The organism is Mesorhizobium sp. P2_C5_2, assembly GCF_056404535.1.
Genome location: NZ_JBFUDV010000001.1, coordinates 228,676 through 454,509 on the forward strand (window position 1 = coordinate 228,676; position 225,834 = coordinate 454,509).

A 225,834-nucleotide genomic window follows, 5' to 3' on the forward strand; every position below is an offset into this window, starting at 1 on the left:
CTACCACGATGTCGTGCGCGAATCCGAAGCCGTGCGGGCTGCCCTTGCTGCCCATAAGCTGCCGCTTGCCGCCTGCCATTGCGACCCGCTGTGCGAGAATTTTCTCGATACGGGCGAGCGGATGTGGATCGTCGACTGGGAATATTCGGGCATGAACGACCCGCTTTGGGATCTCGGCGATCTCAGCGTTGAAGGCGGGTTCGATGCAGCGCAAGAGGAAGAGATGATGCGCGCCTATTTCGGCGGCGAGGCGAAGCCGGCCGAGCGCGGCCGCATCGTCATCTACAAGGCGATGTGCGACCTGTTGTGGACGCTGTGGGGGCTGATCCAGCTTGCCAACAACAATCCGGTCGAGGATTTCCGCGCCTATGCCGACGGCCGTTTCGCCCGCTGCAAGGCACTGATGGAGACGCCTGAGTTTTCACGCCATCTGGCGGCAGTGCGGCAGGGCTAGGCGGCGGCCTCTATTTGAAAACCCGCTCTATTTCACCCATCGTCACCGTATCGTCGGACTTTTTGCAGTACCAGACGATCAGCGCGATGGTGCCGATGGGGAACAAGCCCGCAAGGAGCTGATGCCAACCGCTTCTGTTGATGTCGTGCAGCCGGCGTGTGGTCATGGCGAGTGTCGGCAGAAGGATGGCAAGATTCCAAATCGATGAAACAATCTCATTGTTCAACAAGGCATCGACTACGACCACGACGATGCCGACTATGAAAATGAAGAGGTAGGAATACCAGAACTCCGAGCGGCTGGCTCTGCCCGAAAAAGTCACATATTTTCCGAAAAAGCTGGAAATAGCTTCTGTAAAACTCATCGGAGGCGGTATATCTCCGAAACGATTGCTGCCAGCAGGCGGTGCCCTCAATATGAATACCAATGGCAGGCCGAAAAGGACCAAAACGATCAGCCAATGCCATATGGAAAAACTACCCATCATGCCCCCCAATCACAAGTTTCCTGGAGATATTGGTCTTGGCCTGTCTCGGCCAAGAATCAATCCAGAATTGCGCCCGGCCCGAAATTTACACCGCGAAATATCGATGTAAATACCGAATTTTTTGACCGAACACTTCAGTAACTCTGGGCGACAATCGTATAATTGTCAGATGCTAGCGTCTCGCTTCAAACCGGTACTGTGCGACACGCTTTACGCTTTGCCGTGTCAATTCACGCCCTTCGGTACGTTCTCAGGCGGCACCACGGTCTCAACCACCTTCTGGCGGTGGAAGATGAACAGCCCGGCGAGGACGACGATGGCCGAGCCGATCAGGATGCGCGGTCCCGGCACGTCACCGAAGAAGGCCAGGCCGAAGATCACGGCCCACAGAAGCAGGCTATAATGCAGCGGCGCCAGCGTCGAGGCAGGCGCCAGCTTCAGCGCCCGGGTGATCATCAGATGGGCGCTGCAGGAGACAATGCCGAGCAAAAGCATCGCGCCGAAATCGAGTGCCGAGGGCGTGCGCCAGGCGCCGATGGTCATCACGGCGCCGACCAGCAGCGTGCCGATGGTCTGCCACGTGACCAGCGTGGTATCGCTGGTGCCGCGCAGGCGGCGGCTGAGGATGATGGCAAAGGCAAACGCGATGCTGCCGACCAGCGCAAACAGCGAGGACTGCGAGAAGGCCGCCGAGGACGGCTTCAGTATGATCAGCACGCCGCAGAAGCCGACCAGGATGGCTGCCCAGCGGCGCCAGCCGACCTTTTCGCCGAGCAGGAAATGCGACAGCGCCGCCACATAGATCGGCCCGGCCATGTAGAAGCTCATCACGTCGGCAAGCGGCAGATAGACGACGGCGGCATAGAACAGCGCCGTGTCCACCGTTGTCGCCAGCACGCGCAGAGACTGGAGGACTGGCCGTTCCATCTGAAACAGTCTGCCAGCGCCCTGGTTGGCGATCATCGGGCCAAGCACGATGAAGGCGCCGATCGAGCGGATAAACACCACCTGGCCGACTGAGAAACTGGCGACCAGCCATTTGCCCATCGCGTCGTTCAGCGCGAACATGAAGTCGCCGGCCAGCATCAAAAGAATGCCGGCCAGAAGCACGTTTCTGATCGTGAAGTTGCGACCAAGCGACTGGACCATGCCGGCTCCCTAGCTACAAGCGGTCGCTTTGACGAGGCAAATCGGTAAGACCAGCGGCGGAAATCGGCTGTCTCTACGCAGTTTTGTGCCGCCGGTTGACCTCGCGCGGTCGGCCGGCAATCCACAGCCGCGTCTCCTGTTTCGTACGCTCGGCCACCACCTTGCCCCTGGCGACGACGCAGAGCCGTTCGGCGCGCAGGCGCAAGGCTTCGATCGGATTGCCGGCGTCGAGGATGACGAAGCTGGCGCGCTTGCCCACGGCGAGGCCGAGATGGTCGAGGCCCATGATGGCGGCGTTGACATTGGTGACCATGTCGAAGCAGCGCGCCATATCGGCCGGGCTCGACATTTGCGCGACGTGAAGCCCCGTGAAGGCGACGTCGAGCATGTCGGCGGTGCCCAGAGAATACCAGGGATCGAGCACGCAATCCTGGCCCCAGCCGACGCGGATGCCGTGCGCCTGCATCTCCTTCACCCGGGTCATGCCGCGGCGCTTCGGGAACGTATCGTGGCGGCCCTGCAGCATGATATTGATCAGCGGATTGGGGATCGCCGAAACGCCAGCCTCGGCGATCAGCGGCAGGAGCTTGGAGACGTAATAATTGTCCATCGAATGCATGGAAGTAAGGTGCGAGCCGGCCACCTTGCCGTGCAATCCGAGACGCTGCGTCTCATAGGCGAGTTGCTCGATATGGCGCGACAACGGATCGTCGGTCTCGTCGCAATGCAAGTCGACCATCAGCCCGCGCTTTGCCGCGATTTCGCAAAGTTCGGTCACCGAGCGCGTGCCGTCGGCCATCGTGCGTTCGAAATGCGGGATGCCGCCGACGATGTCGACGCCCATGTCGAGCGCGCGCAGCGTGTTCTGCCGCGCCGTCGGCGAGCGATAGAAGCCGTCTTGCGGGAAGGCGACCAGTTGCAGGTCGATATAGGGCGCGACCGTCTTCTTGACGTCGAGCAGCGCCTCGACCGCGAGCAGCCGGTCGTCGCAGACGTCGACATGGGTGCGGATGGCGAGCAGGCCCATCGAGACCGCCCAGTCGCAATAGGCGAGCGCCCGCTCGCGCACCGCCTCATGCGTCAGCAGCGGCTTCAGTTCACCCCACAGCGAAATGCCTTCGAGCAGCGTGCCCGAGGCGTTGATGCGCGGAATGCCGTAGGACAGCGTGGCGTCCATATGGAAATGCGGATCGACGAAGGGCGGCGAGATCAGATTGCCATAGGCGTCGATTGCGGTGCCGGCGGTGACATGCAGTTCGGGCTCGATGGCGACGATCGTCTCGCCGACAATGCCGAGGTCGGCGACAGTGCCGTCGGGCAGCGTTCCGCCGCGCACAACAAGGTCGAAATCCATCTTTCGTCATCTCCCTGCAGATCAATCGTCACAATCGTGGCGCAAAAGACACCGTGCGCCAGCCGTTTGTCTCCGCGACAGCGAAAGGTTCCATCCGGCCGCAACTCGCTCTATAAGCCGCCTTTCGCCCCCGTGGCGAATCCGAAATTCGTCTCAGTCAGGCATGGGATCGGCCATTTGTTTCGCTTCTTCCGTTCGACGGAAAACCAGCGCCTCATCGCGAGGCTGGTCAGGGAATCCTTTCACGAGCACAAATTCGGCTATGGCGCCGCCATAGCGTCGATGCTGGTGGTGGCCGCCATGACCGGAGCCAGTGCCTGGATTCTGCGCGAGATCACCAATGAGTTCGTGATCTACAAGAGGCTCGACCGCGTCAACCTGATTGCCGGAGGGGTCGCGGCGATCTTCGTCCTTAAAGGCATCGCCAACTTCGTGCAGGCCTACTTCATGAGCCGCGTCGGCAACAGCATCATCGCCGACCGGCAGCGCAAGATCTACGATCGCATCCTGGCGCAAGGCATCGAGTTCTACCATTCGACCTCGTCGTCGGAACTGATCACCCGCATGACCAACAACGCGCAGGCGGCGCGTAGTGTGCTCGACCTCGTTGTCACATCCTATGTGCGGGATCTGGTGACGATGATTGTCCTGCTCGGGGTTATGATCTGGCAGCAGCCGGCGCTGTCGCTGATCTGCTTCGTCATCGGTCCCATCGCCATTTACGGCGTCAATCACATCCTGAAGCGCGTGCGCAAGATCGCCGCGCAGGAATTCCGCTCGCTGGGCCAGATCGTGCAGGTGATGCAGGAAACGGCGGTGGGCGTGCGCGTTGTGAAGTCCTTCGGCCTCGAAGGCGCGATGCGCAAGCGCATGTACAAGGCCGTGTCGGACGTGGAGAACCGCGCCAACAACATTGCGACGCTGGAAGCCGCCACCAGCCCGGTGATGGAGACGCTCGCCGGGCTGGCAATTTCCGGCTCCGTACTGGTCAGCGGGTTTCTGGTTCTTGGTGGAGGCCAGATGCCGGGCAACATCATGGCCTTCATCGCGGCGCTGCTTTTGGCCTACGAACCGGCCAAGCGCCTGGCGCGCGTGCGCATCTCGCTGGAAACCGGCATTGTCGGCGTGCGCATGATGTTCCAGCTTGCCGACAGGCCGCTGACATTGGCCGAGAAGCCCGATGCAAAGCCGCTGCAGACGGGGCCGGGCGAAATCCGTTTCGACAATGTGAGCTTCGCCTATCCCGAAAGCTCGCCGGTGTTCGAAGGGCTGGACCTGACGCTTGCCGCCGGCCAGATGACGGCGCTGGTCGGACCCTCGGGCAGCGGCAAATCGACCATCCTCAATTTGATCATGCGGATGTACGACCCGCAGGGCGGCAGGGTGCTGTTCGATGGCCAGGACATCTCCGACGCCACGCTCGCCTCGGTCCGGGAAAAGATCGCCTATGTCAGCCAGGACACATTCCTGTTTGCCGGCACGGTGATGCACAACATACGCCTCGGCCGCCAGAACGCGACCGACGAGGATGTGATCGCCGCCGCCAAGGCCGCCAATGCGCATGAGTTCATCAGCGCCATGGCCAAGGGCTATGAGACGGAGGTCGGCGAGAACGGCGCGCTGCTGTCAGGTGGCCAGCGCCAGCGCATCTCGATCGCGCGCGCCATGCTGCGCAATGCGGAGATTCTGCTGCTCGACGAAGCGACCAGCGCGCTCGACGCCGAATCCGAGGCGCTGTTCCGCGATGCGCTGCAGCAGCTGACGGTCGGGCGCACCACCATCGTCATCGCCCACCGCCTGTCGACCGTGCACCAGGCCGACACGATCGTGGTTCTGGAGGCCGGCAAGGTGGTGGAAAGCGGCGCGCATCGCACGCTGCTCAACCAGGGCGGGCTGTATCAGAAGCTTTACGAGTATCAGCTGATGCCGTGAGGCGCTCTTCCTTCCCCCTGCGGGAGAAGGAAGAAACCTCACTCCGGAACGTGCCTCACCGCACCCTTGTCGGCGCTGGTGGCGAAGGCGGCGTAGGCGCGCAGCGCGGTCGTCACCTTGCGCTTGCGCTTTTCCTCGGGCTTCCAGGCCAAGGCGCCTTTTGCCTCCATCGCCGCACGTCGAGCATCGAGTTCAGCGTCGCTGACCGCCAGGCGGATGGTGCGGTTGGGGATGTCGATCTCGATCGTGTCGCCTTCCTGAACCAGTCCAATCGTGCCGCCTTCCGCGGCTTCCGGCGAGGCGTGGCCGATCGACAGGCCTGATGTGCCGCCGGAGAAGCGGCCGTCGGTGACCAGCGCGCAGGCTTTGCCGAGGCCTTTCGACTTCAAATAGCTGGTCGGGTAGAGCATCTCCTGCATGCCGGGGCCGCCGCGCGGTCCTTCATAGCGGATGACGACGACATCGCCGGCCTTGATCTCGTTGGACAGGATCGCCTTGACCGAAGCGTCCTGGCTTTCGAACACCCGCGCCGGGCCGGTGAACTTCAGGATCGACTCGTCAACGCCGGCGGTCTTCACGATGCAACCATCGAGCGCCAGATTGCCCTTCAGCACGGCGAGTCCACCGTCCTTCGAGAACGGCGTTTCGGCCGAGCGGATAACGCCCTTCTCACGGTCGAGATCGAGCTCGTCCCAGCGGCGGTCCTGGCTGAAAGCGACCTGCGTCGGCACGCCGCCCGGGGCGGCGAGGAAGAAGTCGCGGACGTTCTGGCTGGTGGTGCGGGAAATATCCCAATGGTCGAGCGCTTCGCCAAGGCTCGCCGTATGCACGGTCGGCAGGTCGCGATTGAGCAGCCCGGCATTGTCGAGCTGGCCAAGGATGGCCATGATGCCGCCGGCGCGATGGACGTCTTCCATATGCACGTCGGACTTTGCCGGCGCGACCTTGCAGAGCACGGGCACCCGCCGCGACAGCCGGTCGATGTCTTCCATGGTGAAGTCGACCTCGCCTTCATGGGCGGCAGCCAGGATGTGCAGCACGGTGTTGGTCGAGCCGCCCATGGCGATGTCGAGCGTCATGGCATTCTCGAAAGCGCCCTTGGAAGCGATGCTGCGCGGCAGTGCCGTCTCGTCATCCTGCTCATAATAGCGCTGGGCGAGATCGACGATGAGGTGACCCGCCTCGACGAACAGCCGCTTGCGGTCGGCGTGCGTGGCCAGCGTCGAGCCATTGCCGGGCAGCGACAGGCCGAGCGCCTCGGTCAGGCAGTTCATGGAATTGGCGGTGAACATGCCTGAGCAGGAGCCACAGGTCGGGCAGGCCGAGCGTTCGATGACCTTGACGTCCTCGTCGGAGATCTTGTCGTCGGCGGCGGCAACCATGGCGTCAACCAGGTCGAGCGCCTGTGTCTTGCCGGCGAGCACCACCTTGCCGGCTTCCATCGGACCGCCTGACACAAAGACGCTCGGGATGTTGAGGCGCAGCGAAGCCATCAGCATGCCAGGGGTGATCTTGTCGCAATTGGAGATGCAGACCATGGCGTCGGCGCAGTGCGCATTGACCATGTATTCGACGGAATCGGCGATCAGTTCGCGCGACGGCAGCGAATAGAGCATGCCGTCATGGCCCATGGCGATGCCGTCATCGACGGCGATGGTGTTGAATTCCTTGGCGACACCGCCGGCCTTCTCGATCTCGCGCGCGACCAGCTGGCCGAGATCCTTCAGATGCACATGGCCCGGCACGAACTGGGTGAAGGAGTTGACCACCGCGATGATCGGCTTGCCGAAATCCGAATCCTTCATGCCGGTGGCGCGCCAGAGGCCGCGAGCGCCGGCCATGTTGCGGCCATGGGTGGTGGTGCGGGAACGATAGGCAGGCATGGATATTCCTTAGCTGGCCGGCTGCGCCCAGTGCGGAGCGTGGCGGCGCTGAATTTGGATCGCAGGGTTTATAGACCGGCAAGTATGGTCTGGCCAGATTTTTGCAATGCGCCAGAACGCGGGGCGCAAGCCAGTTGACGAGGTTCATTCATCTGTATATAGCCAAATGGGTATATACCTTATTGGCTATGGATATGAAATGAACCAGCTGGACGCCACTTTTGCCGCGCTTGCCGATCCGACCCGGCGCGCCATCCTTGCCCGGCTCATCCAGGGGGAAGCCTCAGTGATGGAACTGGCCGAACCGTTCGCGATGAGCCAGCCGTCGATCTCCAAGCATCTGAAAGTGCTGGAAGCCGCGGGGCTGATTTCGCGCGGCCGCGACGCGCAGCGCCGGCCCTGCCGGCTGGAGGCGAGGCCGCTGGCCGAAGCCAATGACTGGCTGGAGCGCTACCGCAAGATCTGGGAAGGCAACTTCCAGCGCCTCGATGCGTTGCTGGGCGCGCTGATGGCCGAAAAGGCTCCCGGCGAGGCAGACCAATAGCCGAAGAAAATCAGAAGCCCGTGTCGGATCGCCAGTTGGCCGGACGTCCTTGGGCAAACAGACAAGCGCAGGAGGACCATCGTGAGCACCACCACCTTGCCCGGCTCGACCGTTGCGACATTGACCGTAACCACGCCGAGCGACCGTGAAGTCCAGATCACCCGCATCTTCGACGCGTCGCGGCCGATGGTGTTCGACTGCTGGACCGTGCCGGAGCTTTTGAAAGGCTGGCTGCACGGCCCCGACGGCTGGCGGCTGGCGGTCTGCGAAACCGACCTCAGAGTGGGCGGTGCCACCCGCTATGTCTGGCAGCACCGCGACGGTCGCAGCATGGGCATGAGCGGCGCCTATCGCGAGATCGTGCGGCCAAGCCGGATCGTCGCCACCGAACTGTTCGATGAGGACTGGACCGGTGGCGAGACCGTCGGAACGGTGACCTTTGCCGAGCAGACCGGAAAGACCCTGCTGACGCAAACGGTGCTTTACGCCTCGCAGGCGGCGCGTGACGGCGCGCTCGGCACCGGCATGACCAGCGGCATGGCTGAGAGCTACGCCCAGCTCGATTCCTATCTCGCTTCCCTTCAGGACGCCGCAAAGGGCGCCGCCTGACCCTTCCATCATCCCCAAGAGAAAACGAGGACAGACCTATGCAAAAGATCACCACCTGCCTGTGGTTCGACGACCAGGCCGAAGAGGCGATGAATTTCTACGTCTCCATCTTCAAGAATTCGAAGGTGCTGAGCGTGCTGCGCTGGCCTGAGGGTCACGCAGATGCGGGCAAAGCGCTGGTCACCACGTTCGAACTCGACGGTGTGCAGTTTCAAGCGCTCAACGGCGGACCGCAATTCAAGTTCAACGAGGCGATGTCACAGTCGATCGACTGCAAGACGCAGGAAGAGGTCGACTATTTCTGGGACAAGCTCATCGAAGGTGGCGGCGAACCGTCGCAATGCAGCTGGCTGAAGGACAAATTCGGTGTGTCGTGGCAGGTGGTGCCGGAGCAGCTGCCGCGCCTGCTTATGGATCCGGACCGGGCCAAGGCCGGCCGGGCGATGGCGGCGATGATGCAGATGAGCAAGATCGATATTGCGAAGATCGAAGCGGCGGCCAAAGGCTGAGTTGAAGCCTTCAGCGTCGGCGCCGCCCCTCATCCGCCCTTCGGGCACCTTCTCCCCGTGAACGGGGAGAAGGAAAAAAAGCGGCGCCTTACGCTGCTTTGTCGCGGACCTGGTAGTCCTTGATGGTTGCGAAGCGGATGGCTTTCCAGCGTTCGGCTTCGTAGTTCAGCGAGAAGGCGTGCTGGGCAAGGAACACCGGATCATTGTCGAGGTCGCGCGCAATGTCGCCGCGATGCGCCTCGATGAAGCGCAGCGTCTCGGCCTTGTCGTCGGCCGAGATCCAGCGGCAGACCGAAAAGCGCGACATTTCGAATTCGACAGGCAGCGTGTATTCGAAATTCAGCCGCTCCTTCAAAACGTCGAGCTGCAGGGCGCCGACGACGCCGACGATTGCCGGTGAGCCATCTTCCGGCGAAAACAGCTGCACCACGCCTTCCTCGGCCATCTGGTGCAGCGCTTCCTTGAGCTTCTTGGCCTTCATCGCGTCGCCCAGGCGAACGCGCCGCAGGATTTCCGGGGCGAAGTTCGGCACGCCCCTGAAGAGAATTTCCTCACCCTCGGTCAGTGTATCGCCGATGCGCAGCGTGCCGTGGTTGGGGATGCCGACGACATCGCCGGCAAAGGCCTCGTCGGCGGTGACGCGGGTGCGGGCGAAGAAGAATTGCGGCGCAGACAGGGACATCGGCTTGCCGGTGCGCACCAGCTTGGCCTTCATGCCACGCTCGAGCTTGCCCGAACAGACGCGCACGAAAGCGATGCGGTCGCGGTGGTTGGGATCCATGTTGGCCTGGATCTTGAACACGAAGGAGGTCATCTTCTCCTCAGTCGCCTCGACCTTGCGGGTGTCGGCCTCTTGCGCTCGCGGCGGCGGCCCGAAGGCGCCGAGCGCCTCGATCAGGTCGCGCACACCGAAATTGCGCAGAGCCGAGCCGAAATAGACCGGCGTCAGATGGCCCTCGCGAAAGGCGTCAATGTCGAGCGGGCGGCAGGCTTCACGTGCCAGTTCCAGCTCCTCGATAAAGGCTTCGCGCTCGTTTTCCGGCAAAAGGCCGGCGACACGGTTGGAATCGGGACCGTTGACCGGCGTGCGGTCTTTCTCCGCATCGCCCCTGCGCACAGCGTTCAGGGCAAGGTGATAGGTGCCGGAAAACGTTTTACCGCGGCCGATCGGCCAGGTGATGGGCGCGGTGTCCAGCGCCAGCTTCTGCTCGATCTCGTCGAGGATTTCGAAGGGATCGCGGCTTTCACGGTCCATCTTGTTGATGAAGGTGATGATCGGGATGTCGCGCAGCCGGCAGACTTCGAACAGTTTCAGCGTGCGCGGCTCGATGCCCTTGGCGGCGTCGATGACCATGACGGCCGAGTCCACCGCCGACAGCGTGCGGTAGGTGTCGTCGGCGAAATCCTCGTGGCCGGGGGTGTCGAGCAGGTTGAAGACATTGTCTTCATATTCGAAAGTCATCACCGAGGTGACGACCGAAATGCCGCGCTCACGCTCGATCTTCATCCAGTCGGACCGGGTCTGGATGCGGTCCTTCTTGGCCTTGACCTCGCCGGCAAGCTGGATGGCGCCGCCGAACAGCAGCAGCTTTTCGGTGAGCGTGGTTTTGCCGGCGTCGGGGTGCGCGATGATCGCGAAAGTGCGGCGGCGCGATACCGCCTGTTCGATGTCTTCAGCCAATTTGTGGAATCCTGTCTGTGGCGCGGGCTTCTAGCAGCGCTTTCCCGGCCTGTCGACCGTTTCGGGCCGGCGGGCCTCGACCGCACTTGAGCTTGACCCGCTGCAATGGCATCACGGATGCCAGTTTGAAGAGGGATCGGCATGAGCAATCCGAAACAAGTCATCGTCATTGGCGCCGGGATCATCGGCGCGTCGATCGCCTGGCATCTGACTAAGGCCGGCGCGCAGGTGACGGTGATTTCCGAGAGCGGCGCAGGCGGTGTCGCCACGCCCAATTCCTTTGCCTGGATCAACGCCAGCTGGGGTAACCCCGAAATCTATTTCCGGCTGCGCACCCGCGCCATGGCCGAGTGGGCACGGCTGGCAAACGAACTGCCCGGCCTGCCGCTCGCCTGGTGCGGCGGGTTGTGCTGGGATCTGCCGGCCGACAGGCTCGAGGCCTACGCGGCCGAACATTTGTCATGGGGCTACGGCATCGAGCGCGTCGACGCCAAGCGAGCGGCGCAGATCGAGCCCAATCTGGTCGAGCCGCCTGAATTCGCGGTTTATGTCGCGGAAGAAGGCGTGGCCGAACCGGTTGCGGCGGCCAAGGCGCTGCTGGCCGATGCCGAACGGCACGGCGCGCGCATTCTCTCCAGTTCCGTAACCGCACTTGTCCAGACCGATGGCAGGATTACCGGGGTCGATACATCGCATGGGCTGATGGCAACCGACGAAGTGGTGATCGCAGCCGGTGTCGGGGCGCCCGATATTGCCGCCACCGCCGGCATAAAACTGCCGATCGAGACACCGCCCGGCCTGATCGTTCACTCGCGGCCATATGAGAAGCTGCTCAACGGGCTGGTGCATGCCGAAAAGCTGCATATGCGCCAGACCGCCGGGGGCCGCATCATCGCCGGCTCCGATTTCGCCGGCGGCGATCCCGGCGACAACCCTGACGCCACGGCGCGCGACCTGTTTGCGGCCGCGAAGGCAGCCTTGCGCGGTGGTGACGGGCTGGAGCTCGATTTCCACACCGTCGGCTACCGGCCGACGCCGACCGACGGCTTTCCGATCATCAGCCGCGCGGACGGTGTTGACGGGCTCTATTTCGCGGTCATGCATTCCGGCATCACACTGGCGCCGGCCGTTGGGCTGTTCGCCACGCGCGAAATCCTCGACGGCGAGCGCGATCCGCTGCTGGCGCCCTATGGGCTGGAGCGGTTTGCTCAGTAGCCCGGCGGCCGCTTGAAGCCATCATTGAGTGGCTCCATCGCCTTGGCGATACCGAGCAGCCGTGCCTCCGACCAGCGCGCGCCGACCAGTTGCAGGCCGATGGGTAGACCATCGTGGTCCTGTCCGAAGGGTATGGTCAGCGCGGGGTGGCCGGAATAGTTGAAGACCGCGCCATAGGCCGGCAGCATCCAGTAGCTTCGCTCATGGCCATCGACCTCGATCGGCGTGCCGGGTTCACAATGCGGGAAGGCCGTGGTCATCGCGACCGGGCACAGCAAGGCATCGCAGGTTTCGAAGAACCTGTCCCAGGCAAGGATGGAGCGCTCGCGGCGGGCGAGCGCCTCGAACCAACTGGAAATCGGCGTCGGTTGTTCAGGCGGTTGCGGCTGCGCCGCCTCCAGCATCATGCCGATCAACACGCCGCCTTGCTCCAGATCGTCATGAAGATCGAGCTTCGGCAATTTTGCCGGTTCGACGGTCGCACCTGCCGCCTGAAGCTGCTTCGCCAGAGTGTCGACGGCGGCAGCGATCTCGCTGGCCACCGGAAAGCCGAGAAAGGACGGCGCCACAGTGATGCACAGTGTCTTGAGGTCGAGTTTCGGCACGGCCTCGACCGGCACCGGCGCAAGGTCGGTGTCGGCTCCATCCGGGCCGGCAATGATTTGGTAGATCAATGCCAGATCGTCGACGCTGCGCGCCAGCGGGCCGAGGCAGGACATCAGCCGCACGCTGCGCGCCGCGCCGCCCGGATCGGGAAAGGCGCCGGCCAGGGAGACGCGGTGTTCGGTGGGCTTCAGCCCGTAGACGCCGCAGAAGGCGGCAGGCAAGCGGATCGAAGCCTGCATGTCGGTGCCGATATCGAACGGCGTCATGCCGGTCGCCACCGCTGCCACGGCGCCACCGCTGGAGCCGCCGGCTGTGCGCGTAAGATTCCACGGATTGTTGGTGCGGCCGAACAGCGGATTGTCCGATTGCCAGTCGCCCAGCATGGTCGCTACATTGGTCTTGGCCGTGAGAATGCCGCCGGCAGCCTTCAGCCGGGCGACGACCGGGCTGTCCGCTTTTGCCACATAGTCGGCGAATGGCGGAAACCCGACTGTGGTCTTCATGCCTGCCGTTTCGTGCATGTCCTTCAGCGTGAAAGGCACGCCATGCAGTGGGCCGAGCGCATCGCCGCGCGCCTGCGCCGCGTCGGCCTTCTTTGCGCGCTCAAGGGCGCCTTCGCGGTCGAGACTGACGACCGCGTTGACCGCCTCGTTGTGCCGGTCGATCTGGGCCAGATGGGCGTCAAGCGCTTCGACGGCGGAGAGCTTGCGCGCGGCGATTGCAGCGGCGAGGTCGGTGGTCGAGGAGAAGACGAGGTCCATGGCGAATGCTCCGGCTGTTGCCACGTGTATCGTGGATTGAAGCCAAGTTCAGCATTTGGGGATAGTTAGTGCTTGATCGGAATTGCGCTCGGGATGGGAACTCCGAAGTCGATGTCAGAGTTCTACGGCGCCCCCCTCTGTCCTGCCGGACATCTCCCCCACATGGGGGGAGATTGGCAGCTTCGGCGCCTCGTTCATTTCTGCACGTTGGGGATTGGCGAAAGCCGGCGTGACATCCAATCTCCCCACCTGTGGGGGAGATGTCCGGCAGGACAGAGGGGGGCGCGAAGGAATGCGGCCTAAGCCGTTTTCCTTAGCTCAGACGACCAGCGCCAGCTTCGCCGTAACCGGCGCAAACGGCCGAATCGTCATCCCATCACCAGTAATGGTAACAAAACTCGCCGGCGGGATGGCCTGCCAGTCGCCGCCCTCGCGGTCGAAGGGCTCCGAGACGATGCAACGGCCGTCATTGCGAACCGAGGTGTAGAGCGTCGGCGCGTGGGTGTCGCTCGCGTAGCGTACGGCGTACAGCGCCTGCCCATCCGAAAAGGCGGCGGTGAGTTTCAAGGCCGGTTCCAAACCGGCGCGGCGCGATGCCTCGATGACGCGGGCCGTCGCGCGCGAGACGGCACCCTGCGGGTCGCCAGCAAGACCCTCGTCGATCATAAGCAGGAAAAACAGCTCGGAATCGGTGGTGCCCTCGCGCTGGTCGAAGACGGCGTCGGAGAGCGAATTCTCCAGCGCACGACGGATTTTTTCGAAGCCGCCGATCTGGCCGTTGTGCATGAACGACCAGTTGCCGGCGATGAACGGATGGCAGTTCATGCGGCTGGTGGCGCCGCCAGTCGATGCCCTGACATGGGCGAGAAACAGGCCGGATTTGATCTGCCGGCACAGGCTTTTCAGATTGGGGTCCGACCAGGCCGGAAGAATGTCGCGGTAGAGGCCGGGCTCGGGCCGCTCGCCATACCAGGCGAGACCGAAGCCGTCGCCATTGGTCGGCGACTTGGCCTCCTGGGCGCAATGGCTCTGGGCGATCAGCGAGTGACAGGGCGCGGTGACGATGTCTTCGAGGAAGACCGCTTCACCAAGATAGGCCGCCCATCGGCACATCGCTTTTGACCGTTCCTAGGCGCGATCCAAGAGAGCCTGAGGCTCCTTGACCGCGTGTGAGCCTCTGTTGTGCGTCCGCTCATAGAGTTCGCGAACGATTCGGCTTGCCGTAGTCTCGAAGAGAAATGGCAAGAAAGCGTGAACAAGTGCTGCACCCGCAGCCATCGACAGGCGCGAGCAGAACCAGGCGGCAAAAGCCATATGGCTGAAATAGGTCTCGCCCACCTTGGCCGGGTGAGAGGTGAAAAGCCCTGCAAGCCGTGTCGTCATGGTGATCCCTCCTGCCGGGATAAGCCCCGATGCTGGGTATCCTGCCACAGGGGAAAGGTTCATCGGTCTCAAATTGTCCTTGTCTAACGCAGTGGTTCGGGACATTCATCCCAACATGGCTCTTGAATTCGATGAAATCGACCGACGACTGCTTGCCGAGCTGCAACGCGACGGAACGCTGTCGGTCGACCAGCTCTCCGAAAAAGTGTCGCTGTCGCGCAATGCCTGCTGGCGGCGGGTCAAGCGGCTGGAGGAGGACGGCGTCATCACCGGCCGGGTGGCGCTGGTCGATGCCGACAAGCTTGGGCTCGGGCTTTCGGTGTTCATCCTGATCCGCACCTCCAACCACGATCCGGATTGGCTGCAAAAGTTTCGGGCGGCGGTGACCGGTTTTCCCGAGATCACCGGGGTCTACCGCATGTCCGGCGACCTCGACTATGTGCTGCGCGCCCGCGTCGCCGATGTGAAGGCCTATGACCGGCTCTACCAGCGGCTGATCGCCAAGGTGGCGCTGTCGGATGTTTCGGCCTCCTTCGTCATGGAGGAGATTAAGGAGACCACGGTCGTTCCGGTCGAGTTGCGTTAGGTCATCGTGACGCCGCAAAGAAAGCCGTTGATAGCGTGGCGGGCGAGTTGACCGAATCGCGGTTCGCGCCGATAGGATCGATTTTATGCGCGCAGCCCTCCACACCTCCTCCGTCATTGGTCCCACTGTCGGCTTCGTCAGGTTGCCGCATGGTGAAGGACTTCCCCTCCCCGCCTATGAAAGCACCGGCGCCGCCGGCATGGATCTGCGCGCCGCGGTGCCGGATGACCGGCCGCTGCTAATCCTGCCGGGCAAACGCGCCTTGGTGCCGACCGGGCTGATTCTGGAAATACCCGAGGGGATGGAAGGCCAGGTGCGGCCGCGCTCCGGTCTTGCCTTCAAACACGGGCTTACCGTCCTCAATTCACCGGGTACCGTCGACAGCGATTATCGCGGCGAGGTCAAGGTGCTGCTGGTCAACCTGGGTGACGAGGATTTCGCGGTGACGCGCGGCATGCGCATTGCCCAGATCGTGTTTGCCACGGTGACGCAGGCGACGGTCGAGGAGCGCAGCCTGGCTGGCGCCACGACGCGCGGTGCGGGTGGTTTCGGATCGACCGGCACCGCCTGAATGAGAATACCCAAACTGGTCATCTTCGACTGCGACGGTATCCTGGTCGACACCGAGAACCTTGCCAACCGGCGGCTTGCCGAATGGCTGAGCGCTGCCGGTTATCCCACAAGCTTCGAATATTGCCGCAAGCATTTCTCCGGCCGCAGCATGGTTTCGGTGCAGAAGGAGATCGAAGCGGCAACCGACGTCCGGCTCGGCGCCGATTTCGTCGATCGCTGGAACGCCGGTCTGCCGGATTTGTTCTCACACGGGGTCGAGGCGATCCCTTACGTCCGCGACTTCATTGAAGCCGTGCGCGCGGCCGGCATCGCCTACTGCGTCGCCACGTCGGCACGCATTTCGAAGATGCACATCACGCTCGGTCAGACCGGGCTGCTGCCGTTGTTCGAGCATGCGATGTTTTCCGCAACCATGGTCAGCCGCGGCAAGCCTTTTCCTGATCTCTTCCTGCATGCGGCAAAGACCATGGGTTTTGCGCCCGCTGACTGCATCGTCATCGAAGACAGCGTTGCCGGAACACAGGCAGGCATAGCTGCCGGCATGCGCGTCTACTCCTATCATGGCGATCCCTATTCCGACCGCGATGGGCTGACCGACGCCGGCGGCATATTGTTCGACGACATGCGCGAACTGGCAGGGCTGGTGCCGATCCACTGATCTGATTTCATACGGGCTGCACAGACCAATCGTCCGTGCTAGCTTTCGCGTGCTCTACAGCCAGAGGCGGCCCGCGCTTATGAGATCCACCCCGTTTCGCCTCGCCCTCGCGCTTGTGCTGCTGCCGTGGCTGTGGACGGCAGCGGGCGCACAGACCGTCAGCTTTCCGGAGTTCAGCAGCGCCGTCCCCGGCCACACGGATGTTACCTATCTCGACCTCGCCAGGATGGTCATTCCCGACCTCGCGGGCGACAGTGACGGCTTCTACAAGGGCGGATTGCCGATAGATATGCGCCATATAGAGGGCCCGGATGGTGGCGGCTCGCCACCCGAGACGTCGGGCCTCTCCAATGCCGGCGTGCTCGCCATCAAGGCCGCCGGCAAGGACCGGCTGGCGATGCTTTACGATCTCGGCGACTCTCCCGACAGCGCCGAAGGCTATGCAGTGCTGGCGCTCTACGACATCGCGGCCAAGCCGAGATTGCTCGACGCCGTCAATGTCGCGGTCGACCGCAGTACCTATTTCCGCGAGCCCGGCAAACTTCCCCTCAGCGCCGGCGACGATGTCCTCATCACCATGAGCACGCATTTCAATTCAAGCCAGGGCTATGTGATCACGCCGCTGATCATGGTGCGCGACGACAAGTTCGAACTGATCGACATGATCTACACGTTCGACGAGAACCTCTGCGCTTACAGGCGCACGCAGGATGTGGCGTTTCAGACGCAGGCAGACGGCCAGCCTTATGCTGCGATCAAAGTGACGGTGACCGACGCCACGGTGCCGAGCGGCGAGAGCTGCGACGAGCAACCGCCCAAGCCTGAATCTCACGCGATTTCCGTCACCTATCACTGGGACGAGAAGGCGTCGCATTACGTCAAGGATTCCGACGCGCTGGACAAATTGGCAGGAGAGAACGCCAAACGCTTCTGAGCCAACCGCATTCGTTTGCCCCGTGCAAATCGGCACGATAGAATCCGCAGACATTTCCGCACATGAAGGGAAGCACCATGGACAAGGGCAAGATTTTTCGTGACCTTCACGCCTCGACCTTCGTCATGCCCAATCCATGGGATGTCGGTACAACCAAGCTTCTGGCCTCCTTCGGCTTCAAGGCGCTGGCGACGACCAGCGCCGGCTTTGCCTTTTCGCGCGGCTTGCCCGATGGCGCGGTGACATTCGAGGCGATGATCCACCATTGCCGCGAGTTGACGGCGGCAACCAGCCTGCCGGTCTCGGCCGATCTCGAAAAAGGCAAGGGCGACAGCGCAACCAGTGCCGCCGAGACGGTTTTTGCCGCTGAAGCGGCTGGCCTCGCCGGCTGCTCGATCGAGGACCACACCGGCGATCCGGACAAGCCGATCTACGATTTTGCGCACGCCGTCGAGCGCGTCGCCGCGGCAGCGGAGGCGGCGCGAGCGCTCAAGCATGATTTCGTCTTCACCGCGCGGGCCGAGAATTTCCTCTGGGGCAAGCCCGACCTCGACGACACGATCAAGCGACTGCAGGCCTTCGAGAAGGCCGGTGCCGATGTGCTCTATGCGCCTGGCCTCAGCGATGTCGAAACGATCCAGAAAGTCTGCTCGGCGGTGAGCCGGCCGGTCAATGTCATGGCGCTGCCGGGCTTCACCATCGCCGACCTCGCCATGGCCGGTGTCAAGCGCATCTCGCTTGGGCCGTGGCTGACCAATTTCGCCTTCGGTATGCTGGAGACGGCGGCGCGTGAAATCCAGCAGGATGGCACGTTCGGCTTCACCCGCGCCGCCATGCCGTTCGGAAAGCTGCAGGCGCTGTTTTCCAAACCCTTGGCTTGAACGAGGCCCGACATATGACGCTCACCGTCGTCGACATGCACACTGGCGGCGAGCCGCTTAGGATCGTCACCGGCGGTTATCCGGACATTCCCAAGGGCACGATCCTGGAACAGCGCGCCTATGTGCGCGACCATTTCGACCATTTGCGCAAGCTGCTGATCTTCGAGCCGCGCGGCCATTACGACATGTATGGGGCGGTGCTGGTCGAACCCGACCTGCCCGGCGCCGATCTGGCCGTACTGTTTATACACAATGAGGGCTATTCGACGATGTGCGGCCACGCCATCATCGCGCTCGGCCGTTATGCCGTCGACGAAGGCCTGGTGGCGAAACAGGAGCCAATCACGATCGTCAATATCGAGGCGCCGTGCGGCATGGTCGTCGCTTCGGTCGAAGTCAGGGACGGCAAAGCGGGCTCGGTGTCCTTCGAAAGCGTTCCGGCCTTCCTGTTTGCCCGCGACCAACAAATAGAATTGGCGGGATACGGCAAGATTGCGTTCGACATTGCCTATGGCGGCGCCTTCTATGCGCTGGCCAACTGCCAGCAGTTCGGCCTGGAATTCGGCCGCAGCCGCGTGCGCGATTTCGTCGACGCGGCAACCGCGCTGACCGAGCGGCTGAAGGCGGAGTTCCCCCTTTCACATCCCGACCATGCCGATCTCGCTTTTCTTTACGGCACCATCCTGACCGACGGGCGCGATGCGTTCTCCGGCGAGGCGACAAAAAACATCTGCGTTTTCGCCGATGCCGAGGTCGACCGTTCGCCGACCGGCTCCGGCGTCACCGCGCGGCTGGCGGCGATGCATGCCAAGGGCGAGATCGACCTTGGTCAGGAGCGGACCTTCGAAAGCATCGCCGGCTCGCGCTTCTCCGGCGCAGCGGCGCGTACGACCACGACCGGCCCGCATGAGGCGATCATCGCCCGTGTCGGCGGCCGCGCCTATTATTCGGGCCGGGCCGAGTTCACGGTCGAGCCGGACGATGAACTCGGGCGCGGGTTTCTGTTGCGCTAAGCGAGCGACCTATCGCCTGGCGCTCTCCCGCGCGCCGATAGCCTTGTGCAGATGGACCATCATGGCGGCGGCGAAAAGCGGCGTCAAAAGGTTGAGCAGCGGCACAGCGAGGAAGGCGGCGATGAGCAGTCCTGCCAGGAACACTGTGCCGGCATATTTCCTGCGCAACGCCCTTGCCTCGTCCTCCGGGCGAAAGCGCATGGCGGCGAATTCGAAGAATTCGCGCCCGAGCAGATAGCCGTTGACGATGAAGAAGGCGGCGATGTTGACGCCCGGCACCAGCAGAAGCAGCAGGGCGACGATGTTGCCCAGGATGATGACGCCGAGGAATTTCACCGACAACACCAGCGAGCGCAGCGCCGGCATGGCCCTGCCGGCCGGGTCGTCGGGAAAGTCGGTGCGCTCGACCACTTCGGCAATATCGTCGAGAAACAGGCCGGCCACGATTGCCGTCACTGGCGCGATCAGCAGCGCCATCCCGAAGGCAAGAGCGATTGCCGCGATGATGCCGCTCAGCCATCCGGCCCAAGACGGCAGGCCGGGCAACAGCGAGTGAACCCATGGCAGGGCCAGCCAATCGACAAGCCCGGTCAGGGCGAACCACAAAGCGACCAACGCCAGCAAGGTCAAGCCCAGCGTCTTCAGGAAAACCGCACGGAATTCGGGAGAGAACAGCCGGCTGACGGCGGCGCGGGCAGCGTTGGAGATCACGGCGTTTCCCGAGAACAAACTGATATCTCCGACATAGGTGGAGACCCGGCCAGCCGCAAGCCTGCTGGAGCGGACGCAATTCCGGACGGAACTGGAGCAATTCCAGGAAAAGTGTGAACGGTTTTCCGTCCGGAATTGCGTCAAAACAATGAGATAGAGCGGTTCACCGTTTCCGTGAACGGTGAACCGCTCTAGCGCGCCAGCGCCCGTGAGCGGGCGGGAATGGTCATAGCCGCGACGCCGGCGACAACGCAACCCATGCCCCAGAATGCCGTCGGTCCAAGGCTTTCGCCGAGGAACAGGACACCGATGCCGACGCCGATCGGCACGCGCAGATAGGCCTGCGAGGTGGTGCCTACCGAACCAAGCGTGTGAATGAGGCGGAAGAAGATGCAGAAGGCCAGCGCCGTCGAGAACACCGACAGCGCCAGCAAGGCCTGGATCGACGCCATTGACGGCGACAGCGCCCAGGGGCGGTCGAAGACCAGGCTCAAGGGGACGAGGATGACCGCACCACACAGCATCGAGCCAGCGGCCGGCAGCATCGGGTCGAGTCCCCTAAAGCCGCGGCCGAAAATGGCTGCACCGGCATAGCAGACGGTGGCAGCGACAACGGCAAGCTGCGCCCACAATTGATGGCCGAGACCGCCAAGCGCCTGGGTGCCGACGATCAGGCAAATGCCGGCAATGCCCGCGCCGACGCCGAACAGCTTGCGTGCGGTGACCTGCTCGTGACGGGTGATGAGCGCGGTCAGCAGGAAAGTGAAGATCGGCGATGTCGCGTTGAGGATGGTGGCCAGGCCGGCATCGATGGAGCGCTCGGCGGCGGCGATCAGCGTGAACGGCACGACACTGTTGAGGCAGGCCTGGACCATGAACCGCCACCAGGTCGCGCTGTCCTTCGGCATGGAGAGGCCGCGCCAGCGGATGAGCGCGAGCAGGATGCCGCCGGCGATGAGGGTACGGGCGGCGATAAAGGTTATCGGCGGGATCGTTTCGACACCGATTTTGATGAAGGTATAGGACGCGCCCCACAGGGCAGCCAGCACGCCAAGCAGCGCCAGTTCGGTGGTCATGTCGGTCTTCGCTTGCATGCCTGTCAGCGCCTTCAGCTGTTGCGATCGAAGGCCTTCTAATCCGCTGCGCAGAGGAAATGCTTCGATGACGATGCAACTATAGCCGCACATCTCTACGCCGCGCATGGTCCAGTTCGATTTGACGGCTAGGCAAAACCCTTCCAAATCGAGAGCCTGATCCATCCCGATTGCATCGGGCTGGGGCTCTATTTTCGCTTTACCATGATCTTGTCCGAAAACCGGGTTCCACTTTTCGGGATCATGGTCTAGACCCGCGCCCGGCCGGCGTGGCAGAAAGCCGGCAGGTTCCAAGGCGGAGACATTGATGCCGGATTATGACGTGCTTTGCATCGGCAATGCCATTGTCGACATCATCGCCCAGTGCGACGACGCTTTTCTCGAGACCAACGGCATCATCAAGGGTGCGATGAACCTCATCGACACCAAGCGCGCCGAGCTGCTCTACAGCCGCATGGGCCCGGCGATCGAAGCGTCCGGCGGCAGCGCCGGCAACACGGCGGCAGGCGTCGCCAGCTTCGGCGGCCGCGCCGCCTTCTTCGGCAAGGTTTCGAACGATCCGCTCGGCGAAATCTACGCCCACGACATCCATGCCCAGGGCGTTGCGTTCGACACCAAACCGCTCGAGGGCCAGCCGCCGACGGCGCGCTCGATGATCTTCGTCACCCCCGATGGCGAGCGTTCGATGAACACCTATCTCGGCGCCTGCGTCGAACTCGGGCCGGAAGACGTCGAGTCCGACAAGGCGTCGGGCGCCAAGGTGACCTACTTCGAAGGCTATCTGTGGGATCCGCCGCGCGCCAAGGAGGCGATCCGGCAGACGGCGAGGCTGGCGCATGCCGCCGGGCGCGAAGTGTCGATGACACTGTCGGATTCGTTCTGCGTCGACCGCTACCGGGACGAATTCCTCGACCTGATGCGTTCCGGCACGGTCGACATTGTCTTTGCCAACAGCCACGAGATCAAGTCGCTCTACCAGACCAAATCCTTCGATGAGGCGCTGGAGGCTATCCGCAAGGACTGCAAGATCGCCGCTGTCACCCGCTCCGAAAAGGGCTCGGTGATCGCGCGCGGTGACGAGACCGTCACCATCCAGGCGACGACGATCCGCGAGCTGGTCGACACCACCGGCGCCGGCGACCTCTATGCCGCCGGCTTCCTCTACGGCTACACGACCGGACGCAGCCTGAAGGATTGCGGCGATCTCGGCTCGCTGGCCGCCGGGCTTGTAATCCAGCAGCTCGGGCCGCGACCGCGGCAGAACCTGCGCAGCGCGGCCCAACTGGCCGGGCTGCTATAGTCCCGCTGCGTCACCCCACAATGGGCGCCCCGGGAGGCCCGCTGTCGTGCGCCTGTCATAGAGCACACCTACACGCAAAGTAGGGTGTTCCGCGGCTGACATTCGGGACGCCGGAAGTCAGTTGGGGTGTCCAAATGCAAGACAGCAACCTCTCGGGTCGCTGCGTCTGTTGCCGCTGCGCTTTCAGCTCTCCGCTATAGCCGTTCAACGAACCGGCCACAGCCTGGGAGGAGCGTGCGTGGCCAGCAAGACAGATGTATGACCAGATTTCAGAACCCGACGGACGGAATCTCGCAGGAGGCCCTGGCAGGCCTCGTGGCCGAGGCGGTGCAGCAGGCTCTGGTCCAGCACGGCATGGCCATGGACCCGCAGGCATTGGCCTCGGCCGGCGCCATTGCCGGCAGCGTCGCCGCCGCCCTGACCTTCCTTTCGCAGACACAGCGGCTCGCCATCGAGACCTTCAGAGGCGAATGGACTGCGCGCGCCACCGAATTCGTCCAGTCGATGGCGGAAAAGCCGACGCGCCCCGCCGCGGCAATCGTTGCGGTTGACAAGCCGACGACGGCGCCCGAACCCGGCAAGGCAGCATCCTATCCGCCGGGCGAGCGCATGCTTCAATCGATGCTGATTGAGGACTGGGCGGGCGAAGTCGCCGGATCGACCTATCTTGAGGAGAAGTTTCGCATCCCGCGTTCGACACTGCATCGTTGGCAACGGCGCAGCGAGGTCATTGCGCTGCGCAAGGGCGGACGCAAGCATGTCTTCCCGCTGGCCCAGTTCATCGACGGAAGGCCGGCTGCGGGGATCAGCGAGGTGCTGTCCGAGATCACCAATCCGAGACTCGCCTGGTTCTGGCTGACCCGCGTCTCGCCGGAGCTCGACGGCCGCCTCCCGATCGAGATGCTCAAGCAGGACATGGTGCAGGAGGTCGTGCTGGCCGCGCGCGGCTTTTCGTCGATCTGATCCCCCGCTTCTGTCGATCGCCCCGAAGCACCGGTTCTCAATAATAAGCCAAATAAGTAGATTTCATAAAACAGTCATATTCAACCATGCCGAGCCATCTGTATTGAATAGTCCCTGATATTTCCGTCTATTATGTTCCTAACGTGCCATTTGTGCCATCGTGTCAGAAAAAAGACGTGATAATTGCGCAACAATACTTTTTGAAGATTCAAAAAGGCGCGTTTCCGACACAATCTCTGTTGATCGCGACCACTGCATAGGCCATTTCGAAGGCGAGAGCACGGCGCGATGCGCGGCTTTCAGTATGGGGTGTATCGGCAGGCCTTAGAGCCATGTCCGACCTGATTTTGAACCTTTGACTGGAGATTCAAGAAAATGAACATCAAGAGCCTTCTTCTCGGCTCCGCTGCGGCCCTGATCGCAGTTTCCGGTGCGCGCGCCGCCGACGCCGTCGTCGTCGCCGAGCCGGAACCGGCCGAATACGTCAAGATTTGCGACGTTTACGGCTCGGGCTACTTCTACATCCCCGGCACCGAAACCTGCCTGCGCATCGGCGGCTACGTCCGTTACGACATCGGCGTCGGTGATTCCGGCTCGTTCGATGGCGCCAACCATGTCCCTGACCATAAGGACGGCACGAATTCGAGCTACTCCAAGAACGCCCGCTTCACGCTGAAGACCTGGACCGGCCAGGAAACCGAACTCGGCACCTTGAAGACCTACACCGAGACGCGCTTCAATTTCGGCAACAGCAATGGCGACTATCTCAACCAAGCGGCTTCCAATGCGAACGACTGGCAGGGTCGTAACAAGTCGCTGTCGCTGCGTTACGCCTGGATTCAGCTCGGTGGCCTGCGCGTCGGTAAGGACGACACGGCTTTCGATACGTTCATCGGCTACGCCGGCAGCGTTATCCAGGATACGCTTGTTCCCTACGGTGGGCAGGAGAGCAACGTCGTTCAGTACTACTTCGACGCAGGCAACGGCTTCTCCGCTGTGGTCTCTCTCGAAGAAGGCGCTGGCGCGGTTGGCACCATTGACAGCTATGTTCCGCATGTCGTCGGCGGCGTGAAGTACAAGGGCGACTGGGGTGCGGTCACGGGCGTCGTCGCCTATGACAGCAACTACGAGGAAGTGGCCGGCAAGGTCCGTTTGGACGTCAATGTCAGCAAGGAGTTCTCACTCTTCGTCATGGGCGGCTACGGTACCGACGACAACCTCACCGACGACGCGGGCAATGCCATCGACGCTCACGGTCGCGGCTTCTACAAGCAGTGGGGCGGCAACTGGGCCATCTGGGGCGGCGGCACCTACAAGTTCAACGAAAAGACTGCGTTCAACGCCCAGATCTCTTACGACGACTGGAAGAACCTCGGCGTTGCCGCGAACGTTGCCTATACCGTCGTGCCTGGCTTTACCGTCACGGCTGAAGTCGACTACCTCAACGCCGGAAAATTCGGCGACGCGGACTTCAACAACTGGACCAAGGCCAACAAGAAGAGCAGCCTCGGCGGCATCCTCCGCTTCCAGCGCTCGTTCTGATCGATCGACCTATCGTAGGAAAAGGCCCGCAGCGCACGCTGCGGGCCTTTTTCATTCGAGCAACCGCGCGTTGCTGTGTCGTCGCGACGAGCGCTTCTCAGGCGGACTGGCGAAGCTCGCCGGCTTCGGACCCCAAAGCGTCGGTGGTGACCAGCCGGTCACGACCGTTTTTCTTGCCGATGTACATGAGCCGGTCGGCGAGCGCGACCAGCGCGTCCGGATCGGCAGCCTCCGTCGGATAGATCGCAACGCCGACGGTGCAGCCGACATGGATGTCGCCACCCGGAGCGGGAACCTTGATGCGCAGTCGCTCCAGCACGCGCTCCGCCACGCGCACGGCCTTCTCCCTGGCCTGCTCCGCGTTCCCCGAAAACAGGAAGGCAAACTCGTCACCGCCGAGCCGCGCCACGAAATCGGCGCTGCGCAGGATCGTGCGCAGCTTGTCCGACACGCGCTGCAGCAGCGCATCGCCAGCCTCGTGGCCGAGCGTGTCGTTGACCTGCTTGAACCGGTCGAGGTCGATGAACAGAAGACCGGCTGCATCGCCGGTGCCGGCGCAACGGTCGATCACCGATTTCAGCTCGTTGTGGAAGGCGCGCCGGTTGGGCAGGTCGGTCAACGCGTCGTGGTTGGCCGAATGGTCGCTCTGCTGCTTGGCGAGCTCGATCTCGCGCTTTTGTGCGGAGAGTTCCTCATTGGCGGCCTTCAGCTCCAAGAGCAGCTCGGCGTTGAGATCCTCGACGACCTTGCGGTCGCTGATGTCGACGACGAAGCCTTCCAGGAATTCCAGTTCACCGGCCTCGTCCCAGACGCCGCCGCCGATCTCGCGGACCCAGAGCGGCTCGCCGACCTGCGGCACGATGCGGTAGTCAACGTTCCAGTTGCAGCGCGCCTCGAGCGCGGTGTCGACGGCGGCATAGACGGCGGCAAGATCATCCGGATGGATGGCCGAGACGTAGTCGCGCACCGCGTTGTGGATGAAATCGCTCGGCCGATAGCCGCTGACGGTGAAGATGCCGTCGCTGATATAGAGCATGGTGTAGGACGCATCGTTGCGGCAACGGTAGAGATAACCGTCCATGCGGCCGGTGATGCTGAGCAGCGCGTCCAGCCGCTCGTCGTGGTAGCCCCCCTGGCCAACCGCGGATGCAGAAACCCCGTCATGCTGCATGGCCGCACCCCCGTTAGCGGTCTGAGCGCGCCGTAGATGCCGTTACGGCAAGTCGGCGAGAGGGGTTCTATATCAGGTGAGTATTATCAATCTCTTATGGGGCGGAGGCCGACGGTGTTTCGGGCGCTGCTTCTCCCAAAGAGCGTTCGCTGGCCAGCCGTTGTCGTTCGCCCGCTATGCGGACCGTTTGTCAGACTGCCTCCGCTATGATTCAATCTCCGTCTTTCGTCACGCCCCCGCCGTATAGGCCGCGATCGCTGCCATGTTGACGATGTCACTATCCTTGGCGTTCAGCGAGACAATCTGCACCGGTTTGTTCAGCCCGACCAGCAGCGGGCCGATGACGGTCGAACCGCCGAGTTCCTGCAGCATCTTGGTCGAGATCGAGGCCGAGTGGAACGCCGGCATGATCAGCACATTGGCAGGGCCGGTGAGCCGAATGAACGGGTATTGCGCCATGGCCCGCGCGTTGAGCGCAACGTCGGCGGCCATCTCGCCGTCATACTCGAAATCGACGCGGCGCTTGTCGAGGATGCGCACCGCTTCCTGCACCCGCTCTGAGCGCTCGCCCTGCGGATGGCCGAAGGTGGAATAGGCGAGCATGGCAAGCCTCGGCTCATAGCCCATGCGTCGGGCGAAGCCTGCCGCCTCCTCGGCGATGTCGGCGATCTGTTCGGCATTGGGCATGTCATGCACGGCGGTATCGGCGACGAGAACGGTCTTGCCGCGCGCCAGCACGATCGACACGCCGATGACGCGGTGGCCGGGCTTGGCGTCGATGATGCGGCGGATGTCGTCGAGCGCGGTGGAATAGTTGCGGGTGACACCGGTGACGATGCCGTCAGCGTCGCCCAGCGCCACCATGCAGGCAGCGAAGTGGTTGCGGTCGTTGTTGATCAGGCGCTGGCAGTCGCGGAACAGGAAGCCTTTGCGCTGCATGCGCTCGTAGAGAAAGTCGGTGTAGATGCCGTTGCGGCGCGACAGCCGGGCATTGATGATCTCGATGCCTTGCTTGTTCAAATCGATGCCGGCGTGCTTGGCGTTGTCCTTGATCACGTCGTCGCGGCCGAGCAGGATTGCCGTGCCGAGCTTCTGGTTCACATAGGAGACTGCGGCGCGCATCACCTGCTCCTCCTCGCCTTCGGCGAAGACGATGCGCTTGGGCTGGCGGCGCACGCGATCGTAGATGCGCTGCAAGGTCGAGGCGATCGGGTCGCGGCGAGCGGACAGTTCCTGCGCATAGCGATCGAGATCGAGGATCGGCTTGCGGGCGACGCCCGACTCCATCGCTGCCTTGGCCACGGCGAGCGGGATGGCCGAAATCAGGCGCGGATCGAACGGCACCGGGATGATGTAGTTGGGGCCGAATTTCGGCCGGTTGCCCTGGTAGGCGGCGGCGACGTCGTCGGGCACGTCCTGGCGTGCAAGTGCTGCCAGCGCGCGTGCGGCGGCGATTTTCATGTCGTCATTGATGGTGGTGGCGCGCACATCCAGCGCGCCGCGGAAAATGTAGGGGAAGCCGAGCACGTTGTTGACCTGGTTCGGATAGTCCGAACGCCCGGTGGCCATGATGGCGTCGGTGCGGATTTCGGCCACTTCTTCCGGCGTGATCTCCGGATCGGGATTGGCCATGGCGAAGATGATCGGGTTCTTGGCCATCGACTGTACCATGGCGGCGGTCAACGCACCCTTGGCCGAGAGGCCGAGGAATATGTCGGCACCATCGAGCGCCTCGGCGAGGCTGCGCGCCTCGGTCTTCACCGCATGCGCCGACTTCCACTGGTTCATGCCTTCGGTGCGGCCTTGAAAGACGACGCCCTTGGTGTCGCACAGAGTGATGTTTTCGGGCGCGAAGCCCATCGCCTTCATCAGCTCGATGCAGGCGATGCCGGCAGCACCGGCGCCGTTGCAGACCATTTTCGTGGTCTTCATGTCGCGGCCTGTGACCTCCAGCGCGTTGATCAGTCCGGCGGCGGAGATGATGGCGGTGCCGTGCTGGTCGTCGTGGAAGACCGGGATGTCCATCAGTTCGCGCAGGCGCTGCTCGATGATGAAGCACTCCGGCGCCTTGATATCCTCAAGATTGATGCCGCCGAAGGACGGCCCGAGGAAGCGCACGCAATTGATGAACTCGTCGGCATCCTCGGTGTCGACCTCGAGATCGATGGAATCGACATCGGCGAAGCGCTTGAACAGCACCGCCTTGCCTTCCATGACCGGCTTGGAGGCCAATGCCCCGAGATTGCCGAGGCCGAGAATGGCAGTGCCGTTGGAGATGACGGCGACCATGTTGCCGCGCGTCGTATAGTCGAAGGCGCGGCTGGGGTCCTCGGCGATGGCCAGAACGGGAACCGCAACGCCCGGCGAATAGGCGAGGCTCAAATCGCGCTGCGTTGCCATCGGCTTGGTGGCGACGACCTCCAGCTTGCCGGGGCGGCCCATGGCGTGGAATTCCAGCGCCTCCTGGGCGCTGACGGAGGGGCCGCTGTTTTCGGTTTTCTTGGCCATGATGCTCTTGATTTCCTCGCCGGTGCCGCACCCTTGAGACGGGTGTGTGTTCTTGACCTTCCGGATTAAGGCTACACGCCACCGCTGTAAACCGCCAAGCGATCTTCATGCATGCAGCGAAATCTCTCGGTGTCGGGGCAGATCAAGCGGCGCCTCCGCTGACGAAGGCACGGGAAAAGCCGACCGCGGCACAGACTTGCCGCAAGCCGTCACTGAAGCCCGGTCGTCCCCTGCTTTTCGAGCCGCCGGCATTAAACCCCGCACCCACATCTGCTAGCGTGCCGGCATGAACATGCACACTTCAGCAGAAACCGACGCCCCCGAGGTGACACCGTCGGCGCCCACCGCCGGCGTCACGCCGATGATGGAGCAGTATATCGAGATCAAGGCGGCGAACCCGGATTCGCTGCTGTTCTACCGCATGGGCGATTTCTACGAGCTGTTCTTCGACGACGCAGAGAAGGCGAGCAAGGCGCTGGGCATCGTGCTCACCAAACGCGGCAAGCATCAGGGCCATGACATTCCGATGTGCGGCGTGCCGGTGCATGCGGCCGACGACTATCTGCAGAAGCTGATCGGCCAGGGTTTCCGCGTTGCCGTCTGCGAGCAGATCGAGGACCCGGCCGAAGCCAGGAAGCGCGGCGGCAAATCGGTTGTGCGCCGCGATGTGGTGCGGCTGGTGACACCCGGCACCATCACCGAGGATAAATTGCTGGCGCCGTCGGAATCGAGCTTCCTGATGGCGCTGGGGCGGGTGAAGGGCGGCAGCAGCGATCACGCCTTTGCGCTGGCCTGGATCGAGATCTCGACCGGCGTCTTTCGCGTTGCCGAAACCACGGCCGACCGCCTGCTGGCCGATGTGTTTCGCGTCGATCCGCGCGAGCTGATTGTCGCCGAACCGGTGTTTCACGATCCCGAGCTGAAGCCGGTGTTCGACGTCATCGGCCGTGTCGCCAGTCCACAGCCGCCATCCCTGTTCGATTCGGCCTCGGCCGCCGGAAGGATCGCACGGTTCTTCGAGGTGGCGACGCCGGACAGTTTCGGCGCCTTTTCGCGCGCCGAACTGTCGGCTATCTCCGGCGCCATTGCCTATGTCGAGAAGACACAGAAGGCCGAACGGCCGCCTTTGTCGCGCCCCGAGCGCGAAGAGCAGGGCTCGACACTGTTCATCGATCCGGCGACACGTGGCAATCTGGAACTGTTGCGCACGCTGTCCGGCAGCCGCGACGGCTCCCTGTTCAAGGCGATCGACCGCACGGTAACCGGCGGCGGCGCGAGGCTGCTGGCAGACCGGCTGATGGCGCCGCTGACCGACCCGGCGGCGATCGGCGCAAGGCTCGATTCTGTGTCGTTCTTCCGCGCGGAGACTCAGGTTTGCCAAGCGGTGCGCTCAAGCCTGAAGAGCGTCGCCGACATGCCGCGCGCGCTGTCGCGGCTGGCCCTCAACCGTGGCGGCCCGCGCGACCTGGGCGCGCTGCGCGCCGGTTTCGAGGCGGCGGGCGCCATTGCCGAAATCTTTGCCGCAACAGCGCTGCCGCAGGAGTTGGCCGGGGCACTCGCCGCCATCCGGGCGTTACCCACGGCGTTGGCCCAGCATTTGACGCAAGCACTCGGCGACGAGCTGCCATTGCTCAGGCGCGACGGCGGCTTCGTGCGCGGCGGCTACCAGCCCGAGCTCGACGAAATGCGGGCGCTGCGCGACGAATCGCGCAAGGTGATCGCCGGGCTGGAGCGCTCGCTGATCGAGGAGACCGGCATCCGCTCGCTGAAAATCCGGCACAACAATGTGCTGGGTTACTACATCGAGGTGACCGCCAACCACCATTCGATCATGACCGGCAGTGACGGCGCCAAGGCGCGTTTCATCCACCGGCAGACCATGGCCAACGCCATGCGTTTCACCACGACCGAGCTTGCCGAACTCGAGACCAAGATCGCCAATGCCGCCGACCGGGCACTGAGCATCGAGCTTGCCGCCTTCGACACGCTGACCGCTGAAGCTGTCGGCGAGGCGCAGAAGATCCGCGCCGGCGCCGATGCGCTCGCCGTGCTCGACGTGTCGGCGGCCCTGGCGCTTTTGTCGGAAAGCGAAGCCTGGTGCAGGCCGGTGGTCGATTCCAGCCTTGCCTTCGAGATAGCGGGCGGGCGGCATCCGGTGGTGGAACAGGCGCTGCGGCGTTCGGGCGATGGCCCGTTCGTTGCCAATGATTGCGATCTGTCGCCGCAAGACGGCGCCAAAGCCGGCGCCATCTGGCTGCTGACCGGCCCGAATATGGGCGGCAAGTCGACATTTCTCCGGCAGAATGCGCTGATCGCCATATTGGCGCAGACCGGCTCGTTCGTGCCGGCGACATCGGCCCATATCGGCATCGTCGACCGACTGTTCTCGCGCGTCGGTGCCTCGGACGATTTGGCGCGCGGCCGCTCGACCTTCATGGTCGAGATGGTCGAGACGGCGGCGATCCTCAACCAGGCAGGCGAGCGGGCACTGGTGATCCTGGATGAGATCGGCCGCGGCACCGCCACCTTCGACGGCCTGTCGATCGCCTGGGCGGCGGTCGAATATCTGCATGAGAAGAACCGCTGCCGGGCAATCTTCGCCACCCATTTCCACGAAATGACGGCGCTGGCCGGCAAGCTGCCGAGGCTCTCCAACGTCACCATGCGGGTCAAGGAATGGGAAGGCGACGTGGTCTTCCTGCACGAGGTTGGCAAGGGTGCGGCCGACCGCTCCTATGGCGTGCAGGTGGCCCGCCTGGCAGGTCTGCCGGAAGCGGTGGTGGGCCGCGCCAAAGAGGTGCTGCACCAGCTGGAAGAAGGCGAGGTATCCGGCAGGGCCAACCGGCTGGTCGACGATCTGCCGCTGTTTTCGGTGGCAATGAAGCGGGAAGCTGCAAAGCCGGTGAAAAACGATGCGCTGGGCGCAGCGCTAGGCGAGATCAACCCCGACGAGATGACGCCGCGCGAGGCGCTGGAAGTGCTTTACAGATTGAAAAGCTTATCGAATGACTGATACCGCGTCGGCAATTTTTGCGCCACCCCTGCATAGATCACACGGCATTGAGCGAAACTTTTTGTTTACCTTCTTATGCGGGAGATCAGTAGAGTGCCTACCTTCCTAAAAGGCCTTAGCCTTCAGTTTTACCGTGGTATTGGTCAAGACATTCAACGAATGCACCCGTTCAAGGACTTCAATTTCTTCATCGGATCTAACAACTCTGGCAAATCTACCGTATTAAACTTTATATCTGACTATGTGCCGTTCGACGCGTCTGGGCGCACATTGAGAATCGCACCGCCGCTAGAGCAGCATCGAGGGAAGGCAACGGGCCAATTGTCCGTGGCCATTGGCATACCGAAAAGTGAATTTGTCGTCTCCGCGCTGCAAGCTGTCAAAGATACCCACCAAAGACAGAACTCCACGCCAATCATTGACGCTATCGCCTCTAGGCTCGCGGTCGGGGATTCAGTCTGGCTACATAGAATGGACAATCCGAGTGATCCTTGGTCATTGGACAGCACGTTAAATACTGAAGATTGGCAAGGCGTGGCGGATGATCGGACTTGGGCACGACTGTGGAACCAACTGACAGGGCAAGGGAGTGGATCACTTAAGCAACACTGGATCCCTGAATCTCTCAGGAGCCTCACGCGAGTTCAAAATGTGTCATTACCCGCAGTGAAGATGATTCCAGCACTAAGGGAGATTGGCAAACGTGGATCGAAGTTTAATGACTTCAGCGGCGAGGGATTAATCGATAGGTTGGCGGAAATTCAGAGCCCGGATCATGACAAGAGGCAGGAAAGAGACCTCTTTGATAAGATAAATTCGTTTCTTCAAAACGTTACGGGAAAAGAGGCCGCCAGAATAGAAATACCCCACAATCGAGAACATATACTCGTCCATATGGACAATAAGGTATTGCCAATTTCATCACTTGGAATGGGAATTCATGAAGTCATAATGATCGCGGCTTTCTGCACAATCACACAAGAGCAGATAGTGTGCATAGAGGAGCCGGAGATCCATCTCCATCCCCTACTACAACGGAAGTTGATGGTATACCTCAAGAGGTTTACAAACAATCAGTATTTTATCGCTACTCACTCTGCTAGTTTTATTGACACCCCAGGAGCGGCGATATTTCACGTATCGAATGACGGGAATCAAACTTACATTCGGGAGTCAATACTTCGGAGCGAACGCCACAACATTTGCGTTGATCTTGGATACAAAGCATCAGATATTGTTCAATCCAATGCGGTAATCTGGGTTGAGGGGCCGTCTGACCGGATATATATAAGGCATTGGATTTCTGCCGTGGAGCCGACTTTTGTCGAGGGTATCCACTATTCAATAATGTTCTACGGTGGTCGCTTACTTAGTCACCTGAGCGCCGAGTCCGAAGAGGTAGGGGAATTTATCGCGCTACGCTCACTAAACCAGTACCTCGCGATAATAATGGACAGCGACAAATCCAACGCTAAAGCAAAGATCAATGAAACAAAGAAACGCCTCGTAGAGGAACTAAGCGGGGGCTCCAGCGTATGTTGGATCACAAAGGGGCGAGAGATCGAGAACTACGTCGACCACGCTGACCTTCAGCAAATGGTAAGAAAGCTTTATCCTGAGATGTACGAGAGTCCAGCCGCGGGCGGCGCATTTGATCATGCTCTTTTCTTTCATCGAACGATGCCTGCTCGCAGACGTAGCACTATAGCGATGGCTAAAGGTTCTGGCTTGCTCGAAGAGAAAGTAGATAAGGTGAAGGTCGCCAAATTGGTTTGTGAGAAGCCCGCTGATCTTAAGATTATGGATTTAGGACCGCGTATCAACGAATTGGTGTCGATGATACGAAAAGCCAATGCGTAAGAACAGGAGACATTTCGGCGCTGGGGACGGCGCCATCTGGCTGCTGACCAGTTCCCAGCGTGGGCGGCAAATCGACCTTCTTGGGCCAGAACGCGTTGATTGCCATCCAGGCCCAGACCGGCTCCTTCGTGCTGGCGACATCGGTCCATATCGGCGGCGTCGACCGCTGGAAGTGCTGTGTCGGCTGAAAGGGCGGGCAGGGAAGCCCTAGCTTCATTGGCCCTCTTGACGTGATTGTACCGATCAGTACAGTATTCGCCATCACCTCTATCGATGGGAAAACGCCATGAGCCGTCCGCCGCTGCCGCCCTTTACCGCCGAGACGGCGGCGCAAAAAGCCCGTATGGCCGAGGATGCCTGGAACAGCCGCGACCCCGAACGGGTTTCGCTCGCCTATACGCAGGACAGCACCTGGCGCAACCGCGCCGAATTCGTTGCCGGCCGCAGCGAGATCGTGGAGTTCCTCACGCGCAAATGGACGCGCGAACTTGAATACCGTCTCATCAAGGAGGTCTGGGCCTTTGCCGATAACCGCATTGCCGTCCGCTTCGCCTATGAATGGCGTGACGACAGCGGCCACTGGTTCCGCTCCTACGGCAACGAGAACTGGGAATTCGACGAGGCCGGGCTGATGCGCCGGCGCGTGGCCAGCATCAACGATCTTCCGATCGCTGAGGCCGAGCGCAAATATCACTGGCCGCTCGGCCGCCGGCCCGACGACCATCCCGGCCTGTCCGAACTCGGGCTCTAGAGCATGATCCCTAGAACTGTGTCGCGGTTTTCGGCAAAGATCATGCTCAAGCGGAAAAACTAGCACATGCGGCGGATCGCGCCCGATCGCGACAGCTTGCTGGCCATTTTGGCCGAGGTTTTTCGCGAGCATGGCTATGAGGGCGCCAGCCTGGCGCTGATCGGCGAAGCGACCGGGCTGGGCAAGGGCAGCCTTTATCACTTCTTCCCCGGCGGCAAGGAAGAGATGGCGGCGGCCGTCATCGCCCATATAGATGGCTGGTTCGAGGAGAATGTCTTCGTGCCGTTGCAGGAAAAAGCTGACCCGCGTGCCGGCATCGACCGGATGTTCGAAGCGACCGACAGCTATTTCCGCTCCGGCCGCCGAGTGTGCCTTGTCGGCGCCTTCGCGCTGGACGAGTCCCGTGATCTTTTCGCCAAGGAGATAAGAAGCTATTTCAGCCGCTGGGTCACGCATTTGGCTGAGGCGCTGACGCGCCTTGGACACGGCCGGCCGCAAGCGGCCGAACTCGCCGAGGAGACAGTCGGCGCCATTCAGGGAGCGCTCACGCTGGCGCGCGCCTTCGATGACACGGCGGTGTTTTCGCGCGCGCTGCAACGGGCACGGGTACGGCTTGATACCCGCTAAATCATCTCCAGCCCGCGCTTGCGCGTCGGCGGCGGGAAGACGCGGTCGAGTTCGGCGAGGTCTTCGCTCGAAAGCTTGATGTCGAGCGCCGCGACATTCTGGCGGACATGCTCCTGGCTACTGGCCTTCGGGATGGCAATGACGCCTGGCTGCGCCATCACCCAGGCCAGTGCGATCTGCGCTGCCGTGGCATTGTGGCGGGCGGCAATGGCATCAAGCCTGGAATTGCGCGCCAGGGCCCCCTGCTCGACCGGCGAATAGGCCATCAGCGGAATGCCGCGCTGCTGGCTCCATGGTGCAAGGTCGAATTCGGGGCCGCGCCGCGACAGGTTGTAGAGCACCTGATTGGTCTGGACATGATCTCCGGAGGACAGGGCGGTCAGTTCCTCCATCTCGTCGGTGTCGAAATTGCTGACGCCCCAATGGCGGATCTTGCCCGCCTTCTTCAGCGCCTCGAAAGCCTCGACCGTCTCCGTCAACGGCACGCTGCCCGGCCAGTGCAGGAGATAGAGATCGATGCGGTCGGTACGCAGGCGCTTCAGGCTTCTTTCGCAAGCCCGCGCCACGCCGCTTCGCGACGCATTGGACGGCAGCACCTTGGAGACGAGAAAGAGTTCGTCGCGGCGTCCGGCAATGGCTTCCGCCACCACCTCCTCGGCGCCGCCGCTGGCATACATTTCGGCGGTATCGATCAGCGTCATGCCGAGGTCCACCCCAAGCTTCAGGGCGCTGACCTCGCCGGTGCGGCGACGGGCATCCTCGCCCATTTTCCATGTGCCCTGACCCAGCACCTGGACGGCTTCGCCCGAAGGCAGCGTGGTGGTTCTGATCGTCGATGGCATGGGGGCTCCCGGGCTTGCGCGGTCGATGCCCATGGCATCATAAACATCAGGAGAAATCCAGAATTGATCCTGGATTTTCCTGCGGTCAAGGTTGCGCTATTTCGCCGGATGAGCCGCGAGCCAGTCCTGCATCTTGGCAATCTCGGCTTCCTGGGCGGCGATGACGCCTTCGGCGAGCTTGCGGATTTCGGGATCCTTGCCGTTGGCGAGTTCCACCTTGGCCATATCAATCGCGCCCTGATGATGCGGGATCATGCCGCGCACGAAGTCGACATCGGCATTGCCGGAATATTCGATCATCATGTCGGTGTGCATCTTGTCCATCGCCGCCTTGTAGCCGTCGGTCGAGGGACCTTCCGCGCCCATGCCGGCCATGTCATGTTTCATCTCCTCGGCCTGCGCCGGAACGCTTTCGAGGAAGACGGCCAGCAGCATTCCCGCCGCCGTCAGCAAAAGCACGATCTTTTTAGCCAAGGTCATCCATGATCTCCTGTTGATTGGAATTCGTATTTGGGGGCTGTGCTCACAGTTTCAACGTCCGCAGCCGCAATGCGTTGGCGATGACCGAAACCGAAGACAGGCTCATCGCCGCCGCTGCCAGCATCGGCGACAAAAGCGTGCCGGTGAGTGGGTAGAGAACGCCGGCGGCGATGGGCACGCCAAGCACATTGTAGAGGAAGGCGAAAAACAGATTCTGGCGGATGTTGCGGATCGTCGCCTGGGCAAGCGTGCGGGCCCTGACGATGCCGTTGAGATCGCCCTTGACCAGCGTAATCCCTGCGCTCTCGACAGCGACATCGGCGCCGGTGCCCATGGCGATGCCGACATCGGCGCTGGCCAAGGCCGGCGCATCGTTGACGCCGTCACCGGCCATGGCGACGCCGGCGCCTTTCGCACGCAACTCCTCGACAAGGGCGGCCTTTTGTTCCGGCAGCAGGCCGGCGCGCACCTCGTCGATGCCGAGGCTTTTGGCGATAGCGCGCGCCGTGCGCTCATTGTCGCCTGTCGCCATGATGATCCTCAAGCCTCTGTCGTGCAGCGCCCTGATCGCCTCTGCTGTGGTTGCCTTGACCGGATCGGCGACGGCGACGATGCCGGCCAGCTTGTTGTCCACGGCGACGAACATTGCGGTCTTGCCTTCGACCTGCAGCGCCTCGGCCGTGGCCGACAGGGACGCGGTGTCGATGCCGAGATCGGCCATCATGGCGGCATTGCCGAGCGCGACCTTCCTGCCCGACACCGTCCCGGACACGCCCTTGCCGGTCACGGCTTCGAAGCCGCTGGCCTCACCGACCGTCAGGCCGCGTTCGCCGGCGCCGCCGACAATGGCCTCGGCCAACGGATGCTCCGAGCCTTTTTCGAGGCCGGCGGCGAGCGCCAGCAATTCATCGTCCGACAGGCCCGCGGCAGCGACGACATCGGTCAATCGCGGCCGTCCCTCAGTCAAGGTGCCGGTCTTGTCGACGATCAGCGTGTCGACCGAGGCAAAGCGCTCGAGCGCGGCCGCTTCCTTGATCAGCACGCCGGCGTGCGCACCGCGCCCGGTGGCGGTCATGATCGACATCGGCGTCGCCAGGCCGAGCGCGCACGGACAGGCGATGATCAGCACCGACACCGCCGAGACGATGGCGAAGACCAGGCTGGGCTCGGGGCCGAAGACCGCCCAGGCGGCAAAGGCTGCGAGCGCGACCAGCACGACGGCCGGCACGAAATAGAAGGAGACGCGGTCGGCCAACCCTTGAATCGGCGCGCGCGAACGCTGCGCCTTGGCGACCAGTTCGACGATGCGCGCCAGCGTCGTCTCGGCGCCGACCTTTTCGGCGCGCATGATCAGCGAGCCGTTTTTGTTGAGCGTGCCGCCGGTCAAGGCATCGCCCTCAGTCTTTTCGACCGGCAGCGGCTCGCCCGAAATCATCGATTCGTCGATGGCAGAACGGCCTTCCGTTACAATGCCGTCGACCGGCACGGCATCGCCCGGACGGATGCGCAGTCGGTCACCGGCCTTGACCGCATCGAGCGGCACATCGGTCTCGGAACCATCCGCGCCGATCAGCCGCGCCGTCTTCGGCGCCAGGTCGAGAAGCGCGCGGATGGCCGAGCCGGTCTTTTCGCGCGCCCGCAATTCGAGCACCTGGCCGAGGAACACCAGCGCCACGATGACGGCGGCGGCCTCGAAATAGACCGGAACCGTGCCGCCATGGCCGCGGAACTGATGCGGAAAGATGTCCGGAAACAGTGTAGCGACGACGCTGTAGAGATAGGCCGCGCCCACACCGAGCGAGATCAACGTCCACATGTTGGGACTGCGGTTGACCAGCGAATCCCAGCCGCGATGGAAGAACGGGAATGCCGCCCACAGCACGACAGGGCTGGCCAGTGCCAATTCCAGCCAGACCATCGTACGCTCGTCGACAAAGGCCTGGAACGTCAGGCCGAGCATCGGCGCCATGGCGACGATCAGCAGCGGTACGGACAGCACCGCGCTGACCCAGAAGCGCCTGGTGAAGTCGATCAATTCGGGGTTCGGGCCTTCATCGCCGGTGGGAACACCCATCGGCTCCAGCGCCATGCCGCAGATCGGGCACGAGCCGGGCTTGTCGCGGATCACCTCGGGATGCATCGGGCAGGTGTATTGCGTGCCTTTCGGCATTGGCTGCGGCGTCGGCCTGTCGCCGAGATATTTTTGCGGCTCGGCCTCGAACTTCGCCTGGCAGCCGGCCGAGCAGAAATAGAAGCCCTGCCCTTCGTACCGGAAGAAGTGCCTGGCCGTGGCACGATCCACGCTCATGCCACAGACCGGGTCTATGGCGGTCAGGTATTTTTTAGGCTCAGCGACGAATTTCGTGCGGCATCCCTCGCTGCAGAAGTGAAAGAGACGGCCGCCATGCTCGGCCGTCGGTTTCCCGGCGGCCAGATCGACGCGCATGCCGCAGACGGGATCGCGCACCACGGCTTCGGCGGCCGGCGCAGCGGCCTTTGCCGTACAGCAGCTGCCATCGGCCGCGTGCGCGTGGTGGTGATGCCCGGAATGCGCCATCGAAAAAATGCCTTCATGTCTGTCTGGGTGCGGAGGTAGTGCTTCCAGTAACTGGAAGGTCAAGGGGCGATTTCGACTTTTCGATCATGGCCGCCATTGGGCGGCATCGAGGGAAAAAGCGCTTACGCAATTTCTTTCCTATGTTATGGACGCGACCACCCCGTCCACTGCATCGATCCCACCCAAATGAAATGCCTGGTTATCAATCTCGATCGGTCCCGCGACCGCCTCGCCCATGTGACGGCCGAGTTCGCCCGCATCGGCGTCGCCTTTGAGCGGGTCGCCGCCGTCGACGCGCGCGATCGGCCGGATCTGGCCGCACTGTCACAGGGCAAGAAGCATTTGCGTATGGCCGACGGCGAGATCGCTTGCCTGCTCAGCCACAAACACTGCTGGTCGATCATCGCGGCAGGCGAGGCTGCCTATGGCGCCATCTTCGAGGACGACATCGTCTTCGCCGACAAGGCTGGCCCGTTGCTTGCCGGTGCGGACTGGATCCCCGCCGATGCCGACATCGTCAAACTGGAAACGTTCTTCAATCGAACCGTGATTTCACGCAAGCAGGTTGCCTGTGGTCACGGTTTTTCCGCGAGCAGGCTGCACGCCGTCCATATCGGCACGGCCGGGTACATCCTGTCGAGACAGGCTGCACGAGACCTCATCGAGGCGACGAATGACATCGCCATTCCCGTCGATCATCTCGTCTTCAATCCGCGTTTTGCGGCCTCGTCCCGCCACGTCATTTATCAGCTTGTGCCGGCTTTGTGCCTGCAGGCTCAGTTCCTTGGCGGCGGACCAGTGCAATTGCCGAGCCTGCTCAAGCAGGAGCGCACAGAGGAATGGGTGGCAAGCGGGAGGGGCAAGAAACGCGACAAGCCGATTGCGGCCAAGGTAGGGATCGAGACAAGGCGACTAGCGAGGCAAATCGCCGATCTCTTCCGGTTACGGCGGGAGAAAATCATCCCGTTCTGGTATCGCGGCCGACGCGTCCGTCCGCCCCATACCCAGCATCGTGAAAACGCGCTATAGACGCCGCCGAAAGGCGAGGCCACCCGGCAATCCATGGCAAAAATCTCCCTCAAACTCGACGAGCTGATCGACAGCGACGCCCTGCGCCGCGAGATGACGGCGCTGACCTCGGCCGGCAATGGCGCCGAGCCCAGCGCGCGTGTCGGCGCGCTCCGACTGCTGAAGGGTCGACTAACCGAGGGCCGCAAGGTCGCCGAGCGCATGCTGATGGACGATGGCAGCGGCGCGGCCTGTGCCGCCCGGCTGTCGCATCTCATGGACGAGATCATCCGCGCCCTCTACGAGTTCGCCGCGACCCATGTCTATCGCGTGAAAAATCCGTCGACCGCCGAGCGCATGGCCGTCGTCGCTGTCGGCGGTTATGGCCGCGGCACGCTGGCGCCGGGCTCCGACATCGACCTTCTGTTCCTGCTGCCATACAAGCAGACGCCGTGGGGCGAACAGATCGTCGAATACATGCTCTATATGCTGTGGGATCTCGGCCTGAAGGTCGGCCACGCCACCCGCAACATCGACGAGTGCCTGAGGCTGTCGCGCAGCGACATCACCATCCGCACCTCGATCCTGGAAGCGCGATTCCTGTGGGGCGAGCAAAAGCTCTTTGACGAATTGCTGACCCGCTTCGACCACGAAGTGGTGCGCACCACCGGGCCGGAATATGTACAGGCCAAGCTCGCCGAGCGCGACGAGCGCCATGCCAAGGCAGGCGAAAGCCGCTATCTGGTCGAGCCCAACGTCAAGGACGGCAAGGGCGGCCTGCGCGACCTGCAGACGCTGTTCTGGATCGCCAAATACTTTTATCGCGTGCGCACCGGCGAGGAATTGGTCGACAAGGCCGTTTTCACCGAGGCCGAATACAGGGAATTCCTCAAGGCCGAGGACTTTCTGTGGGCGGTGCGCTGCCACATGCATTTCCTCACCGGCAAGCCCGAGGAGCGGCTGCATTTCGACATCCAGCGCGAGATTGCCGAGCGTCTCGGCTACACCACCCATCCCGGCCTGTCCGCGGTCGAGCGCTTCATGAAGCACTATTTTCTCGTCGCCAAGGATGTCGGCGATCTCACCCGCATCTTCTGCGCCGCGCTGGAGGAAGAGCAGGCCAAGCACGTGCCGGGCTTCAACCGCATCTTCCTCACCTTCCAGCGCCGCAAGCGCAAGCTGGCCGGCACGTCCGATTTCATCGTCGACAACCATCGCATCAACGTCGCCGACGACACGGTGTTCGAGCGCGACCCGGTCAACCTGCTCAGGCTGTTCTGGTTCGCCGACAAGCACGGGTTGGAATTTCATCCCGATGCGCTGAAGCTGCTCACCCGTTCGCTCGGTCTGGTCAACAAGTCGTTGCGGCGCGACAAGGAGGCCAACCGGCTGTTCCTCGACATCCTGACTTCGGACCGCAATGCCGAGCTTAATCTGCGGCGCATGAACGAGGCGGGGCTGCTCGGCCGGCTGATCCCGGACTTCGGCAAGATCGTCGCCATGATGCAGTTCTCGATGTACCACCACTATACGGTGGACGAGCACCTGATCCGCTGCATCGGCGTGCTGGCCGAGATCGAGCGCGGCGACGGCGAGAAGGTGCATCCGCTGTCGCACACGCTGATGCCGGGGCTGAAGAAGAGCCGCGAAGCGCTCTATGTCGCCGTGCTCTTGCACGACATCGCCAAGGGCCGGCCGGAGGATCACTCCGAGGCTGGCGCCCGGATCGCGCGGCGCATCTGCCCGCATATGGGGCTGTCGGCGGCGGACACCGAGACCGTCGCCTGGCTGGTCGAGAACCATCTCGTCATGTCGATGACGGCGCAGACCCGCGACCTCAACGACCGCAAGACGATCGAGGATTTCGCCTCGATCGTGCAGTCGGTCGAACGGCTGAAGATGCTGCTGATCCTCACCGTCTGCGACATCAGGGGTGTCGGGCCGGGCGTGTGGAACGGCTGGAAGGGCCAGCTGTTGCGCACGCTCTATTACGAGACCGAACTGCTGTTGACCGGCGGGTTCTCGGAAGTGTCGCGTGCCAAGCGGACGGCGGCGTCACGCGAGCGGCTGGCCGAGGCGCTGGCCGACTGGCCGGACAAGGCGCGCAAGCGCTATGTCGGCCTGCACTATGAGAATTACCTTTTGACCGTCGATCTTGCCGACCAGCTGCGCCATGCCGAATTCATCCGCGAGGCCGACGCGGCGGGCAAGAAGCTCGCCACCGTGGTCAGGACCCACCAGTTCGAAGCGGTGACCGAGATCACCGTGCTGGCGCAGGACCATCCGCGCCTGCTTTCGGTGATTGCCGGCGCCTGTGCGGGCGCCGGCGGCAACATTGTCGACGCGCAGATCTTCACCACATCCGATGGCCGCGCCCTGGACATCATCCTGATCTCCAGGGAATTCGACCTCGACGAGGACGAGCGCCGCCGCGCCGAGCGCGTCGGGCGGCTGATCGAGGACGTACTGTCGGGCAAGAGCTGGCTGCCGGAGATGATCGAGAAGCGCACCAGGCCGCGGCGCGGCGCCAAGGTGTTCAAGATTCCGCCGCGCGCCGAAATCCGCAACACGCTGTCGAACCGCTTCTCGGTCATCGAGGTCGAGGGGCTGGACCGGCCGGGCCTGTTGTCGGAGATCACCAGCGCGCTGTCCGACCTCTCGCTCGACATCGCCTCAGCCCACATCACCACCTTCGGCGAGAAGGTGATCGACACCTTTTATGTCACCGACCTGACCGGGCAGAAGATCGACAACCCGGCGCGCACCGCCGCCATCCACACCAGGCTGATCGCCGCACTTGAGGGCGTTGTCCCCGAGCGCGGCGGCAAGGCCAAGGCGGCGGCCGAGTGACCATCACTTTGTCCCAATCACTCAGGCAATCTCCGCGCGCATGAGCCTCGTCAAGAAATTCGCCACGGTTGCGTCCGGCACGCTGATGAGCCGCGCGCTCGGCTTTGGCCGCGAAATGCTGATGGCGGCCGCCCTCGGCACCGGGCCGGTGGCCGACGCCTTCAACGCCGCCTTCCAGTTTCCCAACACGTTTCGCCGGCTGTTTGCGGAAGGCGCCTTCAACGCCGCCTTCGTGCCGCTGTTTGCCAAGGAGATCGAGACCCACGGCACCGACGGCGCCAAGCGCTTTTCGGAAGAAGTGTTCGGCGTCCTGTTTTCGGCGCTGCTGGCGCTGACCATCGTCATGGAACTGGCGATGCCGCTGATCGTGCGGTACCTGGTGGCGCCGGGCTTTGCCGACACGCCGGGAAAATTCGAGACGACCGTCGCGCTGGCGACGATCATGTTCCCGTATCTCATCTGCATGTCGCTCGCGGCCATGATGGCGGGCATGCTGAATTCCCTGCGCCGCTATTTCGCAGCCGCCGTCGCACCGGCTTTCCTCAACATCATCCTGATCAGCGTGCTTGGCTATGCCTGGTACCATGGCATGGATGCGCGTGAAGTCGGTTTCAGCCTATCCTGGGGTGTGCTGGCGGCGGGCATCGTGCAACTCGCCATTGTCTGGGTGGCGGTACGCAATGCCGGCATCGCGATCGGTTTTCGCCGGCCGAAAATGACGCCCAACGTCAAGCGGCTGCTGATCCTGGCGCTGCCGGCGGCGATCACCGGCGGCATCACCCAGATCAACCAGCTGATCGGCACGGCGATCGCGTCGGCGCAGGACAGCGCCGTGTCGTCGCTGGCTTACGCCGACCGCATCTACCAGCTGCCGCTCGGCGTCGTCGGCGTCGCTGTGGCGATCGTGCTGCTGCCGGAACTGTCGCGGGCGCTGAAGTCGGGCAATCTGGTCGAGGCCGCCAATCTGCAGAACCGCTCGGTCGAGTTCACCCTGTTCATGACCTTGCCGGCGGCGGCGGCACTCTGGGTGATGTCAGAGCCGATCGTGCGGCTGGTCTACGAGCGCGGCGCCTTTGCCGCCAACGGCTCGACGCCGACGGTGGCGGCGATCCTGGCGATCTTCGGCCTTGGCCTGCCGGCCTTCGTGCTGATCAAGGCCTTCACCCCCGGCTATTTCGCCCGCGAGGACACGCGCACGCCGATGATGTTCGCCGCCATTTCGGTCGGCGTGAACGTCGCGACCGCGCTGACGCTGTTTCCCAGGATGGGCGCGCCCGGCATTGCGGTGGCCTCGGCGGTCGCCGGTTGGGTCAATGCGATGATGCTGCTCGCCGTGCTGATCCGGCGCGGCCATTGGGGACGAGACCTGCCGCTGTTGAAGCGTATTCCCCGGCTGGTGCTGTCAGCTGTGGTCATGGCGGTGGCGCTCTATTTCGCCGAGCACTGGCTGGCCGTCAGGCTCGGTCCCGGCTCGCCATTGGTGATCAAGGCGACGACGCTGCTGGCACTGGTGGCCGGCGGCGCGGCTCTCTATTTCATCACCGCGTTTGCCACCGGCGGCGCCGATTTCGGCATGATCCGCCGCAACGTGAAACGCGGGTCGGGTAAGGCACCACCGCCTACGGAACCGTCTCCAGATCCGTAAGCCGGACCGCAGCGACCCGCTTGGCAAGCATCAGTCGTCGCCAGACAATTCGTCGTAGACCGAACGCGGCAACGGTTCGCGAGCCTGTTTGCTAAGTTCGATCCCAAATTCCGCCCGAAGCCGCGCCGCTGTCTCCAGTGGCGTCTCGTGGTCATGTCGGGGCTTTGGGGCTTGCTCGTTGTAGACGGTGGGCATCGATTTCTCATCCGATGATATGCAATACAGGCTCAAATATATCACAAATGCCGATGTCGGCGCCGCCCCTCATTGCCCTGCCGGGCATTTCTCCCCGTAAACGGGGAGAAAGAAGCTGGACGCGGCACCGGCGCTTCTCTGGCGATTTGCGAAACCGGGCGATGACGGCGTCTTTCTCCCCGTCACTATACGGGGAGAAATGTCCGGTAGGACAATGAGGGGCGGCGCCAACCTGTCAGGTCAACATACCGGGGCGACAGACGCAGCACCCTTGCGCGACCTCCAACCTCTTGATCCTATTCCCACTCTCGTCCATAAGCGCGCCGTCGCAAGACTTTCGCCGCGCGTGGTTTCCAGCCGCGTGATTGGCTCCGAAAAGTCTGCAACTTTTCGGAATCACGCTTAGTACGGCCCTCCACAAGCCATGAGGACATCATGACCGCCTTCAAACAGCTCGTCTTTTCCGGCGTCCAGCCGACCGGCAATCTGCATCTCGGCAACTATCTCGGCGCCATCAAGAAATTCGTTGCGCTGCAGGACACGTCCGACTGCATCTATTGCGTCGTCGACCTGCATTCGTTGACCGCACAGCTCGTCCATGACGATCTCGCCGACCAGACCCGGTCGATCACTGCCGCCTTCCTCGCCTCCGGCATCGACCCGAAGAAGCACATCGTCTTCAACCAGTCGCGGGTCATGCAGCATGCCGAGCTTGCCTGGATCTTCAACTGCGTGGCGCGCATCGGCTGGATGAACAAGATGACGCAGTTCAAGGACAAGGCCGGCAAGGACCGCGAGAATGCCTCGCTGGGGCTGCTCGCCTATCCCTCGCTGATGGCGGCCGACATCCTGCTCTACCGCGCCACCCATGTGCCGGTGGGCGAGGACCAGAAGCAGCATCTGGAGTTGACCCGCGACATCGCGCAAAAATTCAACAACGACTTTTCGAGCCGCATCGCCAGCCTTGGCGTCGGCGTCGAGATGCAGGTGGGCGAAGAGACGGTGAACGGCTTTTTCCCGATCACCGAACCGGTGATCGGCGGCCCAGCGGCACGCATCATGAGCCTGCGCGATGGCTCGAAGAAAATGTCGAAGTCGGACCCGTCGGACCTGTCGCGCATCAACCTGACCGACGATGCCGACACCATCTCGAAAAAGATCCGCAAGGCCAAGACCGACCCCGAAGCCTTGCCGAGCGAGGTCGACGGTCTGGAAAGCCGGCCGGAAGCGGAAAACCTGGTTGGCATCTATGCCGGGCTGGCCGAGATGTCGAAGGCCGACGTGCTGAAGGAGTTCGGCGGCCAGCAGTTTTCGGTGTTCAAGCCGGCACTGGCCGACCTTGCCGTGGAAAAACTGGCGCCGATCGCCGGCGAGATGCGCCGCATCGAGGGCGACCGCGCCTATGTCGATGCGGTGCTGAAGGATGGCGGGGAGCGCGCCGGCGTGCTGGCCGAGACCACCATGAAGACCGTGCGCGACATTATCGGCCTGCTGCAGGGCTGAGCCCGGCCGTCACAGTGCACTGCACCACACTGGCATAAGGCCGGCGGCTTGCCGCCGGTCTGCCGCGGTGGCAGATTGCGGCCGAAAACACATCGAGTAGATAGACATGGTCTCCAAACGCCTCAGTCGCGAAGCCGGCCATCGCAGGAAATTCCTGGCGATCATCGACGACACGCCGGAGTGCGAGCGCGCTGTCGCCTACGCCTCGAAGCGGGCGCAGAGCACCAGTGGCACGCTGGTGTTGCTCTACATCATCACACCGGACGATTTCCAGCACTGGCTGGGCGTCGAGAAGATCATGCGCGAGGAAGCCAACGCCACGGCGCGTGCGGCGCTGGACGGCCATGCCAACAAGGTACGCCAGAAGCTCGGCATCGAGCCCGAAATGGTGGTGCGCGAAGGCAAGCCGACCGAGGAGATCCACAAGCTTATCGAGGAAGACCAGGACATCGCCATCCTGGTGCTGGCGGCAGGCGCCGGCAAGGAAGGTCCCGGACCGCTGGTCGGCGCGGTGGCCGGCAAGGGCGCCGCCTTCCCCATTCCGGTCACAGTGGTGCCGCAGAATCTGTCGGACGAGGAGATCGACAGCCTCGCCTAGAGCTAGGCTGATCTTCAGGTGAGGCCAGCCTGCAAATGGCGGCTTTCTGCGCTTCCGGTGCTCACGTACTTGGAGTACGCTCCGCTCCGGTTCTCGTAAGCTACCCAGTTTGGTCGCTTCGCGCCCGTCTTCGACTCCGGCGTTGCGTGGCCTGACCTGAACCTCAGCACACCTCAAAGTGTGGTAAGGGCCAGCAAAACATTCCGCCAGCCAGCCCTTTGAGCGATGCGTTTCGCTTGAATGTCCCGCCGATTGAGCCTATTTAGAATTATTCCAAACTAGTTGCCCGACTTGGGCACGGAGACGGCCATGTTCATCCAGACCGAATCGACGCCGAACCCGGCAACGCTGAAATTCCTGCCCGGCAAGGAAGTGCTTGTCGAAGGCACCGCCGATTTCCGCGACGCCGACAGTGCTGCGAGTGCCTCGCCGCTGGCCGGCCGGCTGTTCGAGATCCCCGGCGTCACCGGCGTGTTCTTCGGCTATGACTTCATCACCGTGACCAAGGATGGCCCCGACTGGCAGCATCTGAAGCCGGCCATCCTCGGCGCCATCATGGAGCATTTCATGTCGGGCGCGCCCGTCATGGTCAACGCCGGCCCCGCCGCCGAGACCAGCCAGACCGGCGAATTCTACGACAAGGCCGACGAGGAACTGGTCATCACCATCAAGGAACTGCTCGACACCAGGGTGCGCCCGGCGGTTGCCCAGGACGGCGGCGACATCACCTTCCGCGGCTTCGAAAACGGCACCGTGTTCCTGCACATGAAGGGCGCCTGCGCCGGCTGCCCGTCTTCGACGGCGACGCTGAAGCACGGCATCCAGAACCTGCTCCGGCATTTCGTGCCGGAAGTGCAGCAGGTCGAACAGGTTTCCTGATAATTCTACTCTGCCGGCCGCCTGACGCGGTTTTCTGCGCTTCCGGTGCTCACGTACCTTAGTACGCTCCGCTCCGGTTCTCGAAAACCACGCCATCCGACTCAGCGGAGCGAATTCTCGGCGGCACAGTCCAAAGACAAAAACAAAAAACCGGGCCGAATTGCCCGGTTTTCTGTTTGGGACGTCCGTTGTTGCCTAGACGGTCCGCGTACGAAGGGTAATCACATCACAATGACCTTGGCGCCGACCGACGTGCGGTCGTAGAGGTCGATAATGTCCTGGTTCATCAGCCGGATGCAGCCCGACGACATCGCCTTGCCGATCGAATTCCATTCCGGGCTGCCATGCAGGCGGTAGCCCATGTCGCCGCCCTTGTTGAACAGATACATGGCGCGCGCGCCGAGCGGGTTCTTCAGGCCGGGCTCCATGCCGCCGGCGAACTTGGCCAGTTCCGGCTGGCGCTGGATCATCTGCCGCGGCGGCGTCCAGGTCGGCCATTCGCGCTTCAGAGCGATATGGGCGGTGCCGTGCCATTCAAAACCTTCGCGGCCGACGCCGATGCCATAGCGGATCGCCCGGCCGTCGCCTTCGACGAAGTAGAGAAACTTGTTCTGGGTATCGACAATGATGGTGCCCGGCTTTTCCGAGGTATCGTAGTTCACCTCCTGCCGGTGGTACTTCAGCGGCACCTTCTCGATCGGGATGCGCGGCAGTTGGTAACCTGCGTCGTTCACCGAACCGTAGTTGTTGGTGAAGAGTTGCGAGCCGATCGTGCTGCAACCCGAGATCGCGGTCGACAACGCAAGTGCAGCGACGATTGCAAATGACTTCATGCGCATGAATTGGTCCGATGCCCCGCCCAGATCGAGCGGCACGTTACGTCCGCTTCTCCTGAAATCATTCATGCTGGCATTTGCTTTGCTTGCCAAGCGCGCGATGCCTATATGCAAGAGCTTACCTGCCGGTAAGCCGTCAACTATGGCATTTCGGCAACAGGGGTCACGGGATTGTGAAGGAAAAACAATGGGCGGTCCTGTCGGATAGCCCGAAATGGAGGAACCACTATGAATGTTGGCGATGCCGCGGCGCGGTCCGGCCTGCCGGCCAAGACCATCCGCTACTATGAAGAGATCGGCCTGATCGCACCGGCGCGCGCCGGCAATGGCTATCGCGATTATTCGGGCGACGACATCCACCGGCTGGCCTTCCTGCGCCGTGCCCGCAACCTCGGTTTTTCCATCGATGATTGCAGACAGTTGATGGCGCTCTACCGGGACCGCAGCCGCGCCAGCCACGATGTGCGCGAGATCGCCGCCGCCCATGTCAGCGCCATCGAGGAGAAGGTGCGCGAGTTGCAGTCGATGCGCACGACGTTGCAGAAGCTGATCCACGCCTGCCATGGCGACGACCGGCCGGACTGCCCGATTTTGGATGACATTGCGGGATCGGCGCTGACCGGAGACAGGACGACCACGGCTTGAAAGGCTGGCGCCGAATAGACTGGGCGTCGGACGCGCACGAAGACTTCGCTAAAGGTCTAATATCTCGTTTGACTAAAATACGGAACGTCCAATGGACAAGAACAGAACCAAAGCGGTTACATCAGACCTTTGCGTTCACGGCGCAAGACCTTAGTCCTGCCGTCTTATAACTAAGAACGGAAGTTGATTGGCACGACATAGGGCCGCCTCGGATCAATACCAGACTGCACCCAGACCAAATATGGTGCGATCGCGGAAGGCACTCGGATCAAGCCCCCCCGTTTGCAAACCGGATAGTCGCCCACTGAGGCGCTGACGCCGGGATCAAAATCCGAAAGCGACTGCCACCTTCATTTCCAGCAAAATTGTCCCAATCATAATCAGGAAGAACAGGCGGATAAGAAGTGACCGCTTGACCTTGTACCTTTGCGTTAAGAGCACGCATGCGACAGTAGCGACGCCCGCTGCAGCGGTGAAAACCAGATCAACCGTGACACCTCGCGAAAACATAGTTCCCCCTTCCCCAAGCAGGAACTGCAATCCTAACGCGAGCGGCTCGCCTTATGGAAGGGCAGGCCTGCACCATGAGCTTCAAGCCGTGCAGGCCGCCCGCCGAAATCCGGGTCTGCTATACAAAACCGATCAGTCCGACGCCGCCTTCGAGGCGATGGTGAACAAGATCGCCCACGCGCCGAAACTCACCAACGACCAGATAAAGGAATTGGTGCGGCAAAAGCGTGGAGAGAAGCGCTACCCTGCCATTCCCCTACGGCTGGGTAGCGCCAATGGCGCTTGTAAGGACGATGGGTGATCACTACCTGTAGGATAATAGCGAACAAGCTGGAAACGTCGGTGCGAATCCGGCGGCCCCGATCAACCGGGGTTTCGTCTAGGGTAGGACACCACACTTGGTAAACGCCGCTCCCTTCCGGTCGAGCGGCGTTTTCGTGTCTTTTGTAAGCGAACGAAACGCTACCCGCCATTGTTCCTGAGGTCGGCTGACCTGCCTCTGCTTGAACTTGATAAGGAAATCCTCGCTGACGTCGAGGACCAAGATGAGGACGGTGTGTTTGGGTAAATCAGAGAAACCGCCACAGATCGAAAAATTCAGAGACGCCGCGCGCGAACTGAAAACCGACCAGTCAGACGCTGCCTTCGAAGCCATCGTCAACAAGATTGCCCACGCGCCGAAGCTCACCAATGAGCAGATAAAGGAACTGGTGCGCCGGAAGCGAGAGGCCGGAAAAGGCTAGTTTGCGCCAACTCCTGTAGCAGCCATTCCCTACGGCTGGGTAGCGGTAGCTTACTGATGTTGGAGTGCGTCGATCACTTTGACGTCTGGCTTGCCGGCGCAGTCGTTCGACATGACATCGGCTAAGGCGCTCTGATTGAGCGACCCCAGCTTGGGATCGTTCTTCATCGCCTCGTGAAACGCCGCCTCTATCGCCACCATCAATTTGTGGCCACTTTTGATGTACTCTCCGCAGGTCACCGTTGCGGTATCGACCGTGTCCTCGGCGAGGGCTGGCAGAGCAAGCGTGGCGAAGGCGACTGATAGTGCGAAAATGCGAACCATCTATTCCTCCCGTTGCAAACCTCTCCTATCCGCGCCTGAAGAATACGTGAACGACCCGCCTTGCGGAAGGGCGGGTCTCCTGCAGGAGAATACATTCCTATTCCACTTTGGGTTTGTAAAGTACATAATCGCCCCCAAAAAACAGGTTCAAACCGTGAACAAAATCTGGCATGGTGGCTGCCATGCCGATCATTTCCCCGATTCCCCTCAATCCCCTGATCGATGGCCGCCAGTCGGAACGCGCCATGCTGGTGCGGCGTGGCGTGCAGCGGCTGTTGATGCAGATGGGCATGCATGTGCTGCCCGAACTGTCGCTCGCCACCGGCCGGCGCGCCGACCTTGTGGCGCTGACGCGGCAGGGCGACATCTGGATCATCGAGATCAAATCGTCGATCGAGGATTTTCGCGTCGACCGCAAATGGCCTGACTACCGGCTGCATTCCGACCGCTTCTTCTTCGCTACCCATCCCGGCGTGCCATCCGAAATCTTCCCCGAGGAATGCGGCTTCATCCTTTCCGACGGCTACGGCGCCGAGATTTTGCGCGATGCGCCGGAGCACCGCATGGCGGCGGCAACGCGCAAGGCGCTGATGCTGCGGATTGCACGGGCGGGTGCAGCTCGGCTGCTGGCGGCGGAGTTGGCGGGCGTGGCGGTGCCAGCGCTGGAAGGGGAGAGCGAGTAGGCCCGGCGTAAATGTGCGCCGCGCCGCCGCTGTGTCGCCGCCTGTCGATTTCGCCCGGTCAAGGTTTTTTGCGCGGGCGCTGCCGACAGTCGCGAAGATTTTTTTGTCCTGCACCGATGATTTCCACTCCCCTGCGCTGTCCTGATCAATAGGCGCTGGATGGTCCAGTGGCCGGGAAAGCGAGGTGATCCATGCGATCGTTACAAGGTCAGAATGTCGTCGTCGTCGGAGGCAGCCGGGGTGTCGGCCGCTCAATCGTGGAGGCTGCGCTTGGTGAGGGCGCGACAGTGCTTGCCGTTGCCCGTGGCGCAGCAGCGCTGAAGGAGCTTTCCTGGGAGAAGCCAGGCGTGAAGACCCTTGCGGTCGACGCGACAAAGGAGGCCGCGCCCGAAGTGGTTTTCGACACACTTGCGCCGGATGTGCTGGTGATCTGCGCCGGCGCCCTTGCCCCCTCCGTGCCTTTGCCGGAACAGAGCTGGGAGGTCTTCTCTGCAAACTGGGAAACTGACGTCAAGGCGGCATTCCTGTTCTGCAAGGCCGCGCTCAACAATCCGCTCAAGCCGGGGAGCCGGGTTGTGCTGATCTCCAGTGGCGCAGCCTTGAGCGGCGGACCGCCGTTCGCCGGCGGGTATGCAGGCGCAAAACGCATGCAGATGTTCCTGGCCGGTCATTGCCAAAAGGAATCGGATCGGCTTGGACTGGACCTGCGCTTCATGGCGCTCGCACCGGCTCGCATCATGCCAGGGACCGGCATAGGCGATGCCGGGCTCGATGGCTTTGCGGCTTATTTGGGCATCCAGCCTGCGGACGTCCTCGCGAGCATGACCGACATGCAGACGCCGGCAGATGTCGGCCGCGCGGTGGTCGCGCTCGCCACCGGGAAATCGGAAGGCAGCTCCTTCACCGTCAGCGGCAGCGGACTTGCGGCAGCGGCCTGAGGCGCTCAGGATGCAAGGCGATTTCAGCACCGCAGGCTGCCTATGACGGATGCTCCTGGCCCTGTTGAGCCCTTGGGCCGACCGATCCTCGATCGGCCGGCCTTCGAGCGTCTCACGGCTGCCCACCGCCGCGAGCTCAAGCTCCATTGCTACCGGATGATGGGTTCGCTGCATGAGGCGGACGACCTTGTCCAGGATACATTTCTGCGGGCCTGGCGCGGGCGGTCGCAGTTCGACGCGCGAGGCTCGCTGCGCGGCTGGCTCTACACGATCGCCACCAACAGCTGCCTGAACGCGCTCAAGGCGAGGTCGGCGACGCATCGCCTTCTCCAGCAGCCCGAACGGCCGCCCTCGCGCGGGCCGGCCACAGGCGGGCCGGCGCCGGAGCTCACCTGGCTGGAGCCTTATCCTGACGCGGAGCTTCCGGACCTCGTTGACGGCGAGCCCGGTCCGGAAGCGCTCTACGAAACGCGCGAGGCCGTGCAACTGGCCTTCGTCGCCGCGATCCAGCTTCTGCCGCCCAGGCAGCGGGCCGCCCTTTTGCTGTGCGACGTGCTGGGATGGTCGGCGCTTGAGACGGCACAATTGCTGGGCGGGTCGACCGCTTCGATCAACAGCGCCCTGCAGCGGGCCCGTGCAACGCTTGGCGCGCGATACAAGCAGGGACGTCCCCTGCATCGATCGCAGCCCAGCCGCCAGGAGGCCCAGCTGCTCGAACGCTACATGCGGGCCTGGCAGGCCGCCAGTCTCGACGGTTTGATCGAACTGCTGCGCGAGGATGCCACCTATCACATGCCGCCATGGCGGGACTGGTACCAGGGACGCGAGGCGATCCGGGGTTTCTTCGAGACCGTCTGGGGCAATTTCGCCGGCTACCATGCGGTCGCCACCGGCGCCAACGGCCAGCCTGCGGTTGCGGTCTACGCGCGCCGCCACCAGGATCCCGTGTGGCGAGCCCAATCCCTGCATGTCATCGAGCCTGCCGATGACCGGATCGCCTTGCTGACGGTCTATGTCGGTCCGCTCGCCCAAGACTTGTTTCAGGCCTTCGGCCTGCCGCCTGTCTGGCCTTAATCCTCGTCAGTAGCCTCACCCGCCGCCGGCGCCATCAGCAGTACGGCGGCACCCAGCAGGGCGGCGATCAGCGATCCCGCCAGGATGCCGACCTTGACCGCGTCCTGCAGCGCCACGTCACTGGCGAAGGCGAGCAGGCCGATGAACAGGCTCATGGTGAAGCCTATGCCGCACAGCAGCGAAATGCCGATCATGTGCAGCCAGCCGGCGTTGACCGGCAGATCGGCGAAGCCGAGCCGGATGGCAAGCGCGGACGAGCCGAAGACGCCGACCAGCTTGCCCAGCACGAGGCCGGCGGCGACGCCGAGCGTCAGCGGCTCGACCAGGGCAGCGGCGCTGAGACCGGCCAGCGACACGCCGGCATTGGCAAAACCGAAGATCGGGATAACGAAGAAGGGAACGATCTTGTGCAGGCCGTGCTCCAGCCGGTGCAGCGGCGAATGGTCGAGGTCGTGGCCGCTGCCGGGAGAGACCTTGAGCGGAATGGTGAGCGCCAGCGCCACGCCGGCCAGCGTCGCATGCACGCCCGATTTCAGCACCAGCACCCACAGGATAGCGCCAAGCACGAGATAGGGCGTCAGCGCCGTTACCCGCATGCGGTTGAGCACGATGAGCACGGCGATGACGGCAAAGGCGGCACCGAGGTAGGCGAGCGACAGGCCGCTTGTGTAGAAGATGGCGATGATGATGACGGCGCCGAGATCGTCGATGATGGCGAGCGCGGTGAGAAAGATTTTTAGCGAGGCCGGCACGCGGTTGCCGAGCAGCGACAGCACGCCCAGCGCAAAGGCGATGTCGGTGGCGGTCGGGATCGCCCAGCCGGAGAGCGCGGCCGCATTGTTTCGGTTAATAGTGACATAAACCAGTGCCGGAACCAGCATGCCGCCGGCGGCGGCGACGCCCGGCAGCACGCGGCGCGGCCAGGTCGAGAGCTGGCCGTCCAGCATCTCGCGCTTGATCTCGAGGCCGACCAGCAGGAAGAACACCGCCATCAGCCCGTCATTGATCCAATGCGAGAGGCTGAGCGGGCCGAGATAGGCGTGGAGTGCGGCGAAATAGGTTTCGGCCAGCGGCGAATTGGCAACGATCAGCGCAAGGGCCGCTGCCACCATCAGGATGATGCCGCCCGCAGCCTCGCCATCGAGGAATTCGCGAAGGATGGATTTCGGCCGCTCGTCGCGCATGTAGACTCCGTTTCCGGTTCGGCGTTGTTTGCGATGATGCGCAAAGCTCGACGGCAGGGCAAGCGTCACACTTGCGAAGCGTTGGCGCCGCCCCTCACCTGCCTGCCGGCATCCTCTCCCCGTAAACGGGGCGAGGGGCGCTTTCGCCCAGGATTTCGCCAATCGCCAGCGTTGCGGCCAGCCTCCTTCTCCCCCGTCACTATACGGGGAGAAGTGCCCGGCAGGGCGATGAGGGGCGGCGCTGACTTCGACGGTTGGAGGTCCTAGCGCGGTGCGCGCTTGGCCAGTATCCGCTGTAGCGTGCGGCGATGCATGTTCAGCCGGCGCGCGGTTTCGGAGACGTTGCGGTCGCACATTTCGTAGACGCGCTGGATGTGTTCCCAGCGCACGCGGTCGGCCGACATCGGGTTTTCGGGGGGTGCTGCGCGTTCGCCGGCGGTGCGGGTGAGGGCCGCGAAGACATCGTCGGCATCGGCGGGCTTGGACAGATAGTCGATGGCGCCGAGCTTCACCGCCGTCACCGCGGTGGCGATGTTGCCGTAACCGGTGAGGATGACGGTGCGGGCGTCGTCGCGCTTCTCGCGAATGGCGGCGACGACGTCGAGGCCGTTGCCGTCGCCGAGCCGCATGTCGACCACGGCATAGGCCGGCGGATGGGCGCGCGCCTTGGCCACCGCCTCCTCGACGCTCTCGGCCGTCTCGACCACGAAACCCCTGGTTTCCATGGCGCGGGCCAGCCGCGTCAGGAACGGCTTGTCGTCGTCGACGATCAGCAGCGAGGTGTCCTCGCCTTCAACCATTGCACCAATTGTTTCTTCGCCAGTCATTGTCTCAAAAAATCCTGCTGCCTTAATTTTACGCAGATATAGTTCCTGAACGCCATTGTCCAATTTTGCCGGTCTCGGCCAGCGCATGACCCCGAAAATCGTAATCGGTTTTCGGAAAGGATCATGCGCCAAATCAAAATGTTTCAGGCGGTGTCGAACATCGAGATCCCCACCGATTCCGGGTTGAGGAAGACCGTGCGCGGCCACGATATCTGCACGATGGCGCCCTCGCCCAGTCCGCTCGAATTGCGGAAATCGAGCGTGGCACCGGAGCGTTCGAGCAAGGTCTTGGCGATGAACAGTCCGAGACCCAGGCCGCCGCCAGCTTCGTTGCCCTGGCGTGTCGACATATAGGGCTCGCCGATGCGGTCGATGATTTCGGGCGGAAAACCCGGCCCGTCGTCGATGATGGAGAAGGTGACGTCGAGCTCGTCCCAGCTCCAGCGCACGGTGACCGTCTTGCGGGCGAAGTCGACGGCGTTCTCGACCAGATTGCCGAGGCCGTAGATGACGCCGGGATTGCGCCGCCCGACCGGTTCGGGGCCGATGCGCTCGCCCGGCCGCAGCTTGATCGAGATGCCGAAATCGCGGTGCGGCGCCGTCACCTCCTCGACCAGCGAGGTCAGCGGCAGGCGCGACAGATGCGCCTCGCCCTCGGAGGACAGGCTGGTGAGCCGCTTCAGGATTTCGCGGCAGCGCTCGCTCTGCGACCGCAGAAGTTTGACGTCCTCAGCATATTTCGGGTCGTCGCCAAGCGCCTTTTCCATCTCCTTGGAGACAAGGGCGATGGTGGCGAGCGGCGTGCCGAGTTCGTGCGCGGCGGCAGCTGCCAGGCCATCCAGCGCCGACAGATGCTGTTCGCGCTGCAGCACCAGTTCGGTGGCGGCAAGCGCGTTGGCGAGCAGGCGGGCCTCCTCGGCGACTCGGAAGGCATAGATGGCGGTGAAGGCGATTGAGGAAAACACCGCCATCCATATGCCGGCGACATAGATAAACGGCATGGGCAGCGGCGCGCCCTCGTACCAGGGCAGCGGCAGATGGAAGAACACCAGCAGGCTTGCCCCCACTATCACCAGCCCGCCGAGAATGGCGGTCAGCCGCAGTGGCAACGATGTCGCCGAGACGACCACAGGCACGGTCATCAGCAGCGAAAACGGATTGGTGAGACCGCCGGTCATGTAGAGCAGGCCGGCAAGCTGCAGGCTGTCGAAGGTCAGGATGAAGAAGGCCGGGAACGGGGTCAGCCGGTGCGCTGCCGGATAGCGGAAGGTCAGCACCAGGTTGAGCCAGGCCGAGCAGGCGATCAGTGCGAAGCAGAGGCTGACCGGCAGCGGGAATTTCAACCCATAGGCGACGACCAGCACGGTCAGACTCTGGCCGACAATGGCCAGCCAGCGCAGCCGGATCAGCGTGTTGAGGCGCAGCCGCTGGCTTTGCTGGAAGTCTGGCGCGTGCAGAATGTTGATCATGGCCAAGGATTATAGCCGGGAAAGGACGAGCGCTAGGTCCCGCGCGGTTTTGCCCGCGCTGTAGGGGCGGCGAGCAGCGGATTTTCCGGCCAGACATGGCGGGGATAGCGGCCGCGCATGTCGGTGCGCACATCGGCCCAGGAGCCGCGCCAGAAGCCGGGCAGGTCGCGCGTCGTCTGGATCGGCCGGTGCGCCGGCGACAACAGCTCCAGCGTCAGCGGCACGGTACCGTTGGCGATAGCGGGATGACGGTCGAAGCCGAACAGCTCCTGCACGCGGATCGCCAGCACCGGCCATTCGCCGTCATAGCGGATCGGAACATGGCTGCCGGACGGCGCATCGAAATGGGTCGGCGCCAGCGTATTTATCTTGCGCTGCAGATCATGCGGCACCAGCGCCATCAGGCCTGACGACAGCGTGCCCGGATCGATCGCGGCGAAGGAGGCCTTGCCGGAGAGGAACGGCAGCAGCCAGTCGTCGAGGCGTTCAAGCAGGGCGGCGTCCGAAACGTCGGGCCACGGCGCGCCCAGTCCACGATACAGCCAGCCGAGGCGCTGGCGCAGCGTCTCGGCCTCCTTGCTCCACCCCAACAACGACAGGCCGTGTTCGCGCAGGGCTTCCAATATGGCGCGGTCTGCGTCCGGGCCGGAGGGCGCAGGCAGCATGCGCTCGGACAAAGTGATGGCGCCGAGGCGGGCGGTCTCGCGCACGCGCACCGCGCGCCGCTCGCGGTCGAAGCTCGCCTCGCGGCGGGTCTCGATCCTGTCGGAGAGTGCCGCGCGGATGTCGGCCTCGTCGACCGCTGCCGCAGCGGTGATGCGGGCGTTCTGCGCCTTGCCCTGCAAATCGGCAACGACCAGCCAGGCCTCGCCTGCCAGCGGATCAGCGGCGTCGAGCATGGCGCCGGAGCCGTTGGCCAGCACGAAACGCCCACGCTCGCCACGCGCCTTGGCGACGCGGTCCGGCCAGGCGTGGATGAGCAAAAGACCGGCAGAAGCGGCTTCGCTGCTCTTGGCGCCGCCCGCTTGCTTCGCCAGCCGCTCGGCAAGCTGCCTTGCCGCAATGGCGCGCGGCGATTTCTCGGCGCGAAAGCGTATCAGCCGCCGTTCGAGGTCGGCGCCGTCACCGCCGAGGCCACGCTCGGTGAGCAGCACGGCGAGTGTCGCCGCTTCGAGCGCATGGCCGGTACCTGCGGCTTCAGCGACCATGTGCGCCAGCCTTACCGGCAACGCCAGCTTGCGCATCGCGCCACCCGCCTCGGTCAGCCGTCCGGCGGTGTCGATGGCGTGCAGCGCACTGAGCAGCGCCCGCGCTTCGTTGAGCGCCGGGGTGGGCGGCGGATCGAGGAAGGACAGGCTCGCCGGATCGGCGACGCCGAAAGCTGCGCAGTCGAGCAACAGGCCGGACAGATCGGCTTCAAGGATTTCGGGCGGGGTGAAGGCGGGAAGTGCGGCCGTCTGCTCGGCGCGCCACAGACGGATGGCGACGCCGGCTTGCGTGCGGCCGGCGCGGCCGGCGCGCTGGTCGGCCGATGCCCTGGAAACACGCACCGTCTCCAGTCGGGTCAGGCCGCTCGCCGGCTCATAGCGCGGCAGCCGCGACAGGCCGGAATCGATGACGACGCGCACGCCGTCAATGGTGATCGAGGTCTCGGCGATCGAGGTCGCCAGCACCACCTTGCGGCGGCCCGGCGGCGCCGGCTTGATGGCCGCATCCTGCGCCCGGTTGTCGAGCTGGCCGTAGAGCGGCACGATGTCGGTGTCGGCGCCGAGGCGGTCCTGCAGCCGTTCGGCGGTGCGCTCGATCTCGCGCTGGCCAGGCAGGAAGGCGAGCACGCTGCCGCTCTCGTCAGCCAGCGCCGAGCGGATCGCCTTGGCCATGGCGTCCTCGATGGGGATTCCGGCCGGCCGTTCGTCGTAACGGATATCGACGGGAAAGGCGCGGCCTTGACTTTCGATCACCGGGGCGCCGGACAAGAGTTTGGCGACGCGCGCGCCGTCGAGCGTCGCCGACATAACCAGCAGCCGCAGGTCCGGCCGTAGCGCTCTTTGCACGTCCAGCGCCAGCGCGAGACCAAAATCGCCGTCGAGCGACCGCTCGTGGAACTCATCGAAAATGACTGCCGAGACGCCGGGCAACTCCGGATCGTCGAGGATCATCCGCGCCAGCACGCCTTCGGTGACGACCAGAATTCTTGTCCGGACCGAGGTGCGGTTTTCCATGCGCATGGCGTAGCCGACGGTCTCACCCGGCTCTTCACCGAGCAGTTCAGCCATACGACGGGCGGCGGCGCGGGCGGCGAGCCGGCGCGGTTCGAGCAGGACGATCTTGCCGGCGCCCAGCCAGGGCGCGTCGAGCAGCGCCAGCGGCACCAGCGTCGTCTTGCCGGCGCCGGGCGGCGCCACCAGCACGGCGCTGTTGCCAGCGCCGAGCGCCTCGCTCAGCGCCGGCAGTACGGCGGACACCGGAAGCTCCGGCAAGGGTCTTGTCGTCATCGCGTCCGCATATCAGCGGTCGCCATTGCCGTGCAACCGCCGCTCGCTCACAGTCTTGTCCGCGAAAGCGGGTTCCAGCGCACCGTACCCAACCGCACTTCCTCGCGCACCATGGTCAGCAGGCCGGAAGCGCCAACCACGGCGAGGCCGACCAGGGACAGCCAGTCGGGATATTCCTGGAAGAACAGGGCGCCGAGAATCACTGCCCACACGATTTGCGAATAATGTGTCGGCGCGATGCGGTTGGCGGGCGCGTATTTGGCGGCCAGCAGTTGCAGCAACTGTCCGCAAGCGGCGAACGCGCCCGCCATCACCAGCCACAGCAGTTGCATCCCGTTGGGAAGGCTAAACGATGTGACGGCGACGCCTATGCCGTTGAACACCAGGCCATAGCCAACCAGCACGCCCAGCATGGTGGTGCGCTTTTCCTGCTGCGCCAGCGATCGGGTCAGGATGATGTTGGTGGCGGCCAGGAAGGCAACGGTGAAGGCGGCGAGGTGGCCGAGATGCAATTCGCGAAAACCCGGCCGCACCACCAGCATGACGCCGGCAAAGCCGGCAACCACCGCCAGCCAGCGCCAGGGGCCGACCTTCTCCTTGAGCACCAGCGTCGACAGAATGGTGACGCAGAGCGGCGCCAGGAAGATCAGCGCATAGGTCTCGGCCAGCGGAATGGTGGTGAAGGCATAGACGCTGAGCAGGCCGGATGCCATGCCGGCCCAGGCGCGGGCGTGCACCGCCCATGGCCGCTTCGTGCGCCAGAAACCACGCCAGCGCTCATCGGCCGGCCGGCTGAAAAACAGGAAGCCGCCAGCAAACAGCGTCACGAAGAAGGCGATCTCGAAGACGGTGAACTGTGCGCCAAGGCTCTTGATAACGGCATCGCTGCACGAATAGCTTGCATAGGCGATGAGGGCGAGCAGGATTCCGTTCGTCACGTTTTTCCATTTCCGGGGAGAGTGCGGTGAAGGTATTGGCGCTCGGGGCGCATCCGGACGACATCGAGATATTCATGTTCGGTACGCTGGCCGCCTATGCGGCGCAAGGCGCAGACCTGACTTTCGCCATAGCCACGGATGGCGCCAAGGGCGGCAAGGGCGACCCGAGCGTTTTGGCTCGTGTCCGGCGCGAGGAAGCGACGGCCGCTGCGGCGTTGCTCGGCGCGACCCCACGATTCCTCGACTTTCCCGACGGCGAACTGGTGGCCGATGCGGCGCTGATCGGTTCGCTGAAAACGCTGATACGAGAGACCGGAGCAAATCTGGTGATCACGCATGCGCCCAACGACTATCACGCCGACCACCGCGCGCTGTCGGACGGCGTGCGCATCGCGGCTTCCTTCGCTGTGCCGGTGCTGCATGCCGATACGATGGGCGGCACTGGATTTTCGCCGACGCATTACGTCGACATTTCCGCATACCGCGATGTCAAAACGCAGGCGATCCGCGCGCACCGGTCGCAAATGCCGGAACAATATGTCGAGCGGGCACGCGTGCAGAATGAATTTCGCGCCGGGCAGTGCAACAGCGTCGCCGGTTCACTGGCCGAGGCCTTCCGCTTCGAGCCGACATTTCCCTTCACCGACATCCGCGCATTGCTGCCGCCGGCGCCGCCTGTCCGGCCGGTGACGCCACAGACCAACGTTGTAAGAGACGCCAGCTAAACAACTTCCGGGCGAACACTCCGGCAATCATTTCCCAACGATTTCAATCCTCGTTTCGTGATGCTGCAACGCAGCAACGAATTCGCTTGCCTTGTTTAGTAAAAATTGCATCACTAAACAAATTACTAAACATCTGCGACGCAGCGCGCCGCCATGTTTGGGCCCTCGGAGGAGCGAGGGTTGAGGGGCTCTTGAAACCGCCATCCGGGCGCGTTTCGCAAATGGGAGGAAGGCATGAAATCGAGCTTGAAACTGGCGTTGGGACTGGCCTCGGCGATTACCGCGTCGACAGCTGTCTCGAACGTTGCGCACGCTGAAGACCTGACGCTGTGCTGGGCCGCATGGGACCCGGCCAACGCACTTGTCGAACTGTCCAAGGACTTTACCAAGGAAACCGGCATCGGCATGAAATTCGAATTCGTGCCGTGGACCAACTATGCCGACCGCTTCCTCAACGAGCTCAACTCGCACGGCAAGCTTTGCGACCTGATCATCGGCGACAGCCAGTGGATCGGCGGCTCGGCCGAGAACGGCCACTACGTCAAGCTGAACGACTTCTTCGACAAGGAGAAGATCAGCATGGACGACTTCGTGCCGGCAACCGTCGTCGGCTATTCCGAATGGCCGAAGAACACACCGAACTACTGGGCGCTGCCGGCCATGGGCGACGTCGTCGGCTGGACCTACCGCAAGGACTGGTTCTCCAAGCCGGAACTGCAGAAGGAATTCAAGGAAAAGTACGGCTGGGATCTCGGTCCGCCGACCACCTTCGACCAGCTGAAGCAGATCGCCGAGTTCTTCCAGAAGCGCGAGATCGACGGCAAGACCGTCTATGGCGCCTCGATCTATACCGAGCGCGGCTCGGAAGGCATCACCATGGGCGCCATGGACGTGCTTTACAGCTTCGGCTTCCAGTACGAAAACCCCAAGAAGCCCTACGAGATGGAAGGCTTCGTCAATTCCGAGAAATCGGTGAAGGGGCTGGAATTCTACAAGGCGCTCTATGATTGCTGTACCCCGCCCGGCGCGTCGAACAGCTACATGGGCGAAGGCGTCGACGCCTTCAAATCCGGCCAGGTGGCCATGCATATGAACTTCGCCTTCACCTGGCCCGGCCTGCAGAAGGACGAGAACGTCGGCGGCGACAAGATCGGCTACTTCGTCAACCCGAAGGGTCCGGACGGCGAGCAGTTCGCCCAGCTCGGCGGCCAGGGTATTTCGGTTGTGTCCTATTCCGACAAGCAGGAATCGGCGCTGAAATACATCAAGTGGTTCGCCAACAAGGACGTGCAGGCCAAATGGTGGTCGCTCGGCGGCTATTCCTGCCTGAACGCGGTGGTGAAGGACCCGGCCTTCCCGGCCAGCCAGCCCTACGCACAGACCTTCCTCGACTCGATGGCGATCGTGAAGGACTTCTGGGCCGAGCCGAGCTACGCACCACTGCTGCAGGCTTCGCAGAAGCGCTTCCACGACTATGTCGTCGCCGGCCAGGGTTCGGCCAAGGATGCGCTTGACGGCCTCGTCAAGGACTGGACGCAGGTGTTCCAGGACGACGGCAAGATGTAACCGGCTCCTCCCGAGCTACATCGACGCGTCCCGTGCCGCCCTTGGCACGGGACGCAGTTCAGATAAATTCATGACAGAGACGACCCACGTGACCGAAGCAGGACTCACCATGCTCAATCGGACTGCGGAGAACGTTGCCCGGGCGACCCCGGAGCCGTTGGCCCGCAAGGTCCGGGGCATCAGCGACAAGGGCCTCGCCTGGCTGTTCATCTCGCCGACGATCCTGTTGCTCTTGGCCATCAACATCTTCCCGCTGTTCTGGGCGATCTATCTGTCCTTCACCAATTTCCGGGCAAACCGCCCGAACGAGGTGGTGAAGAACCTCGGCTTTGCCAATTACCAGCGCATCCTCGGCGACCAGGACATCTGGATCGCCATGCAGACGACGGCGCATTTCGTGTTCTGGACCATCCTGTTGCAGACCCTGATCGGCTTCACTTTGGCATGGCTGATCGACCGCAAGTTCCGCGGCCACGCCTTCTGGACGACCATCATCCTGGTGCCGATGATGCTGTCGCCGGCGGTGGTCGGCAATTTCTGGCGCTTCCTCTACGAGCCGCAGATCGGCCTGTTCGCCTACGCCATCTCGTTCGTCACCCGCATCCCGCCGACCGACATCCAGATGCTGTCCAACGTGTCACTGGCGCCGTGGTCGATCATCATCGTCGACACCTGGATGTGGACGCCTTACGTGATGCTGATTTGCCTCGCCGGCCTGCGCTCCATTCCTGAATATATCTATGAGGCGGCCGAGGTCGACCGCGCCTCCAACTGGCGGCAGTTCTGGTCGATCACGCTGCCGATGGCGCTGCCTTTCATCATGCTGGCGGTGCTGTTTCGCGGCATCGAGAACTTCAAGATGTTCGACATGGTCAACCTGCTGACCGGCGGCGGGCCGGGCTCGACCACCGAGGTCGCGTCCATCACGCTGAAACGGCAGGCTTTCGAGAGCTGGCGCACCGGCTACTCCTCGGCCTTCGCCATCATCCTGTTCGTGGCGGTGTTTGGCCTCGCTAACATCTACGTCAAGGCGCTCAACAAGGTGAAGCAGAGATGAGCCTGACCACTGCCCACTCCGTCGTCGCCCCGTCGGGAACAGCAAAAGGCATCGCCGGCACGATCATCGTCGCCTACGCGCTGATCTCGATCGTGCCGCTACTGTGGATTTTCGCCACCAGCTTCAAGACGCCGCCGGATTCGATCGCCTATCCGCCGAAGCTGCTGTTCCAGCCGAGCCTCGAAGGCTATTGCAATCTGTTCACGACGCGCACCCGGCAGACGCCGGAATATATCAACTCACTGGGGCCGGCGACCGGCTTCTGCGACGAGACCACGCGCAAGCGCAACATGGTGATTGCCGGCCCGTCCAACTTCCTGCCGCGCTTCGTCAATTCGCTGATCATCGCTTTCGGCTCGACATTCTGCGCTGTCTTCCTCGGCACGCTGTCGGCCTATGGTTTCTCGCGCTTCAAGGTGCCGCTGGCGGATGACCTGCTTTTCTTCATCCTGTCGACGCGCTTCATGCCGCCGATCGCCGTCGCTATTCCGATCTACCTGATGTACCGCGAGCTTGGCCTGTCCGACACCGCGCTCGGCATGATCCTGCTCTACACCGCGGTCAATGTCTCGCTGGCTGTCTGGCTGCTCAAGGGCTTCATCGACGAGATCCCGCGCGAGTACGAAGAAGCGGCGATGATCGACGGCTACACCCGGCTGCAGGCCTTCTGGCGCACGGTTTTGCCGCAGGCCACCACCGGCATCGCCGCGACCGCCATCTTCTGCCTGATCTTCGCCTGGAACGAATATGCGTTCGCGGCGCTGCTCACCTCGGGCACCGCACAGACCGCACCACCCTTCATCCCGACCATTATCGGCGAAGGCGGCCAGGACTGGCCGGCGGTGGCTGCCGGCACGACGATCTTCCTGGTGCCGATCCTCGTCTTCACCATCCTGCTTCGCAAGCAGTTGCTGCGCGGCATCACCTTCGGCGCGGTGCGCAAATGAGCCTCAGCCAACCCACCAAACGCAAATCGCGCTGGCCGCGCTGGGCTCGACGTGGCCTGTTGGAAAACATCGCGACGGCCATCATCGCCATTGGCTTCCTGATGCTGTTCCAGCCCTTCGCGCTGGCGCTCTACACGTACTCCTTTATCACCATGCTCGCCGGCACGGTGATGTTCATCATCGTCTCGAAATTCCCGGAATAGTCATGGCCGAAATCCGCGTCCAACACCTGAGAAAGGCCTTCGGCGATTTCGTCGCGGTGCAGGATTCCAGCTTCGTCGTCGAGGATGGCGAGTTCTTCGTCATGCTTGGTCCCTCGGGCTGCGGCAAGACGACGACGTTGCGCATGATCGCCGGGCTGGAACTGCCGACCGGCGGTCAGATCCTGCTCGGCGGCGAGGACGTCACCATGCGGCGGGCGCGGGAACGCGACATCGCCTTCGTGTTCCAGCTGTTCGCGCTCTATCCGCACATGAATGTGCGCAAGAACATCGGCTTTCCGCTTTTGGCGCAAGGCATGCCTTCGGCCGAGATCCGGCAGCGGGTCGAAGAGACGGCAAAGCTGCTTCGCATCGACCATCTGCTCAACAAATCGGTCTCGGGTCTCGCCGGCGGCGACCGCCAGCGCGTGGCGCTCGGCCGTGCCATCGTGCGGCGGCCGAAGTGCTTCCTGATGGACGAGCCGCTCGGCACGCTCGATACGGAATTCCGCGATCTGATGGTGCATGAGCTGCGCGAGTTGCACAACCGCATTCACGCCACCACCGTCTATGTTACGCACGACCAGATGGAAGCGATGTCGATGGCCGACAAGATCGCGGTCATGAACCATGGCGTCATCGAACAGTTCGGCAGCCCGCGCGAAATCTACGATCGTCCCGCAACCATGTTCGTCGCCGATTTCATCGGCTCGCCGCCGATGAATTTCCTCGGCTTCGGCGGCGGATTGGCGAAGGGCGCGAAGGAGGTCGTCGTCCAGGGCGCCAAGGTGGCGGTGCCCGAAGTGCGCGAGGATATCGCGCCGGCCGACATGGCGCTTGGCATCCGGCCCGAGCACATCCGCTTCGACGACGCCTCGAAACTGCGTGGCGCCATCTATGGCACCGAATATCTCGGCACCACGCAGATCGTTGCGGTGGAGACGGCGGACGGCATCATCAAGGCGCGGGTGCCGGCCGAAATCCGGCTCGCTGCCGGCGATCATGTCGGCCTGACCCTGAACAGCGCGCGGCTGTCGCTGTTCGACAAGGGATCGGGCCGCGCCGTGCGCACCGCGATCCACGATACGGCCTCTCAAGGGAGAGCGCAGCATGGCTGACGTACACATCAAGGGCGTGACCAAGAGTTTTGGCGAGCACGCCGCCGTCAGCAATCTCGACCTCCAGATCAAGGATGGCGAGTTTGTCGTGCTGCTTGGGCCGACCGGCGCCGGCAAGACGACGACGCTGCGGTTGATCGCCGGGCTGGAGCGACCGGACAGCGGCACGATCCATATTGGCGGGCACAATGCGACGATGCTGTCGCCGGCCGAGCGCGACACTGCCTTCGTGTTCCAGCAATATTCGCTCTATCCGCATTTGTCGGTCTACGACAACCTCGCCTTTCCATTGCGCTCGCCGGCGCGGAAAATACCGGAAGACCAGATCCGCCGCCGCGTCGAAGAGGTGGCGAGGATGGTGCGCATCCACCACAAGCTCGCCAACCGCTCGACCAAGCTGTCGGGCGGTGAAATGCAGCGCGTCGCCATCGGCCGCGCGCTGGTGCGCAAGCCGTCGATCTATCTTATGGACGAGCCGCTTTCATCGCTCGATGCCAAGCTGCGCGCCGACCTGCGGCTTGAGCTCAAGCGCATCCAGGCCGAGCTTGGCGCCACAATGCTGTATGTGACGCACGACCAGATCGAGGCGATGACGATGGCCGACCGCATCGGCATCCTCGCCGACGGCGAACTGGTGCAGATCGGCACGCCGCGCACGATCTATTCGGAGCCGGCAAACCTTCATGTCGCCGCACGGCTCGGCCAGCCGGCGATCAATCTTCTGCCGGCGGGGCTGCTGCCCGATGGCGGCGCGCCAGCGGGCACGAAGACAGTCGGCGCGCGCACCGAACATCTTTCGATCGAGAGGGCCGCAAACGGCCACGCCGATGGCGTCGTCGATTGGGTCGAGCATCTCGGCGACCAGAACCATCTGCATGTGACGGTCGGGGCCAAAAAACTGGTGACGCTGACCGACCCCGACACGGATCTGGCCGAGGGCGATAAGGTGATGATCCGCTATCGCTCACCGCTCTATTTCGGCGCCGATGGGCAAAGACTGATGTGAATGGGCTGATGTGAGGTTTTCGGTGTCTCGCCAAGGGCACGGCACCGGCTTCTGATTGACGAATACAGGACGAATTCGATGAAGCATTTTTTCAACCGCAGGGAAACGATCGTCACCGAGGCGCTGGACGGGTTGTTGCGGACCATCGGTTCCGGCGATCTGGCGCGTCTCGACGGCTATCCCGAGATCAAGGTCGTGCTGCGCGCCGACTGGGACAAGGCAAAAGTTGCCGTCGTCTCCGGCGGCGGCGCCGGGCACGAACCATCGCATGCCGGCTTCGTCGGCAAGGGCATGCTGACGGCGGCGGTCTCGGGCGAGATCTTTGCTTCGCCGAGCGTCGAGGCGGTGCTGGCGGCGATCCGTGCGGTGACCGGCCCGGCCGGCTGCCTGCTGATTGTCAAGAATTACACCGGCGACCGGCTCAATTTCGGCCTCGCGGCCGAGAAGGCGCGCGCCGAGGGCTTTCGCGTCGAGATGGCGATCGTCGCCGACGACATCGCTTTGCCGGATATCAACCAGCCACGCGGCGTCGCCGGCACCTTGTTCGTGCACAAGATCGCCGGCCATTTGTCGGAGACGGGAAGCGATCTGATAGCGATCGCGACAGCGGCTCGCGCGGCGGCAAAGGACATCATCTCGCTCGGCATGTCGCTGTCCTCCTGCTCGATCCCTGGCCAGCCGCATGAAGACCGCTTTGGCGAAAACGATGGCGAACTCGGCCTCGGCATTCATGGCGAGCCGGGCGTCGAGCGCATCGCGGTGCAAAGCGCCGACAGACTGGTGGCAATCATGGCGGAGCGGCTTGCCGCACGGCTCGACCCGAAGGCCAGCCACGGGCTGCTGATCAACAATCTCGGTTCGGTGCCGCCGCTCGAAATGTCGCTTGTTGCAAACACCGTGCTGGCCTCGCCGCTCGCCAAGACAGTGAAGCTGGCGATCGGCCCGGGACCGCTGATGACGGCGCTCAACATGAATGGCTTCTCGCTGTCGCTGATCAAGCTCGATGCCGTGCGCGAGGCGGCTTTGCTGGCGGCGGTCGGCCCGCATGCCTGGATGCCGGCAAAGCCCGTTGCAGCGCCTGCCATCGTGCCGATGGCGAAGGCAGCCGGACAAAGCGCGACGCGCAAGCCAAGTGAGGATGCGCGGACAAGGCGGCTTGTCGTCACGGTCTGCGAGCGCCTGATCGCGCTCGAAGAGGCTTTGAACGGGCTGGACGCCAAGGCGGGCGATGGCGATACCGGCTCGACGGTGGCGACCGGCGCGCGCAGCGTGCTGGAAAAGCTCGACACGCTGCCGCTTGCCGACCCGGCCGCCACGCTTGCAGCGGTGGGCGATCTTTTGGGGGTCGCCATGGGTGGCTCCTCAGGCGTGCTGCTGTCGATCTTCTTCACCGCGGCGGCGCAGGCTTCGAATTCCGGCGCGACCCTGTCCAAAGCGCTCCTTGCCGGCCTGGACCGCATGACCTTCTACGGCGGCGCAAGGATGGGCGACCGCACCATGGTCGATGCCCTGGAGCCGGCGCTGAAAGCGCTCGATGCCAGCGGCCTGGACGCCGCGGCGACAGCCGCCCGGCACGGTGCCGAAGCCACCGCGGCCATGGAGAAGGCGAAGGCCGGACGCTCCGCCTATGTCGGCACCAAATTGCAAGGCGTGGTCGACCCCGGCGCCCATGCCGTGGCCGAAGTGTTCGCGGCCGCTGCCGCGCTGCATGCAACGGCCTGATGGCATGCTTCAGTTGTCGAATGAAAATTCTTTCGATACTGCCGGCAGGATCGAAACCGGGAATTTGGACATGGCGGCGTTGGACCTTGCCGGGCTGATCACAGCTGCAGCGGATACGATCGCCGCTCACGCGGAAGAGCTGACGGCGCTGGACCAAGCGATCGGCGACGGCGACCATGGGCTGAACATGAAGCGCGGCTTTGAGGCCGTGCGGGCCGAGGCCCAGGCGGTTTCGGCAAAGCCGCTGCCCGAAGCCTTGAAGGCGATCGGCACAAAATTGGTGATGACGGTCGGCGGCGCGTCCGGACCGCTGTTCGGCACATTGTTCCTGGCGCTGGGCAAGGAAATTGCGGCTGACCCGGATCGCGCCAACCTGACGGTTGCCTTCGGCAAGGCAATCGAAGCCGTCGCGGCGCGTGGCAAGTCGCAGGTCGGCCAGAAGACGATGCTCGATGTGCTGCAGCCAGTGCATGAGGCGCTGCTGGAGGGAAAGACGCCAACAGAAATCGCCGATATCGCCGACGCCGCCGCCAAAGCAACTGTGCCGATGAAGGCTCTGCGTGGCCGTGCCTCGTTCCTCGGCGACCGCTCCATCGGCCATATGGATGCCGGCGGACGCTCGGTCGCGCTCTTGGTGCGAACCATCGGCAAAACGCTGGAAGGTCAGCCATGAGCAATGTCGGCATCGTCATCGTCTCGCACTCGCCACTGGTTGCCGAGGGCACGGCCGACATGGTGCGGCAGATGGTGGGCGACGAAGTGCCACTTGCATGGTGCGGCGGAAACGGCCATGGCGGGCTTGGCACCAGTGTCGAGGCGATCATGGGCGCCATCGACAAGGCGTGGTCGGAGGCGGGTGTCGCCATCCTGGTCGATCTCGGCGGCGCCGAGACCAACTCGGAGATGGCGGTGGAAATGATCGGCGAGCCGCGGGCGCAGAAGATTATCGTCTGCAACGCGCCGATCGTCGAAGGCGCGGTGATGGCCGCGACGGAGGCGTCCGGCGGCGCCTCGCTGAAGGAAGTGGTGGCGACGGCGCATGAATTGTCGCCGTCGTGAGTGAACGGGAATTTTGAGCGCATGTCCGCATTTGCCGAAGCCACCGTCCTGATCACCCACGAGGTGGGACTGCACGCGCGCCCTTCGGTGAAGTTCACCAAGCTTGCCAAGAGCTTTGCCGCTGAGGTGGAAATCGCGCTTGCCGCCAACGGCCCGTGGTTCGACGCCAAGAGCATCGTCAAGGTGATGGCGACCAGAGCGCCGAAAGGCACCATGCTGCATATCAGAGCCAGCGGCGAAGCCGCCACTGAGGCGGTCGGCGCGCTGGCCGAGCTGGTGCGGCGTGATTTCGACGAGGGCGCGGGCCATGCCCGAACCGCTTAGGCTGCAAGGCATTTCGGCCTCGGCCGGCTACGCCGAAGGGCCGCTGTTCAATCTCGACCGCGGCCCTGCGCGTTACACGGGCAAGGCGACAGCCGGCGAGGAGAAGGCCGCACTGGAAACAGCTATCGCCAGCGCGACGGACCGGCTCGCGAACCTGATCGAAACCGCCGATGAAGAGGCCGCCGGCATTCTCGAGTTCCAGCTCGCCATGCTTGAGGACGATGCCCTGACCGGACCGGCCTTTGCGGCGATCCCGTCGGGCGTGCCGGCCGACATGGCCTGGCGGCAGGCGCTGGACGCCGAGATCGCCGGCTATGAAACATCCGACCAGGACTACTTCCGGGCGCGCGCTGTCGACATGCGCGATATCCGCGACCGTGTGCTGCGCGCACTGACCGAGGAGCAGGAGAGCGCCGCACCTGCCGGCGCCATTCTCTATGGCGAGGACATTGCGCCGACACGCTTTCTCGAGACCGACTGGAGCGCCGGTGGCGGCATCGCGCTGAAGGCCGGCAGCACCGCCAGCCACGTCGCCATGCTGGCGCGCTCGCGCGGTGTGCCGATGATCGTGGGACTTGGGGTGGTGGAGCTTGGCTCTTCGCCGGCTAATCCCGCTGGCCTGGCCCTGCTCGATGCCGAGCATGGCGGCATTGTATTGGCGCCGTCCAAGGCCGAGATCGAAACCTTCCGCCGGTCGTCGTCCTCGTTTGCGGCACGCCGCGACAAGGCCGAAGCCTATCTGGCGAAACCGGCGGTAACCCGGGCAGGCACGACGGTGCGCGTACAGGTCAACATCGCCGATCCGTCCGAGGTCGACAGCATCGACATCGCAACCTGCGACGGCGTCGGGCTGATGCGCACCGAATTCCTGTTCGGCAAGGCGCCGCCGGATGAGGAGACGCAATACCGCTGCTACCGCAAGGTGCTGGAATGGGCAGGCGAGAAGCCGGTGACCATACGCACTGTCGATGCCGGCGGCGACAAGCCGGTGCCGGGCTTCACCGTTGAGGAGAGCAACCCGTTCCTCGGACTGCGCGGGATCAGGCTGTCGCTGGCAAGGCCGGACGTGTTTCGTATGCAGATCCGGGCGTTGCTGCGCGCCGCCGTGCACGGCAATCTGAAGGTGATGTTTCCAATGATCGCCGTCACGGAGGAGTACCAACGTGCCGCCGCTCTGTTCGCGGAGGAGCAGACTGGCCTCATCGCTCGTGGCATCGCGCAGAAAATGCCGCCGCTCGGCATCATGGTAGAGGTGCCGTCTGTGGCGATCGCGCCGGATGCGTTTGCCGATGTCGCCTTCTTCTCGATCGGCTCCAACGATTTGACCCAATATGTGATGGCCGCCGCCCGCGACAACGCCGCGGTGGCACATCTCAATTCGGTCCGCCATCCGGCCGTATTGCGGCTGATCGCTGCGGTGACCGCGTTCGGCTTGCGCGCCAAAATTCCGATCAGCCTGTGCGGCGATGCTGGCGGCGACCCGGCCTCAATACCGGCGCTGCTCGAGGCCGGCCTGCGCGATCTCTCGGTGGCCCCTGCCCAACTCGCCATGGCCAAAGCGGCCATTTCAGATGTTGCGGTCTAGGCGTGGCTGAGATGATCGACAAGACACCAGAACCCGGCTCCGAAGAAGCGATCCGCGCCTACAAGACGATCCTGTCGCAGGTCATCGACCAGCGTCCGTCGGGCATGCGCCAGCGCCTCGCCGATGCGCTGGGCAAGCACCGCAGCTTCGTGACGCAGATCTCCAGCCCGGCCTATTCGATCCCGATTCCGTCAAAACATTTGCCGGCTATTTTCTCGGTCTGCCATTTCAGCCCGGCCGAGCGCGATCATTTTCTCGCCGCCTACCATCTGGCGCATCCAGGCAAAATGTCTATCGCGGCGGGCATGCGCAAGACACGCCATGTCTCGCTGATCGTGCCCGATTTCGGCGACGACAAGCAAAACGCGGCGCTCGATCGGGCGATCAACGAATTCATCCAGAAGATCACCAGCATCACCGGCAGGAGTGGTGGCTGATTGTCGCGTGCCGTGTCGGGAGGACACATGAAGAAATTTATGAATTCAGTCGACACGGTGCTGACCGAAAGCCTCGATGGTTTCGTTGCCGCCCATGCCGACATTCTGGTGCTGGGTGACGAGCACAAATTCATCCGTCGCAAGGTGCTGAAGCCGGGGAAAGTCGCGCTGATCTCGGGCGGCGGCTCCGGTCACGAGCCGCTGCACGCCGGCTTTGTCGGCCACGGCATGCTGGACGCTGCCTGCCCCGGCCAGGTTTTCACCTCGCCGACGCCGGACCAGATGCTGGCGGCTGCCGCGGCCGTCGACACCGGCGCCGGCTGCCTGTTCATCGTCAAGAACTATGAAGGCGATGTGATGAATTTCGACATGGCGGCCGAGATGACCGACGGCGTCCTGCAGGTGGTGACCAATGACGACGTCGCGGTCGAGAATTCGTCCTACACCACCGGCCGGCGCGGCGTTGCCGGCACGCTGGTGGTGGAGAAGATCGTCGGCGCCGCCGCCGATCAAGGCATGGCATTGCCGGATCTCAAGGTGCTCGGCGATCGCGTCAACGGTGCAACGCGTTCAATGGGCGTGGCGCTGACCAGCTGCACCGTGCCGGCGGCCGGCAGGCCGACGTTCAACATTGGGGACGGCGAGATGGAATTTGGGGTCGGCATTCATGGCGAGCCCGGCCGGCGTCGCGATACGTTGAAAAGCGCCGATGCTATCGCCGAAGAAATCTGCGCCGCGATCCTGGGCGATCTCGGCGACAGGGCGAAAGGCCCGGCGCTGCTGTTCGTCAACGGCTTTGGCGGCACGCCGCTGATGGAGCTCTATCTGATGTACAACAGCGCCCGAAAAATCTTCGAGAAACAGGGCGTGACGGTGACCCGCTCGCTGGCCGGATCCTATGTGACGTCGCTCGACATGGCCGGATGCTCGATCACGCTGACCATGTTGGATGATGAGGCGACGTCATTGTGGGACGCGCCCGTGCATACGGCTGCGCTGCGCTGGGGAATGTAGCGGAGAGGATTGCCCGATATTCCGATCGGGCGGCGTCATGAACTTGCAGCTTAGCCCGCGGGACCGGACGCACCATTAGCCGCCGTGACGCTGGACAGCTTGCCTGCCTTGCGCAACACGGGCGCTTCGTATGGCTTCTTGGTCATCGCATTTCCCCCTTTGCCGACAAGCCTAATACCGGCCCTGACAAGGCCAGTGGCGCGACCTGTCGCGTTCCTGTCTGTAACCCGGCATCTGGCCTCAGCCAAACGATGTCACAGAAGTCTTAAAGCCCCTTTGACGGCCCACCGGCAACCAGACTGGACAGTTTTCCCGCCTTGCGCAGCACAGGCGCCTCATACTTTTTCTTGGTCATTTCCAAACACCCTTTGAGTCCGGTGGGAAAGAATGGACGGAACCCCCGGAAAGTCAATTCATGAGCCGGTTCTGCCACCACACGCTGGCTTCATGCATGCTTTTCTGCAACATACGCCTCCCAGAGCAGTTCGCCGAAACGGCGACTGCTCTAGTTTCTTGTTTTGACGCAATTCCGGACGGAAAACCGCTTCACACTTTTCCTGGAATTGCTCCATTAGGCTAACGTCATCCGGGCTAATGCTGCCATCTCTTGCGCCTGCCGATGAAAAACTGCTGCTGACCTTCGCCGATCCGGAGGCGCGGGTTGCCGTTGACAGTGACGCTGCTGCCAAAAGCTTGCTGGCGCTGCTCGCCAATGCCGAGTTCCACGGCGTGCTGCCGATCATGCTGCGCAAGCTCAGGGAAATCGGCGATGCCCAATTGCCGGCGGACGCAGCCTTGCAGCAGAAATTGTCGGAACTGCGCGACCAGTCGACGCTGGCGACCGGCCAATCGATGCTGCTGCAGTATCATGGTGATCGCATCATGAAGGCATTGGCGGCGAAAGGCGTTCCGGCCCGCATCGTCAAGGGTCCGGTCTTCGCGCGCAAACTTTACCGCCACGCCGCCGACCGGCCATTCACCGACATCGACATCCTGGTTGAGCCGGCCAGCATCGCCGAGGCCAACACGGTGATTGCCGGATGCGGCTTCGAGCTGTGTAGCGGCGAAGCGCAGTCGCAGGATCTGCAGGAGTTCAAATGGCTGGAGAAGGAGAATACCAGCCTGCTGATCGAACTGCACGGCAACCTGGTGCATGATTCCGGTATGCGGCGGCGACTCTCGTTGGGCTTTCGCGAATTGCAGACCATCGATGGCGGCGAGGCCGACACGCCGGCCGCGCTGCTGACCATCGCCATCGTGCACGCCGCGGGCGGCCACAAGTTCCACCGGCTGCAGCTTTGCGTCGACGTGCTGCAAGGCGTACGCGCGCTGCGCTCATCCGTGGATGAGGACCGGTTGTTCGAGGCGGCGCGCATGAGCGGCATCGAGCTCGAACTGGCGACGGTTCTCAATGTAACGGGGCGGCTGTTTAATGCACCGCGCGCGATCGGGCTGGCCGAGCGCATCAAGCCCGACCTCTCGATACGGTTGGCCAAATGGCTCATCACCGGCGATACGCTGCTCGGCGTCAATTCCAGGGACAAGATGCATTCGCGCCTGCGCCGCGACGCCTTCCGCTGGGTCCAGCGGCTTAGCCGATCCAAGTCCCATGCGGCCTGAGCAGGCGGTGGATCCGGGAGCGTCGCTCTCGGCTGTCTTTGTCAGCGAAATCTCGTCTCTCACCGCACCGATGCTGGCTGCCTGGGTTGAGAAAGGTCATCGCATCGCGGCTGTGGTCGTGCCCGGCCCGCGGTTGGGCAAGCAGTCGAGCGTCAGCGCCTGGCGCCGGCGCCGACGCCGTCGGTCGATTTTAAGGCGCTACCTTGGCCACAGACATCCACCGCTGATCGAATTCGCTCCGTCCCATGATTGGGCTGAGCTGGGGCGGCAGCTAGCTGCGCTCGAGGCCGATCTTCTGATCTGCTTCGGTTTTCGTGGGCTGATCCCGCAGGCGGTGCTGACACTGTTTCCAAAGGGCGGATTGAACCTGCATCCGGCGCTGCTGCCGCACTATCGCGGCCCTCATCCGATTCACAGGCTGGTCATCGACGGCAACCACGAAATCCACGGCGGTGTCACCCTTCACAAGATGACGGCGGCATTCGACCAGGGTGATATTCTGGCGCAGATCGCGTTATCGGTCGAGGATTGGCACTCGGCAGCGACCGTCTCAGCAGCTATTGCCGGCGCAATGGCCAGGCTGGTGGCGGACGCCGTACCCGAATATTGCCGTGCCAGGCTAACCGGCATGCCACAGCCCAGCGGCGAGTATGTTTGGGCGCAGTTGGAGCGAAGCCCGCTGATTGTTGGTGGCGAGTCGTCGAGCGCCCATGTCGCCAGGCTATGCCGCATCATTGGACCCAGCGTTGCGGTCAACGTGCTGGTAAACGGAAAACCGGTTCGACTGGCGCAGCCTATCCTGCGGCCCCGACCCGCGACCGGCAAGGCGTCGATGCACCGATGGGGAGTTGTGGCATTTGATTGCGCGGATAGGCGGGTTGTTCACCTGGCCTACAACCGGCTAACCCGACTGCTCATGCAATTGCAGCGAAAGTTCGGATCCGTGCGGCAGCGAAGGCCGGCGCTTCCGATACAAAAATTTCGATCCAAGGACTAAGTGGGCGTCAGTCGGCCAGCGCGGCACGGATCAATGTTGACGCCTCGGCCGGGTTCGCGCCGACTTCCAGCGTGAAGGTCGGGACCGCTTTGACCAGCATCGCGATGGTTGCCATGCGGCGCTTCTGCGCCGGCAAAAGGCCGGTCATTCCGGTCCTGACATTGTCGGCGGCGAGCGCCACCATGGCGTCGGTCCTGGCCATGGGCACCAGCCGGGTTTGCGCGTCCGGCGAGCGGGCGAGATGAAGCAGCGCCGCAACCGGCCTGTCGGCCGTCTCCTCGATGCGGACAATCTCGGCCAGGCGCTCCAGCGAGACGGCCTGCTCGCCATTGGCGTCCCATTTGTCGCCGAGGCAGGGGGCCACGAAAGGCAGCATTGCCGCCGTGTGGCGGTGGACCTTCACCTTGCGCGGCAAACCCCAGGCGGTGATACCGCCGGACGCAAGCTTGAGGATCATGACGTCGTCCGAGCACAGGCCGAAGCCTTGCGATGCCAGCGCCAGCGACGTCGTCGATTTGCCGGTGCCGCTCGGCGCGTGGATCAGCACGAGCACCTCGCGGCCGGGCAACGTCAGGCCGGCGGTGTGGAGCATGTGCTGACCACCGGCATCGAGGGCGGCATCCAGCACCATCATCAGCAACGTCCATTTGACCTTGGCGTCGGGATGAACGTGGATTTCAGCCCAGCCCTCATCGGCATTGATCGCGACGGTCTGCAGGCCGGGAAAGATCAGGTGAACGATGCCGCCACCGTCGATCAGCCGGCAATGGCCGTCCTCCGGCACCTCGCCGTCGAAAGCGAGTTTGCCGGCAGGCGATTCCCGCAGCGCCGACGTCTCGACGATGTTGACGCGGAAACCGGGCTCGACGGGTCCGGCCATACGCAGCGTGCCGAGCATGAGGTCGAAGCTCGGCCAGAGATCGGCCCGCGAGGCCGATATGCTGATGACCTGGCCCTTGAGATCATAGCAGAAAGTGGCCGCCAAACCGGTCAAGCAGCGTGCGCCTTTCCGGCATCGGCGTGATGGCGATAGATCTGCACCATGCCGGGGAGGCTGTCGCTGACCACCGGCCGGCCGTCGAGGCAAACCCAGCAATGGGCGGACATGCGCGGCGCCTGCATCGACTGCGGATCGACGCCGAAGCGCAGATCGGGATCGAAGCCGGCAAAGCGCAGGAAGCGGTGGGCCAGCAGGCCTTCCCTAAGGCATCTGCGGTCGCGCATCAGCCATGGGTGCCGGACGGTGCGATTGACGGCCGCCACGATGTAGGCGGACGACAGGCCGCGATAAGGGGTGGGTGCGCTGAGCGGCGCCCATTTCAACACCGATTCGAAGCTGCGGCGGCCGATCAGGACCGGCATCAGCCGCGCGCTTGCCCACAGGTGGGCGCGAAACAGGGTGCGCAGGAGAATGCCGTCCGCCATCACGCAGCCGGGTCGGCGAGAATGCCTTCGCTCACCAGTTCGGCGGCCAGCGCCGCCATGTCCTGGTCGAGCGTATCCTTGTCGACCTCGAACTCGTCGGAAAGCAGGACGACGATCTGGTCGAGGCTGCGGGCGCCGTCGACCTTGTCGAGAAAGGCTTCGGTGGTGCCGTTGCAGGTGTAAAGCTGGCCGCTGCGTGCGAGCAGCACGACAGCGCCATCGCCGACATGCTGGACTGAGGCATCATCCGCCAGCCGCAGAACCATTTCAGAAGCGATTTGGGCCATGGAGCCCCTCCAGACCATTTCCTGGAGAGCAGATAGCGCGGCAATGCGGCGCTGTCCATTGCGCGGATGGGAGGGAGAACAGGCCGGTCTGGCCGATCTGTGGCAATCCGGCAACGGCAACACCTCTACGACACTCCCAACCAAAACACGGTGGAGACATCCAATCCTGGGTTGTGGTAACTTCCACGCCGTTACAGGGTGAGAGCAGGAATCCGCCCCAGAAATAGTCGGTGATCGCGCCTGAAAATCACCGCCGAAAACCGTCAAGCCGGCTGTCGGACAGGGTCAAGGTGTTGCTTTTCTTACCTTAAGTAAGCTATGGAGTCGCCGGGGTCTTGGGAGAGCATTGGGTATGCGTTACAATTGGGAGCGGGCTCCGACGGCGTTCGAACGCCATCGGAAGGCATTGGCAGCCGCCATATTGATTGCGGGTGGCGTCGGCCTGATGCTGGCGGCCTTGCCGCTTTAAGAACTGATATCCGACACAAGCCTCTGTGGGGCGCATAAGCTTGCACCCCGCGAGGCAGGCTGTGGCTCAGCGTGCCTGGCCGGTCACGGCGATGAAGCGGCGGTCGCGCCCCTCAAAACCCTGGCTGAAGCGCTGCACCAGCACAGCCAGCACGGCCGGTTTGGCGGGCGGCGTGTATTCGTAGAATTCCGACAGACTGTAGGAGGTCGGGCAGTTGCGCGAGCCGGGCACAGTCTTGTCCTCGTGCAGCACCTTGAACGGTTTGCCGTCCTGCCCCTGCAGCGACAGGCGGAAGCCGAGCGCCTTGCCCGTCTTGTCCCCTTGAAGTGACTTGTCACCCTGAAGTGTCCTGTCGCCTTGCTGGTCGTCCGGCTTTGCATCGTCGAAGCTTGCCGAGCAATCCGTCTTGCTGTCGGCCAGGATCTCATCGAGCTGAATGGTCGAGATCCCTGTTTCATCATAGAACGGCGACAGCCATTTCTGTCCGGCCTGCTCGAGGCGGAAGATGTCGTTATACTCGACCGTGTCGTCGGGGAAGGTGAACCTGTCAAAGGCCGTGCGCTCACCGCGTGCGGCGATGGCATATTTGGCCAGGATGGGCGCGGCCTGGCTGGCCGCCTGCGCGCGGGCCTGTTCCACCGTCGTGGTCGCCTCTTCCGATTCGTCGAGGACAAGGATCGGCTTGCCGCCGACGAACTCGTCGGTTCTCGTGTCGATGATATCGATCTCAGACCAGCCGGAAACGGCGGCGTCGATCTCGCCATATTGCTCGAAGGCGAATAATTGCCGTCGGGCGAAAAGCCGATGATGCGCCTTGCTGCGGCATCGCCGGCCTGAGCTGCGGAAACGACGGTCAGCAGCAGCGCTGCCCCCACGGCAGACCCAACCCCGTATCCCACCATCATCGCGCGCCCTGCCCTGATTTCAAACCCGGGCAATCGTGCCTGCGATTTGCGGCCAAGGCGAGATCGACTATCCGCCAATTTTGGGAAAGAGATGGCATTTGGGGGAAGACATGGCCGGGAGAACCCGCTTAGGCTATTGCAAGATAGAGAATTTTCCCGGGAGGACTGAATGGCGTCACGCTACCACGAGGTCTATGACGGCTGGAAACGCGACCCGGAACAGTTCTGGGCTGATGCCGCCGAGGCGATCGACTGGTATTCGCCATGGACCAGTGTGTTCGATGCCAAGGCAGGCGTTTACGGGCGCTGGTTCAACGGCGCCACCTGCAACACCTGCTTCAACGCTCTCGACCGCCATGTCGCCGGCGGCCGCGCCGACCAGATCGCGCTGATCTATGACAGCGCCATCACCGGCACGGTCAAGAAATTCACCTATGCCGAGTTGAAGCGCGAAGTGGTGGCGCTGACCTCGGTGCTGAAGAACCGCGGCATCGTCAAGGGCGACCGCGTCATCATCTACATGCCGATGGTGGCCGAAGCGGCGATCGCCATGCTGGCCTGCTCCCGCATCGGCGCGGTGCATTCGGTCGTGTTCGGCGGCTTTGCCTCGCATGAGCTTGCCACCCGCATCGACGATGCCAAGCCGAAGCTGATCATTTCGGCCTCCTGCGGCCTGGAGCCCGGACGCGTCGTTGCCTACAAGCCACTGCTCGACAAGGCGATCGAAATGTCGCAGCACAAGCCGGATGCCTGCCTGATCCTGCAGCGCGATCAGTTGCGCTGCGAGCTGAAGGACCACTACGACATCGACTTTGCCGACGCGGTTGCGCGCGAGCGCGCGGCCGGCGCCAATGTCGACTGCGTTCCGGTGCTCGCCACCGATCCGCTCTACATCATCTACACCTCCGGCACGACCGGCCAGCCGAAGGGCATCGTGCGAGACAATGGCGGCCATATGGTCGCGCTCAAATGGACGATGGAAAACGAGTTCGGCGTCAAGCCGGGCGAGGTGTTCTGGGCGGCATCCGATGTCGGCTGGGTGGTCGGCCATTCCTACATCGTCTACGGGCCGCTGCTGCATGGCGCGACCAGCGTGCTGTTCGAGGGCAAGCCGATCGGCACGCCCGACGCCGGCACCTACTGGCGGGTGATAGCCGAACACGGCGTGGTGGCCCTGTTCACGGCGCCGACCGCCTTCCGCGCCATCAAGGGGCAGGACCCCAAAGGCGAATTCGTGCCGAAATACGATTTGTCCAAATTCCGCACTCTGTTCCTCGCCGGCGAACGCGCCGACCCCGAAACCATCAAATGGGCTGAGCAGAAGCTCAACGTACCGGTGGTCGACCATTGGTGGCAGACCGAGACCGGCTCGCCGATGACCATCAATCCGGCGGGCCTTGGCCTGCTTCCGGTGAAATACGGCTCGCCCGGCGTGCCGATGCCGGGCTACGACATTCGCGTGCTCGACGATGCCGGCCATGAGGTGGCGCGCGGCACGCTGGGCAATGTGGTGGTCAAACTGCCGCTGCCGGCCGGCTGCCTGCCGACGCTGTGGAACGCCGACGCTCGCTTCCGGCAAGCCTATCTCGAAGAGTTCCCCGGCTACTACAAGACGGCGGATGCCGGTATGGTCGACGAGGACGGCTACCTCTATGTCATGGCGCGCACCGACGACATCATCAATGTCGCCGGCCACCGGCTGTCGACAGGCGCCATGGAAGAGGTGCTTTCAGCGCATCCCGATGTCGCCGAATGCGCAGTCATCGGCATCGCCGATCAGATGAAGGGCCAAGTGCCGCTCGGCTTTGTCGTGCTCAATGCCGGCGTTGCCCGCGATACCAGCGCCATCGAGAGCGAGGTGGTTTCCCTGGTGCGCGAACGGATCGGCCCGGTCGCCGCCTTCAAGACGGTGGTGACGATCAAGCGCTTGCCCAAGACGCGTTCCGGCAAGATCCTGCGCGGCACCATGCAGAAGATCGCCGACAAGGAAGAGTGGACGATGCCGGCGACCATCGACGATCCCGTCATCTTCGACGAGATCACCGCGGCGCTCAAAGCCCGCGGCTTCGGGGTCTGACCGCTCGCGTTGCCGGAGACCGAGCCGGCCAGGGGCGTGGCGGCAAAATCATCCCGCACCGCAATCGTCTGTTGTGCAATGCAGCAATAGACTTTAGAATTTGCGCGGGGGGTCATTCCGAAGGTACGGCATGGCTCAGCACAAGACGACATTCGGCGGTGTCGACATATTGCGTTTTCTCGCCGCCGTGATGGTGATGTTCTACCACTACGGTTTCTGGGTGTGGGCATTTCCCGGCGGTATTTCGGCCCGCGCCACCGGCGGCATCCCGCCGCATCCGGAAATGGCGTTTGTCGGTTCAGGCTGGGTCGGCGTCCAAATCTTCTTCGTCATCAGCGGCTTCGTCATCGCCTTCAGCGCCGAAAAGTCGACGCCGCTGCGGTTTTTCGAGGCACGGGTGAAGCGGCTGGCGCCGGCGGTCTGGGTCTGCGCGCCGATCACCGCTGTCGTGCTGCTCTTCCTTGGCCTCAGCTGGCCGACGGATGCGGTGGTCCGGCTCTTGCGGACCGGGCTTTTCGTTCCCTTCGAGCCGTGGGTGGACAGCGTCTACTGGACGCTCGGCATCGAGATCGCCTTCTACGCCATCGTCTGGACCTTGCTCAGGCTCGGCCGCTTCGATCTGATGGAGACGGTAGCCGTTGTCATCGGGCTGGTCAGCACGCTGTTCTGGTGCCTGTATTATCCGCTCGATCTCTCCGACCTCGCCGAGACGCGCTGGCTGCAGCTGACGCTGGTGCATCATGGCGCGTTCTTTGCGCTCGGCGTCCTGTTGTGGCTGATGCGGTTCAAGGCTGTGACTCCGGCTAGGCTCGGCTTCTCGGCATTGTTCCTGCTGGGCGGTGCGCTGCAGATCATGAGTTCTGTCGACGTGCACGCCATCAAGGTCGAGGCGGCGATGCCCTATGCGACGCCGATCGTCATCTTCCTCGCGGCGATAGCGCTGATGGCATGGTCGCTGCGGCTCAACCTTTCCTGGTCCGGTTGGCGCCGCATCGGCCTGATGACCTATCCGCTCTATCTGATCCATGACGTCGTCGGCGCGGCGATGATCGGCGCCATGATGCGCGCCGGCGTGCCCTATCTGCTGGCGATCGCTGTTGCCGGGGCGACGATGATCGCCGCGAGTTGGCTGGTGGCGATCGAGGCCGAGCCGCGCATCCGGCTGCTGCTCGACCACACCGTCTTCCGCTACCGTCTCAAGGCCGCCTGACATCACGTCTTGAGAGACCGGCCGGCGAAAACAGCCGGCCGGCCGTTATGGAATTTCCAACGCCTGCCCTGTATCCACGGTTTTGCGGTGCGCCACGAAGGCGTAGCGTGACAACGAAACCCTATTTTCGGCAGGCATCGAGCCCCGTGGCCTTGTTTCAGCGATCCAGACCCCCTCGGCCGGCGCCGCGCGAGCGCCTGGAAATGGATATGGAGGACACCGTCGTCTACGCGATCGGCGACGTGCATGGCTGCTACAAGGAATTGCTGTCGCTGGAGGCGAAGATCGCGCTCGACGCGCAGCAGTTCCGCGGCCGCAAGATCATGGTCATGCTTGGCGACTATATCGACCGCGGGCCGCAATCGGCGCGCGTGATCGATCATCTGCTGGCGCCGCCGCCACAGGGGTTCCTGCGCGTCTGCCTGGCGGGAAACCACGAAGTCGCGATGCTCAACTATCTCGACGGCTATCTGTCACGAGACCGCTGGCTGGCGGTCGGCGGCCGCGAAACGCTGTTTTCCTACGGCGTCGATCCAGCGCGGCTTGCAAGCCTCTATGCCTCAAGCGACGAGGTCGACCGGCGCATCAAGGAGGTCATCCCCGCCAGCCATATCGACTTCCTGCGCAGCCTGCCGGTGTTGCTCTGTTCGGACAAATTCGTCTTCGTCCATGCCGGCATCAGGCCGGGCATCGACCTCGTGGCACAGGATGAGCAAGACCTGCTCAACATCCGCGACGAGTTCTTCAATGCCGCCCATCTGCTCGACCGCTTTGTGGTGCACGGGCACACGCCGGTCGACATGCCAACGCTCGACGGGCGAAGGCTCGACATCGACACCGGCGCCTTTCACAGCGGCCGGCTGACCGCCGTCAGGATCGCCGACAAATTCGGCAAGCTGATCTTTTCCTGAGCGCAGAAAACGACTGGCGATTCGCTATCGCATGCTTCAGATTCGATGTAGGCCTAGCAATAATACTTGCTGCCGACAGTTGAATGCGGCTTTGCCAGGGGCGCGACGATGAGAATCGGCATTCCGGTTTACGATCATGTCGACATGCTCGATGTGACGGGTCCGTTCGAAATGTTCGACTGGGCCGGATTCGAGATTGACCTGCTTGCGGAAAAACCGGGGATGAAACGGTTCCGCGGCAAAGGTTTCGCCTTCGAAGTTACCAAAGGCTTTGCCGATGCGCGCAAATACGATGCGCTCTGGGTTCCCGGCGGCGACCCGAAGGCGCTTGCCAAAATCATCGACGATCCCAAGCGGCGATATCTCGATTTCCTTATTGCTCAGGCGAAGCGCGCGCCAATGGTGTGTTCGGTGTGCGAAGGCGCCATGCTGCTTGCCGCCGCGGGGCTGCTGGACGGATATCACGCGACCACGCACTGGGCCTTCGTTCCGTGCTTTGCGGAGCGCTTTCCCAAAGTCATCGTCGCCGAAGGCAATCCGCGTTTCATCCTCGACCGCGACCGCATGACCGGTGGCGGGATTTCGTCGGGACTGGACGAAGCGCTGATGCTTATCCAACTGTTGAAGGGAACGGTTGCCGCGCAGGCGGTTCAGCAAACGATGCAGTACTATCCGAACCCGCCGGTCAGCAGCGCCATACCGCCGGCGCCGGCAAGCTGCCCCATTCCGCAAGCAAAGGCGTCAAAGCAGGCCAGCGTCTGACACTGGCCTGCTTGAACTCGTTCTGCGCCGACTCTAGGCAGCCGTCTTGGCGCGCAGGTCGGACTTCTCGAGATAATAGGTCGAATAGCGGTCGAAGAACTTTTCCGAGCCGCCGAGCGAGCCGTATTTCGCCAGCTTCTTCAGGTCGACCTTGTTGAGCACGGCGCCGACGACCTTGTTGGCGACGTAAGGCTCCTGTTCCAGCAGCGAGCGCACCATGGCGCGCGGCGTGCGGCCCCATTCGGCGACCAGCACGAAGCCGTCGACCAGTGGCGCGAAGGCTTTGGCGTCGACCACGGGGCCGAGCGGCGGCAGGTCGACGACGATGTACTCGAACGTCTCCTTGGCATTGTCGATGAAGCGCCGCATGCCGGCCGACGAAAGCAGCTCGCTGGTGTGCGAGAACTGGCCGCGCAGCACGGCCGGGATGATCGCCAGCTTGGTCTGGCGGTCGACCTTGCCGACCGACTGCCAGGTCTGGCCGTTGACCACGGCTTCCATCAGCCCTTGCTCGGCCTCCATGCCGAGGTTGCGGCTGAGGCCCGGATTGCGCAGATCGGCGTCGATCAAAAGGGTCTTCGAGCCGTTGGCGGCCAGCAATCCAGCCAGATTGGCGGCGACGGTCGACTTGCCCTCGCCGGGCAGGACCGAGACCACACCGATGACCCGGCTGCCTTGGCCTTCCATGACGACATCGAAGGCGATCTTGGCGTTGCGCAGCGTCTCCGAGAACATCGATGCCGGAGCATCTACGCTGACCCGCATGCGCGCCCGTTTTTCGGCCGCCGACAATGTGTTGGTGCTTTTGGCATCCGCCGCACCATCGTCGCCGTCCTTGCCGAGCCTGCCGCCGATCGTCGGCAAATAGCCGAGGAATTTGAGGCCGACGCGATCGCGAATGTCCTCGCCGGTCCTGAAGAAGCGTTCGTTGAACTCGTTCAGGCCACCAAAGCCGGCGCCGAGCAGCACGCCAAGCACCAGTGCCAGCGCCAGCACCCTGGAGGTACGCGGGCTGGAGGCGGAAAGCGGCGCTGATGCATCCGAGATGATACGCACCTTGCCGACCGGGAAGGACTGCTGCTGCGAGGCTTCCTCATAGCGGCCGAGGAAGGTCTGGTAGAGCGTGGTCAGCGCCTGCGCCTGCTGGTCGAGTTCGCGCAGCTTGACCTGCGACTGGTTGTCGACGGAGCTCTTGCCGGCCGCGTCGGAGATTTTCTGCCTCATCGACGTCTCGCGCGAAAGCGCGACTTCATACTCGTTGCGGTAGCTTTCGGTCAGTTGCTTCAACTCGCCGAAAATCTGGGTCGACAGATCGGCCTTCTCCTTGGCCAGCGCCACTGCTTGCGGATGTTCGGCGCCGAAATTGGCTGTCACATCCTGCAGCCGCTTGGCGACGGTGAGATAGCGGGTCTTGAGCGTTGCAATGACGGAACTCGCCGGCTGGTCGCTCGATATTGCGGAATCGTTGAAGGCGTTGTCCGAACCGCTTTCGACGATGGCCTTGTACTGCTGGTAGCGGGCGCTGGCGCGCGCCGTGTCGGCCTGGGCGACGATCAGCTGGGCGGTAAGATCGGCGATCTGCTTGTCGCTGATCAGCTGGCCGTCACTGTTGGCGGCCAGTCCATGTTCAGAGCGGAATTTTTCGACCGCCAGAGCGGCCGCCTGTGAGTTCTGACGAAGCTCGGTCAGCCGGCCCTGCAGCCAGACCGCCGCGCGCTCGGTGGCGTCGAAGCTGGCGTTGAGCTGGTCGGCGAGATAGGCGTCGGCATAAGCCTTGGTGATGGCGGTGGCGAGCGCCGGATTCGACGACTGGTAACCGATGGCAAGCACATAGGAGCGGCCGTTGCGCTGCGCCAGCACCTCGCTCTGCAGCTTCAGCACGGCGTAGTCGTGGCGCGCCGTCTGCATCATGGCCTGGCGTGTCGCCTCATCGACGTTTTCCATGCCGGGAATCTGGTCGGCGGAACTTGAGCGGAAATAGCCGACCACGCCGCGCACGAAGCCGATGCCCTTGACCAGCGCCGATTGCGGCGGGTTCATGAACTCTTCGTTCTGGTCGAGCTTCAGCTTGTCGACCACCACCGAGGCCAGCCGCGCCGAGGTGATGATTTCGATCTGGCTGAGCAGGGCGGCGTCTGTCTGCATGGTGACGGATGCAGCCGAGATGTCGTCGACGACCTTGTTCAGGCCTTCGTCGATCAGCACACTGGCGACCGACATGTATTGCTTGGGCGTGGTCTGCAGATAGAGCACGCCCAGGAACAGGCCGATGATGGCGCAGACCGCCACCACCTTGACCTGACGCGCCGCCATGCCAAGCAGACGCTCGACGTCGATGAAGTCTTCACCCTTTTCCTGATCGGTGTTGGGCAATGGCATCCTCTTGTCGAGAGGAAAGCTGGCATAATTCATCTTCGGTCCAATTCTAGGTTACAGGCGCCGGAGCGAGACGGGGTCAGGCCCCACCTCGTCCGAAGCTGCGGAGATCGGGGGCAAAGCATGCAACGCAAGCTTCATGCCATCTGGCGCCGGACCTGAGCGGCCAAGCGCGCAGGCATGGGCTGCGCCATCGTCCAAACGCATATGCCCGCGAAAGATGGGCATTATGCGGCCACTTCCTGACGCTCATGCGACCGCACGAACGCTTGCAGCATTTCAAGCACCGGCCCCTTCATATCGTCGCGCGCCAGCGCGAAGGCGATGGTGGCCTCGATGAAGCCTTCCTTGGAGCCACAGTCGAACATGCGGCCGTTGAAAGGCTGGGCAAAGAAAGACTGGCTTTTCGCCAGGCGGACCATGGCGTCGGTGAGCTGGATCTCGTTGCCGGCGCCGCGCTGCTGATTGCCCAGCAGCGAGAAGATTTCGGGCTGCAGGATGTAGCGGCCGTTGATGTAATAATTCGACGGCGCGTTGGCCGGCGCCGGCTTTTCGACCATGGCCGTCACCTCGAAGCCGCTGCCGACCTCAGCGCCACGACCGACAATGCCGTATTTGCTGGTCTCGGACGGGTCGCATCGCTCGACGGCGATGACGTTGCCGCCGGTCTGCCGGTAGAGATCCATGGTCTCGGCGAGGCAGCCGCGGCCGCCGAAGGACACCATGTCGGGGAGCAGCAGGGCAAACGGCTCGTCGCCGATGACCTCGCGCGCGCACCACACCGCGTGGCCGAGACCTTGAGGCGACTGCTGGCGGATGAAGCTGGTGGCGCCGGCCACCGGCAGCATGCTTTCGAGCGCCTCGAGTTGGGTCTTCTTGCCTGTCTGTTCCAGCGTTCCGATCAATTCAGGATGCAGGTCGAAATAGTCCTCGATGACAGCCTTGTTGCGGCCGGTGACGAACACGATGTGCTCGATGCCGGCTTCGAACGCCTCATCCACCGCATATTGGACGACGGGCCGGTCGACCACGGGCAGCATTTCCTTCGGCATCGATTTGGTCGCCGGCAGGAACCGTGTTCCAAGCCCCGCCACCGGGATGACTGCCTTCCTGACTTTCTGCATCTGGTATTCCTTCTGAGAGAAAAGATTTCTACCTATCGCCGGCAATTCATTGTTCGAGCATGATCTTTTCCGAAAATCGGTTCCCACTTTTCGGGATCATGCTCTAGAAAATGGCCTGCATGCTTCATCTCCCCGTCCCCACGGCAAACTGTGCCGCCACCCTCTTGAGCCGAACGGCGATCGGCATCGACATATGCCTGACAGCCGCCGGATCACTTAGCGCGGTGCGTATCGCCTTCAACGGCGAACGCGCCTTGATGTGCTGGACCAGCGACAGGAACGATGCCGCCTTGCGCAGGCTGCGGGCGCGCCTGGCGAAGGCGGCCGCGGCAGCCGCGTCCATGGAATTGGTCTCGGCGAAGACCGCATCGGCCTTGCGCATCGCCTCGACATGGTGAAGCTCGAGCACACGCGAGATCGAGCCTGTGCGAATGTGGTAGATATAGCCGGTCGTCGGCTCGACCACGCATTTGCCGCCCTTGGCCAGCGCATTGGCGAGCAGGATGTAGTCCTCGCCTATGCTCAGATTTTCATCATAGCGGAGTCCGTTTTCGGTCAGGAAGCGGCGCTCGAAGATCGGCTTGAGATAGCCGAGATTGAACGTGGATTCGAAAACGATGTTTCCGGCGATGTAGTCGGCGAGTGTGATTTCGCGCAGGCCTTCCAGATAGTCGGCCGGAAACATCGTCGCTTCGGCGACGCCGTCCTCGCGCACCACCTGGAGATTGTCGACGGCGATCACAGCCCCCGCTTTCTCGGCCCGTGCGATCATCGCGCCGAGCCGTCCGGGAAGGACGGCATCGTCCGAATCGAGCACCGCGACCCAGCGGCCGGAAGCCAGCTCGAGCCCGGCATTCCTGGCGCCGCCAGGGCCGCGATTTGCCGGCAGTGCAATCACTTTGACGACATCTTCGGGATAGGCTCTCGCGACGTCGAGCGTGTTGTCGCGCGACTGGTCGTCGACGACGATGATTTCAACGCTCACATCGCGCTGGGCGATGGCGCTGACGATCGCCCGGTCGAGCGTGGCCGCGGCATTGTAGGCGGCGATGACAAAGGAGACGTCAGGCTGCACGCTTGCCTCCTTGCTGTGGGGAAGGCAGGCCGTACTGGCGAATTTCGCTCATACCGACCAGGCCGCTGACGACGCCGACATGCATGATGCCGCGCAGCATGCTGCGGTTGCGGCGGACCGGGCTGATCACGGTCAGCGCCGCCATGCCGAAGCAGTAGGCGGCCTTGGCCGAGGCAAGGCCGACATCCTTCGCGCGCCTGACAGCACCGGCATTTTGGCCGATGAGATGGCCATGCGTCTGGCCGAAGCGGAAGCGGCGGCGGCGCAGCCAGTCGAACGCCGCGCGGCTGTTCGGCACAACCTCCTCGACCCAGGCCTGCGGTGCAAAGGCGATGCGGCCGCCGGCTTTGACCATGCGATCGAAGAATTCCGTGTCTTCGCCACCACTTTGGCCGCGCGCCAGGCTGAAACGTCGGTCGCGCAGGCTGTCGGCGCTCATCCTCAAAAGCACGTTGCAGGTGTAGCCAGTGCGGATTTCGCCGTGCACCCAGACCGGCAAGGTCGAATGGAAATCGCCCTTGCGCATCCAGTCCGGCGCATCCGGGCGGTAGAGCGCCCGCACCGGACCGAGCACGGCCTCGGCGCCGCTTGTCTCCGCCGCAGCGACCAGTTCGGCCAGCCATTGCGCGGAGGCAGTTTCATCGTCGTCGATGAAGGCGACATAATCCGCCGTGCTGGCGTCAAGGCAAGCGTTGCGCGCGACCGAGATGTTGCGCGCCGGGGCATGTCGGTAGCGGACCAGAAGCTTCAACTCCCGCGCCAGTTCGGTCACCAGCGCCTGTGCAGTCGGCTCGTCGTCATTGTCGGCGACGATGACGCCGATGCCGAAGCCGGCAGGCATGTTCATGGCAGCGAGCGAGCGCAGCGTGTCGGCCAATTCCGGCCGTCGGAACGTGCAGACGCAGATGTCGATGCGGCGATCCCTGGCCATGCTCATCACGCCACCTTGCGCTGCGATCGCGCCCCGAGCAGTTGCAGCCAAAACCCGACCGACCAGCCGAGATGCATGACCATCGCCGAAATGCCGGCCAGCACATTGTTGGGATTGCGCTGGGCAATCGCGGTCCACACGCCATAGCCCAGACAGACCGAGGCCCAGACCAGCAGCGGCACCGCCGCCAGCCAATGGATGAAGGAGAATGCCGCCAGAAGAACGACCGGCGCCACCAGCAGCGGGATCATCTGCCGTACCTTCGGGATCATGCGGTGCTTGAGGACGTTCTTGGCGCGACCGCGGCCATAGCCGAGATACTGGAAATACAGGCCTTTCAGCGATGAGCGCGGATAGTAGACCATCTGCGTCTTGCCGCTCATCCAGATGCGGTAACCGGCCTGGCGCAGCCGGTAATCGAGCTCGGCATCCTCATTGTGGCTGAAGGTCTCGTCATAGCCGCCGACCGCGGTGAAGGCCGAGATCCGGATCAGCGCGTGGTGGCCATGGTCGACCCATTCGCCGGCCGAGAGATGCCTGTGCTTGGAGCCGCCGGTGCCCAGCTTGGAATTCTGCGCCGCCGCCACCGCTTTCTGCACCGCGCCGCTGCCGCTGGTCAGCATCGAGACGACCACCGAATCGGCACCCGTGGCCAGCGCCTCCTCGACCAGCCGGTCGCAATAATCCGCGGGATAGCCGCCATGGGCGTCGATGCGGATGAGATATTCGGCGCCGGCGCCGAAGCTCGCAACAGCGAGGTTGATCGCCGCGCTCTGGATGCGTTTTGGGTTGCGCAGGAGGATGATTTGCGGATCCTGAGCGGCAACCGCCTCGACAATGGCCAAAGTGCCGTCCGTGCTGCCGCCATCGGCAACGACGATGCGGGCGCCGAGCCTTGCAGCGGCTGGCTGCAACTGCTCGAGCAATGCACCGATATGCGTCGCCTCGTTCAGGCACGGGATAACGATCAGGCTTGGCGGAAGCGCTCCGGTTTGGGTCATCGGTGTCTTCCTGTGTTCTGCACTTTTGTCATTGCCAGCCATCCCTACGCCAGTGCCTCGGTGACGAAGGAGCCGGGTGAAACCGCCAGACCGCGCAGCCGGTCGACAAAGGCGCGGCAGTCGCTGCGGTCGTAGCTCCACGTCCTCGGGTTGCGGGCCAGCACGCGCGCCTTGGCCTTGCCAAAGCGCTCCTGGTCCATGCGGCCAAGCACGGTTTCGAGCGTCTCGGGCGTGGCATCCGAGAGCAGGACGCCAATGTCCTGCTGATTGAGGAAGCGCCCGGTCTCGGTGTTGCCCATCGAGATCGGCACGGCGCCAAAGCGGCAGCCCTCATAGAGACGGTTGGGCAGCAGCCATTCCGAATTCTGCCCTTCCTCGAAGAAGTCGATGGCCCAGGAGAAATGCACTTCACCATAGATTGCCGCCATGTCTTCCGGGTTGCGGTAGGGGCCACGGAAGGAGAGATAGGGCTCGGCGTCGACAAAAGCGTGGAAATCCGGGAATTCGGACAGTGCCGGACGGCCCCGGAGGACGACTTCGAAGCGCCCGCCCTGGCGGCGGGTGAAGTCGGCCAGCAGTTCCAGCGAGCGGCGGCAGCGCAGCGCGCCGAACCAGCCGATGCGCCATGGCGGCGCGACAGGGTTTTCGGCCTTCAGCCGGTCGTCCACGGCGATCGCCGTGGTTTCGAAATATTTGTTTTCGACCAGCTCCACCGGGGCCGCGACTTGCCCGAACGGCTTGAAATAATTGGCGATGAAGGCCGGTGAGCTGGTCACCAGAAGCTTCACGTCGCGCGCGAGATAGCGCTCGGCGGTGCGCAACGCCTTGCCCAGCATGTCGTTGCGCAGCACCAGGCGGTGGATGTCGAGGCATTCGTAGACGATCGGCACGCCGCCGCGAAAGGCGGCCTTGGCACGCCTGGCCAGCGCCAGCATTTCCAGATTGCGGGCGATGATGAGATCGGGCTTCGGCATCGCCGCTAACTTCGAGCCTATCGAGAGCGCCGCCTTGGCGACCGCCGCCAGGCGCTGGCCGAATCGGCCGTCACGCGTCGCGCCAAGGTCGATCGGCTGCAGCCCCTCGACGTCGGGAACAGCATTTGTGGTCCGACGGAAGCCGGCCAATGTGACCCGCGCGCCGCCTGCCCTGAGCATTATGATCCGCCGGCGCACTGCCGGGTCGGAGACGTCGTGCACAAGGTACAAGACATGCAGCATGAAAACTCGACCGCTGTTGGCCCACCCAAGGGAATGCTAACCCAGCTTTTGCTGCATCGCAACATTTTTGGTGCGCCGTAGCAATGCGTGCACGTTTTTTGTTGCACTGCAAAAACGTATTGCTGTAGTTTGTTGATGGCGGCGGGCGCCGGTCATGACGATGTCGGACCGACGTAAAATCAGGAATCCTGAATTTGGAAACCAGTGCATTCGATCCGCCCGAGGGCTCACTGCGCAAATCGGTCGGACGCGGCGCTGTCGTTACCGCCATGGCGCAAAGCGTCCGGGTCGCAACGCAGATCGTCTCCGTTATCGTGTTGTCGCGGCTTCTGTCGCCGCAGGATTTCGGCGTTGTGGCGATGTGCGCGCCTGTGCTTGCCTTTATCGCGCTGTTCCAGGATTTCGGCCTGACCCAGGCGACGATCCAGAAGACCGGCATCCGGCACGAGGAGGTCAACTACCTGTTCTGGGTCAATGTCGCCGTCAGTGCGGTGCTGGCCTGCGTGCTTGTGGGTGCAGCGCCGTTGGTTGCCGCATTCTATGGCGAACCGCGGGTGACGGGCCTGGTGGCCGCGTTCGGGCTGCAGATCATGGCCTATGGTCTCGGCGCCCAGCATCTGGCGCTGTTGACGCGCCGCATGCAGTTTGCCCGGCTGGCCGCTATCGACGTCGCAAGCGCCGTGATTGGCCTCGCCGTCTCGATCGCCTGGACCTTCATCGACCGCTCCTACTGGGCGCTGTTTGCCGGTACGCTGACAGGCGCCGTGCTGCCGACGCTTTGCTACTGGGCAAGCTCGCAATGGCGCCCCGGCCTGCCGCGCAAGGTCGACGGCATCAGGGCGCTGATCAATTTCGGCGCCGGGATTACCGGCTTCAACTTCGCCAACTTCTTCGCCCGCAACCTCGACAATGTGCTGATCGGCAAATATTGGGGCGAAGCCCAGCTCGGCCTCTATGACCGCGCCTACAAACTGCTCCTGTTTCCGCTGAGCCAGATCACCAATCCGCTGTCGAAGGTGATGGTACCGGCGCTGTCCAGGCTGAAGGACGAGCCGGACCGTTACCGCAGCGCCTACCTGCGCGTCATGCCGCTGATCCTTTTGGTGGCGTTGCCGGGCGTTGCCTTCGCCACCGCAATGTCCGACGTGCTCATCCCGTTCGTGCTCGGCGAGCAGTGGCGTGCAAGCGCCTCGATCTTCCTGGCGCTAGGCTTTGCCGGGCTGTTGCAACCGCTCAACAACCCGGCGGGATGGCTTTTCGTCAGCCAGGGCCGTTCCGGCGACTTCATGCGCTGGGGAATCGTCACGGCGGTGACATCGGTGATCGCCTTCGCCATCGGCCTGCCCTATGGCGCGTTCGGCGTCGCGGTCGCCTACGCGGTCAGCGAATATATGCGGACGCCGTTCCTGTGGCTCTATGTCGGCAAGGCCGGCCCGTTGCAGGCGCGCCATGTTCTGTACGCGGCAGCGCCTTTCGTGCTTGGCGCGCATCTGGCGCTGGCCGCCGTGTGGTTCGCCAAGCCGCTGCTACCGGCACAGCCGGTCATCGCGTTGGCTGCCGGGGCCGTGCTCGCCTACGCCATCACCATTCTCGTCTCACTTTTGTTCGGCGCCGGCCGCGAGGCGCTCCGGGAGGCGGTGAAATTGATACCCGCACGGGGTTTTGTCCCGGCACCCAGCGAGGCGAAGTGACCATGTTTGTCGCGCGCCGATTTGAGGGCTAACACCATGAATTACCGATCGATCTCCGACATGAACGACGCCATCCTGCGCAATCTGCACCGGTTGCCGCGCGACATCGACCTGGTGGTGGGCGTTCCCCGCAGCGGTATTCTCGCGGCGACGCTGGTCAGCCTGACGGCCAACATCCCGATGACCGATCTCGACAGCTTTCTCGCCGGCAGGATCTACACGTCGGGCATCACCAAGCGGCGCGCCGCGCTCGACCGGCAGCATGCCGAGATGCGCAATATCCTGGTGATCGACGACAGCATCGCCGGCGGCAACGCGATACGCGATGCCCGTACCAAGATCGCTGCCGCCGGCATCCAGGGCGATTTCGTCTACGCCGCGGTGTTCGGACTGCAGCCGGAGCATCAGGAAACCGACATCGTGCTGGAGGTCGTGCCGCATCCCCGGATGTTCCAATGGAATTTCATGCATCACATCTTCCTCGAGCAATGCTGCGTCGACATTGACGGCGTTCTCTGTCTCGACCCGACCGAGGAAGAAAACGATGACGGGCCGATCTACGAGAAATTCCTGGCCGAGGCGCGGACGCTGCTCGGGCCGACCCGCAAGATCGGCTGGCTGGTCACCAGCCGGCTGGAAAAATACCGCAAGCTGACCGAAGCCTGGCTGGCCAAACACGAGATCAAATACGACCACCTGATCATGCTCGACCTGCCGAGCAAGGCGGAGCGGCAAAGGCTCGGCGCGCATGGCAGCTTCAAGGCCGAGTTCTACCGCAAGTCGAATGCTATCCTGTTCATCGAGAGCGAGCATGAGCAGGCGCTCAAGATCGCCAAGCTGTCGGGCAAGCCGGTGCTGTGTGTCGAAACCAACATCGTCAGCTTCCCCGACGCGCTGTCGCTGCCAGCGCTGGAGCAAGCGGCGCGCAACCTGCCGGCCAGGCTGCGCCAGATCAATTCGCCCGAGGGACGCAAGTCGGTGGTCAAGAAGGCGGCGCGCACGCTGCTGGGCGAGCGCGGCTACGAGACGTTGAAGAACCGGGTCAAGCGGCCAGCTTAAAGTCCGTTGACACAGCGTGCTACGCGGCTCGGCGCGGCCTCTGTTGCGCCGCCCGGTCGATCAGCGAAAAGAAGGTCGCGAACTGGGCTTCGGGGTTGAGCGCCGGCCGCTCCGAGAAGGTCCGCGCTGCCGCTGATATCCGCGTGTATTCCTCAGCGTCGTTCCACAGCCGCCTAACCGCCGCTGCCCAGTCGGCGAGCGGCGCGTCATAGTCCAGCACCACGCCGCCCGAGCCGATTGCTTCGGGCAGGCCGCCGCGGCGCGAACCGACCACCGGAATGCCGCTGCAATGGGCCTCCGACGCTACCCTGCCCCAGGCCTCTTCCCACTTTGAGGGGGCCAGCAGAATCCTGGTGCGGCCATAGACGGTTTTCATATCGCTGGTGCGGTTTTCCAGCGTGACATTGCCGAGCGGCGCGATGGTCGCCTCGATGCGGGCGCGATGGTCGTCTTCCAGCTTCCAGCTTTCGACGAACAGGAACGGGATTTCGGGGCAGGCGCCGGCAATGCGCACCGCAAGGTCGAAGCCTTTTTCCTCATAGGGATTGATCAGCGTGACGAATTCGCCAGTCGTCGGCGTCGCGTAATGCGCCGGGTTGATCATCGGTGGAATGACGGTGGCATCGATGTCGAATTTTTCCTTGTAGGTGCGCGCAGTGAATTCGGAATTGGCGATGTAAAGCGCCGAATCCAGTTCGCGCAGGTCGCCGGCCAGTTCGTGGAATTCGACATTCCTGAGATAGACGACCAGCGGCACACCCTCGGCCTGCAGCGCCTTGCCGATCGGAACCGAGTTGTGGCACTGGACCACGGCGACATCCGGCTTGAGCTTCTTGACGGCAAAGCCGGCCGCCTCCCAGGGATACCAGGCCCGCACGACGGGATAGCCGAGGTGGGAATCGATGGCGCCGCGCTGCCGCAAGAGCTTCATCTTGGCGCGCGCCTTGAGGCCGAACATGCCGTCGCCGAATAGCGCGGCCAGCACCGACGCTTCGTGGCCATGTTCGAGCAACTGCTCGGCCAGATGGTGGGTGCTGGACTGGACGCCGCCGCTGAATTCGGGTGGATAGCCGCTGCCGCCTGCGAAAAGCACTTTCATCGGACTAGGCTCCTTGTCGTTATTCTGCCCGGCAACAGCAACGCTGTTGCCGGGCTTACGCGACCTTTGGCGGTTCCAGATTGGCGAATGGATTGGTGCATGACTGCCACCCGGTGAAGCGGATCGGGTCGTTCGGCGAGCTGCGCCAGGCATAGTCGGTCAGCATGTGGAATTCGGCCAGCACAAAGCGGTCGAAATGCCTGAGATAGCGCCTTTTCTCCCGCGGCAGCAGCTGGCGCGCCTCACCCAGTCTCGCCGTCTCGAGCAGGGTGATGGCGTCGCCCAGGTTTCCGCCCGGGGATATCCAGGGATTGCGGTTTTGAAATTCCAGCACGAACTGCTGCAGATGTTCGACGCGTATGTTCAATTTGCCGAGGTATTTTTCGAGCGTGATCAGGACCAGATCCTCATCCGAGAAGGAGGACACTGCGGCATAGGCGATGCCGGTCGAGGCAACCCCGCCGGCGACGAAGGCCAGTGCTGCACGTCGTGATATCTTCGTCATTCCGGCAGCTCCTTTCATGCCGCTATCCGGCTTGCCGCACGCAAGGAGAGCGCTGCCGCCGTCAGGCTCGGATTGACGCAGGAACAGCTCGGATAAGAGCTGGTGCCGACGACGACCAGGTTCCTCACCTGGTGGTGGATCATGTCGCGATCGATGACCGAATCGGCCGGACCCGTGCCCATTCGCAACGTGCCCTGGACATGCGATTCGGTCGGCCGAATGCCGCGGTCGAAGATCCGTTCCACCGGCAGGGGGCCGAGCAGCGCCGGCAGCTTGTCCAGCGCTTTCGCCATGCCCTTGACGGCGTAGTCGGACGCCCCCTTGAAGGAGACGAAGGCATTTTCGTCTTTGTCGAGGATGACGTGGTTTTCGGGATCGAGCAGGTTTTCCGTCACCATGACGATCGGCAGCGTCTGCCGCAGCCGTCCCTTCTCCGCCCGCATGCCATGCTGCCAGCGGTTTTCGAAATAGACGAGCGCTGCCCCATGCTCTGCCCTGTGCGGGCCGTCATAGAGGCCGAAATTCAATCCGGTGGTGATGGTGGAACCATCGAAATTGTCGATGCCCTCGAGATAGACCTCGAAGTTCCAGCCATAGGATTCATGCAGGCCGAGGCCGACGAATTCACCGCCCAGTCCGGAGCGCAGCATGATCGCTGGGCTCTGGATGGCATTGGCGCCAAGCACGAACAGATCACCGCTGACCGTGTATTCCTTGCCATCATGCATGAACGTCACCGAACGCACGGAACCGCCGACATGATCGAGCCGCCGCACTTCCGCGCCGAGGCAGACCGAAACGTCGGGATGCTCGAAGACGTGCATGAGGCCATTGTTGACGGTGAATTTCGCATCGGCCGGACAGAGCCAGCAACGCAGATTGGCGCAGCACGATGTCCGCTGTGACGTCGGCACCCGGGCGCGTGCGGTCGGCATGACGAAATGCTGGCCCGGCTGCGCCGCCTTCATCATCCGGTCCGGCGTCGACATGCGATGCGGCGGCTGCGGAAACGGCTTTGAGCGCGGCAGCATCGTCGCCATGTCGGGATCGCCCGAAATCGACATGACCTCCTCTGCCTCGCAGTAGAAAGGCTCGAGCTCGTCATAGGAGATCGGCCAGTCATTGCCGATGCCGTAGAGGCTCTTCAGGCGGAAGTCGTTGGGGTGGAACCGCGGCGTTTGCGCAAACCAGCAATTGGTGCCGCCGCCGAGCCCGATCGTGTAGTTCCACGGCTTGTCGGCATTGTCGGTCTTGTAGGTGGTCTCGTCATCGATGTCGGTATTGGCGTTCTGCTGCAGCTGCCATTCATGCGTGTTGTGGCGGCCCCATTCCAGCACCAGGATGCGCGCCTTGCGGCGCTGGGCGAAGGCATGCAGGAAGAAGGCCGATCCGAAACCGGAACCGATCGCGACGAGATCGAAATGCTCGTTGGCGATTTGCTCGGGCTTGACGTCCAGCACCATCAGATCCTGCCTTCTTTCACGACCGACGCATTCAACCGGCGGCCTCGTTGTCGCTCGTCGAGGCCCAACCGGTCGGTCAATCTGTTTTCGATGCCTGTCTTCACGCCGCCATCCTGCCGATCGAGAAATACTCAATGCCATGGCGGGCGATGACCTTGGGGTCGTAGAGGTTGCGGCCGTCGAAGATGACCGGCGTGGTCAGCGCATCCTTCACAGCGTCGAAGGACGGGGCGCGGAAACTCTTCCACTCGGTGGCGATCAGCAACGCGTCGGCGCCGCGCAGCGCCGCCTCCTTGGTGCCGCACAACAGCAGATCGTCGCGCAGACCGTAGATGGCCTGGCATTCCTGCATCGCCTCGGGATCATAGGCCTGCACATTGGCGCCGGCCTGCCACAGCGCCTCCATCAGGACGCGTGCCGGCGCCTCACGCATGTCGTCGGTGTTGGGCTTGAAGGCCAGGCCCCAGAGCGCGAAAGTCTTGCCCTTGAGGTTGCCCTTGAAGTAGCGGTTCACCTTGTCGAACAGCACCGACTTCTGCGCGTTGTTGCGCTCTTCAACGGCACGCAGCAGCTTGGCGTCGAACTTGACCCCCTCGGCGGTCTTGATCAAAGCGCGCACGTCCTTGGGGAAGCACGAGCCGCCATAGCCGAGGCCGGGATAGATGAAGTGGTAGCCGATGCGCGGATCCGAGCCGATACCCTTGCGCACCTCCTCGATGTCGGCACCGAGTTCCTCGGCCAGATTGGCCATCTCGTTCATGAAGGAGATCTTGGTCGCCAGCATGCAATTGGCGGCGTATTTGGTGAATTCGGCACTGCGCACGTCCATCACGATCATCTTCTCGTGGTTGCGGTTGAACGGCGCGTAGAGCTCGCGCATCACCGCCTCGGTGTCCTCGCTGTTGGTGCCGACGATGATGCGGTCGGGCTTCATGCAGTCTGCGACGGCGGAGCCTTCCTTGAGGAATTCCGGATTGGAGGCGACATCGAAAGCCAGATCCTGGCGTCCGCGCGCCTTCAGCGTCTCGGCGATCCTAGCCTTGACCTTTTCGCAGGTGCCGACCGGCACCGTCGATTTTCCGACCACGATCTTGGGGCTGTCCATCTCGCGGCCAATGGTCTCGGCCACCGCCAGCACATATTTGAGGTCGGCCGAGCCATCCTCGCCAGGCGGCGTGCCGACCGCAATCATCTGGATCTCGCCATGCTTGACGCCGGCGGCGGCATCGGTGGTGAACTTGATGCGGCCGGCGGCGTGGTTCTCCTTGACCAAGGCCTCCAGTCCCGGCTCGAAAATCGGCACCAGGCCCTGGTTGAGCCGCTCGACCTTCTTTTCATCGACGTCGACGCACACCACCTGGTGCCCGACTTCCGCCAGCACCGCGGCCTGCACGAGACCGACATAGCCAATTCCAAAGACCGTCAAATTCATTCGGGTTAATTCCTGTTCACGCCCTTTGGCCTGATATGGCCGAGCCGGTTCAGATCTACTTTATGCTGCTTACACTACATGCCAGCGATTCCGGAAACTGGCACGACTGGCCGAGCGCGGTGAAGGCAACGCGTTGCACCTGCATCGACACCTGGCGGCCGGGATCCGAAAAGGCGCCCATCCAGTTTTTCAGCGTGTCGCTGCCCCAGAGGCTGAAGAATATCTTCTGCGAATGGGTCGGCAATTCCTCGGGATTGGTCACTTCCTGGACCAGCTTGCCGTTGACGTACCAGCGCAGCCGGTCTTTTTCCCAGATGAAGGCATAGTCGTTGAAGCCCTTGTCGGTGCCGCCTTCGACTTCTGCCAGCTTCTCGTTCTTGGGCTTGCCGGCGATGTAGCTGTTGACCTGCACCTTTGAGGTGTCCTTGGTCAGGACCTCGAAGTCGATCTCGTACCAGGGCTGTTTGTCGGCAGGGCCGATATAGGTGAAGAACGCAGCGTTAAGGCCCGAGCCGGTGTCGGTCTTCATCCGCGCCTCATAGGTTCCGTAGCCAAAGCGCTGCTTGGTCTGGATCTCGGCGCAGGCGAATTCGCGGTCCTTCAGTTTGCGTTTTTCGAAGCCGAGCGTCAGCATGTTGTCGGAAAGTTTGACCAGGCTTTTCGACCAGGTGCAGTTCTGGTGATTGCCGTTCGACCAGCCGTCGGAGACATACCAGCGCGAGCGATCGAAACTCTTGAAATCGTCGACAAAAGACGGCGCGCTTTGCATCTCCGGGGAAGCGTCCTGGGCGCGGGAGGGCTGCGCGGCGCCGAAAAGAGCTGCGGCCGCCGCCAGCAGAAGCGCACCAACGGATAGAAGACGCATTTGCCGATTTGGCTGCGCCGAAATCATGGCATCGACTGCCACGCTGGAGGTCGTCTTCGGATCTGCGTTCATATCAATTCACCTTTGTGCTGTTCCGCCCCAACCCAAAGTCACCGACTGGCCCACACGGGCCTATCCCGATCCTCCGTCCCCCGAACTTTTTCTTCTGTGCCTCGTATGACCAGCTTCAGCCGAAGCGGCCTGCGGATTTGACGTATTCGCCCTGCGAATCGGAACTCTTGCCATTCTCGTCGACGATCGCGTCGAGTGAATGACGCAGTTCCTTCATCCGGCTGGTCTGGCGCACCAATTCGGCGATGCGCTGTTCGCAGTTCAGGATCGATTTCGTCAACTCGCCGACCTCAGACTGCTTGCTCGCCGACGCCGAGCCATTCTCCATCGACTCGACCAGGAAGGCCGCATTGGTGGACTTCGACCGATAGCGATTCTCCAGCCCGGTTTTCTCAGCCGCAATCTCGGCCGTAATCTGATCCAGCAGCTTTGCCAGACGGTCGAAACGCGCCAGATCGGTCTGCTTGTCCCGGGCCGGGTCTCTCGACCTGAAGCCGAAAATCGAAGCCATTCAGTTGGCCTTCCAAAATTGCTGCACCGCAACATACAGTGCCATCGTCGGGACGTGTAGGCAACCTCCGAGTTTCAGAAAGGCCATTTTTTCAGCCTGGCGGCCGCCGGCTTGAACTGGCAGAGCCTACTTTTCCGCCGCCGTGCTGGTGCCGGCCATCAGGAAGCGCAAGGGCGGCACCGGCTGCTGCCGCGGGGACAGACCGGCGTGGCGAAACAACGCATCGAGCTTGTCGGCGGCCACGCCGCGAACGATGGGAATGAGGTTCGACTGGCTGGCCAGCGCATAGGCGGCGGCCGATGCCATGCCGCGCTCGGCCTTCACATCGAGGAAATTGCGCAGCCGGTATTTATCCCGCACATGCCGCTCGTGCCTGCGCAGCACGGCCTTGGAGCCTTCCGGCAGGCTGTCGATCTCAAGCAGCGCCAGATCGGCATCGGCCAGGCGCTTCAGGTCCTGCGTCTTGTGCCGGCCGCTTAGCGAATCGGCGCGAACGATGGCGCCATAGCCGCAGGAGCGGATGACCTTGAACCGCGCGCCGAGGGCAAAGGCGCGGGCATAGAGTTCATAATCTTCGCCCAGACGCAGATTCTCGTCATAGCGCAGCCCATGCCTGTCGAGGAAAACCCTTGATATGACCGGCTTGAGAAAGCCGAGTTCGCCGCGCTGGACGCGTCGCCTGGAGATGTTGCCTTCGATGAAACGCTCGAAATCGAGGAATTCCGGGTCAGCCGAAAAGGCCGGGGCGACGATCTTGGAGACATCGGTCGCCGTATCGTCGCGGATCAGCATGATGTTGTCGGCGGCGAAATCCCAATCGGCGCTGGCAAACAGCTGGCGGAACCGGCCCTCAAGGAAGAAATCGTCGGCGTCGAGAATGCTGATGAAGGGCGATTTCGACCCGGCAATAGCGGCATTGCGGGCAAAGGACGGGCCACGATTGACGTCGAGGCGGATGACCGAAAGCCGGCCGCTGCCATCATCGGCGGCAGTGGCGACTTTTCCGGTGTCGTCGGTGGAGGCATCGTCGACGACGACGACTTCCGCCACCTCCGGCTCGCGCAGCGCCGAGGCGATGGCCGCGGGAATGGTCCGGGCCGCGTTGCGGGCCGCGATGATCACGCAGACCTGGGATTCTGATACGGACATGGGGACGCCTTTCAATTCCATAGATGGTTGCTGACTTTGCCCTGCCCCAACCCATCCTCCCATGATCCGTCGCCACCCAACCGGGACGGAACCGTCTCTGCCTGCTGCCGTTCTACGATAGCCATCGTCACTGGCTTTCCGGCCGTTCGAAAATCCGCCGGCTGAGATCGGCGGACGCGGCCCAGCCGGCCTCGGTCAGGTAGCGGACAGGTTCGCGACCGCACAGTTCCCACAAAACGGTGCGCCGTTGCGGCCACTTCAGCGACGACAACCACGGCGCTATGACCATGTGGAACAGGTCTTCATTGCCGATGCGTGACAGGATCTTGGTGGCCCGATCCGAGAGCAGCGTGCCGGCGCCGCCAAGCAGCACGTCGGCGGCGCGCAGGCCCAGCAGCAACGTGTCGGCCAGCCCCTGCTCGGCCGCGTAGTCGAGCACACTCTGCTGTTCCACCTCGCTCAGGCGGCTGGCGGCGGCCCGGATATCGCAGACATAGCCCGCGCAAGGTTCGCGGTTGAACAACGCCTTGGCGACACTGATGCAGGACAACAGCAAGGTGTCGGAAGCCGAGATGAACGGCACGCTGGAGCCGGCGATCGCAAGCGAGCGCTTGCGGCGCAGGAACCCGTCCGTGTCGCGCGGGCTTGGCGATCCCGGCTGCTGCAGGCGATAATGGAGATCGACAGTGGACGATTTTAGGCCCTGACGGCGAACCATGTGCTGCTCGCCCAGAAAGCGCACCCACCAGACGGAGCGGGACTTGCCGGCGACCTCGTAGCCGATCGAGCGCAGCGCATCGCGGGCTTTGAAGAACCCGGCCGGCGATACCAATATGTCGACATCGCCGGACGGCTTCATGAAGTGGTCGCCATAGAGCAGCTGCTGCTGGAACGGTCCCTTCAGGAAGACGAAATCGATCCGCCTGTCGCGCAGCGCCTTGTCGATGGCCATCGAATCCATAATGCCGGACGAGTTCATCGCGATCGTGCGCCGGCGATAGGTGTCGAGCCACTCGAGCAGCCCCGGCGGCGTCTCGCCTGCCGGTGGGCGCGACAAGGCCTTCAGGACGAAGGTTGCGACCTTGTTCAGCCTGGCGATGTCGCAAACATTGGCAACGGAGACGGCCGGCGCAGGCGCGGTGCTGGCGCTCGCCTCCGAATTGAAGAATAGCCGCAGGCACGCCTGCACATAGGCCACTTCGTCGGCGCAGCCGGCGGCGCGCAACCTCTCGAAGGTCCCTTCCTGCAAGGCCATAAGCTGCAGCATCTCCGCAAAAAATTTCGTGAGGCGCGTTATATTGCAAGTGCGAAGCAAAGCATCGCCAAATTCATGTGCCGCGTCTAGTTTTTCCTTCGGTGCCAATTTCCTGCAACCTGGGCGTTCAACAACACAATCGCGCAACGAAACGCAAGACGCTGCCGGAATCGGGTCCTTGGCCGGCACGCCTGCAGCATTTTTTGCGAATGTGCCTGCGTCTAAAAGGCAGGCATACCAGACGAAAAATTTAGTGCAATTAAATCAGTTGCTTAATTAAGCGCCACCGGAGACCGTGTTGAATTCTTCCGGGATGCGCGGCTAAAGTGCAGATGCAAGCGTTTGATCACCATTGAAGGCGGCCGCAACCGAGAATTGATTAACGGCGGGTAAATCAGGCTTGACTCATAAATGCTGCCATGCAGCTATTGCGGTGCAGCAATAGATCGCTGCCGGCAATCGACAGGCCGCTTCCAGTCCATAAGTGGAGAGTAAAATGGAACAGAATGTTGAAAAGCATGAGTACGAAACCCCAAGCCTGACGGTCCACGGCTCGATCGAGACCATCACGCAGGGCGGTAGCGGCACCACGGCACTCGACGCCTCGTTTCCGGCACATACGCCGGTCGGCGAACTCACCTTCTCCTGAGACTCTTCTCGTTGGGGTGACAAAGCCAGACTCTGCAACCAGAGCGCACTAATGGGGAGTCGGGGGTCAAACCCCGGCTCTCGCGTTTTGTCCGGAATTGCCGAAGCGTTGGTGTTGTAAGCAGTGTGTCGTGTGAGCGAGGTTTAGGATGGACTGGAACCCCTCGGACCATGATCGGGTGAGTGCGAGCAAGGATGCCGTGGCCTGCGAATTCGGCAACGGTCTGGCGCTGCTCGATATGCGATCCAACATCTATTACAGCCTGAACAGCGTCGGGGCCTATATCTGGGAGCTGATCCAGGAGCCGAAGCCGATAGCAGAAATCCGCAGCGCCGTGCTCGAGCGCTACAATGTCGAGCCCGAACGCTGCCGGGCCGATGTCGACGGCTTGTTGAAAGGCCTGGCGGACGCCGGGCTTGCGAGGCTCCATGATGAGGAACTTGTCTAGAGCGTTTCACCGTTTCACAGAAACGGCGAACCGCTCTATCTCTTTGTTTTCACGCAATTCCGGACGGGAAAACCGCACACACTTTCCCTGGAATTGCTCCAGAGTTCTCTCGCTGAGCGGGCCGGAGATGCTCTTTCTCGCCCACTGCCTCGCGGTGGTCGTCGCGGTGCGGCTGGGGCTGACGCTGCTTTCCTACAACAAAGTGCGCCGCATGGTGACGCGGCTCGACGCGCACGAGCCGGCCGGCATCGGCGATCTCAGGCGCGTCGCCTGGGGCGTTGCGGCAGCGGCGCGATTGGTGCCCGGAGCAAGCTGTCTCACCCAGGCGCTTTCCGGCCAATACATGCTTGCCCGCCAGGGCAACGCTTCGAATATCCGCATCGGCATCGAGCGCGATACCGGCGCTGAATTGAAGGCGCATGCCTGGCTGGTCAGCGGCGATCACATCGTGCTTGGCGGCTCGCTTGGCAGGTTTACCCATCTCGTCGACCACGGCCAGTGACCGATGAGCGGCGTCGCCGGAATTCTGCTCAGGCAGGAAGGCAAGCCCGCCGCTGCGGCCGACATCCAACGCATGCTTGCCCGCATGCAGCATCGCGCGCCTGACGGCAGTTCGTGGTGGATGGACGCAAGCGTCGTTCTTGGCCACGCCTGGCTCAACACCACCGATGAGGTCGGCCCCGGCCCGCTGACCATGGCTGGCGGCAAGCTCGCGATCACCGCCGACTGCCGGCTGGACAATCGCGACGAATTGCTGGCCAGGCTCGGCATCAGGGACAGTTCGGTCGCCGACGCCGTGCTGTTGATGCGCGCCTATCTGCGCTGGGGCGAAGCCTGCCCCGAACATCTGCAAGGCGACTTCGCCTTTGCCATCTGGGATGGCGAGCGCCAGCAGCTGTTTTGCGTGCGCGACCATTTCGGCGTCAAACCCTTCTACTACCATTCGAGCGACCGGCGCTTTGTCTTTGCCTCGGAAATCGGGCCAATCCTCGAGGTCGGCGGCGTCGACATGCGCATCAGCGAACACCAGATTTCCGGATTTCTCGCCGGGCTGCCCGACGATCCGCAATCGACAGCCTATGCCGATATCTTCCGCCTGCCGGCGCGCCACAGCCTGACGGTGACCGGCAACCAGGTGGTGTTGCGCCGCTACTGGCAGATCGAGCCGTCGCCAAGGCCGATGCGGTCGGACGCGGCCGAGGAATTCCGCCATCTGTTTTCGCAATCGGTGCGCAACCGCATGCGCGGCACGCCGGCGGTCGGCGCGATGCTGAGCGGAGGGCTCGATTCCTCCTCGATCGCCTGCGTCGCGGGCCTGCAGAATGCCGCGCAGCGAAAGCCGAGGCTGCCGACCTTCTCGCTGGTGTTCGAAAAGGGTTCGCCGATGGACGAGCGCCCCTTCATCGAGGCGGTGCTGGCACAGCAGAAGGTCGACGGCACCCTGATTTCCGTTGGCAACTACGCACCCTTCGCCGAGTTCGAGCGCATCCTGGAAGAGCAGGAAGAAACGTTCCTGGCGCCTGGCCTGTCGCTGACCCGCGACATCTACAGGACCGCCGGCGCCAAGGGCATGAAGGTGCTGCTGGACGGTCATGGCGGCGACGAGGTTGTTTCGCAGGGCCACGGCCATCTGCATGAACTCGCCGATGCCGGCAGATGGATGGAGCTGTGGCGCGAGCTGCGCAGCGCCTCCAACACCTATGGCGACGGCATACTCGGCCTGTACTATCAATTCCTCACCCTTTATGGGCCGGCCTGGCGCATCGCCAAAATCAAACGGCTCGCTGACCGCGCGATCAACAAATTGCGGCGCCGTCCCACTGGGCGGCCGGCGACGAGCTGGCGCGGCCTGATCAATCCGGAACTGGCGCTGCGCACCGACCTCGTCGAGCGGTTTCGCCGGGCCGGCTATATGCCGCCCGCGGTCAGCGCCAGCGAGACCCTGACCCATCGCTGGCTGCTGTCGAACGGGATGGTGCCGCACGCTTTCGAGGTTCTCGACAAGGCTGCCGCCAATTTCGGTGTCGAGCCGCGCTACCCCTTCTGGGACAAGCCGCTGGTCGAGTTCTGCCTGGCGCTCCCCGGCGCGGAAAAGCTGAACCAGGGCTTTGGCCGCTCGGTGCTGCGCCGGGCCATGGAAGGAATTTTGCCGCCGGCGGTGCAGTGGCGGCGCGACAAGATCGATTTCACCTCCAACCTGGTCAAAGGCATGCTCGGCAATCACCGCGATCTCCTCCACAAGGTGCTGGTGGCGGATGCGGCCCTGATCGCGCCTTACGTCAACCTGCCTGAAGTGACCGCCGCCTATGGCCGGATCTCGCGGCAACCGGAGGCGGCCACCTTGCCCGATGCTCAGTATGTCTGGCGCTCGATCGCGCTGTCGCTGTGGCTAAGGCAAGTGCAACTGCGCGGGAGCCACGCATGATGCCGGCCAACATGCCACTTGCCGCCGATCCGAACCGCGATGCCGCTCATCCCAAGGTTCGCGGGCAACACTTCTACAGGGCCTATGGCCTGACGATCGCTTCGCAGATCGAGTTGCCCGAGCTGGAGCCGAGCGCCCCGGCTTCTGTCGATGTGCTGATCACCGTCGGCCCGATCGATCTGCCAAAACCCTCGCCCGAGACCGGAACTGCTTTCCGCTTCGAGCCGCGGCAGCAATATCTGGCATGGCAGACGGTCGGTGCCTTCCTGATCACCGACGCCTGCCGCATCGAGGTGGAGCCGGCGCCGGGCGTTGACGACGCGCTGCTGGCGTTTCCACTGCTCGGTCCGGTCATGGCGCTTCTCCTGCACCAGCGCGGCCTGCTCATCCTGCATGCCAGCGCCATTGCCGTTGGCGGCAAGAGCGCCGTCTTCATGGGCGACAAGGGCGCCGGCAAATCGACAACTGCGAGCGCGATGATCCGCGCCGGACATCGCTTGCTGACCGACGATGTCGTCGCGCTCGATCTCGCGGAACAGCCGATGATCGTCCCGGGCTTTCCGCAGCTCAAGCTCACCGCCGATGCCGCCGCCGCCATCCCGATCCGGCAGGCGGAGATACGGCCGCAGGTGCATGCGGCAATCGACAAGATGCAGCACCGCCTGCATGGCGGATTTTCCGGCGATACGGTGCCGACTACGCGGATCTACATCCTCGAGCGCGGCGACAAGGCAGCGATTACGCCTCTGCCAAGCATCAATGCCCTGCCGGCCCTCATCAAATTCTCCTATGTGACGCGGTTCGGCCGCCCAGCCCTGGTCGGCGATTTTGCCACGACGCATCTTCGCCAGTGCGCCGCCTTGGCGAGCCAGGTCGGCGTCTGCCGCCTAGAAGTGCCGACCGGGCTCGACCGTATCGGCGAAGCCGTCGCCCTGATCGAAAACGATCTGGCGGCCGACAACGGGCCGCGGTGAGCACAGCATGTCGGTATCGAAGATCTTGCAGCTGTCGTTCTACCTAGATGTCGCCGGACTTGGCGCGGCCATGGCGCGGATCGGCGGGCGCAGGACGCTGACGGCCTTGCTGTTTCTGATCCTGGGAAGCCTGACCGAAGGCATCTCGATCCTGCTTCTGGTGCCGCTGCTGCATCTGGTTGGGCGGCCCGAGCAGAATTTCGCGGTCAAGCTGCCGAACAACGACTTCGTGCGCTGGCTGGCGCCGGACGGGACGCTGCAATTGACCACGGTGCTGTGCCTGCTGGTCGGACTTGTCGCGCTGCAGGCGGCGTTCAATCGCTACAAATCCGTCTACATGGCGCGGCTGCTGCTCGACTTCATCAACCGGCTGCGCATGAACCTGTTCGAGAGCATCGGCAAAGCGCGCTGGGGGATTTTTGCGCGCATGCGCAGCTCCGACCTCGACCATGCGCTGACCGGCGACATCGACCGCGTGCAGTCGGCGGCCTTCTCGATGCTGATGCTGGTGCAGATCGCCGTTCTACTGGCTGGCTATCTCGTGGTTTCGCTGTTCATTTCGCCCGTCATGACGGCGTTCGCCATCGTCGTCGGCATCGTCACCTTCCTGGTCCTGCAGCCGTTTCGCGCGCGGGCCAGCGCCTTTGGCCGGGTTTTGACCACCAATCGTCAGGAGCAGTACCGCACGGTCTCGGAGTTCCTCGGCGGCATCAAGGTGGCCAAGAGCCTGAATGTCGAGGCGACCTATTACGCGCAGCTTCGCGCCACGCTGGAAAAGATGAAGGCCGACAACATCAACTATGTGCGCAACAGCACCATCGGCACCGCTTTGTTCCAGGTCGCCAGCGTCATCGGCCTCAGCCTGTTCATCTATGTCGCTTTAGTCCGCTTTCATCTTTCTCTGGCCGAGATCGTCGTGCTGCTTCTGGTGTTCATGCGCATTGCGCCGCGCTTCATGGATATGCAGATGCAGGCGCAGCAGGTGCTGATCAATCTGCCCGCCTACGCCTCGATGCGCGACATGCAGGCGCGTTTCGACGCCGAGCGCGAACCGGCGAATCTCGAATCCGCGGCCAAGCTGTCGCTGGATATCGGGCTCAACATCCGAAACGTCTCCTTTGCCTATGAGGCCGGCGGCAAGCCTATGGTGAGCGACGTCACCTTCGGTCTTCCCGCCGGCAAGGTGACGGCGTTGATCGGCCCGTCAGGCTCGGGCAAGAGCACGCTTGCCGACATGCTGCTCGGCCTGCTTGAACCCAGCGAAGGCAAGATCCTGGCCGACGGCGTCGAGATCAATGCTGCCAACCGGCGGCACTGGCGCGACCAGGTGGCCTATGTGCCGCAGGATGTGTTCCTGCTGCACGACACGATCGCCGCCAATCTGCGGCTTGCCGCGCCGCAGGCCAGTGACGCGGAGCTGTGGACTGCACTTCGCGCCGCGCATGGCGCTGACTTTGTCGAAAGACTGGAACTGCGGCTCGACACGGTGGTCGGCGACCGCGGTGTGCGGCTTTCGGGCGGCGAACGCCAGCGCATTGCGCTGGCGCGCGCGCTGCTGCGCAAGCCCTTGCTGCTCATTCTCGACGAGGCGACCAGCGCGCTCGACTGGCAGAACCAGTCTCTGATCGCCAAATCGATCGACGGGTTGCGCGGCTCGATGACCATCCTGACCATTGCGCATAGGCCATCGATGATCGCTTTCGCCGACTGGGTGGTTGCAGTCGAAAACGGACGGATTGTCGAAGTCGGGCAATATCAGAGGTTGAAAGCGAAGGCCGGCAGCCGCCTGTCGAAAATGCTTTCAGGCGAGCAATCGGAACCTGAACCGGCCGAGGCAGGCTAGCAAATCGGTTGCTGGCAAGATCCGAGGCCGACGTCACGGCCTCAGACTATTTCAATGCACGCTGCGCCTGGCCGAGAGCTTCTCGCCTTCAGCCGCCTTGTCGGTGCCGAGGCTTCTTTCGGCTTCGCGAGCCCTGTCGGCCGATGTCGGCGCGCTCCTGGCGATCATGACATAGACCAGCAGGAAATAGCCGATCTGGATCAGAACCGCGCAGCCGATGACGCGAAGCACCGTTGTGGTGAACGTTGCGCCGTCGACATAGGACCACGCGACCACGATCGCGAGGGCGAAGACCATTCCAATGACGAATTTTGGTAACGACATGTTCGGCGGCCCGTCAACCGGCCCGAGCATTCAAAAGCGATGACTTACCCACCCGAGTATCTCCCCATTCGCCATGCGAGCTTATTCAGCTGCTCTTTTTCGGCCGGTTGCTTCCGGCCTTCCCAACCCATCCAGACTCTAACAGGAATAATTTGCGACTCTATTAAGGCGCGAAACTGACGGCAAGGGCAACCTGCGATAATTTTCAGCCTGCCAACGCGTTCGACTCTGCCATGCTGCGATGCACACGCATGGGTGGTGACCTAACTCGTCAAACGATTCCTACTTCAGTAGAATCTACAATGTTGATTAGTATTTTATTTGAATAATTTGGCAAAACGAGTGATTCGAAATTCAGTTAAAGCCATTCCCTCTGCGGTGAAGGACGATTCGCCCAAAATTGGCCGAAAAAAGGCATTACATTTCCTGACGTTGCTAATTATTCGTCACAAACTTGCCATAAAGGGCAAAATTTGGGCAGGGCGCGTTTATTATTTAGTCAATTCATGACGTGACTATTTCACCCGTATGGGAAATTGTGTGTTGCGCTGCAGCATTTTTTTGGTATCGTGACATAAACCATCCGTTCAACGTATGGAGCTTTGCATGAGGGACGTTGCCAAGTCGGCCAATGCGGCATTTCCGCAGGTCGGCGTAGATTTTCCGCCACCTATCGGCGGGCTGCTTAAGCGCAGTTTCGATATTTTCGGTTCACTTGTCGGCCTGGTGGCGCTCAGCCCACTGTTCCTGATGGTGGCTCTTCTGGTCAAGCTTTCCGACGGTGGCTCGATCTTCTATGGACACAAGCGAATCGGACGCGGCGGGCGGATTTTCCCCTGCCTCAAGTTCCGCACCATGGTCGAAGACGGCGAACGCGTGCTGACCGCTTATCTCGCGGCCAATCCGGAAGCCAACGCCGAATGGATCGCGACCCGCAAGCTGAAGAACGATCCGCGCGTCACCCGCGTCGGCGCCGTTCTCCGCAAGCTCAGTCTCGACGAGCTGCCGCAGATCATCAACATCCTGCAGGGCGACATGAGCCTTGTCGGGCCTCGTCCCGTGGTGCGCGACGAGCTTGAAATCTATGGCAGCGCCGCGGTTTACTATTTGAAGTCGCGGCCGGGCCTGACCGGGCTCTGGCAGGTCAGCGGACGCAACGATGTCTCCTATGACAGCCGCGTCGCGTTCGACCGCCACTATGTCGAGAACTGGTCGCTGTTCGAAGACGTTCGCATCATCCTCAAGACCGTACCTGCGGTGTGGATGTCGCGCGGTTCCTACTGACCGACCGCAACTGGTCAGCAATCGGGCCGGTCCGGCCCGAAGCCAATCCGGCCCAAAGCCATTCGGCGATGGGCCGGCCTTGCATTGCAGCCGCGGTGCTCAATCAGCGTTCGGCAGCAGGCCTATCGGGCGGATGGGGCCAAAACGGATCGGAAACGTTCAGTTGAAAACAGACATATCAGCCTATTTTCGCCTTGCCGGCCCGATGCGGCCCGCACGGCTCGTCGCCACATGCCTCGCACTGTCGCTCACGGTTCCGGCCATGGCCGACGAGTACAAGCTCGGCTCGCAGGACAAGCTCAACATCCGCGTCGCCGAATGGCAGACCGTCGAAGGCACGTTCCGTGACTGGTCGGCGGTAAACGGCGAATATTCGGTCGGTCCGGCCGGCAATCTGTCGGTGCCGTTCGTCGGCGAATTGCCGGCCGCCGGCAAGACCACGTCGGAGATTGCGGCCGCCATCAGCGTTGCCCTGCAGCGCAAGCTTGCCTTGTCGGACAAGCCGGAAGCCTCGGTGGAAATGGTGCAGTTCCGGCCGTTCTACATCTCGGGCGAGATCCAGACGCCTGGCCAATTCCCCTATGTGCCCGAGCTGACCGTGCTCAAGGCGATCAGCATCGCCGGCGGCATAAGGCGCAACTCCGACTATGGCACCCAGCTCGGCAAGGATCTGGTGACGGCCAAGGGCAATTTCGACATTTTTGACGACCAGCGCGTCAGGCTGATCGTCAAGCGCGCCCGCATCGACGCCGATCTCGCCGGCAAGGCGAGTTTCGAAGCGCCGAAGGAGGTCGAGGGCGATCCGCGCTTGCCAACCATCGTCGCCGACGAAATGCAGATCCTGACGTCCGACCAGAAAGCGCTGAAGCTGAAGCTGCAGGCGCTCGATGATCTGAAAGGTGTGCTGCAAGGCGAAATCGATGCGCTGCAGAAAAAGATCGTCAACCAGCAGAAGCAGGTCGAGCTCGCACAACAGCAGGCGGACAGCATCGGTCCGCTGGCGCAGAAGGGCCTGATCGCCAACGCACGCCTGCTTTCCTCGCAGCAATCGGTTACCGACCTGCAAGGCAAGATCCTGGACTATGAGACAGCGATCCTCACCGCCAAGCAGTCGGTCAGCAAGGCGACGCAGGACGCCATCGATGCCCAGAACACGTTGAGTTCAAGCCTTGCCGCCGACCGGCAGCAGGTCGAAGCCGACCTCAACGAGGCGGCACTCAGGGTCAACATGCAGAAGGGCCTGATGGCCCAGGCATCGGACCCGGCCACGACCGCCGCCATCACCAACAACAGTGAAGAGCCGACGCTCATCTATTCACTGGTGCGCGTTAGCGACGGCAAGACCAGCGAGATCGACGCCAAGGAAGATACGCCGGTGCTGCCGGGCGACGTCATCAAGGTGAAGCTGGCACCGATGGCCAGCCAGTAATTCCTGTCGCTCGGGGCTCGCTCGGCGAGACCCGGGCGAGGCAGGCGGGAGGAACAATTTCGGCTCGTTCGCGCCAAGGCGCGGGCGGGCAATTCCGTCTGGACCGCTTGAAGGCATACAATGCAGCCCGCCGCCCCGCGCCACGTCTACCTCAATCTCGACGCCATCCGCGGCGTGGCGGCGATCAGCGTGATGCTCTACCACTTCTCGCCGTTCCTGGCTGACGGCAAGGTGCTGCCGTCGAGCTATCTCGCGGTCGATTTGTTCTTCCTGCTCAGCGGCTTCGTCATCGCGCATGCCTATGATCGCAAGATCGAAAACGGCATGGGCTTCGGCACGTTCGTGATGATCCGCCTGATCCGCCTCTATCCGCTTTACCTCGCCGGCACGCTGCTCGGCTTCTTCTACCTCGTGGTCAAGAACCGGCTGATCCCGGCGGAATACATGCCGATCTCGGAGATCGGCACCATGCTGACAACGGGCATGTTCTTCATCCCGCTGGTTAGCGATGCCTATCACACGATCTTCCCGCTCAATCCGGCGTCGTGGTCGCTGTTCTTCGAGCTGATCGTCAACATTGCCTATGTCGCCGTCTTCTTCCTGCTGACGAAACGCGTGCTGAGCGTGCTTATCGCCATCAGCCTGGCGCTGCTGGTCATCGCCTCGGTCGTGGCCGGCACGCTCGACTTCGGCATGACCGGCTCGACCATCATCAGCGGGCTGCCACGCGTCTGTTTCTCGTTCTTCCTCGGAGTGCTGCTTTGCCGGTCCATGGCGCGCTATCAAAACGGGCTCGGCTTCCTGCGGCGCGGCTGGTGGGTAGAGGTCGCGATCGCGCTGACGCTCATCGTCTTCGCCATCGCGCCGGCCGGCGGCGCGCGCGTCGCCTACGATCTCGCCTGCATCGTCTTCGTCTTCCCCGCCCTGGTGGTGGTGGGCGCCATAGCGCCGACGGCGCCGCGCCTGTCAGGCTTCTATGGCTGGCTGGGACGGATTTCCTACCCGATCTACATCATCCACACGCCGCTGCTGATGATCATTGCCGGCGCGGGCAAGGCTGCCGCGATCGATCCGTTCGCGCACCATCCCTGGTTCGGCATCGTCATGGCGGTCGCAGTCATCGTCATCGCCGACATCGCTACCCGCCTCTATGACGAGCCGCTGCGCCGCTTCCTTCAGCGGCTGATGCAGCGCAAGCGCGCCGTCGCCTGATAAGTCAGACGCGCGCCGGCATACGGCCGTTGGCGGCTTTGTCGTCCGGCACCGGAGCATAGACCCGCCTTGCCCGGATAGCCGGCACCGGGCGCAGCTTGAACAGACCGTAATAGACGATGAACGAGGCCATGAAATAAGGGCCGAGGATCTCGACCTCGAAGAACGAGCGGATCAGCATCAGGCCGACCGCCCCGGCAAGCACCACCGAATCGGCGCTCCAGTCGCCGAACACCACTTTCGAGACATGGCCGTAGAAGGAGCGCAGGATGATCAGCGCCAGCATGGTCACGCCGACGAAGCCGAGCTCGACCAGCGTCTCGATATAGGTGTTGTGGAAATGGAAGCCGGTTCGGGTCGAGATGTAGAACTCCGCCCAGAGACGTTCCGGATCGGCAAAACCCTGGATCCAGTAGGCGGCATAGCCATAGCCGAGCAGCGGACGCTGCTGTGCGGCTTCCCAACCCTGTTCCCAGAGATAAGTGCGGCCGGTCAACGTCGAATCCTTGCCGAAGATGCCGAGCACGACATCGAGCAGGCCAAGGTTCAGCGCAGCCACCACACCCCCGACCAGCGCGGTAGCGCCGACAACGAACAGCACGCGACGGTAGCGGCGCGACAGAACCTTGCTCATGGTGAGCAGAGCAACGACGCCGATCACCGCCGGCAGCGAAGCCACCGACGTCGCCGAATGGGCGATCGCCAGCATGTAGACCGACAACAGGATGATCGGCGCGGTCCAGATGAAGCTCATCCAGTTGCGCCGGTAAAAGACCAGAAAAGCGAGGCAGAAGAAGATGCCCAGCGAGGCGAAGAAGCCGATCTGGTTCTTGGAGCCGAAGGCGCCGACGAAGTTGGTGGTGCCGTCGATGGTGTCGAGCGCATAGGCGCCGACCTTCAGCGAATAAAGCAGCACGACGAAGATGCCGATCAGCGAGCCCAGCACCAGCGTGCGCGTGCTGATGGTGCGCGCGGCGATGTAGGCGCACAGGATGTGGGAGAAATATTGCAGGCCCGCCCGCGCGCTGGTGCCGGCCGCTTGCGACCAGAACAGCGAAAGGCATACATAGGCCGCAAAGAGCAGCGGCAGCCAGGCGCTCGAAACATCGCGCGCGAAGCGCCGGTAGTCGACGAACAGCAGCGGCAGCCACACCAGATAATAGGCGAGGATCAGGATCTGGCCGAAATTGGTGGAATAGGCGAAGGCAAAGACCGACACGGCAACGGCAAAGGCCGCATAGGCCTTGTTGTTGTCCGGATCGATCAGAATGGATTTCGGGATCTTCATATCCGTACCGGATTTCTCACGCTTGCCGCCTTTCAACTGGGCACGCCGCCTTTCAGCCGCGCATAAGCGCCCATGAACCGGCTTTTCCACGTCAGGCTTCGGGCGCGACGCCCGCCGGTGGCACGCCACCGCCAGAACCTGCCTTTGCCGGAGCCCGCTCTGCGGGCATCTATTGTGCAGTGCAATATAACCTGTATCGCCCGTCACTCAATGGAAAAGTTGTCACGGGCAGGTGCGCCAGCCGGAACCACCATGCAACAGCCAGATGGCGCGAATGCGGCTTCGCGCAAGATCAGGGCTTGGCCACTACCACAGTGCTCCGCCGGTGACCTGGATGTTTTCCATGGTAATGCCCTTGGCCAGATCCGAGCATAGGAAGACGGCGAGCGCCGCGATCTCCTGCGGCTGGAGCATGCGCTGCTGCGGATTGCCTTGGGCGATCTCGGCCATCGCTTCCTCGGCCGTGCGGCCCTTGCCCTCGCGCTCGACGACCTGCGCCACGTTGCGGCGCATCAGTTCGGTCTCGACCCAGGTCGGGCTGATCATGACGCAGGTGACGCCGTGCGCAGCGCCCTCCAGCGCCACGCAGCGGGTCAGACCGAGCAACCCAGCCTTGGAGGCGCAATAGGCCGGGTTGTCCTTCCAGCCGACGGAAGCCGCGGTCGAGCCGATGTTGACGATGCGGCCCCAGCCGCGCTCGATCATGCCGGGCAGGACCGCGCGCGTGGCGCGGAAGGCTCCGGTCAGATTGGTGTCGACGATCTTGTCCCACAGCGCGTCGGAATGGCCGCAGACCGGCTGCTCGGCGGTGGTGCCGGCGGCATTGACCAGTATGTCGGCCGGTCCGATGGCGGCTTCTGCGTCGGCCGCAAACCGGTTGGTCACCTCGCTGTCGCGGACATCAAGATGTGCCGCGTGGACCCTGGTGCCGTGGGCCGACAGGACTGAGCGCACACGCTCGATCTCGTCGGCGCCTGGATAGTAGGCGGCGTCGGATCTGTCCGCGCCAGCGGGTGCGATATAGGAACCGACAGCGACATTGGCGCCGGCTTGCGCCAGCGCCGTGGCAATGGCGAAGCCCATGCCGGAGAACCCACCGGTGACGATCGCGCTACGGCCGGAAAGGTTTGTCATAGGCAATGAATCTCCGATGCCGAAATCTGGTGCGATAGTCTTAGACCCAGCCCGGTGACGAACGCTACCTTGCCTGCAGCGCTGGTCACGATATCGCTAGAGCGGTTTGCCCAGCCATTCGCGATAGAAGCCTTCGAGATCCGGTTCGAAATCATGGACGATCGGGTAGCCCGGCGCCGCCGCTTCAACCTCGTGCATGGTGCCGCATTGCGGACAGATGAATTCGCGGATTTCCATCCATTGCGGATCGGGAATATCGCTGTTGGGATAGATCTCGCGTAGCGCCTCTTCGGTGTTGCGCACGTTGATCGCGGCGTTCAGCTTCCAGTTCTTGCGGTAGTCGCCGAAAGAATGGCCACATTCGCAGCGGGTGATCCGCTCATCGCCACTCTGGCAGATGAAGAGGTGATCCGAGACCGGCAGCAGGATCGGATCCTTCCAGGCGACGCGGTCCTGATAGACGGCGACCATCTTGAAGAAGCGGTCATCGTCCTTGTAGGCGCTCATGATGCGCCTTGTCTGCGGCCAGGGCAGCTTGCCGGCGGCGAGATCGCCGAGGACTTCCTTGCTGTATGAGGTCATGGCTTTGCTCCCGGCATGAAGATCGATTTGGCGTCGACGGTCCAGAAATCGCTAAAATCCTTGGTGAAGCGAGACGACAGCTTGATCGCGCTGGCATACATTTTCTTCACCTCAGGCGCGAAGTCGGCCTTCTCGACCCGGCCGCGCTCAGCGGCGATCCAGTCCGAAACCGGGATCGCCTTGGCCAGACGCTGCTTGCGCATGGCGGCGCGGCGTTCAACCGTGGCGTCGATATCGGCAACCGGATAGCCCTCGGCATCGTCCTTCAGCACGATGCCGAAAATCTGGTCGGCCGCCTGGCGGGTGAGGTAGCCGTTCTCGACATCCCATGCGGTCTTGATCGGATCGCGCTCCAGCACGTCGCCGTAACCACCGCCGCCATTGTAGGAATGGCTGAAGATGTCGCCGGACTTGTGCGGCGAGGTGATGTAGGGACCCTCGACCAGAACATGGTCGCCACCGATGTTCTTCTCATAGTCGGAGACATGCGGATCGGTGCCGGGCGCATGCGCCAGCGGTTCGCCTTTTGCCGCCAGTTCATGGATGTTGGAGTTGCGCACGGCGCGATGCTTCTGGCAGGTCGGCGCCGGATAGCCGCCGCACATGCCGCCATTGTCGAACACACGCGACGAGTGTTCTGAGGTGTGCAGCCGCAGATGCGAGGTCTTGTTGATCAGCCAGGTCGAGACGAAGGAACAGCCGCCGCGATATTTGCCGGCGCCGCCCGAATTGGGGACGATCGAGCGGCCGATATAGACCATCGGCATGGACTGTTCCCAGACCTCGATATTGCCCATGTCGGATTCCGGATTCCAGCCGACATAGGCAGTGTCGAGACCGTCCGCGATGGCCAGCGCGCCGGAGCCGGCGGCGGCGCATTCGAAATGCGCCATGCCGAACGGCGTGCCGTACTGGCTTTCGCCGCCCATTTCGATCATCGGGCTGTTGACCTGGCCGACGAAGGCCTCCTCGACGAAACCACGGGCAACGAAGCCGCGCGACAAAAGCCGCTGGAACACACCATAGGCCGGCAGCAGCAGCGCCCATGAGGTGGCGGTGGCCACCATCTCATTGTCGGGGTTGGTCCAGGTGCCGTGCGGCAGTTTCAGTTCGGTCGCCATCCAGGCGCCGTCATTGACCAGGCCTTCGAAATTCATGTGCTGGGTCAAGGTGACGAACATGCCGCCATCCATGCCGGCCGGCGTGCAGTTCATCGAATGGTAGCCCCAGGGCTGCGTGCCCTCGAAATCCATGGTGATCTTGCCGTCGGTGGTGATCTCCATCTCGATCGGGATGTTGTAGAGCCAATCGGGATCGCCGAGCAGCTGGAAGCCAGGCTTACCGGCGGTGACGTGGCCGTAGAAAGTATGGCCGCGATAGATGCCGGGCACAGTGAGCTGGCGGGTGCGGGCGAGCTGGGCGCGGCGGCCCTCCTCGATGAACTCCTTCGACACCTTCATCCAGTAGTCGAGGCCGATCTCGGAGATCAGCTGCTTGACGCTTTCGCGCATGTCGATGCAGGAGGCGACCTTGGCCTTCTCGTCGAGAACCCAGTAGATCGGCATGCGCAGATTGCGCTCGCAACGGATGACGTAGTCGCGGCGGATCTCGTCATTCTCGCCGATCTTTTCGGCGCAGACGAACAGGCCTTCGGTGAAGCGCTCCTGCGCCAGACAGACGTCGCCACCAGGGGTAATTCCGCCGGCTTCCAGTTCATGGCAGACAGCGCCGGCCCAGCCGACCAGCGTGCCTTCATGGAAAATCGGCACCACGTCCATGACATCGGGCACCTGCACGGTGCCGATAAAGGCATCGTTGTTGGCGAAGATGTCGCCTTCCCGGATCTTCGGGTTTTCCTCGTAATTGTTCTTGATCATCCATTTGATGAACCGGCTCATCGTATGGACGTGGACCATGATGCCGTTGGACAGTGCGATGGCGTCGCCCTCGGGCGTATAGATGGCGACCACCATCTCGCCGACCTCGCGCACGCCGGGCGAGGCCGAGATGCGGCGGGCCATTTCGCGGGCCGAGACGCAATAGGCGCGCAGCTTGGTGTGCAGCGTCTCGAATTTCAGCGGATCCTGGTTGCGCAGGGTGAGTTCGGTGATGCCGTCATAGCAGCCGGTCTCTTCCATCAGCCGCTCGGAATCGAGCAGTCTTTCGCGAAGGCGCAGGACTGAGGCAGGTTTGTCCAACATGGCGGTGCCCTCTCAAGCGTGGGTGTAGTGCAGCAGCGTCCATTCATCGACATGGACACGGTCCTGCGGATGAACGACGAGCGTGGTGGCGGGATGTTCGATGATGGCCGGGCCGATGACCTCGTGGCCGGGCTGCAGCAAGTCCATCTCGTAGAGATTGGCCTTGTGCCAGCACCCGCCGATATAAGCCTCGCGCACGCCCTTGTGGGCGGCAGTCGGATCCGACTTGCCGAGCGGCCGCTTGAGCAGCACGGGCTTGACCTTGTCGGCGGTGGCGATCAGCCCGAGCTCGGTGATGGTGAAGCCGGCCTCGCCATAGCGCGACACGCGATGGTTGACCTTGGCGTAGACCGCCTCGAACTCGTCGATAACCCTACGCATGTCGTCGGCCGAATTGACCTCGGCAAGTGGCGCCATGACTTCGACGTCCTCGAGCTGGCCGGTGTAGCGCATCATCAGGAACGGCACGGTCTTGATCTTGTCGCGGGCATGGCCGTCGGTGATCATCTCGTCGACCGCAGCCTTGGTCAGGTCATTCCAGACATTGGTGACCTTTTTGCCGAAGGCGAGCAGTTCGTCATCGCTTGCCCGCGCGCCGATGTCGTGCTGCGTCGACACCGAATGGCGGCGCATGAAATCGGCGGTGGTGCAGCCGAAGGCCGAGAAGGCGGCGGCGAACTGGAAGGTGATGATGTCCTTGAAGCCGATGCCCCTGGAGCAGCCGGCCAGATGCAGGGGGCCGGAGCCGCCATAGGATAGCAGGGTGAATTCGGAGGGGTGGATGCCCTGGCCGGAGATGACACGGCGCAATGCGTTGTTGGCGTCGGCCTCCAGCATGTCGATCATGCCTTCGGCCGCTTCCTCGATGCCGACGCCAAGGATGCTGGAGCATTTTTCCTCGAACGCCTTGCGCGCCTTTTCGACTTGCAAGACGACCTTGCCGCCGAGGAAATAGTAGGGGTTGAGGCGACCGAGAATGGCGTCGCAATCGGCGATGGTTGGTTCGGTGCCGCCCTTGGCGAAGCAGATCGGGCCGGGATCGGAGCCGGCGCTTTCCGGCCCGAGCGAGACCTTCTTGGTCAGCGGGTCGACCTTGAGGATCATGCCGGCGCCGGCGCCGATCGTGTCGAGATGCAGCGTCGGCACGTTGAGCTTGAAACGGTCCATCAACGGCTCGTTTTCGATCCGCGTCTGGCCGCGCGAGATGACGCCCATATCGAAGGAGGTGCCGCCCATGTCCGAGCAGATCAGCGAGTCGTTGCCGATCAGCTTGCCGACATAGGCTGCACCGAGAATGCCGCCGATCGGACCGGAAATCATGGTTTCGTGCAGGCGCGGATGGTTGATCGAAGTCAGGCCGCCAAAGGACAGCAAAGTCTGCACGCCGTATTTGAAGCCGTATTTCTTCGAGACGTCCTCGATGCCCTTGAGCTGCTTGCGGCCGCGCGAGGTGGCGTAGGCTTCGATCAACACCGAGTTCAGCCGCGACTGTTCGCGGATGACCGGGCGGACTTCGTGGCTGGTGTAGACGAGAATGTCGGCGCCGGCCTTCTGCACTTCCTCGCGGCAGATCTCGGCAATGCGCTTTTCGTGCACCGGATTGACGTGCGAGAAGATGGTCATGATGCAGATCGCCTCGACCTTGTCGGCAATCAGCTTCTTGGCCGCAATCGAGACCTCATGCTCGTAGAGGGGCAGCACGATGTCGCCGAACTGGTCGATGCGCTCGGTGACGCCATGGGTGCGGCGGCGCGGCACCAGCGGATCGGGATGGTGATGGGTGACCGCATGCAGCCGATCGGCATAGGAATAGTCGGCCCAGGCCTGCAGGCCGCGGCCCATCAGGATCATGTCTTCCAGGCCCTTGGTGGTGATCAGGCCTAGCCTGCGGCCAGTGCGCGACAACAGTGTGTTGAGCATGCCGGTGCCGGAATAAAGCACGACGTTGACGCCGGAAAAGAGCGATTCCAGCGAGATGCCCCAGGCATCCGCCGCGTCCTCGGCTGAGGCCAGGAAGCCCTCGGCTTCGTCCTTGGGCGTGGTTGCCGACTTGCCGATCTTGAAGTGGCCGTCCTGATCGACAAGGATGGTGTCGGTCATGGTGCCGCCGGCGTCGATGCCGATGACGATGGGATTGCCGACGATGGGGCTGGTGAGGTTGGGTTGGGTCACGGTCGCCTCAGGATTGGTCTAGGATGGCTCAAGCTAGATTCGTTGGGCGGCCTTGCGCCATATGCCAAAAGACACAATGACGCTTTGACCGGGATCGCCGAGAAAAGGGCATGCGCATGGGCAGCAACATCTGGGCGCCGCTGGCCAGGGCGATCGCCGCCACCGGCACGGACAGACATGTCGACTGCCTGATCGACCTGATCGGCGCCGATATCGAGCACGACCTGGTGACGGTAACGCGCTATTCGGCGACGCAGACGCCCGAGTTCATCAAGCACCGGCGCTTCTCGGACGAAATGGTCCGGCGCTATCTCGACAACTACTACGTCTTCGACCCGTTCTATGCCTCATGGCGGCGCGAGCGACGGCTGGGCATCATGCCGCTGAAGCGGCTTGCCGATGATGAGGCTAAGCGCGGCCAGTACATAGCCGGCTTCCTGGCGCAGTCGGAGATCTGCGACGAGGTCGGCATCATGCTGGCCGATGGCGGCGACTGGTGCCTCGGCATTTTCCTCGACCGCTCGACCTCATCCTTCAAGGACAGCGAGATCGCGCTGCTGGATGAGCGGCTGCCGGTGTTCGAGGCCTTGCACGCGCTGGACACCAAGGCGCGAGGGACAGAGTTCTCCCGCACGTCTGCGCCGACCGGCCCCGGCGCCTCACCCCGGCAGGAGCCAACTATCCCGACGGACCTGTGGCCGGAGCTTTCTCTGCGCGAGCGTGAGCTAGTGCAGCTGATCCTCGCGGGACATCCGACCGCCAACATCGCTGAGCGGCTCGGCATCACCGTTGGCACGGTGAAGAACCACCGCCGCCGCATCTATGACAAGCTCGACATCACCACCGAGCGGGAACTGTTTTTGCAGTTCTTCCAGCACCGGGCGGAGAGATAGAGCGGTTCACCGTTTCAAGGAAACGGCGAACCGCTCTATCTCGTTGTTTTGACGCAACTCCGGACGGAAAACCGCTCAACACTTTTCCTGGAATTGCTCTAAGCTCCGGAGCTGATCGCCTCTGACTGACCCCGCGTCCCCCGGCGGATGGTATCGATGAGGGCGCGGAGCGCCGGCGCCATCTGCCGCTGGGCTGGATAACACAAATAGTAACCTGGAAAGGGCGCCGACCAGGCATCGAGCACCGGGACGAGGCGCCCTTCGGCGATATGCGCCTCGATCAGCTGCTCGCTCGCGAAGGCGATGCCGAGCCCGTCGACCGCTGCCTGCACTCCAAAGTCCTTCTGGCTGGAGATGACAGGACCTTCCACGGCGACCTCGAACCACTTGCCGTCCGCCATGAACTCCCACTTGTACGGAGTCGCCTGGCCAGGCCATCGCCAGCCGATGCAGCTGTGGGCGAGCAGGTCGCGTGGATGAATGGGCGTCCCGCGTCGCGCGAGATAGTCAGGTGAGGCGACCGCGGTCTGTCGCAGGTCGGGACCGAGTTTCACTGCGATCAGATCCTTGTCGATGACCTCTCCGAGCCGAACGGCAACGTCATAGCCCTCGGCGACGATATCCACCACGGTGTCGTCGAGCGTGACGTCCAGAACCACCTGCGGATAGGCATCGCTGAACGCCCGCAATATGGGCGTCAGGTAAAGGCCGGCGGCATTGTGAAAGCAGTGCATCCGCACTGTCCCGGCGGGGTGGGTTCGGCTTTCGCTTGTTTCGCCCAAAGCCTCGCCGAGCTGATCGACGGCGGGCTTCACGCGCGCGAAAAGTTTGGCGCCGGCCTCGGTCAGGGAGACGCTTCGGGTCGTCCGATTGAACAGGCTGACGCCCACGCGCTCCTCGAGCCCGCGGACCATCTGGCTCAGGGCCGAAGACGACACACCGAGCTTCTCCGCAGCGCGACTGAAATTGAGCGAGCCAGCCACCGCTACAAACGCGCGGAGCTGGTTGAAGTCGCCGGCAGACGGAAGGACAGGGTCCATGATTACCCGTGATTGAGTAGTTCAGCTAACAAGGCTGGTAAGGGCGTGCCGGTTAAACGCGGCCGCCGAACCCCTTATAGCAAGCGCATTGTCAGACCTGAAGGGAGCCATCATGACCACGTCAGACATCCAATTGCCTGAGATAGATGGGTTGGCCACGCTGGCGCAAACCTACTTCGATGCGGCCCATGATATGGACGCCGACAAGTTCGCTTCCATCTTCCACGAGGCGGCCTTCGTTACGCGGAGCGGCGAAAACGAAACTGTCGTCGTTACCCCTGTTGCCGCCTGGCTGGACACCGTTCGAACGCTGAAGTCGCCGCGAGAAACCGGTGCCGAGCGTAAGGACCAGATCCTCTCGATCAACCTGGTGCGCGACATGGCACTCCTCAAGATCAGCCTCCGAATCCCGCCGCGTGAGGTGACCGATCTGCTGTCGTGCCTCTTCCTCAACGGCCGCTGGCAAATCGTCCAGAAGGTGTTCAATGCCGAACCGCTTCGCTGATCGATCCGATCGAAGTCGCCGTCAGTCGTGCAATTGCCGCGAAATCGGCGGGCCGACGGTAAAGCCGGAAAAGGTGACTTCGAAACCCTCGCGTTGCGGCGAGCAGCACATCATGCCGACATCGACAGACCTGGAGACCGGGAAATAGGCCAGCCGCACCGGCTTCCAGTGGCCATCGGTGGAGTCCAGATACTGGATGCGGATCGCTTCGGCGTGGCGGGTCAGGCGGATGCGCACGCCATTGGGGTCGTTGGGGATGCTGAGCAGCGACCAGTCGGAAGTGTCGTTGGTGACGACGACGGAAAAATACGCCAGCCCGTCGGTGTATTCGATGCCGGCCTTGATCCAGTGCGTTTCGCTCAGCCGCAGCATCAGCCCGGCCTGGTCGTAAAGCACCTTGTAGTCGCCCTTGACGGTGACCTCGGCGCTGAAGTCGCCCTCGACCGACCGGTAGAGGAAATGGCCATTGTCACGCCAGAAGCCGTAGAAGGTCTCGCGCCAGAAGTCGGTTTCCTTGCCGGTGCGCACATGCACCGTATTGTCACCGACAGCGTGATGCGGCGGTGGGTTGAGCCAGGCCATTTCCTCTTTTGCCGAACTCATCGGTTCACCCACCGATTAGCCGGCAAATGTATAGGCCGTCTTCACCGTGGTGTAGAACTCCGCGGCATATCGGCCCTGCTCGCGCGGACCGTAGCTCGAACCTTTGCGGCCGCCGAACGGGACGTGGAAATCAACGCCGGCGGTCGGCAGATTGACCATCACCATGCCGGCTTCGGAATTGCGCCGGAAATGCGTGGCGTGCTTGAGGCTCGAGGTGCAGATGCCGGAGGTCAGGCCGAAGGGCGTGTCGTTGGCCACCGCCAGCGCCTCATCATAATCCTTGACGCGGATGACGTTGGCGACCGGCCCGAAGATTTCCTCGCGCGAAATGCGCATGGCGTTGGTGCTCTCGGTGAACAGCGCCGGCCTGAGATAAAAGCCGGGCGTTTCGCGGTCGAGCCGCTCGCCGCCGAAAGCAAGATTGGCGCCTTCCTGGCTGCCGATGGCGATGTAGTCCTCGTCCTGCTTCAACTGGCTCGCGTCGACAACAGGCCCGATCTGGGTCTTGGCGTCGAGCGCATCACCGATGACGAGTTTTTCCAGGCGCTCCTTGAGCGCGGCGACGAAGCGGTCGTGAATGCCTTCAGTCACCACCAGGCGCGAGGAGGCCGTGCAGCGCTGGCCGGTCGAGAAATAGGCGCCGTTGATGGCGCACTCGACAGCCGTGGCGAGGTCGGCGTCATCAAGCACGACCATCGGGTTCTTGCCGCCCATTTCGAGCTGGAACTTTCGCATGTGCTCCACACTTGCCGCCGCGACGCGTTTGCCGGTGCCGACCGAGCCGGTGAAGGTGATGGCGTTGAGGTCGGGGCTGTCGAGCATGGCCTGACCGACCACCGAGCCCTTGCCCATGACGAGGTTGAGCACGCCTTTCGGCAGGCCGGCACGATGCAGGATGTCGACAATGGTCCAGGCGCTTTCGGGGACGAGTTCGGCCGGCTTGAAGACGATGGTGTTGCCGTGGGCGAGCGCCGGCGCGATCTTCCAGGTCGGAATGGCGATCGGGAAATTCCATGGCGTGATGATGCCGACCACGCCAACGGCTTCGCGGGTGATCTCGACGCCGACACCGGGCCGCACGCTGGGCACCAGTTCGCCCGACAGGCGCAGCGTCTCGCCGGCGAAAAAATCGAAGATCTGGGCGGCACGGATGGTTTCGCCAATGCCCTCGGCCAGGGTCTTGCCCTCCTCGCGCGATAGCGCGCGGCCGATCTCGTCCTTGCGCGCCATGATCTCGTCCGACGCCTTCTTCAGCACGGCATGGCGAACCAGCGGCGCCGAGCGCGACCAGGCCGGGAAAGCGGCCTTGGCGGCCGCAATGGCCTGCTTTGCCTGTTCGGCACCCGCCGAGGCATATTCGCCAACCACATCGCCGGTATCGGACGGGTTGATGTTGCGCGAGCCGGCCTCGCCCACCCACTCGCCATCGATCAGATTCTTGCGGAACAGTGTCATATCGCGGTCTTCCTTGTCATGGTTCGCTGGCGGCGCCGTATGCCTGAATCATTTATCAGACAAATGACGACACTGTGAGGGCAGAGATTGGCTGCGGACTGGATAGCCGATGGCGCGCGACTGCGAAAGCCGCGACTGCGCCGGACAAATTGAAGCGGGCCTTTGTCAGGTCGGAAAAGTCCAGAACAGGCAGGCCAGCGTCGCCGCGGCGAAGATGACGAAGAACAGGCTTCTGAGCAGGATGCTACGGCGCAACTCGTTCATGGTGAAATGGCAGCCGATGATTGCCGCGGCGAACAGGAAACGCCAGTTCACCAGCGCCCACAGCACGCTGCTCTGGCCAAAAGCCCAGCGAGCGACGAGGCAGCCGACAATGGTCGCGAACAAGGCGATCACGGCCCAGAACAGCGCATCCGCCGCATGGGTCAAGACGATGCCGGCGGCTCGAATGGGCAGGATCATCATCAGCATGGCGCTGAAGAAGTAGACGGCGGCGAGCGGCAGGAACGAGCTGGCATCGGCAATGCCGTCCAGCCGCCTCACGCCGATCGCGCCATAGGGATAGCCGTGCCTGGCCACCGCCAGGCTGAGCGCCATGAGCAATGCGGTGAACACCGCGACCAATGCGAATGTGGAGAGAGCCTTGCTCATGCCATTCCTTGTTTTGGAGCCCGATCCGGGCCGAATCACAGGGAATGATTTTAGCGCACGGTCCGCGATTGCGCGTCAGCTTTGCTGAGCGTTCCGCTCTTCACCGGTCGCTGTTTTCGAAGGCGCCCATGCCTTGCGCGATCAGATTGGTTGCCATGACCAGCGAAACGATGGCGGCGGAGTTGAAGATCACCACCCACCATTTGCCGCCGGTCAGGAAGCCGTAGCCGTCGGCGACGGCCAGTCCCCAATCGGCGGAAGGTGGCTGGATGCCGAGGCCGAGGAAGCTCAGAGTCGCGATCGAAAAGAAGGCGTAGCCCAGCCTTGTGACCAGTTCGATGAGGATGGTTTCCCGGACATTGGGCAGGATCTCCAGGAACATGATGGCAAGGGAACTTTCGCCGCCGAGGCGGGCGGCGCTGACGTAGTCGCGTTCGCGCTGCTCGCGCACGGCGGCGCGCACCGTTCGCGCCACCAGCGGCGCATAGGCGATGCCGATCACCAGGATGACGGTGAGGTTCGACGGCCCGAGCGCGACCAACGTCATGGTGACGAGAACGATAAAGGGAAAGGCCATCAGCGTGTCGAGCAGCCTGGCGCCGATGGCGTCGACCAGCCCGTCGAAATAGCCGAGCACCAGTCCAAGCACGCTGCCGGCGGCAACGCCCAGCAAGGTTGCAGCCGGCGCGACCAGCAGGATGTCGCGCGAGCCGACGACGATGCGCGACAGCACGTCGCGGCCGAGCTGGTCGGTGCCGAACCAGTGCGCGGCATCGGGCGGCGCCAGCATGACCAGGAAATCTTCGGCATAGGGGTCGTAAGGCACAAACAGGCTGCCGAACACGGCGCAGCCGACCCAGAACAACAGGATCAGCGACCCGACGATGACCGAGGGCGGCAGTTGCGAAACAGCCTCGCAGATCCGGCTTGCTGTCCGCCAACCCAGCGCGCCGCGTCGCGGCAATTCCATCAGTTCCATCATGGCGACACACGACGGCGTTGCCGCGGATCGAGCAGCGCCTGGACGAGATCGCCCGCAGCGGCCGACAGCACGAAAATCGTCGCCATCACCAGCACGCCGGCTTCAAGCATCGGGAAATCGCGCGCCTTGGCGGCGTTGAGGACAAGATTGCCGAGGCCTTGAATGCCGAACAGGGCGTCGATCACCACCAGCCCGCCAAGCATGTATCCGGTCTGGGTCGCCAGCACGGCGATGGTCGGCGTCAGCGCATTGCGCAGCACGTGGCGGAGAAGGATTTCGCGCCGCTCAAGTCCTTTCAGGACGGCGGTGCGCGTATAGTCGGCGGCCAGTGCCTCGATCACGCCGGCCCGCGTCATGCGGGCGATGTAGCCGGCAAGGTTCAGCACCAGCGGCAGCGCCGGCAGGATCAGGTAGTAGCCGCTGATCCACAGCCCGGCGCCATCGGGCGCAGCGCCGGTGATCGGGAACCAGTTCAGCCAAAGACCGAACACGATGAGCAGCAGCAGGCCGGAGACGAAATCCGGGACGATGCCGAAGGATACGCCGGCGAGCACGATCAGGCGGTCGATAAAGCGGCCCTGGTTGAGCCCGGCAATGATGCCGGCGCCAATGCCGAGGGGCAGCAGAAAGACAAGGATGACGCCGGCAAGGGCTGCCGAGCGCTTGAGGCTTTCGAGCACGAAGGGCGCCACAGGCAGGCGCAGCGACAGCGAGGTGCCGAAATCGCCTGACAGTGCGCTGCTGAACCAATGCCAGTACTGGACGAGGACCGGCTGGTCGGCGCCCAACTGCTTGTTGAGCGCGGCGACCGCCTCGGCGTCGGCGAACGGCCCGAGCATGAGGCGGCCGACATCGCCAGGCAGAACCTGCCCGGCGAAGAACACCAGCATGCTGACCAGCCACAGTGTGAGCAGAAGCGATGCTGCCCGCACCGACAAAGTGCGTCCGGTCAGCATCGGGTTCCGGTTCCCTGCATGGCTGGACGTTTCACGATCATGCCTGGGCGAAGGTGACGCGGTCGAGCAGCAGGTGCGAGATCGCCGTGAAGCGGACGCCCTCGACCTTCGACGAGACGATGCGGCTGTATTGCGAGAAGTAGGTGATGATCAGCGGCGTCTCGTCGAGCAGCAAGGTCTGGATCTTGCCGGCGGCAAGGCGTTGCGCCTGAAGGTCGCGGGCCTTGCCGTACTCGAGCAGCAACCCGTCATAGGCCGGGTTGTTGAAATGCGCCGCGTTCCAGGCGCCCGAACTCTTCAGCGTCGCGTTGAGGAAGATGTCGGGCGTGCCGCGATGGCCGAAATCGGTGATGCCGAGATTGGAATCAAGCCATGGCGAGCTGCCGAACTTGGCCGAGCCGTAATAGGCGTCCTGCGGCAGCACGTTGAGCTTGATGTCGATGCCGGCCTTCCTGGCGAAATTCTGGATCAACACCGCATAATCGGGAATGTCATAGGCGCGTTCGGTGGTCAGCGTCACCGGGAAGCCGTTCGGCACGCCGGCCTCGCCAAGCAGGCGCTTGGCCTCGGCGATGTCCTGCTTGCGCTGCGGCACCGACGGATCGGTCGAGGGGAAGATCGGCGCAAACGGCGTGTCGTTGCCGACGATTGCGCGGCCCTTCAGCAAGCCCTTGACCACCGCCTCACGGTCGATGGTGAGCGCCAGCGCGCGGCGGATGCGCTTGTCGGTGAACGGCGCCTGGTCGGTCCTCAGATGCACCTCGTCATGCGAGCTTGCCTGCACGCTCAAGAGCTTGAAATTGGGATTGCCCTCGATCGCCAGTTCCAGGCGGGTCGTGCTCGGGATGACGTCGAGCTGGCCGGCCTGCAGCGCCAGCACCTGCGCCTGTTCGTCGTCGAAGAACTTGATCTCGACGCGGTCGGGCAGCGCCTTGTCGCCCCAATAGTCTGGGTTTCGCACAAAGCTGGCGCCTTGCTTGGGACGGAAGGATTCAAGCTTGAACGGGCCGGTGCCGTTGAAATTCTTCTCGAAATCACCGGCATAGTCGGCCGGCAGGATGACGGCATTGTAGACGTCGGAGGAGACATAGAAGGGGAAGTTGCTGTTGGGGCCGTCGAGATCGAAGGCGATGGTTTCGTCGTCGACAACCTTGGCGCCGCCCTTGGACAGGATGCCCTTGTAGGCCGACAAGGCCGATGAACCGCTGGCCGGATCGACCAGCCGCTCGAAGCTCGCCACCACGTCCTTGGCGGTGACGGTGCGGCCATCGTGGAACTTTACGCCCAGCCGCAGCTTGAATGTCCAGCGGCTGGCGGTCTCGTCGGCCTCCCAGGACAGAGCGAGCCTCGGCTGCAGACCGTCCTTGGGATCGTCGAGGACGAGATATTCGCCGACTTGGCTGATGACACCGATGCTGGCCGGATCGGTGATCGAGACCGGATCGATCGCCTTGGTCGGCTGTCCGAGCCCAACACGGACCGTGCCGCCGGCGCCGGCAGCACGCGCCGAGCCAAAACCAACCAGCCCTTGCGAGGCGGCAAAGCCGGTGAGGCCGATCAAGGCGGCGTATTTCAGCAGGTCACGGCGCTTGAGGAAGCCGGCCTGGTGTTCGTCGACGGCGACATTCCAGATGTCGCCGGAAAGGTTGCGAAGCGTATCGATGTCGTTGCGTTTGGTCATTTTGAAACCCCTGTCTGAAATGACGATTGATGTTCTATGCGACGGGTTCGCCGTCGAGATGGATGCGGTCGACGGCCTGCGGGTAGAAGGCGATCAGGCCCTTGATCTTGGGCATTTCGGCAATCGGATCGCGGTAGCTCCAGGCGATATCAGGGCTCACCGAGCCATCGGCGAGCAGGCCGGACCAGTAGGAAGCGATGCCCTTGTAGGGACAGCGCGTCGTGGTGTCCGAGGCGACCAGCCGGTCCAGCCTGACATCGTCCGGATGCAAATAGAAACGGGTCGGCAGATGCGTCTCGAACAGCAGCACCGGGCGATGGCTGTCGGCGATCAGTTCGCCGTGGAACCAGATCTGGACATGGCTTGAACTCTGCAGGACGTCGATGCGGGCGTATGGGTCCCGCGCGTGGACGAAGACCTCTTCCTCTTCTTCGAACCATTGGTCGACCGCCTTCCAGGTGAAAGCGATGCGGCCTGCCAGCGGCGCCAGGTTTTCGTCCGGCGGCGCGACAAACGACCAGGCCGCGTTGGGCGAGGCTTTTTCTCCGGTCTCCAGGTCCCAATAGGTGGTCTCGCCGCCGATCGGATGCGGCTGGCGATGCTCGGAGGGCTTGAGCAGCGAGCGGTCTACCGACGAGGCCGGGAAGAAATAGATCGGCAGGAAATGGTTGGAGCGCAGCACCAGCACGTTGCGGCTGTCGGCGATGGTGCGGCCGGCGAATTTGACCCGGATGCGCTTGGGGCTGCGCAGGACATTGATGAGCTGCGGAGCCGCGGCTTCGCGGGGCTGGAGTTTTGGCGCTGCTGTCATGATCGTTGCTCCGAAGCGGGTCAGGAAACGGCGCGCGCATTGTCGCGCTGTTCGGCAAAGCGGTTGGCCGGCCGCGCCAGGCCGAAGCGGTCGCGCAGCGTTCCCGGCGCGTATTCGGTTGGGAATACACCGCGACGCTGCAGCTCCGGCACGACCTGCTCGGCAAAATTCACCCAGTCCTCCGGCAGCAGCGGGAACATCAGGTTGAAGCCGTCGGCGGCACCTGCCTCGAACCAGTCCTGCAACTGGTCGGCGATCTGGTTGGGCGTGCCGACGACAGTCGGCACCGAACCGCTGTTGGCGAGCTTGCGGGCGATCTCGCGCAGAGTGAGGTTCTGCTTGGACCATTCCTTGACCCGGTTGAGCGAGGTGCGGCCGCCATTGAAGGTGCTCTCGTCTGGCAGCGGCGGCAGCGGGCCGTCCGGCGGATAGACCGAGAGATCGACGCCGCTCCAGCTGGAGAGAAGATCGATGCCGACGCGATCGGGCAGCAAGCTCTGCAGGTACTCCTGCCGCTCGCGGCCTTCCGCCTCGGAGCTCGCGACAATCGGCAGGATGCCCGGAAGGATCTTGAAGCTCTCGGGCTTGCGGCCATAACGGGCGAGCCGCTCGTTGATGTCCTGGCGGTATTTGATGCCGTCTTCCCTTGTGCTGTAGATGGCGAAATGCGCGTCGGCGTGGGCGGTTGCGAAATTCTTGCCGTCTTCGGAAGAGCCGGCCTGGACGATCAGCGGATGGCCCTGCGGCGGGCGCGAAACATTGAGCGGCCCCCGCACCTTGAAGTGCTGGCCCTTGTGATTGATCGCATGGACCTTGTCCGGATCGGCGAAATAGCCCGAAGCCTTGTCGAGCAGCAGGGCCTCGTCCTCCCAGCTGTCCCACAGCGCCTTGACGATATCGAGGAATTCAGTGGCGCGGTCATAGCGGAAGGCGTGCTCGATGTTGCCGTCGCGGCCGAAATTGCGGGCCTCCTCGTCCATGGCCGAGGTGACGACATTCCACGACGCCCTGCCCTTGCTGATATGGTCGAGCGAGGCGAACATGCGGGCGACATTGTAGGGCTCGCTGTAGGAGCTGGATGCGGTGGTGATCAGGCCGATATGTTTGGTCACGCCGGCAAGGGCAGACAGCAGCGTCAGCGGTTCCAGGCGGGCATTGGCGTAGTGCGCGACACCGCTTTGCACCGAATCCCAGATCGCGACGTGGTCGGCGACGAAGATCGTATCGATCCTGGCGCGCTCGGCTGCCTGCACGAGATCGCGGTAGAAATCGAAGTCCAGCACTTCGCGACCCGGTGCTCGGGGATGGCGCCACGCCATGCGATGATCACCCTGCGGATTGAAGAAAAATGCGCTGAGGATCATGTGGTCGCGTGCCATGCCGGTCTCCTTCCAGAACTGCTCCAGCGGACCGTCGCGATGCCTCGACCGGCTGCGACAATCTCACCTGAGCGATGAAAGGTAGATTGCGCTCCAACGTTATTCGAGTAATTTTATAGAGATTATATGTTGCGTAAGCGGAAGCGATTGCCCTCGATGGCGGCGCTGGAAGAAAGTGGTTTCAAGGCCCCCATGTCGTCATCGGTTCTGAAGGTAGAACAGCTCACCGTCGCCTATGATGGGCGCCGGGCATCGCATCCGGCCGTCAACGGTGTGTCGCTGCGTATCGGCGAAGGCGAGGCGCTCGGCCTTGTCGGCGAGTCCGGATCGGGAAAGAGTTCGGTGGCGCTCGCCATCTTGCGCTATCTGCCGCGCAACGCCCGGATCGCCGCGTCGGCGCTCGAGTTCCAGGGCCGGGAGATCCGTGATCTTTCCACCGAGCAGCTTCGCCGGCTAAGGGGCGATCGCATCGCCGCCGTCTACCAGCATCCGGGCGCCGCACTCAATCCGGCCATGACCATCGGCCGGCAGATCACCGAGACCATCATGCGGCATCGTCCGGTCCGGCCGGATGAGGCGCGCGGACGCGCCGCCGAGCTGCTCGGCCGCGTGAGGGTGAGCAATCCTGAGCGGGTGCTCGATCTCTATCCGCACGAATTGTCCGGCGGCATGCAACAGCGCGCCAACATCGCCATCGCCATTGCGCTCGACCCCTCGCTGCTGGTGCTGGACGAGCCGACGACGGCGCTGGACGCCAGCGTCCAGTCCGAGATCATCGCCATCCTGCAAGACCTGCGGCGCGACCACAAAACCAGCGTTTTGCTGATCAGCCACGACATCAACATGGTCCGCCGCGCCTGCGACCGGGTGGCTGTCATGCAGTCTGGAACGGTAGTCGAAAGCGGCATCGCCAGCGATGTCTTCGAAAACCCGACCCACGCCTACACCAAGGCGCTCATTGCCTCGATCCCGGCGCTTAACTTCACCAAGCGTGACGGCAGACTGGCCGAGACGCACACAACCGGCCTGCTCTCTCGTTTGCCTGTCCACAGCGATCAACCGGAAGCCGTGCGTCCAATCGCGGTGGCCTGCAAAGGCATCAGCCATGCCTTCGGCGCGCAAGCCGTGCTGCACGACATAGAGTTGCAGATTGGCCAGGGCGAGACATTCGGGCTGATCGGCGAATCCGGATCCGGCAAGTCGACGCTGGCAAGGATCGTCACCGGGCTGCAGGTGCCGAACGCCGGATCGGTCGAGCTGTTTGGCCGCGCGGTCGCGGCGCGTGTCGAGAAGAGAAGTGCGAGCGAACGGCGTGACGTGCAGATGGTCTTCCAGTCACCCGACCGTACGCTCAACCCGCGCCAGCGGATCGGCAGGATCCTCGGCCGCCCGCTGCGGCGGCTGGCCGGCCTCGGTCGCGGTGAGGTGAGGCAGCGCGTCGGCGACCTTTTGGCCTCGGTCCGTCTTGCCGCCACGATCGTCGACCAGAAGCCGCGATCGCTCTCCGGCGGCCAGCGGCAACGGGCAGCCATTGCGCGCGCCTTCGCCGGCGTGCCGAAGCTCGTCGTGCTCGACGAGCCGACCTCTGCGCTCGACGTTTCCGTGCAGGCGACGGTGCTCAATTTGCTCAACGACCTGCAGCGCGACAAGGACACGACCTACCTGTTCATCAGCCACGACCTCAGGGTGGTGCGCTACATGGCCGACAGGATCGGCGTGCTCTATCGCGGCCGGCTGGTCGAGACCGGTTCGTCAGAGCAGATTTTTCGCGGGCCCAACCATCCCTATACGAAACTGCTTCTGGCCGCGTCCTCGGATGAGACGACACCGAGAGTTCCGGCTCAGCTTGATCTCGCTGCGCAGGACACCGAGACCTCTGGATGCGCCTTCGCCAACCGCTGTCCAATGGCCCTGCCCGACTGCCGAAAGGCGCAACCGCCGGTCAGGCAGGCCGGCGACGGTCATCTGATCGCCTGCTGGAGAGACGCAAGCGATCTCTGACTGCGAAGCGGCTGGGCCAACCGACAAGCCTGCCCTCGAAGAGATGTCCCCCGGCCGATGCGGCCGGAGGACGGGCTTGGGAGGCCTGATCAGTTGGCGACCTTGCCGCAGGTCGTCAACGCGTCTTCCGGCGTGCATATCTCGGTGCCGGTCTTGATGAACGGCTCGACCGTGCCGCCCTTGCTCAGCTTGTCCAGCGCCATGATGGTCTCGAAGCCCATGTCATAGGGGCGCTGGCCGATATTGTAGTGGCTGAGGCCGGCGGCGAGCAGCGGCAGCTGCGGACCGAAATTGTCGCCGAACACGACGACCAGATCCTTGCTGTCGAGGCGCGCCTTCAGCGGCGTCATTGCCTGCTTGTAGGCTTCCGGTGCGTATTGCGCCCAACCGCCGACCGCAACGAAGGCGCTGAGGTCGGGGGTGTTGGTCATGACGTCGCGCACCTGCTGGGCGGCAAGCGTGATGTCATCATTGTTGTAGACCGGGCAGCCGGCCGGCTCGGTCCAGCCATTCTGTCCGGTCAACGTCTCGACGCCCTTGTCCTTGGTGACGCCGGCCAGCGTATCGCGGATGCCTTGCACGCGCGCCTTGAGGTTTTCAGAAGCCGGTGCGCCGGACTGGATGCAGACGGTGCCGTCCTTCTTGTGGGCAAGCACCTTCTGCGCCAGCGCCACGCCGAACTCGTAATTGTCGGTGCCGATATAGGTCGAGCGCAGACCGGCATCTTCCGGCAGCACGTCGGTGTCATAGGTGACGACCGGAATGCCCTTTTCCTTGGCCATCTTCATGATGCGGGCCATGGCTTTCGGATTGCCGGCCGAAATGCCGAGGCCGGCGACGCCGCGCGTGACCATGTCCTGCGCCAGCTGCACTTCCTTGGCCTCGTCATATTCCGTCGGCCCGATATAGGTGCATTTGACGTCGCCGAGCTTCTTGGCGGCGGCTTCGCAGCCGGCCTGGATCGGCGGGCTGAAGGCGTTGTTGAGGACCTTGAAGACGAGCGCGAATTCGCGCTCCTCGGCATTGGCTTGGACGGCCGTCATACCGATTGCAAGACAGGCGAGAGAGAGCGTGGTTTTAAGCGTTTTCGACAGCGACATTTGTTTCCTCCATTTGGGTTCGCCGTGACGTGTCCGCTCGGGTTTTTGTTGGAGCATGATCTTTTCCGAAAACCGGTTTCCACTTTTCGGGATCATGCTCTTAGCGTCGCACAGGGCGGATTCTTTCCAGGAGGACGGCTGCAAGGATGAAGCACCCTACAAACGTGCCCTGCCAGAACGGGTTGACGCCTGCCAGAAGCAGCGCGTTGCGAATGGTTTCGACGAGAATGGCGCCGATGCCGGCGCCAAGCGCCGAGCCGAAGCCGCCGGTGAGCGATGCGCCGCCGATCACGGTCGACGCGATGACCTGCAGCTCGTAGCCGGTGCCGATGGAGTTGGTCACCGCGCCCAGCCAGCCGACGAGGAAGATGGCGGTGATGGCGACCATGAAGCCGCTGAACGCATAGGCCGAGATCTTGATGAGATCGACAGGGATGCCGGACAGCCGCGCCGCCGGCTCGTTGCCGCCAATGGCGAAGAGATAGCGGCCCCAACGCGACATGGTCAGCAGGAAATGCAGGACGATCACGCCGATGATCAGGGCGTAGACCACATTGGGCAGGCCGAATGTGTAGCCACCGCCGAGCGCGACGATCGCATCGCTTGCCCGGCCGAATTCGTAGAACACCTGGTTGTTGGTCAGCACCAGCGCCAGGCTGCGGCCGATCGACAGCGTCGCCAGGGTGACGATGAAGGGCGGCAGCTTGACGTAGGAGATGATCGCGCCGTTGACGGTGCCGCACAGCACGCCCATCGCCAGCGTCGCCACGATGCCGACGACCAGCGGCATGTCGGCGTTGAGCACGATCCCCAGCGTGACCCCGCACATGCCCAGGATCGAGCCGACCGAAATGTCGATGCCGCCGCTGATGATCACCGGCGTCATGCCGATGGCCATGATGCCGATGAAGCAGGCGTTCTGGAAAATGTTGAGCAGATTGCCAGGCGTCGCGAATTTCGGCGCGATCATAGACACGACGAGGCCGAGCACCAGGATGGCGAGCGCGATCCAGGTTTCCTGCGCCAGAAGCACGCGGTTCAACAGCGTGCGGCTCGACCCTTTCAGAAGGTCGATCTCCATTCCGGGATGGTCGTCGGGGGCGCTCATGGCATGGCTCCGTGGAAAGGCTGTTTCAGGCGGTCTGGATGGCGCCGGTGATCAGGCCGGTCACTTCCTCGGGGCTGGATTGCGCGATCGGCTTGTCGGCGACTTTGCGGCCGCGGCGCATCACCACCACGCGGTCGCAGACCTCGAACACGTCTGGCATCCGGTGGCTGATCAGGATGACCGAAAGGCCCTGGTCCTTCATGCGGCGGATCAGGGCCAGCACTTCGGCGACCTGCCTGACGCTGATCGCCGCGGTCGGCTCGTCCATCAGCACGATCTTGGATTTGGCCAGCCGGGTCCTGGCGATGGCCACCGCCTGCCGCTGGCCGCCCGACATGCGCACGACCAGATCGGCGGGCCGTGTCTCCGACTTCAGCTCGCGAAAGATCTCGGCCGAGCGCGTGTTCATGCTCTTGTGGTCGAGCACCTTCAGCGGGCCAAGCTGCTTCATGATTTCGCGGCCGAGGAAGACATTGGCCGACGCGGTCAGATTGTCGCAAATCGCCAGGTCCTGGTAGACGACCTCGATGCCATGCCTGCGTGCATCGGCGGGCCCCGACAACTGCACCGGCTTGCCTTCAAGGACATAGGTGCCAGACGTCGGCTGGAAATTGCCGGCGATGGTTTTGACCAGCGTCGACTTGCCGGCGCCATTGTCGCCCATCAGGCCGAGAACCTCGCCCTCATTGATGTCGAGCGAGACATTGTCCAGCGCGCGGACGGCACCGAAATCCTTCACGATATGTTCGAGACGCGCTAGAACCGGCATCGCATCCTCCCATGCCAATTTGTAAGTTTTGGATACAAATCATCGTTTGAAACTTGGGTCAATAGGCTTGGAATGCCAAATATTTTGTTGCAGCGTACCCTATTTTGGCTCTTTCAAACCGCATGGAAAGTAAATTAGTATGGTAGTCAAACAAATCGCGGAGGAAGACGTGCTGGTATCGACCGATCTTCGGCCGAATGAAACGCGGGCCCTTGCGGCGCTGTTTCGTGCCGGCGCGTTGAGCCGGGCAGCGCTGGCGCGTGATCTCGGCCTGACCCGTTCGACCACCGGCGCCCTGGTGCTCGGACTGACCGAAGCGGGTCTGGCGCGGGAGCGGCCGGATGGAGGGGATGAGGAGCAGGACGGCGAGGGCCGGGTCGGTCGCCCCGGAATCCTGGTCGAGATCGAAGGCAATGGCGGCTTCTTCCTTGGCGCCTATATCGGCGTCAACTGGATCGCGACTGTCGCTGTCGATCTTGCCGGTGCGCAGCGTGCCAGCGCCTCGAGGGCTTTTGCCGGCCCGGGCAGCACGCCTGAAGCCGCGGTCGCCATTATCGGGGAGCTCGTCGCCGAGATCCGCTCGCAATTGCCTGCGGGCACGCGCCCCTATGGGCTCAATGTCGCCGTGCCCGGCTTCCCCGCCGCTGATGGCGTTTCATACCATGCCACCATCCTTGGCTGGCATGGGGTCAATCTGGCGGAACTGCTGGGCAACGCCTTTGGCGACGATTTTCCGATCCTGCTGGAAAACGACGCCAATGCGGTTGCGGTGGCCGAGACATATCGGGCGCAGCCGGGAAAGGACGATGAGGATGCTCTGGTCATCCTGATCGAGAACGGCGTTGGCGGCGGCATCATCAATGCCGGCAGGCTGCATCGCGGCCGGCTCGGCGGCGCTGGCGAAATCGGCCATCTGCGCATCGGCGATGACGGTTTCGTTTTCGACGCGAAACGTCCGGGCCGACTGGAATCCTATGTCGGCAAGGACGCTTTGCTGGCTCGCTATCTGCACATAAGCGGACGGCGCGCCGGCGTGGACGAGTTCGTCGCAGCCCTCGCCGGCGGCGATCCGGCAGCCGTCGCCACCGCGCGCGGCTGGGCGCTCTGGTTCGGCCGCGGCCTGGCGACGCTCACCTGCACCTTGCAGCCGGAGCGCATCATCCTCTCCGGCTCGGTCAATGCCATCTATCCCTTTGTCGCCGAACAAATCGAGGCTTTCCTGTCGGACTTCCTCGCCGAAGGCTATCCCGTTCCCACAATCGAACTGTCGCGTGTCGGCGCCGACGGTCCGGCATTGGGCGCTGCCTGCCTGCTGCATCAGGCTGCTCTGTCGGGCGATCCGCAATTTCAACTTCGCGGCCTCGCCGCGCGCTAATCAGGAGAAAGTTCCATGCCTCGCAAAGACGAAAAGCGGCTGCGTGTCGGCGTGCTCGGCTGCGGTCCGATTGCGCAGGCGGCGCATTTCGAATCCTGCACCAAGGCGCGCAATGCCGATCTCTATGCCATCTGCGATGTCGCCGACGATCTGCGCGACAGGATGGCCGCGACCTACGCGCCCGAAAAATCCTATGCCGACTACGGCCAGATGCTGGCCGATCCCAACCTCGATGCCGTCATCGTCGCGACTTCGGATACGTTTCACGTGAAGGCCGCGGAACTGGCGCTCGATGCCGGCAAGCACGTGCTGTGCGAAAAGCCGCTGGGTGTTTCGGTCGAGGAGGTTGAGAGCCTGAGAGCCGCGGTCGACAAGAGCGGCAAGGTGCTCCAGGTCGGCCATATGAAGCGCTTCGATCCCGGCATCCAGGCGGCCAAGGCTTTCGTCGACCACGAGATGGGCGAGCGGCTGGCGTTCAAAGGCTGGTATTGCGACAGCACCCACCGCTACCCGATGACCGACGCGGTGCAGCCGCTCATCATCACCAGCGCCAAGGCGCGCAAGCCTTCGGTCAATCCCAAGGCGGATCTGCGCCAATACTACATGCTGGCGCATGGCAGCCATCTCATCGACACGGCCCGCCATCTGCATGGCCCTATCGAGGCCGTCGAGGCCCGGCTCACCGAGCGCTACGGCGCCTATTGCTGGTTCGTCACCACTATCTTTGCCGACGGTACGGTCGGCCATCTCGACCTGACGGTCGCCGTGCGCATGGACTGGCACGAAGGGTTCCAGATCTACGGCCAGAACGGCAGCGTTCTCGCGAAGACCTATAACCCCTGGTACTACAAGAGCAGTGAGGTCGACATTTTCCGCGAGGCCGATGGCAGCTGGCATCGCACGCTTGGCGCGGACGGTCACTTCTATCGCCGCCAACTCGAAGGCTTTGCCGATGTCGTGCTGAGTGGTGTGCCCATGGTCGGCGCCGGCATCGACGACGGCATCGCATCGGTCAGGGGAATGGCGGCCATAGCGCGCTCGGCCGCTGCCGGCGGCCGCGCCGTCCGTCTCCCCGATGTCGACGGGGTCGTGTGATGCAGCTTGGAATTTTCGCCAAGACCTTCGCCGCCACAGGTGCCTTGCCCGTGTTGCGCGCGGTCGCGGATGCCGGCTACACTGCGGCACAGTTCAACATGGCGTGCCTTGGCCTGCCGTCCATGCCGGACAGCATCGAGCCCGGAGCGGCCCGATCCGTCGCAATGGCGAGCGGCAAGACCGGCGTTTCGATCGCGGCCGTGTCTGGGACCTACAACATGATCCACCCCGATCGCACGGTTCGCGATCAGGGGCTCGCCCGGCTCGAAGTGCTGGCTGCGTCATGCGCTGACATCGGCACGCGGCTGATCACGTTGTGCACCGGCACCCGGGATGCGCAGGATCAGTGGCGCTGGCATCCCGACAATGCCTCTGACGCCGCCTGGAGCGATCTTCGGGCGGAGATGGAAGCGGCGATCGCGATTGCCGAGCGCTTCGACATCGAGCTTGGCATCGAGCCTGAGCTGGCCAATGTCGTCTCCAGCGCGCGGGCCGCACGCCGCCTGCTCGACGAGATGAACAGCAAGCGCCTGCGCATCGTGCTCGATCCGGCCAATCTGTTCGAAGTGGCGGACAGCGCCGAGCGCCACCGCCTGATCGACGAGGCCGTCGACCTGCTGGCCGCTGACATCGGCCTCGCCCATGCCAAGGACCGCAATGCCGATGGCAGTTTTACCGCCGCCGGACAGGGTATCGTCGATTTCCCGCATTTCATTAGCCGCCTTCGAGCCGCAGGATTCGATGGCCCCCTGATCACGCATGGCTTGACGGAGGCCGAGGCGCCCGGCGTCGGCGCCTTTCTGCGCAGCGTGCTGGAAGCGAGCGAGCGCGCGTGAAAATGACCTTCAACCGCGATGGCGTCGACCTTGCCTACCAGGACATCGGTGCCGGCCTTCCCGTCATCTTCCAGCATGGGCTGGGCGGCGATGAGGCGCAGGTCGCCGACGTGTTTCCCGACCTGCCGCAGACGCGGCGCGTGACGCTCGAATGCCGTGGCCAGGGCGGATCCGGCTACGGGCCTGTCGAGCGGCTTTCGATCGCGACGTTTGCCGAGGACGTTGAAGCGTTGGCTGACGATCTCGGCATCGGTCCGGCCGTCGTCGGCGGCATTTCGATGGGCGCGGCGCTGGCACTGCGCCTGGCGGTGCACAGGCCGGCCCGGGTGCGGGCGCTGGTACTGGCACGGCCTGCCTGGGTATCCGAGGCTGCCCCGGCCAATATGAAACCTTATGCCGTGGTCGGCGACCTGCTGATGCGCCATTCGCCCGAGCACGCCAGGCGTCTGTTCGATGAAAGCCCTGTTGCCGACGAACTGGCGAGGCTGGCGCCGGACAATCTCAGCAGCCTGCAAGGCTTCTTCAATCGTCCGGACCCGGTTCTGTTCGGCAGGTTGCTGGTGGCCATCGCCGGCGATGGTCCCGGCGTCAGCGAGGCGGACATCCGCGCTATCGCGGTGCCGGCTCTTGTCATCGGCCATGACCATGACCTCGTCCATCGACTGGGCGACGCGCAGGCGCTGGCCGGTCTCATTCCGTCCGCCCGGCTTTGCACCATCACCGCGAAATCGCAGGATCGCGCCGCCTACCGGCGGGAATTTCGCGCCTGTCTTTCGGAGTTTCTGGAAACGCTCGCATGACGGATCAGATAACTGACGACACGATCGCCGTGGTCGAGATCGGCGGCACGTCGGTCAAGGTTGGCTTCGCCGACCACCGCATCCCGGTGGATTTTGCCCGCACCTACGCAACCGCGCAGCTGCGCCAGGGGGCGCCGGTGGCGGGATTGGCCGATGCTGTCACCGCGGCCTGCCGCGATGCCGGCCTCAAGCCCGCACGCGTCGTTGCGACCGTGCCCGGCTTCATCGACCGCGATTTCGACACGGTGCTGCACACGGCCAACATTCCGGAACTGAACGGCATCCGGCTGGGAACCGAACTGGCATCGAGGCTCGGTATTCCCGTCCGCCTGGAGCGCGACGTCGTGCTGCAATTGCTGGGCGAAAGCGTTGCCGGCGCGGTGAAGCGGCAAAAGGAAGTGCTGGCGGTCTATCTCGGCACCGGTATCGGTGCTGCCTATCTCGGCAAGGACGGCATTTTCCGGGGTGGCGGCTGGGCGCTCGAAATCGGCCATATGCCGATCTATCGGCCAGGCGAAGGCGAACTGCTAAACCGGGTCGAGACCTATGCCTCGGGGGCAACGCTCGTCGAACTCGCGACGGACTACGATATCCCGGTGGCCGATCTGTTTTCGGCGACCGGGCAGCCGCCGTCGCTGCGCGAATGGCTCGACGAAATTGTCTGGCAGCAGGCGGTGACCATCGCAACGGCAGCCGCTTTGTTTTCCCCGCAGACGATCCTGATCGGCGGCGGTATCGTCGACATGAAGTCCTATCCCCGCCAGGCGCTCAAGCAGCGCATCGCGGAGAGCCTGCCGCATTCGCTTCTTGTCCAGCCTTTGGACATACGCTGGGCGGCCCTGGGCTGGCAGGCAGCCATTCACGGCGCGGTGCTGCTCGGCACGGTATGATCGCCTTGGTGCTGTCGGCGGAGGATTACTTGATCGTCTTCCCGTCCGCCCCAAACCGGTATGTCTTCCCCGGCTCCGGCGTCGCATACAGCGTCGCGCCGGGCTCCGCGTCGTAGACGCCGAAAATGCGCACCGTGATCAGCCCGGCTTTTTCGCAATCGAGATAGAGGTTGGTGTCGGCGCCGAGATGTTCGGCGTGCACCACCGTTCCCTTCCAGGCGCCGGACTTCGCATCGACGGTGAGGTGCTCCGGCCGCACGCCGATGGTCTTTGCGGTTTCGCCTAGCCGCGCGCCGTCAATGAAGTTCATCTTCGGCGAGCCGATGAAGCCGGCGACAAACTCGTTTGCCGGCGAATTGTAGAGTTCCATCGGTCCGCCGATCTGCTCGATCTTGCCGGCGTTGAGCACGACAATCTTGTCGGCCAGCGTCATCGCCTCGACCTGGTCGTGAGTGACATAGATCATCGTCGCCTTCAGCCGGCGATGTAACTGCGCGATCTCCAGCCGCGTGTTGACGCGCAGCGCGGCGTCGAGGTTCGACAGCGGCTCGTCGAACAGGAACAACTTAGGCTCGCGCACCACAGCGCGGCCGATGGCGACGCGCTGGCGCTGGCCGCCCGACAGTTCCGCCGGCCGCCGCTCCAGATAGGGCTCCAGCGACAGCATCGACGAGGCAATGCCGATGCGGCGCTCGATTTCGGCCGCCGGTGTGCCGGCCTGTTTCAGGCCGAGGCCCATATTGTTCTTCACCGTCAGATGCGGGTAGAGCGCATAGGTCTGGAACACCATGGCGATGCCGCGTTTTGCCGGCGGCGTGGCCGAAACATCGGCACCGTCGATCACCACCCGGCCGGAGGTCGAGTCCTCCAGCCCGGCAATGACCCTGAGCAAGGTCGACTTGCCGCAGCCCGACGGGCCGACGAAGACGACGAATTCGCCATCCGTCACTTCGAGGTTGATGCCCTTCAGCACCTCGACCGGCCCGAAGGCCTTCTTCACATTCTCGATTACCAGCGAGCCCACGGCTTCGTCCTTGTTCTAGAGTTTGACCCTACTAGAGTTTAATTGGGGCGCCGCTGCGCACACTCTCATCGGCGGCAAGGCAGACGGCGAGCGACTTCACTGCGTCGTCCATGTGGCGGGTCAGGTCGATGTCTTCCCGGATCGCTTTCAGCACAAAGGCCTGTTCGAGGTCGCAGAGGTCCTGATGGCCGGGTTCGCCTTCCATCGACAGCATCTCGTCCGGCCTGGCGAACTTGCCGTCGGCGCCGGTCGCCGCACTGTGCAGGCGGATGGTCGAGGTCTTGGTGTGGGTGTCGATGTCGTCGGACTTGACGCCCTCCTTCATGACGATCGACACGCAGCCATTGGGCGAGATCACGTCCTTCACGAAGAAGGCGGTTTCGGAAATCATCGGTCCCCAGGCGGCCTCGTACCAGCCGACCGAACCGTCATCGAACAGCACCTGCAGATGGCCGTAATTGTACATGGTCGGCGCGACCTCTTCGGTCAGCCGCAGCCCCATGCCACGCACCTCGATCGGCTTGGCGTCGGTGATCTGCAGCATGACGTCGAGATAGTGCACGCCGCAATCGACGATCGGCGACGTCGTCTGCATCAGCTGCTTGTGCGTCTGCCAGGTCGGGCCTGACGATTGCTGGTTGAGGTTCATGCGGAACACATAAGGGCCGCCGAGCTTGCGCGCCTCGGCGATCAGCCGGACCCAGGACGGGTGGTGGCGCAGGATGTAGCCGATCACCAGCTTCTTGCCGTTGGCCTTGGCCGCCGCGACGACGCGCTTGGCGTCGGCAACCGTCGTCGCCAGCGGCTTCTCGACAAAGACATGGCAGCCGGCCTCGAACGCCTTCACCGCATAGTCGGCATGGCTATCGGAATAGGTGGCGATGCAGGCGACATCGGGCTTTTCGTCACGCAATGCGTCGTCGAAGGAGCGCCTGATGCCATAGCCCGACAGTCCTTCCGGCAGCAGCACATCGGACCGGTTGATCAAGGCCGCGATCTCGAAGCCCGGATTGGTGTGATAGGCCAGCGCATGGCTGCGGCCCATATTGCCGAGGCCGGCGACGACAACGCGAAGAGGCTTTTCTAAACTCACTTGACGGCTCCGGAAGTGATGCCGCGGATCAGCTGCCGCGAGAAGATGACGTAGAGGGTCAGCACCGGCATGATCGCCAGCGAGAGCGCCGCCAGGATGGCGTTCCAGTTGGTGACGAACTGGCCAAGGAACAGCTGCGCGCCGAGCGTCACCGTCTTGGTCTCTTCCGACGGCGCCAGGATCAGCGGGAACCAGAGATCGTTCCAGATCGGGATCATGGTGAAGACAGCGACCGTCGCCATCGAGGGCCGCACCAGCGGCAGCACCAGCCGGAAGAAGATCGTGTATTCCGACAGCCCGTCGATGCGGCCGGCATTCTTCAGATCGTCGGACACCTGCTTCATGAATTCCGACAGGATGAAGACGGCAAGCGGCAGGCCTTGCGCTGTGTAGACCAGGATCAGCGCCGTCAGCGTGTTGACCAGCCCGCTCGCCACCATCAATTGCAGGATGGCGACGGTGCCGAGCCGGATCGGGATCATGATGCCGAGCGCCAGATAAAGCCCCATCAGCGTGTTGCCGCGGAAGCGGTATTCCGACAGCGCGAACGCCGCCATTGCGCCAAACAGAAGCACGAAGAACAGCGAGGCGACGGTGACGACGAGGCTGTTCTGGAAATAGTGGATGAAGTCGCCCTGGCCGATCACCGTAGTGTAGCCGATCAGGTCGAAAGTCTTCGGCGTCGGCGGCGTCAGCGGCTCGCTGAAGATGCCGGCGCGCGATTTGAACGAGTTCATGATGACCAGGATCACCGGAAACAGCGCGATCGCCGTGTAGGTCAACAGGATCGCGTGGGCGCCGATGGTGCGGGGGAGCGAACGGGTGGCGGTGCTCATCTCATGCTCCTCAGAACTGGTAGCGACGCAGGCGCGTCTGCACGAGGAAGAGGTAGACACAGACGCCACCGAGGATGATCAGGAACATCATCGTGGCGATCGCCGCGCCCATATTGGGATCGCCGACCTGCAGCTGGAAGCCGAAGAAGGCGCGGTAGAGGAAGGTGCCGAGAATATCGGTCGAATAGTTCGGCCCGGCGAGTGCGCCTTGCGCGGTGTAGATCAGGTCGAAAGCGTTGAAATTGCCGACGAAGGTCAGGATCGAGATGATGCCGATCGACGGCAGGATCAGCGGCAGCTTGATCTTCCAGAACTGCGACAGGCCGGTGATGCCGTCGCATTCGGCGGCTTCGATCACCTCTTCGGGGATCGACAGCAGGGCAGCATAGATCAGCATCATCGGGATGCCGATGAACTGCCACACCGAGATCAGGCTGAGCGCGGTCAGTGCATATTGTTCCTTGCCGAGCCATGGCGTGAACAGGCTTTTCAGGCCGACCAGGTCCATCAGATGCGGCGCCACGCCCCACAGCGGCGACAGGATCAGCTTCCAGGCGAAGCCGACAATGACGAAGGACAGGATGGTCGGCACGAAGATCGCGGTGCGGTAGAAGGCGGCGAACCTCAGCCTCGGGCTGGACAGCAATGCCGCCAGCATGACGCCGATCGGATTCTGCACCAGCATGTGGATGATGAAGAACCAGGTGTTGTTCCGCAGCGCGTTCCAGAAACCCACCGACCAGTTGGGGTCGCCGAACAGAGTACGGAAATTGTCAAAGCCGACAAAGATCTGGTGCTGCTCGACGTTGCGGAACAGCGACAGCTGCAGCGTGCCGGCCAGCGGCAGGATCATGATCGCCGTATAGACCAGCAGCGCCGGCGCCAGGAAGACGCCGATATGCCAGCGGAATGGTCGTTTTGGTCGTGTTTCTGCGGCCATGAGTGCGGTCCCCGCCGTCTCTCGGTTCCAAAAGGGTGTCGATGCCAGATGATGCCTCGATGCACGGCCTTGATGTCCTTGCCCCGGCATGGGCAGGACGAAGGCCTGCGACTGGTCAGCTAGCCTTTCCCCACAAGACAAGAGGGTAAGGCCGAGAGGCAGTGCCGACAATCGCAATCTGTAAATTGAAGCCGGCCGGGCACGCGCCCGACCGGTCTGTCTCTGAGCTCTTATTTGCCCGGCTTGTACCAGCTGTCGAGGCCGGTCTGCAGCTTCTTGGCCGCAGCTTCCGGCGTATCGGTGCCGTTGATGACGTTGGCCGATTCAACCCACGTCTCGTTTTCCAGGTTCGGCGTGCCGCGCGACAGAATCTGGTAGGTCGAGCGGATCGTCGACTTGCACTTGTCGCGCCAGGAGACGAATTCCTGCGCCAGCGGGTCTTCCATCTTCACCGGGCTGGAGTTCAGGCTGAAGAAGCCCGGCAGAGCGTTGGCGTAGATGGTGGCGAAGTCCGGCGAGGCGACCCAGGACAGGAAGGTCTTGGCCGCATCGGCATTCTTCGACGCTGCATTCAGGCCCATGCCGATATCGGTATGGTCGGAGATGTAGCAGGTGTCGCCGGCCTTCTCGACCGGGGGCGGGAAGGCGCCCATCTTGAACTGCGCCTGGGTGTTGAACAGGCTGATCTCCCACGAGCCGGCCGGGTAGATGGCAGCGCGGCCGAGCGTGAACAGGTTCTGACTGTCCGGATAGGTCTGGGCTTCGAAGCCGTCGCCGAGATAGGGCTTCCACTTCGCAAGTTCGGCATAGGGCGCGACCCAGTCGGCGTCGGTCAGCTTCTGGTCGCCCTTGATGAGAGCGGCGCGGCCGTCTTCGCCCTTCCAGTAGTTCGGTCCGATGTTCTGATAGCCCATGGTCGCGGCTTCCCAGAGATCCTTGGTGCCCATCGCCATCGGGATGTAAGTGCCGTCGGCCTTGATCTTGTCGAGCGCGGCGAAGAACTCGTCACGCGTCGTCGGCACCTTGATGCCGAGCTTGTCGAAGGCGTCCTTGTTGTAGATGAAGCCGTGGATGACGGAAGCCATCGGCACGCAGAAGCTCGACTTGCCGTCGTCGGTCTGCCAGGCGGCCTTGGCGACCGGCGAGAAGTTTTCCATGCCGGGCAGCGCCGAGATGTCGGCGAGATTGCCTTTTTGATAGAGCACCAGGGACTTGTCGAACGGGCGGCAGGTGATCAGGTCGCCCGCCGAGCCGGCGGCGAGCTTGGCGCCGAGGGCGGCGTCATATTCGGTCGGAGCCGTCGGTGCGAACACCACCTTGATGCCGGGGTTCTTGGCTTCGAAGGCCGGGATCAGCTTGTCCTTCCAGATGGCAAGGTCGTCGGTGCGCCAGCTTTCGATGTTGAGCGTTACGTCATCGGCGTGAGCCAACCCGGCGGTGCCGAGAATGCTGGTGCCGAGAAGCAGTGCCGTCAGTAGTTTCGTTGTCATGCTAGTCTCCCTGTTGACCTTTTTCAGGTTCGGTTTTGAGAACAGGGGCCTTCGCGCCCTTGTTCCCCTCGATCGCGGAAAGGGCGGGCCTGAGCTTCTGGCCGGTCCTTTCCAGTATCTTCTCGGCCACATCGGCGTTGGCAGCGCCGGCGGCGAGCAGAATGGCTGTCTTGACAACGCCGCCGCTCGCTTCGAGCAGGCGCGCGGCATCTTGCCTGTCGTGGCCGCTGATGGCGGCGACGATGCGTGCCGCGCGGTCGCGCAGCTTGATGTTGTCGGCGGTGAGATTGACCATGTAGCCGTCATGGACGTGGCCGAGATGAATGGCGGTCAGCGTCGACAGCATGTTTAGCGCGATCTTCTGCGCGGTGCCGGCGCCCATGCGCGTCGAGCCAGCAATCACCTCCGGCGGTGTTTCCAGCAGGATGGCGACATCGGCCAGCTTGAGCAGCGGCGTGTCCTTGTTGTTGGCGATGGCGATGGTCGCCGCGCCCCGATCGCGCGCATCCTTCAACGCCTGGACCGCATAGGGTGTCGAGCCGCTGGCCGAAATGGCGATCAGGCAGTCGCCCTTGCCGATGCCGGCGCCGGCAACAGCCGCCGAGGCTTCGTCGGTGTCGTCTTCCGGCCCGCCGGCCAATGTCTTGAAAGCCTCGTCGCCGCCGGCAATCAGGATGACGATGCGCTCGCGCTTGATGCCGAACGTGCCGGGCAATTCCAGCGCGTCGGCCAGCGCCATCAGACCGGAGCTGCCGGCCGCCGCATAGGCGAGCTTGCCGCCGCCGTTCAGCCGGCCGGCAATGATCTCGGCTGCGGCAGCGATGGCGGGAATGGCGTCGCGGACGGCCTTGGCGGCCTCGATCTGGGCATTGACCAACGAAGAAAGGATGGTGTCCGGGGCCTGGATGTCCAGTCCCTCGGCATTCCTGTGAAGCGCTTCGGTGCGCGGTTCGGCCATCCCTGTTCCTCCGATGAAGGAACAATACCAAAAAAATACCACTTGTCCACACGCATTAACGGATTTGGGCGCCAGAAATCGCTGAGCCGACGAAATTCCTAGGTTTTTCAATAAAATACGCCTTAATCTTTTTGAAACGGAAATTAATCCTTGGCTATTGGTATTTTATTGGTATTATCCGCCCGGAGGAGAAATCGCGTGAATTTCGTGCTCGGTATCGATGGCGGCGGCACCAGCTGCAGGGCAGCCCTTGCGACAGGCGATGGGGCTGTCATTGGCCGTGCGAAAAGTGGCGCCGCCAACATCCGCACCGATCTCACCGGCGCCAGGACACATATAGTCGAGGCGGCACGCCAAGCCTTCATCGCCGCCGGGCGAGACCCGGACCTGATCCCGCAGACTCCAGCCATTCTTGGCCTCGCCGGCGCCAATGTCGGCACTTACCGGCAGCAGCTCGAAGCGATCCTGCCGTTCAGCATCAGCCGCGTCGAGACCGACGCCGAGATCGCTCTTGAGGGCGCTGTCGGTTCGGGCGATGGCGCCATGGCCATCCTCGGCACCGGCACCGCCTATATGGCGCGCAAGGGCGGCACATCGCGTGCCATTGGCGGCTGGGGTTTTCAGGTCGGCGACCAGGGCAGCGGCGCCCGCATCGGCCGCGATTTGCTTGAGCAGACGCTGCTTGCTCACGACGGCGTCCGACCGGGCTCGCCCTTGACCGACAGCATGATGGCGACCTTCCGCAACAATCCGGAAGACGTGGTGGAGTTCACCACCAATGCCAAGCCAGGCGATTTCGGCGGCTTCGCGCCCAAAGTGTTCGAGCATGCCGAAAAGGGCGACAGCGTCGCCAACTGGATCGTCGACAAGGCGGTCGTCGATGTCGAGGCGTCGCTTGGCGCGCTCGACCTTTCGCACGACGCCCCGCTCTGCCTGCTCGGCGGGCTGGCGCCGCTTTATGCGCCGCGCCTTTCCCAACGCTACCAGGCATTGCTGAAAGCGCCGCTCGACGATGCGCTGGGCGGCGCCGTGCAGATGGCGGCGCGCATTTTCGCCAAGGCGGAGGCGGCACGATGAGCGAGGCCGCCGACCAGATCTTTGCCACACTGAAGCAATCGTCGCAAAGCGGCGCGCCGCTCTATCTGCAGCTGAGGAAAAGCATCGAGGACGCCGTCAATCGCGGCCTGATCGGGCCGGGCGATGCGCTTCCCTCCGAGCGCGACATCGCGACCAAGGCCGACATTTCGCGCGTCACCGTGCGCAAGGCGGTGCAGGATCTGGTCAAGGGCGGCATCCTCGTACAGCGCCACGGCTCCGGCACCTTCGTGGCGCCACGCATGGAGCGCGTCGAGCAGTCGCTTTCGCGGCTCACCTCCTTCACCGAGGACATGGCAAGACGCGGCATGGCGGTGCGCTCGGCCTGGCTGGACCGCGGCCTTTATGCGCCCTCGCCCGACGAGATGATGGTGCTCGGTCTGTCCTCCAGCGAATTGGTGGCGCGGGTGGCGCGCTTGCGCATCGCCAACGATACGCCGCTGGCCATCGAGCGCGCCTCGCTGTCGGCCAGCGCGCTGCCCGATCCGGCAGGGATAGGCTCCTCTCTCTACGCGGCGCTGGAACTGACAGGCAACCGGCCGGTGCGGGCGGTGCAGCGCATTTCCGCCGCCAATCTCGGCGACGCTGATGCGCGCCTGCTCGAAGTGCCGCCGGGCGTTGCCGGCCTGCACATCGAACGCATTTCCTATCTGGCGAGCGGCAAGGTGATCGAATTCACCCGCTCCATCTATCGGGGCGACGCCTATGACTTCGTCGCCGAACTGCGCCTGACAGGGCCGAGCGAAAAGGGCCGACCATGATCCCCAACACCACTCATATGCGGCGCGAGATCGACGAAATCCCCGAAGCCGTGGCGCGCCTGCTCGACGGCTCGTCAGCGGTGCTGACCGAGGCCGGACGCGGCATTCGCGAGCGCGATCCGAGCTTCATCGTTACCGTCGCACGCGGCTCGTCCGACCATGCCGCCACCTTCATGAAATATGCCGTCGAACTGACCGCCGGTCTGGCCGTTGCGTCGGTCGGCCCGTCGATCGCCTCGATCTACGGCGCCAAGCTGAAGCTCGCGGGCTCGGCTTGCCTCGCCATCTCGCAGTCGGGCAAGAGCCCCGACATCGTCGCCATGGCGGAGGCGGCGCGGGCCGGCGGCGCGCTCACCGTCGCCATCACCAACACCGCCGATTCGCCGCTGGCGCGGGCCTCGGATTTCGCCATCGACATTCTGGCCGGACCCGAGCGTAGCGTCGCGGCGACGAAAACCTTCGTCAATTCGGCGGTCGCCGGGCTGGCGCTCATGGCGCACTGCACCGGCGACGACAAGCTGCTGGCGGCCCTTGCCCGTTTGCCAGAACATTTCAGCAAGGCGATCGCCTGCGACTGGATGGCGCTTGCCGGTGCATTGGAGACGCCGCAGTCGCTGTTCATCCTCGGCCGCGGCCCGTCGGCGGCGATGGCCAACGAGGCGGCGCTGAAATTCAAGGAGACCTGCGGCATGCATGCCGAGGCCTATAGTGCCGCCGAAGTCATGCACGGCCCGCTGGCGCTGGTCGGTCCGGGTTTTCCGGTGCTGGCGCTGGCCGCCCGCGATGCCTCCGAGCCGTCCGTGGCCGAGGCCGCCGACAACCTCGCCGGCAAGGGCGCCGCCGTCTTCATCACCTCGGACAAGTCCAGGAGCGCGAGGCCGCTGCCGCATGTCGCCACGGGTCATCCGTTGACCGACCCGCTGACGCTGATTGTGTCCTTCTACGGCTTTGTCGAGGCCTTCGCCCGCCATCGCGGCCTCGATCCGGATGTGCCGCGCAATCTGCGCAAGGTGACGGAAACCGTATGAGCGACCGTTTTGCCCTGACTGGCGCCCGCATTTTCGACGGCGACGCCTGGCACGACAATGCCGCCCTTATTGTGCATGGCGGTTTGGTCGAGGCCATTGTCTCCGACGGCGCCATTCAGTCCGGCGTTGCCCGGATCGACACCGGCGGCGGCATGCTTGCGCCGGGCTTCGTCGACCTGCAGGTCAATGGCGGCGGCGGCGTCATGCTCAACGACCATCCCGATGTCGCCTCGCTCGCAACCATCTGCCGGGCGCACGCGCCGTTCGGCACCACGGCGCTGCTTGCGACACTGATTACCGACACGCCCGCAATCACCGCCGCGGCCATTGCCGCCGGCACCGAGGCGGCACGGCAGAAGCTGCCGGGGTTTCTCGGCCTGCATCTCGAGGGACCGCATCTCTCCGTCGCTCGCAAGGGCGCGCATGACCCGGCGCTGATCCGGCCAATGACGGATGCCGATGAGGCTGCCCTGATCGCCGCGCGGAAAAATCTGCCGGTGCTGCTGACGACGATCGCGCCGGAATCCGTCGAGCCTGCCCGCGTCGCCACGCTTGCCAAGGCTGGCATCGTCGTCAGCCTCGGCCATTCCGACACCGGCTACGCCACTGCCAAAGCCTTTGCCGACGCCGGCGCCAGCGTGGTCACCCATCTGTTCAACGCCATGAGCCAGATCGGCAACCGCGAGCCGGGGCTGGCCGGTGCAGCCATCGACATAGGCGGCCTCTCGGCCGGCATCATCGCCGACGGCATCCATGTCGATCCCGCCACCATGGCAATCGCGCTGCGCGCCAAGCAGGGCTCGGGCAGGATCGTGCTGGTCACCGACGCCATGGCAACGATCGGCACCGACATGACCTCGTTCACCCTCAACGGCCGCATCATCTACCGCAAGGACGGCAGCCTGCGGCTTGCCGACGGCACGCTGGCCGGTGCCGATCTCGATATGATCTCAGCCGTCCGCTATGTGCACCAGGTTGTCGGGCTGGATCTGTCGGAGGCCTTGCGTATGGCTTCGCTCTATCCGGCGCAAGCGGTCGGCCAGGCGCACCGGCTCGGCCGCTTCGCCAACGGCACCGCCGCCGATATTGTCGCCTTGTCGGACAACCTCGACGTCAAGGGCGTGTGGATCGGCGGCGACAGGGTTTTTGCACGCGCGGGAAGTCCGCGCTAAAGCAATTCCAGGAAAAGTGTGAGCGGTTTTCCGTCCGGAATTGCGTCAAGAACAAAAAGATAGAGCGGTTCGCCGTTTCTCCGAAACGGTGAAACGCGATAGAGTCCCGACCATGCATGATGTCGATTGCGTTGTTGCCGGGGCGGGTGTGGTCGGCCTCGCTATTGCCCGCGCGTTGGCGCTGGCGGACCGCGAGGTGCTGGTGGTCGAGAAGGCTGCAGCCATCGGCACGGGCACCAGTTCCCGCAATTCGGAAGTCATCCATGCCGGGCTCCACTATGCGCCGGGCAGCCTGAAGGCCCGGCTCTGCGTCGAGGGGCGCGAGCGTCTCTATGCCTATTGCCGCGAGCACGGCGTCGCCCATCGGCGCACCGGCAAGCTGGTCGTTGCCGTCGAACCCGACCAATTGGATAGACTGCAGGCGATTCAGGTCAACGCGGGACAATGCGGAGTCGGTGACCTCACGCTTTTGACGCGCGCAGAAGCCGAACGCCTCGAGCCTGCGCTAACATGCGCCGGTGCGCTGCTGTCACCGTCGACCGGCATCGTCGACAGCCAGGCGCTGATGCTGTCGTTGCGCGGCGACGCGGAGGCGGCCGGCGCCTCCTTCGCCATGCTCACCACTGTCTCCGGCGCAACCATCGAAGTCGACGGAATCCGGATCGATACACGCGATGCCGATGGCGAGCGTTTCACGCTACAGGCGGGCGCCTTCGTCAACGCCGTCGGCCTCGATGCCCAGGCATTGGCCGGCCGCATCGAGGGTTTTCCGCAAAACCTTGTTCCGCCCCTGTGGCTGGCGCGCGGCAATTATTTCGCGCTGTCCGGCCGCTCGCCTTTTTCACGGCTGATCTATCCGGTGCCTGTTCATGGCGGTCTTGGCGTGCATCTAACTCTCGATCTCGGTGGCAGCGCGCGCTTCGGCCCGGATGTCGAATGGATCGACTGCGTCGACTATACCGTCGATCCGCGTCGAGGCGCCGCCTTCTATGCGGAGATCAGGCGCTACTGGCCCGGCCTTGCGGACGACACCCTACAACCAGCCTATGCCGGTGTCAGGCCAAAACTGTCCGGCCCCGGCCAGCCGGCCGCCGACTTCGTGATCCAGGGGCCTGCCGATCATGGCACTGGGCCGATCGTCAATCTGTTCGGCATCGAGAGCCCCGGCCTGACGGCAAGCCTGGCGGTCGCTGACCATGTCGTGGAGCTGCTCAGCCTGAAATGACAGGGCTGGTGCCAAGCGAACGTCATGAAACCTTTTGATTTGGCGGCCGTTGTCGGAGCGTATGTCCGAGGCGAAACCCAAATCGAAACCGACCGACGGCATCAAACCGAGCGATGCCCCGAAGTCGCGTCGGGAAAAGCCGTCACGACAAAAGCCGCGCGACCGACGAACGGGCGAGGAGACGCCGCGCGAAAAGAAGCCAACGCCCCCCGACGCAGCGCCGGAGGTCGACGGCCAGGCGGGGCCGCCGCCGGAAGCTATCGAACCCGATCCGCAGCTGACGCCCGAAGAGGCCGAGCAGGCGCGCAAGAAATACCTGCTGCGGCGTTTCTGGATCAGCGCGCGCGGCTACTGGAGCCGGCGCGGCGACCGGCTCGCCTGGCCATTCACGATCGGAGTGCTGCTGCTGATCTGCATCAACATCGGTTTCCAGTATGGCATCAATGTCTGGAACCGCTCGATGTTCGATGCCCTCGAGCAGCGCAACGCCCGCACAGTCTATTTCCTCAGCGCCGTATTCGTGCCGCTGGTGATCTGCAGCGGCAGCCTTGTCGTCGCGCAGGTCTACCTGCGCATGACGATCCAGCGCCGCTGGCGTTCCTGGCTGACCACCGGGGTCGTCGCGCGCTGGCTGGCAAACGGCCGCTACTACCAGCTGAACCTCGTGGGCGGCGACCACCAGAACCCCGAGGCCCGCATGACAGAGGATCTGCGCATCGCCACCGAGTCGCCGGTCGATTTCATCGCCGGCGTCCTCAACGCGTTCCTGTCGGCCTCGACCTTCATCGTCGTGCTGTGGACCATCGGCGGCGCGCTCACCCTGCCGATCGGCGGCGAGAGCATCACCATTCCGGGCTTCTTGGTCATCACCGCGATCATCTATGCCGCCATCACCTCGACCTCGATGGTGGTCATCGGCCGCAATTTCGTCCAGCTCTCCGAGCGGAAGAACCAGGCGGAGGCCGAACTGCGCTACACGCTGACGCGCGTGCGCGAAAACGGCGAGAGCATCGCCTTGCTGGGCGGCGAGGAGGAGGAGCGCGGCGGCATCGACAGGAATTTCGGCCATGTACTGAAGCAATGGGCGCTGCTGACCGGACAGCACATGCGCACGGCGGCGGTGTCGCAGGGATCGAGCCTGTTTGCGCCGGTCGTGCCGATCCTGCTGTGCGCGCCAAAATTCCTCGAAGGCTCGATGACGCTTGGCGAGGTGATGCAGGCGGCGTCTGCCTTTGGCATCGTGCAAGGCGCGTTCGGCTGGCTGGTCGACAACTATCCGCGTCTCGCCGACTGGAACGCCTCCGCGCGGCGCATTGCCTCGCTGATGATGTCGCTCGACGGGCTCGAGCGCGCCGAGCAGAGCGATGCGCTCGGACGCATCAACCGGGGCGAAACCGAAGACGGCGCCATCCTCAGCCTCGACAATCTTTCCGTGACACTCGACGACGGCACCTCCGTGGTCAAGGAAACCGAGGTCGTGATCGAGCCGGGCGAGCGGGTGCTGGTGGCCGGCGAATCTGGTTCAGGCAAGTCGACGCTGGTGCGGGCAGTCGCGGGCCTGTGGCCATGGGGCGGCGGCAGTGTCAATTTCCACGCCGACAGGCGCCTGTTCATGCTGCCGCAACGCCCCTACATCCCCACCGGCACGCTTCGCCGCGCGGTCGCCTATCCCGCGGCGGCGGACAAGTGGACGATCAAGCAGATCAAGGCTGCCCTCGAGAAGGTGGGGCTTGGCTATCTCACCGACAGGATCAGGGAAGACGCGCCATGGGACCAGACGCTGTCGGGTGGTGAAAAGCAACGCCTCGCCTTTGCGCGCCTGCTGCTGCATCGTCCGGATATCGTGGTGCTGGATGAAGCGACTTCGGCGCTCGACGAGAAGAGTCAGGACACGATGATGAAGACGGTGATCCGCGAACTGCCTGATGTCACCATCATCAGCGTGGCGCACCGCGCCGAGCTCGAAGCCTTCCACAGCCGCAAGATCACCCTGGAAAGGCGTGAGGGCGGCGCCAAGCTTGTCAGCGATGTCGACCTCGTCCCGCGCAAGCGCAAACGCAGCTTGCTTAACCGCGCTCTGTGGGGTTCCAGCACGCGGATCGAGAGGCCTCGCAAGTAAGGCGTCACTGCCGAACCGGGAGCAGATGCCCAGGCGGAGCGGCTGAGGCACGGTTAGCCGGATTCAGATTAACCGTAGAGACCCTTGTAAGTCTCGCGCAACAGGTTCTTTTGCACCTTGCCCATCGTGTTGCGCGGCAGCTCGTCGACGAAGATGACCTGCTTCGGGTGTTTGTATTTCGCCAGCCGGCCGGCAATGGCGCCAACAATCTCGGCGCCAGTAATCTGCGACGCCGACGCCCGCACGACGACCGCTGTAACGCCTTCGCCGAAATCGGGATGGGCAACGCCGATGACCGCACTTTCCAAGACGCCGGCAAGCGCGTCGATCTCGCTCTCGATCTCCTTCGGGTAGATGTTGTAGCCGCCCGATATGATCAGGTCCTTGCCGCGGCCGACAATGTGGACATAGCCGTCCGTGTCGATGATGCCGAGATCGCCTGAGATGAAGAAGCCGTCATCGCGGAATTCCGCCTTGGTTTTCTCCGGCATGCGCCAATAGCCGGAAAAGACATTCGGCCCCTTCACCTCGATCATGCCGACCTCGCCTCGGGCAAGGGCAGCACCACTGTCGGGATCGGCTATGCGCAGCGAAACGCCGGGCAGCGGAAAGCCGACCGTGCCGGCCCGGCGCTCGCCGTCATAAGGGTTCGAGGTATTCATGTTGGTTTCGGTCATGCCGTAGCGCTCGAGGATGGCGTGGCCGGTCAGTTCGAGCCAGGCCTTGTGCGTTTCGGCAAGCAGCGGCGCCGAGCCGGAAACGAACAGGCGGATGTTCTTCGCTGCGTGGGCGTCCAGTCCCGCCTGCTGCAACAGCCTGGTATAGAAGGTCGGCACGCCCATCAGCACAGTGGCGCGCGGCAAAAGCGAGACGATGCGGCTCGCGTCGAATTTCTGCTCGAACAGCATCGAGGCGCCGGCCATCAGGGTGACGTTGGTGGCGACGAACAGGCCGTGCGTGTGGAAGATCGGCAGCGCGTGGATCAGCACGTCATCCCTGGTGAAGCGCCATTGCTCGACCAGCACGCGCGCATTGGAGGCCAGGTTTTCGTGGCTGAGCATGGCGCCCTTCGAGCGACCGGTCGTGCCCGATGTGTAGAGGATCGCCGCGAGGTCGTCCGGCCCGCGCGCCACATCGTCGAAATTCGGCGGCTGCTGCGCGGAATAATCGGTCAGCGAGCCTTCGCCGTTGCTGCCAAGTGTGGCGGTGACCGCGCCTGTCGCCTGCACCAACGGGGCGATGTCGCCTGCCCGCGCCGGGTCGCAGACGACCAGCCGCGGCTCGGCATCGCCGAAGAAATAGCCGAGCTCCGTCAGCGTGTAGGCGGTGTTGAGTGGCAGGAAGATCGCGCCGGCGCGCAGGCAGGCGAGGTAAAGGAAAATGCATTCGGGGCTTTTTTCAACCTGCACGGCGACGCGGTCACCGGGCTCGACACCGAAATGCTTCAGCGCCTGCGCTAATTGCGCCGACCGTGCCAGCATGTCGCTATAGCGGATCGAGCGCCCGTCATCGGTCTCCATCAGGGTGCGCCCGGGCGCGGGCATGCGGTCGCGAAAGGTGTCGAACAGGTGATTGCTCATGCGTCTTCCCTAGCGCATGGCCTCGAAAAAAAACAACCGCATTTCGGGAAACCGCGGCAAGCAGATTTCGGATCGAAACCGGAAGTGCCCTACCTGCGGCCGCGCAGCGCCTTGGCGCTCACGCGCGGGTCGCCGCTTTCGTTGAAGCGCTCCATGCACATGGCTGCCGTTAGACGGTAGTGGTTGAGCAAGGCTTCGACGGCGCCATCGGCATCGCCATCCACGGCGCGCTCGGCAATCAGGCGATGCTCGCCGATTTCGTCGCGCTCGGCCCCTTCCTGGGAGATCAGCCGATAGCGGGATGCCTGATCGGAAAGCTGGTCGCAAAAGCCGGTCAGCCAGTGCGACTGGCAGCCTGCGATCAGTGCCCGATGGAAGGCGCGATGCAGCTTTTCCCATTCCGGATTGTTCGAGGACGGATCCTCCGGCAAACGGCGCTGTGCGCGCGCCAAGCGATGCAAGGCCAGCACCAACTGCTCTTCCCATTCACCGGTGCGGTTGGCAATGGATTCACGCAGCGCTCGCTCTTCCAGCCAGCAGCGGGTGCGCGTCAATTCCTGGAGTTCCGGGGCACTGACCGGCATGATGAAGAAACCGCGCTGGTCATGGCGGCCGAGCAGGCCTTCCGAAGCAAGCCGGTTAAGAGCTTCGCGAACCGGTGAGGCACCGGCGCCATAACGGGAAACGACCCATTCGACACGAAGCTTGCTTTCACTTTCAAACACGCCGCGCAGGAGATCGTCGCGAAGCTGTTGATAGACCGTACTGGCGAGCGTGCTCTTGGCTCCCGCGCTTTCGCTCATATCGGCAGATCCGTAGGTCAATATGACTCCTATCGCTCTCCCATGCTCCGCCAGCCCGTTCGCGAAGCAAACGATTCGCCCGTACTTGTACTATATGCCTCGAGGCATCCATGGCTCAAGGGGAAGATCACGATATTCGACTTAAAGAGGAAGGTTTGCACATCTTACTCAGGGGAAGTAACGAATCTCGTGAAAAACTTGTTCTTGTGAAGAAACTTTGCCCCATGGTGCAGCTCGCGTCTTCGCGACATGGTTGTGGGGTCAGGAATACGGGTAATTTTTTCTTAACGCGCGTCAGGTTACCGAACTGGCCCCTCCCGCGATGGGGATACTTCCGACATTCGTCAACTAGATTTTGGCCGCCTAGTGTAGTGTCAGATGTGGTGATCGTGTCGCCCGCGGTTACGGTCAGCCCTGCCGACTGCCGCGAACTGACCGCTGTTTGGGACATCTCACCGGCTAAAGGATCAGGCAGGGAGAACAGGCCAGGGGATCAGGCCAAGAGATCAGAGCTGTCGAGATTTTCTGAAGCCGATGTCAGCCGGCAGCCCGGTCGGCCGCGGTTCGGATGGCTTCGATATTGGCCCGGTAGGCTTCGACGCTGCCGCCCTTGAAGATGGCGGCGCCCGCCACCAGCACGTCGGCGCCGGCTGATGTGACCAGGGGGGCGGTTTCCGGCGACACGCCGCCGTCGATCTCGATGCGGATCGGCCGGTTGCCGATCAGCGCCTTGACCCGCTTGACCTTGTCGACCATGGCCGGGATGAAGGCCTGGCCGCCAAAGCCCGGATTGACGGTCATGATCAGGATCAGGTCGAGTCGGTCGAGCACATATTCGATCGAGCTTTCCGGTGTCGCCGGATTGAGCGACACGCCAGCCCTCTTGCCGAGACCCTTGATGGTCTGCAGCGAACGGTCGAGATGCGGTCCGGCCTCGGCATGCACGGTCATGCCGTCACAGCCGGCGTCGGCAAAGGCGGCCAGATAGGGATCGGCCGGCGCAATCATCAGATGGCAGTCGAAGAAGGCCTTGGTGCGGTTGCGGATGGCCTTGATCACGGGCGGGCCGAAGGTGATGTTGGGCACGAAATGCCCGTCCATGACATCGAGATGGATCCAGTCGGCGCCGGCTGCGGCCACCGCCTCGACCTCGTCGCCGAGCTTCGAGAAATCCGACGCCAGCACCGATGGCGCGATCAGGGTCTTCCTGCTCATGATGCAGCCCTTTTTGGGCGCCCTGTTTGCGGACGCTATCTGACGATTGCCTAGACCATGATCCCGAAAAGGGAAAGTCGCTATTTGCTGCGCCGGCAGCGGCCGCTCGGATGCTTCGCCTGCCGGTGCGCAATTCTTGTGATCGAGCAGGTCCGACGCCCGCAGGCAGCGTGCCCGCTGGCGCCATGGTCATCGCCGGCTGGCCCCATCGTGACCCTGTGGCCAGGCTGATGGGGCGCTTATATCCATAGGAGAGCTGACGGTGTCGCCACGAAGCGCTTCGCCAGGCCACCAGGGGCAATGGATGGCCCAGAACAGGGGTTACCACCATGTACAAGCATATTCTCATCGCCACCGACGGATCGGAACTCGCCGGCAAGGGCGTTGCCCACGGGCTGACGCTGGCCAACAGCCTTGCGGCCGCCGTCACCTTCGTCAATGTCTCCGAGCCGTTCCCGGTCCTGGCCTGGGGTGGCGCTGTCGCCGGGTTCGCGGCCGGCGACGAACTGGTCAATTATGAGGAAAATGCCCGCCGCTATGCCACCGACGTGCTCGACCGCTGCAAGGCCTCGGCCGACGAACTCGGCGTGCCGGCAAAGACATTGCACATCGAAAACAAGACGCCCGCCGAGGGCATCCTCGACGTCGCCCGCACCGAGGCCTGCGATCTGATCGTCATGGCCTCGCATGGCCGCCGGGGTCTCGGCCGCCTGCTGCTCGGCAGCCAGACGGCCGAAGTACTGTCGTTGACGGAGACGCCGGTTCTGGTGGTGCGCTAGGGTCGATCGCGCCGGCCGTTTATTGAGCTGGTACCCCGGGAAGCGCCGAACCTGGCAAGGCGGGAAGCGGCGAACCCGGTTGCTGCTGCCGGGCAAACATCAGCCGCGTCTTCGTGTCCGCCATCGTCGGCGACAGGCTGCGCTGGATCAGCGCTTCGACATGGTCGTTGCGCTGCCTGGCGCTATCGGCACCCATCACCACCACGATCAGATGCCGGCCGTCAGCATTGTAGGAGGTGACGATGTTGTAGCCGGAGGCCCTGATGTAGCCGGTCTTGATGCCGTCGACGCCGCGCACGCGCCCGAGCATGTCGTTGTGGCCGCGCACCAGTCGGCCGCGGAACATGAAATCGCTTTCGGAGAAATAGTGGAAGTGCTGCGGGAAGCGGTGCTCGAGCGCCATGCCCAGCACCGCCATGTCGCGCGCCGTCGTGTATTGGCCGTCGTCGGGTAGACCGCAGGCGTTTTGGAAACTGGTGCTGGTCATGCCGAGCTGGCGCGCCTTGGATGTCATCATGGCGGCGAATTGGTCCTCCGAGCCGCCGAGATATTCGCCGACCGCCACCGCCACGTCATTGGCCGATTTCACCACCATCGCGCGGATGGCCGAATCGACGTCGATCGTCTCGCCACGCCGGAAGCGCAACTTCGTCGGTGGCTGCCGGGCGGCGTGGTCCGAGACAGGAATCTGCGTCTCCTTGCTGACGCGGCCGGACTCCAGCGCCTCGAACAGCAGATAGAGCGTCATCATCTTGGTCAGCGACGCCGGATAGCGCTGCGCCGTCGAACTGACCTCGAACAGCGTCTTGCCGCTGCCGGCATCGATGACGATGGCCGCATATTTTTCCTGAGGCGCCGGCACCGCCAGCACGCTGTCGGGCGGCGCGGTGGTGCTGCAGCCGGCAAAGAAGACGAGCAGCAGCAAGGCTGCGGCAAATCTTTGGATGAGGGCGGGGAAATGGAAATCGGGCAAGGCAAGTCCGGCGTTGCTGAGAGGGCCGGAACCTAGCCTAACCCGAATGCCGCGTCCATTTGGTTAACGCACAAGGGTGGAGTTCCCCGCCCCGAAATCGCCTGTTTCCTGTCCTGTTTTGCCTGCGGGGTCGCGCTGCTGCTATAGAGGCGGCAATTGCATGGGGGATTTGACAATGACCGGTGACATCGGCGCGGCCGCGCCATCTCTTATCAAGGCTTCACTCAGCCGCACCGGCAAATGGGCAGGCAGCGTCGCTTTCATCGGTGGTGCCGCCTCCGACATCCTCAATCCGCTGGCGCCGTTCGCCGCCTATATCGCGCTGGTCGCCTCGGTTGCCGCCGCCATCATCGCCATCGCCATTGTTCTGCGGCTGGTGCTGGCCACCAAGGCGCTGCCGGCGCTTATCTTTGCCACCAGCGCCGCCGCCGTTGCCGGCGGCGTCTACGGCCTGCAGCAGCAGACCAATTCGCAGAACGGGATCATCGCCGGCCTGGTGCCGGCCATCGCGCAACTGCAGCAGCAGATGGGCATCGTCTCGGCCAGGGTGGCCAGGATCGAGCAGACGGTCACGCAGACCCAGCAGACGGTCGACCAGGTCAAACAATCGACCGACGCGGTGGCAAAAAAGACCGAGGAGATTGCGTCGAACCAGCAGCAGCAGACCGAACAGGGCGCGCAGACGCAAAAGACCGTCGATCAGGTCAAGCAGACGACTGAAACGCTCGCTGCCGGCCAGCAGAAACAGGCCGAGCAGGCCGACAAGCTGCAGGCGACCACCGAGCAGATCGCCGCCTCCATCGACACAATCGCCAAGGGTTTTGCCGCATTGGCCGCACAGGGCGGGGCGATCGCCGAGCCGAAGCGGCCGGATGAATTCTACCACAATGCCCGCGTCTACGAGCTTTCCGGCGACATGCTGAATGCCCGCCGCTCTTATCTCGCCTTTGCCGGCTTCGACGTCGACGCCGTCGATCCGTACACACGCTTTGCTACGCTGCTGCGCGTGCAGGACGGCAAGGCCGGTGCCCGCGAAGTGTTCGGCCAGCTTGCCGACAAGGCCAAGGCGCTGTCGATCAAGCTGGTCCATATCCTGCAGTTCGACGATGCTCAGCGTCTCGACAAGCTCAACGCTTTCATCGCGGCCAATCCGGATTTTGCGCCGGCCTATTATCTGCTCGCGCAGGAGTTCTCCGAAGATCGCCTCGGCGTCCAGGCGCTGTCCGACAAGCGCAGCGAGGCTGAGGCGCTGACCAAGTTCGTCTCCTATGAAAAGGATGGCGGGCTGCTCAAATATTTCGTCGACCAGAGGGAGCTCGCCGACTGGCTCGACCGCAGCCGCAGCCGGCTGACCGCCCTTGGCGACGTGCTCGACCCCGCGCGCTTTGCGCCGTCGCTGACGCCGATGCGCTCCAATGCCGGCTGGACGATCTCCATCTCGCTGCCCGAGGCGGCGACCGGCATTTCCTGGCGACTGGGTGAAACCGGTCCGTTCACCGACACCGGGCTGATGGCAATGAACGACCAGCGCACCGGCAAGCCGATGCCCAATCCCAGCTTCGAATTGCCCGACAGCACCACGGCCACCACCATCGGGGTGAAATATCTCGATCTCAGGGGCCGCGAGACCGGGCCGTTCAACATAAGTTTCGATCCGGAAGCCGCACTCCAGCAGGGCAACAAACAGATCCTCGACCAGTTCTGGACGTCGTGGATCGCCTTTGATGCCAGCGGCAATCACGGCCTCGTCTATTTCTCCCAGATGCTGTCGTACCGTTGCGGCATCAAGGAGGTGCGCTACAGCCTGAACGGCACCGCGCTCGACAAGGAAATCAAGCTGCCGCCTTGCGACAAGAAGGACCCCTACGCCATCCCTTATGACTACCAGCCTTACTTCAAGGTCGCCGACAGCGTGACGTCGATGGCGGTGCAGGTCACCTACACCGACGGCACCAAGTCACCGGTCAGGGAATACAAGCGGCAGTAGGCGCCCACTCTCCCACCAGCCGGAGGGTGGAACTGGTCTGATGCAAAATGCCGGAAGCTGTGCTTGCGCATCCGTCGCGGAGCGGGTTTGTTCGCTGCCATCAGAATCAGCAGGTGCGCGGATGGATACGGTCACGATCAAGGCAAAAGGCATCTCGGTCACGCTCGACCTCACAGTCGGCCATATCGCCGACATGACGGTCGACAGCGATGGCCGCCAGTTGAAGCCGCTGCATCGCGCGCCCTGGGTCGATGCGGGCGAAACGCTGCCGCCTGACCTGCCTGAAGGTACCGTGCGGCTATCTGGCGATTTCCTCTGCGCGCCGTTTTCGGCGAGCGACATCGAAGCCGCACCGCTGCATGGCTGGCCGGCCAACAGCGGCTGGGATGTCGTTGCCAGCGAAGCGACATCCGATGGCTGGCGGGCTGTCTTCCGGCTGCGCCGCACGGTCATGGGCGCCACGGTCGACAAGATATTCACTCTTCGGGACGACCATCCCTTCCTCTACCAGGAACATATCTTTTCCGGCGGCTCGGGCGCCGTTTCCGCCGCTCACCATCCGATGACGGCGATGCGCGATGGCGGTCGGCTGGCCTTTTCGCCCAAGCGCTTTGCCGCGACGCTGGATACACCGCTGGAGCCCGATCCGGCCCGCGGCCGCTTCCGGCTCGCCTATCCGGCGCGCACCACCGATCTGACACGCTTTCCGGCGACCGGCGGCGGCACGCTCGATCTCACCGATTACCGCATGGAAGATCAGCGCGAGGATTTCATCACCATGGTCGAGGCCGATCATGGCGGTCCGGGCTGGACCGCGCTGGCGCGCCGCGCTGAACAGGATCTGGTGCTGGTGCTGAAGAACCCGGCCGAATTGCCGGTCACCATGTTGTGGTTCAGCAATGGCGGCCGCGATTACGCGCCGTGGAGCGGCCGCCATCGCGGCGTGCTCGGCATCGAGGACGGCCGCGCGGCCGTCGGCCATGCCGCATCGGTCGGCGACAACTGGCTGAAGCGCGAAGGCGTGGCGACCGCCTTTGCGCTCGGCGGCGAAGTCTCCTTCCGCCATGTCATCGGCGCGTTGCCGCAGGCTAGCGGCGAGCCGCCGCGCGATATCGCGACGGCCGATGGTCATATGCGCCTGGTGGCAGCAGATGGTTCGACCCGCGACGTCGCCTTCGACAGCGATTTCTTGCGCATCGAACAGTCAGCCTAGCCTGCCGGCATCGCAAGTTCGGGGTTTGAAATTTCCGCCAACAGCCGCCAAGATGCGGGCTGAAACCATCCGGCTGCAAAAAGGCTCTCATGTCCGAAATCGCCCACCTCGCCGCCACCATCTTCAAGCGCGCCGGCAAGGCGAAGCGCTTCATCGTCGCCATTGCCGGCCCGCCCGGCGCCGGCAAGTCGACGCTGTCGGCCGGCCTGCATGATCTGTTGCCGGAAGGCGCCTCGGAAGTCGTGCCGATGGACGGGTTTCACTATGACGACATCGTGCTCAACCAGCGCGGTCTGAGGCCAAGAAAAGGCGCGCCTGAAACCTTCGATTTCGCCGGTTTCGAAACGCTGTTGAAGCGCATCCGTTCGGGCGAGCCCGACATCGCCGTCCCGGTGTTCGACCGCAGCATGGAATTGTCGCGCGCCGCGGCATCCATCGTTGCCGCCGAGACCAAATTCATCCTGGTCGAGGGCAACTACCTGCTGCTCGACGAGGAGCCGTGGTCGCGGCTGGCGCCGCTGTTCGACTTCACCATCTTTGTCGATGTGCCGCGTACTGAACTCGAGCGCCGCCTTTTGGTGCGCTGGCACGAGCATGGCCGCTCCGATGAAGACGCACGTGCCTGGATCGCTTCCAACGACATGCCCAACATCGACCGCGTGCTTGGCCGCCGGCGTTCCGCCGACCTGGTTGTGGGCGATCCTGCTTAATTCTCAGCAATTCCGAACGGGAACCTTAAGACTTTCAGGTCGTTATCCCACACGAGGCAACTTAGCCACAGAGGGATTTCGTCCGATGGCAACCAAAGCAAGAAAACCCGCAGCCGCCAAATCCAGGGCAACGCCAGCCAAGGCCACCCAGGCAAAAGCAGGCGCAGGCCCTGCAATTGCGGAGCGCTCCAGGGATGCAAAGCTGGCTTTCGGCAAGGCGGCGCCGAAGAAGGTGGTGCCGGGCGTAGCGGCCAAGGTGGCGGCAAAACCCGCCAAGGCCAAGAAGCCGGCAACCAGCGGCAGCTCGGTGGGCACCATGCGCAATGTAGCCAACGTTGCCGCCGGCGCGGTTGTCGCCACCGCAAGGGGCGCGGCCTCGTTCGCCGCGTCTGTCATGGGCAGAGGCGGCTCCAAGGCCAAAGCCAAGGCAAAGTAGAGCAATTCCAGGAAAAGTGTGAAGCGGTTTTCCCGGGAATAGCGCGGAGCGCTTTCCCCTGGAATTGCGTCAAGCAAAAGGGAAAAGCCGCTTTCAAGCGGCTTTGATCATCAGCCTCTGGCTGGAATGGTGAGGCCGCGTTGCACCGCAGGCCGCGCCAGGCCGCGCTCCAGCCATGCCGCGACGGTGGGGAAGTCGTCGAAGCCGACGAGTTCGCGCGCTTCGTAGAAGCCGATCAGATTGCGCACCCAGCCCAGCATCGAAATGTCGGCGATGGTAAAATCGTCATCCATGATCCACTTGCGGCCCTTCAGCCTTGTCTCCATCACGCCGATCAGCCGCCGCGACTCGTTGCGGTAGCGATCCAGCGGCCGCTTGTCGGCGATTTCGCGTCCGGCGAACTTGTTGAAAAAGCCGACCTGACCGAAGATCGGCCCGATCGCCGCCATCTGGAAGAACACCCATTGGATGGTCTCGTAGCGCCGCGCCGGATCGGCCGGGATCAGCTTGCCGGTCTTGTCGGTGAGGTAGAGCAGGATGGCGCCGGATTCGAACAGGCCGAGCGGCTTGCCGCCCGGGCCGTCGGGGTCGATGATTGCCGGTATCTTGCCGTTCGGGTTCAGCGACAGGAATTCCGGCGTCCAGCTCTGGTCCTTGCCGATCTCGACGAGATGCGCCTCGTAGGGCAGCCCGAGTTCCTCCAGCGCGATCGAGATTTTCACGCCGTTCGGCGTCGTCGCGGAATAGAGCTGGAGGCGGTCTGGATGCTTGGCCGGCCAGCGCTTGGTGATCGGAAAGGCGGACAGGTCGGTCATGGAAGGCTCCGGTCGGGAATTTGGCGCGGCATCGCGCCGTTTGGCGGGTTGCGAAGGATTATCCGCGGCGACTTTACCGATCAACCGGCCGGCGGTGCACACACCATCTTCACCAGCGATTCAGGACCAGCCGCTTCTCGTCAGACCGCCTTGAACGCCACCACGGCATTGGTGCCGCCAAAGGCAAAACCGTTGCTGATCGCGGCCCGCACCTTGCGCTCGCGCGCCACATTGGGCGTGACATCGAGATCACAATCGGGGTCGGCCTGCCGGAAATTGGCCGTCGGCGGGACGATGCCTTCGCGGATCGCCATCACGCAGGCGATCATCTCCAGGCCGCCCGAGGCGCCGAGGCAATGCGCATGCATGGACTTGGTCGACGACACCGAGAGCTTGTAGGCATGGTCGCCGAAGACGCGCTTGATCGCAGCCGTCTCGATCTGGTCATTGGCCTTGGTGCCGGTGCCGTGGGCGTTGAGATAGTCGACGTCCTCGGGGTTGAGCCCGGCGTCGGCGAGGCAGGCGCGCATCGCCGCCGTAGGCCCTTCGACAGTCGGTGCGACGATGTCGGAAGCGTCGGCGGAAAGCCCGGCTCCGGCAATTTCGGCCAGAATGTCGGCGCCGCGCGCCATGGCGTGCTCGTAGCTTTCCAGCACCGCCATGGCCGCACCTTCGCCCAGCGACAGGCCTTGGCGGTCGGCCGAGAATGGCCGGCAAGTGTCGGGCGCCAGCACCCGCAGCGCTTCCCAACCCTTCAGAATGCCCCAGACCAGCGGTGCATCGGTGCCGCCGGCGACCATGACGTCGGCGCGGCCAAGCCGGATCTGGTCGACCGCCGAGGCAAAAGCGTGATTGGACGACGAGCAGGCCGAGGTGACGCCGAAAACCGGCCCGCGCAGGCCGAGATTCATGCTGACATGGCCCGATGCCGCACTTGGCATCACTTTCGGCACGGTGAAGATGCCGGCCCGGTTTTTTCCGTCGATCAGGATGGCGCGATAGTTTTCCTCGATCGCTTCCCAGCCGCAGACGCCGACGCCGACCACCGTGCCCATCCGGTAAGTGGTGGCTTCATCCGAGGTCAGCCCGGCATGCTGCATGGCCTCGCGCGCGGCTATCGTCGCCAGCAGGCTGAAGCGGTCCATCGACACGGTCTGCTTGTGGCCGATGCCATGCTCCGGCATAGCCTTGATCTCGCAGCCGACCTTGACCTTCAAATCATGCAGCAGCGGATTGTCGATCTGGCCGATCGCCGAACGTCCGGCGCGCATTTCGTTCCAGATCGCAGGCGCATTGGTGCCGAGCCCGCATATGCCGCCGATGCCGGTAATGACGACGCGCTTTTGCATTCAGCTCAAGCTTTTTTCGCGATCAGCGCGCGAACAGCCTCAACCATATCGCCGACATTCTTGAGATTGCTCCAGGCATCGACCGTGTTCATCTCGATCTCGATGCCGTACTGCTCCTCGAGATCGAAGATGATCTCGGTCAGTTCCAGGGAATGGATGCCAAGCGCGGTCAATTCCGTATTGGTGGTGATCTCTTCGCCGCCGGGCTCCGCATGTGCCCTGATCTTGGCGATGATTTCCGTTGCCAGCTCGTCAGCCATTCGATTCCTTCCCCAATTTTTTCATTTCGGGTGCCGATCGGCTGGCGCCCTTGTTGCCCGGACTGAAAATCGCCGTCGCCTTCAAAACCCGCCAGGCGCGGCACGACCGTTCCAAAGAGGCTCCCTCTATAGAAACGGAAACGCTGTCAAGCAACAAGCTATATCAACAAGCTACATATCGACAAAGCGCCGGGAGTGCTTAACGTTGGGGCGATGGATACGTTGCAACATGGCTTGATCTCGGCTCAGCAGGCCCAGCGCGTCGCCGGTGCGGCTCGGCTTGCATGCGGCGTCAGTGCCGGCCGCACCAGGCTTTCGCGCCTCTATCAAGACGGATCGGCCAAGATCCGCATGCCGGCCGTTGCGGCCGATCCGCTCGAAGCTGTGCTCATCAACACCGCCGGCGGGCTGACTGGCGGCGACCGGCTTGGCTGGGAGATCGATGTCGGCGCCGGCGCTTCCGCTTCCATAACCACCCAGGCCTGCGAAAAGATCTATCGTGCCGAAAGCGACCGTGCCGAAGTACGGGTAAAGCTCAGCGTTGGCGCGGACGGCCGCATCGCCTGGCTGCCGCAGGAAACCATCGTCTTCGACCGCTCGGCCTTTGCCCGCACGCTCGACGTCGAGCTTGCCGCAGGCGCCGAGGCGTTGCTGGTCGAGGCCACGGTCTTTGGCCGCCTGGCCATGGGCGAACAGGCCGCGCACGGCCATTTCCACGACCGTTGGCGGGTCCGCCAGGACGGTGCGCTCATTCATGCCGAGGATTTCCGCATCGGGCCGGCGATTGCGGCAGCCCTTGGCCGCCCGGCCGTTGCCCGTGGCGCCATTGCCGTGGCGACGCTGCTGATGGTTTCACCGCGGGCCGAAGCCTTGCTCGAGCCGGCCCGCGACATCATCGGCGCGGAGGGCGATGCCAGCGCCTGGAGCGTGAAACAATCTGGCAAGCTTCTTGCGAGGCTGTTTGCCGAGGACGGTTACCAGCTGCGCAAGCGGCTGGTTCAGCTCGTCGAACTGCTCAACGGGCGGGCCGGTCTGCCCAAATTATGGTCACTCTGAGCCAAGTCCAGGCCAAATCCAGGGAAGCGCATGAACCTTACGCCGCGTGAAAAGGACAAGCTGCTCATCGCCATGGCGGCGATCGTGGCACGCAAGCGGCTGGAGCGCGGCGTCAAGCTCAATCACCCCGAAGCGATCGCGCTGATCACCGATTTCGTCGTCGAGGGCGCCCGCGACGGTCGCCCCGTCGCCGAACTGATGGAGGCCGGCGCCCATGTCGTCAGCCGCGCGCAGGTCATGGAAGGCATCGCCGAGATGATCCATGACGTGCAGGTCGAGGCGACATTTCCCGACGGCACCAAGCTGGTGACCGTGCACGAACCGATCAGGTGAGGAGGCAACGATGCTCGAGCTGCGACCGAATTGTGAATGCTGCGACAAGGACCTGCCGCCAGAAGCGACGGATGCGCTGATCTGCACCTTTGAATGCACTTTTTGCGCCGATTGCGCTGAACATGTGCTGGGCGGCGTTTGCCCGAACTGCGGCGGCAATTTTTCGGCCCGGCCGATCCGGCCGGCGGAGAAGCTGAAGAAATATCCGGCTTCGACCAAACGCGTGCTCAAGGCCGAAGGCTGCGACCCCCGCAAGGCCGCGTGATTGTTATTCTGGATTGGAAGGTAGACCGATGATCTCCGTTTCGACCAAACGCGCCACGCTCGCCGCAATCCTGTTGCTGGCGGCGGCGATGCCCGCCTATGCCCATGTCGGCATCGGCACCACCTCGTCCTTCGCGGCAGGCTTTGCGCATCCGTTGTCCGGCCTCGACCATATGGCCGTGATGATCGCCGTCGGCCTGTGGGCCGCGCTCAAGGGCGGCAAGGCGATATGGGCCTGGCCGCTGGCCTTTGTCGGCGTCATGCTGGTCGGCGGCGCGCTCGGCATGCTGCATGTGCCGGTGCCTTTCGTCGAACCGGGCATCTTGGCCTCCGTCGTGGCGCTCGGCCTGCTGGTGGCGCTCGCGGTCGATCTGCCGGTCTCGGCCGGCGTCGCCATCATCGGCCTGTTCGCGCTGTTCCATGGCCATGCCCATGGCACCGAAGTGCCGGAAAATGCCGGCGGGCTTGACTATATGGCCGGCTTTGCTGTCGCCACCGCGCTTCTCCATGCCGTCGGCATCGCGGCGGGCCTCGGTCTCGGCCTGCGCTTTCGCGGCCTTGCCCGCGCCGCCGGTGCGGCGTGTGCTGCGGTCGGCGTCGGCCTGGTCGTCGGCGTTCTGGGAGGCCCAGCATGATCCCCGGCGAAATCATCACTGCCAGCGGTGACATCGAGCTCAACAAGGGCCTGCCGACCGTGACGCTGAAAGTCGCCAACAGCGGCGACCGGCCTATCCAGGTCGGCAGCCACTACCATTTCTTCGAAACCAATGAGGGGTTGAAATTCGATCGCGACAAAGCGCGCGGCATGCGTCTCGACATTGCCGCCGGCACCGCGATGCGCTTCGAGCCGGGACAGCAGCGCGACGTCACGCTGGTGCCGCTCGGAGGAAAACGCGAGGTCTACGGTTTTCAGCAGAAAATCATGGGCAGACTGTGAGATCGACGGCGTCGAGCGCCTCTGGCTCAGCCCGGCGGCTTGGCCGCCGCATAGATGACGAGCTTTCCGGGATCGTCGAATTCGACGGCCAGAACGTCTTGCGCCAGTACGCGCCTGGAATCGATCGCGTTGAACAGCAAGGCATTGGCCTCGATCTCCTCGCGCAATTCCGTGATGTCGTCCTGGTGCTCCTTGACCTTGTTCTCGACAGCCGGCGGCGGGCCGCCCTCGCTACGCGCCGCATCGGTGAGGAAGACGATATCGACGCTGTCGAGCTTGGATGTCTTGCGCACGGTGCCGATGTTTTCACGCGTCCGCTCGATCGCGGAGATGATCTTCTTGGTCTGCGTCTCCGTCCGCGCCTCTTCCTGTCGGACATTGGAACCGACGATCCGGCTCACGGTCTCCTGGCTTTCAACGGTTTGCGCGGCGTGCGCATCGAAGGCGGCGAGGAATGCGCAAGCGGCTATGGCGTGGAGCCATCTGGGATCGGCAAAGGGAATGGTCGGCATCGCTCGCTCCTGGCAGACTTTTCTGCGCAACGCCGCTCGGCGCCAAAGGAACCAAACGACTCCTGCCCGGCGAAGGTTCCCTCCGCAATAGGGCCGGCGGACCGGATACCGGCCCGCCGGGCGCTGTCGTCAGCTCGCCTTCTTGGTGACCAGCGTCAGCGCGCCATCGGTCGTCATGCTGGCGGCCACCACCTGTGCCGAGGTGAGGCCCTTGGCCTGCAGCGCAGACTTGATCTGCGGCGTCGCGTCGATCGAGGAGCGCAGTTTCTGCAGGCCGGCATCGCCACGCTGGGCGATCACCTGATTGACCTGCGTCTGGGTGGCCTCGGGCAATTCGCTGATATCGACGATATTGACCTTCTGGATCGCCGGCGCCGCCGGTTGAGCGCTGGGCGCGGCCGGCTTTGGTTGCGGCGTGGGCTGCTGCTGGGCGCCGGCGATTGTCGCGGAGGCCAGCGTGGCGGCGGCTGCAAGAACGATGATTTTGCGCATGGATTTTCCTTCCATCGAATTGGCCAAGGATTTGGCAAACGGGTGGTTTGGGGTGGCACGCCCACCTCAACGGCCAAATGGGATCAGAAGGTGTCGCCGAGCGGGTCATTGCGTGACCATTGGATGGCGACGATGTGGAGTTCGGCTGCGGCCAGACTGCGTTGGGGAGTATTGACTGATGGCTAGAATTACCCGCGCCGCCTATGCGCAAATGTACGGCCCGACCGTCGGCGACAAGGTGCGGCTTGCCGACACCGAGTTGTTCATCGAGGTCGAAAAGGATCTCACCATCCACGGCGAAGAGGTGAAATTCGGCGGCGGCAAGGTCATCCGTGACGGCATGGGCCAGAGTCAGGTGTCGCGCGCGCAAGGCGCGGTCGACACCGTCATTACCAATGCGCTGGTGATCGATGCCTCAGCCGGCATCTTCAAGGCCGATATTGGCCTCAGGGACGGCCGCATTGCTGCCATCGGCAAGGCCGGCAATCCGGACACACAGGATGGCGTCACCATCATCATCGGCCCCGGCACCGAGATCATCGCCGGCGAGGGCAAGATCCTCACGGCCGGCGGCTTCGATGCGCATATCCACTTCATCTGCCCGCAGCAGATCGACGAGGCGCTGATGTCAGGCATCACCACCATGCTCGGCGGCGGCACCGGCCCGGCGCATGGCACGCTGGCCACCACCTGCACGCCGGGGCCGTGGCACATGGCGCGCATGATCCAGTCCTTCGACGCTTTCCCGATGAACATCGGCCTGTCGGGCAAGGGCAATGCCTCGCTGCCGGCAGCGCTGGAGGAAATGGTGCTGGGCGGCGCCTGTTCGCTGAAGCTGCATGAGGATTGGGGCACGACGCCGGCGGCGATTGATTGCTGCCTGTCGGTCGCCGACGACTACGACGTCCAGGTGATGATCCACACCGACACGCTCAACGAATCCGGCTTTGTCGAAAACACCGTCGCGGCGATCAAGGGCCGCACCATCCATGCCTTCCATACCGAAGGCGCCGGCGGCGGCCATGCGCCTGACATCATCAAGGTCTGCGGCCTGCCCAACGTCATCCCGTCCTCGACCAACCCGACACGGCCCTACACCGTCAACACGCTGGCCGAGCATCTCGACATGCTGATGGTCTGCCATCATCTGTCGCCATCGATCCCAGAAGACATCGCCTTTGCCGAAAGCCGCATCCGCAAGGAGACCATCGCCGCGGAAGACATTTTGCACGACATCGGCGCCTTCTCGATCATCTCGTCGGACTCGCAGGCCATGGGCCGCGTCGGCGAGGTGGCGATCCGCACCTGGCAGACCGCCGACAAGATGAAGCGCCAGCGCGGGTCGCTGCCGCAAGAGACCGGCAACAACGACAATTTTCGCGTCCGCCGCTACATCGCCAAATACACCATCAACCCGGCCATCGCGCATGGCCTGTCGAAGGATATAGGCTCGATCGCCGTCGGCAAACGCGCCGATCTGGTGCTGTGGAACCCGGCCTTTTTCGGTGTGAAACCGGACATGGTGCTGATCGGTGGCATGATTGCCGCTGCCCCCATGGGCGACCCCAACGCCTCGATCCCGACGCCGCAGCCCATGCACTACCGGCCCATGTTCGGCGCCTATGGCAAGGCGAGGACCAACTCGTCCGTGACCTTCGTCTCGAAAGCAGCGCTGGAGTCAGGCCTGCATGGCAGGCTCGGCGTCGACAAGCAGTTCGTCGCGGTGGAAAACACCCGCGGCGGCATCGGCAAGCACTCGATGGTGCTGAACGACGCCACCCCGCATGTCGAGGTCGACCCGGAGACCTACGAGGTTCGCGCCGATGGCGAGTTGCTCACCTGCGAGCCGGCGACCGTGCTGCCGATGGCGCAGCGGTATTTCCTGTTTTGATGCTAGGGGCGATTGGATCGACCCGGCAAAATCCGTTGCGACCCGGTCGGTGCCGCCGCAATATGCGGCTCAAAGAAACCGCGTAACTGGTCATGGCCACCGAAATCGTCTCTGCCCACGACATTTTCCCGCATATTCGCATCGTCATGGGCATGGTGATCGGGCTGGGCGTCACGCGCCTTTTGTCGGGGCTCGCCCGCATCGTCCAGCATCCCGGCCAGTACAAGCTCTATCCCGTACACCTCGCCTGGGTCGCCTCCATGCTGTTGCTGCTGGTGCATTTCTGGTGGTGGGAGTTTGGGCTCTACACAATCCAGATCTGGACCTTCGGCAAGTACCTGTTCCTCATCTTCTACGCCATCACGCTGTTCCTGTTGTGCGCGCTGCTGTTTCCGGATTCGATGCTCGACTACACCAGCTATGAGGATTTCTTCTATTCGCGCCGCGGCTGGTTCTTCGGCCTGCTGGCGACGACCTATCTGCTCGACGTCGTCGACACGCTGCTGAAAGGTCCGGAGCATTTCGCCCGCTACGGCAATGAATATCTGTTCCGCACCCCGGTTTTCGTGGCGCTGTGCATTGCCGCCATCCTGGTGCGCGACCGCCGCTTCCACATCGCCTTTGTCGTCGGCACGCTGATCTACCAGGTGTCGTTCATCCTGCGGCTCTTCGATACCATCGTATGAGCAGCGGCTATGGTCTAGGCTCCAGAGGAAAGAGGGTCAACCATGTACAAGGCCATCGGATCGCGCGGGTCCCGGGTCAGCCGCGTTCTGTGGATGCTCGAGGAACTCGGGCAGCCTTATGAATTCGTCGAGGTCAAATTGCGCTCGCCGGAAGCCTATGCGCTCAACCCGTCGGGCAAGGTGCCGATCCTGATCGATGGCGAGCTGACGGTGACGGATTCGGCGGCGATCTGCGTCTATCTCGCCGACAAACACGCCGACAAGGGCTTGGGCGCCAATCCTGGCCTCGCCGGGCGCGCCGAGATGGATTCCTGGATGCATTTCGCCCAGTCAGAGTTCGAGGCGCCGCTGTGGAACAAATTGCGCCACCGCTTCCTGCTGCCGAAGGAAGTGCGGGTCGATGTCGGCCCCGCCGCCGTCTACGATTTCGCCTCCGAGACCAGGGCGCTGGACCGCCGGCTGGGCGATCGGCCGTTTGCGCTGGGCGATCGCTTCTCGGCCGTCGACGTGCTGTTGGGCGACATGGGCAACTGGGCCCGTGCCGGAAAATTCCCGATCGACTCCGAGCGCGTCAACGCCTATTTCGACCGCTTGCTGTCGCGGCCGGCCCGGGCGCGGGCGCAAGCCCATGCATCGGCCCGAAAATCGGAATAGATTTTCGGAAAGCACGATGCATAGATTCAAAAAGTGTTAGAGCGTCCGTTGCGCGTCCAAGGGGACGCGCGGCGCTCTAATGGCGGAGCGATGCGATGAAACTCAATCTCAACACCGACTTCACCAAATTCCCGCGCGCCGTCTCGGTGCTGTCTGCCGGCAAAACCGATGCCACAAGCCCATCCGGCCGTGCCGTTCTGCCCCATGACGAGCGCCATCTGCGCCGGCGTGCCATCGAGCTTGCCGACGGTAGCAAGGTGCTGGTCGACCTGCCTGAACCCGTGACCTTGAACGATGGCGACCGCCTGGTGTTGGAGGATGGCCGCCATATCGAGATCATCGCCGCACCCGAAGAGGTCTACGACATTCGCGCCAGCGACGCCGTGCATCTGACCGAACTCGCCTGGCATATCGGCAACCGGCATCTGGCGGCGGCGATCGAGCCCGGCCGCATCCTCATCCTGCGCGACCACGTCATCAAGGCGATGCTGGAAGGTCTCGGCGCCACGGTGCGTGATGTCTCCGAGCCGTTCAAGCCGGTGCGCGGCGCCTATTCCGGCGGCCACGATCACGGTCATGCGCACAGCCACTCCGAAGCGCATTCCCATGATGGGCATTCTCACGCGCACAGCGAGTCCCATTCTCACAGCCATTCCCATGTCGGGCATCATCACGACCATGACTGAGCAGCCATCCGGCATCGCTTTGCTGCGGCTGATGGCGTGGCTGTCGCCGGCCTTTCCGGTCGGCGGCTTCTCCTACAGCCACGGCCTCGAGCGCGCCGTGCATGACGGGTTGGTGGCCGACAGCGAAAGTCTCACCGGCTGGCTGGAGACGCTGGTCGAGATGGGCTCGGGCTGGAACGACGCCGTGCTGTTTGCCGAGATCTGGCGCCGCGCCCGCGACGGTGGCGACCTCCATGAAATTGCCGATCTCGCCGAAGCGCTGGCCGGATCGCATGAGCGCCACACCGAAACCATGCTGCAAGGCGCCGCCTTTCTGAAGGCGGCGTCGGCCTGGCCCAATCCCGTGCTGGGCCGCTTGCCGGTCGAATGCGCTTATTGTGTCGCCGTCGGCGCTCTTGCCGGCGGCAACGGCATCGGGCTTCAGGACGCGCTGTCCGCCTTCCTGCAGGCCTTCTTCTCCAACCTCGTCCAGGCGTCAATCCGGCTCGGCGTCGTCGGCCAGAGCGGCGCGACGGTGCTGCTCGCCGGCTTCGAGCCATTGGCGCTGGCGACCGCGGCGCGTGCCGCCGGCTCGACGATTGACGATCTCGGCGGCTGCGCCCTCATCTCCGACGTCATGGCGATGAAGCACGAGACGCAATATTCCAGGCTGTTCCGCTCATGACCACACTCGCCTTCGCCCTTTCGGCTGTCCTGCTGCTGATCACCGCGCTGCATGTCTATTGGGGCCTTGGCGGCATCTGGCCCGGCAGGGACGGCGCCTCCTGCGCCCACGCTGTTGTCGGCTTTCGCGGCGTCGACGAGATGCCGACGCCGTTTGCCTGTTTTGCCGTTGCCGCCTGCCTGTGCCTCGCGACCCTGTGGCCATTGGCGCTCGCAGGCGTCTTTGCCACGCCCTTTCCGAGGGAAGGCCTTGCGGCCACGGCGCTGCTCATCGGGCTGGTGTTTCTCGGCCGCGGCATTGCCGGCTTCACGCCCTGGTGGCGCCGGCTGGCGCCGGAACAGCCTTTTGCCCGGCTCGATACCAGCTTCTATTCGCCGCTCTGCCTGTTGATCGGGTTCAGCTTCGCAATCCTCGCCATCACGGAGTTTTCGGCATGACCCAGGCCAATGGCCCTCTTCGCATCGGCATCGGCGGCCCGGTCGGCTCCGGCAAGACGACGCTGACGGAAAAGCTCTGCAAGGCGCTGCGCGACGATTTTTCGATCGCCGTCGTCACCAACGACATCTACACCAAGGAAGACGCCATGATGCTGGCTCGCCTGCAGGCGTTGCCGGAAGACCGGATCGTCGGCGTCGAGACCGGCGGCTGCCCGCACACGGCTATCCGGGAAGACGCTTCTATCAATCTGCAGGCGATCGCCGGGCTGAACAAAAAGTTTCCGGACCTCGATATCGTCTTCATCGAATCCGGCGGCGACAATCTTGCCGCCACCTTCTCGCCCGACCTTGCCGACCTGACCCTCTATGTCATCTCGGTTTGCCAGGGCGAGGAAATCCCGCGCAAGGGCGGGCCGGCGATCACCCGCTCCGATTTCCTCGTCATCAACAAGAGCGATCTGGCGCCCTATGTAAACGTCAACCTCGATGTCATGGAGAGTGACGCCGCCCGCATGCGCGGCAAGCGCCCATTCGGCTTCACCGACCTGTCGCGCGGCAAGGGTCTGCAGGAGGTGATCGACTTCATCGTCGAGCATGGCGGGCTGCAGTCGGCACGCTCGGCCGCCTGACACAGGACAGCCTGACCCACCAGTTTGCGGTTGCTGGCCAAGGTCGGGCGCGGCATTCTCTCGAAAACGGAGGTTTTCAGATGAGCATCGCCCGCCTGCAGAAGGAAACGCTGACCAACCTGCCCTACTATCAGGAGCGCGTCGATCTCGCCGCTGCCTTCCGCTGGACCGCACGGCTCAACATGCATGAGGCAGTGGCCAACCACTTCTCGCTGTCCGTCAACGAGGACGGCACCAAATTCCTGATGAACCCCAATCAGGTGCATTTCTCGCGCATCAAGGCGAGTGATCTCTTGCTGATCGACGCCAATGATCCCGACACGCTGACCGGCCCCAATGCTCCCGATCCGACCGCCTGGGGGCTGCACGGCGCCATCCATCGCAACGTGCCGCTTGCACGCTGCGCCATGCATGTGCATTCCATCCACGCCACCGTGCTGGCGTCGCTGGCCGATTCGACCCTGCCGCCGATCGACCAGAACTCGGCCATGTTCTTCAACCGCCACGTCGTCGACGCCCATTATGGCGGGCTGGCCTTCGAGGAAGAGGGCGAGCGCTGCTCACAGCTTCTGACCGACCCGAAGGTCAAGGTGATGGTGATGGGCAATCACGGCGTGATGGTCATCGGCGATACCGTCGCCGACGCCTTCAACCGCATGTTCTACTTCGAGCGCGCCGCCGAGACCTACATCAAGGCGCTGTGGACCGGCCGGCCGCTGCGCACGCTGTCCGACGCCATTGCCGAAAAGGCCGCCAGCGAAATGGACGACTATCCCGGCCAGGCCGAGCGTCATCTTGCCGAGCTCAAGGCGATCCTCGACGAAGAAGAGCCGGTTTATCGGAGCTGATCTCTAGAGCCCGAGCTCTTTGCGCAACTCTTCCGCGCTGTTGATAACAACAGCGCCCGGCGGTCCTTCCATCGGCGCTTCCGGCCAGAAGATCGTCCGCATCCCTGCGGCCAGGCCGGATGTGGCGCCGGTGACGCTGTCGTCGACCGCCACCGCATCTGAGGGATCGACGCCGGCGAGCCACGCGGCACGCAGGAAGGGCTCGGGATGCGGCTTGCCCTCGCGCACATCGTTGCGGCTGATCGTGCGCATGCCGGGATAGATCAGGCCGACGGCGCTCAGATTGGCATCGACGATCACCCTGTCGGAATTGGACACCACCGCCTGCTGCACGCCAAGCGCGCGCAATGCGTTGAACACTTCGATTGCGCCGGGGCGTGGCTTCAGCGTCTCGGCCATCGGCATGTAGTGATCGTATTTGCGCACGATCCAGTCGTCGAAGGGCAGGTCGAGGCCGAAGTCGCTGCGCAGCATGTCGTAGACCGGTCCGGCGGCGACGCCCAGCACCCGCTCATGCAGGTCGACCGGCGGCGCGATGCCGACGCTGCGCAGCGCCGCCACCAGGGCGGCCTCATGGAGCGGCTCGCTGTCGACCAGCGTGCCGTCCATATCCCAGAAAACCGCTTTCGGCGTCATGCGAGGCTCCTTTTGCCGATCCCCTTAAAGCGTTTGTACCGGGAGATAAACCGCCGAACCGGTTCGTCGGCGATTTTGGCTGGGGCGATTGCCTCGCTGCAGTCATACCGACGCAGCAAGCAATTGCCCTTCGCATAGACAATTGCGCGCCGGCGCATTCCCTGCAAGACTATGACGCTTCGCCCAAGGGGCGGGCCAAAGGGGCAGGGCTGGAGGCAGACTTTGAATTCGCGGCAGGACGGCGGCAGCAACAGGCTGGACGAGGCGGCGCGCGCCGGCTGGCTTTATTATGTTGCCGGCAATACGCAGGACCAGATCGCCACCACGCTCGGCATTTCCCGGCAGACGGCGCAGCGGCTGGTATCGCTCGCGGTGTCGGAAGGGCTGATCAAGGTGCGCGTCGATCACCCGATCGCCAATTGCCTCGATCTTGCCGCGCGGCTGAGGTCGCGCTTCGCGCTCGATCTGGTCGAAGTGGTGCCGAGCGACCCGACCTCGTCCTCGACCACGATCGGCATTGCCGAGGCGGCGGCGGCCGAGATCGAGCGGCGGCTCAGATCGCCGACGCCGATCGTCATGGCCATCGGCACCGGCCGCACGCTGAAGGCGGCGATCGAGCAGTTGCCGCCAATGGAATGCTCGCAGCACAAGGTGGTGTCCTTGACCGGCAACATCTCGCCCGACGGTTCGGCCGCCTTCTACAACGTCATCTTCACCATGGCCGACAGGGTCAAGGCGCGCTCGTTCCCGATGCCGCTGCCGGTCATCGCCTCGTCGCCGGAAGAGCGCGAAATGCTGCTTGCCCAGCCGATGATCCAGCCGACGCTGGCGCTGGCGGCGGAAGCCGACGTCACCTTTGTCGGCATCGGCGATCTCGGTCCGAAGGCGCCGCTCTACGAGGACGGCTTCATCTCGGAAAGTGAATTGAAGGCGCTGCAAAAGGCCGGCGGCGTTGCCGAGATCGTCGGCTGGGTGTTCGACCGGGAAGGCCGCATGATCGAGGGCATCACCAACGACCGGGTGTCGTCGGCCGCTTTGCCGTCACGCGAAAAGTCGCTGGTCATTGCGCTCGCCATGGGCGAGCGCAAATTGCCGGGCATTCTGGCTGCGGTGAACCGGCGGCTGGTCAATGGCCTCATCACCGACGAGCGAACCGCCACGGCCCTGCTCGACGCCTGAGCTAGCGATAAAATCGGCACGGCTATTTATGCCGCCCGCAAACGTCGTTGCCATCGAGGAAACCCATGTCGCGCTGCAGGTGTGGCGACAGGTCCCTGACGTCGACATAACCGCGCCGACGGCTCAAAAGCTGGGAAAATTCGTGCGTCAGCACGGAAAACCAGCTCTGTGCCGGGCTCGAATGGAGCTTTTGCTGTACCGTGGTCATGATCTTCAGCCTCCGCTATGCTTGAACTGGATTGATCGTCGACACCAAATATCGGTCTGATTGGCTCCTGCTTCCAATCAAACGTCGATCATGACCCATAAGGAGGGCTTATGCCCGAACTCAAGGCACCACAGCTCGCCCAACTGCCGCCGCTGCAGGCTATCAGGGTGTTCGAAGCCGTCGCGCGGCATCTCTCCTTCACCAAGGCTGCGGAGGAGCTGGGCATGACCCAGGCCGCCGCCAGCTACCAGATCAAGCTCCTGGAGGAGCGCATCGGTTCGCCGCTGTTCCTGCGCCAGCCGCGCCAGATCGTGCTGACCGAACCCGGGCAGCGACTGGCGCCCGCCGTCAGCGAGGCGTTCAGCCTGCTCAGCAGCGCCTACTCCGCCGCGCGTGGGGGCGCCGATGGCGTGCTTTGCGTGTCGACGCTGCTGACCTTCGCCTCGAACTGGCTGGCGCAGCATCTCGGCTCCTTCCAGCTCTCGCATCCGTCGCTGGCGGTGCGCGTCGATACGTCGAACAGGGTCATCGATTTCGCCCGCGAGGACATGGACATCGCCATCCGCTCCGGCAGCGGCAAATGGCCTGGAGTGGAAACTCATCTTTTGTTCAAGGCCGATTTCACGCCGGTGCTCAGCCCGGCACTCGCGGCCACTATCGGTGGCGTCCACGAGCCGGCCGATCTGTTCAAACTGCCTATTCTCGATCCCACTGACATCTGGTGGCGGGAATGGTTCGCCCTTGCCGGTGTGCCGGCGGATGAACTTGCCAACCGCACCGGCACCAGCATGGGCGCGCAGGCCTATGAGGCGAATGCGGCAATCGCCGGCCATGGCGTGGCGATCCTGACCACGGCGCTGTTCAAGAATGAGCTCGCCGCCGGCCGCCTCATACAGCCCTTCGACCTGGTCGGCGACGACGGCCATGCCTATTGGCTGGTCTATCCGACGGCGCGCCGCAACGTGCCGAAGATAAAGGCCTTCCGCGACTGGATTCTGGCCGAGATCGCCTGCGCTTAAGGCCCGAGCGATTCGCGGAATGATTCCGGGAGTGAACTCTGCAAGGTCGAGTCACAGATCCACGAAAGCTTCGCTTTTCGGGGACAAGCAGGCTATCGGGCAGCCCGGTTAACCAAGCCTGAGAAAAACACTGTCGATATCGCTTGTCTGGCTTGGGCTCGTGCTTGTGGCCGCCCAATTGAACGGGATCAATCCCGTACAAGTTGAAAACAGGACCGATCAGCGGGCTGATGAAAGTCTATCGCGTCGAAGAAATCGAAAACAACACCGTGCGTGTGACGCACGCGATCGAAGCATTCACGCCGTTTCAAGCTGCCATAAAGGCGATCGGCCGCGAAGTTAGGCTGCACAAGGACGAATCCAACAGGATCCGGGTGACGGAAACGCTGACCCGAGCCAAGAAAACCCGCGATGGCAGGGTTTTCGAATATTGTGTCGGAAGCTACCCGGCCCACGGCTGAGGCTTGGCCCTAGCTCCATGATCGATGGGGCTGCGATGGCTGGCATCAAGCCGCCCTGATGTTCGCGCCCCGACGGGCTACCCCTCTAATCCATCCAATATTCTCTCTCCGCCCGACCCCGGGCACGCTCTCCCGTGCTGCGCTGCAGCATCGAATCCGGCTTGACATAATTAACACCTAGTGAGTAATTGCTCAGTACCAAGGCAAATGCTCATCTTGGTTCATGGGAGGAATTGATGAAACTTCGCACGCTCACTCTGGGCTTGTTGTCGGCCAGCGCTCTCGCTTTCGCCGCGCATGCCGAATCCATCACCATCGCCACTGTCAACAATGGCGATATGGTCCGCATGCAGAAGCTGACGGACGACTTCACCAAGGCTAACCCCGACATCACGCTCAACTGGGTCACGCTCGAAGAGAACGTGCTGCGCGAGCGCGTCACCACCGACATCGCCACCAAGGGTGGCCAGTATGACGTGATGACCATCGGCACCTATGAGGTTCCGATCTGGGCCAAGCAGAGCTGGCTGCTGCCGCTCGACAAGCTCGGCGACGATTATGACGCCAAGGACATCATCCCGGCCATCGCCGGCGGCCTGTCGGTCGACGGCAAGCTCTATGCAGCGCCCTTCTACGGCGAAAGCTCCTTCGTCATGTACCGCAAGGACCTGATGGAGAAGGCAGGGCTGACCATGCCCGACGCCCCGACCTGGGACTTCATCAGGCAGGCCGCCGACAAGATGACCGACCGCGCCAATGGCGTGAACGGCGTCTGCCTGCGCGGCAAGGCCGGCTGGGGCGAGAACATGGCCTTCCTGACCGCCATGTCGAACTCCTTCGGCGCCCGCTGGTTCGACGAGAACTGGAAGCCGCAGTTCGATCAGCCGGAATGGAAGAGCACGCTGCAGTTCTATGTCGACCTGATGAAGGCCGACGGTCCGGAGGGCGCCTCCTCCAACGGCTTCAACGAAAACCTCGCGCTGTTCCAGCAGGGCAAGTGCGGCATGTGGATCGACGCCACTGTCGCTGCCTCCTTCGTCTCCGACCCGAAGAACTCGACCGTCGCCGACAAGGTTGGCTACGCACTGGCTCCCGACAATGGTCTGGGCAAGCGCGGCAATTGGCTGTGGGCCTGGTCGCTGGCCATTCCCGCTGGCACGCAGAAGGCTGATGCTGCCGAGAAGTTCGTCTCCTGGGCGACCTCTAAGCACTATGCCGAGCTCGTTGCGGCGAAGGAAGGCTGGGCCAACGTTCCTCCGGGCACGCGCTCCTCGCTCTACGCCAATGCCGAGTATCAGAAGGCGGCTCCGTTCGCCAAGATGACGCTGGACTCCATCAACGCTGCCGACCCGACGCATCCGACCGTCAAGCCGGTGCCCTATGTCGGCGTCCAGTTCGTCGCCATCCCTGAGTTCCAGGGCCTTGGCACCACGGTCGGCCAGCTCTTCTCGGCCGCACTCGCCGGCCAGTCGAGCGTCGACGATGCCCTCAAGCAGGCCCAGGACGCTGCCACCGCGGCAATGACCGAAGGCGGTTATATCAAGTAAGGCTCCTCCCGGTGCCGACTGCCGGCCGCCCTCCTGGCCGGCAACGGCCGCCCGAATCCCAGTTCGGGCGGCCCCTTTCACACACTTGAAAATTTGGCTGACCTTGAAGGGTGACCGTCATGGCTACTCAGCAGACCCGTTCGCTTGCCCGTTTCATGATGGCGCCATCCGTGGTGCTGCTGTTCGTCTGGATGATCGTGCCGCTGGTCATCACCCTGTGGTTCTCCTTCCAGCAGTACAATCCGCTCAATCCGGTCCGCGACGGGTTCGTCGGCTTCTCCAACTACGCGTTGTTCTATTCCAACCCGGCATTCCTGCAGTCGATCCTCAATACGCTTGTCCTGGTGGGCAGCGTGCTGCTGATCACCGTCATCGGCGGCATTATGCTGGCGCTTTTGATCGATCAGCCGATGTGGGGACAGGGGATCGTGCGCATCCTCGTCATCTCACCGTTCTTCGTCATGCCGCCGGTGGCGGCACTTGTCTGGAAGAACATGATCATGCACCCGCAATACGGCGTCTTTGCCGACATTGCGCGCTTCTTCGGGGCTCAACCGATCGACTGGTTCGGGCAGCATCCGATGATGGCGATCATCATCATCGTCGCCTGGCAATGGCTACCCTTCGCCACCCTGATCCTTTTGACCGCGCTGCAGTCGCTCGACGGTGAGCAGAAGGAAGCCGCCGAGATGGACGGCGCCGGCTTCGTCAGCCGGTTCATCTATCTGACGCTGCCGCACATGTCGCGCGCCATCACCGTCGTTATCCTGATCCAGACCATCTTCCTGCTGTCGGTCTATGCCGAGATCCTGGTCACCACCAATGGCGGCCCCGGCTACGCCTCCACCAACCTGCCCTTCCTCGTCTACCAGAAGGCATTGCTGGAGTTCAAAATCGGCCAGGCATCCGCTGGCGGTGTCATCGCCGTCATTCTCGCCAACATCGTCGCCTTCTTCGCCATGCGCGCAGTCGGCAAGAACCTGGACAAGTAAGGGAGGATACGATGGCACGTGCAGTCACCACCCAACACAAGGTCATTGCGACAGGCGCCGCCTGGATCGTCGCGCTGCTGATCTTCTTCCCGATCCTCTATACGATCATCACCTCGTTCAAGTCGGAGCAGGAGGCGATCCAGGGCTTCGCTCTGATCCCGTCGGGGACGTTCGAGAGCTATACCGAGGTTCAGGCGCAGAGCGGCTACTTCAAGTTCTTCTTCAACTCGGTGCTGCTCTCGGTCGGCTCGACCATCCTGGCCCTGATCGTTGCGGTTCCGGCCGCCTGGTCGATGGCTTTCTCGCCGGGCAAATGGACCAAGGACATCCTGATGTGGATGCTCTCGACTAAGATGATGCCGGCGGTGGCGGTGCTGTTCCCGATCTACCTGATCTTCCGCGACACCGGCCTGCTCGACAGCCGCATCGGCCTGATGGTCATGCTGATGCTGATCAACCTGCCGATCGTGATCTGGATGCTCTATACCTACTTCCGCGAAATCCCCGGCGAAATCCTCGAAGCAGCGCGAATGGACGGCGCCACGCTGTGGGGCGAGATCGTCTATGTGCTGACCCCGATGGCGGTGCCGGGCATTGCTTCGACCATGCTGCTCAACATCATCCTGGCATGGAACGAAGCGTTCTGGACCATCCGTCTGACCACCACCGAGGCGGCGCCGCTGACGGCCTTCATCAGTTCGTTCTCAAGCCCGCAAGGCCTGTTCTGGGCCAAGCTTTCGGCGGCCTCGACGCTGGCGATCGCCCCCATCCTGATCATGGGCTGGTTCAGCCAGAAGCAACTTGTGCGCGGTCTGACATTCGGAGCCGTGAAGTAACCGAAATTGCCTGAAGCAACCGGCAGACATAACCCCTCGGGGAGGAAAACCATGGGAAACATCACGCTCAAGAACGTCTCCAAGCATTTCGGATCGACGGTCATCATTCCGGGTCTCGACCTGGTCATCGAGAATGGCGAGTTCGTCGTCTTCGTAGGCCCGTCGGGTTGCGGCAAGTCCACGCTGCTGCGCCTTATCGCCGGTCTCGAGGACACTAGCGGCGGCACCATCAACATCGATGGCCGCGACGTCACCGGCGAGGCGCCGGCCAAGCGCAAGCTGGCCATGGTGTTCCAGTCCTATGCGCTCTACCCGCATATGACGGTGGCCAAGAACATCGGCTTCCCCTTGAAGATGGCCGGCGAGGATGTGGCGACGATCGACAAGAAGGTGAAGGACGCGGCGCGCGTGCTGAACCTCACCAACTATCTCGAGCGCCGGCCCGGGCAGCTCTCCGGCGGCCAGCGCCAGCGTGTCGCCATCGGCCGCGCCATCGTGCGCCAGCCCTCGGCGTTCCTGTTCGACGAACCGCTGTCCAACCTTGATGCCGCACTGCGCGGCACCATGCGGCTGGAGATCAGCGAGCTGCACCATCAGCTCAAGACGACGATGGTCTACGTCACCCATGACCAGATCGAAGCCATGACCATGGCCGACAAGATCGTCGTGCTCAACGCCGGCAACATCGAACAGGTCGGCTCGCCGATGGAGCTCTACAAGTCGCCGAAGAACCTGTTCGTGGCCGGCTTCATCGGTTCGCCGAAGATGAACCTGATCGAAGGCGCGCCGGCCGCCAAATACAACGCCAAGACCATCGGCATCCGTCCCGAGCACATGAACATCTCGACCACGGCGGGCGACTGGAAAGCCCTTGTCGGCGTTGCCGAACATCTGGGATCCGACACTTTCCTGCACGTCCAGGCTGACGGCGTCGGGTCGCTGACCGTGCGCGCCGATGGCGAAATGCCTGTTCGTCACGGCGACACCATTTACCTCACGCCCGACAAGGTCCGGATGCATCGCTTCGGCCCCGACGGAAAGGCGCTGACGCAGTGAGGCTGAAAGGCAAATCGGCGCTGATCACCGGCTCCGCGCGCGGCATCGGCAGGGCTTTTGCCGAAGCCTATACGCGCGAGGGTGCTGTGGTCGCGATCGGCGACATCAATCTGGAGGCCGCGGAAAAGACGGCCTCACAGATTGGCGGCGGCGCCTATGCCGTGAAGCTGGACGTCACCAATCTTGCCTCGATTGAATCCGCGGTGGGTGCTGTCGAGAAAAAGACCGGTGGGCTGGACATACTGATCAACAACGCCGCTTTGTTCGACCTGGCGCCGATCGTCGAGATCAGCAAGGCGAGCTACGACAAATTGTTTTCGGTCAACGTCGCCGGCACTTTGTTCATGCTTCAGGCAGCGGCACGTTCGATGATCGCAAGGGGCAAGGGCGGCAGGATCATCAACATCGCGAGCCAGGCCGGACGGCGCGGCGAGCCGCTGGTCGCCGTCTACTGCGCCACCAAGGCTGCGGTCATTTCGCTCACCCAATCGGCTGGGCTCGACCTGATCAAGCACCGCATCAACGTCAATGGCATCGCGCCGGGCGTCGTCGACAGCGATATGTGGGATGAGGTCGATGCGCTGTTCGCCAAATACGAGAACCGGCCGAAGGGCGAGAAGAAGCGACTGGTCGGCGAAAGCGTGCCTTACGGCCGCATGGGCAAGGCCGAAGACCTGACCGGCATGGCCGTGTTCCTGGCCAGCGACGATGCCGAATACATCGTCGCCCAGACCTACAATGTCGATGGCGGCCAATGGATGAGTTGATACGGATGAGTTGAGGGGGGAGGCGCCCCTATCCCTTTCCTCCGGGGGAGAACGGCGTCGCGGGGCGGGGCGGCATGAATGCCAAAGGGCACGTGCCGCCCACGCACTCCCGCCTGAAGGGTTGAGGGCGGAATTGTCAGGCCGGCAACGGGTAAGCACCGGCAAAAGGGTAAAGCAGATGACCGTGAAACTCTCTTCCTCCATCCTCGCCAAGCTCCCCGCCAAGGTCGCCGGTCCGAAATACGACCGCGCAAAGCTCAAGCCTGGTATCGTCCATTTCGGCGTCGGCAATTTCCACCGCTCGCACCAGGCCGTCTACCTCGACGACCTATTCAATGCGGGCATTGGCCATGACTGGGCACTGGTCGGCGCCGGTGTCTTCGAGGGCGAAAAAATCGGCCGCACCAAGCTGCAGGAGCAGGACTGGCTGACCACCGTGGTCGAGCAGGATTCCGACCATATGAGCGCCCGCGTCACCGGCGTCATGATCGACTTCCTGACGCCCGGCGATGCCGATGCCATCATCGACCAGCTTGCCGATCCGGCGATCAAGATCGTGTCGCTGACCATCACCGAAGGCGGCTACTTCATCGATCCGGCCTCCGGCAAGTTCAACCCGACCCATCCCGATATCGTCGCCGATGCGCAGGCAGGCACGATGCCGAAGACAGTGTTCGGCCTCATTCTCGCCGGGCTGATGCGCCGCCGCGCCGATGGCATCGTGCCATTCACCGTCATGTCTTGTGACAACATCCCCCACAACGGCCATGTCACCTCCGACGGTGTCATTGGGCTGGCCCGGCTGATCGACGAGGATCTGGCGAATTGGGTGAGCGACAATGTCGCCTTTCCGAATGGCATGGTCGACCGCATCACGCCGGCCACCTCAGATCGCGAGCGCGGCATTCTGGCCACCGAATTCGACCTCGAGGACAACTGGCCGGTATTCTGCGAACCGTTCAAGCAATGGGTGCTGGAGGATCATTTCACCGACGGCCGCCCGCCGCTGGAAAAGGTCGGCGTCCAGTTCGTGAGGGATGTCGCCCCCTATGAGTTGATGAAGATCCGCATCCTCAATGGCGGCCATGCCACAATCGCCTATCCGGCCGGGCTGATGGACATCCATTTCGTCCATGAGGCGATGCAGGAGCCGCTGGTGCGCGGCTTCCTCGCCAAGCTCGAACATGACGAGATCATCCCGACCGTGCCGCCGGTGCCGGACACCGTGCTGGAAGACTACTATCAGCTCATCGAGCACCGCTTCTCCAACCCCAAGATCGGCGACACCATACGCCGGCTTTGCCTCGACGGCTCCAACCGGCAGCCGAAATTCATCATCCCGACTATCGCCGACCGGCTGAAAGCCGGAAAGAGCGTTGCAGGTCTCGCGCTCGAGTCGGCGCTGTGGTGCCGCTACTGTTTCGGCACGACCGACAGCGGCGCCGTCATCGAAGCCAACGACCCGAGCTGGGATCGGCTGCAGGCCACCGCCAAGGCGGCGAAGGACAAGCCCGGCGCCTGGCTTGCGATGGAGGACATCTACGGCGATGTCGGCCGCTCGGCACCGTTCGCCGAGGCCTTTGCCCATGCGCTCAACGTGTTGTGGGCGAATGGTGCGCGCGCGACGCTGACGCGCTACATCGCCGGCAAGCTCTGACGCGAGCCGCAATGACGCCCGAACTGGTCATCTTCGACTGTGACGGCGTGCTGGTCGACAGCGAGGCGCTCTCCGTCTCGGCCCTGCTCGGCATGATCTCCGCGGCCGGCGGCTCGGTCAGCGAGGATACCGCCTACGAGCATTTTCTCGGCAAGAGCATGAAGAGCGTGCGGGAAATCCTCGGCCGCGACTTCGCCATCGACATCACCGACGGCCATCTGACCGAAATGCGCGTCGAATTGATGCGCAAATTCCGCGAGGAGCTGAAGCCGATCCCCGGCATCAGGGAGGTCCTGCCGAAGCTGGGCGTACCTTGCTGCGTCGCCTCTTCCGGCACGCTGGACCGCATCCGCTATGCGCTGGACGTCACCGGTCTGCTCGACCTGCTCGAGCCGCATTTGTTCAGCGCCGCCATGGTCGCGCGCGGCAAGCCGGCGCCGGACCTTTTTCTGCATGCCGCCGCCTCGATGCGGGCCCATCCGCGCAATTGCATCGTCGTCGAGGACAGCCCGGCCGGCATTGCGGCGGCCCGCGCGGCCGGCATGCGCGTCTTTGCTTTCACCGGCGGTTCGCACGCCGGCAACCCGGCACTGAAAGCGCGGCTTGCGTCGAGTGAGCCGGACTTTATATTCGCTGACATGCTGCAATTGCCCGATCTGATTGCAGGCCTGGGAGCGAGAGTAAAAGCATCTTGACGAAAAGCTTCGTTTGCGCGGTCGATGTCGGCACCGGGAGCGCCCGCGCGGGCATTCTCGACACCACCGGCACCTTGCTCGGCCGCGCCGAGCATCCGATCGTCATGAACCAGCCGAAGGCCGATCACGCCGAGCACAATTCGCAGGATATCTGGTCGGCAGTGTGCATTGCCGTGCGCGCCGCGCGCGAAAAGGCTGGTGTCGAGGCACAAGATATTGTCGGCATCTCGTTCGACGCCACCTGCTCGCTGGTGGTGCTGAACAGGGATGGCGGCCAGCTCAGCGTCTCGGTGACCGGCGAACGGCGCTGGGACACCATCGTCTGGCTCGACCATCGCGCCATCGCCGAAGCCGACGAGTGCACCGCAAGCGGCCACGCCGTGCTCGATTATATCGGCGGCGTCATGTCGCCGGAAATGGCGACGCCGAAGCTGATGTGGCTGAAGCGCAATCTGCCCGGAACATGGCATGAAGCCGGCTATCTATTCGACCTCACCGACTTCCTGACCTGGAAGGCGACAGGATCGCTGGCGCGTTCGCAATGCACACTGACCGCCAAATGGACCTATCTGGCACATGAAGACACCGGCTGGCGGCGCGACTTCTTCGAGACCGTCGGGCTCAGCGACCTTTTCGAGCACGGCAACCTGCCGGAGAAGGCGAGTGCCGTCGGCGCCGATATCGGGACGCTCACGCCGGAAGCGGCCGCCGAGCTTGGTTTGACGGAAAACTGCCGGGTCGGGGCCGGCGTCATCGACGCCTATGCCGGCGCGCTTGGCGTGCTCGGCGGCTTTGCCGGCGACGAGCAGGATATCGGCCGCCATCTGGCGCTGATCGCCGGCACATCGTCCTGCGTCATGGCGATGTCGCCCGACCCGCAACCCTTTGCCGGGGTCTGGGGTCCATACTATGGCGCGGCACTTCCAAAACTCTGGCTGTCGGAAGGTGGCCAGTCGGCCACCGGCGCGCTGCTCGACCACATCATCCGCTGGCATGGCGCCGGCGGCGAGCCGGATGCGGCCATGCATGCGAAGATCGCAAGGCGCGTCGCCGAACTGCGTGCCACCGAGGGCGACCAGCTCGCCGCCAGGCTGCACGTGCTGCCGGATTTCCACGGCAACCGCTCGCCGCTGGCCGACCCGCACGCGGTCGGCGTGGTCAGCGGGCTGACGCTGGATTCCTCCTTCGACAGCCTGTGCAAACTCTATTGGCGCACCGCCGTCGGTATCGCGCTCGGCGTCCGCCATGTGCTGGAGGCGCTGAACGAGAACGGCTACCTCATCGACACGCTGCATGTCACCGGCGGCCACACCAAGAACCCGTTGCTGATGGAGCTCTATGCCGACGCCACCGGCTGCGCGGTGATCGAGCCACTGGCCGATGAAGCGGTGCTGCTCGGCACCGGCATGGTCGCCGCCACCGCCGCCGGACTGTTCCTGGACCTCAACGCCGCCTGCATCGCCATGCAGCAAGGCGGCCGGACGCGCGCCTCGAACCCGGCCGCGTCAGGCCGCTTCGACCGCGACTACAAGATTTTCCTTGAAATGCACCGCCAGCGGCAGGCGCTCGACGCAATCAGCTAGGCCTTCTCTCGTCTGCGCAAGGACGCGCCGGATGTCGCGTCGAACAGGTGGACGCTTTCCTCCTCGAACGTATAGCGCACAGGCGCGCGCAACGCCGGGCATTCGCGGGCCGGCACCAGCGCGCCTACTTCCTTGCCGCCGCAGGCGAAGGTCACCAGCGCGTCATTGCCGTGGAATTCGATGAGATCGGCCGCGCCTTGCAGAAGGTTGATGCTCCCCACGCCGCCGATCTTCAGGTCCGGAGGTCGAACCCCAAGCACCGCGCGATTGACGCCGCACAGATCGAAGCCCGAGCCTTCGATGGAGAATGTTGCCCCTGCACCTGTCAGCGCCCAGCGGTCGTCCTCCCGTTCGACGGTCACGTCGACGAAATTCATGTTCGGCGTGCCGATGAAGCCGGCCACAAACAGATTGGCCGGCTGGCGGTAGATCTCGGCCGGCGAGCCGATCTGTTCGATGACGCCATCCTTGAGCAGCACGATGCGGTCGGCCAGCGTCATCGCTTCGAGCTGATCGTGGGTCACATAGACAGTGGTGGTCTTCAGCGACTGGTGCAGGCGGGCAATCTCGACCCGCATATGGTTGCGCAGTTTGGCATCGAGATTGGACAGCGGTTCGTCGAACAGGAACACTTTCGGCGTCTTGATCATGGCGCGCGCAATCGCCACACGCTGCTGCTGGCCGCCGGACAGCGCGGTCGGCTTGCGGGCGAGGTAGGGTTCGAGGCCCAGCGTCCTGGCCACCGCCTCGACCCGCTTCTGGATCTCGGCCGCGGGCACCTTCTGCCGCTTGAGGCCAAAGGCGATGTTGTCGAAGATCGTCATATGCGGGTAGAGCGCATAGTTCTGGAACACCATGGCGATGCCACGGTCACCTGGCTCGAGATCGTTGACCACCTTGCCGCCGATCGACACCTCGCCGCCGCTGATATCCTCCAGCCCGGCCAGCATCCTCAACAAGGTCGACTTGCCGCAGCCGGACGGGCCGAGGAACACGACGAATTCGTGCTCCTCGATCGAGAGGTTGAGATCGCGGATGACGTTGGTGGCGCCGTAAGCCTTGTCGACATGGGAACAAATGATCGCGGACATGATCAGGCCTTCTCATCGGTGAGCAGGATTTGCAGCTTGACGTCTTGCGGGTTGCCCTGGGCCGCCCGTTCGAATGCCGCGATGCTGTCCGAGAAATCATAGGTGCCGGTGATCAGCGGCTTGAGGTCGACCTTCCCCGAGGCGATCAGCTGCAGCGCGCGGTCGAAGATGTTGGCGTAGCGGAACACCGTCTCGATGCGCACTTCCTTGGAGATCGCCGCCGGAACGTTGAGGCTGACCGGCTCGACCGGCAGCCCGACCAGCACCACCGCGCCGCCCGGCCGCACGACATCGAACAGGTTGGCGAAAGCCTTCGGGCTGCCGCTCGCCTCGAACACGATGTCCGCGCCCCAATTGTCGGTCGCCGCAGCGACGGCGTCGACCAGCGATTGCTCGCCGATATTGACCGGGACGATGCCGGCATATTGCGCGGCGATCTCGAGCTTGGGCGCGGAAAAATCCGAGATCAGCACTTTCGAGCAGCCGCCGGCAAGGGCGGCAAGCGCGATCATGATGCCGATCGGCCCGCAGCCGACGACAACGGCGACATCGCCAGGCACGATGCGGGCGCGGCTGGCCGCCTGCATGCCGATGGCGAAGGGTTCCACCATCGCGCCTTCGGCAAAGGAGACATTGTCCGGCAGTCTGTAGGTGAAGGCGGCCGGGTGTACCGCATAGGGCGCAAGCACGCCATGCACCGGCGGCGTCGCCCAGAAGGTGACGTCAGGATCGACATTGTAGATGCCGAGCCTTGTCGCGCGCGACGACAGGTTCGGCACGCCCGGCTCCATGCAGACACGGTCGCCGACCTTGAACGTCTCGACATTGGTGCCGACCTCGACGACCGTCCCCGCGGCCTCATGGCCGAGGACCATCGGCGCCCGCACGACATAGCTGCCGATGGCGCCGTGCGTGTAATAGTGCACGTCGCTGCCGCAGACGCCGACCGTGTGGATGGCGATTTTGACGTCGTCCGGACCGACGTCGAGCGGCAGCGCGATCTCGCGCAGCGACAGTTCGCCTTTTTTCTCAAGCACCAGTGCCCGCATCGGGAAGTCCTCGCATCAAGTCTTTTTTTGCCGGAAAACGGAATTCAGGAAGCCGCTGAGCACGCCGAGGAAGAGTAGCGGCGGCAGCGACAACAGCACGACCGAGGCATTGAGGATTCCCCACGGCACATTCATGCCTTGCTGGGAGAGTTCAGACGCGACGATCGGCAAGGTCTTGGCGTTGGAGCTCGACAGCATCAGCGCGATCAGGAATTCGTTCCAGACCAGCACGAAGCTGAAGGCGACGGCGCCGATCAGCGAGCGCGCCGCAACCGGCAGCGCGATCCGCCAGAACACCGAATAGGCGCCATAGCCGTCGACGAAGGCGGCTTCCTCGATCTCCTTCGGAACCGCCTGGAAAGCGGGAATGGCGAGCCACATGATCACCGAAATGGTGAGCAGCGAATAGGTGACGATCAGCGCCGGCAACGTGTCGTAAAGACCGATCTGCAGCCAGATCACCATCAGCGGAATGGCGACCGCCACCGGCGGCAGGAAGCGCAGCGACAAAACGAAGAACTGGATGTCGCCGGCCCAACGGTTGGGGTAGCGCGCCACCGCATAGGCTGCCGGCAGGCCGAGCACGACGCCGATCAGCACCGCACAGCCGCAAGCGATGACCGAGTTGTAGAGCCCGGTCATGACGCTGTCGCGGCCGATGATGTAGCTGATGTTGTCGAACGTCGGCGAAAACACCAGGCGCGGCACGCGGGTGATGATGTCGACATTGTTCTTCAGCGAATTGAGCGCGGTCCAGGCGAGCGGAAACACTGCCATGAAGCCGGCAAATGCCAGGATGGTCTTGCCGATGAGGCGGCCCGTTCTCATGCCTGCACCCGCTTCCACAGCATGGTGAAGGTGATGACGGTGGCGATCATCATCAGCACAGCCATGGCCGAGGCGTAGGACACCTTGCCGGACTCGATAAAGCCTTGCGAGAAGGCGTACATGTCGAGCGTCTCGGTCGCCACGCCCGGCCCGCCCCGCGTCATCACATAGATCAGGTCGAAGGAGCGCAGCGATTCGATCATCTTGACGAACATCAGGCTGATCAGCGGCGCCTTCAGCATCGGCAAGGTCACATAGGCATGGATCTGCCAGCGTTTGGCATGGTCGAGCCGCGCCGCCTCGATCGGCTGCGGCGGCAAGGTCTCCAGGAGCTTCAGCACAATGACGGCGAAGAACAGCCCCCACTGCCAGACATCGACCGAGGCGACGGCAAACAAAGCCGTCGACGGCTTGGACAGCGGATCGAAGATCAGCCCACCGGTGATCAGCCGGTAGGGGTAGGTGGCGATGCCGTAGAGCGGATGGTAGGCGAACTTCCACACGAAGGCGGCCGAGACGCGCGGCAACAGTACCGGGATGATGAACAGCAGGCAGTAGATGTTGCGCAGCCGCGGCGACGCCACTTCGAACATCAGCACGCCGAGCCCGATCGCCACCACCATCGTCGCCACGACGGTGACGACCTCCCACTTAATCGACACCCAGACGGCGTTCAGGAAACGCCGGTCGAGGAACAGATCGTTGAAGTTCGACAGCCAGACCCAGGAATAGTCCGACGAGCTTAGTTCGCGGTTCTGCAGGGCGATGACGATGGCGTAGAGCGTCGGCACCATCGACAGCACCAGGAGAATGGCGAGCGTCGGAACGAGAAACGTCACGGGCAGGGAAGAGCGTCGGCGCATTGCCTATCCTCGGGCTGTGCCTTTCGGGAATGCGGGAGACCCGCGGCGCACAGGTCCCGGCATCCAGTCGAATGCCGTGGACCGCGCGCCGCGGGCGGGAGGATTACTTCTTTTTCACCAGCTCGTTGGCGTAGGCCTCGAGCTCATCGAGGCCGCCTTTGACGTCGGTGCGTGTGCCGGTGACCAGCTCTTCCAGGATGATGCCCCAGCGGTCGCCGAGATCGGGCCAGCGCGGATCCTGCCAGAAGTTGACCGCCGTCACCTTGCCGGTCTCGGCAAGCGCCTGGCCTAGATCGGCGCCGTAAATGTCGGCGAATTCCTTGCTGGACAGGATGCTGGTGCGGTTGAGTTCGCCGAACTGATGCGCGTCGAGCCGGCGCTTTTCATTCTCCTTCGACGTCGCCCAGGCGATGAACAGGCCGGCGCATGCCTTCGAGGCGTCATCGGCGTTGGCCTTGGCAGCAATGGCGAGACCATGACCGTAGCCGCCGCCGGTCAGTGGCGAAGGCGGTGGCAGGAAGCCGATCTTGCCGACCACCTGCGAGGTCTTGGGATCGACCGCCATGCCCGACAGCGGCGTCGATTCGACGAGGATGGCGACCTGGCCCGACAGGAACGCGCCGGTCGATTCATCCCAGCTGCCGGTCTGCGTGCCGGGCGCCGAATCCTTGAACAACTTGAGGTACGTCTCGGTCGCCTTGACGGCGGCCTCGGAATTGAAAGCCGGCTTGTCGCCGTCGAACCATTGGCCGCCATAGGCCTTGAAGAACGGCATCCAGCGCCAGACATTGGCGCCCGAGCCACGCGCGCCGCGCAGCGCAATGCCATACATGCCCTTGTCCGGGTCGGTCAGCTTCGGCACGTCGGCGATCAGTTCGTCCAGCGTCTTCGGCGGCTGGATGCCTGCGGCTTCCAGCACATCCTTGCGGTAGACCATCAGGTCGCCGCCGCCGGTCAGCGGCGCGAACCAGACCTTGCCGTCATAGGTAGCGACCTTCTGCCGGCCCGGGTCGAAATCGGCATAGTCATAGTCAGCCGGATAATAATCGGTCAGCGGCACGATCCATTTCGACGAGGCGAACAGCGCAACGTTGGCTTCGTCGACATAGTAGACGTTGTAATTGCCGACGGTGGACGCATCGGCGCGCGACTTTGCCCGGCGGTCGTTCTCGTTGAGATAGTCGATCTGGAAGCTGGCGCCGGCCAGTTTCTGGAATTCGTCCTTGGACTCTTCCAGCAGCGTCAGGCCGTCACGCGGCTGCGCCAGCACCTTGACCGGCGCCGAGCAGACCGGCGCCGCCAGCGCCATGGTCGAGAGGGTGGTGGTGAGCATGAAAGCTGCGCTTAAGCTCGCAGCGAGCCGAATTGGTTTCATTGATTTTCTCCTCCAGGAACAGTCGCAGGAAGCGGACGTCCTCGGATTGCGCGATCCTCGCCATCGCCCGAGCGACAAGCCACCCGTAGCCAAAATGAGGAGTTGCTAAAGGCCGCGCTAGAAGCCTCGGTGCAGAAGACCTGTACTTTTATGCATTGTGCGGTGCGAAAGCCGGCCCGCCAGAACGGCCTTCGTCACATGAGTACCGATGGGACGAAGAAGGGCCGAGTTCAGGCGCGCAGCGTCAGCCGTTGCCGCGACAGCTTACGGTAGGATGACGGCGTCATCCTATGCTTGCGCAGGAAGGCGCGGTTGAAGTTGGAAATGTTCATATAGCCCACCTGGAAGCAGATGTCGGTGATCGGAATATCGGTGTCGGCGAGCAGCTTGCAGGCCTGCCAGAGCCGGAGCTTGGCGATGTGGTCGCTGAAACTGTTGCCGGTGTTTTTCTGGAAGAAGCGCGAAAACGTGCTTTCGCTCATCCCGGCCAGTTCCGCCACCTCCGGCAGCTTCAGGTCCTCGGCAAAATGCTGGAACAGATAGGTCAGCGTGCGCTGGATGATATCCAGCGAGGTTGCATCGAGGGCGGGTGAGAAATCCGGTGACGACAACAGCTCGCATTCGTCGGTCCTGGCCAGCAGATCCACCAATTCGAGGAACAGGCAGAGCCGGGCGAGCCCGTGCACCGTGCCCATCCGTTCCATCAGCGCCGCGCCATCGAGCGCTGCGCGACCATGAAAGACGATGCCGCGCAGCGACCGCTCCAGAAACGGCTCAAGTTCGCGCAGCTCCGGCAGCAACCCGGCCGAGCCGCGCAGCCTTTCGGGATCGAACTGCAGAACGATGTCGCGGCCCTCGATCAACTCGCCGGGTTGCACCGCCGTCACCCAGTCATGTGGCAGCCCGCCGCCGACGATGGTCAGGTAGCCCGGCCCGAATTCGCCGATGTGATCGCCGACCAGCACCACACCGGAAGACTTCCGCAGGAGATGGATTTCGTATTCCGGATGAAAATTCCAGACATTGCGCTCCCAGGGATAGTCGTCGAGCCGCCACAGGAAACTGTCGCTCGCCTCGGTGACGATGTGCTCGAAGGCAGGCACCGTGCGCGGGATCGCGGCCGTGTTCTTTCTGCGCCTGAATGCCATCGTCTGCTCTCCGGGCGAAATCCGGATGCGGTCCGGTCTCGGCTCGTTCCTAGCAGTCTGTCGCCGGCAAGTGAACGATGTCTACCTTCGCGATTTCAACGCCGGCTCTCGATGATCTCGATGAAACGGGCGAACAGCCCGGCCTGGGATTTGATACCGAGTTTGCGGTGGATGTTGCGGCGGTGAACCTTCACGGTTCCCGGCACGATGCGCATGGCCCTCGCGATCGACTCTGTGGAATGCCCCTGCAGCACCAGATCGACGACATGCTTTTCGCGCGGGGTCAGCGACAGGCTCTCCCAGATGTGGGCGCGGTCGAATTCGTTGACCGCGGCGATCGTATCATCATCCTGTTTTGCTTCGTCCGGCTCGTCGGCCGCAAGTGCGGGCCAGCGCAACCGGGCGAAACCGATCACCGCCGGCGCCATGTCGCGCAGCAGCCTGGCATCGGCGGTGCCGAAGGGCCCCGAGGCCTGCAATCGCATCAGCGACAGCACCAGCGCATCCTTGCCGGGCAATGGCACGAAGAAACCGACCTCCTCGGCGAGCCTTGTCTGGCTGTAGTAAGTGCGAAAATACTCGCTGGCATAGAAGCGGTCGGGCGCCAGTTCGCGCATGCGCCAGAACCCCTCCTTGCGCTCGACCGCCGCGTGATGAAACGGGTCGAGCAGATAAGGCCCTTCTTGATAGAGCGTGACGAAGACATGGCTCTCGGCAGGCGAGAAGGTTTCGAACAGCAGCGGCGGTCGCGAGGCACCGCGATAGCCGAAGATCACGCAGTGGTCGAAGCTGACATGCTGCCTCACCCAGCCGACCATTGCCTGGCCGAACAGGTCACCGCTGGTCTCTCGCGTTGCCGCGACAAGCGCAGCGAGTTGGCTGTATTCGTCGCTGCGGGACGCACTCAAGCTATACCCCCTTAAACGAGAAAATAGATCAGATATACCACCTGAGAGGTATATACTAGCCGCCATTGGCTCTGGTAGCGTCCTGAAATAGCCCTGTTGCTGGAGCCAGCACTTTGACCGCAGTGCCCGACATCGAGTTTCGCGGCGTCACCAAGCGCTATGGCGCGGTGACCGCTGTCAGCGGCATCGATCTGACCGTCCCTCCGTCCGCCTTTGTCGCCCTTCTCGGACCGTCCGGCTGCGGCAAGACGACATGTCTGCGCATGATCGGCGGTTTCGAGCAGCCGAGCGAAGGCCAGGTGTTCATCCGCGGCCGGGACATGGCCGGCACGCCGCCCTATCGCCGGCCGGTCAACATGGTGTTCCAGCAATACGCGCTGTTTCCGCACCTCGATGTGGAAGCCAATGTGTCTTACGGACTGCGCCAGGCACGGCCGCGCCTGTCGTCGCAGGAAATCGGTCGCCGCGCCGGCGAGGCGCTCGAAATGGTGCGGCTCGCCGGTTATGGCGGCCGCAAGATCCACGAACTCTCCGGCGGCCAGCAGCAGCGCGTCGCACTGGCGCGCGCGCTGGTGAACAAGCCGGCGGTGCTGCTGCTCGATGAGCCGTTGGCGGCGCTCGACAAGAAGCTGCGCACCGACATGCAGATCGAGCTGCAGAACCTGCAGCGTGAGATCGGCATCACCTTCGTGCTGGTCACCCACGACCAGGAGGAAGCGCTGTCGATGAGCGACTTCGTCTGCGTCATGAATGGCGGCCGCATCGTCCAGTTGGGGCAGCCGAGCGAGATCTATGACGAGCCGGCCGACCTGTTCGTCGCCGATTTCGTCGGCAAGACCAATCTGTTGAGCGGCAAGGTGGCCGGGCACACAGGCGACCTGGTGAATGTGGCGCTCGCCGACGGAACCGTCATTGCCGCGCGCAAGCGAACCGCCTTGCAGCAGGGCGAGACCGTTTCAGTCAGCCTGCGCCCTGAATCGCTAAGCCTCGGCGCCACGGAAGGCAGCCCGTTCAAGGGCATCGTGCGCAACCGGATTTTTCTGGGCTCGACCGCGGAATACGCCATCGAGGTCCAGGGCATCGGAACGCTGCTGGCCAAGGCCGACCATGTGATCGGCCATGGCAATCTCTTCAAGCCGGGTGAACCCGTCGCCATCGGCTTTGCCTCCGGGACGCCGCTGGCGTTTCCGGAGAACAAGAACAACGGGACCAACCAGAGGGTAGCAAAAAATGTCGAAATCATATCGTGACGGACTGCCGATAAGCCCTGAGAACTTCGTCGACCAACTGATGCGCTTGAAGCGTGGCTCGATCGGCCGCCGCGATTTCCTCGGCCTCACCGGCCTGGGCATCGCGACCGCGGTGATGGCGCGCGAAATCGGCATCATGCCGACGCCGGCCTTTGCCGCCGAAAGCCTTGGCGACCGCATGTCGATCGCCACCTGGCCGAACTACCATGACCCGCAGACCTTCGAGAATTTCAAGAAGGACACCGGCGTCGCCGTCGAGGTCAACGTGTTCGGCTCCAATGAGGAAATGCTGGCCAAGCTGCAGGCCGGCGCCTCGGGCTGGAGCCTGTTCGTGCCGACCAATTACACGATCTCGACCTACAAGAAGCTCGGCATCATCGATCCGCTCGATATGGCGAAGTTGCCGAATTTCGACGGCTCGCAGGAGGACCCACGCTTCACCTCGGAAGGCACGATCGACGGCACGACCTATGCTGTGCCGAAGAACTGGGGCACGACGGGCTTCGCCGTCAACACCAAGAAGCTGGCCAAGCCGATGACGAGCTGGAAGGAATTCTGGGATGTCGCCATGGCTGAGGGCGATGGCCGCACCATGGTGCACGACTATCAGCTGACCACCATCGGCAACGCGCTGAAATATTACGGCTACTCCTTCAACTCGCTGAAGCAGGACGAACTTGCCAAGGCCGAGGAACTGCTGCTCAAGGTCAAGCCGCATCTGTTCGCGGTCTCTTCGGACTATCAGCCGGGAATGCGGGCGGGCGACGCCTGGATGACCATGTGCTGGACGAACGACGGCGCGCAGCTGCACCGCGATATTCCAGAGATCGCCTATGTGCTGGGCAAGGAGGGCGGCGAAATCTGGACCGATTTCTACGCCATCCCGAAGGACGCGCCGAACAAGCCGGCCGGCTATGCCTTGCTCAACTATCTGATGACCCCTGAGGTCGCGGTGAAGGAGCATCTGGCCAACGGTGCGCCCTCGACCGATGCGCGCGTCAACAAGCTGCTGCCCAAGGAAGTGCTGGACAATCCGATCCTCTATCCGGCGGCCGACCTGTTGACGCCGCTTGAGTTCGGCGCGGCGGCAACGCTGACCGATCCGGGCCGCGCCGAGCTGATGGCCCGCTTCAAGTCGGCTTGAAGCCGACCTGAATGAGACAAGCGACCGGCGGGCATATGCCCGCCGGCATCGGGGCGGTTTCCATGCACGGCAACAGATTTCGGTATAATTTTCTGACAGCGCTGCTGCTCGCTCCGGCCACAGCGTGGCTGGTGGTGTTTCTGGTATTGCCGTTCATCGCCATTGCCGTGTTCAGTGTCGGCGAGCGGGCGCCGGAGGGCGGCTACCAGGCGGCCTTCACGCTGGCGCAATATGCCAATCTTCCGGCGCGGGCGACCGCCTTCTGGAACACGATGATGCTGGCGCCGGTGGGCGCGCTTGCCTGTCTGCTCGTTGCCTACCCGGTTGCCTACTATCTTGCCTTGAAGGCGCCGGAGCGCTGGCGGCTGATTCTGCTTGCGCTCGTCGTCATTCCGTTCTGGACCAGCCTTCTGATGCGCACCTATGCCTGGATGTATATTCTGGGCGGACGCGGCATCCCCGCCCTGCTCGCATTTGTCGGCATCGAGGATGTCAGGCTGATCAACACGCCGGGCGCCGTGCTGCTCGGCATCGTCTATGGCTATTTGCCGCTGATGATCCTGCCGATCTATGTCAGTCTCGAGCGGCTCGACCGACGTTTGCTGGAAGCCTCCGCCGATCTCGGCGCGACGCCGCTCTCGACATTCCTGGGCGTGACCCTGAAGCTGTCGCTGCCGGGCGTGATGACAGGTTTCTCGCTGGTCATGATCCTTCTGCTTGGCGAATACCTGATCCCGACGCTGCTTGGCGGCGGCAAGGTGTTCTTCATCGGCAACGCTCTGGTCGACCTGTTCCTGCAGTCGCGCAACTGGCCGTTCGGATCGGCCATCGCCATCACACTGGTGGCGGTTTCTGTGGTGGTGCTGATTGCGGCAAATCGCATTTCGACACGGGTTTCGGGTGCCCGTCGGGTGGATCTGATCTGATGCGCGCTTTCGTCACCGCCGTCTTTGCCTTCCTCTACCTGCCGATCGCGCTGGTCGTGCTGTTCTCCTTCAACGCCGGCCGCCATGCCAGCGAGTTCACCGGTTTTTCGACCCAGTGGTACAGCACGGCGCTGTCGAACCCGTTCCTTGTCGAGGCGCTGAAGAACAGCCTGTTCATCGCCACGACCAGCGCGGTTCTGGCGGCGGTGTGCGGCACGGCAGCGGCGCTCGGCCTCGCTCGGGTTGGGCTCAGAACCCGCGCCGTCTTCGACGCGCTGATGGGTGCGGCGATTGTCGTTCCCGGCGTCGTCATCGGCATCTCGACGCTGGTCGCGCTGGTCCAGTTGTTTGGTGTGCTCAATCCGTTCCTCGCCTCGATCTGGCCTGACGACCAGCCGCCGCGCCTGTCGCTCGGCTATGGATCGATCATCGCCGCGCATGGCCTGTTCTCGATGGCGCTGGTGACTATGATTGTCGGCACGCGTCTCGCCAGCCTCGACCGCAACCTGGTCGAGGCCTCGAGCGATCTCTACGCCACGCCGCTGACCACGTTCCGCTCGATTGTCCTGCCGCAGATCATGCCGGCGGTGGTCGCCGGTTTCCTGCTCGCCTTCACCTTCTCCTTCGACGATTTCATCGTCGCCTTCTTCGTTGCCGGCGCGCAGACGACACTGCCGATCTATGTCTTCGCCTCGATCCGGCGCGGGGTGACACCGGAAATCAATGCCATCGCCACCATCGTGCTCGTCGCCTCGGTCCTGCTCGTGGTGCTTGCCCAATGGCAGCTGCGGCAGCGCAAGCCGTCAAACTGAAAGCCGCATCATGATCCTCAAAGACCGCATCGCCGTGGTAACGGGCGCCGGTTCCGGCATCGGCCGCGCCGGCGCCATGATCATGGCCAGGGAGGGCGCGCTGGTGGTTATCGCCGACCGGGATCAGGCCAGCGGCGAGACGACGGCGGCGGACATCCGCGCGGCGGGTGGGCGCGCCGAGGCGATTGTCACCGACGTCTCTGACGACGCGGCGGTCGGGCAGCTCATCACGGGCACGCTCGGCAAATATGGCCGCATCGACATCCTGCACAATCACGCCGGCATCCAGGTCGGCGGAGCGCTGACCGAGGTCGAAGTCGATGGCATGGACGCGTCCTGGCGCATCAACGTACGGGCGCAGTTTCTGGCTGCGCGGCTGGTCATGCCGGCAATGGTCGCGCAAGGCGGCGGCGTCATCCTCAACACAGCCTCGAATTCGGGCGTGTTCTACGACCGCGAGATGATCGCCTATGCCACCTCCAAACATGCTGTGGTGGCGATGACCAGGCAGATGTCGCTCGACTATGCCCGGCACAATGTCCGCGTCAACGCGCTCTGCCCGGGCTGGGTCGACACGCCCTTCAACGAGCCGTTCATCGCCCAGATGGGCGGACGCGAGGCGATCGAGACCTATGTCCGAACCAAGATCCCGATGGGACGCTGGGCCAACGCGGAGGAGATCGCCGAAGCGATCCTGTTCCTCGTCTCCGACCGCTCATCCTTCATGACCGGCCAGGCGCTGGTCATCGACGGTGGTGAGAGCATCGGCTGAGCAAGGGGCTCCTTTGCCCAAGCGGGAAGGGCGGAATTTGCCTTCTGGCTCAATCGCTGCCTGCCCGTCCTCCCTTGCCATCATGTCGCATTTCGTCCAATAGAACGACGCAAACGCCGCGAAACCGAAGGTTTTGCCGTTTGGAAGTGCGGCTTCCGGCCTCGATGCCGACGCGCCGCAATCGGAAAGAGCAGGACAATGTCTGCGATCGAAGCCGGCGCTCGTGCGCCGGAAAACCTTTGGCGTCAGGAAATCAGGGCGACACTGGCGCTGGCCTGGCCGATGGTGCTGACCAATCTCGGCCAGACCGCGATGACCGCCACCGACGTCATGATGATGGGGCGTCTGGGCGCGGACACGCTGGCCAGCGGCGCGCTCGGCGCCAATCTCTATTTCATGCCGCTGATCTTCGGCCTCGGCCTGATGCTGGCGACCTCGCCGATGATAGCGACCGAGCTTGGCCGCCGCCGTTATTCGGTGCGCGACCTGCGCCGCACCGTGCGCCAGGGCCTGTGGCTGGCGATCCTGATCTCGATCCCGATCTGGATCGTCCTCTGGCATGGCGAGGCTATCTTGCTGGCCATGGGACAGGAGCCCGCTCTGGCCCATCAAGCCGGTATCTATCTGCGTTGGCTCGAATGGGCGGTGCTGCCCTTCTACGGCTACATCGTGCTGCGCTCCTTCATCTCGGCGATGGAGCGCCCCGGCTGGGCGCTGGTCATCGTCTTCGTTGCCGTCGCCTGCAACGTGCTCTTCAACTGGGTGTTCATGTTCGGAAATCTCGGTGTTCCAGCAATGGGTATCGCCGGCTCCGGCCTGGCCACAACGCTGTCGAGCATGCTGATGTTCGTTGGCATGGCTGCTGTCGTGATGCTGGAGAAGAAGTTCCGGCGCTACCGCCTGTTCGGTCGCTTCTGGCGCGCCGACTGGCCGCGCTTCAAGGGTCTGCTCAGGCTCGGCCTGCCGATCGCCGGCATCCTCGCCTTCGAGGTGACGATCTTCAACGCGGCGGCTCTGCTTATGGGCCTGATCGATGCGGATTCGCTGGCGGCACACGCCATCGCCATCCAGATCGCCTCGATCTCCTTCATGGTGCCGCTCGGCCTCAACCAGGCGGTGACGGTACGCGTTGGGCTCGCCCATGGCGCCGGCAATCCGGAAGGCGTTTCGCGCGCCGGCTGGACCGCCTTCGTCATCGGCGTCTCGTTCATGGCGCTGATGGGGCTGGTGATGGTGCTGTGGCCGCATCTGCTGATCAGCGCCTTCATCGACATGACCGATCCGGTCAATGCAAGGGTGATCGCGCTTGCCGTGTCGTTCCTCGCCTTTGCCGCCCTGTTCCAGATCTTCGACGGCGCGCAGGCCGTTGCCGCCGGCATGCTGCGCGGCCTGCACGACACCAAGGTGCCGATGATCTATGCCGCAATCGGCTATTGGGGCATCGGCCTGCCGCTCGGCGTGCTGCTTGCCTTCCATTTCGGCCTGCACGGCGTCGGCATCTGGATCGGCCTGGCGTCGGGGCTGGCGGTGGTGGCGGTGTTGCTCCTGGCGCGCTGGCTGCGGCGCGATCGCATCGCGCCGCCGCTGGTCTTCAGCCATTGATGGCGCACCAAGCGGTCCGCCTGTTGCCCGAAGCAGTCAATGCAGAACAGATGTCTGATGTCGCCTTTGCGGCCGGAAGCGGATTGGCGGCTTCGAGGCTTGGAATGTGAGAAGCGGACGTTCAGGCCCCCGTGCATCGACGCGATCTGACCTAGAGCGGACAGTTCAATCTGCTGATCGCTGTCCGCACTGGGACGGTAGGACTGTCCGCCGAGTAGACGGACAATTCTGCCGCTAAAACTTGCAGGCTGTGTTCGGACGATCCAACTCCGCTCGGAATGACTTTGCCACTGGAGCGAAGATGACTGTCACGTCCTTAGCAGGCGCTCCGGACTCGTTTCGCCCGATGTGCCCACGGCCGGTATCAACATACCCATGGCCTTTCGAGACCACCTTTGGCGTGCACGTCGGATCGTCGCCCTCGTAGAACGTCACTTCGCCTTCAGTGACTGTGATGAAGACTGGGCCCGGATGCGAATGCCATCCCGTCGAGCTTCCAGGCGCGTAGTCATGGGTCCGCACGACGATGTCGAGCGGACTTTTCGCCTGCGCAGCAAACCCGAGGTCTGACTGCAGGTCAAATGCATCATACGTAGCCCGTCCAATAACGGTTGGGGTGACCCCGACCGCCGGCTCTGCCTGAGCTGGCATCAAGGCGGGCATTATTAGCTCGAAAGCCCATAATGAGAACACAAGCACGCCGATACGGCGTGTGTTGAGGAATCGCGGCTTCATGGGTAGTCCTCCTATTGGATCCAACGTGCCCCGGATCAGGGTGAACGGCGATTAGGATGGTGCGCGTGAGCCACGCGCCCGCGGATACTGCGTTGGTGATCATCTCGCCATTGGTCACTTGCTGTGCTGCCGTGACAACTCCAAGGCAAACCCGATCCTGATAGATCCAGACCGCATCACATCCTCCCATGCCCTTGCGGCGGTTTGCCGTCGCGTCTCTCGCGGTGCGTCAGCTCGTCCAATTGGTTGGCACAAAACAATGGCCCGTGCGGGAAGTCCTGAAGGCCGTCCGAAAGTTCTCCGAATTTCTCCTGAAGGGAGCGGAAACCGCGATGTTTTTGTGAACGATGCTCTAGCGGCAAGCCGTGATAGAGTGCTGGCCGAGGGAATGGGAGGCCCGCCTGCGGCGGGAGACTGAATGGAAATCCGTTTAGGTCAATCGCTCGCAATCAACGGCGTGACCGCCGATTTTGGCAACGAAACGTTGCGCGATCGGGAGGGCAATCCTGTCGATTTGCGACCTCAGGCTTTCGCGGTGCTGCGTTACCTGGCGCAGAATGCCGATCGCCTCGTGACCAAGGACGAATTGATCGAGGCCGTCTGGCTCGGCATCGCTGTCACCGAAGACAGCCTATTTCAGTGCATTCACGAGATACGGCGCGCCCTCCACGATGAGGCACGGACGATCCTGCAGACTGCGCCGAAGCGCGGGTACCGGCTTGTGCTGTCAGTGAACGGCGAGAAGCGTCCGACCGGGTCGGCGCCGGCCGAGCTTGAGGAGTCGTCACCTAAGGCAACGATGCCGGTGCCCGAAGCAATGTCGGCACAGCGTACGCGAAAACCGTTCCGGGCCTCGCTGGTGTACATCATCGTTGCAGCTCTCGGCCTCATCGGGGTCACAATCTGGCACATCCGGCCGTCTCAAAAGACGCTGGTGGGCAATCCGTCGATTGCCGTGCTTCCGTTCGATGTCATCGACGCCGATGAGACCACCAAACGGTTCGCAAGCGGGATCGGTCAGGACATCATCACAGACCTCTCGCGCTATCGCGACATTGAGGTCATCGGCTGGAACTCGAGCAGCACTTATGCCGGAGGGCCGGCCGATGTCCGTAAGGTCGGGCGCGACCTGAACGTGCGCTATGTGCTGAAGGGCTCGGTCCAACGCGACCATGACCAGATTCGCGTGACGACAGAACTTCTCGACACAGCGACGGCAGTAAGTCTCTGGTCGGAGCGCTGGGATCGGCCTGTTGTCGACCTTTTCTCGGTACAGGCGGAAATCTCAAATGAAGTGACAAATCAGCTCGGCAGCTCGAAGGGCGCCATTCCGGAGGCGGATCGTATCACCGGGCTGCGGATGCTGCCCCATAATCTAACTGCTTATGAAACCTATCTCCGCGGTCGGGAATCGCTGCTGCGCTTCACCAAGGAGAGCATCGAGGCCTCCATTCCGCTCTTCAGGCAAGCCGTTACGATGGACCCGAAGCTTGCGCGGGCTTGGGTCGAGATGGCTTCCGCTTATAACACGCTCGCAGGCTTTGGGGCGAATAGCGATGAGGTCCTGCCTAAGGCTCTCGCCGCCGCCGAAACTGGTCTCGCCATCGATCCGCAGGACGCGCTTGCGCACGCGATCATGGCCCTCGTCCTTGGACACATGGACGATTTCGAGCGGGCAGAGGCGGAGTTCGACATCGCCCTTCGCCTGAATCCCGGCTCAGCCGACATCATGACCCTCTATTCGCTGTGGGCAAACGCCTTCGGAAAACCTGAGCGCGGAGCGGAGGCCGCCGACAAGGCAATCCGGCTCAATCCCAACTACCCGAATTGGGCCGCGTTGGGATTCCGCTACGCCTATTTCATGGCGGGACGATACGAGGATGCCCTGCGCGTTCTGGAGCGCCTGCCGCTCGAAAACTATAACAGCTTCTCCTGGATCGTTCGCGCTGCCGTTTATGTTGAACTTGGCCGTGACGAGGAGGCCAGGATCTGGGTGGCCAAGGGCCTTACGAAATATCCGGAGCTGACCATCGAAGGTTTCGTGAATGGACCTGGGTGGAGTGACTCCGAGCGGAAGCGAATAATGGACGCGATGCAACACGCGGGTTTTCCGCCTTGCGCTCTGCCGGATCAGCTCGACGGGGTCACGAGCCCCATTCGCATACCGGAATGCGTGAACTCAAAAGACCGCAGGCCGTCGGCTCTGTGACCGGAGTCGATAGCGTGACCGAAGTGGATAGCGGAACAGCACTTTTGCTCGCAGAAAACGCGCTCCGTGCCGTGCGGCCACTCAACGCCCATGACCGCTCTTAGCGCTCCCTCGACCTCCAGCGCGGTCGCTGTCTGCTGTGAGGCGGTAGCACAGCTAGCTTTAACGGCCGACATGCGGCGCAAAGCTGCCGCATCCGCGGGTGCATAGGATGCACTCAGACACCTTGATGGCATTGGAGGTTCTGAGCAATGATCGAGGGTTCTGTTACAAATGAATTCGCTCAGTTGCCGTCCGACGACATGGCGCCGAGCAGCCTGCGGATATCGCCGAACCGGGCGATCGAGCCGAACACCAGTGCCGCCACCGCAACGAAGAACACCGACACCGCGGCCATGGTCGGCGTGTAGCCGTAGCGCAGCGCGTTGAAGATCTTGATCGGCAGCGTCTCAGTGGTGAAGCCGATCGTCATGTAGGCAACGATGTATTCGTTGAGCGACAGCACGAAGGCGAAGGCATAGCCCGAGACGAGGTAAGGCAGGATCAGCGGCAGCACCACCGTCTTCAGCACCGTGCGGTCGTCGGCGCCCATGGTCGCCGCGGCCTCGACCAGCGAACGGTCGATCGAGGCAAAGCCAAGCGACAGCGTCACCAGCGGCAGCGTCACGAAGAAGATGGCGTGGCTGATGATGGCGGTGAAGAACTGGCCGAACAGCCCGACCGTCGCCCAGAAGCTGAGGAAGCCGAGCGCGGTGATGACCGGCGGCAGGATGAAGGGCGCCAGCCCCAGCACCTGGAAAATGTTCGCCCATGGTGCGGTGCGCCGCCACAGGAACCAGGCAAGCGGCAGCGCCACCGCAACGGCAATCGCCGCCGAACAGACGGCGAGCGTCACCGAATGGATCAGCGCCAGCCGCCATTCCGGATCGGTGAATATCTGGGCATACCAGGCAAGCGAGAAGCCGACCGGCGGGAAGGAGAGTTCCTGCCGCGAATTCACCGACACGCCGGCGACGACAATCAGCGGCGCCGCCAGGAACAAGGCGACGATGGTGAAATAGACACGGCGCAGCAAGGTTGCGGTCATAGCGCGTTCTCCCGGCGTCCGACGAGCAGTGTCAGTCCGACCAACGCCAGCGAGATCAGCACCAGGAACACCGCCATCGCCGCGGCGAATGGCATGTTGGACTGGTAGATCGCCTGGTCGGTGATCAGCACCGACAGCGTCCAGTGTTGCGGCCGTCCCAGAATCTGCGGCAGCAGGTAGGAGCCGAGCGCGAAGACGAAGACCATGATCAGCGTCGCCACGATGGTGTTGCGCAGCGCCGGCGCGACGACGTTGAAAAAGGCCCGGATCGGCGAGGCGCCGAGCGTTCGCGCAGCTTCGAGCAAGGTCGGATCGAGGCGGACCAAGGCGGGGTAAAGCACCAGGATGGTGTAGGGCAGCGCCTGGTAGACCATGCCGGTCAGCACCGCGCCGAAGGTCGGCAGCAGCGCCACCGGCTTGTCCATCAGCCCAATCGCCACGAACAGATTGGTGATGCCGGCAGTGCGCGAAAACAGCGTCGACCAGGCAAAGCCGATGATGACTTCCGACAGAGACAGCACCGACAACAGGCCGACCAGCCACAGTGTCTGCACACGGCGCGGCCGCCGGGTCAAAAGATAGGTGAAGGGAAAGGCGATGGCCACGCAGCAGATGGCGACCAGCACAGCCAGCATCAGCGAGAAGCCGAGCACGCCGCCGAAAAACACCGACAGGAAGCGGGCGTAATTGTCGAAGACGAAGTCCGGCGTGTAGAAACCGGAGGGATTGCGCTTGAAGAAGCTGACCGCGATCATCGTCGAGAACGGCACGACGAAGAAGACGATCAGCATCAGCGCCGGAAAGAACAGCGGCGTGTAGTCGGCTACCGACTTCGGAGCTTCGCGTCTCATGCGCCGAGCACCACGCAGCTCGCCGGCGGCAGCGTGACGCCGACCTTGGCGCCGACGGGCACGTCATGGCGCTCGCGCGGTGTCGTCACCGCAATGATGCTGGTGCCGCCAACGTCGACGAAGGTCTCGATGGTACCGCCGAGATCGCGCACGAAACTGACCTCGCCAGTAATGGCCGAGCCGCCGGGGCTGCCGAGATGCACATCCTCGGGCCGCACCGACACCGAAGCCTTGGTCTGCCCGGCCGGCATGGCAAGACCGGGAATGGCGGTGCCCAAAATGGTGGTACGCCCAGTGCCGTCGACTTCCGCCGGCAGCAGATTGGTGATGCCGATGAAGTCGGCGACGAAGGCGTCGGCCGGCTTGCGATAGATCTCGATCGGCGGCGCCGCCTGCAGGATCTTGCCGTGGCCCATGACGACGACGAGGTCGGCCATGGTCATGGCTTCGCGTTGGTCGTGGGTGACGACGATGGTGGTGATGCCGAGCCGCTGCTGCAGCTGGCGCAATTCCACCTGCATGGCCTCGCGCAGCTTGGCGTCGAGCGCCGACAGCGGCTCGTCGAGCAGGAACAGTTTTGGGGACAGCGCCAAGGCCCGCGCAATCGCCACGCGCTGGCGCTGGCCGCCCGACAGTTTCGCCACCGGACGGTCGGCAAAGCCGGTCAGATGGATCAGGCTCAGCAATTCGTCGACGCGTTTCTTCTGCTCCTCCTTCGAGGCGCCGCGAATGCGCAGCGCATAGGCGATGTTGTCGCCGACGGAGAGGTGCGGAAACAGCGCCAGCGACTGGAACACCATGCCGAGATTGCGCTTGTGCGTCGGCAGCGGCGTGATGTCCTCGCCGTCGAGCACGATGGCGCCGCTGGTCGGCTCCTCCAGCCCGGCGATCATGCGCAGCAGCGTGGTCTTGCCGCAGCCCGAGGGGCCGAGCAGGCACACGAACGTGCCATGCGGTACGTTGAGCTGGACATTGTCGACGGCGGCGAAATTGCCGAACATCTTGGTGATGGCGTTGATGTCTAGTCCGGACATGAGTTGATCCTGTAAACCGGAGGATATTGCGAATGGCACTGCTTCCCCGCTTCGCGATGCGAAAGGGAATTCGGCGATCGGCGGCCTCTCCCTGTCAGGGGAGAGGCATTATTCGAGGTCAGGCGAGCTCTTAGGCGCTCACCCGACGATCAGCTCCGTCCACTTCTGGTTGATCCAGTCGGCCTTCGACGTATAGAGGTCGTAGCGCGGGATGATCGGATCGATGTCCGACGACACCGCGGCGAACTCTTCCGGCTTGAGGTCGAGCACTTCCTTCTTCAGCGTCGGCGTGGTGCCGACCTTGCGCGACATGACACCCTGCATAGACGGCTGGCTCATATAGTCGATGAAGACATGCGCCTCGTCGACCTTGGTCGAGGCGCGCGACAGCACCCAATTGCCGGAATCCTGGATGCCGCCTTCCTTCGGAAAGGTCGAGCGGACATGGAAGCCGTCGGCGACCGCGAGCCCGGTGACATCGTGATAGTATTGGCCCATCGGGATCTCGCCCGACTTCAGCGCCTGCTCGAACTGCGCCTCGTCGCGGTACCACAGGCGGACATTCGGCTTGAGCTCGGCGAGCTTCTCGAACGCCTTGTTCAGCCCGTCCTCGGTGTCGAGCGCGTTGGTGCCGCCCATGAAGGTCTTTGCTGTCACTTCAAGCAGGAACGAGTTGGAGGCAAGCGCCAGAAGACCGAGCTTGTCTTCGTTGGCCTTGTCCCAAAGGGTTGCCCACGATGTCGGCGCGTCCTTGTAGACATCGGTGTTGCTGACAAGCGTGATCCACCAGGCGACGGCGCCGATGCCGGCTACGCGGCCATCTGGATATTTGTTGACGAAGCGGGGCAGCAGGTCGCCATAGTGCTTGAACTTCGACGTATCCAGCGGCGTCCACAATTCGGTCGACTGGCCCTTCAGCGTCGAGGTCTGCGACATCATCGAAAGGTCGGCCGGCGCCTGGCCGGCCTTGGCCGCTTGCTCCAGCTGCACCAGCCAGGCTTCGCCGGTCGGCTCGGCGACCGATTCCACGGCAATGCCGGTTGCCTTGGTGAAGTCGGGGAAGACGTTCTCGTCGAAGGATTTCTTGAAATAGCCGCCATAGACGCCGACCTTCAGCGACTTGTCCTGTGCCCGCAGGATCGACGGCATGGCGAGCACGCCGGCGGTGGCGAGGCCCGCGCCAAGCACGCCGCGCCGTGTCAGGGATTTTCCGATCAGTCTGTTCATCTGGTTTCTCCTCAGTTGATGCCGGCCATGCCGGCAGGTTCCCTTCACGCACTGTTCGCCATCATGGCGTCAGTGGGCCGCCGCTCGTTGTTCGAGCGTACGGGCGTATTGCGTCAGTGGAAAGCACATGACGAAGAAGATCAGCGCCACCAGCCCGTAGACCTTGAACGGTTCGAAGGTGGCGTTGTTGATGGCGTTGGAGGTCCTGACCAGCTCCTCGAAGCCGATGATCGAGGTCAGCGCCGTCGACTTGATCAATTGCACCAGGAACCCGACGATCGGCGCCCTTGTGATCGAGAACGCCTGCGGCAGGATGATGAGCCTCAGCTCCTGCAGCCGATGCAGACCAAGGCTGGCGCCGGCGTCCCACTGTCCGCGCGGCAGCGCGTCGACGCCGCTGCGCCAGATCTCGGCCAGATAGGCGCTGGCGAAGAAGGTCAGGCCGAGCACCGCGGCCGTCCACGGCTCGATGCGCAGGCCCAGCATAGGCAGGCCGAAGAACATCAGGAACAGCTGCATCAACAGCGGCGTGCCCTGGAACAGCGCGATGTAGCCGGAAGCGATGCGCCGGCTCCATTTGTTCTCGGCGATCCTGAAGAACAGCACGATCAGGCCGACCAGCGCGCCACCGATGAAGGCCGCCAGCGACAACAGCACCGTCCAGCGCGCGGCGAGCAAAAGGTTGCGAACGATGTCCCAGAAGGTGAATTCGATCATGACACGCCCGCTCCCAATACGCGGCGCCCGCCGGTGACAAGAAGCCGGCGCAAGGCCATCGATAGAGCGAGATAGACTAGCGTCACCACAAAATAGGTCTCGAAGGAACGGAACGTGCGCGCCTGCAGCATGTCGGCCTCGTAGGTCAGTTCGCGCACCGCGATCTGCGACACCACGGCCGATTCCAGCATCATGATGACGATCTGGCTGGTCAGCGCGGGGTAGATCACCTTGAGCGCCTGCGGCAGCACGATCTTGATGAACACCTGGCGCGGCCGAAGCCCGAGCGCAAGCGCAGCTTCCGTCTGTCCGCCAGGCACGGCATCGAGACCGGCGCCGACGATTTCAATGGTGTAGGCCGCCATGTTGAGCGTCATTGCCAGCATGGCGGCCAGGATCGGATCGAGCCTTATGCCGAGGCTGGGCAGGCCGAAGAAGATGAAGAACAGCTGCACCAGGAACGGCGTGTTGCGCATCACCTCGACATAAACCGCGATGGCGCGCTTCACGAAGACCGGGCCGTTGCGCCGGCCGGCAGCGCCCAAGATGCTGAGCAGCGTCCCCACGAGCGTGGTCACGACGATCAACAGGATCGTCGTGGCCGCGCCACGCGCGATGTCGCCCAGGGCGCCTGCAAGCCAGCCAAAGGCCACGGGAACTCAATCCTTGAGGTTGTCGGGGTTGAGCGGCGTCTTCAGCCAGGCCTTCGAGCTCTCGTCGAGCTTGCCGTCGGCCAGCATCTTGGCGACCGCATCATTGACCGCCGTCTTCAGACGGTCCTCTTTCTTGTTGAGGCCGATATGCGAGGGTGAGGTGAGCAGCTGGAATTTCTGCTCCGGCTTCAGCGCGTCCTGCTTGGCCAGCACCTGGGCGCCGACATCGTTGCCGACCACCATCAGCTGGGTCTGGCCGGAGATGAAGGCCTGGATGACGGAGTTGTAGTTGTCGAAGCGCTTGATGTCGGCCGACGCCGGCGCCGCTTCGGTCAACGACGTGTCCTCCAACGTGCCGCGATTGACGGCGATCGACTTGTCGGCGAGGTCTTCCTTGCCTTTGACGGAGAGCGCTGCCGGGCCGATGACGGCGATGTAGTAGGGCGCGTAGGCGGCGGCGAAATCGATCACCTCCTCGCGCTCCTTGGAGTAGCCGACGCTCATCAGAATATCGACGCGCTTGTCGGTGAGATACGGGATGCGGTTCTGGCCGGTGACGCTGACCAGATTGAGCTTCACCTTCAGAGAGTCGGCGATGGCCTGCGCTACGTCGATGTCATAGCCCTTGATGCTCATATCGGCGCTGGCCGAGGAGAAGGGCGGAAAGTCGGAGAAGATGCCGACATTGATAGCGCCGGCCTTGGTGATGTCGTCGACGGCGTCGGCATGCGCCTGCGCGGTAAGGCCGAGGCCGGCGAGCATCAGCGCGGCGGCGACGGTTGATTTCATGTGAAAATTCATTGTGGTTCCCTTCTGGAAGCTTGTTTGTTTTGAAACGGTCGCCGGCTCCAGCGCGGCGGCCGCCTTTGCATTTGAAGTCCGTCAGGCCCCCTTGCTCGTAATGGCCGGGCTGAACACCATCAGGCTCAGGATCTCGAACAGGACCTGGGCGCCGACATGGGCGGTGTTGGTCGTCGCGTCATATTGCGGCGCCACCTCGACGACGTCGCCGCCGACAATGTTGAGGCCTTTAAGGCCGCGCAGCAGTTCGAGCACCTCGCGCGTCGTCAGGCCGCCGATCTCAGGCGTGCCGGTGCCCGGCGCGAAGGCCGGATCGACGCTGTCGACATCGAAGGAGATGTAGGTCGGGCCGTCGCCGACAATCTTGCGCGCCTTCTCGATGATGGCGGGGATGCCGAGGCCCGTCACCTCTTCGGCGTGCACCACCGTCATGCCGGATTCGTAGGTGAACTCCCACAGATATTCGGCCGAGCCTCTGATGCCGATCTGGATGGTGCGGGTCGGGTCGAGCACGCCGTCCAGCACCGCGTTGCGGAACGGGCCGCCATGGTGGAATTTGGTCATGTCGAACAGCCCGCTGGTGTCGCAATGGGCGTCGATATGGATCATGCCGACCGGAGCCTTCTTGCCGACCGCCTTCAGGATCGGATGGCTGATCGAATGGTCGCCGCCAACCGAAAGCGGCAGCACGCCGGCATCGACGATCTGGTTGGTGCGGCGCTCGATGTCTTCGTGGCTGATCTCCAGCCGGTAGCGGCTGCGGAACGGCGTGTCGCCGATGTCGGCGACGCGAAGCTCATGCGTCGGCGCGCATTCCAGCACATGGTTGTAGGGACCGATGCGCTCGATGGCGCGCAGCGCCCTCGGCCCGAAGCGCGAGCCTGGCCGGTTGGTGACGCCGAGATCCATCGGCACGCCGATGATCGCCACCTGCAAATCGCCGAAATCCGGATTGTCGGCCGCGATTTCGCGATAGGGCGCGGCGAGGAAGGTCGGGATGCCGGAATAGGGCGCCAGCCTTGTGCCGGTCTTGGTGAAGATCTTGTCTGCGACCTGCCGGAACTTGGGGTCGAACATCTCGCCGCCGTGGCTCTCGCCATATTTGCGGCGCAACGCGTCGAGCTTGCCACGATCGTAACCCATGTCGGTCTCCTCCTGCCGGGCTGGTGCATACGGCCGTGGCGACATCTGCGAACTGACCATCATCCGGCCGGGTCGCTGTCCCGCTGGCTGCCTGCAGATTTCACGTCATTGATGCTGTTGACCTGCCAAAGTGTCCGGCAGCCGCATTGAAAAATCAATTGATATTGTTACGGTGCTGATTGTGAGAAAATCTCACAGAGTATCCGGTTGCCAATGGCCAAGCGTCTGCCCCCCTTAAATCCCCTGCGCGCCTTCGAGGCAACGGCGCGCCATGCCTCGCTGACCAAGGCGGCGGCCGAGCTCAATGTCACCCATGGCGCCATCAGCCACCAGATCAAGGCGCTCGAGCAATCGCTCGGCGTAAAACTGTTCGAGCGTACGGGACAGCGGGTAAAGCTCACACCGCATGGCGCCGAACTGCTGCCGGCGGTGTCGACCGCCTTCGACGGCATCGCTGCCGCCACCCAGCGCATGACGAGACCAGCCAGCGCCGGCACATTGTCGGTCTCCTGCGTGCCGGCGCTGCTGCTTTTGTGGATGACGCCGCGGCTCGGCAGCTTCATGGCGCAATATCCCGATATCCGTCTGACGCTGATCCCGTCCAACGACCCCAAGGACATCCGCGCGCCGCAGGTCGATCTTTGCGTTCTCTATGGCGATGGCAGCTGGACCGATTGCTGGATGCGCAAATGGTCGGGCCTCGAACTGTTCCCGGTGGTCAGCCCGACACTGATCAACAACCGGCCGATCCGCGTCTGCCGGGATCTTGCCGACCATGTCATCCTGCATGGCGATGACGGCCGCGAGTGGCATACCTGGCTGGCCGCCGCCGACGGGCTGGATCTCGAGCGTGGCCGCCGCCACAATCTCGGCGACGCGCGCACGGCCATCGAAGCCGCGGTGCATGGCCATGGTGTAGCGCTCGGCGATTCCGTTACCGCCAGCACGCTGCTCGCCAGGGGCCTGCTGGTGGCGCCGTTCAGCCTGTCGGTGCCGGCGGTCGACGATTTCTACGTCGTTTGCCGCAACGAGATGCGCTCGGCGCCGATCGTGCAACTGTTCGTCGACTGGCTGTTCGCTGAGAAGGAACAGGCCGACAGCCGCGCCGACGCGCCGGTGGCGGGCCGCATCGGCATTCGCCGAAAGCGCCCGGCGCTCAAGGTGATCGGCGCCAAGACCGGCTCCTGACGCTGGACTGGAGCGATTTCTTTTTGTCGGGCCAGCCCGCAAAGCGGGAGGCGCCGTCGAAAATTCAATGCTAAGAGGCAATTACGGAGAGCGAGCAGCGAAGGCGGCATCGAGATATGGCAAAGACCGATATAGCGCGGCGCGTCTACAACCACACCTGGAAGCTGGACCCGATCGTCCGCAGCCTGCTCGACACCGATTTCTACAAACTTTTGATGCTGCAGATGATCTGGGGCATGTACCCCAAGGTCGACACCACCTTCTCGCTGATCAACCGCACCACATCGGTGCGCTTGGCCGACGAGATCGACGAAGGCGAACTGCGCGAACAGCTCGACCATGCCCGCACGCTGCGCTTCTCCAAGAAGGAGATGATCTGGCTCGGCGGTAACAATTTCTATGGCCGCAAGCAGATCTTCGAGCCCGAATTCCTCGCCTGGCTGGAAGGTTTTCGGCTACCCGACTACGAACTGTCCAAGCGCGACGGCCAGTACGAGCTCTCCTTCAGCGGCCCGTGGATGTACACCACGCTGTGGGAAATCCCGGCGCTGGCCATCATCAATGAGCTTCGTTCCCGCGCCGCCATGCGCGCCTACGGCCCGTTCGCGCTCGACGTTCTCTATGCCCGCGCCAAGGCCAAGATGTGGGCTAAGACCGAGCGGCTGAAGGCTTTGCCCGGCATCCGCATCTCGGATTTCGGCACCCGCCGCCGCCACTCGTTCCTGTGGCAGCGCTGGTGCGTCGAGGCGCTCAAGGAAGGCATTGGCGAGGCCTTCACCGGCACCTCCAACGTGCTGCTTGCCATGGACAACGACCTCGAAGCGCTGGGCACCAACGCGCATGAATTGCCGATGGTGTTTGCCGCCCTTGCCAAGACCGAAAAGGAACTGAAGCAGTCGCCTTACAAGGTGCTGCAGGACTGGCAGCGCTACTACGGCGGCAACCTGTTGATTGTGCTGCCCGACGCTTTCGGCACCGCATCCTTCCTGCGCGACGCGCCCGACTGGGTGGCCGACTGGACCGGCTTTCGCCCCGACAGCGCACCGCCGATCGAGGGCGGCGAAAAAATCATCGACTGGTGGCGCGAGAAGGGCAAGGACCCCAGGCAGAAGCTGCTGATCTTCTCCGACGGGCTTGAAGTCGAGACCATCGAAGAGACTTACCAGCACTTCAAGGGCAAGGTGCGCATGTCCTTCGGCTGGGGCACCAACCTCACCAACGATTTCGAAGGCTGCGCGCCGACCGAAACCAACAGCCTCGATGCCATATCGCTGGTCTGCAAGGTGACGGAGGCCAATGGCAGGCCGGCGGTGAAGCTGTCGGACAATCCGGCCAAGGCGACGGGCGACAAGAAAGAGATCGAGCGCTATCTCCGGATTTTTGGGGCGAAGGATCGCGTGGAGCAGTTGGTCAAGGTGTGAGGGGCTGCGGTGCTTCCGGCATCGCGATACGAGAAGGCAAAGGTTGGATAGGCTGAGTTCCTTCGCGCCCCCCTCTGTCCTGCCGGACATCTCCCCCACAAGGGGGGAGATTGCGCTGGCATCTCCGCCTTCGCCAATCTCCGACATTGCAAGGGAAGAGCCGCCCGCGAAACTGCCAATCTCCCCCCAAGTGGGGGAGATGTCCGGCAGGACAGAGGGGGGCGCCGTAGAATGCAACCGTCAACGGTCAGCCCTTCTCACCATCGCCCTCACCCTCGTCCCCACCCCAGCATTCGCCCATGCCTCCGACCGCGGCCACGTCCTCCTCCTCCCCACCGGCTACTACATCGCGGGCGGCGCGCTCGCCGTCGCCGTCAGCCTCCTTGTCCTCGCCCTGCTGCCACCCGACACGCTCGAGCGTTTCTGGCGCCGTCGCCCACAACTTTTCACATTCACCGACGCGCCTCGCACAATCGTCGGCCTGCTGTCCTTTGCCGGCTTTTCAACCCTTGTCGCTGCCGGCCTGTTCGGCAGCCGTGATCCGCTCTCCAATCCGCTCCCCCTCGTCATATGGACGCTGCTCTGGGTCGGCCTCGCCATCGCGCAAGGCCTGTTCGGCGACCTCTGGTCATGGCTGAATCCCTGGTACGGCCCATGGCGCGTCGTCACCCGCCTGCTTGGCCAGCGCGATGCCGAGGAGTCGCGTTTGCCGCAATGGCTCGGCTGCTGGCCGGCGTTCATCCTATTCCTCGCCTTTGCCTGGTTCGAGCTGATCGACCCGGCGCCCGACGATCCCGCGCGGCTGGCATACGCGGCGGGCCTCTATTGGCTGTTCACCTTCATCGCCATGCTGATCGTCGGCTACCCCAACTGGAGCCGGCGCGGCGAGTTCCTGACGGTGTTCTTCGCCATGGTGGCGCGCTTTGCTCCCATCGAGCGTAATGAAAGCGATCGGCTCAACCTGTGCTGGCCGGGCGCAAAGCTGCTGAGCGCCGCGCCTCTGCCGGCAAGCGGCATTGCCTTCCTGCTGCTCAGCCTGTCATCGGTGTCGTTCGACGGCCTGTCGAAAACCTTCTTCTGGCTCGGCCTGTTCGGCATCAATCCGCTGGAATATCCCGGCCGCACCGCGCTGATAAGCATCGGCAGCTTCGGCCTGGTGCTGACCTTCGTGCTGCTGGCGGCGGCGTTCCTGCTGGCCGTCATCCTCGGCCAGCGCCTTGTCGGCAGCCAACATACGCTCGGCGAAGCGGCGGGTCTGCTCGTCTGGTCGATCGTGCCGATCGCGCTCGCCTATCATGTCGCCCACTATCTGACGGCGCTGCTGGTCGATGGCCAGTATGCGGTGGCCGCTTTATCCGACCCGTTCGCGCTGGGCTGGAACCTGTTCGGTACCGCCGACATGCAGATCGAAGCCGGCATCGTCGCCGGCGCCGACTCCGCATGGTGGCTGTGGAATGTGCAGGCCGGCATCATCATCGCCGGCCATATACTGGCGGTGCTCGTCGCCCATGGTCTGGCCTGGCGACTGCACCCGGTTCCATCGCGCGCCGCACTCAGCCAGCTGCCACTCACCGTGCTGATGATCGCTTACACCATCTTCGGCCTCTGGTTGCTTGCCACGCCGACAGCCGGATGAGAGAAGACGGTCAATATGCCTTCGGGGAAAGCCCGCTTGCCAGGTCGAGGCTTTGGTGATTTAGTTTGTATACATGCGATTTCTGCCCCTCCTGCAAGGGAGTGGCCTTGCCTCGTTACAGACAGTCAAAACTCAAAAACAGGGGAACTGCCGTGACTGACAAGAATGGGTTTTTCGATCTCTCCAAATCCACGCTTTCTCGCCGTACCGCGCTGAAGGGTCTCGCCGCAGGCGCCGGCCTGACGCTCGCCCCCGGCTTTGTCCGCTACAGCCAGGCGCAGAGCTCCGCGCCGATCAAGATCGGCTTCCAGTCGCACCGCACCGGCATCGGCGCCGCCTATGGCCGCTGGTATGAAAAGACGAGTGCGGCCGCGGTCAAGGCCATCAACGATGCCGGTGGCATCAACGGCCGCCCGGTCGAACTGGTGATCGAGGATGATGGCACCGATCCCGCTCGCGGCGCCGAAGTGGTCGGCAAGTTCGCCACCCAGCACAAGACCGACATCGTCTTCGGTACGCTGTTTTCGCATGTCGTCATTGGCTCGGCGCCCGCCGCCGGCGAAAACAAGATCCCTTATTTCGTCGTCAGCGAAGGCCACCACGTCGCCTCGACCAAGTTGAACCGCTACGTCTTCCAGCCCGGCATCACCGACGTGAAGAGCCAGATCCAGTCGATGGCGCCGTGGATCGCCGCCAATGCCGGCAAGAAGGTGACGCAGATCTTCCCCGATTTCGCCTTCGGCTATGACCACCGCGACTACCTGCCGCCGGCGCTGAAGGCGCAAGGCGCCGAGGTCATCGCCCAGATCGCCATCCCGCCGACGGAATCTTCTTTCACCAAATATTTTCCGCAGATCCCGGCCGAGACCGAGGTCATCTATCACGTCATGGTCGGTCCGGCCGTGCTCACCTTCGTCAAGGAGCTCGGCGAATTCTACGGCTCCAACCGGCCGCAGCTGTTCGGCTTCATGGATTCACTCGAGGCCACCGACATCAACAGCCCCGGCCTCGAATTTTTGGACGGCAGCCATTTCTGGGAAGGCTCGCCACGCTATGCCCAAGCCAATGACTCAGCCGCGCAAAAAGCCTATCGCGCTGCCGTTGGCATCGACGACAATGGCGCCGCCGTCGGCGATCCCAAGGACGTCTCAACCGCGTCCCACATGTTCGGCTGCTGGGAAACGCTCTATGTCGTCAAGAAGGCGATGGAAGACGCCGGCTACAAGGGCCCCGAAGACCGCGGCAAGCTGGTCGAGGCGACCGAGGCTCTGACCGAATTCGCCGAAGGACCGGAGCATCCGCAGGGGCCGAAGACCTTCAACGGCAAGATCCACCAGTGTTTCGGCATCCAGAACATCTCCAAGGTCGAAGGCGGCAAGTTGACGGTCGTCCACAAGACCAAGATCGAGGATGGGCTGTACGAGGCCGAGGGAGATTACACGACGCAGGCGCTGTAGACACGGCTTTGTCTGCAAGCGTGGGAGCCAAGTCACCCCCCTCTGTCCTGCCGGACATCTCCCCCGCAGGGGGGGAGATCGGCAGCTCGTGCGGCAGCGCCTGTATGCCGGTGTTGGCGATTGGCGAAACCTTATGTGAAATCCAATCTCCCCCCTTGAGGGGGAGATGCCCGGCAGGGCAGAGGGGGGTGCCTCGCGCATCCGCTGGTGCCTAGCCCATGCACTTTGGACCCCATCTCCTCCTCGCTGCCCTCGAAGGCCTCGTCACCTCCGCCGTGCTGGCGCTGACGGCGCTTGGGCTGTCGCTGGTTTTCGGCGTCATGCGCGTCGTCAACGTCGCCCATGGCGAGTTCTTCATGCTGGGCGCAGTGCTGGCCTGGGCCATCTCGACGGCTTTTCCAGGCCATCCGACGGTCGGCTTTCTGGCCGCACTGGTGATCGCGCCGCTGATTGTCGGCTCCATCGCGCTGGTCGCCGAGCGGCTGGTGCTGCGCCGGCTCAATTACAATCCGGAAGCCACCATCGTCGCCACCATCGGCATGCTCTACATCATCCAGCAGCTGGCGCTGAGCTTCTATGGCCCGGAAGCGCGCCCGGTGGAGCCGCCCTTCAGCTACCGCATCTTGCTGCCCTGGTTCGGCTATTCCGGCTACAAGCTGTCGATCATCGCCGCCTCGGCGCTTCTGCTCGTCGCCACCTGGCTGGTGCTGACGCGCACGAAGACCGGCCTCATCATGCGCGCCACCCAGTATGACAGCGAGACGGCGCAGGCCTTCGGCATTCCGGTCGACCGCGTCTATGCCGGCGTCTTCGCGCTCGGCGCCATGCTGGCGGCCATCGCTGCGGTGCTGATCGTGCCGATCAGCCAGGCGCATTATCTCATGGGGCAGGACCCGCTGCTGCTCTCGTTCATCGTCGTCATCATTGGCGGTCTCGGCTCGCTGCGCGGCACCGTTGTCGCCGCGGTGCTGATCGGGCTGTCCGACGGCATCATTTCGGTGTTCTTCTCGCCAACGCTGGCCAAGATCATCGCCACGCTTCTGGTGGCCATGGTGCTGGTGTTCCGGCCGCAAGGCTTGTTCGGGCAGACGTCGCGATGAGCGAAGCTTCGCCGGCAAAAGCCTATGCATTGCATCTCGGCGTCATCGCGCTGCTCTTTGCGCTGAGCTTCGTCCTGCCCGACTATCATCACGGCCTGCTCGCCCGCATCATGGTGCTGGCGGTGTTCGCCATGGGCTACAACATGCTGTTCGGCTATGTCGGCCTGCTCAGCCTCGGCCATGCCATGTTCTTTGCCGCCGGGCTCTATGGCGCAGGTCTCGCCGTCATCCATCTCGGCTGGAACGTGCCGCTGGCCTTCCTCGCCGGCATCGCCTGCGGCGCGCTGCTGGCGTTGGTCATCGGCCTGCTGGCGCTGCGCACCACCGGTGTCGCCTTCATGATCGTCACCATGATGTTCGCGCAGGTTTTTCATCTCGTGATCCTCTATTTCGCCGCCTGGACCGGCGGCGACCAGGGTCTGGTCGTGCCACAGCCGGCGCGGGTCCTGACCTTCGGCGCAACCTCGCTCGATCTCACCAACCCGACCGTCCGCTATATGAGCGCGCTGGCGCTGTTTTCGGTTGTGCTGCTTATCACGCTCGCCATCGTCCGCTCCCGCTATGGCCGCGTTCTGGTCGCCGTGCGCGAGAACGAGGAGCGCACGAAGATGCTCGGCTACGACACCTTCTCCAACAAGCTCATCGCCGTCGTCGTCTCCGGCACCATCTGTGCGGCCTCGGGTGCGGCTTATGCGCTGTTGTTCGGCTATGTCGGTTCGAGCTTCGCTTCGGTGCAGTATTCCATCCTGCCGCTGCTCTGGGTGCTGCTCGGCGGCGCAGCCACGACGCTCGGAGCACTGATCGGCACGCTGTTCATGTACTATGTCATCGACGTCGCCAGCGGCTACACCTCCGCCTATCTGCTGATAGTCGGCATCGCGCTCATCCTTCTGGTGCTGTTTTTCCCCAAGGGCATTTTGGGTACCATCCGACAGCGCTGGCTCGGGTGGTTGCCATGATGCCGCTGCTCACCACAAAAGGCCTGTCGCGCAATTTCGGCGGCCTGCGCGCCGTCGACGGTGTCGATTTCCAGCTGATGCCGGGCGAGATACGCGCTGTCATCGGCCCCAATGGCGCGGGCAAAACCACCTTCGTCAGCCTGATCAGCGGCCGCATCCAGCCATCCTCCGGCATGATCGTCTTCGACGGCGCCGACATCACCACCCAGCCGGCCTATCTCAGGGTGCGCCAAGGCATCGCCTACACTTTCCAGATCACCAGCGTCTTTGCCAATCTCTCGGCCTACGACAATGTCGCGCTGCCGGTGCAGCGCACCCTGACCGACGGGCGGTCGAGAGGCGCCGTGCGCACCGGCGTGATGGCGGCGCTCGAGCGCACCGGCCTTGCCGATCGCGCCCATATGCAGGCCGGCCAGCTCTCCTACGGCCATCAGCGCCTGCTCGAAGTGGCGATGGGGCTGGCGCTGAAGCCGCGGCTCTTGATCCTCGACGAGCCGACGCAAGGGCTGGCCGACAGCGAGATCGACAATTTCATCGAGCTGGTGCGCGAGATCGCCAAAAGCGCCACCGTGCTTTTGATCGAGCACAACATGCCTGTCGTCATGCAGCTGGCTGACCGCATCACCGTCTTCAACGCAGGCAGGATCCTGGCCGAAGGCACACCAGAACAGGTCCGCGCCAACACACATGTGCAGGAAGCCTACCTGGGGACCGCGCCATGACCGAAGCCGCCCCTACTCAAGACAGAGTGCTGACGATCTCCGGGCTCGACTGCTTCTACGGCGAGGTCCAGGTCCTCTACGGCCTCGACCTGGCGCTCAACAAAGGCGAGGTGCTGTGCCTCTTCGGCCGTAACGGCGCCGGCAAGACGACGACGCTGAAAGCGATCATGGGCCTTATTCCGGCGGAGGCCGGCTCGATCAAACTCGCCGGCCAGGAATTGACCGGCCTGCCGGCGCATGACGTGCCGAAGGCCGGCGTCGCCTATGTGCCGCAAGGCAGGCGGCTGTTCGCCGAGATGACGGTGGCCGAAAACATCGAGATCGGGCTGATGGCGCGCGGCAAGGGCAAGGCCGTGCGGGAAAACGTCCTCGACCTTTTTCCATTGCTGCGCCAGCGGCTGCGGCAGCGCTCCGGCACCTTGTCCGGCGGCGAACAGCAGATGCTGGCCATGGCGCGTGCGCTTTGCCTGGAGCCGCAGGTGCTGCTGCTCGACGAACCGACCGAAGGCCTGATGCCGTCGATGATCGCCAAGATCCGCGAGACGGTGGTGAAGTTGCGCGAACTTGGCGTCTCGACGATCCTGGTCGAACAGCGCGTCGATGCCGTGCTGTCGGTCGCCGATCGTGTCTGCTTCATCGAAAACGGCCGCAACCGCGAGACCGTCGATGTCGAGCAGCTGCGCGCCGATCCGTCGGCGGTCCGGCGCTATGTCGGCGTCGGCTGATCAGCCGAAGAACAGGAACCCGGTGATCAAAAATATCGGGATCAGCACCAGTCCCGACCACGCCATGTAACCGAAGAAGCCCGGCATCTTCACGCCGCGATGCCGAGCGATGGCATAGACCATGAAGTTGGGTGCGTTGCCGATATAGGTGTTGGCGCCCATGAAAACCGCACCCGCCGAAATCGCCGCAAGCGTCGAGGCAAACTCGGCCATCAGATGCCGCGCATTGCCGCCGGCGAGCTCGAAGAACACCAGATAGGTCGGTGCATTGTCGAGGAAGGACGACAGCCCGCCGGTCAGCCAGAAATAGGCGAGATCGTTGGGCTGGCCGGTGGGCGAGGTGACCAGCGCGACCAGCGGTGCCAGTGCGCCGTCATGGCCGGCGCGCAGGATGGCGATGACCGGCACGATGCAGATGAAGATGCCGGCAAACAGCTTTGCCACTTCCGCGATAGGGCCCCAGTTGAAGCCGTTCGCCTCGCGGTGGCTCTTGTGGGAGACGACGAGCGACAGAAAGGCCAGCGCCAGGATGATGGCGTCGCGCACCAGGTTCTGCAGTTCAAGGCTGACGCCCAATACGGAAAAGCTCACTTCCGGCTTCCACGCCGCCGACAGCAGGATGGCGCCGATGACGCCAGCCAGCAGCGGCAGATTGGCCAGGCCGCGAATGCGCACCTTCGTATCCGGCGTCGGATCCTTGATCTTCGGCGCGCCGCCTTCGCGGCGATGCAGCACGATGTCGATGGCCAGGAAGACGATCAGCACCAGGCCGCCCGTGAACAGCGTCTCGCGCCAGAGGTTCGTGGTTGTCCAGAAAAAGTCGACGCCGCGCAGGAAGCCGACGAACAATGGCGGGTCGCCGAGCGGCGTCAGCGAGCCGCCAATGTTGGAGACGAGAAAAATGAAGAAGATGACGACATGGGCGTTGAACGGCCGGCTGTCATTGGCGCGCAGCATCGGCCGGATCAGGATCATCGAGGCTCCGGTGGTGCCGATCACTGAAGCCAGCACAGCCCCGACAAGCAGCAGCCCGGCATTGACCAGCGGCGTGCCATGGATGTTGCCGGCGACAAGGATACCGCCGGAAATGGTGTAGAGCGCGAACAAAAGGATAATGAACGACATGTATTCGGTGAGCAGCGTGTGCAGCACCGCCTCGCTCGCCAAAGACATGCCGAAGGCGACCGCCAGCGGCACCACCACAAGTGCTGCCCAGCCGGCGGCGATCTTGCCGTAGTGATGCTCCCAGACATGGTGGAACAGCAGCGGTCCGGTGGCGATCGACAGCAGCAGCCCGGCAAAAGGCAGCCCCCACCACAGCGACATCGAGCCGGGCAATTCGTGGGCGTCCGACGCGAAGGCGAGTTCGGGAAACAGGAGAATGGCGACGGTCAAGGTGCCAGCCGCCAAAACTGCCAACGATCGTGTGAAACTCCCCCGACGCCTCACGGTCAGTCCGAGGTCGGGTCTTCGAGCGTCACCCCCGCGTCGCGCATCCGCTTCAGCATCGCCTCGACCGAACCGTTGAGATCAATGCCGCGGCAGGCGTCGAGCCGCACCGTCGTCTTGAAGCCTTGCTTGACCGCATCGAGCGCCGAGAAGGCGACGCAGAAGTCGGTCGCCAGGCCGACCAGGGTCACAGTATCGATACCGCGCTCCTTGAGGTAGCCGGCAAGTCCGGTCGGCGTCTTGTGGTCATTCTCGAAGAAGGCCGAATAGCTGTCGATATCAGGGCGAAACCCCTTGCGGATCACCATCTCGGCCTTGGTCCAGGCGAGCCCCGAGTGGAAATCCGAACCGAGGCTGCCCTGGATGCAATGGTCCGGCCACAGCGTCTGCGGCCCATACGGCATCTCGATCGCACTGAAAGGCTGCGCCCCCGGATGGCTGGAGGCAAAGCTCGAATGTCGGGCCGGGTGCCAGTCCTGCGTCAGCACGACATGCTCGGCGTGCCGGATCAAATCGTTGACCAGCGGCACGATCTCGTCGCCGCCGGCAACCGCCAGCGCGCCGCCGGGGCAGAAGTCGTTTTGGAGGTCGATGACAACAAGCGCTTCGTCGGCCATGGCGCCTCTCCTTTTCTTCGTCTCGAGCGGGGGGATCGAGTGAAATACGCCGCTGATGCGACCGGATGCAGAAACTTGACCGGATGGCGGCCGGCGTCAACCTCTACAAGCGTAACAAATGCGTGGCGGCCGGGTTCCCGCAAACTCCGGCTTTGACAATTCCCGCCAGCTTGATATCATTTGCATACGAATGAATTTGGCCAGATCGAACTGGCGGGGGTTCGGGAAGACCCCACTTTTGGGAAGGCCAATTTTTTTGGAAGGCAAAGCGTGATCCGTTACGCGAAACCCACCACGCTGGACGAGGCGCTCGCCCTGCTGGGCGAAGGCGCCTGGCGCGTGCTTGCCGGCGGCACCGATTTCTATCCGGCGCAAGGCGCCAAGCCCTTCCGCGACAATGTTCTCGACATCAATGGCCTGGCTTGCCTGCGCGGCATCGCCGAGACCGAGAGCCATTGGGTTTTGGGCGCCCGCAACACCTGGACCGATCTGGTTCGCCATCCCCTACCGGCGGCGTTCGATGCGCTGAAACAGGCCGCGCGCGAGGTCGGCTCCCTGCAGATCCAGAATGTCGCCTCCATCGCCGGCAATCTTTGCAACGCCTCGCCGGCCGCCGATGGCGTGCCGGGCCT

Annotated in this window: 216 protein-coding genes and 1 pseudogene (2 of these 217 cut by a window edge); 122 read left to right on the forward strand and 95 right to left on the reverse strand. The window is 63.3% G+C overall.

The features are described 5' to 3' along the window. Positions 1-454: the 3' end of a phosphotransferase gene (locus tag AC1D1B_RS01040; RefSeq protein ID WP_477328872.1), read on the forward strand. It extends 455 nt beyond the left edge of the window; 454 of the gene's 909 nt are visible here — the last part of the coding sequence; the start codon falls outside the window, past its left edge; its stop codon occupies positions 452-454. A gap of 10 nt (positions 455-464) precedes the next feature. Here the strand turns inward: AC1D1B_RS01040 and AC1D1B_RS01045 are convergent, their stop codons facing one another. The 3 genes from AC1D1B_RS01045 to AC1D1B_RS01055 all read right to left on the reverse strand — a co-directional run bounded on the left by AC1D1B_RS01045 (position 465) and on the right by AC1D1B_RS01055 (position 3,444). After that, positions 465-941 (reverse strand): DUF805 domain-containing protein, encoded by a 477-nt coding sequence (locus AC1D1B_RS01045; RefSeq protein ID WP_477330491.1) that lies wholly within the window; start codon positions 939-941, stop codon positions 465-467. 225 nt (positions 942-1,166) lie between these two features. Beyond that, positions 1,167-2,090 carry a DMT family transporter gene (locus tag AC1D1B_RS01050; protein WP_477328873.1) on the reverse strand — a complete coding sequence of 308 codons (924 nt, stop codon included), beginning with the start codon at positions 2,088-2,090 and terminating at the stop codon, positions 1,167-1,169. Between the two features lie 73 nt (positions 2,091-2,163). Beyond that, positions 2,164-3,444 carry an amidohydrolase family protein gene (locus AC1D1B_RS01055; RefSeq protein ID WP_477328874.1) on the reverse strand — a complete coding sequence of 427 codons (1,281 nt, stop codon included), beginning with the start codon at positions 3,442-3,444 and terminating at the stop codon, positions 2,164-2,166. A gap of 177 nt (positions 3,445-3,621) precedes the next feature. Between AC1D1B_RS01055 and AC1D1B_RS01060 the strand changes: the two genes are divergently transcribed. Continuing rightward, on the forward strand, positions 3,622-5,376 hold the full coding sequence (locus tag AC1D1B_RS01060) for an ABC transporter ATP-binding protein (RefSeq protein WP_477328875.1): 1,755 nt from the start codon (positions 3,622-3,624) through the stop codon (positions 5,374-5,376). Positions 5,377-5,414: 38 nt separating this feature from the next. Here AC1D1B_RS01060 and ilvD read toward each other — a convergent pair whose 3' ends face one another. Beyond that, entirely contained in the window at positions 5,415-7,259 is a 1,845-nt protein-coding gene (gene ilvD, locus AC1D1B_RS01065) for a dihydroxy-acid dehydratase (protein WP_477328876.1), read from the reverse strand. 199 nt (positions 7,260-7,458) lie between these two features. Between ilvD and AC1D1B_RS01070 the strand changes: the two genes are divergently transcribed. The 3 genes from AC1D1B_RS01070 (at position 7,459) to AC1D1B_RS01080 (ending at position 8,921) form a co-directional block, all read left to right on the forward strand. Next, positions 7,459-7,803, forward strand: coding sequence for an ArsR/SmtB family transcription factor (locus AC1D1B_RS01070; protein ID WP_477328877.1), 345 nt, complete (start codon positions 7,459-7,461; stop codon positions 7,801-7,803). Positions 7,804-7,884: 81 nt separating this feature from the next. Continuing rightward, complete coding sequence (locus AC1D1B_RS01075) at positions 7,885-8,412, forward strand: SRPBCC family protein (RefSeq protein ID WP_477328878.1); 528 nt, start codon at positions 7,885-7,887, stop codon at positions 8,410-8,412. A 38-nt stretch (positions 8,413-8,450) separates the two neighbouring features. Beyond that, a complete protein-coding gene (locus AC1D1B_RS01080) occupies positions 8,451-8,921 on the forward strand; it encodes a VOC family protein (protein ID WP_477328879.1) in 471 nt (156 codons plus the stop codon). A gap of 88 nt (positions 8,922-9,009) precedes the next feature. Here the strand turns inward: AC1D1B_RS01080 and AC1D1B_RS01085 are convergent, their stop codons facing one another. Beyond that, positions 9,010-10,602, reverse strand: coding sequence for a peptide chain release factor 3 (locus AC1D1B_RS01085; RefSeq protein ID WP_477328880.1), 1,593 nt, complete (start codon positions 10,600-10,602; stop codon positions 9,010-9,012). A 141-nt stretch (positions 10,603-10,743) separates the two neighbouring features. Between AC1D1B_RS01085 and AC1D1B_RS01090 the strand changes: the two genes are divergently transcribed. Further along, the gene (locus tag AC1D1B_RS01090; RefSeq protein WP_477328881.1) at positions 10,744-11,817 is read left to right on the forward strand and encodes an NAD(P)/FAD-dependent oxidoreductase; all 1,074 of its coding nucleotides are present in this window, start codon (positions 10,744-10,746) and stop codon (positions 11,815-11,817) included. On the opposite strand, the gene AC1D1B_RS01095 is transcribed toward AC1D1B_RS01090, so the two are convergent. The 3 genes from AC1D1B_RS01095 to AC1D1B_RS01105 form a co-directional block, all read right to left on the reverse strand. Beyond that, positions 11,811-13,184 (reverse strand): amidase, encoded by a 1,374-nt coding sequence (locus AC1D1B_RS01095; protein ID WP_477328882.1) that lies wholly within the window; start codon positions 13,182-13,184, stop codon positions 11,811-11,813. The two genes, AC1D1B_RS01090 and AC1D1B_RS01095, sit on opposite strands and share 7 nt — an antisense overlap. A 318-nt stretch (positions 13,185-13,502) precedes the next feature. Next, complete coding sequence (locus AC1D1B_RS01100; RefSeq protein WP_477328883.1) at positions 13,503-14,297, reverse strand: class II glutamine amidotransferase; 795 nt, start codon at positions 14,295-14,297, stop codon at positions 13,503-13,505. 15 nt (positions 14,298-14,312) lie between these two features. Beyond that, on the reverse strand, positions 14,313-14,567 hold the full coding sequence (locus AC1D1B_RS01105; RefSeq protein ID WP_477328884.1) for a DUF6356 family protein: 255 nt from the start codon (positions 14,565-14,567) through the stop codon (positions 14,313-14,315). Between the two features lie 115 nt (positions 14,568-14,682). Between AC1D1B_RS01105 and AC1D1B_RS01110 the strand changes: the two genes are divergently transcribed. The 6 genes from AC1D1B_RS01110 to AC1D1B_RS01135 all read left to right on the forward strand — a co-directional run bounded on the left by AC1D1B_RS01110 (position 14,683) and on the right by AC1D1B_RS01135 (position 19,212). After that, on the forward strand, positions 14,683-15,153 hold the full coding sequence (locus tag AC1D1B_RS01110; RefSeq protein WP_181056435.1) for an Lrp/AsnC family transcriptional regulator: 471 nt from the start codon (positions 14,683-14,685) through the stop codon (positions 15,151-15,153). Positions 15,154-15,238: 85 nt separating this feature from the next. Then, complete coding sequence (gene dut, locus AC1D1B_RS01115) at positions 15,239-15,724, forward strand: dUTP diphosphatase (protein ID WP_477328885.1); 486 nt, start codon at positions 15,239-15,241, stop codon at positions 15,722-15,724. Next, positions 15,725-16,384, forward strand: coding sequence for an HAD family hydrolase (locus tag AC1D1B_RS01120; RefSeq protein WP_477328886.1), 660 nt, complete (start codon positions 15,725-15,727; stop codon positions 16,382-16,384). It abuts the gene before it with no gap. A 79-nt stretch (positions 16,385-16,463) separates the two neighbouring features. After that, entirely contained in the window at positions 16,464-17,318 is an 855-nt protein-coding gene (locus AC1D1B_RS01125; protein ID WP_477328887.1) for a hypothetical protein, read from the forward strand. A gap of 77 nt (positions 17,319-17,395) precedes the next feature. Beyond that, complete coding sequence (locus AC1D1B_RS01130) at positions 17,396-18,199, forward strand: isocitrate lyase/PEP mutase family protein (RefSeq protein WP_477328888.1); 804 nt, start codon at positions 17,396-17,398, stop codon at positions 18,197-18,199. A 14-nt stretch (positions 18,200-18,213) separates the two neighbouring features. Next, positions 18,214-19,212 (forward strand): proline racemase family protein, encoded by a 999-nt coding sequence (locus tag AC1D1B_RS01135; protein ID WP_477328889.1) that lies wholly within the window; start codon positions 18,214-18,216, stop codon positions 19,210-19,212. Positions 19,213-19,221: 9 nt separating this feature from the next. Here AC1D1B_RS01135 and AC1D1B_RS01140 read toward each other — a convergent pair whose 3' ends face one another. Beyond that, a complete protein-coding gene (locus AC1D1B_RS01140; RefSeq protein WP_477328890.1) occupies positions 19,222-19,923 on the reverse strand; it encodes a sulfate transporter family protein in 702 nt (233 codons plus the stop codon). Between the two features lie 191 nt (positions 19,924-20,114). After that, positions 20,115-21,017: a DMT family transporter gene (locus tag AC1D1B_RS01145; protein ID WP_477328891.1), complete on the reverse strand. Its 903-nt coding sequence runs from the start codon at positions 21,015-21,017 to the stop codon at positions 20,115-20,117. A 307-nt stretch (positions 21,018-21,324) separates the two neighbouring features. Between AC1D1B_RS01145 and AC1D1B_RS01150 the strand changes: the two genes are divergently transcribed. From AC1D1B_RS01150 to AC1D1B_RS01160, 3 genes are all read left to right on the forward strand, one after another. After that, positions 21,325-22,317, forward strand: a complete 993-nt coding sequence (locus AC1D1B_RS01150) for an adenosine kinase (RefSeq protein ID WP_477328892.1) — start codon at positions 21,325-21,327, stop codon at positions 22,315-22,317. Positions 22,318-22,575: 258 nt separating this feature from the next. Further along, positions 22,576-23,280: an antitoxin Xre/MbcA/ParS-like domain-containing protein gene (locus AC1D1B_RS01155; protein WP_477328893.1), complete on the forward strand. Its 705-nt coding sequence runs from the start codon at positions 22,576-22,578 to the stop codon at positions 23,278-23,280. A gap of 375 nt (positions 23,281-23,655) precedes the next feature. Continuing rightward, positions 23,656-24,822: a porin gene (locus AC1D1B_RS01160; RefSeq protein WP_477328894.1), complete on the forward strand. Its 1,167-nt coding sequence runs from the start codon at positions 23,656-23,658 to the stop codon at positions 24,820-24,822. A gap of 97 nt (positions 24,823-24,919) precedes the next feature. Here the strand turns inward: AC1D1B_RS01160 and AC1D1B_RS01165 are convergent, their stop codons facing one another. Continuing rightward, a complete protein-coding gene (locus AC1D1B_RS01165) occupies positions 24,920-25,993 on the reverse strand; it encodes a sensor domain-containing diguanylate cyclase (RefSeq protein WP_477328895.1) in 1,074 nt (357 codons plus the stop codon). 228 nt (positions 25,994-26,221) lie between these two features. Next, the gene (locus AC1D1B_RS01170; protein WP_477328896.1) at positions 26,222-28,501 is read right to left on the reverse strand and encodes an NADP-dependent malic enzyme; all 2,280 of its coding nucleotides are present in this window, start codon (positions 28,499-28,501) and stop codon (positions 26,222-26,224) included. Positions 28,502-28,787: 286 nt separating this feature from the next. Between AC1D1B_RS01170 and mutS the strand changes: the two genes are divergently transcribed. From mutS to AC1D1B_RS01195, 5 genes and pseudogenes are all read left to right on the forward strand, one after another. Next, positions 28,788-31,514 carry a DNA mismatch repair protein MutS gene (mutS, locus tag AC1D1B_RS01175; protein ID WP_477328897.1) on the forward strand — a complete coding sequence of 909 codons (2,727 nt, stop codon included), beginning with the start codon at positions 28,788-28,790 and terminating at the stop codon, positions 31,512-31,514. Positions 31,515-31,607: 93 nt separating this feature from the next. Continuing rightward, on the forward strand, positions 31,608-33,374 hold the full coding sequence (locus AC1D1B_RS01180; protein ID WP_477328898.1) for an AAA family ATPase: 1,767 nt from the start codon (positions 31,608-31,610) through the stop codon (positions 33,372-33,374). Positions 33,375-33,405: 31 nt separating this feature from the next. Further along, positions 33,406-33,559: pseudogene (locus AC1D1B_RS01185) on the forward strand (MutS-related protein); the annotation flags it as partial. Positions 33,560-33,660: 101 nt separating this feature from the next. Next, positions 33,661-34,125, forward strand: coding sequence for a nuclear transport factor 2 family protein (locus AC1D1B_RS01190; protein WP_477328899.1), 465 nt, complete (start codon positions 33,661-33,663; stop codon positions 34,123-34,125). 66 nt (positions 34,126-34,191) lie between these two features. After that, positions 34,192-34,752, forward strand: a complete 561-nt coding sequence (locus AC1D1B_RS01195; protein WP_477328900.1) for a TetR/AcrR family transcriptional regulator — start codon at positions 34,192-34,194, stop codon at positions 34,750-34,752. Here AC1D1B_RS01195 and AC1D1B_RS01200 read toward each other — a convergent pair. The 3 genes from AC1D1B_RS01200 to AC1D1B_RS01210 all read right to left on the reverse strand — a co-directional run bounded on the left by AC1D1B_RS01200 (position 34,749) and on the right by AC1D1B_RS01210 (position 38,631). Continuing rightward, positions 34,749-35,594 carry an aldo/keto reductase gene (locus AC1D1B_RS01200; RefSeq protein WP_477328901.1) on the reverse strand — a complete coding sequence of 282 codons (846 nt, stop codon included), beginning with the start codon at positions 35,592-35,594 and terminating at the stop codon, positions 34,749-34,751. The two genes, AC1D1B_RS01195 and AC1D1B_RS01200, sit on opposite strands and share 4 nt — an antisense overlap. Positions 35,595-35,690: 96 nt before the next feature. Further along, positions 35,691-36,074, reverse strand: a complete 384-nt coding sequence (gene copM / locus AC1D1B_RS01205) for a CopM family metallochaperone (RefSeq protein WP_477328902.1) — start codon at positions 36,072-36,074, stop codon at positions 35,691-35,693. Positions 36,075-36,117: 43 nt separating this feature from the next. Then, positions 36,118-38,631 (reverse strand): heavy metal translocating P-type ATPase, encoded by a 2,514-nt coding sequence (locus AC1D1B_RS01210; protein ID WP_477328903.1) that lies wholly within the window; start codon positions 38,629-38,631, stop codon positions 36,118-36,120. Between the two features lie 186 nt (positions 38,632-38,817). Between AC1D1B_RS01210 and AC1D1B_RS01215 the strand changes: the two genes are divergently transcribed. The 3 genes from AC1D1B_RS01215 to murJ are packed head-to-tail and all read left to right on the forward strand — an operon-like array spanning position 38,818 to position 44,134. Continuing rightward, the gene (locus tag AC1D1B_RS01215) at positions 38,818-39,660 is read left to right on the forward strand and encodes a glycosyltransferase family 25 protein (RefSeq protein WP_477330493.1); all 843 of its coding nucleotides are present in this window, start codon (positions 38,818-38,820) and stop codon (positions 39,658-39,660) included. A gap of 33 nt (positions 39,661-39,693) precedes the next feature. After that, positions 39,694-42,489 carry a [protein-PII] uridylyltransferase gene (locus AC1D1B_RS01220; RefSeq protein WP_477328904.1) on the forward strand — a complete coding sequence of 932 codons (2,796 nt, stop codon included), beginning with the start codon at positions 39,694-39,696 and terminating at the stop codon, positions 42,487-42,489. Positions 42,490-42,529: 40 nt separating this feature from the next. Further along, on the forward strand, positions 42,530-44,134 hold the full coding sequence (murJ, locus tag AC1D1B_RS01225) for a murein biosynthesis integral membrane protein MurJ (protein WP_477328905.1): 1,605 nt from the start codon (positions 42,530-42,532) through the stop codon (positions 44,132-44,134). Positions 44,135-44,164: 30 nt separating this feature from the next. Here the strand turns inward: murJ and AC1D1B_RS01230 are convergent, their stop codons facing one another. Next, entirely contained in the window at positions 44,165-44,329 is a 165-nt protein-coding gene (locus AC1D1B_RS01230; RefSeq protein WP_477328906.1) for a hypothetical protein, read from the reverse strand. A 435-nt stretch (positions 44,330-44,764) separates the two neighbouring features. Between AC1D1B_RS01230 and trpS the strand changes: the two genes are divergently transcribed. The 3 genes from trpS (at position 44,765) to AC1D1B_RS01245 (ending at position 47,309) form a co-directional block, all read left to right on the forward strand. Continuing rightward, positions 44,765-45,832, forward strand: a complete 1,068-nt coding sequence (trpS, locus tag AC1D1B_RS01235) for a tryptophan--tRNA ligase (protein ID WP_192249630.1) — start codon at positions 44,765-44,767, stop codon at positions 45,830-45,832. Positions 45,833-45,938: 106 nt separating this feature from the next. Then, positions 45,939-46,430 carry a universal stress protein gene (locus tag AC1D1B_RS01240; protein WP_181056459.1) on the forward strand — a complete coding sequence of 164 codons (492 nt, stop codon included), beginning with the start codon at positions 45,939-45,941 and terminating at the stop codon, positions 46,428-46,430. 309 nt (positions 46,431-46,739) lie between these two features. Continuing rightward, positions 46,740-47,309: a NifU family protein gene (locus tag AC1D1B_RS01245; protein WP_112560600.1), complete on the forward strand. Its 570-nt coding sequence runs from the start codon at positions 46,740-46,742 to the stop codon at positions 47,307-47,309. A 221-nt stretch (positions 47,310-47,530) separates the two neighbouring features. On the opposite strand, the gene AC1D1B_RS01250 is transcribed toward AC1D1B_RS01245, so the two are convergent. Next, positions 47,531-48,148: a L,D-transpeptidase gene (locus AC1D1B_RS01250; protein WP_477328907.1), complete on the reverse strand. Its 618-nt coding sequence runs from the start codon at positions 48,146-48,148 to the stop codon at positions 47,531-47,533. A 225-nt stretch (positions 48,149-48,373) separates the two neighbouring features. On the opposite strand from AC1D1B_RS01250, the gene cueR reads away from it, so the two are divergent. The 3 genes from cueR (at position 48,374) to AC1D1B_RS01265 (ending at position 50,043) form a co-directional block, all read left to right on the forward strand. Further along, positions 48,374-48,790: a Cu(I)-responsive transcriptional regulator gene (gene cueR, locus AC1D1B_RS01255; protein WP_477328908.1), complete on the forward strand. Its 417-nt coding sequence runs from the start codon at positions 48,374-48,376 to the stop codon at positions 48,788-48,790. A 598-nt stretch (positions 48,791-49,388) separates the two neighbouring features. Beyond that, on the forward strand, positions 49,389-49,601 hold the full coding sequence (locus tag AC1D1B_RS01260) for a hypothetical protein (RefSeq protein ID WP_477328909.1): 213 nt from the start codon (positions 49,389-49,391) through the stop codon (positions 49,599-49,601). A gap of 259 nt (positions 49,602-49,860) precedes the next feature. Then, complete coding sequence (locus tag AC1D1B_RS01265; RefSeq protein WP_477328910.1) at positions 49,861-50,043, forward strand: hypothetical protein; 183 nt, start codon at positions 49,861-49,863, stop codon at positions 50,041-50,043. 50 nt (positions 50,044-50,093) lie between these two features. Here AC1D1B_RS01265 and AC1D1B_RS01270 read toward each other — a convergent pair whose 3' ends face one another. Then, positions 50,094-50,366, reverse strand: coding sequence for a hypothetical protein (locus AC1D1B_RS01270; RefSeq protein WP_477259179.1), 273 nt, complete (start codon positions 50,364-50,366; stop codon positions 50,094-50,096). 182 nt (positions 50,367-50,548) lie between these two features. Here AC1D1B_RS01270 and AC1D1B_RS01275 point away from each other — a divergent pair, with 182 nt between their 5' ends. The 3 genes from AC1D1B_RS01275 (at position 50,549) to AC1D1B_RS01285 (ending at position 53,061) form a co-directional block, all read left to right on the forward strand. Further along, complete coding sequence (locus AC1D1B_RS01275; RefSeq protein ID WP_477328911.1) at positions 50,549-51,049, forward strand: MmcB family DNA repair protein; 501 nt, start codon at positions 50,549-50,551, stop codon at positions 51,047-51,049. Positions 51,050-51,240: 191 nt separating this feature from the next. Beyond that, positions 51,241-51,987, forward strand: coding sequence for an SDR family NAD(P)-dependent oxidoreductase (locus tag AC1D1B_RS01280; protein WP_477328912.1), 747 nt, complete (start codon positions 51,241-51,243; stop codon positions 51,985-51,987). A 72-nt stretch (positions 51,988-52,059) separates the two neighbouring features. Further along, positions 52,060-53,061: an RNA polymerase subunit sigma-70 gene (locus AC1D1B_RS01285; protein ID WP_477328913.1), complete on the forward strand. Its 1,002-nt coding sequence runs from the start codon at positions 52,060-52,062 to the stop codon at positions 53,059-53,061. On the opposite strand, the gene nhaA is transcribed toward AC1D1B_RS01285, so the two are convergent. The 5 genes from nhaA to AC1D1B_RS01310 all read right to left on the reverse strand — a co-directional run bounded on the left by nhaA (position 53,058) and on the right by AC1D1B_RS01310 (position 59,974). Next, the gene (gene nhaA, locus AC1D1B_RS01290; protein WP_477328914.1) at positions 53,058-54,245 is read right to left on the reverse strand and encodes a Na+/H+ antiporter NhaA; all 1,188 of its coding nucleotides are present in this window, start codon (positions 54,243-54,245) and stop codon (positions 53,058-53,060) included. The genes AC1D1B_RS01285 and nhaA overlap by 4 nt on opposite strands. 263 nt (positions 54,246-54,508) lie before the next feature. Further along, positions 54,509-55,072, reverse strand: a complete 564-nt coding sequence (locus tag AC1D1B_RS01295) for an ActR/PrrA/RegA family redox response regulator transcription factor (protein ID WP_112560594.1) — start codon at positions 55,070-55,072, stop codon at positions 54,509-54,511. A gap of 143 nt (positions 55,073-55,215) precedes the next feature. After that, the gene (locus tag AC1D1B_RS01300) at positions 55,216-56,541 is read right to left on the reverse strand and encodes an ActS/PrrB/RegB family redox-sensitive histidine kinase (protein ID WP_477328915.1); all 1,326 of its coding nucleotides are present in this window, start codon (positions 56,539-56,541) and stop codon (positions 55,216-55,218) included. Between the two features lie 32 nt (positions 56,542-56,573). Then, on the reverse strand, positions 56,574-59,036 hold the full coding sequence (gene hrpB / locus AC1D1B_RS01305) for an ATP-dependent helicase HrpB (protein WP_477328916.1): 2,463 nt from the start codon (positions 59,034-59,036) through the stop codon (positions 56,574-56,576). 47 nt (positions 59,037-59,083) lie between these two features. Beyond that, entirely contained in the window at positions 59,084-59,974 is an 891-nt protein-coding gene (locus AC1D1B_RS01310) for a DMT family transporter (protein WP_477328917.1), read from the reverse strand. Positions 59,975-60,000: 26 nt separating this feature from the next. Between AC1D1B_RS01310 and AC1D1B_RS01315 the strand changes: the two genes are divergently transcribed. From AC1D1B_RS01315 to dhaK, 14 genes are all read left to right on the forward strand, one after another. Further along, positions 60,001-60,699: a PIG-L deacetylase family protein gene (locus tag AC1D1B_RS01315; RefSeq protein ID WP_477328918.1), complete on the forward strand. Its 699-nt coding sequence runs from the start codon at positions 60,001-60,003 to the stop codon at positions 60,697-60,699. Between the two features lie 234 nt (positions 60,700-60,933). Then, positions 60,934-62,265, forward strand: a complete 1,332-nt coding sequence (locus AC1D1B_RS01320) for an ABC transporter substrate-binding protein (protein ID WP_181056473.1) — start codon at positions 60,934-60,936, stop codon at positions 62,263-62,265. 109 nt (positions 62,266-62,374) lie between these two features. Beyond that, positions 62,375-63,322, forward strand: coding sequence for a carbohydrate ABC transporter permease (locus AC1D1B_RS01325; RefSeq protein WP_031198535.1), 948 nt, complete (start codon positions 62,375-62,377; stop codon positions 63,320-63,322). Next, positions 63,319-64,269 (forward strand): carbohydrate ABC transporter permease, encoded by a 951-nt coding sequence (locus AC1D1B_RS01330; protein WP_477328919.1) that lies wholly within the window; start codon positions 63,319-63,321, stop codon positions 64,267-64,269. Before AC1D1B_RS01325 ends, AC1D1B_RS01330 begins: the two co-directional genes overlap by 4 nt. Then, positions 64,266-64,472 carry a hypothetical protein gene (locus tag AC1D1B_RS01335; RefSeq protein ID WP_477233511.1) on the forward strand — a complete coding sequence of 69 codons (207 nt, stop codon included), beginning with the start codon at positions 64,266-64,268 and terminating at the stop codon, positions 64,470-64,472. Before AC1D1B_RS01330 ends, AC1D1B_RS01335 begins: the two co-directional genes overlap by 4 nt. Positions 64,473-64,474: 2 nt before the next feature. After that, a complete protein-coding gene (locus AC1D1B_RS01340) occupies positions 64,475-65,587 on the forward strand; it encodes an ABC transporter ATP-binding protein (protein WP_477328920.1) in 1,113 nt (370 codons plus the stop codon). Further along, positions 65,580-66,593, forward strand: coding sequence for an ABC transporter ATP-binding protein (locus AC1D1B_RS01345; protein WP_477328921.1), 1,014 nt, complete (start codon positions 65,580-65,582; stop codon positions 66,591-66,593). The genes AC1D1B_RS01340 and AC1D1B_RS01345 overlap by 8 nt, the downstream gene beginning before the upstream one ends. A 78-nt stretch (positions 66,594-66,671) precedes the next feature. Beyond that, entirely contained in the window at positions 66,672-68,315 is a 1,644-nt protein-coding gene (locus tag AC1D1B_RS01350; protein WP_477328922.1) for a dihydroxyacetone kinase subunit DhaK, read from the forward strand. 70 nt (positions 68,316-68,385) lie between these two features. Next, positions 68,386-68,988 carry a dihydroxyacetone kinase subunit DhaL gene (gene dhaL, locus AC1D1B_RS01355; RefSeq protein ID WP_477328923.1) on the forward strand — a complete coding sequence of 201 codons (603 nt, stop codon included), beginning with the start codon at positions 68,386-68,388 and terminating at the stop codon, positions 68,986-68,988. Next, positions 68,985-69,374 (forward strand): dihydroxyacetone kinase phosphoryl donor subunit DhaM, encoded by a 390-nt coding sequence (gene dhaM, locus AC1D1B_RS01360; protein ID WP_023738108.1) that lies wholly within the window; start codon positions 68,985-68,987, stop codon positions 69,372-69,374. The genes dhaL and dhaM overlap by 4 nt, the downstream gene beginning before the upstream one ends. Positions 69,375-69,395: 21 nt before the next feature. Next, positions 69,396-69,698 carry an HPr family phosphocarrier protein gene (locus tag AC1D1B_RS01365; protein WP_181056479.1) on the forward strand — a complete coding sequence of 101 codons (303 nt, stop codon included), beginning with the start codon at positions 69,396-69,398 and terminating at the stop codon, positions 69,696-69,698. Continuing rightward, positions 69,682-71,283 (forward strand): phosphoenolpyruvate--protein phosphotransferase, encoded by a 1,602-nt coding sequence (ptsP, locus tag AC1D1B_RS01370; protein WP_477328924.1) that lies wholly within the window; start codon positions 69,682-69,684, stop codon positions 71,281-71,283. Before AC1D1B_RS01365 ends, ptsP begins: the two co-directional genes overlap by 17 nt. A gap of 11 nt (positions 71,284-71,294) precedes the next feature. After that, complete coding sequence (locus AC1D1B_RS01375) at positions 71,295-71,720, forward strand: hypothetical protein (RefSeq protein ID WP_477328925.1); 426 nt, start codon at positions 71,295-71,297, stop codon at positions 71,718-71,720. A 27-nt stretch (positions 71,721-71,747) separates the two neighbouring features. Then, the gene (gene dhaK / locus AC1D1B_RS01380) at positions 71,748-72,734 is read left to right on the forward strand and encodes a dihydroxyacetone kinase subunit DhaK (RefSeq protein WP_477328926.1); all 987 of its coding nucleotides are present in this window, start codon (positions 71,748-71,750) and stop codon (positions 72,732-72,734) included. A gap of 50 nt (positions 72,735-72,784) precedes the next feature. Here dhaK and AC1D1B_RS01385 read toward each other — a convergent pair whose 3' ends face one another. Next, a complete protein-coding gene (locus tag AC1D1B_RS01385) occupies positions 72,785-72,880 on the reverse strand; it encodes a lasso RiPP family leader peptide-containing protein (protein ID WP_477328927.1) in 96 nt (31 codons plus the stop codon). Between the two features lie 448 nt (positions 72,881-73,328). On the opposite strand from AC1D1B_RS01385, the gene AC1D1B_RS01390 reads away from it, so the two are divergent. Both AC1D1B_RS01390 and AC1D1B_RS01395 read left to right on the forward strand, forming a co-directional pair. After that, on the forward strand, positions 73,329-74,354 hold the full coding sequence (locus AC1D1B_RS01390; protein ID WP_477328928.1) for a nucleotidyltransferase family protein: 1,026 nt from the start codon (positions 73,329-73,331) through the stop codon (positions 74,352-74,354). Then, on the forward strand, positions 74,344-75,351 hold the full coding sequence (locus AC1D1B_RS01395; RefSeq protein ID WP_477328929.1) for a formyltransferase family protein: 1,008 nt from the start codon (positions 74,344-74,346) through the stop codon (positions 75,349-75,351). The genes AC1D1B_RS01390 and AC1D1B_RS01395 overlap by 11 nt, the downstream gene beginning before the upstream one ends. Positions 75,352-75,358: 7 nt before the next feature. Here AC1D1B_RS01395 and AC1D1B_RS01400 read toward each other — a convergent pair whose 3' ends face one another. From AC1D1B_RS01400 to AC1D1B_RS01415, 4 genes are all read right to left on the reverse strand, one after another. Beyond that, a complete protein-coding gene (locus tag AC1D1B_RS01400; protein WP_477328930.1) occupies positions 75,359-76,345 on the reverse strand; it encodes a serine kinase in 987 nt (328 codons plus the stop codon). Beyond that, positions 76,342-76,776, reverse strand: coding sequence for a lasso peptide biosynthesis B2 protein (locus AC1D1B_RS01405; protein ID WP_477328931.1), 435 nt, complete (start codon positions 76,774-76,776; stop codon positions 76,342-76,344). The genes AC1D1B_RS01400 and AC1D1B_RS01405 overlap by 4 nt, the downstream gene beginning before the upstream one ends. Further along, positions 76,776-77,063: a PqqD family protein gene (locus AC1D1B_RS01410; RefSeq protein WP_181056487.1), complete on the reverse strand. Its 288-nt coding sequence runs from the start codon at positions 77,061-77,063 to the stop codon at positions 76,776-76,778. Before AC1D1B_RS01410 ends, AC1D1B_RS01405 begins: the two co-directional genes overlap by 1 nt. Before the next feature lie 535 nt (positions 77,064-77,598). Then, positions 77,599-78,426, reverse strand: a complete 828-nt coding sequence (locus tag AC1D1B_RS01415; RefSeq protein ID WP_477330495.1) for a DUF2259 domain-containing protein — start codon at positions 78,424-78,426, stop codon at positions 77,599-77,601. A 180-nt stretch (positions 78,427-78,606) separates the two neighbouring features. Here AC1D1B_RS01415 and AC1D1B_RS01420 point away from each other — a divergent pair, with 180 nt between their 5' ends. The 4 genes from AC1D1B_RS01420 to AC1D1B_RS01435 all read left to right on the forward strand — a co-directional run bounded on the left by AC1D1B_RS01420 (position 78,607) and on the right by AC1D1B_RS01435 (position 83,397). Continuing rightward, entirely contained in the window at positions 78,607-80,514 is a 1,908-nt protein-coding gene (locus tag AC1D1B_RS01420) for a propionyl-CoA synthetase (RefSeq protein WP_477328932.1), read from the forward strand. A 130-nt stretch (positions 80,515-80,644) separates the two neighbouring features. Continuing rightward, positions 80,645-81,724: an acyltransferase family protein gene (locus AC1D1B_RS01425; RefSeq protein ID WP_477328933.1), complete on the forward strand. Its 1,080-nt coding sequence runs from the start codon at positions 80,645-80,647 to the stop codon at positions 81,722-81,724. 203 nt (positions 81,725-81,927) lie between these two features. After that, positions 81,928-82,635, forward strand: coding sequence for a metallophosphoesterase family protein (locus AC1D1B_RS01430; protein ID WP_477328934.1), 708 nt, complete (start codon positions 81,928-81,930; stop codon positions 82,633-82,635). A 108-nt stretch (positions 82,636-82,743) separates the two neighbouring features. Next, positions 82,744-83,397, forward strand: a complete 654-nt coding sequence (locus AC1D1B_RS01435; RefSeq protein WP_477328935.1) for a DJ-1/PfpI family protein — start codon at positions 82,744-82,746, stop codon at positions 83,395-83,397. Positions 83,398-83,430: 33 nt separating this feature from the next. On the opposite strand, the gene AC1D1B_RS01440 is transcribed toward AC1D1B_RS01435, so the two are convergent. The 6 genes from AC1D1B_RS01440 to AC1D1B_RS01465 all read right to left on the reverse strand — a co-directional run bounded on the left by AC1D1B_RS01440 (position 83,431) and on the right by AC1D1B_RS01465 (position 91,121). Then, positions 83,431-85,809, reverse strand: coding sequence for a polysaccharide biosynthesis tyrosine autokinase (locus AC1D1B_RS01440; RefSeq protein ID WP_477328936.1), 2,379 nt, complete (start codon positions 85,807-85,809; stop codon positions 83,431-83,433). A gap of 191 nt (positions 85,810-86,000) precedes the next feature. After that, complete coding sequence (gene galU / locus AC1D1B_RS01445; RefSeq protein ID WP_477328937.1) at positions 86,001-86,897, reverse strand: UTP--glucose-1-phosphate uridylyltransferase GalU; 897 nt, start codon at positions 86,895-86,897, stop codon at positions 86,001-86,003. A 124-nt stretch (positions 86,898-87,021) separates the two neighbouring features. Continuing rightward, complete coding sequence (locus AC1D1B_RS01450) at positions 87,022-87,972, reverse strand: glycosyltransferase family 2 protein (RefSeq protein ID WP_477328938.1); 951 nt, start codon at positions 87,970-87,972, stop codon at positions 87,022-87,024. Continuing rightward, positions 87,962-88,909, reverse strand: coding sequence for a glycosyltransferase family 2 protein (locus AC1D1B_RS01455; protein ID WP_477328939.1), 948 nt, complete (start codon positions 88,907-88,909; stop codon positions 87,962-87,964). The genes AC1D1B_RS01450 and AC1D1B_RS01455 overlap by 11 nt, the downstream gene beginning before the upstream one ends. Further along, entirely contained in the window at positions 88,909-89,904 is a 996-nt protein-coding gene (locus AC1D1B_RS01460; RefSeq protein WP_477328940.1) for a glycosyltransferase family 2 protein, read from the reverse strand. The genes AC1D1B_RS01455 and AC1D1B_RS01460 overlap by 1 nt, the downstream gene beginning before the upstream one ends. Before the next feature lie 44 nt (positions 89,905-89,948). Continuing rightward, positions 89,949-91,121: a glycosyltransferase gene (locus tag AC1D1B_RS01465; protein ID WP_477328941.1), complete on the reverse strand. Its 1,173-nt coding sequence runs from the start codon at positions 91,119-91,121 to the stop codon at positions 89,949-89,951. A gap of 194 nt (positions 91,122-91,315) precedes the next feature. Between AC1D1B_RS01465 and AC1D1B_RS01470 the strand changes: the two genes are divergently transcribed. Next, positions 91,316-92,812 carry a lipopolysaccharide biosynthesis protein gene (locus AC1D1B_RS01470; RefSeq protein ID WP_477328942.1) on the forward strand — a complete coding sequence of 499 codons (1,497 nt, stop codon included), beginning with the start codon at positions 91,316-91,318 and terminating at the stop codon, positions 92,810-92,812. Positions 92,813-92,848: 36 nt separating this feature from the next. After that, positions 92,849-93,871 (forward strand): phosphoribosyltransferase, encoded by a 1,023-nt coding sequence (locus AC1D1B_RS01475; RefSeq protein WP_477328943.1) that lies wholly within the window; start codon positions 92,849-92,851, stop codon positions 93,869-93,871. 19 nt (positions 93,872-93,890) lie between these two features. Here the strand turns inward: AC1D1B_RS01475 and AC1D1B_RS01480 are convergent, their stop codons facing one another. From AC1D1B_RS01480 to AC1D1B_RS01515, 8 genes are all read right to left on the reverse strand, one after another. Continuing rightward, positions 93,891-94,970 (reverse strand): glycosyltransferase, encoded by a 1,080-nt coding sequence (locus AC1D1B_RS01480; RefSeq protein ID WP_477328944.1) that lies wholly within the window; start codon positions 94,968-94,970, stop codon positions 93,891-93,893. A gap of 55 nt (positions 94,971-95,025) precedes the next feature. Beyond that, a complete protein-coding gene (locus AC1D1B_RS01485) occupies positions 95,026-95,475 on the reverse strand; it encodes a hypothetical protein (RefSeq protein WP_477328945.1) in 450 nt (149 codons plus the stop codon). Between the two features lie 14 nt (positions 95,476-95,489). Continuing rightward, complete coding sequence (locus tag AC1D1B_RS01490; RefSeq protein WP_477328946.1) at positions 95,490-96,938, reverse strand: GMC oxidoreductase; 1,449 nt, start codon at positions 96,936-96,938, stop codon at positions 95,490-95,492. 100 nt (positions 96,939-97,038) lie between these two features. Further along, complete coding sequence (locus AC1D1B_RS01495; protein WP_477328947.1) at positions 97,039-98,370, reverse strand: UDP-glucose dehydrogenase family protein; 1,332 nt, start codon at positions 98,368-98,370, stop codon at positions 97,039-97,041. Positions 98,371-98,425: 55 nt separating this feature from the next. Next, positions 98,426-99,307, reverse strand: a complete 882-nt coding sequence (gene exoK, locus AC1D1B_RS01500; RefSeq protein WP_477328948.1) for an endo-1,3-1,4-beta-glycanase ExoK — start codon at positions 99,305-99,307, stop codon at positions 98,426-98,428. A 115-nt stretch (positions 99,308-99,422) separates the two neighbouring features. After that, a complete protein-coding gene (locus tag AC1D1B_RS01505) occupies positions 99,423-99,818 on the reverse strand; it encodes a hypothetical protein (RefSeq protein ID WP_477328949.1) in 396 nt (131 codons plus the stop codon). Positions 99,819-99,944: 126 nt separating this feature from the next. Continuing rightward, positions 99,945-100,967: a glycosyltransferase family 2 protein gene (locus AC1D1B_RS01510; RefSeq protein WP_477328950.1), complete on the reverse strand. Its 1,023-nt coding sequence runs from the start codon at positions 100,965-100,967 to the stop codon at positions 99,945-99,947. 127 nt (positions 100,968-101,094) lie between these two features. Continuing rightward, a complete protein-coding gene (locus AC1D1B_RS01515; RefSeq protein WP_477328951.1) occupies positions 101,095-102,222 on the reverse strand; it encodes a nucleotidyltransferase family protein in 1,128 nt (375 codons plus the stop codon). Positions 102,223-102,718: 496 nt separating this feature from the next. Between AC1D1B_RS01515 and AC1D1B_RS01520 the strand changes: the two genes are divergently transcribed. The 6 genes from AC1D1B_RS01520 (at position 102,719) to AC1D1B_RS01545 (ending at position 108,561) form a co-directional block, all read left to right on the forward strand. Further along, entirely contained in the window at positions 102,719-102,871 is a 153-nt protein-coding gene (locus tag AC1D1B_RS01520; RefSeq protein WP_023684233.1) for a lasso RiPP family leader peptide-containing protein, read from the forward strand. Between the two features lie 148 nt (positions 102,872-103,019). Next, positions 103,020-103,319: a PqqD family protein gene (locus AC1D1B_RS01525; RefSeq protein ID WP_477328952.1), complete on the forward strand. Its 300-nt coding sequence runs from the start codon at positions 103,020-103,022 to the stop codon at positions 103,317-103,319. Between the two features lie 127 nt (positions 103,320-103,446). Next, entirely contained in the window at positions 103,447-103,821 is a 375-nt protein-coding gene (locus AC1D1B_RS01530) for a lasso peptide biosynthesis B2 protein (RefSeq protein ID WP_477328953.1), read from the forward strand. A 3-nt stretch (positions 103,822-103,824) separates the two neighbouring features. Next, a complete protein-coding gene (locus AC1D1B_RS01535) occupies positions 103,825-105,744 on the forward strand; it encodes a lasso peptide isopeptide bond-forming cyclase (RefSeq protein ID WP_477328954.1) in 1,920 nt (639 codons plus the stop codon). After that, on the forward strand, positions 105,741-106,718 hold the full coding sequence (locus AC1D1B_RS01540; RefSeq protein WP_477328955.1) for a phosphoenolpyruvate carboxykinase (ATP): 978 nt from the start codon (positions 105,741-105,743) through the stop codon (positions 106,716-106,718). The genes AC1D1B_RS01535 and AC1D1B_RS01540 overlap by 4 nt, the downstream gene beginning before the upstream one ends. A 7-nt stretch (positions 106,719-106,725) precedes the next feature. Beyond that, the gene (locus AC1D1B_RS01545) at positions 106,726-108,561 is read left to right on the forward strand and encodes an ABC transporter ATP-binding protein (RefSeq protein ID WP_477328956.1); all 1,836 of its coding nucleotides are present in this window, start codon (positions 106,726-106,728) and stop codon (positions 108,559-108,561) included. Positions 108,562-108,612: 51 nt separating this feature from the next. Here the strand turns inward: AC1D1B_RS01545 and AC1D1B_RS01550 are convergent, their stop codons facing one another. After that, positions 108,613-108,885 carry an exopolysaccharide production repressor exox gene (locus AC1D1B_RS01550; protein WP_477328957.1) on the reverse strand — a complete coding sequence of 91 codons (273 nt, stop codon included), beginning with the start codon at positions 108,883-108,885 and terminating at the stop codon, positions 108,613-108,615. A 606-nt stretch (positions 108,886-109,491) separates the two neighbouring features. On the opposite strand from AC1D1B_RS01550, the gene AC1D1B_RS01555 reads away from it, so the two are divergent. The 3 genes from AC1D1B_RS01555 to AC1D1B_RS01565 all read left to right on the forward strand — a co-directional run bounded on the left by AC1D1B_RS01555 (position 109,492) and on the right by AC1D1B_RS01565 (position 112,810). Continuing rightward, positions 109,492-110,169, forward strand: coding sequence for a sugar transferase (locus tag AC1D1B_RS01555; RefSeq protein WP_477328958.1), 678 nt, complete (start codon positions 109,492-109,494; stop codon positions 110,167-110,169). 205 nt (positions 110,170-110,374) lie between these two features. Next, positions 110,375-111,598 carry a polysaccharide biosynthesis/export family protein gene (locus tag AC1D1B_RS01560; protein ID WP_477330497.1) on the forward strand — a complete coding sequence of 408 codons (1,224 nt, stop codon included), beginning with the start codon at positions 110,375-110,377 and terminating at the stop codon, positions 111,596-111,598. A 120-nt stretch (positions 111,599-111,718) separates the two neighbouring features. Beyond that, positions 111,719-112,810: an acyltransferase family protein gene (locus AC1D1B_RS01565; protein ID WP_477328959.1), complete on the forward strand. Its 1,092-nt coding sequence runs from the start codon at positions 111,719-111,721 to the stop codon at positions 112,808-112,810. A 4-nt stretch (positions 112,811-112,814) separates the two neighbouring features. Here the strand turns inward: AC1D1B_RS01565 and AC1D1B_RS01570 are convergent, their stop codons facing one another. From AC1D1B_RS01570 to AC1D1B_RS01590, 5 genes are all read right to left on the reverse strand, one after another. Further along, on the reverse strand, positions 112,815-114,098 hold the full coding sequence (locus AC1D1B_RS01570; protein WP_477330499.1) for an O-antigen ligase family protein: 1,284 nt from the start codon (positions 114,096-114,098) through the stop codon (positions 112,815-112,817). 306 nt (positions 114,099-114,404) lie between these two features. Then, positions 114,405-115,232: an SDR family NAD(P)-dependent oxidoreductase gene (locus AC1D1B_RS01575; RefSeq protein ID WP_477328960.1), complete on the reverse strand. Its 828-nt coding sequence runs from the start codon at positions 115,230-115,232 to the stop codon at positions 114,405-114,407. Positions 115,233-115,328: 96 nt separating this feature from the next. Then, a complete protein-coding gene (locus AC1D1B_RS01580) occupies positions 115,329-115,814 on the reverse strand; it encodes an acetone carboxylase subunit gamma (protein WP_477328961.1) in 486 nt (161 codons plus the stop codon). Beyond that, positions 115,811-118,015, reverse strand: a complete 2,205-nt coding sequence (locus AC1D1B_RS01585; RefSeq protein WP_477328962.1) for a hydantoinase B/oxoprolinase family protein — start codon at positions 118,013-118,015, stop codon at positions 115,811-115,813. The genes AC1D1B_RS01580 and AC1D1B_RS01585 overlap by 4 nt, the downstream gene beginning before the upstream one ends. Positions 118,016-118,027: 12 nt before the next feature. Next, positions 118,028-120,187, reverse strand: a complete 2,160-nt coding sequence (locus tag AC1D1B_RS01590) for a hydantoinase/oxoprolinase family protein (protein ID WP_477328963.1) — start codon at positions 120,185-120,187, stop codon at positions 118,028-118,030. 110 nt (positions 120,188-120,297) lie between these two features. On the opposite strand from AC1D1B_RS01590, the gene AC1D1B_RS01595 reads away from it, so the two are divergent. Beyond that, positions 120,298-121,080 carry a helix-turn-helix transcriptional regulator gene (locus AC1D1B_RS01595; RefSeq protein WP_477328964.1) on the forward strand — a complete coding sequence of 261 codons (783 nt, stop codon included), beginning with the start codon at positions 120,298-120,300 and terminating at the stop codon, positions 121,078-121,080. Between the two features lie 98 nt (positions 121,081-121,178). Here AC1D1B_RS01595 and AC1D1B_RS01600 read toward each other — a convergent pair whose 3' ends face one another. Beyond that, the gene (locus tag AC1D1B_RS01600) at positions 121,179-122,120 is read right to left on the reverse strand and encodes a LysR family transcriptional regulator (protein ID WP_477328965.1); all 942 of its coding nucleotides are present in this window, start codon (positions 122,118-122,120) and stop codon (positions 121,179-121,181) included. 88 nt (positions 122,121-122,208) lie between these two features. Between AC1D1B_RS01600 and AC1D1B_RS01605 the strand changes: the two genes are divergently transcribed. After that, on the forward strand, positions 122,209-122,625 hold the full coding sequence (locus AC1D1B_RS01605; protein ID WP_477328966.1) for a nuclear transport factor 2 family protein: 417 nt from the start codon (positions 122,209-122,211) through the stop codon (positions 122,623-122,625). 21 nt (positions 122,626-122,646) lie between these two features. Here the strand turns inward: AC1D1B_RS01605 and AC1D1B_RS01610 are convergent, their stop codons facing one another. The 8 genes from AC1D1B_RS01610 to AC1D1B_RS01645 form a co-directional block, all read right to left on the reverse strand. Next, a complete protein-coding gene (locus AC1D1B_RS01610; RefSeq protein WP_477328967.1) occupies positions 122,647-123,228 on the reverse strand; it encodes a DUF1349 domain-containing protein in 582 nt (193 codons plus the stop codon). A gap of 15 nt (positions 123,229-123,243) precedes the next feature. Next, positions 123,244-124,683 (reverse strand): aldehyde dehydrogenase family protein, encoded by a 1,440-nt coding sequence (locus AC1D1B_RS01615; RefSeq protein ID WP_477328968.1) that lies wholly within the window; start codon positions 124,681-124,683, stop codon positions 123,244-123,246. Between the two features lie 165 nt (positions 124,684-124,848). Continuing rightward, complete coding sequence (locus tag AC1D1B_RS01620) at positions 124,849-125,334, reverse strand: hypothetical protein (protein ID WP_477328969.1); 486 nt, start codon at positions 125,332-125,334, stop codon at positions 124,849-124,851. 100 nt (positions 125,335-125,434) lie between these two features. Beyond that, positions 125,435-126,304, reverse strand: a complete 870-nt coding sequence (locus AC1D1B_RS01625) for an ABC transporter permease (RefSeq protein ID WP_477328970.1) — start codon at positions 126,302-126,304, stop codon at positions 125,435-125,437. A gap of 8 nt (positions 126,305-126,312) precedes the next feature. After that, on the reverse strand, positions 126,313-127,272 hold the full coding sequence (locus tag AC1D1B_RS01630; protein ID WP_477328971.1) for an ABC transporter permease: 960 nt from the start codon (positions 127,270-127,272) through the stop codon (positions 126,313-126,315). Positions 127,273-127,309: 37 nt separating this feature from the next. Further along, positions 127,310-128,953, reverse strand: coding sequence for an ABC transporter substrate-binding protein (locus tag AC1D1B_RS01635; protein WP_477328972.1), 1,644 nt, complete (start codon positions 128,951-128,953; stop codon positions 127,310-127,312). Between the two features lie 34 nt (positions 128,954-128,987). Further along, entirely contained in the window at positions 128,988-129,764 is a 777-nt protein-coding gene (locus tag AC1D1B_RS01640) for a DUF427 domain-containing protein (protein ID WP_477328973.1), read from the reverse strand. A 20-nt stretch (positions 129,765-129,784) separates the two neighbouring features. Next, the gene (locus AC1D1B_RS01645; RefSeq protein WP_477328974.1) at positions 129,785-131,143 is read right to left on the reverse strand and encodes an LLM class flavin-dependent oxidoreductase; all 1,359 of its coding nucleotides are present in this window, start codon (positions 131,141-131,143) and stop codon (positions 129,785-129,787) included. A gap of 192 nt (positions 131,144-131,335) precedes the next feature. On the opposite strand from AC1D1B_RS01645, the gene AC1D1B_RS01650 reads away from it, so the two are divergent. Then, positions 131,336-133,144, forward strand: coding sequence for a dipeptide ABC transporter ATP-binding protein (locus AC1D1B_RS01650; RefSeq protein WP_477328975.1), 1,809 nt, complete (start codon positions 131,336-131,338; stop codon positions 133,142-133,144). Positions 133,145-133,233: 89 nt separating this feature from the next. On the opposite strand, the gene AC1D1B_RS01655 is transcribed toward AC1D1B_RS01650, so the two are convergent. The 3 genes from AC1D1B_RS01655 to AC1D1B_RS01665 all read right to left on the reverse strand — a co-directional run bounded on the left by AC1D1B_RS01655 (position 133,234) and on the right by AC1D1B_RS01665 (position 136,121). After that, entirely contained in the window at positions 133,234-134,244 is a 1,011-nt protein-coding gene (locus tag AC1D1B_RS01655; RefSeq protein ID WP_477328976.1) for a sugar-binding protein, read from the reverse strand. Between the two features lie 100 nt (positions 134,245-134,344). Beyond that, the gene (locus AC1D1B_RS01660) at positions 134,345-135,325 is read right to left on the reverse strand and encodes an ABC transporter permease (protein ID WP_477330501.1); all 981 of its coding nucleotides are present in this window, start codon (positions 135,323-135,325) and stop codon (positions 134,345-134,347) included. A 52-nt stretch (positions 135,326-135,377) separates the two neighbouring features. Continuing rightward, positions 135,378-136,121, reverse strand: coding sequence for an ATP-binding cassette domain-containing protein (locus AC1D1B_RS01665; RefSeq protein WP_477328977.1), 744 nt, complete (start codon positions 136,119-136,121; stop codon positions 135,378-135,380). A 139-nt stretch (positions 136,122-136,260) separates the two neighbouring features. Here AC1D1B_RS01665 and AC1D1B_RS01670 point away from each other — a divergent pair, with 139 nt between their 5' ends. The 5 genes from AC1D1B_RS01670 to AC1D1B_RS01690 are packed head-to-tail and all read left to right on the forward strand — an operon-like array spanning position 136,261 to position 141,117. Then, positions 136,261-137,496: an ROK family transcriptional regulator gene (locus AC1D1B_RS01670; RefSeq protein WP_477328978.1), complete on the forward strand. Its 1,236-nt coding sequence runs from the start codon at positions 136,261-136,263 to the stop codon at positions 137,494-137,496. A gap of 15 nt (positions 137,497-137,511) precedes the next feature. After that, positions 137,512-138,591 carry a Gfo/Idh/MocA family protein gene (locus tag AC1D1B_RS01675; protein ID WP_477328979.1) on the forward strand — a complete coding sequence of 360 codons (1,080 nt, stop codon included), beginning with the start codon at positions 137,512-137,514 and terminating at the stop codon, positions 138,589-138,591. Continuing rightward, complete coding sequence (locus AC1D1B_RS01680) at positions 138,591-139,427, forward strand: sugar phosphate isomerase/epimerase family protein (protein WP_477328980.1); 837 nt, start codon at positions 138,591-138,593, stop codon at positions 139,425-139,427. The genes AC1D1B_RS01675 and AC1D1B_RS01680 overlap by 1 nt, the downstream gene beginning before the upstream one ends. Further along, positions 139,424-140,227 (forward strand): alpha/beta fold hydrolase, encoded by an 804-nt coding sequence (locus tag AC1D1B_RS01685; RefSeq protein ID WP_477328981.1) that lies wholly within the window; start codon positions 139,424-139,426, stop codon positions 140,225-140,227. Before AC1D1B_RS01680 ends, AC1D1B_RS01685 begins: the two co-directional genes overlap by 4 nt. Beyond that, positions 140,224-141,117, forward strand: coding sequence for an ROK family protein (locus AC1D1B_RS01690; RefSeq protein ID WP_477328982.1), 894 nt, complete (start codon positions 140,224-140,226; stop codon positions 141,115-141,117). The genes AC1D1B_RS01685 and AC1D1B_RS01690 overlap by 4 nt, the downstream gene beginning before the upstream one ends. A gap of 25 nt (positions 141,118-141,142) precedes the next feature. Here the strand turns inward: AC1D1B_RS01690 and AC1D1B_RS01695 are convergent, their stop codons facing one another. From AC1D1B_RS01695 to AC1D1B_RS01720, 6 genes are all read right to left on the reverse strand, one after another. After that, entirely contained in the window at positions 141,143-142,141 is a 999-nt protein-coding gene (locus AC1D1B_RS01695; protein ID WP_477328983.1) for an ABC transporter ATP-binding protein, read from the reverse strand. 31 nt (positions 142,142-142,172) lie between these two features. Next, positions 142,173-143,234, reverse strand: coding sequence for a Gfo/Idh/MocA family protein (locus AC1D1B_RS01700; RefSeq protein ID WP_477328984.1), 1,062 nt, complete (start codon positions 143,232-143,234; stop codon positions 142,173-142,175). Then, positions 143,231-144,070, reverse strand: a complete 840-nt coding sequence (locus tag AC1D1B_RS01705; RefSeq protein ID WP_023668842.1) for a carbohydrate ABC transporter permease — start codon at positions 144,068-144,070, stop codon at positions 143,231-143,233. Before AC1D1B_RS01705 ends, AC1D1B_RS01700 begins: the two co-directional genes overlap by 4 nt. A 10-nt stretch (positions 144,071-144,080) precedes the next feature. Beyond that, positions 144,081-145,010 carry a carbohydrate ABC transporter permease gene (locus AC1D1B_RS01710; protein WP_477328985.1) on the reverse strand — a complete coding sequence of 310 codons (930 nt, stop codon included), beginning with the start codon at positions 145,008-145,010 and terminating at the stop codon, positions 144,081-144,083. A 230-nt stretch (positions 145,011-145,240) separates the two neighbouring features. Next, positions 145,241-146,500: an ABC transporter substrate-binding protein gene (locus AC1D1B_RS01715; RefSeq protein WP_477328986.1), complete on the reverse strand. Its 1,260-nt coding sequence runs from the start codon at positions 146,498-146,500 to the stop codon at positions 145,241-145,243. Position 146,501: 1 nt separating this feature from the next. Next, the gene (locus tag AC1D1B_RS01720) at positions 146,502-147,458 is read right to left on the reverse strand and encodes an N-acetylmuramic acid 6-phosphate etherase (RefSeq protein WP_477328987.1); all 957 of its coding nucleotides are present in this window, start codon (positions 147,456-147,458) and stop codon (positions 146,502-146,504) included. 198 nt (positions 147,459-147,656) lie between these two features. On the opposite strand from AC1D1B_RS01720, the gene AC1D1B_RS01725 reads away from it, so the two are divergent. The 6 genes from AC1D1B_RS01725 (at position 147,657) to AC1D1B_RS01750 (ending at position 154,858) form a co-directional block, all read left to right on the forward strand. Continuing rightward, positions 147,657-148,535 carry a glucosamine kinase nucleotide-binding domain-containing protein gene (locus AC1D1B_RS01725; protein ID WP_477328988.1) on the forward strand — a complete coding sequence of 293 codons (879 nt, stop codon included), beginning with the start codon at positions 147,657-147,659 and terminating at the stop codon, positions 148,533-148,535. After that, positions 148,532-149,314, forward strand: coding sequence for a GntR family transcriptional regulator (locus AC1D1B_RS01730; RefSeq protein WP_477328989.1), 783 nt, complete (start codon positions 148,532-148,534; stop codon positions 149,312-149,314). Before AC1D1B_RS01725 ends, AC1D1B_RS01730 begins: the two co-directional genes overlap by 4 nt. Continuing rightward, on the forward strand, positions 149,311-150,342 hold the full coding sequence (locus tag AC1D1B_RS01735) for an SIS domain-containing protein (protein ID WP_477328990.1): 1,032 nt from the start codon (positions 149,311-149,313) through the stop codon (positions 150,340-150,342). Before AC1D1B_RS01730 ends, AC1D1B_RS01735 begins: the two co-directional genes overlap by 4 nt. Then, on the forward strand, positions 150,339-151,514 hold the full coding sequence (nagA, locus tag AC1D1B_RS01740) for an N-acetylglucosamine-6-phosphate deacetylase (protein WP_477328991.1): 1,176 nt from the start codon (positions 150,339-150,341) through the stop codon (positions 151,512-151,514). Before AC1D1B_RS01735 ends, nagA begins: the two co-directional genes overlap by 4 nt. 112 nt (positions 151,515-151,626) lie before the next feature. Next, the gene (locus AC1D1B_RS01745; protein WP_477328992.1) at positions 151,627-152,739 is read left to right on the forward strand and encodes an NAD(P)/FAD-dependent oxidoreductase; all 1,113 of its coding nucleotides are present in this window, start codon (positions 151,627-151,629) and stop codon (positions 152,737-152,739) included. 61 nt (positions 152,740-152,800) lie between these two features. Beyond that, positions 152,801-154,858 carry an ABC transporter ATP-binding protein/permease gene (locus AC1D1B_RS01750; RefSeq protein WP_477328993.1) on the forward strand — a complete coding sequence of 686 codons (2,058 nt, stop codon included), beginning with the start codon at positions 152,801-152,803 and terminating at the stop codon, positions 154,856-154,858. Positions 154,859-154,926: 68 nt separating this feature from the next. Here the strand turns inward: AC1D1B_RS01750 and AC1D1B_RS01755 are convergent, their stop codons facing one another. From AC1D1B_RS01755 to rpe, 3 genes are all read right to left on the reverse strand, one after another. Continuing rightward, entirely contained in the window at positions 154,927-156,438 is a 1,512-nt protein-coding gene (locus AC1D1B_RS01755) for a malonate--CoA ligase (RefSeq protein WP_477328994.1), read from the reverse strand. 89 nt (positions 156,439-156,527) lie between these two features. Further along, on the reverse strand, positions 156,528-157,262 hold the full coding sequence (locus tag AC1D1B_RS01760; protein WP_477328995.1) for a GntR family transcriptional regulator: 735 nt from the start codon (positions 157,260-157,262) through the stop codon (positions 156,528-156,530). Positions 157,263-157,778: 516 nt separating this feature from the next. Continuing rightward, positions 157,779-158,456: a ribulose-phosphate 3-epimerase gene (gene rpe, locus AC1D1B_RS01765; protein WP_477328996.1), complete on the reverse strand. Its 678-nt coding sequence runs from the start codon at positions 158,454-158,456 to the stop codon at positions 157,779-157,781. A gap of 329 nt (positions 158,457-158,785) precedes the next feature. Between rpe and AC1D1B_RS01770 the strand changes: the two genes are divergently transcribed. Further along, complete coding sequence (locus AC1D1B_RS01770) at positions 158,786-159,235, forward strand: universal stress protein (RefSeq protein WP_477259338.1); 450 nt, start codon at positions 158,786-158,788, stop codon at positions 159,233-159,235. 19 nt (positions 159,236-159,254) lie between these two features. Here AC1D1B_RS01770 and AC1D1B_RS01775 read toward each other — a convergent pair whose 3' ends face one another. Next, complete coding sequence (locus AC1D1B_RS01775) at positions 159,255-160,160, reverse strand: D-alanyl-D-alanine carboxypeptidase family protein (RefSeq protein ID WP_477328997.1); 906 nt, start codon at positions 160,158-160,160, stop codon at positions 159,255-159,257. 223 nt (positions 160,161-160,383) lie between these two features. Between AC1D1B_RS01775 and AC1D1B_RS01780 the strand changes: the two genes are divergently transcribed. From AC1D1B_RS01780 to AC1D1B_RS01795, 4 genes are all read left to right on the forward strand, one after another. Then, positions 160,384-162,195, forward strand: a complete 1,812-nt coding sequence (locus AC1D1B_RS01780) for a methyl-accepting chemotaxis protein (RefSeq protein ID WP_477328998.1) — start codon at positions 160,384-160,386, stop codon at positions 162,193-162,195. A gap of 121 nt (positions 162,196-162,316) precedes the next feature. Next, complete coding sequence (locus AC1D1B_RS01785; protein ID WP_477328999.1) at positions 162,317-163,408, forward strand: hypothetical protein; 1,092 nt, start codon at positions 162,317-162,319, stop codon at positions 163,406-163,408. 89 nt (positions 163,409-163,497) lie between these two features. Then, a complete protein-coding gene (locus AC1D1B_RS01790) occupies positions 163,498-164,118 on the forward strand; it encodes a nucleoside triphosphate hydrolase (RefSeq protein ID WP_477259346.1) in 621 nt (206 codons plus the stop codon). An 85-nt stretch (positions 164,119-164,203) separates the two neighbouring features. After that, positions 164,204-164,554, forward strand: coding sequence for a hypothetical protein (locus AC1D1B_RS01795; protein WP_477329000.1), 351 nt, complete (start codon positions 164,204-164,206; stop codon positions 164,552-164,554). Positions 164,555-164,664: 110 nt separating this feature from the next. Here AC1D1B_RS01795 and AC1D1B_RS01800 read toward each other — a convergent pair whose 3' ends face one another. The 3 genes from AC1D1B_RS01800 to AC1D1B_RS01810 all read right to left on the reverse strand — a co-directional run bounded on the left by AC1D1B_RS01800 (position 164,665) and on the right by AC1D1B_RS01810 (position 166,978). Then, complete coding sequence (locus AC1D1B_RS01800; RefSeq protein ID WP_477329001.1) at positions 164,665-165,369, reverse strand: glutathione S-transferase family protein; 705 nt, start codon at positions 165,367-165,369, stop codon at positions 164,665-164,667. 140 nt (positions 165,370-165,509) lie between these two features. After that, on the reverse strand, positions 165,510-166,718 hold the full coding sequence (locus tag AC1D1B_RS01805) for a beta-ketoacyl-[acyl-carrier-protein] synthase family protein (RefSeq protein ID WP_477329002.1): 1,209 nt from the start codon (positions 166,716-166,718) through the stop codon (positions 165,510-165,512). 5 nt (positions 166,719-166,723) lie between these two features. Beyond that, on the reverse strand, positions 166,724-166,978 hold the full coding sequence (locus AC1D1B_RS01810) for an acyl carrier protein (protein WP_023671226.1): 255 nt from the start codon (positions 166,976-166,978) through the stop codon (positions 166,724-166,726). A gap of 213 nt (positions 166,979-167,191) precedes the next feature. Between AC1D1B_RS01810 and AC1D1B_RS01815 the strand changes: the two genes are divergently transcribed. The 5 genes from AC1D1B_RS01815 to AC1D1B_RS01835 are packed head-to-tail and all read left to right on the forward strand — an operon-like array spanning position 167,192 to position 169,568. Further along, complete coding sequence (locus tag AC1D1B_RS01815) at positions 167,192-168,034, forward strand: urease accessory protein UreD (RefSeq protein WP_477329003.1); 843 nt, start codon at positions 167,192-167,194, stop codon at positions 168,032-168,034. A 30-nt stretch (positions 168,035-168,064) separates the two neighbouring features. Beyond that, complete coding sequence (locus tag AC1D1B_RS01820) at positions 168,065-168,367, forward strand: urease subunit gamma (RefSeq protein ID WP_015314510.1); 303 nt, start codon at positions 168,065-168,067, stop codon at positions 168,365-168,367. A 10-nt stretch (positions 168,368-168,377) separates the two neighbouring features. After that, on the forward strand, positions 168,378-168,632 hold the full coding sequence (locus AC1D1B_RS01825) for a DUF1272 domain-containing protein (RefSeq protein ID WP_477329004.1): 255 nt from the start codon (positions 168,378-168,380) through the stop codon (positions 168,630-168,632). 28 nt (positions 168,633-168,660) lie between these two features. Beyond that, positions 168,661-169,266 carry a HupE/UreJ family protein gene (locus AC1D1B_RS01830; RefSeq protein WP_477329005.1) on the forward strand — a complete coding sequence of 202 codons (606 nt, stop codon included), beginning with the start codon at positions 168,661-168,663 and terminating at the stop codon, positions 169,264-169,266. Then, complete coding sequence (locus tag AC1D1B_RS01835; RefSeq protein WP_023700468.1) at positions 169,263-169,568, forward strand: urease subunit beta; 306 nt, start codon at positions 169,263-169,265, stop codon at positions 169,566-169,568. Before AC1D1B_RS01830 ends, AC1D1B_RS01835 begins: the two co-directional genes overlap by 4 nt. A gap of 26 nt (positions 169,569-169,594) precedes the next feature. Here the strand turns inward: AC1D1B_RS01835 and AC1D1B_RS01840 are convergent, their stop codons facing one another. Then, complete coding sequence (locus AC1D1B_RS01840; protein ID WP_477329006.1) at positions 169,595-170,080, reverse strand: hypothetical protein; 486 nt, start codon at positions 170,078-170,080, stop codon at positions 169,595-169,597. Between the two features lie 129 nt (positions 170,081-170,209). After that, on the reverse strand, positions 170,210-170,572 hold the full coding sequence (locus AC1D1B_RS01845) for a hypothetical protein (protein ID WP_455857043.1): 363 nt from the start codon (positions 170,570-170,572) through the stop codon (positions 170,210-170,212). Positions 170,573-170,750: 178 nt separating this feature from the next. Here AC1D1B_RS01845 and ureC point away from each other — a divergent pair, with 178 nt between their 5' ends. The 8 genes from ureC to AC1D1B_RS01885 all read left to right on the forward strand — a co-directional run bounded on the left by ureC (position 170,751) and on the right by AC1D1B_RS01885 (position 177,067). Continuing rightward, positions 170,751-172,463: an urease subunit alpha gene (gene ureC / locus AC1D1B_RS01850; protein ID WP_477329007.1), complete on the forward strand. Its 1,713-nt coding sequence runs from the start codon at positions 170,751-170,753 to the stop codon at positions 172,461-172,463. Between the two features lie 92 nt (positions 172,464-172,555). Continuing rightward, positions 172,556-173,149 carry a hypothetical protein gene (locus AC1D1B_RS01855; RefSeq protein WP_477329008.1) on the forward strand — a complete coding sequence of 198 codons (594 nt, stop codon included), beginning with the start codon at positions 172,556-172,558 and terminating at the stop codon, positions 173,147-173,149. 42 nt (positions 173,150-173,191) lie between these two features. Next, positions 173,192-173,803 carry a glutathione S-transferase family protein gene (locus AC1D1B_RS01860; RefSeq protein ID WP_477329009.1) on the forward strand — a complete coding sequence of 204 codons (612 nt, stop codon included), beginning with the start codon at positions 173,192-173,194 and terminating at the stop codon, positions 173,801-173,803. Between the two features lie 95 nt (positions 173,804-173,898). Beyond that, positions 173,899-174,489 (forward strand): urease accessory protein UreE, encoded by a 591-nt coding sequence (locus AC1D1B_RS01865; RefSeq protein WP_477329010.1) that lies wholly within the window; start codon positions 173,899-173,901, stop codon positions 174,487-174,489. Continuing rightward, positions 174,482-175,153: an urease accessory protein UreF gene (locus tag AC1D1B_RS01870; RefSeq protein WP_477329011.1), complete on the forward strand. Its 672-nt coding sequence runs from the start codon at positions 174,482-174,484 to the stop codon at positions 175,151-175,153. Before AC1D1B_RS01865 ends, AC1D1B_RS01870 begins: the two co-directional genes overlap by 8 nt. Further along, the gene (locus AC1D1B_RS01875) at positions 175,150-175,590 is read left to right on the forward strand and encodes a DUF3995 domain-containing protein (protein WP_477329012.1); all 441 of its coding nucleotides are present in this window, start codon (positions 175,150-175,152) and stop codon (positions 175,588-175,590) included. The genes AC1D1B_RS01870 and AC1D1B_RS01875 overlap by 4 nt, the downstream gene beginning before the upstream one ends. Beyond that, the gene (gene ureG, locus AC1D1B_RS01880; protein WP_023695873.1) at positions 175,587-176,219 is read left to right on the forward strand and encodes an urease accessory protein UreG; all 633 of its coding nucleotides are present in this window, start codon (positions 175,587-175,589) and stop codon (positions 176,217-176,219) included. The genes AC1D1B_RS01875 and ureG overlap by 4 nt, the downstream gene beginning before the upstream one ends. 80 nt (positions 176,220-176,299) lie before the next feature. Beyond that, on the forward strand, positions 176,300-177,067 hold the full coding sequence (locus tag AC1D1B_RS01885) for a class II aldolase and adducin N-terminal domain-containing protein (RefSeq protein WP_477329013.1): 768 nt from the start codon (positions 176,300-176,302) through the stop codon (positions 177,065-177,067). 3 nt (positions 177,068-177,070) lie between these two features. Here the strand turns inward: AC1D1B_RS01885 and AC1D1B_RS01890 are convergent, their stop codons facing one another. Further along, the gene (locus AC1D1B_RS01890) at positions 177,071-177,703 is read right to left on the reverse strand and encodes an HAD family hydrolase (protein WP_477329014.1); all 633 of its coding nucleotides are present in this window, start codon (positions 177,701-177,703) and stop codon (positions 177,071-177,073) included. 222 nt (positions 177,704-177,925) lie between these two features. Here AC1D1B_RS01890 and AC1D1B_RS01895 point away from each other — a divergent pair, with 222 nt between their 5' ends. Then, complete coding sequence (locus AC1D1B_RS01895; protein ID WP_477329015.1) at positions 177,926-178,882, forward strand: sugar-binding transcriptional regulator; 957 nt, start codon at positions 177,926-177,928, stop codon at positions 178,880-178,882. A gap of 22 nt (positions 178,883-178,904) precedes the next feature. Here the strand turns inward: AC1D1B_RS01895 and AC1D1B_RS01900 are convergent, their stop codons facing one another. Then, entirely contained in the window at positions 178,905-179,090 is a 186-nt protein-coding gene (locus AC1D1B_RS01900; RefSeq protein WP_181056574.1) for a hypothetical protein, read from the reverse strand. A 110-nt stretch (positions 179,091-179,200) separates the two neighbouring features. Between AC1D1B_RS01900 and gcvA (AC1D1B_RS01905) the strand changes: the two genes are divergently transcribed. The 10 genes from gcvA (AC1D1B_RS01905) to AC1D1B_RS01950 all read left to right on the forward strand — a co-directional run bounded on the left by gcvA (AC1D1B_RS01905) (position 179,201) and on the right by AC1D1B_RS01950 (position 189,703). Further along, a complete protein-coding gene (gene gcvA, locus AC1D1B_RS01905) occupies positions 179,201-180,109 on the forward strand; it encodes a transcriptional regulator GcvA (protein WP_477329016.1) in 909 nt (302 codons plus the stop codon). A 230-nt stretch (positions 180,110-180,339) separates the two neighbouring features. Continuing rightward, a complete protein-coding gene (locus AC1D1B_RS01910) occupies positions 180,340-180,570 on the forward strand; it encodes a hypothetical protein (RefSeq protein ID WP_477329017.1) in 231 nt (76 codons plus the stop codon). Between the two features lie 236 nt (positions 180,571-180,806). Then, the gene (locus tag AC1D1B_RS01915) at positions 180,807-182,117 is read left to right on the forward strand and encodes an ABC transporter substrate-binding protein (RefSeq protein WP_477329018.1); all 1,311 of its coding nucleotides are present in this window, start codon (positions 180,807-180,809) and stop codon (positions 182,115-182,117) included. A gap of 119 nt (positions 182,118-182,236) precedes the next feature. Next, positions 182,237-183,109, forward strand: a complete 873-nt coding sequence (locus AC1D1B_RS01920) for a carbohydrate ABC transporter permease (RefSeq protein ID WP_477259385.1) — start codon at positions 182,237-182,239, stop codon at positions 183,107-183,109. A gap of 11 nt (positions 183,110-183,120) precedes the next feature. Next, positions 183,121-183,945, forward strand: coding sequence for a carbohydrate ABC transporter permease (locus AC1D1B_RS01925; RefSeq protein ID WP_477329019.1), 825 nt, complete (start codon positions 183,121-183,123; stop codon positions 183,943-183,945). Between the two features lie 51 nt (positions 183,946-183,996). Further along, the gene (locus AC1D1B_RS01930; protein ID WP_477329020.1) at positions 183,997-185,001 is read left to right on the forward strand and encodes an ABC transporter ATP-binding protein; all 1,005 of its coding nucleotides are present in this window, start codon (positions 183,997-183,999) and stop codon (positions 184,999-185,001) included. Then, on the forward strand, positions 184,998-185,768 hold the full coding sequence (locus AC1D1B_RS01935) for an L-iditol 2-dehydrogenase (protein ID WP_477329021.1): 771 nt from the start codon (positions 184,998-185,000) through the stop codon (positions 185,766-185,768). Before AC1D1B_RS01930 ends, AC1D1B_RS01935 begins: the two co-directional genes overlap by 4 nt. Before the next feature lie 178 nt (positions 185,769-185,946). Then, positions 185,947-187,425 carry a mannitol dehydrogenase family protein gene (locus tag AC1D1B_RS01940; RefSeq protein WP_477329022.1) on the forward strand — a complete coding sequence of 493 codons (1,479 nt, stop codon included), beginning with the start codon at positions 185,947-185,949 and terminating at the stop codon, positions 187,423-187,425. 11 nt (positions 187,426-187,436) lie between these two features. Continuing rightward, positions 187,437-188,120 carry an HAD family hydrolase gene (locus AC1D1B_RS01945; RefSeq protein WP_477329023.1) on the forward strand — a complete coding sequence of 228 codons (684 nt, stop codon included), beginning with the start codon at positions 187,437-187,439 and terminating at the stop codon, positions 188,118-188,120. Then, positions 188,117-189,703 carry an FGGY-family carbohydrate kinase gene (locus AC1D1B_RS01950; protein ID WP_477329024.1) on the forward strand — a complete coding sequence of 529 codons (1,587 nt, stop codon included), beginning with the start codon at positions 188,117-188,119 and terminating at the stop codon, positions 189,701-189,703. The genes AC1D1B_RS01945 and AC1D1B_RS01950 overlap by 4 nt, the downstream gene beginning before the upstream one ends. Here the strand turns inward: AC1D1B_RS01950 and AC1D1B_RS01955 are convergent. From AC1D1B_RS01955 to AC1D1B_RS01985, 7 genes are all read right to left on the reverse strand, one after another. Then, positions 189,700-190,794: an ABC transporter ATP-binding protein gene (locus tag AC1D1B_RS01955; RefSeq protein WP_477329025.1), complete on the reverse strand. Its 1,095-nt coding sequence runs from the start codon at positions 190,792-190,794 to the stop codon at positions 189,700-189,702. The genes AC1D1B_RS01950 and AC1D1B_RS01955 overlap by 4 nt on opposite strands. A 2-nt stretch (positions 190,795-190,796) precedes the next feature. Continuing rightward, on the reverse strand, positions 190,797-191,843 hold the full coding sequence (locus tag AC1D1B_RS01960; RefSeq protein WP_477329026.1) for an NAD(P)-dependent alcohol dehydrogenase: 1,047 nt from the start codon (positions 191,841-191,843) through the stop codon (positions 190,797-190,799). Between the two features lie 15 nt (positions 191,844-191,858). Next, on the reverse strand, positions 191,859-192,671 hold the full coding sequence (locus AC1D1B_RS01965) for a carbohydrate ABC transporter permease (protein WP_477329027.1): 813 nt from the start codon (positions 192,669-192,671) through the stop codon (positions 191,859-191,861). After that, complete coding sequence (locus AC1D1B_RS01970) at positions 192,668-193,534, reverse strand: carbohydrate ABC transporter permease (protein ID WP_477329028.1); 867 nt, start codon at positions 193,532-193,534, stop codon at positions 192,668-192,670. The genes AC1D1B_RS01965 and AC1D1B_RS01970 overlap by 4 nt, the downstream gene beginning before the upstream one ends. Before the next feature lie 103 nt (positions 193,535-193,637). Further along, a complete protein-coding gene (locus tag AC1D1B_RS01975) occupies positions 193,638-194,909 on the reverse strand; it encodes an ABC transporter substrate-binding protein (protein ID WP_477329029.1) in 1,272 nt (423 codons plus the stop codon). Positions 194,910-195,139: 230 nt separating this feature from the next. After that, entirely contained in the window at positions 195,140-196,057 is a 918-nt protein-coding gene (locus AC1D1B_RS01980; protein ID WP_477329030.1) for an AraC family transcriptional regulator, read from the reverse strand. A 95-nt stretch (positions 196,058-196,152) separates the two neighbouring features. Then, positions 196,153-196,965 carry a helix-turn-helix transcriptional regulator gene (locus tag AC1D1B_RS01985; RefSeq protein WP_477329031.1) on the reverse strand — a complete coding sequence of 271 codons (813 nt, stop codon included), beginning with the start codon at positions 196,963-196,965 and terminating at the stop codon, positions 196,153-196,155. A gap of 113 nt (positions 196,966-197,078) precedes the next feature. Here AC1D1B_RS01985 and AC1D1B_RS01990 point away from each other — a divergent pair, with 113 nt between their 5' ends. The 6 genes from AC1D1B_RS01990 to AC1D1B_RS02015 all read left to right on the forward strand — a co-directional run bounded on the left by AC1D1B_RS01990 (position 197,079) and on the right by AC1D1B_RS02015 (position 203,471). Next, entirely contained in the window at positions 197,079-198,215 is a 1,137-nt protein-coding gene (locus AC1D1B_RS01990) for an ABC transporter ATP-binding protein (protein WP_477329032.1), read from the forward strand. After that, entirely contained in the window at positions 198,196-199,359 is a 1,164-nt protein-coding gene (locus AC1D1B_RS01995; protein ID WP_477329033.1) for an ABC transporter substrate-binding protein, read from the forward strand. Before AC1D1B_RS01990 ends, AC1D1B_RS01995 begins: the two co-directional genes overlap by 20 nt. A gap of 62 nt (positions 199,360-199,421) precedes the next feature. After that, positions 199,422-200,285, forward strand: coding sequence for an ABC transporter permease (locus AC1D1B_RS02000; protein ID WP_477329034.1), 864 nt, complete (start codon positions 199,422-199,424; stop codon positions 200,283-200,285). Then, positions 200,285-201,097, forward strand: coding sequence for an ABC transporter permease (locus AC1D1B_RS02005; protein ID WP_477329035.1), 813 nt, complete (start codon positions 200,285-200,287; stop codon positions 201,095-201,097). Before AC1D1B_RS02000 ends, AC1D1B_RS02005 begins: the two co-directional genes overlap by 1 nt. Before the next feature lie 10 nt (positions 201,098-201,107). Further along, positions 201,108-201,869: an SDR family NAD(P)-dependent oxidoreductase gene (locus tag AC1D1B_RS02010; RefSeq protein ID WP_477329036.1), complete on the forward strand. Its 762-nt coding sequence runs from the start codon at positions 201,108-201,110 to the stop codon at positions 201,867-201,869. A gap of 198 nt (positions 201,870-202,067) precedes the next feature. Then, positions 202,068-203,471 (forward strand): MATE family efflux transporter, encoded by a 1,404-nt coding sequence (locus tag AC1D1B_RS02015; RefSeq protein WP_477329037.1) that lies wholly within the window; start codon positions 202,068-202,070, stop codon positions 203,469-203,471. Between the two features lie 234 nt (positions 203,472-203,705). Here AC1D1B_RS02015 and AC1D1B_RS02020 read toward each other — a convergent pair whose 3' ends face one another. Then, positions 203,706-204,206, reverse strand: coding sequence for a cupin domain-containing protein (locus AC1D1B_RS02020; RefSeq protein WP_477329038.1), 501 nt, complete (start codon positions 204,204-204,206; stop codon positions 203,706-203,708). Positions 204,207-204,624: 418 nt separating this feature from the next. Here AC1D1B_RS02020 and AC1D1B_RS02025 point away from each other — a divergent pair, with 418 nt between their 5' ends. Next, a complete protein-coding gene (locus AC1D1B_RS02025; RefSeq protein WP_477329039.1) occupies positions 204,625-206,415 on the forward strand; it encodes a winged helix-turn-helix domain-containing protein in 1,791 nt (596 codons plus the stop codon). A gap of 283 nt (positions 206,416-206,698) precedes the next feature. On the opposite strand, the gene AC1D1B_RS02030 is transcribed toward AC1D1B_RS02025, so the two are convergent. The 8 genes from AC1D1B_RS02030 to speB all read right to left on the reverse strand — a co-directional run bounded on the left by AC1D1B_RS02030 (position 206,699) and on the right by speB (position 213,928). Continuing rightward, a complete protein-coding gene (locus tag AC1D1B_RS02030; protein ID WP_477329040.1) occupies positions 206,699-207,502 on the reverse strand; it encodes an ABC transporter permease in 804 nt (267 codons plus the stop codon). Continuing rightward, positions 207,499-208,353, reverse strand: coding sequence for an ABC transporter permease (locus tag AC1D1B_RS02035; protein ID WP_477329041.1), 855 nt, complete (start codon positions 208,351-208,353; stop codon positions 207,499-207,501). The genes AC1D1B_RS02030 and AC1D1B_RS02035 overlap by 4 nt, the downstream gene beginning before the upstream one ends. Next, positions 208,350-209,387, reverse strand: coding sequence for an ABC transporter ATP-binding protein (locus tag AC1D1B_RS02040; protein ID WP_477329042.1), 1,038 nt, complete (start codon positions 209,385-209,387; stop codon positions 208,350-208,352). Before AC1D1B_RS02040 ends, AC1D1B_RS02035 begins: the two co-directional genes overlap by 4 nt. A 138-nt stretch (positions 209,388-209,525) precedes the next feature. Beyond that, positions 209,526-210,614: an ABC transporter substrate-binding protein gene (locus AC1D1B_RS02045; protein WP_477329043.1), complete on the reverse strand. Its 1,089-nt coding sequence runs from the start codon at positions 210,612-210,614 to the stop codon at positions 209,526-209,528. Positions 210,615-210,683: 69 nt separating this feature from the next. Further along, entirely contained in the window at positions 210,684-211,331 is a 648-nt protein-coding gene (locus AC1D1B_RS02050; RefSeq protein ID WP_477329044.1) for an amino acid ABC transporter permease, read from the reverse strand. Next, positions 211,328-211,984 (reverse strand): amino acid ABC transporter permease, encoded by a 657-nt coding sequence (locus tag AC1D1B_RS02055; protein ID WP_477329045.1) that lies wholly within the window; start codon positions 211,982-211,984, stop codon positions 211,328-211,330. Before AC1D1B_RS02055 ends, AC1D1B_RS02050 begins: the two co-directional genes overlap by 4 nt. 6 nt (positions 211,985-211,990) lie before the next feature. Continuing rightward, positions 211,991-212,773 (reverse strand): transporter substrate-binding domain-containing protein, encoded by a 783-nt coding sequence (locus tag AC1D1B_RS02060; protein WP_477329046.1) that lies wholly within the window; start codon positions 212,771-212,773, stop codon positions 211,991-211,993. 93 nt (positions 212,774-212,866) lie between these two features. Next, entirely contained in the window at positions 212,867-213,928 is a 1,062-nt protein-coding gene (gene speB / locus AC1D1B_RS02065; protein ID WP_477329047.1) for an agmatinase, read from the reverse strand. A 213-nt stretch (positions 213,929-214,141) separates the two neighbouring features. On the opposite strand from speB, the gene gcvA (AC1D1B_RS02070) reads away from it, so the two are divergent. The 8 genes from gcvA (AC1D1B_RS02070) to AC1D1B_RS02105 all read left to right on the forward strand — a co-directional run bounded on the left by gcvA (AC1D1B_RS02070) (position 214,142) and on the right by AC1D1B_RS02105 (position 223,136). Then, positions 214,142-215,116 carry a transcriptional regulator GcvA gene (gene gcvA / locus AC1D1B_RS02070; RefSeq protein WP_477329048.1) on the forward strand — a complete coding sequence of 325 codons (975 nt, stop codon included), beginning with the start codon at positions 214,142-214,144 and terminating at the stop codon, positions 215,114-215,116. 116 nt (positions 215,117-215,232) lie between these two features. Next, entirely contained in the window at positions 215,233-216,537 is a 1,305-nt protein-coding gene (gene pncB / locus AC1D1B_RS02075; protein WP_477329049.1) for a nicotinate phosphoribosyltransferase, read from the forward strand. Positions 216,538-216,736: 199 nt separating this feature from the next. Continuing rightward, the gene (locus AC1D1B_RS02080; protein ID WP_477329050.1) at positions 216,737-218,173 is read left to right on the forward strand and encodes a hypothetical protein; all 1,437 of its coding nucleotides are present in this window, start codon (positions 216,737-216,739) and stop codon (positions 218,171-218,173) included. A 152-nt stretch (positions 218,174-218,325) separates the two neighbouring features. Further along, positions 218,326-219,630, forward strand: a complete 1,305-nt coding sequence (locus AC1D1B_RS02085; protein ID WP_477329051.1) for an ABC transporter substrate-binding protein — start codon at positions 218,326-218,328, stop codon at positions 219,628-219,630. A 218-nt stretch (positions 219,631-219,848) separates the two neighbouring features. Beyond that, the gene (locus AC1D1B_RS02090; RefSeq protein ID WP_477329052.1) at positions 219,849-220,730 is read left to right on the forward strand and encodes a branched-chain amino acid ABC transporter permease; all 882 of its coding nucleotides are present in this window, start codon (positions 219,849-219,851) and stop codon (positions 220,728-220,730) included. Beyond that, positions 220,727-221,689: a branched-chain amino acid ABC transporter permease gene (locus AC1D1B_RS02095; protein WP_477329053.1), complete on the forward strand. Its 963-nt coding sequence runs from the start codon at positions 220,727-220,729 to the stop codon at positions 221,687-221,689. The genes AC1D1B_RS02090 and AC1D1B_RS02095 overlap by 4 nt, the downstream gene beginning before the upstream one ends. Continuing rightward, complete coding sequence (locus AC1D1B_RS02100) at positions 221,686-222,411, forward strand: ABC transporter ATP-binding protein (RefSeq protein ID WP_477329054.1); 726 nt, start codon at positions 221,686-221,688, stop codon at positions 222,409-222,411. Before AC1D1B_RS02095 ends, AC1D1B_RS02100 begins: the two co-directional genes overlap by 4 nt. Further along, positions 222,408-223,136: an ABC transporter ATP-binding protein gene (locus AC1D1B_RS02105; protein WP_477329055.1), complete on the forward strand. Its 729-nt coding sequence runs from the start codon at positions 222,408-222,410 to the stop codon at positions 223,134-223,136. Before AC1D1B_RS02100 ends, AC1D1B_RS02105 begins: the two co-directional genes overlap by 4 nt. Here the strand turns inward: AC1D1B_RS02105 and AC1D1B_RS02110 are convergent, their stop codons facing one another. Next, entirely contained in the window at positions 223,137-224,462 is a 1,326-nt protein-coding gene (locus AC1D1B_RS02110; protein WP_477330503.1) for a sodium:proton antiporter, read from the reverse strand. 125 nt (positions 224,463-224,587) lie between these two features. Beyond that, positions 224,588-225,202 (reverse strand): bifunctional nicotinamidase/pyrazinamidase, encoded by a 615-nt coding sequence (gene pncA / locus AC1D1B_RS02115; RefSeq protein ID WP_477329056.1) that lies wholly within the window; start codon positions 225,200-225,202, stop codon positions 224,588-224,590. A gap of 270 nt (positions 225,203-225,472) precedes the next feature. Here pncA and AC1D1B_RS02120 point away from each other — a divergent pair, with 270 nt between their 5' ends. After that, positions 225,473-225,834: the 5' end (the start) of an FAD binding domain-containing protein gene (locus AC1D1B_RS02120; RefSeq protein ID WP_477329057.1), read on the forward strand. It continues 502 nt past the right edge of the window; only the first 362 of its 864 coding nucleotides appear in the window; its start codon is at positions 225,473-225,475; its stop codon lies beyond the right edge, outside the window.

Bases quoted from the DNA above. Each gene is read 5' to 3' on its own strand.
- AC1D1B_RS01045 (WP_477330491.1), bottom strand. From the start codon at position 941: ATGATGGGTAGTTTTTCCATATGGCATTGGCTGATCGTTTTGGTCCTT.
- AC1D1B_RS01050 (WP_477328873.1), bottom strand. From the start codon at position 2,090: ATGGTCCAGTCGCTTGGTCGCAACTTCACGATCAGAAACGTGCTTCTG.
- AC1D1B_RS01055 (WP_477328874.1), bottom strand. From the start codon at position 3,444: ATGGATTTCGACCTTGTTGTGCGCGGCGGAACGCTGCCCGACGGCACT.
- ilvD (WP_477328876.1), bottom strand. From the start codon at position 7,259: ATGCCTGCCTATCGTTCCCGCACCACCACCCATGGCCGCAACATGGCC.
- AC1D1B_RS01070 (WP_477328877.1), top strand. From the start codon at position 7,459: ATGAACCAGCTGGACGCCACTTTTGCCGCGCTTGCCGATCCGACCCGG.
- AC1D1B_RS01080 (WP_477328879.1), top strand. From the start codon at position 8,451: ATGCAAAAGATCACCACCTGCCTGTGGTTCGACGACCAGGCCGAAGAG.
- AC1D1B_RS01090 (WP_477328881.1), top strand. From the start codon at position 10,744: ATGAGCAATCCGAAACAAGTCATCGTCATTGGCGCCGGGATCATCGGC.
- AC1D1B_RS01095 (WP_477328882.1), bottom strand. From the start codon at position 13,184: ATGGACCTCGTCTTCTCCTCGACCACCGACCTCGCCGCTGCAATCGCC.
- AC1D1B_RS01100 (WP_477328883.1), bottom strand. From the start codon at position 14,297: ATGTGCCGATGGGCGGCCTATCTTGGTGAAGCGGTCTTCCTCGAAGAC.
- AC1D1B_RS01105 (WP_477328884.1), bottom strand. From the start codon at position 14,567: ATGACGACACGGCTTGCAGGGCTTTTCACCTCTCACCCGGCCAAGGTG.
- AC1D1B_RS01110 (WP_181056435.1), top strand. From the start codon at position 14,683: ATGGCTCTTGAATTCGATGAAATCGACCGACGACTGCTTGCCGAGCTG.
- dut (WP_477328885.1), top strand. From the start codon at position 15,239: ATGCGCGCAGCCCTCCACACCTCCTCCGTCATTGGTCCCACTGTCGGC.
- AC1D1B_RS01120 (WP_477328886.1), top strand. From the start codon at position 15,725: ATGAGAATACCCAAACTGGTCATCTTCGACTGCGACGGTATCCTGGTC.
- AC1D1B_RS01125 (WP_477328887.1), top strand. From the start codon at position 16,464: ATGAGATCCACCCCGTTTCGCCTCGCCCTCGCGCTTGTGCTGCTGCCG.
- AC1D1B_RS01130 (WP_477328888.1), top strand. From the start codon at position 17,396: ATGGACAAGGGCAAGATTTTTCGTGACCTTCACGCCTCGACCTTCGTC.
- AC1D1B_RS01135 (WP_477328889.1), top strand. From the start codon at position 18,214: ATGACGCTCACCGTCGTCGACATGCACACTGGCGGCGAGCCGCTTAGG.
- AC1D1B_RS01145 (WP_477328891.1), bottom strand. From the start codon at position 21,017: ATGCAAGCGAAGACCGACATGACCACCGAACTGGCGCTGCTTGGCGTG.
- AC1D1B_RS01150 (WP_477328892.1), top strand. From the start codon at position 21,325: ATGCCGGATTATGACGTGCTTTGCATCGGCAATGCCATTGTCGACATC.
- AC1D1B_RS01155 (WP_477328893.1), top strand. From the start codon at position 22,576: ATGACCAGATTTCAGAACCCGACGGACGGAATCTCGCAGGAGGCCCTG.
- AC1D1B_RS01160 (WP_477328894.1), top strand. From the start codon at position 23,656: ATGAACATCAAGAGCCTTCTTCTCGGCTCCGCTGCGGCCCTGATCGCA.
- AC1D1B_RS01165 (WP_477328895.1), bottom strand. From the start codon at position 25,993: ATGCAGCATGACGGGGTTTCTGCATCCGCGGTTGGCCAGGGGGGCTAC.
- AC1D1B_RS01170 (WP_477328896.1), bottom strand. From the start codon at position 28,501: ATGGCCAAGAAAACCGAAAACAGCGGCCCCTCCGTCAGCGCCCAGGAG.
- mutS (WP_477328897.1), top strand. From the start codon at position 28,788: ATGAACATGCACACTTCAGCAGAAACCGACGCCCCCGAGGTGACACCG.
- AC1D1B_RS01190 (WP_477328899.1), top strand. From the start codon at position 33,661: ATGAGCCGTCCGCCGCTGCCGCCCTTTACCGCCGAGACGGCGGCGCAA.
- AC1D1B_RS01195 (WP_477328900.1), top strand. From the start codon at position 34,192: ATGCGGCGGATCGCGCCCGATCGCGACAGCTTGCTGGCCATTTTGGCC.
- AC1D1B_RS01200 (WP_477328901.1), bottom strand. From the start codon at position 35,594: ATGCCATCGACGATCAGAACCACCACGCTGCCTTCGGGCGAAGCCGTC.
- copM (WP_477328902.1), bottom strand. From the start codon at position 36,074: ATGACCTTGGCTAAAAAGATCGTGCTTTTGCTGACGGCGGCGGGAATG.
- AC1D1B_RS01210 (WP_477328903.1), bottom strand. From the start codon at position 38,631: ATGGCGCATTCCGGGCATCACCACCACGCGCACGCGGCCGATGGCAGC.
- AC1D1B_RS01215 (WP_477330493.1), top strand. From the start codon at position 38,818: ATGAAATGCCTGGTTATCAATCTCGATCGGTCCCGCGACCGCCTCGCC.
- AC1D1B_RS01220 (WP_477328904.1), top strand. From the start codon at position 39,694: ATGGCAAAAATCTCCCTCAAACTCGACGAGCTGATCGACAGCGACGCC.
- murJ (WP_477328905.1), top strand. From the start codon at position 42,530: ATGAGCCTCGTCAAGAAATTCGCCACGGTTGCGTCCGGCACGCTGATG.
- AC1D1B_RS01230 (WP_477328906.1), bottom strand. From the start codon at position 44,329: ATGCCCACCGTCTACAACGAGCAAGCCCCAAAGCCCCGACATGACCAC.
- trpS (WP_192249630.1), top strand. From the start codon at position 44,765: ATGACCGCCTTCAAACAGCTCGTCTTTTCCGGCGTCCAGCCGACCGGC.
- AC1D1B_RS01240 (WP_181056459.1), top strand. From the start codon at position 45,939: ATGGTCTCCAAACGCCTCAGTCGCGAAGCCGGCCATCGCAGGAAATTC.
- AC1D1B_RS01245 (WP_112560600.1), top strand. From the start codon at position 46,740: ATGTTCATCCAGACCGAATCGACGCCGAACCCGGCAACGCTGAAATTC.
- AC1D1B_RS01250 (WP_477328907.1), bottom strand. From the start codon at position 48,148: ATGCGCATGAAGTCATTTGCAATCGTCGCTGCACTTGCGTTGTCGACC.
- cueR (WP_477328908.1), top strand. From the start codon at position 48,374: ATGAATGTTGGCGATGCCGCGGCGCGGTCCGGCCTGCCGGCCAAGACC.
- AC1D1B_RS01270 (WP_477259179.1), bottom strand. From the start codon at position 50,366: ATGGTTCGCATTTTCGCACTATCAGTCGCCTTCGCCACGCTTGCTCTG.
- AC1D1B_RS01275 (WP_477328911.1), top strand. From the start codon at position 50,549: ATGCCGATCATTTCCCCGATTCCCCTCAATCCCCTGATCGATGGCCGC.
- AC1D1B_RS01280 (WP_477328912.1), top strand. From the start codon at position 51,241: ATGCGATCGTTACAAGGTCAGAATGTCGTCGTCGTCGGAGGCAGCCGG.
- nhaA (WP_477328914.1), bottom strand. From the start codon at position 54,245: ATGCGCGACGAGCGGCCGAAATCCATCCTTCGCGAATTCCTCGATGGC.
- AC1D1B_RS01295 (WP_112560594.1), bottom strand. From the start codon at position 55,072: ATGACTGGCGAAGAAACAATTGGTGCAATGGTTGAAGGCGAGGACACC.
- AC1D1B_RS01300 (WP_477328915.1), bottom strand. From the start codon at position 56,541: ATGATCAACATTCTGCACGCGCCAGACTTCCAGCAAAGCCAGCGGCTG.
- hrpB (WP_477328916.1), bottom strand. From the start codon at position 59,036: ATGACGACAAGACCCTTGCCGGAGCTTCCGGTGTCCGCCGTACTGCCG.
- AC1D1B_RS01320 (WP_181056473.1), top strand. From the start codon at position 60,934: ATGAAATCGAGCTTGAAACTGGCGTTGGGACTGGCCTCGGCGATTACC.
- AC1D1B_RS01325 (WP_031198535.1), top strand. From the start codon at position 62,375: ATGCTCAATCGGACTGCGGAGAACGTTGCCCGGGCGACCCCGGAGCCG.
- AC1D1B_RS01330 (WP_477328919.1), top strand. From the start codon at position 63,319: ATGAGCCTGACCACTGCCCACTCCGTCGTCGCCCCGTCGGGAACAGCA.
- AC1D1B_RS01335 (WP_477233511.1), top strand. From the start codon at position 64,266: ATGAGCCTCAGCCAACCCACCAAACGCAAATCGCGCTGGCCGCGCTGG.
- AC1D1B_RS01340 (WP_477328920.1), top strand. From the start codon at position 64,475: ATGGCCGAAATCCGCGTCCAACACCTGAGAAAGGCCTTCGGCGATTTC.
- AC1D1B_RS01345 (WP_477328921.1), top strand. From the start codon at position 65,580: ATGGCTGACGTACACATCAAGGGCGTGACCAAGAGTTTTGGCGAGCAC.
- AC1D1B_RS01350 (WP_477328922.1), top strand. From the start codon at position 66,672: ATGAAGCATTTTTTCAACCGCAGGGAAACGATCGTCACCGAGGCGCTG.
- dhaL (WP_477328923.1), top strand. From the start codon at position 68,386: ATGGCGGCGTTGGACCTTGCCGGGCTGATCACAGCTGCAGCGGATACG.
- dhaM (WP_023738108.1), top strand. From the start codon at position 68,985: ATGAGCAATGTCGGCATCGTCATCGTCTCGCACTCGCCACTGGTTGCC.
- AC1D1B_RS01365 (WP_181056479.1), top strand. From the start codon at position 69,396: ATGTCCGCATTTGCCGAAGCCACCGTCCTGATCACCCACGAGGTGGGA.
- ptsP (WP_477328924.1), top strand. From the start codon at position 69,682: ATGCCCGAACCGCTTAGGCTGCAAGGCATTTCGGCCTCGGCCGGCTAC.
- AC1D1B_RS01375 (WP_477328925.1), top strand. From the start codon at position 71,295: ATGATCGACAAGACACCAGAACCCGGCTCCGAAGAAGCGATCCGCGCC.
- dhaK (WP_477328926.1), top strand. From the start codon at position 71,748: ATGAAGAAATTTATGAATTCAGTCGACACGGTGCTGACCGAAAGCCTC.
- AC1D1B_RS01385 (WP_477328927.1), bottom strand. From the start codon at position 72,880: ATGACCAAGAAGCCATACGAAGCGCCCGTGTTGCGCAAGGCAGGCAAG.
- AC1D1B_RS01390 (WP_477328928.1), top strand. From the start codon at position 73,329: ATGCTGCCATCTCTTGCGCCTGCCGATGAAAAACTGCTGCTGACCTTC.
- AC1D1B_RS01395 (WP_477328929.1), top strand. From the start codon at position 74,344: ATGCGGCCTGAGCAGGCGGTGGATCCGGGAGCGTCGCTCTCGGCTGTC.
- AC1D1B_RS01405 (WP_477328931.1), bottom strand. From the start codon at position 76,776: ATGGCGGACGGCATTCTCCTGCGCACCCTGTTTCGCGCCCACCTGTGG.
- AC1D1B_RS01410 (WP_181056487.1), bottom strand. From the start codon at position 77,063: ATGGCCCAAATCGCTTCTGAAATGGTTCTGCGGCTGGCGGATGATGCC.
- AC1D1B_RS01420 (WP_477328932.1), top strand. From the start codon at position 78,607: ATGGCGTCACGCTACCACGAGGTCTATGACGGCTGGAAACGCGACCCG.
- AC1D1B_RS01425 (WP_477328933.1), top strand. From the start codon at position 80,645: ATGGCTCAGCACAAGACGACATTCGGCGGTGTCGACATATTGCGTTTT.
- AC1D1B_RS01430 (WP_477328934.1), top strand. From the start codon at position 81,928: ATGGATATGGAGGACACCGTCGTCTACGCGATCGGCGACGTGCATGGC.
- AC1D1B_RS01435 (WP_477328935.1), top strand. From the start codon at position 82,744: ATGAGAATCGGCATTCCGGTTTACGATCATGTCGACATGCTCGATGTG.
- AC1D1B_RS01440 (WP_477328936.1), bottom strand. From the start codon at position 85,809: ATGAATTATGCCAGCTTTCCTCTCGACAAGAGGATGCCATTGCCCAAC.
- galU (WP_477328937.1), bottom strand. From the start codon at position 86,897: ATGCAGAAAGTCAGGAAGGCAGTCATCCCGGTGGCGGGGCTTGGAACA.
- AC1D1B_RS01455 (WP_477328939.1), bottom strand. From the start codon at position 88,909: ATGAGCATGGCCAGGGATCGCCGCATCGACATCTGCGTCTGCACGTTC.
- AC1D1B_RS01460 (WP_477328940.1), bottom strand. From the start codon at position 89,904: ATGACCCAAACCGGAGCGCTTCCGCCAAGCCTGATCGTTATCCCGTGC.
- AC1D1B_RS01465 (WP_477328941.1), bottom strand. From the start codon at position 91,121: ATGCTGCATGTCTTGTACCTTGTGCACGACGTCTCCGACCCGGCAGTG.
- AC1D1B_RS01475 (WP_477328943.1), top strand. From the start codon at position 92,849: ATGAATTACCGATCGATCTCCGACATGAACGACGCCATCCTGCGCAAT.
- AC1D1B_RS01480 (WP_477328944.1), bottom strand. From the start codon at position 94,970: ATGAAAGTGCTTTTCGCAGGCGGCAGCGGCTATCCACCCGAATTCAGC.
- AC1D1B_RS01485 (WP_477328945.1), bottom strand. From the start codon at position 95,475: ATGACGAAGATATCACGACGTGCAGCACTGGCCTTCGTCGCCGGCGGG.
- AC1D1B_RS01490 (WP_477328946.1), bottom strand. From the start codon at position 96,938: ATGGTGCTGGACGTCAAGCCCGAGCAAATCGCCAACGAGCATTTCGAT.
- AC1D1B_RS01495 (WP_477328947.1), bottom strand. From the start codon at position 98,370: ATGAATTTGACGGTCTTTGGAATTGGCTATGTCGGTCTCGTGCAGGCC.
- exoK (WP_477328948.1), bottom strand. From the start codon at position 99,307: ATGAACGCAGATCCGAAGACGACCTCCAGCGTGGCAGTCGATGCCATG.
- AC1D1B_RS01505 (WP_477328949.1), bottom strand. From the start codon at position 99,818: ATGGCTTCGATTTTCGGCTTCAGGTCGAGAGACCCGGCCCGGGACAAG.
- AC1D1B_RS01510 (WP_477328950.1), bottom strand. From the start codon at position 100,967: ATGTCCGTATCAGAATCCCAGGTCTGCGTGATCATCGCGGCCCGCAAC.
- AC1D1B_RS01515 (WP_477328951.1), bottom strand. From the start codon at position 102,222: ATGGCCTTGCAGGAAGGGACCTTCGAGAGGTTGCGCGCCGCCGGCTGC.
- AC1D1B_RS01520 (WP_023684233.1), top strand. From the start codon at position 102,719: ATGGAACAGAATGTTGAAAAGCATGAGTACGAAACCCCAAGCCTGACG.
- AC1D1B_RS01525 (WP_477328952.1), top strand. From the start codon at position 103,020: ATGGACTGGAACCCCTCGGACCATGATCGGGTGAGTGCGAGCAAGGAT.
- AC1D1B_RS01530 (WP_477328953.1), top strand. From the start codon at position 103,447: ATGCTCTTTCTCGCCCACTGCCTCGCGGTGGTCGTCGCGGTGCGGCTG.
- AC1D1B_RS01535 (WP_477328954.1), top strand. From the start codon at position 103,825: ATGAGCGGCGTCGCCGGAATTCTGCTCAGGCAGGAAGGCAAGCCCGCC.
- AC1D1B_RS01540 (WP_477328955.1), top strand. From the start codon at position 105,741: ATGATGCCGGCCAACATGCCACTTGCCGCCGATCCGAACCGCGATGCC.
- AC1D1B_RS01545 (WP_477328956.1), top strand. From the start codon at position 106,726: ATGTCGGTATCGAAGATCTTGCAGCTGTCGTTCTACCTAGATGTCGCC.
- AC1D1B_RS01550 (WP_477328957.1), bottom strand. From the start codon at position 108,885: ATGTCGTTACCAAAATTCGTCATTGGAATGGTCTTCGCCCTCGCGATC.
- AC1D1B_RS01555 (WP_477328958.1), top strand. From the start codon at position 109,492: ATGAGGGACGTTGCCAAGTCGGCCAATGCGGCATTTCCGCAGGTCGGC.
- AC1D1B_RS01560 (WP_477330497.1), top strand. From the start codon at position 110,375: ATGCGGCCCGCACGGCTCGTCGCCACATGCCTCGCACTGTCGCTCACG.
- AC1D1B_RS01565 (WP_477328959.1), top strand. From the start codon at position 111,719: ATGCAGCCCGCCGCCCCGCGCCACGTCTACCTCAATCTCGACGCCATC.
- AC1D1B_RS01570 (WP_477330499.1), bottom strand. From the start codon at position 114,098: ATGAAGATCCCGAAATCCATTCTGATCGATCCGGACAACAACAAGGCC.
- AC1D1B_RS01575 (WP_477328960.1), bottom strand. From the start codon at position 115,232: ATGACAAACCTTTCCGGCCGTAGCGCGATCGTCACCGGTGGGTTCTCC.
- AC1D1B_RS01580 (WP_477328961.1), bottom strand. From the start codon at position 115,814: ATGACCTCATACAGCAAGGAAGTCCTCGGCGATCTCGCCGCCGGCAAG.
- AC1D1B_RS01585 (WP_477328962.1), bottom strand. From the start codon at position 118,015: ATGTTGGACAAACCTGCCTCAGTCCTGCGCCTTCGCGAAAGACTGCTC.
- AC1D1B_RS01595 (WP_477328964.1), top strand. From the start codon at position 120,298: ATGCGCATGGGCAGCAACATCTGGGCGCCGCTGGCCAGGGCGATCGCC.
- AC1D1B_RS01600 (WP_477328965.1), bottom strand. From the start codon at position 122,120: ATGGACCCTGTCCTTCCGTCTGCCGGCGACTTCAACCAGCTCCGCGCG.
- AC1D1B_RS01610 (WP_477328967.1), bottom strand. From the start codon at position 123,228: ATGAGTTCGGCAAAAGAGGAAATGGCCTGGCTCAACCCACCGCCGCAT.
- AC1D1B_RS01615 (WP_477328968.1), bottom strand. From the start codon at position 124,683: ATGACACTGTTCCGCAAGAATCTGATCGATGGCGAGTGGGTGGGCGAG.
- AC1D1B_RS01620 (WP_477328969.1), bottom strand. From the start codon at position 125,334: ATGAGCAAGGCTCTCTCCACATTCGCATTGGTCGCGGTGTTCACCGCA.
- AC1D1B_RS01625 (WP_477328970.1), bottom strand. From the start codon at position 126,304: ATGGAATTGCCGCGACGCGGCGCGCTGGGTTGGCGGACAGCAAGCCGG.
- AC1D1B_RS01630 (WP_477328971.1), bottom strand. From the start codon at position 127,272: ATGCTGACCGGACGCACTTTGTCGGTGCGGGCAGCATCGCTTCTGCTC.
- AC1D1B_RS01635 (WP_477328972.1), bottom strand. From the start codon at position 128,953: ATGACCAAACGCAACGACATCGATACGCTTCGCAACCTTTCCGGCGAC.
- AC1D1B_RS01640 (WP_477328973.1), bottom strand. From the start codon at position 129,764: ATGACAGCAGCGCCAAAACTCCAGCCCCGCGAAGCCGCGGCTCCGCAG.
- AC1D1B_RS01645 (WP_477328974.1), bottom strand. From the start codon at position 131,143: ATGGCACGCGACCACATGATCCTCAGCGCATTTTTCTTCAATCCGCAG.
- AC1D1B_RS01650 (WP_477328975.1), top strand. From the start codon at position 131,336: ATGTCGTCATCGGTTCTGAAGGTAGAACAGCTCACCGTCGCCTATGAT.
- AC1D1B_RS01655 (WP_477328976.1), bottom strand. From the start codon at position 134,244: ATGTCGCTGTCGAAAACGCTTAAAACCACGCTCTCTCTCGCCTGTCTT.
- AC1D1B_RS01660 (WP_477330501.1), bottom strand. From the start codon at position 135,325: ATGGAGATCGACCTTCTGAAAGGGTCGAGCCGCACGCTGTTGAACCGC.
- AC1D1B_RS01665 (WP_477328977.1), bottom strand. From the start codon at position 136,121: ATGCCGGTTCTAGCGCGTCTCGAACATATCGTGAAGGATTTCGGTGCC.
- AC1D1B_RS01670 (WP_477328978.1), top strand. From the start codon at position 136,261: ATGGTAGTCAAACAAATCGCGGAGGAAGACGTGCTGGTATCGACCGAT.
- AC1D1B_RS01675 (WP_477328979.1), top strand. From the start codon at position 137,512: ATGCCTCGCAAAGACGAAAAGCGGCTGCGTGTCGGCGTGCTCGGCTGC.
- AC1D1B_RS01680 (WP_477328980.1), top strand. From the start codon at position 138,591: ATGCAGCTTGGAATTTTCGCCAAGACCTTCGCCGCCACAGGTGCCTTG.
- AC1D1B_RS01690 (WP_477328982.1), top strand. From the start codon at position 140,224: ATGACGGATCAGATAACTGACGACACGATCGCCGTGGTCGAGATCGGC.
- AC1D1B_RS01705 (WP_023668842.1), bottom strand. From the start codon at position 144,070: ATGAGCACCGCCACCCGTTCGCTCCCCCGCACCATCGGCGCCCACGCG.
- AC1D1B_RS01710 (WP_477328985.1), bottom strand. From the start codon at position 145,010: ATGGCCGCAGAAACACGACCAAAACGACCATTCCGCTGGCATATCGGC.
- AC1D1B_RS01715 (WP_477328986.1), bottom strand. From the start codon at position 146,500: ATGACAACGAAACTACTGACGGCACTGCTTCTCGGCACCAGCATTCTC.
- AC1D1B_RS01720 (WP_477328987.1), bottom strand. From the start codon at position 147,458: ATGGCCGAACCGCGCACCGAAGCGCTTCACAGGAATGCCGAGGGACTG.
- AC1D1B_RS01730 (WP_477328989.1), top strand. From the start codon at position 148,532: ATGAGCGAGGCCGCCGACCAGATCTTTGCCACACTGAAGCAATCGTCG.
- AC1D1B_RS01735 (WP_477328990.1), top strand. From the start codon at position 149,311: ATGATCCCCAACACCACTCATATGCGGCGCGAGATCGACGAAATCCCC.
- nagA (WP_477328991.1), top strand. From the start codon at position 150,339: ATGAGCGACCGTTTTGCCCTGACTGGCGCCCGCATTTTCGACGGCGAC.
- AC1D1B_RS01745 (WP_477328992.1), top strand. From the start codon at position 151,627: ATGCATGATGTCGATTGCGTTGTTGCCGGGGCGGGTGTGGTCGGCCTC.
- AC1D1B_RS01750 (WP_477328993.1), top strand. From the start codon at position 152,801: ATGTCCGAGGCGAAACCCAAATCGAAACCGACCGACGGCATCAAACCG.
- AC1D1B_RS01755 (WP_477328994.1), bottom strand. From the start codon at position 156,438: ATGAGCAATCACCTGTTCGACACCTTTCGCGACCGCATGCCCGCGCCC.
- rpe (WP_477328996.1), bottom strand. From the start codon at position 158,456: ATGAGCAGGAAGACCCTGATCGCGCCATCGGTGCTGGCGTCGGATTTC.
- AC1D1B_RS01770 (WP_477259338.1), top strand. From the start codon at position 158,786: ATGTACAAGCATATTCTCATCGCCACCGACGGATCGGAACTCGCCGGC.
- AC1D1B_RS01780 (WP_477328998.1), top strand. From the start codon at position 160,384: ATGACCGGTGACATCGGCGCGGCCGCGCCATCTCTTATCAAGGCTTCA.
- AC1D1B_RS01785 (WP_477328999.1), top strand. From the start codon at position 162,317: ATGGATACGGTCACGATCAAGGCAAAAGGCATCTCGGTCACGCTCGAC.
- AC1D1B_RS01790 (WP_477259346.1), top strand. From the start codon at position 163,498: ATGTCCGAAATCGCCCACCTCGCCGCCACCATCTTCAAGCGCGCCGGC.
- AC1D1B_RS01795 (WP_477329000.1), top strand. From the start codon at position 164,204: ATGGCAACCAAAGCAAGAAAACCCGCAGCCGCCAAATCCAGGGCAACG.
- AC1D1B_RS01800 (WP_477329001.1), bottom strand. From the start codon at position 165,369: ATGACCGACCTGTCCGCCTTTCCGATCACCAAGCGCTGGCCGGCCAAG.
- AC1D1B_RS01805 (WP_477329002.1), bottom strand. From the start codon at position 166,718: ATGCAAAAGCGCGTCGTCATTACCGGCATCGGCGGCATATGCGGGCTC.
- AC1D1B_RS01810 (WP_023671226.1), bottom strand. From the start codon at position 166,978: ATGGCTGACGAGCTGGCAACGGAAATCATCGCCAAGATCAGGGCACAT.
- AC1D1B_RS01815 (WP_477329003.1), top strand. From the start codon at position 167,192: ATGGATACGTTGCAACATGGCTTGATCTCGGCTCAGCAGGCCCAGCGC.
- AC1D1B_RS01820 (WP_015314510.1), top strand. From the start codon at position 168,065: ATGAACCTTACGCCGCGTGAAAAGGACAAGCTGCTCATCGCCATGGCG.
- AC1D1B_RS01825 (WP_477329004.1), top strand. From the start codon at position 168,378: ATGCTCGAGCTGCGACCGAATTGTGAATGCTGCGACAAGGACCTGCCG.
- AC1D1B_RS01830 (WP_477329005.1), top strand. From the start codon at position 168,661: ATGATCTCCGTTTCGACCAAACGCGCCACGCTCGCCGCAATCCTGTTG.
- AC1D1B_RS01835 (WP_023700468.1), top strand. From the start codon at position 169,263: ATGATCCCCGGCGAAATCATCACTGCCAGCGGTGACATCGAGCTCAAC.
- AC1D1B_RS01840 (WP_477329006.1), bottom strand. From the start codon at position 170,080: ATGCCGACCATTCCCTTTGCCGATCCCAGATGGCTCCACGCCATAGCC.
- AC1D1B_RS01845 (WP_455857043.1), bottom strand. From the start codon at position 170,572: ATGCGCAAAATCATCGTTCTTGCAGCCGCCGCCACGCTGGCCTCCGCG.
- ureC (WP_477329007.1), top strand. From the start codon at position 170,751: ATGGCTAGAATTACCCGCGCCGCCTATGCGCAAATGTACGGCCCGACC.
- AC1D1B_RS01855 (WP_477329008.1), top strand. From the start codon at position 172,556: ATGGCCACCGAAATCGTCTCTGCCCACGACATTTTCCCGCATATTCGC.
- AC1D1B_RS01860 (WP_477329009.1), top strand. From the start codon at position 173,192: ATGTACAAGGCCATCGGATCGCGCGGGTCCCGGGTCAGCCGCGTTCTG.
- AC1D1B_RS01865 (WP_477329010.1), top strand. From the start codon at position 173,899: ATGAAACTCAATCTCAACACCGACTTCACCAAATTCCCGCGCGCCGTC.
- AC1D1B_RS01870 (WP_477329011.1), top strand. From the start codon at position 174,482: ATGACTGAGCAGCCATCCGGCATCGCTTTGCTGCGGCTGATGGCGTGG.
- AC1D1B_RS01875 (WP_477329012.1), top strand. From the start codon at position 175,150: ATGACCACACTCGCCTTCGCCCTTTCGGCTGTCCTGCTGCTGATCACC.
- ureG (WP_023695873.1), top strand. From the start codon at position 175,587: ATGACCCAGGCCAATGGCCCTCTTCGCATCGGCATCGGCGGCCCGGTC.
- AC1D1B_RS01885 (WP_477329013.1), top strand. From the start codon at position 176,300: ATGAGCATCGCCCGCCTGCAGAAGGAAACGCTGACCAACCTGCCCTAC.
- AC1D1B_RS01890 (WP_477329014.1), bottom strand. From the start codon at position 177,703: ATGACGCCGAAAGCGGTTTTCTGGGATATGGACGGCACGCTGGTCGAC.
- AC1D1B_RS01900 (WP_181056574.1), bottom strand. From the start codon at position 179,090: ATGACCACGGTACAGCAAAAGCTCCATTCGAGCCCGGCACAGAGCTGG.
- gcvA (WP_477329016.1), top strand. From the start codon at position 179,201: ATGCCCGAACTCAAGGCACCACAGCTCGCCCAACTGCCGCCGCTGCAG.
- AC1D1B_RS01910 (WP_477329017.1), top strand. From the start codon at position 180,340: ATGAAAGTCTATCGCGTCGAAGAAATCGAAAACAACACCGTGCGTGTG.
- AC1D1B_RS01915 (WP_477329018.1), top strand. From the start codon at position 180,807: ATGAAACTTCGCACGCTCACTCTGGGCTTGTTGTCGGCCAGCGCTCTC.
- AC1D1B_RS01920 (WP_477259385.1), top strand. From the start codon at position 182,237: ATGGCTACTCAGCAGACCCGTTCGCTTGCCCGTTTCATGATGGCGCCA.
- AC1D1B_RS01925 (WP_477329019.1), top strand. From the start codon at position 183,121: ATGGCACGTGCAGTCACCACCCAACACAAGGTCATTGCGACAGGCGCC.
- AC1D1B_RS01930 (WP_477329020.1), top strand. From the start codon at position 183,997: ATGGGAAACATCACGCTCAAGAACGTCTCCAAGCATTTCGGATCGACG.
- AC1D1B_RS01940 (WP_477329022.1), top strand. From the start codon at position 185,947: ATGACCGTGAAACTCTCTTCCTCCATCCTCGCCAAGCTCCCCGCCAAG.
- AC1D1B_RS01945 (WP_477329023.1), top strand. From the start codon at position 187,437: ATGACGCCCGAACTGGTCATCTTCGACTGTGACGGCGTGCTGGTCGAC.
- AC1D1B_RS01955 (WP_477329025.1), bottom strand. From the start codon at position 190,794: ATGTCCGCGATCATTTGTTCCCATGTCGACAAGGCTTACGGCGCCACC.
- AC1D1B_RS01960 (WP_477329026.1), bottom strand. From the start codon at position 191,843: ATGCGGGCACTGGTGCTTGAGAAAAAAGGCGAACTGTCGCTGCGCGAG.
- AC1D1B_RS01965 (WP_477329027.1), bottom strand. From the start codon at position 192,671: ATGAGAACGGGCCGCCTCATCGGCAAGACCATCCTGGCATTTGCCGGC.
- AC1D1B_RS01970 (WP_477329028.1), bottom strand. From the start codon at position 193,534: ATGCGCCGACGCTCTTCCCTGCCCGTGACGTTTCTCGTTCCGACGCTC.
- AC1D1B_RS01975 (WP_477329029.1), bottom strand. From the start codon at position 194,909: ATGAAACCAATTCGGCTCGCTGCGAGCTTAAGCGCAGCTTTCATGCTC.
- AC1D1B_RS01980 (WP_477329030.1), bottom strand. From the start codon at position 196,057: ATGGCATTCAGGCGCAGAAAGAACACGGCCGCGATCCCGCGCACGGTG.
- AC1D1B_RS01995 (WP_477329033.1), top strand. From the start codon at position 198,196: ATGTCGAAATCATATCGTGACGGACTGCCGATAAGCCCTGAGAACTTC.
- AC1D1B_RS02000 (WP_477329034.1), top strand. From the start codon at position 199,422: ATGCACGGCAACAGATTTCGGTATAATTTTCTGACAGCGCTGCTGCTC.
- AC1D1B_RS02005 (WP_477329035.1), top strand. From the start codon at position 200,285: ATGCGCGCTTTCGTCACCGCCGTCTTTGCCTTCCTCTACCTGCCGATC.
- AC1D1B_RS02010 (WP_477329036.1), top strand. From the start codon at position 201,108: ATGATCCTCAAAGACCGCATCGCCGTGGTAACGGGCGCCGGTTCCGGC.
- AC1D1B_RS02015 (WP_477329037.1), top strand. From the start codon at position 202,068: ATGTCTGCGATCGAAGCCGGCGCTCGTGCGCCGGAAAACCTTTGGCGT.
- AC1D1B_RS02020 (WP_477329038.1), bottom strand. From the start codon at position 204,206: ATGAAGCCGCGATTCCTCAACACACGCCGTATCGGCGTGCTTGTGTTC.
- AC1D1B_RS02025 (WP_477329039.1), top strand. From the start codon at position 204,625: ATGGAAATCCGTTTAGGTCAATCGCTCGCAATCAACGGCGTGACCGCC.
- AC1D1B_RS02030 (WP_477329040.1), bottom strand. From the start codon at position 207,502: ATGACCGCAACCTTGCTGCGCCGTGTCTATTTCACCATCGTCGCCTTG.
- AC1D1B_RS02035 (WP_477329041.1), bottom strand. From the start codon at position 208,353: ATGAGACGCGAAGCTCCGAAGTCGGTAGCCGACTACACGCCGCTGTTC.
- AC1D1B_RS02040 (WP_477329042.1), bottom strand. From the start codon at position 209,387: ATGTCCGGACTAGACATCAACGCCATCACCAAGATGTTCGGCAATTTC.
- AC1D1B_RS02045 (WP_477329043.1), bottom strand. From the start codon at position 210,614: ATGAACAGACTGATCGGAAAATCCCTGACACGGCGCGGCGTGCTTGGC.
- AC1D1B_RS02050 (WP_477329044.1), bottom strand. From the start codon at position 211,331: ATGATCGAATTCACCTTCTGGGACATCGTTCGCAACCTTTTGCTCGCC.
- AC1D1B_RS02060 (WP_477329046.1), bottom strand. From the start codon at position 212,773: ATGAAATCAACCGTCGCCGCCGCGCTGATGCTCGCCGGCCTCGGCCTT.
- speB (WP_477329047.1), bottom strand. From the start codon at position 213,928: ATGGGTTACGATCGTGGCAAGCTCGACGCGTTGCGCCGCAAATATGGC.
- gcvA (WP_477329048.1), top strand. From the start codon at position 214,142: ATGGCCAAGCGTCTGCCCCCCTTAAATCCCCTGCGCGCCTTCGAGGCA.
- pncB (WP_477329049.1), top strand. From the start codon at position 215,233: ATGGCAAAGACCGATATAGCGCGGCGCGTCTACAACCACACCTGGAAG.
- AC1D1B_RS02080 (WP_477329050.1), top strand. From the start codon at position 216,737: ATGTCCGGCAGGACAGAGGGGGGCGCCGTAGAATGCAACCGTCAACGG.
- AC1D1B_RS02090 (WP_477329052.1), top strand. From the start codon at position 219,849: ATGCACTTTGGACCCCATCTCCTCCTCGCTGCCCTCGAAGGCCTCGTC.
- AC1D1B_RS02095 (WP_477329053.1), top strand. From the start codon at position 220,727: ATGAGCGAAGCTTCGCCGGCAAAAGCCTATGCATTGCATCTCGGCGTC.
- AC1D1B_RS02100 (WP_477329054.1), top strand. From the start codon at position 221,686: ATGATGCCGCTGCTCACCACAAAAGGCCTGTCGCGCAATTTCGGCGGC.
- AC1D1B_RS02105 (WP_477329055.1), top strand. From the start codon at position 222,408: ATGACCGAAGCCGCCCCTACTCAAGACAGAGTGCTGACGATCTCCGGG.
- AC1D1B_RS02110 (WP_477330503.1), bottom strand. From the start codon at position 224,462: ATGTCGCTGTGGTGGGGGCTGCCTTTTGCCGGGCTGCTGCTGTCGATC.
- pncA (WP_477329056.1), bottom strand. From the start codon at position 225,202: ATGGCCGACGAAGCGCTTGTTGTCATCGACCTCCAAAACGACTTCTGC.